Source organism: Kribbella sp. CA-247076, from assembly GCF_050942445.1.
In the GTDB taxonomy this organism is placed as follows: Bacteria; Actinomycetota; Actinomycetes; order Propionibacteriales; family Kribbellaceae; genus Kribbella.
The window spans coordinates 4,160,060-4,385,887 of record NZ_CP192051.1; the positions used below are offsets into that span (position 1 = coordinate 4,160,060).

The window sequence follows — 225,828 nt, forward strand, 5'->3', positions numbered from 1 at the left end:
ACCTGGACGGCCGCGGGTCGGGCATCGTGGAGGCAGTCGCGCGGGCCGCGGACGGGCTCGGCTGGACACCGCTCGAGGTGGCGCTCACCTGGGTGCGGGACCGGCCGGGGGTGTCGGCGGCGATTGTCGGGGCCCGGACGGCGATGCAGCTGAAGTCGGTCCTGGGTGTGGAGGAGCTCACCCTCCCGCCCGCGATCGTGGCAGCGCTGGAGGACGTGTCGTAGAGCAGGACCGGAGGTGCGGATGGCCGAATACGAGCTGCAGCAGTTCGAGGTGTCCAGGACGGAGTCGCGCGGTGCGGTCCGCCGGCTCCTGACCGAGCACGCCGAGTACGGCGGCTGGGAGCTGGCCCGCCTCCGCCGCTACCCCGACGGCACCCGCCGGGTCTGGCTCCGCCGCCGCATCATCCGCGTCATGCGCACCCTGTGACCGACGCGGTCCCGTAGGTCGGCAGCCTGGCGTCGCGACCGGTGCGCATTCATCAAGACTGCTAGGGCGACGGCGGTCGTGAGCAGGCCGGCGCCGACCAAGGTGGTCTCGGCTCCGGCGGTGGCGATGATCGGCCCACCGGCCAGCAGCCCGGCCGAGCTCCCGGCGTTGACGACGACCGTCTGGCCGGAGAGCAACGCTCGCCGTTCCGGGCCGCTCGAGGTCCTGGTGATCAGCACTGAGATGGCCGCGATCCCGAGGACTACGCTGACGCCCGCCAGTGCCCCCATCAGCGCGATGAGCGGCGGATGCGTCCACAGGCCCATCGCCGCCCAGCACAAGCCCATGACCGCCCAGGCCAGCCCGACCAGGAGCACCGGCGGCGACCGGCGTACGACGGCCAGCGAAATGGCCGTGCCGATCACCGAGCCCACGCCGTACCCGGTCATCCCGGCGGCGAGGTAGACGCCAGGCTCGCCGCGCTGCGCGCCGATCACCGACAGGCCGAGCGTGAACGCGAACCAGGTGACACAGCCGGTCCCCCGCATGATCCAGCCGTAGAGCACCTCGGGCCGCTGACGCAGGCTCGCGCGGATCGACGGGGTCGAGATGCGTTCGGGCGGCCGGTCTGCCTTGACGCCGACCGCCAGGAGTCCAGCTGACAGGACGGAGACCGCCTCAACCCACAGCAGGCCGTTGGTGAAACCTGTCGCCACCGCGAACGCCCCGACGACCGGGCCGACCATCATGCCGATCCTGCGCAGGCCGTCCTGCCAGGTGAGCAGTACGACGGCCTTCCCCTCACCCCATCGGTCTCCGGTGTCGGCCAGCAGTGCTGACCGGCCGGGGGTCGCGAGTGCCTCACCACAGCCGAGCAGCAGGCCGCTGACGGCCAGCAACTCGACAGTCAACAGCCCCAGTTCCACCGCCGCCGGCACTAGCGCGAGCGCCAGCGCCTGTACGCCGGCGACCACCGCGAGCCGCGGACCCGAGTCAACCCACTGGCGCGCCTTCCTGGCCCACCATGGCGAGAGCAGTACCGGTATGCCGGACGCACCGCCGACCAGTCCGGTCGCCGCGACCGATCCGGTCTCGTGCAGGATGACGAGCGGCAACGCAACCTGTGCGATCCGGAACGCCAGGTCCGCCGCGCTCCCGCCTGCCAGCAGCGCGAATGCCTCGCGTCGAGCACTCATGCCTTTGATTCTTAGAGATATGAAGTGGGCCAGGTAGGCAGCGAGAGCTCGGCGGCCGTCATAGGCTGCACCTATGGCTTCATTACCCGCGGTCGAGGACCTCCGCCTCGTGCAGGCGATCAGCCGGACGGGTTCGGTCGGCACCGCCGCCCGCGAGCTGCGCATCTCGCAACCGTCGGCGTCCCAACGACTGGCCCGGCTCGAGCGGATGTGCGGGGCCAAGCTGTTCGAGCGCGACACCCGCGGCGCCCGCCCGACACCCGCCGGGGCCGAGCTCAGCCGCCGGGCCGACCAGATCCTCAGCCACCTCGAGGAGGTGTACGACGCCGCCCGCGCGGCCGCCGCCGGCCACCGGCTCGTGATCGGCACGTTCGCCAGCCTGGCGCCGGTCCTCTTTCCCGTCCTCGACGCGGCGCTGCCCGACCTGGACATCCAGCAGCAGGTGGACCACGGCCACTTCCTGGTCGAGCGGATCGCCCAAGGCACCATGGATGCCGCGTTCATCGCCATCGCCGACCAGATGGCGCTTCCCCGCGGCACCATCGCCCGCCGGGTCGGCCGTGATGAGCTCGTGCTGTTCGTCCCAGCGGGCGCCGCGCCGCCCGGCCGCGGCAAGCAGCCGCTGAAGGACCGCCCGATCCCGTTCTCCACCTACGACCGTGGCGCCGAGGAGATCCACGCCCGGCTGGTCGCACTCGGCGCCGTCCCACGCCGGGGCGTGACGCTCGGGACCACGGTCGGCATGGCACGCCGCCGTACTCAGTTGGCCCTGGTGCCGCACAGCGCGCTCGCCACCGAGCTCCGCCCCGGCGAACGCCTGGTCCCGGCCCCCTTCCGCTACCGGCTCACGCTCTCGCTCGTCACCAGCCCGACGCCGCCCAAGCCGCTCGTCCGGCACCTCCCGAACCTCCGAGCCACCCTCAACCTCTTGTGAGCGGGGCCTCCGCGGGACGACGCTGGTCGGGGGTGAGTCCGATGACAGTACGGCACTGGACGGTCGACATCGAGATCGACGAGCAGGAAGGCGAGCGGACCACGCACGCCGAGGCCCGGTTGCGGACCGACGGAGAACAGTTGGCCGGCCGCGGTACGGCGTACCGGCACCCGCACGACGTCGAAGTACCGCAGATCGGCGACGAGCTCGCGGCCGCGCGGGCGCTGTCGGAGCTGTCCCACCGGCTGGTGCTCGCGGCGGCCCAGGACATCGAGGAGATCACCCACCGGCCGCCGCGGCTGAAGCGCTGACCTGTACCTCGGCCGGCTACACCTCGTCGAAGAAGCGGTCGAGGACGCGGGAGCCGAACTCGAGGGACGCGGTCGGCACGCGTTCGTCGATGCCGTGGAACATGCCCATGAAGTCCAGGTCCGGCGGCAGCTGCAACGGGACGAACCCGAAGCAGCGGACGCCGAGGCGGCTCCACGACTTGGCGTCCGTACCGCCCGACATCAGCAGCGGCGCCGTCCGGCTCTGCGGGTCCTCGGCCGCCAGGCACGCCTTCATCGCTTCGACCAGGCCACCGCTGAACTCGGTCTCCAGCGCGATGTCCTCGACCACGGCCTCGCGCTGCACCTTGTCGCCGATCAGCTCGTCGATGGTGGCGAAGAACTCGTCCTCGTACCCGGGCAGGAACCGGCCGTCGACGTGCGCCTCGGCGTCGCCCGGGATCACGTTCACCTTGTAGCCGGCGTTCAGCATCGTCGGGTTCGCCGTGTTCCGGATGGTGGCGCCGAACATCCGGCTGAAGCTGCCCAGCTTGGCCAGCGTCGCGGTCATGTCGTCGGGGTCCAGCTCGACCTCGAGCACGTCCTCCAGCGTCTTCAGGAACTCCCGCACCGTCGGGGTCAGCCGTAGCGGCCACTCGTGCCCGCCGATCCGGGTGACCGCCTCGACCAGGTTCGTGACCGCGTTGTCGTTGTTGATCATCGAACCGTGGCCCGCCGTACCCCGGGCCTTGAGCCGCATCCAGCTCATGCCCTTCTCCGCGGTCTCGATCAGGTACAGCCGCAGGTCGTCCTTCACCGTCACCGAGAACCCGCCGACCTCGCCGATCCCCTCGGTGCAGTCCGCGACCGTGTCCGGGTGGTTGGCGACCAGCCACTGGGCGCCGTACACCCCACCGGCCTCCTCGTCCGCGGTGAACACCAGCCGGACCGGCCGCCGCGGCTTCACCCCGGCCCGCTGCCGCGCCCGGACCACCGACAGCACCATCGCGTCGAAGTCCTTCATGTCGACCGCGCCCCGGCCCCACACGCACCCGTCGAAGATCTCGCCGGCGAACGGGTCCACCTTCCAGTCCTTCGGGTCCGCCGGTACGACGTCGAGGTGCCCGTGGACGAGCAACGGGTCCGCATCCTGGTCCTCGCCGTCCCAGTGGGCGACCAACGTCGCCCGGCCCGGCTCCGACTCGTAGATCGTCGACTCGATCCCGACCTCGTCCAGCTTCGCCGCGACGTACTCCGCCGCGACCCGCTCACCGTTGCTCTTGCCGTTGCCGTAGTTCGTGGTGTCGATCCGGATCAGCTCACTGCAGAGCTCCACCACCTCGGCGTCCGGGGTGTACGACGTACGCTCACTGGAGGTCGGAGTAGTCATGCCGCCATCCTCCCCCACCCCACCGACCAGATCACCCCCAGGCCGCCCACGACCCTCCGAGCCCCGATGTGAATTCCACCCATGGTCTTTGCTACTGTTCTCCGGTCAGCACCGCTCACCGGTGCGGACCACTCGTCCGGGTGGCGGAATAGGCAGACGCGCTAGCTTGAGGTGCTAGTGCCCTTCGCGGGGCGTGGGGGTTCAAGTCCCCCCTCGGACACACACTATCCACACGCGGGCAGGCGTGACTGAGACTTCAGCCACCCGCGCGTTCGATGGTCGTATTTGACTGTCAGACGCAGCGCCTCGTACAACTCAGCCAGGTCGTCGCGGTTCACCCGATCGAGCGCACGAACGACATCGGCCAGGTGGTCCCGACCGCTCGGATCTCCTTCGCGTCAGCCGTTTCGGGCCTCGATGGACGCCACGCCCGCCTCCGCCACACGCTTCTCCGCCGCTGCCGCGTTATACTGACTGGTCAGCTCGGTCGGATCCCACCCCGCGTCCAAAGCGCGGCGAAGCCGCACCATCGCTCCCTCTGCTGCGGCGATCCTCTGCCCGAACTCCGCCTCGGCACGCTTCTCGGGGCTGCTTTCATTGGCCGCGATCGCCAACGCGTCAACGGTGGCATCGACGTGCCCAGGACTGAAGAGCGTCGCGATCCAATCATTGAGCTTGCTGCTGAGTTGATCTTCCCGCAGACACACCGTCGGCGGATGGTTCGTGACGGCGCTCGATCCCGGGCAGGCGTGCGTGCGGCACAGCGACAGAACGCAGTGTTCCAGCGCATCGCGCCCTCCATCTTGCGACCGCAGATAGTGCATCGAACGCGACCTCTGAACAGGTAGATGTGGGGCGTGCGAACCCGCGTCCGCTCGCGCGATGTCTGCTCGCGGCCGTCGCACCACGTCGAGCTCGGATCTCCAACTGGTCTCGGGTGAAGTCGTTCACCGGCACGATTGCCGGATGGGCCGGCTCGCGGGATCGAACGACCTCGATGTCGGTGATTTGCGAAACCGCACTATAGGTCCCGCGGCCACATCGTCAGGGTCGAGCAGCTCCTCGACCTTCTGGCAACGCGGGTAGATCGCGAAGCCCGTGTAGTGAGGATCTTTTTAGGATCGCGCAAACGGTGGATCCCTGCCACCCATGACCGCGGCGATGGGGATCCTGACCTGGCGAATGCCCCGACGGACACAGATCGCGAGGGTCAATGGACTCGATCGGGGTGGGCTGAAGCACCCAGTACCTACGGGTCAGGATCACGCGATCGATTTCCGAGGGGTCCAGGTAGGAGCGCATCACGCGAGCCGAGTTGTCTACGCCGGCTTGGAATGCCGCCTGCGGCCGAGCCGAGTAACGCGGGCCATCGGCGCGATCGACTTGGTGAGTCGTAGGAGAGCGCGGCGCCGCATGGTAATCCAGTGTGGGACGTGGCGAGGCGAGTGCTGAAACGGCGTTCTGGCTCGCAAGCGACTTAGCCTTCGCTCCGCTTCGGGGCCTGCCGCAAGACAATGTCGGGGATGAAACGCTCGCTGAAGCCCGCGGCGTAAGCGATCACTCCTGCGATTGCAACGCTGTTGTCCGTACCGGCCTGCAGTGCGTCCGGTCCCAGGAGTCCAGCCCGCATGAACCAAGCCGCAACGCCGCCGAACAGTGAACCAATGACGACCCGCATCAGCCCGCGCTGCATAGCTGGGTTAGACCAAATTCGCCACCCATGTCGTGTTGATTCGACATCCATGTCGACCTTCGACGACGTGATGCGAAGCAGAACACTGGACACGGCTCCGGCGGCCCCGAGCAGGTGGCCCAGGGTGACGAGGCCCTCCATGTCCGTGGGCAGCTTCACGTTTTGGTTCTCCAGCCCCTTGAAGGCCACCAGGTTGACAGCGATCATGACGGCAAGAGCGCCGACCCCCAGCAGCATGCCGAAGACGTAGTGGGATACGGTTCGTCGCTGGGCGCACCGGTGGTAGACACCTTCGGCATCCTTATGCAGCTGCCGCGTGGCAGCCACCATGTCTGTTGGCTCCGGATCACGTTTGAGCATGCCGCCAACCACCGAAGGCTCGCTGGCTTCATCGTCATAGCTGCGAATACATTGCTGGAGGGCCAACCGAACCAGACGATGACAGAAGGCGCTATCTTCAGGGTCAGTGAAGTGCGACGCGCGCAGGTAGAGTGCCGCCAACGCCGAAAGCTCGGCATTTCGTTGCGCGAACTCTTCGTGGGGCGGCATATTGACCACGACCTCACGCCAAGCGTTCCACTTCTGCTCACTGCTGTGCGGCAGTATCCGCCAGTGCTTTTGTGATGGGTAGTCGTACGGCGGCCGAGCCGGCGTCACTTCCGCAATCGCCGCGGTCGTGCAATCGCTGAAGCAAACGAAATGGATGGCATAAAACTTCTCCCTGAAGGCCGCGAAGCACTCTTCGTATCTTTGCCCAGGACCCGCATCTGCCTCCTTATCATGCCGAGCGATCGCCAGGTCATGCAGGTAGGGCGGCTCTCCCCGATGACGGGCCCGTGCCTCCGTCTTAGCTCGCTGCTGCCGTCGTCTCCTCCCGAACTGCCACCACGCGGGCAGAGAGCCAGTTGTCGATGGCAGATCTCGAAGTTCATCGCTCGCTTGATTGAACATTTCTCCCCCTTGCTTTGCAGCTCTTGTCACCCAATCACAACGTTTTCAGGTCTCGCCGTGCAGATATAATTGAACCGAGCGGCGGACGGTCTCACTTTACCTTGATGCCAAGGACGCCACATTTATTCGCACCGACCCCGGCGACGCCGACATTTTGGCCAGGTTGTAGCGAATGGCTGAGAACTTCCGCTCGATCCCCAGATCCCGCGCGACATCGGAAATGAACCTCCCGACTTCTACCACCACCTGCACAGCCTCAGCCTTGAACTGCGGGCTGAACCGGCGACGCTTCTCAGCCATGAGAGCAAATCCTCTCAAGCAAGAGGACCTGTCCAACAACCTTGGTACACCCCAGCGTTCGGCGGCATCGATCAATGTCGCCCTGAAATCCCGCGCACACACCTTAGCCAACTGTTCACCTAAGCCTGCGACTACCCATTCGCTTCCTTTTACGTCGCGATCGGAAGGGTCGACGGATTCGGTGCGATGGGCTGCCGCGCCAGCAATTCCCTTGCCGAGGGCGGTCTGTGTCGCCAGGACCGCCACATTCAGAGCCGTGCCCCAATAGAATTTCGCCGCATCGAAAACCGCGCCAGCCGCGATCGACGCAGCCAGGGACACCAAGCAGGTCTTCGCAGGCCGGACGACGAGATCGAGCCAGAAGCTAAATCCGTGAGTCTCAGAAGATATTGCAGTGCCGTCAGAACGATGGCTGAGACGGCGCCACTGGCGGCGAGTGTCAAATGCGTAATTCCATGGTAGATCCCCGACTGACGCCGACGCTCCCCCAGCAAGTAGAGTCGCAAAAACAGCTGCCCGGCCGACCAGCCCGTCCGCTCCAGGAAATCGCACAGCACAGCCCGCCATTTCTGCGAGTTCCACTCCATCGTCCGCTCCCCTTCAAGGAGAATCCACGCCTGGACACGGCCCGCCTTTCTGTAATCTACAGACACGCTGTCACCAAGACGTCACCGAAGCGAGGCGCCATTCTTCGCGGTGACCAAGCGCTTATGCGTTGCCCGTTGCCCGATCTGACTCCGTCGCCAAGAAGTTTCACACGACTCGTTCCGAACGAGGACTATTTCCCCGTGTAGAGGCCGATCCGGGTCGCAACTTCTCGGCATGTCCAGGTATCGATCAATGTAAGGAGCAGCCTGGGGCACGGGCTGGGGGTCCTTGGCTCCTGATCGGACACGCCGAGATCATCCGAAAGGCAGAGCCATCATGACGGGCCGATCGATCAACTTATTGGGGAATGCACCGCGTGCTCGACGCCTATCGCTGAAGCATTTGATGCGCAGCCGGGTCATGCATGCTGCCGGTCTTGAAGCTGGCAATGGCGTCTTCCAGGTGACAGCGCGGTGACGCCGAAATTCTAGACTGGTCACACGTAGACAGGGGGTTCCTGTGACTGCTTACGTATCTCCAAGGGGGCTGGTGCCGGTTCGGGAGGGAGCCGGCGCGCTCGGGGCCCTGCTCCACGACTCCAACAGCGGATCACAACTGTGTCTGCTCGGCGGGCCGTTCGTCGTCAGAGGCAATCGGCGTATTGGCGTGCCGGAGGGAAGTAAGCGGTTGCTCGCGTTCATCGCGCTGCACGAAGGCAGAGTCGACCGCCGGCTCGCCGCGGGGACCCTGTGGCCCCTCGGCCACGACGACCGTGCCGCCGGCAACCTGCGCTCGTCGTTGTGGCGCCTCAAGGGCGCCGGGATCGACGTACTGCGCGCCGACAAGTGCGCGCTTTGGCTCGATCCGACGACCTCGGTGGACGTCAGCACCATCGACAACTGGGCGCAGAGGGTGATCGACGGGCACGCTTCGGCCGACGAGCTACGACTCCCGCGCTGGGGGGGAGACGCCCTGGACCTGCTGCCCGGCTGGTACGACGACTGGGTTATCTTCGAGCGGGAACGACTCCGCCAGCGGGTGCTGCACGCGTTCGAGGCGCTGAGTCGCCAACTCGTCCGAACCCGCAGGTACGCGCACGCCATCGAAGTCGCCCTCGAGGCGGTTCGGGTCGAGCCCCTGCGGCAGAGCGCTCATCGAGCGTTGGTCGAGGCACACCTTGCCGAGGGCAACCTTGTCGAGGCACGCCGGATTCACCTCGACTACTGGCGCCTAGTTCGGCGCGAGCTGGGCGTCGACCCCGATCCGAACCTCGCCGTACTGGTCGGATTGCCGAAGGCGCAGATCCCGGCAGCGGATTGATGGGCTGTGTCCTAGGTCAGGCCACGGCCCAACCGGTTAGGGCACGGCGTTGGACGACTGGTCCTCGTGCTGGCCGCAGCCGCAACCAGGCTCGTGAGTACTTGGATCCGACGGCGTGGCCGGCTTGCACTTCTCGTATTCGCACAGGACGTCCTCGACGATGTCCTTGCGCTTGCGTTCGCACTCGGCCTTCCGTGAACGCTCCTGGCAGTCGAGCCGGGCCTTGCGGCCTTCGAGCTCGATAACGGCCAGCCACGCGGCGTTGCTGTATTGCATCGCCTTGCACAGCCGGTTCACATACGCGTTCACCGAGTCGAAGCCACCGAAGAGACTATTGCCGTCCGACCTGAGCCTGAGGACCAGGTATCGCACGTACAGCCGGACCAGCACGTCCTTGTCGACCGCTTCGCCGACCTCGCGGACCAGCTTCGCAACATCGTCCTTGAGCGACTTGATGTCGGTCGGGATGGATTTCAGCAGCTCGGTGAGGCTTGTGAAGCACGCCTGGTTGCTGGCTGCGATCTGCCGATACTTGTCGATCAGGCCAGCCAGGCTGCTCGACGTCTCGTCCGTACTCGGCGCGGGCGGATCCGGGCACTCGCAATCGGCGCAAGGACCGGCCGTCTGGCTGCAATCATCGATCGCCTTCTGCACCTTCTGGTACGACTCGTACAGGCACCTGCGGTCGTCCTTGCTGAGCTTGCACAATGACTGCCGGACCGTTTCGAGGTCCTCCCGCGCCTTCTCCACGTCCACCTTCGCGTCGGCGCGGGCTTTCGGGTACGCGGCGCGGGCGGAGTCGAACGTCTCCTGGTACTTGTCGAGGGCCTTCGCCGACTCCTCCGCGACCTCGGCCTGTCGCTTGTACATCTCGGTGCTGCAAGCCAGCCCACCGGAGTCGCACCCGGCGCAGTTGCCGGTGGTCTGCGGTGTGTCAGTCTCGGTTTCGGTACCCATCGTCTCCTCCTTCGTCGACCTCTCCGGCGAGTCTGACGATGCGTTGTCACGGGGCCGTCGCCCTCGCATAGCAGCGTCCGCGACGCGGTGGTGACGGGCGCCTCCGAGCATGGCTTCCATGGCCGGCTACAAGGCGCTGGCCGCGCTGGGCCTCAGCGTGGTCGAGATTCTCAACTCCGGGTTCCGCAGCGAGCGCCCGGCGCCGCTGCGTTGCCCGACGGCCGTACTTGCCGGCACCACGGATTTCGATCAGGTCAACAGCAGTCCGTCCGCGGTGATCCGGTTCCCCGCGGTCTCCGTGTACTGCTACCGGCTGAGCGTCGACCGTGAGACCAGACCCGGCTGGTCCGCTGTAGCCGCGGGCGACGGGATTCCCCGTGTGCCCCTGCGCATGCACCTGATGGTCTCGGCGTGGGACCAGATCGTCGAGAACGAGCTGGAATGGCTGGGGCTGACCGCTCGGATTCTCGAGGCGAACAGCCTGCTGACCGGCCCACAACTCGATCCCGCCGGTGACTGGGATCCCGGCGACATGGTCCAGATCGTGCCGGACGAACTCGCGCTCGACTCGATGAGCGAGGCGTTCCAGGCGTTGACCACCGACTATCGCCTGTGCCTTCCGTACGTCGCGCGCGTGATCGTCATCGATGCGGACGGAGCCCCGCCGTCCGAGCGGGTCACCACCATCGGCAACCACATCGATGTGACGGGCAGGCGACCGTCGTGACCGAACCGCTGCTCGGCACCATCGACACCCCGCTGGGCCGTACCACCGCCGCGCACCGCCTCGCACTCGCCGTCGTTCCGGTTGACGCGGTGACGCGCCATCCCACGCCACCAGGAGTCCGCGTCGGGCGTGAAACGAAACGATCGTCGTCCCCGTATCGGCCACATCGACCCAGCCTGGAACAGCAGCACGGTGCGATCCCGGTGCCGGGCGCGCCGGCGTACGTCCTGCTGCACGACCGGACGATCCCACCACAGCCACCCCAGTCGCCGACCGATCCGCCTCCGCTACCTCCGCCAACGGTCTCGCTCCGGATCACCGATCAAGCCGGTCGGTTCGTACCGCGACGCTTCTCCGTACCGATCTGGACCCTCGGCGAGGTCCGCGGCGTGGATGCGGACACACCCGTCGGAGCGTTCGTCCCGGCGTTGAGCAGAAGCATTCGCCCGTGGTTGCTCCCCGGGGCGGCGTACGGCGTGCCCGGAGGTGCGACCGGTGCGCGGATGCGCATCGTCCGCGACGGCCAACCGGTCAGGTGGGCGCGGGTCGAACTGTTCGACGGGGCCGGCGGCCGCCTGGGCTGGGGGCACGGCGACGACCGCGGTGAGGTTCTCGTTCTGCTCAACAGGCTGGGCAACGCGATCGCGTCCGGACCGGTCGACGTCGCCATCCGAGTCCACGTTCCACCGCCTGACAAGAAGCCGACCGACGACGAGACGTCCGATCCGCTGTGGGACCTCGAACCGGAACGGCTCCCCCGCGAACCCGTGCCACCCGCGCAGCCTGCCGACCGGAGTCCGCCGCCACCTCCTGTTCCGGCCGACGTCACCATCGGCGTCGCGGTACCAGACGGCTACCTGACATCCGCAGCGGACGAGGTGCGATCCATCAGCCCCGGCCGGATCGCCGCGCTTGCTGACATCACGTACACCCCGAAATGACCCAGGAGGTCGACTATGCCCGAGTATCTGACTCCCGGCGTCTACGTCGAGGAGACCAGCTTCCGATCGCGTTCGATCGAGGGCGTTCCGACAAGTACGTTCGGCATGGTCGGCGTGACCCAGTACGGTCCCGTCCGGCATCTCGCGAACCGCATCCAGATGGCTACGGGCCCGGTGCTCGTGACAAGCCTGACGGAGTACGAGCGTATCTTCGGCGGACTGGGCGTCGGGACTGACCCCTGCCGGCTGGCGCTCGCGGCTCGGGCGTTCTTCGGCAACGGTGGGCGACGCCTCTACGTGCAGCGGGTCTTCGTCCCGACTGCTGACGGCTCCGGTGCGGGTCCAGTGGGAGATCTCGCACGTCTGGGCCTCCCTGTCGGAGCCAACCCACCGGTCCTCGAGTGGTGCGCGCGTTGGCCCGGATTGGTCGGGGGAAACATTAAGGTCGTCGTGAAGTGGAGGCGTTCCAAGAACATCCAGGACGGCGTCCGGCTGCGTGGAGTTCTGCCTGGCGCTGCCGTGGAGACCGCCGCGCTGGAAGGCAACGGGAGCGCGCCCAGCATGCCCGAGGATCAGGTTCCAGCGAGCTTGAAGATCGTCGAGGTGCAGAACGGTGCCCTCGGTTTCAGCGACGGTGACGGTGGTGTCGACGCTCCCACCGCGGGCCAGGCGGCGTTCCACGTAACGGTCGACGTCGAGGTACACCTCGGCGATCGGCTCGACGTGTACGCCGGCCTCGAACTCGGCTCCGAACACCGACGATTCGTCGGCAGCGTGCTCCAGGACATCGATCCGGCCGATGACACCGCACTGATCTGGCTCCGCACACCCGCCGGCCAACCCGAGCCGGACGCTACGGCCATGCTTGCCGCATTGCTGACGACCGAGGCTGAGGGCACCTATCTGACGGGCGGATCAGACGGAGGCCAACCAGGTGCGGCCGAGCTCGCAGGACAGGTGGCCGAGCTGGACGGCCTCGCCCCGGCGACCGGCCTGGCAGCCCTCGCCGAGATCGACGACATCGCCATCGTCGCGATGCCTGATACCACCAACATGACCGACCTGGACAACGCCAAGACGGCAGTTGATGCGCTGATCAGCCACTGTGAGCAGCAGCGCTACCGGATCGCGATCGTCGACCCGCCAATCGAGAGCTCGATCTCGCAGGTCCGCGCGTTCCGCTCGAAGTTCGACAGCAAGTACGCCGCGTTGTACTACCCCTGGTTGCGCATCGTCGACCCGACCGCTCCGCAGGATCCGTCGATGCCGGCGACCACGCTGGACATACCGCCATCGGGTGCGGTGGCCGGGATCTACGCCCGGTCCGACATCGAGCGCGGGGTGCACAAGGCGCCCGCGAACGAGGTCGTACTCGGCATCACCCAGTTCGTCACCAACGTGACCTACGCGCACCAGGGCGTGCTCAACCCCGAGGGCGTCAATGCGCTCAGGTTCTTCGAGGGCCGGGCGAACCGGGTCTGGGGCGCACGCACCATCTCGTCCGATCCGGAGTGGAAGTACGTCAACGTCCGCCGACTCTTCATCTACCTCGAGCACTCGATCGACAAGTCCACGCAGTGGGCCGTGTTCGAGCCCAACAACGAACGACTCTGGGGCTCGATCCGGCAGACGATCGAGGACTTCCTGATCACGGTTTGGCGTACCGGCGCGCTGATGGGCACCCGCCCCGAGGAGGCGTTCTTCGTCCGCTGTGACCGGACGACGATGACGCAGAACGATCTCGACAACGGCCGGATGATCTGCCTCATCGGCGTCGCCCCGACCTATCCCGCGGAGTTCGTCATCTTCCGCATCGGTCAGTGGACCGCCGACTCGCGGCGCGGCTGACCGGACCGGTGAGACGCAGGACTGGAGGATGAGATGGCATTACGAGACAACCCGTACGGCGCCTTCAACTTCATGGTGAAGCTCGGCGACACCGGCGGGGAGGACCAGATCGCCGGCGGCTTCTCCGACTTCACCGGCGCGGCGGTGGAGGTGAAGTTCTCCGAGTACCGCAACGGCAACGACAAGGAGAACCACGTCCGCAAGATTGCCAACACCCACTCGACGAACGACGTCACGCTCAAGCGCGGCATCATCGGTGACCTCCGGCTCTTCGAGTGGATCAAGGCGACCCGGGAGGGCGCCTACGACGCCCGCACCGTCACCGTCACCTTGCTCGACGAGGCTCGTACCCCCGTCTGCCAGTGGGTACTGCGGACAACGCAACCGAAGAAGTGGACCGGCCCGACGCTGGCCGCCAAGGGCGGCGGCGAGGTCGCGATGGAAGAGCTGGTACTCGCGGCCGAGCGAATCGACTTTGCATCGCTATGAGAGTGACCGGCGCCGAGCTCGGTGCACCCGGCGTCTATCTGACCGAGGTGCAGTCGCCGCCCGCGTTCACACCCGTACGGTTGGATGTCGCGGGGTTCGTTGGCGTTGCCGCGCGTGGACCGGTGGACGTGCCGACACCGGTGAACTCGTGGTCGGAGTACCAATGGTTGTTCGGCGATATCGGTCAGTCACCGGGAGGTCTCGGTACGGCGGTCCACGCGTTCTTCGCGCAGGGCGGCGTACGTGCCCTGATTCTGCGAGTCTCACCGTTGCCGCGGGCATCTGGTGTCGCCGTCGCACTGCACCGACTGACGTTTACCCAGAACGGAACGTCGGTCGACCTGACGTTGGCGGCCCGCAATGAAGGGGCCTGGGGCAACGGCTTGACCATCACCTACACCCTCGGCGCCACGACCCGGTTCACGGCGGGAGCGGGGGGCCGGCAGATTGCGGAGCCGGCCGGTCTCGAGCTACCGCCGGGGACCTTGCTGCGGGTCTGGCTCGACGACGGGCGGCTGCCGACCTTCCGTTGGGTCGAGTCGAGCACGTTCCGAGACGACGGCCGCGGCCGTCGTACTGCCGTTGCAGTACTGGACGACGACCTCGACGGCGTGCCCGAACCTGCAGATGGCGAAGCGTGGCGGCAAAGTCTCGACGTCGACGTCATCACCGCCGGCGTGGTGATCGTGGATCGAGCAGACGACGTACGCCGACAGGAGCGCTTCGACGAGCTCGGGATGTGTCGTCTCCATCCCCGCGCCATCGGCGCCGTTCTCAGCAACGAGTCACTGCTCGTACGGCCAGACGGGCAGTGGCCGGACCGCATCGTTCCACCTGACGTGCGGCTGGTTTCGATCGCTTCGACGCTTGTCCGAGAGGCTGTGGATCGCTTCGACCGCATCGAGCCCGGGAGCTTCTTCGGCGACGTCGCCCCGGAGGAGATACCGATCGGCGGTATCGAACCATGCGATCAGGATCTCGTGCTGCACGGCGTCGACCGGATGACCGTGGAGCCCGAGATCGGCTTGCTGAGTGCGCCGGATCTCCTGTGGGATGCGGTTGTCACACCAGTACAGATCGAACCAGTGCGCTTGCCGACGTACCCCATCTCGCGGCCGTGCGAACCTCCAGAGCTTCCGATCGAGTACGAACGCGTTGAGCCGGTCGCCGTACTGCTGGAAGGCGGCGGCGCGAGCCTCGACCAGGCACTCGTCAGACAGCAGCGCGTTGTGGCGCTCGCGGAGCGGCAGCGCCGGTTCGTCGCGCTGCTCGACGTTCCCGATGGACTCGCATACCGGGACATCACGCGTTGGCGCACTGCCATCGACAGCAGCTACGCGGCCGCGTACCACCCATGGCTGGGCACAGTTGCCGAGAACCGAGCCGATCGAAGCAGCAGACACCTACGAAGGCTTGCGCCCTCGGCCGTGGCGGCGGGGATCACTGCCGGGCGGGAACGCCGGCTAGGCATTCCCTGGGGACCGGCCGCCGAGATCGCCGTCGACGCGGTACGGGCTGCGCGTGACATCGGCGACGCGGAACACGACAACCTGCATAGGCTGGGAATCAACGTCTTCCGCGCCGAGCGCGACGGCTTCCGGTTAGCGGCCGCCCATACTCTCACCCGACACCCGGACCTCCGCCAGCTGAGCGTCCGGCGGTTGATGACCATGCTTGCGCTGGTGCTCGAACGGCAAGGACAGTGGCTGGCCTTCGAGCCGAACACGCCAGGCCTGCGCCGCGAACTGAAGCAAGCGGTGACGCGACTGCTGCGAGATCTCTACCGTGACGGAGCTTTCGCGGGCGCCACTGAAGAAGAGGCGTTCTGGGTCCAGTGCGACGACGCGCTCAACCCGCCGTGGCTTCAGCAACAAGGACGTCTGGTTGCCGAGATCGGTGTCTCACCTGCTACACCGCTGGAGTTCATCGTCCTCCGGCTGAGCAGGGACGCCGCGGGCACTGTCGGTGTGGAGGGATGAGCCGTGTCTGTTCAACAGGTCGAGCTTGTCCAGGCTTTCCGCTTCACGATCGAACTGACCCGAAGCCGTCCCGGCCGTACCCTCGCCGCGCCGCCACAGCTCGACGCTAAGGCATCGGCCGGTTCAGCCGCCGCACCACCCGCTCCTGCCGGCGGGGGTTCCCGGACCGGCTCCACAGCGCAGCCCACGGCCGGAAGTACGCCGGCCGGCGATCGGCTCGGTGACGGCGGGTTCCAGGAGTGCACCGGACTCACGCTCGACGCCGACCTGCGCGACGTACTCGAGGGTGGTTCCAACGACGCCACCGTACGGCGGTTGGGCCGGGTCAAGCATGCACCGATCGTGCTCAAGCGCGGGATGTTCGTTCCGGTCAGCGGCGGCTATGCGGATGTCGCGATCTGGAACTGGATCAGGGCAATGGTCTCCGGAGAGGTTCCGCTGCCGCGGTACGACGGAAGCATCCAGGTGTTCAACCCGTCCTTCACCCAGGTCGTCGCCAAGTGGACCTTCGTCCGTGCGCTCCCGGTGAAAGTCGTCGGTCCGAGCCTCCAAGCGCTGACCGGAGCAGTCGCCGTCGAGGAGCTGCACCTTGCTCATGAGGGTCTGCGGCTGGAGGTCGCGCCATGAGCGGAGAGCTGGTTCGGGCCACGTTGCAACGCTTCGCCCGAGTACCGTCCGGGAAGAAGGATGCAGCCCCGGTCGTCCGGTCGGACGGAGACGCGATCTCGGTGCAGCTGAACCCAGCGACGCTCAAGATCACCCGGCGGAACAACGTCGACCGGGGCGGCGTCACTACCGGTACGCAGAAGGCGCAGCATCCGTCGCAAGAACATGCCACGCTCGCGTTCGATCTCGAATTCGATACCAGCGAACAAGAGGCAAACGGCGAACACGTCGACGTCCGGCAGTGGACCGCGCTCGTGCGCCAGTTCGTCGAGGTGCCGAAGAACAGCGCCACGGCGGCGCCGGCCGTTCGCTTCGCCTGGGGGAGGCTGATCTTCGACGGCATCGTCGACCAGGTCACCGAGGACCTGGACTTCTTCGCTCCCGACGGCACCGCACTGCACGCAAAGGTCAGCTTGAGTATCTCGGAGCAGGACATCACGTTCGAGGCCATGGACTCCGGCAACGGCAAGCGGGATCAGAAAGCGGCGACAGACCCGTCGGCGGCCGGTGGAGCGGCACCGGGCAACTCCGGCACGCGCGATCCCCAGAACATCGTCCAGGCGCACGAAGGCGAGAGCGCCCAGCAGGTGCTGGCACGACTCGGGCGCGACCCGTCCACCTGGCGTGCTGCGATGTCCGGCCTCGACAGTCCGCTCGCCCTCGCCGCCGGGTCTCCAGTGACGATTGGTCCGGAGATCACATCCGGTCTGAACGGCGCCGTGGGATCAGCCACCGCGCAGTTCGCGGCGATTCCGACGACTCGTACGCCGGACGCGTTGGCTGCTGCACTCGGCGACCTGCCGTCGAGCGACTCGCGTAGTGCGGGATTCGCTCTCTCTGCTGCGGGTGGCGTTGCTCGAGCGGAGCAGATCGTGCGCACCCAGGACATCACTACCGAGGTACGACGTACTGCTGCCGGATTCGCCGTACCGCCGGAAGCGTTCGCAGCGGGATCCCTCGATACTCCGATCGACCCGCGGAGCCTGACGTACGGCAGATCCATACCGCTGCAACGGCGGGCACACGCGGCGACTGCCACGCAAGCCGTCCTTGGAGGGTCGTCCGCGGTCGGCGCCAGAGCCCGGTCTGGCGAGCAACGCGACGGTGACGCATCCGGGCCGATACTGCGGTGGAGGCCAGGAGGTGGTGCGTGATGGCGCCCGTCTACGTTCATGAACTGCGGACCGAGATCAGCGAGGGTACGCCGGCGCCACGCGTCGAACCGGACCGGCGCGAGCCTGGTGCACAGGCCGAGGAGACCATTCTTCGCTCCGCTCGCGCTGAGTGGCTCGCGGCGCGTGTTGCCGCGGAGGACTTCGATGACTGAGACGCCCGTACGGGTCGAAGCTCCGGTGTTCTCGGTCGACGGCACACTTGTGCGTAAGTTGGGCCGGGACTGTCTGCGACTCGAGATCCGTGAGGGCATCGGCGGGCTGCGCACGCTCGAGGCGCAGTTTCTCGCAGTCGGCGCCGGCGACGACGGTCCGCCGGCACGCCTGCGCCATCTAGACGGATCGACCATCGACTTCGGCCGGAGCATCAAGGTTGCCATCGGCCCCGTCTCTGCCCAGCGATTCGTGTTCGATGGCGCCATCTCCGCGCTGGAGCTCGAGATCGGTGACGGCGAGCCTCAACGGGTCGTGGTACTCGCCGAGGACGCACTGATGCGGCTACGCATGACGCGCCGGCTGCGTTCCTGGACCGAGATCACCGACGCCGAGATCGCTTCGGATATTGCCCGGGAGCACGGGCTCGACGCCGACGTACGAGCAGACGGCCCTCGTTACGACGTCGTACAGCAGTTGAACCAGAGCGACTTGGCATTCCTGCGCGACCGCGCCCGGCTGATCCAGGCCGAGCTGTGGTGCACCGGGTCAACCCTGCACTTCCGCTCCCGCTCAACCCGGCAAGCTACTGCGGTGACCCTCACCAGAGGTGCGCAGTTGCTCAGCGCGCGGTTCACCGCCGACCTCTCCGCGCAGCGCACCGAGGTGGTGGTCGGCGGGTACGACGCCACACAGCGATCGATGATCAGCGAACGCGCGAACAAGGATGTGGTCGAGGCCGAGGCGATCCCCGGCCGATCGGGTGCCGCGATCGTGACGTCGGCTCTGGGCAATTCCGTGACGGCTCGCGTTCGGGAGGTACCACTGACCTCCGAGGAAGCAGCGGCCTGGGCCAGAGCGGAGATGCTCCGGCGCGGACGGGCCTTCGTCACCGCGACCGGGGTCACCAACGGCACGCCTGACCTCGTGGTCGGCTCTCGTCTGGCACTCCGCTTGGTCGGCGAACCGTTCGAAGGCGAGGGGTACTACGTCACCTCGATCTGCCATCGGTTCGATCTCATCAAGGGATTGCGGACCGAGTTCACCGCACAACGAGCCACGCTCAACCAGGTGGCATGATGCTGCCCCAACCGCGTGACGGCTCCGCACCGGCGTACCACGGCGTCTATCCGGCAGTGGTCACGGAACTGGTCGACCCGAACGCTCTCGGTCGGGTTCAAGTTTCGTACCCATGGCTGGGCAGCGACGGCCTGGACGTGCGTGCCTGGGCGACACTCTGCACGCCGTACGCCGACGACGGGCAAGGGCTGCTCGTACTCCCCGAAGTGGGCAGCCAGGTAGTCGTCGCGTTCGAGGCCGGCAATCTCCGCCGGCCCTACATCCTAGGTGCGGCGTGGAATGGGAAGAAGTCGCTGCCATACGATCCCGAGCGTGCGAACAACATCCGGCTACTGCGGTCCCGCGCCGACAGCCGGCTCGAGTTCGACGACACGACCGGTGCGGCGAAGGTCCGCATCACGATGGCCAACGGCCATGCGGTCGTGCTCGACCAGTCGGCCCAAGAGATCAGCATCACCCATGCCACCGGGTGCAAGATCAAGCTGACGGCGACCGACATCGAGGTCGACGCGAACGTGACGGTCAAGCTCAGCGCTCCGATGGTTCAGGTCGACGCCGCAGTGTCCAGCTTCAGCGGGATGGTGAAATGCGGCTCGCTCGTCGCGGAGCAGTTGGTCACCTCACCGTCGTACACGCCGGGCGTCGGGAACCTCCAGTGACGGCGATAGCGATGCCTCAGGCAACGTCCGCCGTACCCAGAGATGGGCAGCATCCGCTCGCGTTGCGGACGCCGTGGTACCAGTGCGAGCGCTTGAACATCGACCGGTTCCACCCAGGTGCCCGCGCGCCGTACATCCAGCAGTACGACACCACCGACGTCGCCGAGCGGGTGGTCGCGGATCCTCGCAACTCGCTCACCATTCCATCGGAACGCAGGCTGTTCCAGCCCAGCCGTTGCCGCTTCCACGCCGTTGTCATCGAGGTGTTCTGCGACCACGAGGGACTCCCCCGGCCGAACCCGGCGGACGAGTTCACGGTGTCGTTCGCCGTACGTCGGCATCGTGAGCTGGGCGAACAGTCGTGGATGGTCGACGGGCTGGGTGGACAGGGATGGGTTGACGTCGACAGCGACGGTCACCCGCTGCCGGACCGGCCGATCACGCCGGAGGAGCAACTTGATCTGAACGACGCGCTGACCGAGGTAACGGTGCTGATGTGGCGCGTTCCGATCAACTCCGCGTTGTGCGACGCGGCGAGGACGAGGTCGCTCTGGTTCGGTCTCGTCCCGACCTGGTCCCGCGACTACGGCACGCCGTTCGACGAGTCGATCCCGGTCAAGGGCTCCGTCGGTCAGCATCAGTACGACGTCGACTCCACCTACGAGATCGTCTGCCGTGCGATGCGTCCAGGACCCGGACGATGCCCGCCGGATATGTACTGGAGTGGGCCGTCCGACCCGTACCTGCTGGCTTCGTTGTGCGACGAAGCCACTGACGCTCCGGCACCGGAAACCAAGCCGCCCGACCCGCTGTGCTCGGAAGGTCAACAGTGACTATCGCACCGCCTGTCCGCGAACAGCGAGCGGCACGACCTTCACCAGTCCCAGCGACCCCGGCACCGAAGACCGAGGCGCCGCCGAGCCCTGGTGCCCTCGCCGCTGCTTCAGCGCTCGCACCGCCCGCAAAACCGCCTCCAGCGCCCGAGCCACTGCCGCTGGGAGCGCCGCCGCACGAGTTGGCGCTGGTCGGCGGGTCTGCTCTCGATGCACCTGCCGAAGTACTCGACTACGTCAAGGCGCGCCGTGGGGCTCCGGTCCGGGTGCGACTCGGCACAATGGCTGCCGGGACGATCACAGCGCACGCGAATTCCAAGGGTCTGCACACGACGACCACGCAGTCGGTACCTCTGCTCCACTCTATGCTGGCACCACTTCGCGGATCCGGCATCGAGCCTGTTCTCGCGATCACCGTTGATGACAAGGGAGTCAGCGGGTATGCCTCAGTGCGCATCGGGGGTGAGCTGCTCGACATCAAGACGATGTCCGATGCCCTCGGCAAACATGCTGCCCTGATCGGCCTGCGCGGACTGGATTCGTTGACCTTACCCATCGCCATCAACAGGTTGGACGGCCCAACGCTGATCCTCGCGATCGAAGGCCTGAGCTTCAACATCGCCGGATTCCTCCAAGGCACCGGGACGATGGGTCTGCAGAACGAGGCGGTCACCTTCGACGCCAGCGCGACCGGCACGGTACCAGGCCTGGCAACGATCACTGTCCCGATCAAACGTGATGCGGATGGATCGCTGTCCGGGAAGGTCAAGGTTTCGTTGTCGATCAAGGGCCTCGGCGGCGAGATCGAGGCGTCGTACGCACATGGTGTCGTGGACGTGATCGGGACAGTCCGCTACGCGAACGAGAAGTTCGACGGGAGTGTGACGATCGCGGCGACCGACATGGAGACCGCCAAGTCACTGGCTACCGCGCGCACACCGGCCGAGGTCAAGACGGTCGCTCCGGCCGCTGAGGGAACCAAGCCACACGACGGCGCCGCTACTCCAGTACCTGCATCCACCGCGCCTCCAGCCGCGACCGGCTCCGGTCCGGCGCCGGGCGGAGCCGTCGCCGCGAAGCCTGGCAAGCGCGTACTCGTCGGCTGGGGCACCGTGAACGTTCGGCTCGCAGATTGGCTCACCGGCGAGGCGAGCGTGCTGGTGGATGCCGATGCCGACGTGACCATCGTCGGCAAGATCACGCCGAGGATGACCGGTCCCCTGTTCCCGCAGCGGGACTACAAGTATCCGCTCGCAAAGATCGAGGTGCGGGCGATTTACGGCTTACCCGTCGTCGGAAACGTCTTCGTGTTCGCGAACGTCGGCCTGGAAGCGCTGGCGAAGTTCGGCCCGGCCACCTTGACCAACCTCGAGATGACCGGCACGTGGTCGACGAAACCGTCCGTACTGCAGAGCTTCGGATTGACCGGCACGCTCAACATCTCTGCGTTCGCCGGCCTGCGACTGATCGCCGAAGGCGGTGCCGGGCTGCAGATGCTCGACCACGACATCAAGATCGGCGTGGCGCTCGGCGCGCTGGCCGGCATCCGCGGGTACGTCGACGCGACCCCGCGAATCGGATACCGCGAGATTGCGGATCCTCAACTTGGCAAGAAGGGTGAGTTCTTCCTGGGTGGCCACCTGGACATCGCGGCGCAACCGTTCCTGCAATTGGGCGGCGACTTGTTCGTCGACCTCGACAGTCCGTGGTGGTCACCTGCGCCGGACAAGCGGTGGACGTGGCCGTTGGGACAGTTGGAGTACCCGTTGCCAGGCGAGTTCGGTATCGGCGCCGACGTGGAGCACGTGCTGGGCTCCGGCAAGATCCCCGAGATCAAGTTCACTCCGGTCGCCTTCGACGCCAGCCGTTTCATGAACGACCTGGTCAACGACCACGTCCCGCCCAAGAAGGCCCCACCCGCTGACAATAAGGGCACCTGGAACGAGACCGGCTCACAGACCACGACCGGCCCAGCCGGCACCCCGCCCCAGATCAACGCAGACGCAGCCAGACCGGTCGCCGCGAATACCGGCGCCGGCGTGAAAACCCCCGCCGACCAGGCCCAAACCCCCAAACCCGAGACAGCCGCCAACGTCAAGAAGGCCATGGCGGTCTACGCGGGACTGATGGAGGATGCCAGAACTCATCCGGCGAGTGATGGCGAGATTGCCCTGCTACTCGGAAAACTCAAGTCCGCCGGATTCGGACTAGTCGACGCAGTGCGCGAGGGCGCCAGGTGGCATGTGCGAACAAGCATCAACCCGAAGGTCGAGACGCAACTGAATGCGGCACCTTCCGGCGACGAAGGCCGTCCGAACCTGAAGACCGGTGCCAGAATCGAGTTCCTCCAGGCAAGCAAGGGGCCCGTAACCGTACAAGGCCTCGAGCTGACGACTTCGAATGGCGTCCGGATGTGGATGATCAAATACACCAGTGCGAAGGAGTCTGGAGCGCGCAACGCCTTTTCGCGCGGCAGCCTCACGTACAAAGTCATCCAGCCGCCACCAGTCAGGGCTGCCGTCATTCACGAGAGATTCGACGACCAGCGCGGCACCCTCATTGACGCCGAAGTCGGCCTCAGCCCACGTCGAGAGGTGGCCCAGCAGCGACCGGGATGGGACGTACTGAACGCAGAGGGCCGGGCCGGTTGGGATCATGCGCATCTCCTCAGCGGAACGCTCGATGGTCCCGGCCTGAGGTGGAATCTCGTCCTCGCGGTCAGACAGGTGAACAGAAGCGAGATGGCGCTCTACGAGAACTATCTTCGCAGGAACGTCTCCGAGGGCCTGCGGTTCAGGTTCGTAGCGAGAGTCGAGTACCACGATGCCGGTGCACCCGGCGAGGCGGAACACCAGCAGATCAATCCTGCGTTCAAGATCACAAACTTTGCCAGGATGATCAGCATCAGATATTGGCAACTGAAGGACGGTGGGCAGACACCGGACAAGTCCACGGAAAAGAGTCACCTCCTCCAAGGCGTTCGACTCCCGCACCTCTCCGAACTGACCGGATATGACTCTCCAGGGGTGAAGGCCGCGCCACCCATTAACCGCGGGCCTGCGAAGAAGCCAGACACGCTTGGGTGACGGTGGGAGCGGACGATGGGGCTATGGGGTTTGGTGAGGTGGTTGTCGGGACTCGGTCGCCGGTGGACGGGTGGCTGGGGACGGGGGTGCGGCTGCCGCTGCGACCGGTGGACGGGCGGCTCGGGTGGGTTGACGGGATGGAGCTTGTGCGGCAGGCGATCGAGACGATCCTCGACACCGAGCCTGGCGAGCGGCTGATGCTTCCGGGCTTCGGATGCGGTCTCCGCCGCTATCTGATGGCGCCGAACACGGTGTCGACACGCGCGGCGATTCAGCACGATGTCGAAGCGGCGCTGACGGCGTGGGAACCACGGATCAGCCTGGTCCAGGTGTCGGTGACTGCGGACAAGAAGCCCGCCCTGGTGTGGATCGACATCTCGTACGTCCGCACCGCGGATCTGCGCGCCGACAACTTCGTCTACCCGTTCTACCTCCAGTAGCCGAGCAACGGTGCAACCATGACCATCACCGGCCCGATCCTCGACGATCGCACGTACGAACAGCTCCGCGAAGAACTGATCCGCCGGATCCCCGTCTACACGCCGGAATGGACCAACTACAACGAGAGCGACCCCGGAATCACGCTGGTCGAACTGTTCGCATCCCTGGGCGAATCGCTGCTCTACCGGTTCAATCAGCTCCCGGACACCACCAAGATCGCCTTCCTGAACCTGCTCGGCGTCCGGCCGCGACCGCCACAGCTGGCTCGTGCACTGCTCACGGCAACAACTGAACGGCCCGCGGGGGTACAAATTCTCCGTAGTACCCGCGCAACAGCTGGACCGGTGGAGTTCGAGACTGTCAACGAGCTCTACGCCTGGCCACTTCGTCTACTTGCTGTGGGCAAGATCGTCGATCCCACCACCGAGACTGCCCTCGACGCACGCGAACTCCGTCGTCGGAACGACGCCGACGCTCGCCAGCGGGTTGCGCTGGGTCTCGATGCCTCGCAGGTGACAGACCAGACTCGGTTCTATCACGTACAGAACCTGCCGGACGACCCAACCGGCCCTGAGCCCGCGCTCAACGTGAGTGAGACCGCCGACCAGTCCTTGTGGCTCGCGCTCGTTGCCGATCGCCCGTTCGAGGCATCGCAGCTAGCCGGCCGGAACCTCTTCGTCGGCGTGGCGTTCGACGAGCAGCTCCCCACACCCTTCAGCCTCGTGCCGGTACCTGCCGGGGAGGGAAAGAAGTGGATCAGTAGTGAGCTCACCCCGAGTCCACCCGAGACTCGCTGGGATCTGTGGAGTCCAGATCAGGCGATGGTCTCCCTGAAGGTGATAAGCGACAGTACTCGCGGCATGACGACCACCGGAGTGGTCGCCATCGAAATGCCGCAGAGCTTTCCGACTCAATCCCAGGGAGCACCAACGTCCGGCGACTTCCATTCCCCGCCGCCGTTGGACGATCCAGAGGTCGCCGGCAACGCCATCGCGTGGTTGCGAGCACGACGTCCGCAGACCGAGAACGACGGTATTCATGACATCCGCTGGGTCGGTCTGAACGCCGTACAGGTCGAGCAGGCAGTCACGGCGCAACCCGAGCTGCTCGGGATCGGCACCTCGGAATCTGGTCAGGTCTTCCAGTTGACCAAAGCTCCGGTGCTCGCCGGAACGGTCGAGCTCGACGTCGAGGAGAACGACGGCTGGACAAAGTGGACAGAGGTGGAAAGTCTCGCGACCAGCCGGGAGAGCGACGCCCACTTCAGTGTGGATGCACAAACGGGACTGGTGCAGTTCGGAACGCGCAGCAAGGTACCCCCGATGGGTCAGCGCGTGCGCGTTGTCACCTATCGGTACGGCGGCGGTGCCGCGGGCAACGTTCCGCGTGGCGCGATCACGGCATTGACCGGCGTGCCCTCGGTCACTGTCACGAACGTGCTGCCGGCGCGCGGTGGCGCGGACTCGGCGACGCTGGCCGAAGCGCTCTCGGAAGTGCCGGCGCGCGTTCACCGGCGCGACCGCGCGGTAGCTGCGGAGGACTTCGCCTCGCTGGCGCGTGAGGTGAGTGGGGTCAGCCGTGCCGACGTGCTCCCGCTGTTCCATCCGGATACGCCAACGATCCGGAGGGCGGGGGCTGTGAGCGTCGTCATCTTTCCCGACGAGGATCTCCGCAACCCGGCGGCGCCCCTTCCCGACACCGATCTCCTCCGGCGAGTGGCGACGTACCTCGACCCGCGGCGCCTCATCACCACGGAGCTGTACGTCGTGCCGCCGACGTACCGCGAGATCGGCGTCGCGGTGGGGATTAGGATCAAGGACGGGTACCAGGTCGATGCGGTACGTCGATGGGTGGAGCTCCTGCTGCAGCAGTACCTCGCTCCGCTGCCGCCGTACGGCCCGTCCGGTCAGGGATGGCCGCTCGGTCGAGCAGTACGCCGGGCTGAGCTGGAAGCCATCGCCGTACAGGTTGACGGCGTCGATTCCGTCGAAGGCGACCTTCAGCTCGCGCGGCGGGTCGGCTCGACGTGGGAAGTACAGCAGACGGTGGAGCTGAGTCCCTGGGAGGTGCCACAACTGTCGGCCATGACAGTGGTCCGTGGTACGCCGCTACCGGCAGGCACCGGCTACACGCCACCGCCCGATCCGACAAAGGATCCGGTTCTGGTCCCGTTGCCGCCGGAGGTATGTCGATGAGCCTCACGACAGTGTCCGCGGTCCTGCCCGGCGGGTTCAGCCGACTCTCGGAAGCGGACCAATGGTTCCGCTGCCATCACGACGGCACCAGCCTGCTCGATGATGCCCGCGGCTTCCAACTCGCCTGGACGGTGCCGACCGATACGCGCGACGACACCACAACCGCGGCAGCCGCGGGACTCGCGCTCGACCATTGGGGACGTGCGTATCGAAGCCAGCCGGCGCAGGGGAAAGTCGTCGTTCTGCCACAGTCCGCCCTCGAGGCTCGTCACGACGATGCTGCTCACACCGGTGCGCTCGACACGCCACTCGGGCTCGCGATTGACAAGGCTCAGCGGCTGTATGTCGCCGAGAACGGCCGGGCGCGTGTCCTGGTGGTCGACTTGTGGTCGCGGCGATTGTTGCGCGCCGTACTAACATCAGGACGACCGCTCGACGTGGCGGCAGCAGGGTACGGCATACTCGCGCTGATCGACGGCCCTCCGTCGCTCGTTGCTGTCCGAGGCCGCCGAGGCCCCATACCTGCAGGCACCGTCACACCTCCGCCCGGCGCCGGCACGATGCGGCCGACGCGCTTGGTGCGCCATCCCACCGCCGGAGTCCTCGTACTCTGGACCTCGTCTTCCGGGCCTCGGTCCATCGTCTGTACGCCGGAAGGTCGTCGCGCACTGTCGGTGCCTGGAGCAACCGATCTCGAGGTGGACGGCAACAATGCGCTTGTGGTCGCATGTGGACCAGGCCAACCATTCCTCGCCTGGCGCGACGACGCCGGCGACTGGACCGGCATCGAGCCCCTGGCGGCGCCGGGGTATGACGGCGCCGCGCTCGGCACCGACAGCGACGGAACCATCGTCTACACCACTGCGCAGGGAATGGCGCGAGTCGCGGGGAGCGCCGCGGTGTATCTGTCCGCCGGCAGGCTGCTGACCTACCGACTGGACTCAGGTACGTACCGAGCCCACTGGGGTCGAGTCTTCATCGATGCCTGCGTACCCGCGGGCACCACGATCCGCCTCGCCGCTCTGACCACCGATGAGGACGAGGTCGTGGATCCGTTGCCGCCGCGTGCGCCGGCTCACGAGTCCAGAGTCGTGCCGTACGCCGACCTTACGCCGCCGCTTCCGCCCGCCGAACTCGTCAGCAATCTCACGGACCAAACAGCTCAGCCGATGTACCGCAGGTTGACAGGCCGCGAAATCCCCTGGGAGCAGATCCCGAGCGACGACCGCCACGAGACGTACGAAGCCGCCGTGAATGCGCCACCGGGTCGGTATCTGTGGCTCGTCGTCGACCTGGACGGAAACACCCGGGCGACCCCGCGGGTGCGGGAGATCCGGGTCGAGAAGTCCGGGCATCAGCTCGGTACTCAACTGCCACGCGGCTGGACCCGCGACGAGTCCGACGCAGACTTTCTGCAGCGGTTCCTCGCACCTGCTGAGGGCCTGCTCCGCGATCTCGACGGTCGAGCGGCGCAGCGGTCGGCTCTGCTCGACCCGTTAACCACACCCGTCGAGGCGCTCGACTGGCTAGCTGGATTCCTCGGCCTGGTGCTCGACCGCCGCTGGCCGTTGGCGTCGCGGCGCGAACTCGTGGGCGAGGCCTACGACCTCTATCGCCTGCGAGGCACGAGAGCCGCGCTCGAACAGCTCCTCACGATCTACCTGCGTCGGCAGGTGACCATCGTGGAGAACTGGCGGCTCCGCGGCCTGGGCGGCTCCGTACTCGGGCTACCGGCCGCGGGGGGACGTGCACCGTTCGTTCCCGGCGCCGGGCGTGCGGTCGAGCCACTCGGATGGTTCAGCGTCGGCGGATCGCTGCCGGGACCTGACGAGGTACTCACCGAGGACGACGAGACAGCTCATCGGTTCACGGTCGTCCTGCCCACACCGGTTGATTGCGACCGACGCGAGGTCCTCGACTCGATCATCGAAGCGCACAAGCCGGCGCATACCCGGGCTGACATCTGCGAGTTCGGCGCGGGAATGCGCATCGGCCGGTTCCGCACCGGCCTGACGTCGTTCGTGGCACCGGAGTCCGGCTGGGTCCCAGAGATCACCGGTCAGGTACTGCTCGGGATCAACGGCATCGTCGGTGTTCCCGACACTGCGGCGCGGATCGACGACAGTGCGATCGGGCGGGTGCGGGTCGGATGAACACTACTGATGCTTCCGTCCTCCAGATCGACGAACTGTCGACCAGGCTCGTCGGTGTTGCGCGGACGGCGGACGCGCAACGGTGGCTCGACACGACTGTGCACGCAGTTGTCGACGATCACCTGCCGCGGGCCCTTGCCGCCTCAACGCTGCCAGCGGGCCTGTGGTTCATCCGCGAACTGGATCTCGCGCTCGTGTGCAGGGGGATCAGTCGCTTCCCGGATCTCGCACCGCAGTACGCACAAGCCGTTCTCGACACGCTGACTCGATCGATCGGTATTGATTCGGAGTGGATCCACTTCGATAACGAGGTACAACTGCTGGCCGCCTTTCTCGTCGATGTGATTGCGACTCGCACTGACAATGCGTGGATCTGGTTGCAGGCCGGCCTGATCAATGGTCTGCCCGACATGGCAGATCCGGCGCGCTGCGTCCCGGTAGCGTTGTCTCGGCTTCCCCATACTGCCCTGCACGGCTTTGCAGAGGCAGTAGCACGACGCGGAGTACCAGCGATCGACCGCGCGTTGGGCGACACCGGCTGGACAGCCGTCGCCACTGTCATTGGTGCGCCTGCGTTCACTCGCACTATCTCGAGCAACACCGCGGCGGTCGCGCGTGTATTCGCGAAGCACATCGCGTCGGATCGCAAGCCGACGTACCACGCGGCCACGACGGCGACGGCCACGGATCGTGCTGCATCCAACCGAACCGTGGCAGATTCAGAACACGTCCTGGAACTGCTCAGAAGGTCGAGTCTTGCCGCATCGTTCCGGGACTCAAGGCTGCGCCCGAGCCACCCAGTCGCGACGGCCTGGGCATGGCTGATTGTCCAGGAGGTAGAGCCCGCCCTCGCGGAGTCACCGGCAGGCCCATCAACAGTCTCCGAGATAGCCGGCCGACTCATTCGGCGACTCCGAGCGGACGAGATCGCGCTGTCTCCTCCACAAGGCGATCTTGTCAACGCGGCCGGTACCTTAGCAGATCCTCGCCCCATCCAGGTCGACCCACCAGACGCCATAGCGGAGCGGCCGCTGGCGTGGAGCCAATGGGCAGGACTGCCGTATCTGCTCGCAACCGCCGCAGATGCGGGGCTTCCGGACTGCATCGACCGCGATCCGGTTCTGTCGCAGCGAGGTCTGCGATGGTCGTTGTGGTACGTCGGGACGCTGCTCACCGGGGCGCCGGCCGACGATCCCGCCGTACTGGCGCTCGCCGGTCTGAACAGCGCCAACGCCGCAGACCTTCTCGCAGAACGCCCAGCGAATCCTGCAGAGCGTCGGTCCGTGGCCAGATTGGCGTCTCGTTGGCGGCGTATCACCGTAAGCCGTCTGCGGGCCGTTGGCACGGAAACTCTTCCGAGCTCCCTTCCGGCACAGCTGCTGGATTGGTTGATCCACCGCGGAGGACACATCGACGCGACGCCCGGCTGGATCGACGTGGTGTTTCCTGTCGCGACCGTCGAGCTGGCGATCCGTAGGGCCGCCCTGGACCTCGACCCGGGGTTCGTTCCTTGGCTCGGAACGGTGGTGACATTCCGCTATGAGTGAGCTCGATTCAGCCACCCACTCAGTCATCAACGCCTTGGCCCAGCATGTCGACGCCATCAAGGACGAACGCTCGTCCCGCTGGCTCCTGCAATGGCTCCAGGACCACCCGCGTGCCTCACCGGAGACGGAGGCCGGCGGCCTCGAGCGCCTGCGTGACCGGCTCGGCCTCGTGACAGTCGAGTTACAACTCATCGCGCTCGCAGGACTGCCGGACGACGACGCCGGCTTCGCCTCGATCTTGAGGCGCCTGCACCCCAGGGCCGAGGGCCGGCCGACCGTCGGGCTGGCGCTCCGATTGCTTGATCCGCCGTACGGTGAACGTGCGGCCCTCGCCGTGGTGCACGGCGGCGCCGCGATCGTCGCGCGGGCCCTCGAGATCACCGGAGACTCTGCCTTCAGCGAGCGATCGCTGACCCTGCCAGAAGGTTTGTGGCCCGCACTGCGCGGACTGGAGACGACCGCAGCAGACCACTGCATAGATGTCGACGGTCTCCTTCCCGGACTCGAAAGATGGCTCGAGGAACCACTCGTCGACGACGCGGTGACGGCATTGCGAGAATCGGCGCGTACGGTGATTCTCGTCCTGGCCAACGACGAAACGGTTGCGCTCGGACGATGTGCGGCCCTCGCTGCTGCAGCCGGCGCTCCGCCGTTGGCGCAGCGCTGCGCACCCGACGATGTGCTCGCACTCGCCCGCCTCTCTGTGGTTGCTGTTGCCCGCGGTTGCCTGCCGATCGCCGTAGCGTTTCAGCCGGACGCGTTGGCCGGACCAACGCGTGGCCTGAACCCGGCACTCGTCACTGGTCCGCTCATCGTCGCCGCGCCTGCCGGATCCGTGTCGCTGGTCGGACCCGATCCGATCATCGGCATCACGGTCGCTCCGATCTCGCTGGCCGAGCAGCGCCGAGCATGGAGTTCGGCGTTGCCCGATCATCCGGAGGCCGCCGCCGAGCTTGCGTCCAGACACTCGCTCGACCCCACCACGACCGCACAGCTCGGGGCCGATCTAGGCCGCCGGCCGGACAGCACGGACCCGGCAAAGCTCCGGACCGCCGTTACCGAGTCCATCCGGGCCCGTGCCAGCGCTGCGTTGCCGGCTGGTGCCCGGCTCACCACGCCCGACGCCGAGTGGGACCGCTTGGTTCTGCCTTACAAACAACCCGACGTCCTGGCCGAGGCGGTGTCGCGGCTCCAGCATCAGCAAACCGTTCTAGAGGATTGGGATCTGGCTCGCATCGCCCGCGCGAATCGCGGCGTACGGATCCTGCTGAGCGGCCCGCCCGGAACCGGCAAGAGTCTGGCCGCAGAGGTGGTGGCGACCGCGATCGGCACCGACCTCTTGGTAGTCGATGTTGCCAACATCGTGTCGAAATGGCTGGGCGAGACCGAGAAGAACCTCGGCGCGGTATTCGATGTCGCCGAGCGTACACAGGCCGTACTCTTGCTCGACGAAGCCGATGCCCTCTTCGGCAGCCGGACCAGGATCGGCGACGCACACGATCGCTACGCCAACCTTGAAACCGCCTATCTCCTCCAACGGGTTGAGCACTTCAACGGGCTGGTCGTCCTCGCGACCAACCTCCGCCAGAACATCGATCCCGCCTTCAGCCGGCGAATGGACTACGTCCTCGAGTTCGAACTGCCCGACACCGACAGCCGACTGCGGCTCTGGGAGATCCATCTACCCGCGGTGATCCGGGGCGCAGACGTCGACCTGGACGAGTTGGCCCGGCGGCATGCCGTACCCGGCGGCTGGATTCGGAACGCCTCGATCGGCGCGGCGTATCTGGCTGCTCGCGAAGGCGCCGCCGTCACCCAGGACCAGCTGCACACCGCGCTACGCCGTGAGTACGCCAAGGACAGCCGCTCGATGCCCGAGGACGCACCCCGGACCCGGCAGGCAGCCGGCTCGCTGCCGCGCCCGGACCGGAGAGCGATCCAGGCCATCACGGCCGCACGGAAGGAGTCGACATGACCACTGATCCGAATGCATCGACACTCGGCCCGGACGATCGCGACGACATCGAGTTGCCGCTGTGGCCGTTCCAGGACCTACGGGTGGCCTCCGGGATGCTGCTCGGCGCCGAGGACTTCCATGTGATGTTGGGCAATCCGCGCGGGAAGATGCGGCTGCACCAGGCCTGGCTGCACGGCTCCGGAGTCGTGTGGGGCCTCCGGGTCACGAAGGACGACACGATCATCAAGGTCAGCGAGGGCCTCGCTATCGACGGCCACGGACGCGAGCTGCGGGTCGAGGCACAACTGTGCCGGGATCTGCAGCCCTGGGCGAAGGACTGGCTGGGCCGGCATCGCGCCGGGTCCGGTCCGGGTGGATGCGGCTGTAGCTCTTCGGAGAGTTCCGGCGACTGCGGATCCCAGACGCATGACGCGTCCGCGTACGTCGTACTTCGCGCTGAGTTCTGCCTTGACCGCATGGTTCCCGCTCTCGCCGATCCCTGCGACACTGCGCGCGAACACAACGAAGCCTCGAGAGTCGTGGAGACTGCCTGCCTGGACTTCGTCGAAGAGATCGGTGAGTGGGAGCCGTACGAGCGCTTGCGGGCACTCTTCGGCCTGAAGCAGGACAGCGAGCACGCCGCACCAGGTGGAGCGGCAACTCGTGCCGCCGAACGGATCGCGGCCGCACGCCCCGACCAACGCGCGAAGGTACTGCTCGACGAGGCACGATGCCTCGCTGCCGCTGATGTCTGCGAGCTCGAGCCGCCGATCGAGACAGGTCGATCGCAGCTGGACCTGTTTCCGGTCGAGCCGTCTGCGGTTCCTGTGGTTCTTGCCCGACTCGAGCTGAAGGTATCGGACGATGGTTGCGCCGATGTCGCCGACAAGATCGACATCTGCGCGCGCCGGGCGATCCTGCCGACCAGGACGATCCAGGACCTGCTCTGCGGCGACGTCTTCGGAGCAGGCTCGGCGGCAGTCGGTCGTGGTCCGCACCTCGACGGCGACCTGCTCTGGGCGCCCGATATGAAGCAGTTCCAGTTCCGGCTGACCAAGCCCGCCGCACCCGGATCGGCCGAGCGTGCGGTCGAAGTGAGCGCGCTGTCCCGCCGTGGTCTGGGCTGGGCTCGTGAGCAGATTCGCCAGATCCGGCTCGCCGACGACGGCCTGACTGTGTACGTCGACCTCGAGCACGCACCGTCGTATGCGATCGTGCGCGTCATCATCCGCGGGACCGGCCGGACTCCGTTGTACGGAAAAGATCCGCAGGTGCCATTCGCCGGCCGCGCCGGCGAGCCGCCGGGCCTACCGGACGATGGACGGGACGCGGTCATCACTCAGGTCTTTGCCCAGCTCGAATCCACCGTCGAGGAGGAGAAGTGACCACGACACCGGAGCTCTCCGCGCCCGGCCTGACCACCAAGCCGGCGGCCGCACCGCCCGGCGCGTTCGACCGCCTGTCCGCCTTCGACGGTCTGTTCCTGCGTGCCGAACACGTCAACCTCATCGGGAACTACGCAACCGACCTTGCCTTCACCGTCGGTGCTTCGAGCGGTCCGGGCATCGTGTACGGATTCGACGTCAGCCTGGACGACTACGACCTCCGAGTTTCCGTCGGTCTCGCGCAGATGACGGATGGGCGTCCGCTTCGAACCACCGCAGTACTGTCGGCACGCATCGACAACCTGGCGCTCACAGCGGGGCGCTACTTCGAAGTCGGATTGAAGTGTGGTTCGTGGCCGCACGGTGACGAGGCCGTCCAGGGTCTGCTGTGCGACGCACCCTGCGCGAGTGACGGAGGGACCAGGCGTACGGCGCGTGCCTACGAGGGGCCGTACCTCGTCATCGAGCCAGTTGACAGCGAGACCGAGCTGGCCCAACAGGTCTCGGCGCATCGTTCCTGGTTGGCGTCACGGCTGTTCCGCCGGGAGGAAGACCAAGCCCGACGGTTCACTTCGTCCTTGCCAGCGCAGTGGACGCCTAACGTTGCTGAGCGAGCAAGAGACGTCGTACCGCTGGCCTTGCTTCTTCCGCCGATGGGTGGATTCGACTGGCAGGTGGACCAATGGAGCGTACGTCGTGACAAGGGCGCCCCGCCGCCCGCGCGGTACTGGGAGTGGCAACTCGGCATGCGCCCGAGAGACGTGTTCATCGCGCAGGTACTGCAATTCCAGGTCCAGCTGAACGACATCCCGCGGGGAACCGATCTGCACCGCGATGTACAGACGCTGACGGCGTCGATGAAGGCGGCCGAGGACTTGCAGCCAGGCGAGCAGCTGGATGAAGCGCTCGGTGAACTGGGACGAAAGCTTACCGATCTCACGGAGCGCCTGTCCGGCCTGGAGCAGGCGCCGCCGCGTGCCGCCGGAGAATCGCCTGGGCCGGAGTTCGTCGAGCTTCCCCCGGCCGGCTTCGTGCCGTGTACCGGCGTACCGCTCGAAGGCATCGGCGCAGCAGTCGAGTATCTTCTCGACTGCCCGGGCTACGTCCGCAAGGTCTGCACCTGTGCGCCCGGTGACATTGGCGCACGCTTCGCTGCCGCGCAGCACCGCGACCGGATCGTCACCCCGCGATCGTCGAACAAGATGGCCGGCGTGATCGACGTCTTCGTACCCGTGCTGAACGGCGAGCCGGCGTACGACTGGGTGCTCTTCACTCGCGCCGAAGAAGTGGAATGCCCGGAGCCTGAGCAGCCGGAACCCGCACTAGACCTGGTGGCTGTCAAGGTGCAACTGGAGAATGAGACCGTCGAGGACCTCGGCAGCCTGACCTATCCGGCGCGTGCTTGGCAGGTACCAGAGGACGGCGCCGAGATCTTCGCGCGGGTCCGGGGCCTCATCGGCGAACAAACGCTGCAGACCGTGCGGGCGGACGTCACGTCGGATGATCGTCGCCCGCTCGGCTATCTGCGGGCCGTCCTGCTCGCAGGCACGTTCCTCGACAACCACCCGGCCGTCCCGCCGCCAGTCGAAACAGCAGTCGCCGCCGACCAGCCAGAGACCATCACCGTCGTCCTGGACGGTCCGATCGACAACATCGCCAAGCAGAGCGCTCGACGCCCGTCCGCCCGGAAGTCCTCATCGGCCCAGCGGTCCGCCTCGGCTACCACTGCAGCGACCTCGAAGGCGTCGACCAGGCCTCTCAAAGCGGCAGCGAGCGAGAAGACCGCGGTCACCAAGCCCGACGGCAAGGTCGCGCGGAAGAGCTCCACCACAAAGAAGTCGCCGAGCCCGAAGAGCGAGCGTCGATGAGCGAAGACCACGATCCGCAGAAGGACAGACGACGCCCATCCGGGATGTGCGTCCTCCGCTCGGAGCCGTTCGACCACGGCAGGCTCTACTCGATGACGACCACCCTCGATATCAACCAACTCTCGGCTAGACGCCAGTACCACTCGACAGACATTGAGGAGGTGATGCGCACAGTGGCCAGATTCTTGAGCGACACCTCGGAGTGACAGATCTGGGCGACACGCACGGCGATCACCGAAGTCGACCTCACGTTGCGTCGGATGCACCAGGCCGTCGGAAGAACACCACAGCACCGCAATCGCAGCCATGGACAGACGACACGAACAAGACCACTTCCGCCAGTCGGGCGATCAATTCAAGCGAAAATGGTAATGAATCGACTGGTGACGGCGAACCGAAACTGGTTTGAACTCGCCCACTACGTGACCAAACTGCCCGCCCATCGAAGAACCGCTTGAAGGCATAGTGCGGCGCCGAAGCCACGCCCAAAGATCGGTGAACGGCGGCGCCCGGTCGACATCAAACCGAGAATATCACTACCTCGATACCACCCTCGGTGTTCCACGGAAACCGTCGATTCGTGCATTGAGTTCGTTGTCAGTGCAAGCGGTGGCGTCCAATTCAATATCGATTTGTTGTGCTGAATATTTTGGCGCGCGTCGCAACTTGCGCGGGAGAAGGGGGAGACACGATGAGGACAACAGGCACCGATCAGGGTCACGCACAGCCAAGGCAAAGCAGCCGTCGGGCACGTACGCCCCATGTGCCGTCGATTGCTCAACGCGCCCACACATACCTGGATCCCCGCGTGGCGGCCGTGATCGTGATCCTGTGCGCGTCACTGGTCACCGCCTGCTCATCCGGTGCGAACCACTCCGCTGTCTCGCCGCACACGGAACTACCATCCTCAGGGGGCCCGACTGAACCAGGCTCTCCGGTCACAAAACGTCCAACCGGAAGCGGGTGGCCATCTACCGCATCCCCGACGCCGTCAAGGAGAACCGGATCGACGGCTCCCTCATCGCGGCCGCCTTCTACGCTTCGGACCTACAAGCCGAACACTGTCTCGCCAACCACCAAACCTACGCGCCCCGCCAAGAAACTTGTATCGCTCGGAAACATCGGCGTTCCTAGTGTCGGCAGTACGCACCCGAATCAGTCCACCGGGCATTTCATCCCCAGCACCACCCCGCACTGCATCCTGATCAGCAACGTGAGCCTGCCCCCGATCCCGGCGATCAAGATCGTGAGCGTCAGTTTCCATGTCGACCAGGCCGGGTCCGGCACTGCAGGCCCGTTGCATTTCGCCGATCACAACACCGACCAGAACTGCGGCTGGCTCGAGGGCTATGCGCCGCAACCTTTGAGTGTCCGCTCCCCCACCTGCGCGGGAGTGACCTTGCCGACCTTGCAGCCAATGACCCAGAGCCAATTCGGGAGTCCAGGATGCGTGCTTCGGCTGGATGTCCCGGAGCCAAGAAGTGACGTTCAGAGGATCGGCCACTTCACCTTCACCCTCCAGACGCAGTGTGTCGACCGCGTCGTCGCACCGTGCGACCTCCTGACTGAGCAACCGACGGCGAATCACCCCGTGACCGTCCGATGGCGCCCCAGCCCCTTCTATGTCGCGGCCTGTGGCCCTGCCTTCGACCACGGTATCGAGCCCATCGCGGCACGAGGGGAATGCCCCAGCAGGTCCCCCTCGGCTTCACCGTCGTCGTGAGCCGATCGCCCCGCCGGCGTCGGCCTCCGACGCCTCGGACGGACCGCTCCGCAGGACAACCAGTGCCCGCGGCCACGACGGCTGCCAATGGCCAGCTAGCGGCGACAGCGGGTCCGCTCAATGGCATCCCGTCTGACCCGGCTGCCGCAGGGTTGAGCCGGCTGCGGCTCGCGGTCACGGTCTTGGGGCCAATCACCATCGTGACGGCGCTTCTGTACTACTACGGCTATGTCACCACGTATGCGGAGTATGCCTACTTCGGCGTGGATGTCGAGCTTCTCGACTACTCGAGCGCTGACTACGTTCTGCGGAGTCCGGCTTCCTTGTTCGTACCGCTGTTAGGGCTCTTAGTCCTCGTCGGGTTGGGTTACTGGATGCATGTGAGCCTCGCTGGCTGGGATCTGCAGGCCACGCATGCGCGCCGTGCCAGGATCGTCTTCTGGGCGGCCATCGTCGGAGCCGCCGCTCTCTTGTTCCGGGCGACCCTAGGCATCGTTGACGGGGATCTCTCCGCCCGCGAGTTGATCGGAACGACCCCCGCAGCACTGGCGCTAGGCACCATCGTTGCCCTGTATAGCTTCCAGTTCCGACCGGCGAGGCGACCCACTTCAAAGCCGGATCAGACTTCGAATGCGACCTCAACGGTGGCCTGGGTCATCGGCTGGTGCATCGTGATCGCCAGCCTGTTCTGGCTCGTCAACAGTTTCGCGAGCGCCTATGGCCGCGGGCTTGGCCAGGACACTCAAAAGGGTCTGACCGACCAGCCTCAGGTCATCCTCCACACCCGCAGTCAACTCGTCGTGGAGGCGCAGGGCCTGCACCCCCCGGACATTCTCTGCGAAAGCAGTATTGACTCCAAGGAGTACCCCTACCGATACATCAACCTCCGTCTCTTAGCCACATCGGGAGACTCATACCTTCTCGTTCCGGTGACCTGGACCAAGGCCAGGGGGATCGTGATCATGGTGAAGAAGAGCGATGCTTCGCTACAACTCATGGACTGGCCAGGCGTGCAGCCATGTGACACATAGCAGCCACAGCTCGGACGCTAGGGCGCAGCGTTGTCCAGCCTCGAGTCATCCGTAGCGCCTCCCAGCCGAGGCGGGCCAGTTGTGTCCAGCAGAAGTGTTGACGGCGTGGTGGTGGCCAGCCCGGGTGTCGACGTGCGTGCGGTCACCGCGTGATTCTTCGAGGAATCTCTCACAACCCACTCGAAGGGAAGAGCACAGCGATGACCGCGAGACCCAGTATCGACGCCTGCTGAGTTCCTGCACGGGCATCTGGAGCAGGCCAATGGGCCGACGGCCGCCGCTACCCCGGCCTCAACGTACTGTTCGCCCTCGCGCCGTTGGTCGACACGACATAACTGAGGGCGAGCACTGGCACCGCAGCTGCGTGGTGATCCATAACGAGTGCAAGATGATTCTCTTGGTGTCCTTGATAGGCTCCATTATCAGCGCCGTCGATTTCATCGGGGCCATCCTGGCAGTCATCTGGCCGCAGGATCCCGGACCGCTGCATTGCCGTCGGCTTTCATCATACTTCCAGGCCCGCCTCCCAGCAGGCCATCTAGAAATCACCCATTTCTGAAGCAGACCCTAGGAGCCGAGCTTGGATGTGACGTTGCGGTGACGGCTGGCTGAGCATCATCAGTTACTAGGGAGTGTTTCACGCAGGGACCTGGCGACCCAGATCTATCCCGCTGTGTACGGGTCAGCATGATTCACGAGGTGTGACTATGGACGAGACGATGAATGTGGTAGACCAATTCCGACGTGTCCCGGAGATACAGGGTGCCCGCCAGGAGACGCTTGAGCGAATGGCCGGACTGGCCGGAGGGCTCCTTGAGCTTCCAGCTGGCGCAGATCTGTACGCAACCGACTCCGCCAGCGACGAAGTCTTTGTATTGCTCGGGGGCTCCATCCGGCTGTGGCGGAGAGACCTCAAAGGCGAGCCGACTGTGCTGGAGACGCGGAAGGCACCGGCCCTCGTCGGCGAGGCAGCCGCGCTGGATGGCGGTCTCCGAACCGTAACTGCAACGGCCGAGGATGCAGTTCGCGTGCTCCCCATCCCGGCAGACCCATGGCGCGCTTGCCTCCGCGAGGACGCGGCACTCGGCCTGGGTCTGGCGAATCGCCTAGCGGCGGTCCTTCGACAAAGGCCGGTAGGTCAGGGCGAGGCTGACACAACGGTCAAGTTCACGGACCGCATTCTTCCGGCCGCGCACGATAATGTGGCCCCCGACCGGTCGCTGGTCCGGATCCTGGCTCAGCTCCCTCACGGTGGGATGGCTCACTTCGAGCTCGGGCCTGAGCAGATATCAACACCCCAACGCCATCGGACGGTTAGCGAAATCTGGTATGTCTTGAGTGGCCTCGGAGTGATGTGGAGACAACAAGACGGGGAGGCCGCGCGCGAAATCGACCTCAGGCCCGGTGTGTCGCTGACAATTCCCGTCGGCACGAGCTTCCAGTTCAAGAACACGGGTCGGGAACCTCTAGCCGCAATCGGCGTGACGATGCCGCCGTGGCCAGGCGACGGCGAAGCCTTCGAAGTCACAGGGCCGTGGACAGGGTGACGGAGCTCGCATTGCCCACACTGCTGGCCGACGCGATGAGAGCCTGCGGCCAGAACGCCCGTCGGCCTTGTCAGGGCTCGTCCGCGTCTTAGGATCGGCTTCAAGGAACTCACGGGACATGTCGGAGACGAGGCGCGTCATGCACCGTTGGCTGCATGCCGGGCTGATGGCTGTGCGTGTTGTGAGACTGCTGCTGACGCTCGGGTAGCTCTCCTAATCGTCCCCTTCGACTCATTCAGCGACAGGTCAGGCAAGACCTAGAACTTCGGCAAGGCCTTCGCTTGGACTCCTCGCAATGCTGGTAGTCGGGTCGTCCTACACACCGCAGTCGTTGGTGGGTCCTCGAGGTAAAGCAGCAGGTGTGCAGCGCCACCGTGATCGCCGCCATTACCGGATCCTCCTAGTTCTTCCCGAGCAGCGACGCTGTCGGCCCGTCCCACGAGTCACGGCTTTCACCGGGCAGCTCACGGCCAGGTGCACGACGACAATGCCATCGTGAGGTCAGACGGGCACGTCAACTGATGGATCAACAGCACACCGGCCGCGACACGCCATGCCGATCATCAGGTCGGATGCGGCAACTGCTTCGCGGCGCGCCATCGTCCATACATGCATGGCTGTCGCCGCCAAAACACCGAACGGGCCTCTGTCCGTCAGTCCGCAGGCGAAGGACCGCTGAGCGAGTCCGCGTCAAGAACAAGGCGGATTGGTTAAGGTCCGTGTCCGGCCTCGGACACACACCGACACACGCGGCGTGGCCTGATGGAACATCAGCCACCCGCTTTTGTTGCAGGAGGCACGGCAGGTTAGGTCGTCGGGTTGCGGACGTCCTTTCCTTGTTCGGCGAAGGATTTGAAGTCTTGTAGGTGTTGTTGGGATTGTTTGCGGAAGGCGCCGGGCATCAGGAGTGCTACGAGTTTCATCAGGATGCCGCTGAAGCGGAATTCGTTCTCGCTTTCCCAGAGGGTCGTTTCCGGGCCGGCTTCGGTGAGGCGTTCGCGGGCGGCACTCCACATGCCCTCGCCGACGATCTCGCGGTCGAAGTGAACGACGCTCGTGGCGGGGAGGTCGCGCAGGTCGGCCGGCTCGCGGCGGGTGATGGTCTCGATGCCCTCGAACTTCCGCTGGTCCATTTCCATCACGACCCGCGACTTGGTGCCGACCTGCCCGTCCTCCCCATTCAGCGGCTCGTGCAGCACGAAGCCCCGTAGCCATTTCGGCCGGTGGGCCGGGTCGGCGAGCAACTGGACCACTTTCTCCCGCGGCAGGACGATTTCGATGGAGACTGTGTATTTCACTCCTGTCCTCCCAGGTGTCGAACAACTGGAACGATGCCGCTCCGCCCCTGCCACGAGCCGTGCTCCGAAAGCGGCCGGAACCGGAGGGTGGCGAACTCGTGATGGAAGTCCCTGCGTCGGCGTTCGGCCATCGCGGCCGCATGACGGTCGGGCTCCGGGCCACTGCTGTGGCCGTGCACCATCTCCTCCATCTGTTGCACGCTCCGCCAGACGGAGAAGGTAGAGATCGTCCGGGGTGGACGCATCGCGGCCAGTGCCAGCGTGGTTCCCGGATGGTCACGCACCAGTCGCTCCACGGGCTTGCCCCACTTGAGAAACCGCGGCACCTCGAGGAGGCGCATTCGGGCCAGCGTGACCGCTACGACAGGCTCGGCAGGGTCCCACTCGCCCGCCCTCGCGGGCAGGTCGGGTAGCGCCGCAAGGCGCGACCAACGGCGGAGGAACTGCATGCGCACGTGCCATCCCGCAGCCAACTCCCTGCCCAACGGATGATCCGCTAGAAACGTCACGACCGCCGCCTCGTCCTCCCACCGCGCGAACATCGCCATCCGACGCAGCTGCATCCGGTCCGGCGAAACAGTCGGGGCACCGAGGCGCATCAGCGCGAGGCACTCGGCGTACCTCAACCCGGGCGCAGTCGGCGCCTTCCACAGGGCTCGCGCCGTCGTCGCCGGACGGAGCTCCGCGAGGTGGAACGTGAAGATCGTCATCGTTCGGCAACTGTCCCACGACCGAGGCCCCTCGGCCCCAAGACAACCCATAGCGCTGACCTGTTGTGACCAATAATGTTAGTGACTAACATTCATGACATGGGAACACGAAGCGAGCGGACGCGGGAGCGGTTGCTGGCGGCGGCGATGGAGTTGTTCGCCGAGCGTGGGTACGACGCGACGAGCGCCGGCCAGATCGCCGCACGGGCCGGGGTCACAGAGATGACGTTTTTCCGGCACTTCCCCAGCAAGGCGAGCCTGTTGATCGAGGATCCGTACGATCCGGTGATCGGCGCCGCGATCCGCCGGCAACCGGCAGGCCTCGACCCGATCACCAGGACCGTTCGAGGAGTCCGCGCGGCCTGGCGGGAGCTTCCACCGCCAGCTGTCGAGGAGGTCCGCGTGCGGCTTCGGATCGTCGCGCAGACGCCGGCGTTGCGGGCGAGCATGGCCGGCGGTACGGCGGCCACCGAAGCGGTGATCGTGGACGCCCTGACGAGTGGCGGCGTCGGCCAGTTCGAGGCGAAGATCGCCGCGGGAGCGGTCATGGGCGCGCTCAACACCGCGTTGCTCGAGTGGAGCCTGACCGCGGACGACGATCTCGGCGGAGCGATCGACACCGCCCTCGATGTCCTGGCGGATCGTCGTGACTGAGTACGTGGTCGAGGCACGTGCATTGTGGCGCACCTTCGACGACGGCACCGGAGCTCGTGGGGTCGACCTCACCGTCGCCCCGGGCGAGATTCACGCACTGGTGGGGCTGAACGGTGCCGGGAAGTCCACGCTGATGCGGCTCCTGCTCGGAATGCTCGCGCCGACCGCCGGCACGGTGACCATCGCGGGCCGCCGAGGCGACCAGATCGACTGGAGCCGGGTCGGCCACCTGGTCGAGTATCCCCTCGCCTACCGCGAGCTGACGTGCCGACAGAACCTGGCCCTCGGTGCGCGGCTGCACGGCGTACCGGCCGGAGAGATCACCCGCATGGTCGACGCCGCGATCGTCGAGCTAGGTCTCAGCCAGTACGCCGACCGACGTACGGGCAAGCTGTCACTCGGAAACCGGCAACGGCTCGGCCTGGCCTCCGCGCTGCAACACAAACCACGACTCATCGTCCTGGACGAACCCACCAACACGCTCGACCCGGCCGGCGTCATCCTCCTGCGCGAGGCGCTCCTGCGCCGTGCGGACGCGGGCGCGGGCGTCCTGGTCAGCAGCCACCACCTGGACGAGGTCGCGCGCATCGCCCAGCGGATCTCGGTGCTGAACGCCGGCCGGATCATCGGCACGCTCGACCCGTACGGCGTGGACCTCGAGCGGGCCTTCTTCGACCTCGTGCACCGAGACGACGTGGCCGCATGATCACCGGCCTCGTCACCGAGTTCACCAAGTTCGTCCGCGCGACCGTGGTACGTGCGACCACGATCGTCATGGTGCTCGGCATCTCGTTGATCTGTTCGTCGATGCTGCTCGCGGTCCACACCGCCGACCCGCAACTCGCCGCCAAACTCGGCCCGCTCATCGAGCCCGGCGGCTGGGCCGGCTACCTCACCACCGCGGCACAGGTCACCGGAGCAGCCGCGCTCCTCGGGTACGGTGTCGTGCTGAGCTGGCTGTTCAGCCGGGAGTTCGCGGACGGAACGATCACCGGACTGTTCGCCGTCCCGGTGCCCAGGGCAACGATCGCCGCGGCGAAGCTCGTGATCTACCTCGCCTGGGCTGTCCCAACCGCCTTCATATTAATGATCGCCCTGGTCGTGTTCGGTCTGGCCGGTGGACTTGGAGCCGTGCCCGCGGACGTCGTACCGGCGATCGGACGGCAGTTCGCGCTGACCGTTCTCACGGCCGTGATCGCGACACCGGCTGCGTGGGCGGCCACCGTCGGCCGGTCAATGCTCGCCGGGATCGGCTGCACGATCGGGATCCTGGTCGTCGCGCAGGTGACCGTGGTCGCTGGGGCCGGCGCCTGGATCCCGTTCGCGGCGCCCGCGCTCTGGGCGATCAGCGGCGGCGCCGACGTCACCGGGGTTCAGCTCGTGCTCGTCGTACCGACACTCCTCATCAGTGCCGGACTGACGCTGCGATCGTGGCAGCGCCTCCAACTTGATCGGTCGTAGGCTGGAAAAGTGCAGTACACCGACTGGGGTGAGCGCGCCGCTCGCTGGTCCGGAATCCGCAGCGAGACAGTCGAGGTGCGCGGCACGAAGGTGCACTACTTGATCACCGATCAGGCTCGTACGGCGAAGCCGGTGCACCTGCTCGTGCCCAACCCGGCCAACAGCGCGTCGAACTGGCTCGACGTGCTCGCGGAACTGCGACCACACGCGCACGCCATCGCAGTAGACCTCCCCGGAACGATCGCCGGCCACACCACGCTGCCGAGCCGGCGCGCGGCAAGGATCGAGACCAACGCGCTGTTTCTCCGCGACTTCGTGGACGCTCTCGGGCTCGAACGGGTCGTGGTCCACGGCTGGTCCGCCGGCGGAGCAACCGTGTTGCTGTTCGCCGACCAGGCACCCGAACGGATCGACAGGCTGGTGTTGGCGACGCCGGCACTTCCTCCCCCACTGAGCGATCGCGAGGCGCGCTGGTGGCGCACAGTCGGCAGGGTGGCGTTGGTCGTCGTCCCACCGATCGCCGTGGCGGTGCTCCGCGTTGCCGGGCGGCGGATCCTCGCCGCGAAGTTGCGCGTCCTGGACGATCCCGCGTCGATCGCGAGCAGCAGATGGAACACCGGTGGCGACTTGACGAAGATGTCGCCGGAGATCGCCGAGCTGATGCGCGACGAGATGTCGGCGGTGGAGCCCAAGCGTTTCGCCCGCGCTATCACGGTGTACGCCTCGCTGATGTCGCTGATGTTCGTCCGGCGGCGACCCGTGCTCGACGCGATGCGCCGGGTCGAGTTGCCGACTCTCCTGGTCTGCGGCGAAGAGGATCGCCTGACGGCCCGCGCGTCGATCGACGACTGGACAGCGCAGCGGCCCGATTGGACAGTGCAGATCCTTCAGGGCGTCGGTCACGCTCCCCCGTTCGAGGCCCCGGCCGACTACGTGAATACGGTCTTGCGCACCGATTGAACAGCGGTTTAGTCTTTGAACGTGTGTTCAATGCGGATCGGTGACTCACCTGCTGCCGGCGGCGGCGCGGCGACGGCCGAGCGCATCCGGGACGCGGCGATCGTGCGGTTCGGGCGGGACGGATTCTCGGCCGGCTTGCGCGCGGTGGCCGCGGACGCGCAGGTGACCGCCGGGCTGGTGGTGCACCACTTCGGGTCGAAGGACGGTCTTCGCCAGGCGTGCGACGCGTACGTGCTGAACGTGATCCGGATCGAGAAGACGAAGGCGGTCACCGGAAGCGCGGCCGGGATGATGGCCCAGCTCGCGGAGATCGACGAGTACGCGCCGCTCGCCCTGTACGCGATGCGCAGTCTGCAGTCCGGCGGCGAGTTGGCGACCGCGTTCGTCGAGCAGATGTGCCGCGACGCCGAGCAGTTCCTGGCGGCCGGTGTCGAGGCCGGGACGATCAAACCGAGCCGCGACCCGGCCGGCCGCGCGCGTTACCTCACCTACCAGGGCATGGGTTCGCTGTTGCTGTGGATGTCCCTGCGGCACGGATCGCTGGAGGTCGAGGACTTCCGGACAGAGCTGCGCCGACTGTCGGACGAGATCACCCTGCCGGCTCTCGAGTTGTTCACCCACGGATTGTTCGCCGACCGCAGCATGCTGGACGACTACCTGATGTACGTCAGCGATCCGCCGGCCGGCTCCGACCAGCCGTAGTACGCCGCGACACGGCGTCGGCACCCGACGCCCCCAGACGACACATCACGCCGGGCTCTGTCCCGGAACACTCTTGAGAGGTTCAGCGATGACCGCTGCCCTGCAAATTTCCCAGCTGCACAAGTCCTTCGGGCAGGTGAAGGCCCTCGACGGGCTCGACCTGTCCGTCCCGGCCGGCCAGGTGGCCGGCTTCCTCGGCCCGAACGGTGCCGGCAAGTCCACCACGATCCGGATCCTCCTCGGCCTGCTTCGCGCCGACGCCGGGGACGTCTCCGTCCTCGGCCGTCACCCGTGGGTCCACGCGGTCGAGCTGCACCGCCGGCTCGCGTACGTCCCCGGCGACGTGAGCCTGTGGCCCAACCTGACCGGTGGCGAGGCGATCGATCTGCTCAGCCGCCTGCGTGGCGGCGCCGACAAGACCCGCAAGGCCGAGCTGCTCGAGCGGTTCGAGCTCGACCCCACCAAGAAGGGCCGCACGTACAGCAAGGGCAACCGCCAGAAGGTCGCGCTGGTCGCGGCCCTGGCCGCCGACGTCGAGCTGCTCGTCCTCGACGAGCCGACCTCCGGCCTCGACCCACTGATGGAGACCGTCTTCCAGGAGTGCATCGCCGAGGTGAAGCGGGCCGGGCGATCGGTCCTGCTGTCCAGCCACATCCTCGCGGAGGTCGAGAAACTCTGCGACACCGTGACCATCATCCGCAACGGCCGTGCCGTCCAGTCCGGCACGCTCGCCGAGCTCCGGCACCTGACCCGGACCACGATCACTGCGACGCTGGACCGCGACCCGGCCGGCCTCGCGAACCTCGTCGGCGTCCACGACCTGCGGTCGACCGACGGCACGGTCACCTTCGACGTCGACGCCGACCAACTGCCGGCCGTCGTACAGTCGCTCGGGCAGCTCGGCGTACGCACCCTGCACAGCGCTCCCCCGTCACTGGAGCAGCTGTTCCTGCGCCAGTACGGCGACGAGCTGGTCGGAGCCGAGTCATGAGCGACCGCGAAAGCCTGACCGCCACCGGCACCCTGGTCCGCTTCGCACTGCGGCGCGACCGGGTGAAGCTGCCGATCTGGATCGTTGCCATCGGCCTCGGCATGCTGTACGCCGTCAGCGCTCTGCCGACCGTCTACGCCACCCCGGCCGAACGCCAGGTCCGCGCCGAGCTGATGGACTCCCCCGCCGCGACGATGATGTCGGGACCCGGCTACGGCCTCGACAACTACACCCTCGGCGCGATGATCACCAACGAGATGGTCCTCTACCTGGCCATCCCCGCGGCGATGATGAGCATCTTCCTGATCACCCGCCACACGCGCGCCGAGGAGGAGACGGGACGCGCCGAGCTGATCCGCTCGACCGTCGTCGGCCGGCACGCCGCCACCACCGCCGCACTGCTGGTCGCAGTGATCGCCAACACCGGCGTCGCGCTGCTGACTGCCCTGGCGATGCTCACCGGCGACCTGTCGGCCGCCGACTCGTTCGCGGTCGGCATCGGCATCGGCCTCACCGGACTCGCGTTCGCCGGTATCGCCACCGTCACCACCCAGCTCACCGAACACTCCCGCGCGGCCTCGAGCCTAGCCATGGCCGTGGTCGGCGCAGCCTTCCTGCTCCGCGCGATCGGCGATGTCTCCCAGCCAGGAGGCAACTTCCTGTCCTGGCTCTCACCATTGGCGTGGGTCCAGCAGGCCCGGCCGTTCGTCGAACTGCGGTGGTGGCCGCTGCTGCTGTCGGTCGCGGTCCTGGCCATCACCGTTGCCCTCGGCTACTTCCTGTCCGTACGACGCGATGTCGGCGCCGGCCTGGTCCCACCGAGACTCGGCCGGGCCGACGCGGCACCGTCACTGTCGACGCCGTTCGGGCTCGCGGTCCGCCAGCAACGCACCGCCCTGATCGGCTGGGCGGCTGGGCTGTTCATCTTCGCCGTACCCAGTGGATCACTCAGTGACTCCGTCACCGAAGCCGTCGCGGACAACCCCCAGATGGGCGAGATCTTCACGGCCAACGGGCAGGACCCGCTCGACGCCTTCTACGCGACCATGGCCTTGTTCTTCGCCCTGCTCGTCGGCGCATTCGCGGTCACCTCCGTACTGCGCCTGCGATCCGAAGAGCGCACAGGTCACACGGAAGCAGCCCTGGCCACGTCCGTCAGCCGAGCCCGCTGGTACTTCTCCTGGCTCGGCTACACCACGCTCGCGTCGGCCGTCCTCCTCGCCATCAGCGGACTAGGTGTCGGCCTCGGCGCTGCGACCGGCGACGCCGGTGCGGGCACGATTGCCGAGGTGACGATCGGCACGCTTGCCTTCCTGCCGGCCGTCCTCGTCGTGGCCGCACTGACCGCGGCGTTGTTCGGCGTACGCCCGGCGCTGTCCACCCTCGCCTGGATCGTCGTCGCCTACGCCGTCTTCTTCGGCATGTTCGGCGCCCTCCTCGAGCTGCCCGGCTGGGTCACCGACCTGTCCCCGTTCGCCCACACCACCGCGATGCCACTCGCAGACCTTCCTGTCACCCCGCTCGTCGTACTCGCCGTCCTGGCAACAGCCCTAGCCCTTGCCGGCAGCACGAGCTTCCGCCACCGAGACCTCGAATCCACCTGACCGAGTCCGCGCCCGCCGATCCGCAGGTTACGCGTCCAGCGTGATTTCGATGGTGTGGTCTCCGTGCAGCGAGGTCGGTACGCCGGTCTCGCTGCACGGGGCGCCGTCGAGGTGGAAGGTGCGGATGACGTTGCCTGTGCCGCGCAGCGTCACCGTGAGGTTGGCGTCGCGGTAGCGCAGGCCGCTCAGGGTGACGTCGCCCCACCCGGGCGGGAGGGTTGGACCGAAGGTCAGGCCTCGGTCGGTGAACGTCATCCCGAACAGCCCGGTGTGCATCATGTCGATGTACGCCGTCGCCGACCAGGTCTGGTCCGGCTCCGAGGCCCAGTGGCGTTTCGGTACGCCGGTCGCGCCCTGGTAGCCGCCCTCGACGGCACCGGTGTTGCCGTCGTAGATTTCCCAGAAGCCGCCGCTGTCCCTGACCAGTGTCGCGAGCAGCCTGGTCTCGGTCGCGAACCCCGCCACCTCGCCGTACTTCGCCAGGCCCTTCGCCCACAGGCCTTGCACGAGCGGCCAGACGATCGCGTTGTGCCGTCCTGGCTCCGCGTCGGAGTACCTCTCCCAGTGCGGATAGGTGTCGGGCATTCCCCAGGGCATCCGCTGCGCGTTCGCGATCAGTGCTTTGGCCTGGGCGTCGTCGGCGAGCCCGAAGAGCAGGGCGAAGGCCAGCCCGGTGCCTTCCTGGTAGACGCCCGGCGTGCCGTCGGCCGTCAGTTCGTAGTTGTAGCTGCCGGTCCGTGGGTTCCAGAAGTGCTGGTTGACGACCTGTTTCATCGCGGCCGCCTTCAAGCGGTGGTCATCGCCCGGCCGGCCGAGCGCGTCCGCCATCTCGGCCGCACGCGAGTACGCGGCGTAGTACAGCACGTTGGTGCTGAGGTACATCGCCGAGACGACATCCGGGTACGACGTACTCTCGCTTCCCCGCGACTCGACACCGTCCGCCGTCGGTGCCGGGAAACCGGATACGCCGTCGTTGAAGAACGACGGACCGGTGAACAGGCCGTAGCGCGGGTCCGGGCCGAAGACCTCGGACTGCTCGCGGAGCGCGAGGGTGTTCGCGACAACGTCGTACGCGCGCCGCAGGAAGTCCCGGTCGCCGGTCACCAGATAGTGGTGCCAGGCGCCGACGGCCCAGACCACCTGATCCCACTGCTGGCTGTCCTGCTGCACCGTGAGCTTGCCGGCGGCATCCTTCTCGACCACCGCCCACAGCGTGTTCGCGGCCAGGGCCGGCGCGAGCAAGCTCGTCGCGTTCCAGCTGTTGATCGTCGCATCCCGGGTCCACGGCTGCTCGTAGCCACCACCGGCCCGGATCATGCCGACCGCCGGATCCATCAGCCCGCTCCGAGCATGGACCTCACCGAACGGAACGGTGTTGGTCTCCAGCAGGTTCGCGAGCGCGGCCTCGTAGACGGCCCCGTACAGCGCCTGGCTCTCCGGATCGGCGAACTCCAACGTCGGACGGGGGTGTGTCATCGTCATCGGGCCGTCAGATCGGCAGGGGGTCGTAGTTGGCGCCGAACGGGGCGTCCGGCCTGGCGAACTCACCCATCAGCGCGCGCCGCAAGGGCGTGGTCCGCTCGAGGAAGTCGGGGTCGTTGCCGAAACGGTCGGCCGCGCGGACCCACGGCGGGCTGTAGACGTAGTGCGTCGTGTAGCGGTCCACGTCGCCGTCGTGGCGGAAGGTGCGATGCCAGACGCCGTTGTGGAACACCAGGGCAGCTCCGGCCTCGGCGCAGATGACATGGCCGATCCCGATGTCGTCGTTGGGCTCACGGATCGTCTCAGGAAGGCCGACCCGCGCGCGGTGACTGCCGGGAATCAGCTCCATGTTGCCCATGCCGGGCACGGTCTGATCGGTGAGCAGGTACGACACGCGGAGCTGGAGCAGCGGTACCGGATAGCCGAGGTCCTTGAAGTCGAAAGCGGACGATCCGTCCTGGTGCCAACGGCCGTTGCCCGCGTGCGCCGGCTGCATGGTGTTCCAGCCCGCCTGCAGGACGAACCTGTCACCGAGCAGACCCTGCACCTTCGGCAGCACGTCCGGGTGATCGATGAGCCGCTCGAGCACCGGCTCGCTCTCGTACGTCCGGCCGATCTGCCCGAACTCGCGGTCGCGACTCTGGTGCAGCCGCTGCGACACGTCGTACGCCTCCGCGGCCTCCTCCTTGGTCAGGATGCCGGGAATCACGAAGTAACCCCACGACTCGAAGATGAAGCGGTCGGTCTCGGTCAACTCACCCTTGCCCACGACGGGATCGAGCATGGTTCGGTCCTCTTCTTCCTGCGGTTGAACTGTCTCCTTGAATCCTTTCAGGACTCAGCGCATCCGGCGCGCCGTGCGGTGTGGCTGACGTGTTGCCGATCTGAAGGCGCCCTTCGGCAGGGTCGGAGGCGGTCGGTCCGAACGGGTCGGCCGACTCTTACTCGGAGGATCGATGAAACTCACTACCCGCATCGTCGCGCTCGGCGCTCTGGTCGCCGGCGCATTCAGCCTCACCACCGTCCCGGCCTCTGCCGAGATCCAGCCTCAGGGCGACTCAGGCGTGACCCACGCCGCCGGCGGCTACGAGCGCTGCCCAGCGGGATATCTCTGCATCTTCGAATGGCGTGACGGCACCGGGCCGATGGCGTACTTCAAGAGCGGTTCGCCCGATCTCCGGCAGCAAGGCATGAACGACAGTGTCAGCTCGATCTGGAATCGCACGGACTGCTTCTGGAGCCTGTACGAGGGACTGAACTACACCGGCTGGCGCATCCACTACCTCCCGAACGACCAGTTCAGCTGGCCGGGCTGGCAGGACGGATACGAGGACAACATGAGCTCGCTGCGGCTGGAACTCTGCTGAACCACCTGGTGGGCAGGCGTGACCGTCCGCCTGCCCACCGGGGTGCTCGGGCGGGGGGTGGATCCGTGGTGGGTCCGTGGTCGGTACGGATGTGGGTTGGTGGCGGGGGCGCGAGATTGGTCGTACCAGAACAACTTCGTGTGGAGGTAGTGATGAGTACGACGATGACGACCGCGCGCAGGATTCGGCCGGGGATCGCGGTGCTGTGGGTGGTGCAGGTGTTGCTGGCCGGATCGTTCCTCATGGCGGCCCTGCCGAAGCTGTCCGGGGATCCGGTGATGGTCGAGATGTTCGGCATGATCGGCGCCGGGCAGTGGCTCCGCTACGTGGTCGGCGGACTCGAGCTTGCCGGGGCGATCGGGTTGCTGGTACCGCGGCTGTGCGGGCCGGCCGCGGTCGGCCTGGGCGGGCTGATGGCCGGAGCGATCGTGACCAACATCGCCGTGCTCGGCGCCTCGCCGGCCGTCCCTGCCGTCTACCTGCTGGCAACCGCGGTGATCGTCTGGTTCCGGCGATCCACGATCCGAGAAGCGATCACCGCCGTACGTCGCTGAACGTACGACGTACCCCCTGGACGGCCTGCACCGGCGGCTACGAGAGCTTGGCGTTGGTGTGGAGGGCGAGGCCGTCGCGCGGGGGTACGTCGGCGCGGAACCAGCCGGAGGGGTCGACGGTGTAGGTCGGGCCGGTGCAGTGGCCGGGTGTGTAGTCGCCGTGGAAGACGTCGCAGTAGACGCCGGGTGGGAGATCGGTGTGGAAGCTGCGTCCGGTGAGCGCCGAGCTCTCGTCGTTCAGGACCAGGTAGCCCTGGTCGCCGCGGCCGAAGGCGATTGCGTCGTTCCCGTTGTCCCACCACCGGGTGACGGCGGTTCCCCGGACGGCGTTGTGGAAGCCGACCATGTTCGCGATCACGCGCCAGGCGTGCTCACACCGCCACCGGTTGCTGAAGCAGGTCGTGTCGACGGTCTGCCCGGAGCTGGTCGACGGCGGACCCTGGTCGTTCGAGCTGTACTCGTAGCTCGACATCACCTTCGGCGTCCCGTACGTCCAGGCGAGCATGAACGCGTTCGCCAGCGCGTACCGGCCGTGGTCGCGGAAGGTCAGTACGCCGCTCCCCCGCTGGGTGTCGTGGTTGTCGGTGAACACCACCGCGCGGTTCGACGGCAACGGCGACGCGAACGTCCGGAGGTAGGCCAGCCGCTCGGTGTTGAAGATCTTGGCCAGGTCCTTCCCGTAGCGGAACTCGAGCACGTCACCGTTGCCGACGTACTCCTCGGGCGTGATCGGCTCGCCCGCGCCGTGGATGACCTCCTGATAGAGGTACGCCGGACGCGACAGCCGGGCCTTGATCGCGGCGATGTCCGCAGCCGGCATGTGCTTGGACGCGTCCAGCCGGAAGCCGTCGACCCCGATCGCCAGCAGGTCGTTCAGGTACGCCGCGATCCGCCCGCGCACGTAGTCGGACTCGGTCGCCAGGTCGGCCAGATCCACCAGTTCGCAGTTCTGCACCTCGTAGCGGTCGCCGTAGTTGACGATGTCGTCGTTCCCGTTGCGCCCGCAGTGGTGGAAGTCCTGATTCTGATACGTCCCGGGGTAGTCGTAGTGGGTGTACGGCGACCCCGCGCTGCCCACTCCGCCCGACGAGCCGCCGGTCATGTGGTTGATCACCGCGTCGACGTACACCTTGACACCGGCGGCGTGGCAACTGTTGACCATGGCAATGAACTCACTGCGCGTACCACGGCGGGTGTTGTCCAGCTTGTAGCTCACCGGCTGGTAGTCCTGCCACCACGGATAGCCCGAGCCCGGCAGCACCACGTGTTCCTGCGGCGGCGAGACCTGGACCGCGCCGTACCCCTTCGGTCCGAGCACCTGCCCGCACTCCTGTCCGACCGATCGCCAGTTCCACTCGAACAGCTGGACGATCACATCGCGCTGCCCGGGCGGTGCCGCCTGCGCGACCGGCGAGCTCAGCGACAGCAACGACAGACCGAGCAGCAGGATCAGCGCTCTACGGATCATCAGGACTCCCTCGGGGCGGCGGGAACCTCATCAAACCATCAAGCCCTGCGCAACGCGATACGCAGGAGCACACTCAGCTCAGAGCCGGTCGTGACCAGACGTCAGTACGCCGTCCGCGCTCGGTGTGGCCCCGGCACGACCCAGATCCAGGGTCCGGTCGGCGAGCGATGCGTCGGCGAGGTCATGGGTGGCGAGGACCACCGCCGCGCCACCCTCGACCCGCTCCGCGAGCAGGTCGTGGACGTGCTGCCGACTGCGCACGTCAAGGGCCACGGACGGCTCGTCCAGGATGTAGACCTCGGCCTCCTGGACAAGCGCCTGGGCGAGCAGGGTGCGTTGGCGCTGGCCACCCGACAGTTCGCGTAGTCGCCGGCGGGCCAGGTGACTGATGCCCAGCCGTTCCATGATCTCGGCCACGGCGACATGGTCATCCCTGCGGAGGCGCCGGCGGGGCGTGAACCGGCCGATCCGGACCGATTCGGCGACGGTCAGCGGCAGCGCGTCGATGTCGTTGGTGCGCTGGGGAAGCAGGGACACGCGCGTTGCGGCGCCGAGACGGATGCGGCCCTCGGTCGGTTTCTCCACCCCGGCCAGCAGGTGCAGCAGGGTGCTCTTGCCGCAGCCGTTCGGCCCGGTCACGGCCAGCATCGAAGCGGCCGTCACGCGCAGGTTCACGTTGTGCAGGACCGGCGTACCGGCATACCGGAAGCCGACGTGTTCTGCGGTCAGGATCTCCGCGGTCACCACATCCCCTAACTGGCAATGATTATCAATTGCACTATAGTCGACCAGGTGACGTCTCCGCTCCTCGAACCGTTCACCGCCTCCTTCGTCCTGCGGGCGCTCGTCGGCGGCGTGCTGCTGGCCGCCGTGTGCGCCCTCGTCGGGGTGTGGGTGATCACCCGCGGGATGACCTTCCTGGGTGAGGCGATGAGCCACGGCATGCTGCCCGGTGTCGCGGTCGCCTCGATCCTGGGCGGCAACCTCGTGATCGGGGCCGCCGCGAGCGCGTTCGCGATGGCGGCCGGTGTGAACGCGCTGCGGCACAGCCGGGAGTTCGGGCGGGACACCACCATCGGGCTGCTGTTCGTCGGGATGCTCTCCGTCGGGGTGATCGTGGTCTCGCACTCGCGATCCTTCGCGACCGACCTGACGGCGTTCCTGTTCGGTGACGTACTGGCGATCCGCGGGCCCGACCTGCTGCTGCTCGCCGGCGCGCTGGCCGTGGTCGGAGTGACCTCGGCGGCGTGCTACCGGCAGTTCCTGGCGCTGACCTTCGACGCCCGCAAGGCGCGGACTCTCGGGCTGCGTCCGGACCTGGCCAACCTGATCATGCTGATCCTGCTCACGATCACGATGGCGGTCGCGTTCAGCGTGGTCGGCACCCTGCTCGCCTTCGGCATGCTGATCGCGCCGTCGGCGGCGGCGATGCTGGTGGCCCGGCGGATGCCCGTGGTGATGCTGACCAGCTTCGGGATCGGCGCCGTCGCCGTACTGATCGGCCTCTGGATCTCGTGGTACGCCGCGACCGCCGCGGGCGCCACCATCGCCGCGGTCACCGTGCTGCTCTTCTTCGCCCTCCTGGGCGGACGGGCCGTCGTCACCGCCTCGCGGCGCGGTTCGGCCGCGACCCTCGGCTCGTAGCCCTCTACAGAGAAGGATGCTCGTGCACCTCAACCGGATCGTCGGCGCCGCCACGCTGAGCGCCGTGCTCGTGCTGGCCGCGTGTGGCTCGCCCGATCAACCACAGGACGCCGAGGCGACTCCGCACGGTTACGTCGCCGGGGCCGAGGAGAAGGAGGAGATGCAGTCGACCGTCGCGTACGCCGCACGCGGCTCGTCGCGCCTCGGACTGCTCGATCTCGCCTCCGCCGACGAGAAGGAACTCGAGCTGTCGATCGCCGTCCAGCGGCTGACCGAGGACGGTCGTTTCGTGTACGCCGACGACGGCCGCCGTCGGCTCGAGATCATCGACGCCGGTGTGTGGACGGTCGACCACACCGATCACGTCCACTACTACCGCAAGCCGGCCCGCTCGGTGGGCACGCTGACCTTCGACGCTGACATCCGGACGATCACCGGGTTCCGTGGCTACACCGCGATCGGTACGGCCGACGGCCGGATCCGGGTGCTCGACCGCGACGAACTCGAGGCCGGGAAGGTCGTCGAGGCCGGCCGGATCGACTCGGGCAGCGCCACCCCGCTGGCCGTTCCGTACGCCGACGAACTGATCGTCGCCGTCGGCAACGGCGACCGCGGGCGGCCGGCGGACCGCCTGGTCTCGATGGCCGCGGACGGCCGCCGGACGGGCATGGAGGTTCCCTGCCGGGCGCCGCGGGGCTGGGCGACGTTGCGCGGCGGCGCGGTCGTCGCCTGCGAGGACCGCCTGGTGCGGGTGCAGCGCGAGTCCGGGAAGCTCGCCGCGAAAGCACTGCCCTCCCCCCATCGGCCGATCCCGACGGGCGCGTTCGGGTACCGGCCCCGCAGCAACGAGGCCGCACTGGGCGGGCCCGGTGGCATCTGGTCGGTCAACGCCGCCAAGGACACCTTGCGACACCTGCCGGCCGCCGGGCGCGACGTGATCGCGGCCGCGTCTCCGGCAGACGGCAGCATGGTGCTCGCTCTCGCCTCCACCGGCGCGCTGCTCAGTCTGGACCTCGCAACCGGGAAGGTGCTCGCGCAGAAATCGGTGCCCGCGACCGGCCTGACTCTCGACATGAACCGCGCCTATCTACCCGATCCGAAGGCCCGGGTGATCCACGAGATCGACTACGGCGACGGATTGCGCACCGCCCGCGCCCTGCCGGTCAGCGAACGCCCGGACCTGATGGTGGAGGTCGGCCGATGAGGACCGGACGACTGATGGCCGCGCTCGCGGCGCTGACCGTGACGCTGATGGGCGGTGCCGCCTGCGGCTCGTCCGACCGCCCGCAGATCGTGGTGACCACGAACATCCTCGGCGACGTCGTCACCCAGCTCGTCGGCGACGAGGCCGAGGTGAGCGTGCTGATGAAGCCGAACGCGGACCCGCACTCGTTCGGCATCTCGGCCCGCGAGGCGCACGCCATGCAATCGGCGGACCTGGTCGTCTACAACGGCTTGGGCCTCGAGGAAGGCGTACTGCAGCACGTCGAGGCGGCGCGGACCGAAGGGGCGCCCGCGATCGAGGTGGGCGCGCGGGTCGAGCCGATGGAGTACCAGGACGGCGACGCGGCCGGGACGCCCGACCCGCACTTCTGGACCGACCCGGCGCGGATGGTCACCGCCGTCCGGCTACTCACCGACGAGATCGTGAAGCAGGTCGACGGGGTGGACGCCGCGGCGGTGCGGAAGCGCGCGGACGCGTACGCGAAGCAGGTGAGCGACCTGGACGCCGACCTGGCCGAGCGCGTGGCCGGCCTCCCGGCTGAGCGCCGGGTCCTGGTCACCAACCACCACGTGTTCGGCTACTTCGCCGAGCGGTACGACTTCCGGGTGATCGGTGCGATCATCCCGGGCGGTACGACGCTCGCCTCGCCGAGCTCGTCCGACCTGGCCTCGCTGACGTCGGCGATCAGGACGCACCAGGTGCCGGCGATCTTCGCGGACACCTCGCAACCGGCCCGGCTGGCCGAGGTCCTGGCTGCCGAGGCCGGCGTCCAGGTGCGGGTGGTCCCGCTCTTCTCCGAGTCACTGAGCGAACCGGACCAGGACGCCGGGACCTACCTGGACATGATGCGGTTCAACGCCGACGCCATCATCGGCGGCCTGTCCGGCAACGGTCGCTGACCCGGCCCCCTGGTGTCGCTCCGAGGACTCTTGCTGTACTTTGTTGAAAACGATTATCAACTTCATGAAGGAGAAGGCAGTGAACCGACGCGTTGTCCATGGGGTGGCCGCGCTGGCGGCTGCCACGCTGGCGCTCGCCGCGTGTGGATCCGCCGCGGGCAGTGACGGCGGGAGCTCATCCCAGTCCTCGTCGCAGTCCTCGGCCGCGCCCGAAGCCGCGGTGAAGGCGCCGGTGGCGATCACCTACGACGGCGGCATCTACGTGCTCGACGGCGAGACGCTGAAGCCGGCGCACAACGTCACGCTGGCGGGCTTCAACCGGGTGAATCCGGCGGGTGACGACAGCAACGTCGTCGTCTCCACCGAGGCCGGCTTCCAGATTCTCGACGCCGTCGACGGGAAGATGACCGACGTCACCTACCCGGGTGCCGAGCCGGGCCACGTCGTACTGCACGGCGAGCGGACGATCCTGTTCACCGACGGTCTCGGCGAGGTGAACAGCTTCGACCCGAAGGAGCTTGCGAACGGCAAGCCGCAGGGGCGCAAGTACAAGACCGCCCAGCCGCACCACGGGGTCGCGGTGGAGCTCAGCGACGGCACGATGGTGGTCACCGTCGGCACCGAGGACGAGCGGACAGGTGCGCTCGCGCTCGACAAGGACGGCAAGGAGATCGCCCGCAGCGACGAGTGTCCCGGCGTGCACGGCGAGGCCGTCGCCCAGGGCGAGGTCGTCGGACTCGGCTGCCAGGACGGCGTGCTGCTGTTCAAGAACGGCGCCTTCGTCAAGGTCAAGAGCGACCGGGCGTACGGCGCCACCGGCACCCAGGCCGGCACCGACAGCTCGCCGATCCTGCTCGGCGACTACAAGATCGAACCCGACGCGGAGCGCGAGTTCCCCGGCCAGTTCGCGCTCGTCGACACCGCCGCCCAGACGCAGCGGATCGTGCCGATGCCGAAGGGCGTCAGCTACAGCTTCCGCTCACTGGGCCGCGGCCCGAAGGGTGAGGGCCTGATCCTGGGCACCGACGGCAGGCTGCACGTGATCGACCCGGTCGCCGGGAGGATCGTGAACTCCTGGCCGGTTGTCGGCACCTGGAAGGAGCCGGTGGACTGGCAGGACCCGCGCCCGGCCCTGTTCGTCCGCGGCGACGACGCCTACGTCACCGAGCCGGCCACCAAGAAGGTCCACCAGCTCGACCTGACCACGGGCAAGGTCACCGGCTCGGCCACCCTCGAGGCGATCCCGAACGAGATCAGCGGGACCGTCGCCGGACACTGACCGGAGGGCGGGTTCCCGGACGGCAGGGAACCCGCCTTCACCGACGGGGTGCGAGGGTCATCGGGCCGCGCCCCGGACTTTGGCCTGTTGTTGGGCGGTGAGGGCGAGGCGCATGGTTTCGACGGTGTGTTGCTGGGGTGCGGCCGTGGTGGTCCGGTTCCGGACGTCGTGGACGAGGTCGGCGTAGTAGGTGGTCTCGACCTTGGAGCAGTCGATGTACTGCGTGCCTTCCTGGTTGACCAGGAACAGATGGTCGCCGCCGTCGCGGCCGGCGATGTCGACGTACTTGCGGAGCTCGATGTAACCGTCGGTGCCGAGGATCATCAGGCGGCCGTCGCCCCAGGTCGGCAGGCCGGCCGGGGTGTACCAGTCGACCCGGATGTAGCCCTGCGCGTTGTCGCTGCGGAGCAGGATCTCACCGAAGTCCTGCAGGCCCGGCTCGTCGGGGTTGCCGAAGTTGCCGACCGTGCTGGCCACGACCTCCGCGGTCCGGGCGCCGGTGAACCAGAGGAACTGGTCGATCTGGTGCGAGGCGATGTCGGTGAGGATGCCGCCGTACCGGCTCTTGTCGTAGAACCAGTCCGGGCGACCGTCGCCGCCGGCGAGGTGGGCGCGGTCGCCGACGCGGTGCGGGCCGATGCCGAGGGTCTGGACGACGGTCCCGATCCTGCCCTCGCGGACCAGCTCACCGGCCTTGATCACGCTGGGCACCTCGAACCGCTCGGAGAACGTCACCGACCAGAACCGCCCGCTCTGGCTGACCGCCTTCTCGATCTCCTCCAGCTGGTCGACGGTCACGCAGCCGGGCTTGTCGGCCACCACGTCCTTGCCGGCCCGCAGCGCCGCGACCGCGATCGGCCCGCGGCGATCGGGAACGGCGGCGGTCACGATCAGGTCGATCCCGTCCCGGCCGATCAGCTCGTCCGGACTCTCGACCACCGGAACGTCCGGGTACCGCTCCCGGACCCGCGTCGCGATCGCGGTCGACGGGTCGTCGGTCGCCATCCCGGCGAACTCCGCGCCGGCCCGGACCAGGCCGGCGATCTGCCCGAATATGTGCGCGTGGTCAAGCCCGACGGCGGCGAACCTGACAGCTTGCGTGGAAGTCACCCGTACTCCTCCGACTCGGCGTCGCTTCGACTGTCCACTCACCCTATGCCAAGTCGGCAAGCGCTTACCACCCCGTCGCGAGTCCCCCGCCGGTCCGCGAGTCCCCGCCGGCCCGCGATCCGGCCGATCAACCCGCCGACAGCCCCTCGAGCTTCCGGGTGATGGCTTCCCGGCTGGTTTCCGGATCGTCGGTGTAGTCGACACCGACTTCGGCCAGGAGGGCGAGCGCGCGCTGCCAGTGCTGCCGGGCCCGCGCCTGATCCCCGAGTACGGCGTACGCCGCGCCGAGCCCGTCCTCCGCCCGCGCGAGGTCGGCGCGCAGGCCCTTCCGCTCGGCCAGGAGACGGGCCTGCCGGTGCTGTTCGAGGGCGGACCCGCCGTCGCCGAGGTCGACGTACGAACGCCCCATTCCCTGGTGCGCCTCGTACTGCCAGTTCCGGCTTCCGATGCGGCGGGCCACCGTCAGCACTTCGCGGTACGACGCGAGCGCCGCGGACGGGTCGCCGCTGCGGCGGACGGCGTTGCCCAGGTTGTTCAGGCCGGCGAGCTCGCCGATCGGCAGGTCCTCCGCGCGCGAGAGCGCCACGGCACGACGGAATCCGTCGATCGCGGCGGCCGTTCGTCCGAGTTCGGCCTCGGCCCGGCCGCGGCCGATGAGCGCGTCCACCTCCCGGGCCAGGTAGCCGATTCGGCGGGCCAGGCTCAGGGCCTGGTCGAAATGGCTGACGGCCGCCTCGTACGCGCCCTCGCCCAACCGGGTGCGGGCGATCGTCGAGTGCGACTCGAGTTGTCCCAGGTCGTCGCCGGCGTTTTCCGCGAGGCGCAGGGCGCGGGTGAGGTGTTCGTCGGGGTCCACCGAGCTGCCGCCGTACTGCACGGTCGCGGCGAGCCCGAAGTGCGCCTCCACCTCCACCAGGGTCAGCCCTTCCTCGACGGCGAGTGTCAGCGCTCGGGTGAAGTGCTCAGCGGCGGCGGGGTACTCGTTCCGGCGGCGCAGTACCCGACCGAGATCCCCGTGTGCTCGGGCCAACGCGGCCTGGTCGCCCAGGTCGGTCGCGGCCTGCAGTGCGAGGCGGTGCAGGGCTTCGCCTCCAGTGAGGCGGTTGCGCATGATCAGCCAGCGGTGCACGACGCCCGACAGGTCGACGACCTGTCGGTGCAACTCATGCTTGGCGGCCGCCTGGGCGGTGGCCAGCAGGTTCGGGAGCTCCGTATCGAGCCATCCGTTGGCGGCGTACGTCGTCCAGTCCGAGGGGTCGACGACGTACGGCGGATCCGGCCGTCGACTGCGGGTGTACGGATGTGCCAGGTCCATGGCGGCGCTCGCCCACGCGCAGTAGTGGTCGAGAAGCCTGATCAGTGCGGCCGATCGGTCCGACGCGGTCTCGGTGGACTGGGCGTGCCAGACCGCGTGGGCGCGGGTGAGGTCGTGCAGGGTGTAGCGGCCGCCAGGCGCTTCGTTGACCAGGTGCAGGTCCTGCAGTGTGTCCAGCGCTGCGCGGGCGGTGTCGCGATCGGAGCCGAACAGCGCCGCGGCCGCACCGAAATCGACATCCGGGCCCGGGATCAGGCCGAGCAGCCGGTAGGCCCGGCGGGTCGGCTCGTCCAGGGCGGCGTACGACAGGTCGAGCGCGGCGGACACTCCGAGCGTTTCGTCGTCGAGGCGATCGAGTACGACGTCGCGCTGTTCACGCAACCGCCGTACGAGATCAGCCACCTGCCAGGAGCGCCGGGAGCGCAGGCGGGCGGCGGCGATCCGGAGCGCGAGCGGAAGGCCGCCACAGAGCTCGACCACGTCGGTCAACTGATCGGGGCTCTGCCCAGTGAACTCCGCGACGCTGGTGAACAGGTCGATGGCCGCCGACGACGGCAGGGTGCCGAGCCGGATGGTCGCGCCGCGGTCGAGGCTCGCGAGGGTGTGGCGGCTGGTGGTGAGTACCTGGCAGGTCGGGGTCGCGGGCAGCAGCGGCGCGACCTGCCCGGCATCGGCGACGTTGTCGTACACGAAGAGCAGCCGCCGGTCGGCGACCAGGCTGCGGAACAGGCCCGCGCACTCCTCGACGTCGACCGGGACCTGATCGCCCGGCACGCCCAGCGCGCGCATCATCCGGGCCAGGGCCTCGGCCGGCTCGAGCGGGCGACTGCGGTCGCTGAATCCGCGCAGGTCGAGGAAGAGCTGGCCGTCGGGGAAGTCCGGGGCGAGCGACCGGGCCGCCTGGACGGTGAAGGCCGTCTTGCCGACCCCTGCCATGCCTTCGACGGCGATCACGGACCGGCCTGCCGCAACGTACGACCCAAGCTCGGCCAGCTCCTCGATCCTGCCGGCGAAGTGCGACGGCGCCGGCGGAAGCTGGTGCGGCCGGCCAGCCCCCGCCACCGCCACCGGGGCGTGCGGGGTGACTGCTTGTGCGGCTGCGGCCAGCTCGGCCGACTCGGAGGTAGTCAGGTCGAGGATCTGCGCGACCAGACGCAGGGAGCTGCGGCGCGGGCGGACCGACTCGCCGGTCTCCCAGCGGCGCAACGTCCGCGGATCGATCCCGGCTCGCTCACCAAGCTCTTCCTGGGTGAGCAACGCACGCTCGCGCCACCCGCGCAGCAGCTCACCGAAGGTCGACGATCCAGGTCCGGTCACTCCTCCTGCCTCCCCGTCGGAGTCTACGGCGCGGCAAGGCCCCGAACGCCCGCGGCGAGTGCACCTACGGCGACCGCGACCGAAGTGTCCGGAAGATGTCCGGTCGACGACCTGGGACCGGCACGTACCTCGGCGAAGAGTTGGGCAGGTAGACCACCAACCCTTGGAGGACAGATGAAGCTCGCCCTCAGCGTCACGACCACCGCACCCGCCAGGGACGACCGCGAGTGGTTCGTCCCGGACGAGACGCAGTCATGGCTTCCGCACGCCTGAGTTCCTCGCCCCACATCCACGACTGGACGACGCGGTCGCGGCACCGGACCAGCCTGGGCGTGGTCGCCTACGCGCACTGTGCCTGCGGCCGATGGCGGGTCCACCGAGAGACCACCGTCCACGCCGGACAAACCCTGTCCGTCATTGCCTCCCCGACCCGGTAACTCGCCGTACGCCTTCCGGACGAATACATGTGAGCTGAGAGGGGTACCTCGGCGGCATGCACCGGGCTACGCCGGTGGGCTCGTAGTGCCGGGAGGGCGGGATGAGCAGAGGGCGTTTCGGCGGCAGTACGCCGTACCTGACCGACGGCGTGCCGGTCCTGTCGGTCGGTAGTCACCGGAATCCGCGTGACGGTGCCTGCTTCATGGAGTACGCCGGGTATCTCGCCGGTGAACCGTGGTCGGACCACCCGCGCTGCACGCACCCGCTCCTGGCTCATCTCGCGCGGGCGGTCAACGACCGGACGTCCGATGCCGGGCGGGGCGCGCTGGCGCCGATGATCCCGTCGGTGATCGGGCTGACGTCGGACGATCCGGCCGTCCATCCACGGCTCGTCGCCCGGGTGGTCCGGACCGCGTTGCCGCTCGTGGCGCGTCAGGACCAAATGGTTCTCGCGGTCGCGCTGATCCGGGCCCAGCAGATGATCGCCGAACTGGAGGACGGCTCGGACGACTCGAGCCGCCGAGTGCTGGACGAGTCGCCGCTCGCCACCGGGTGGGTGGCGAGCTTCCTCCGCCGGCGGGCCCGTCCACGACTCGCGACGTACCTGCGCCGAGCAGCCCCCAACTCCATCTCCGCGGCCACGTACGCCGCATCCGAGACCACCCACGCGGCTCCGGACGACCTCCTCCGCCAAATGCTTGCCAACGGCATCGAAACCCTCACCCAACTGACCCCCGAGAGATCCGCCGCCCCGACCTCGGTCGCGTCAACCCAGTAGGCCCGCCCCGGGGTGGTGTGAAATGGGGGCATGTTCACGCTGGAGGAGATCGACGAGATCCACGAGCGGCTCGGGAATGCGTCGACGCTGGCGGCGTACCTCGAGGCGCTGCGCGGGATCGGGGTGACGAGCAGCGACACGTACCTGACGGACGGGCGTACGACGTACTTCGGCGACGGCGGGCACCAGGTGACGTCGGAGCCGACGCATGACGTGTTCCCGATCGCGGCGGTCGGGGACAAGGTGGCGATGGCCGAGGGACTCCGGCGGCACGAGGAGGAGGGGACCTCGTACGTCGAGGTGTCCCGGGCGCTGGCCGACGCCGGGGTCGAGAAGTGGACCTTCGACACGCGGGCGCTGACGATCACCTACTACGACCGGGCCGGATCCGAATTGCTGTCGGAGAGGCTTGGTTAGTCGGGCTTGACCCTGACGTTGCGTCAACCCTTCACCCTTGGAGCGGGAACTTCCCGCACACAAGGAGGTAGCGGATGATTCGGGTGCAGGGTCTGGAGAAGTCGTACGGCGAGCTCGCCGTACTGCGCGGTGTGGACTTCGAGGTGGAGCGGGGCAGCATCTTCGCGCTGCTCGGGTCGAACGGGTCGGGGAAGACGACGACCGTGCGGATTCTCGCCACGCTGCTGAAGGCCGACGCCGGGACGGCCGTCGTCAACGGGTTCGACGTGGCGACCCAGCCGGCGGGTGTCCGGGAGTCGTTCAGCCTGACCGGGCAGTTCGCCGCCGTCGACGAGATCCTCAGCGGCCGGGAGAACCTCGTACTCGTCGCCAAGTTGCGCCACCTCGACGACCCGGGCGGTGTCGCGGACGAACTGCTGCGGCGCTTCTCGCTCACCGACGCGGGCGCCCGGCGCGTGTCGACGTACTCGGGTGGCATGCGCCGCCGCCTGGACATCGCGATGAGCCTGATCGGCGACCCGCCGGTGATCTTCCTCGACGAGCCGACGAGCGGCCTCGACCCCGAGGCCCGGATCGAGGTGTGGGAGACCGTGAAGGGTCTCGCCGGCCGGGGCACGACGGTCCTGCTCACGACGCAGTACCTGGAAGAGGCCGAGCAGCTCGCCGACCGGATCGCGATCCTCCACCAGGGCCGGATCGTCGTGAACGGCACCCTCGCCGAACTCAAGAAGCTGCTGCCGCCGGCCACGATCGAGTACGTCGAGAAGCAGCCCTCGCTCGAAGAAGTCTTCCTCGCCGTCGTCGGGGACCGGAAGTAGGAGATCGAGACATGACCACGCACTTCCTCGGCGACACCACCGTCCTCACCGGACGGACGATGCGCCACGTCACCCGCAGTCTCGACACGATCATCACGACCGCGATCGTGCCGATCCTGATGATGCTGATGTTCGTGTTCGTCTTCGGCGGCGCGATCGACACCGGTCCGGTCGACTACGTCGACTACATGCTGCCCGGCATCCTGCTGATCACGGTCGCGTCGGGCGTCGCGTACACCGCGTTCCGGCTGTTCTCGGACCTGCGGAGCGGGATCTTCGAGCGGTTCCAGTCCATGCCGATCGCACGGTCGGGCGTCCTGTGGGCCCATGTGCTGACCTCGCTGTTCGCCAACGTCATCTCGCTCGTGGTCGTCGTGGCCGTCGCGCTGCTCATGGGCTTCCGTTCCGCGGCCGGCGTACCGGCGTTGCTCGGGGTCGCCGGCATCCTGGTGCTGTTCACCCTGGCGCTCACCTGGCTGGCCGTCATCCCCGGTCTCACCGCGAAGACCATGGAAGGCGCGAGCGCGTTCTCCTATCCGCTGCTGTTCCTGCCGTTCATCAGCTCGGCCTTCGTGCCCACCGCGACCATGCCCGGCCCGGTGCGCTGGTTCGCGGAGAACCAGCCGGTGACGTCGATCGTCAACACGGTCCGCGACCTGTTCACCCAGCAGCCGGTCGGCGACGATGTCTGGACCGCCCTGGGCTGGTGCGTCGGCATCCTCGTCGTGGCGTACGTCGTTGCCATGGTCACCTATCGCCGGAAGATCGCCTGAGGCAGTCTGGGACCCATGCTCACCATCAGCCAGCTCGCCGCGTACGCCGGCGTGACGGTGCGGGCGGTACGCCACTACCACCAGATCGGACTGCTCCCGGAGCCAGAGCGCAACCGGTCCGGCTACCGGACCTACAACGCCGCGGCGGTCGTGCGGCTGCTCCGGATCCATGCCCTGGCCGAGGCCGGCGTACCGCTGGCCAGGGTGCAGGAACTCCTCGACGCCGGTCCGGAGGAGTTCGCCGCGGCTGTCCAGGACATCGACAAGCAACTGCGAGCGGAGATCCGGCGGCTGCAGGGCAACCGGAAGCGGATCGCCCGGCTGGCCGCCGGCGAGAACCTGGCGCTCCCCCGGAGCGTCGTGGGCTACCTCGACCGGCTGCGCGATCTCGGCGTCGAGGAGTGGTACATCGAGCTGGAGCGGGATGCCTGGATCCTGGTCGCCGCCCAGGTGCCCGACCAGATCGACACCGTGATCGCCCTGAAGCACGAGGCGCTGCACGACCCCGACATGGTGAAGCTCTACAGCCTTCTGCGCGGCGCGCTCGACTGGGCGGACGACGATCCACGAGTCATCGAGATGGCCGACATCCTGGAGCGCCTGATGATCCGCGCGGTGGAGGCGGGTGAGGCGGGCGCCGAAGGCTTCGACGACCAGTTCGTCGCCCTGATGGACTCGGCCATGCTCGAGGCCGCCCCCGGCGCCGAGCGGCTGCTCGCGATCCTGGAGCAGCGCGGCTGGAGAGGCTGGACCCGCGTCGAACGTGTGCCTCCGGCCACACTCCCCCGCCGGCCGGCCGGCACGGAGTCCAGCGACTGACGCCGTACTTGCAGCCAGGGCGGCCGGCGACGTAGGTTTCCGTGCGTTGATGCGATCGGGTCGCATGTGAGGCTGCGGAGGACCTAGTGGTCGGTGGGTTGAGGAAGTCGTGTGCCGTGATCACGGCGGTGGCGCTCGGCGTGGGTACGGCGGCGTGCGCGGCCGGGGTCGACGACGGCGGGCGCGAGGCGAGCGGGGCGACCCCGAAGGAGCTCCGGCTGGCGATCGGCGGTGAGTCCGAGGAGGGGTACGACCCGACGTTGGGGTGGGGTCGTTACGGGTCGCCGCTGTTCCAGTCGACATTGCTGACCAGGGACGCGGACCTGAACGTCGTCAACGACCTCGCGACCAAGCACTCGGTCAGCGCGGACGGGCTGGTGTGGACGGTCGACCTGCGCACCGACGCCAAGTTCAGCGACGGGAAGCCGGTGACGGCCGGCGACGTGGCGTACACGTTCACCACGGCCGCGAAGAGCGGCGGGCTGACCGACGTCACCGCGCTGGCCAAGGCCGTGGCGGTCGACGACGACACCGTCGAGCTGCACCTGAAGCGGCCGCAGAGCACCTTCGTCAACCGGCTGGTGTCGCTCGGGATCGTGCCGAAGCATGCCCACGGCAAGGACTACGCGCGCAAACCGGTCGGGTCCGGTCCGTTCACGTTCGTCCAGTGGGACGAGGGTCAGCAGCTGATCGTGCAGCGCAACGAGAACTACTACGGCACCAAGCCGGCGTTCGAGCGGATCGTGTTCACGTTCACCGGTGAGGACGGTTCGCTCGCGGCCGCGAAGGCGGGTCAGGCGTCGATGGCCGCCGTACCGTCGAGCCTGGCCAAGACCACCGTGCCGGGGATGAAGGTGGTCCCGGTGCGGTCGGTCGACAACCGCGGGGTGATGTTCCCGTACGTCGCCGACACCGGCCGGAAGACCGCGGACGGCCTGCCGATCGGCAACGACGTGACGTCCGACAAGGCGATCCGGCAGGCGGTCAACCGGGCGGTCGACCGGACCGCGCTGGTCGAAGGAGTGCTCGAAGGCTTCGGCTCGCCAGCCACCGGACCGGTCGACGGCCTGCCCTGGTACGAGCCGTCGTCGGCGATCGAGGACAACGACACCACCGGGGCCAAGCAGCTTCTCGACTCGGCCGGATGGACCGACGGCAACGGTGACGGCGTCCGCGAGAAGGCCGGCATCAAGGCGGCGTTCACCCTTCTCTACCCGGCGGACGACACGACCCGCCAGGGGCTCGCACTCAGCGTCGCCGACATGCTGAAGCCGGTCGGTATCCAAGTCACGCCGAAGGGCGTCAGCTGGGACGTGATCGACAAGCGCCTGCACGCCGACGCGGTGCTGTTCGGTTGGGGCAGCCACGACCCGACCGAGATGTACAACCTGTACTCGTCCACCCAAGCCGGCGTCGAGTACTGGAACCCGGGCTACTACGTGAACCCGGCCGTCCAGAAGAACCTCGACACCGCGCTCGGCGCGACCGATCCGGACGTGGCCACGAAGCACTGGAAGGCCGCCCAGCGCGATGCCGACGGCAACGGCTTCGGCCCGTCCGGTGACGCCGCCTGGGCGTGGCTCGTCAACCTCGAGCACACCTACTTCGTCAGCGACTGCCTCGACCTCGGCAAGCCGCAGATCGAGCCGCACGGGCACGGGTGGCCGATCACCGCCGGCATCACCGGATGGCGCTGGACCTGTTGAGCACAGTCACCGACGAGCCCACCAGGACGGCGCCACGCGGTCCACGGTGGGCCGGAGCCGTGGCCGGCAGGCTGGTCCGGCTCGTGATCCTGCTGGCGGCCGTCGCCGCGGCGTCGTTCGCGCTGATGTCCGCGTCGCCGGTCGACCCGGTGGACGCGTACGTCGGCGGCGACATCGCGGCGATCGGCCCCGAACAACGCGCCCAGATCGCCGAGCGCTGGGGCCTGAACGACCCGCCGCTGGAGCGGTTCGGCAACTGGCTGGCGAACCTCGTTCGCGGCGACCTCGGGCAGTCGGCCACCTTCAACCAACCGGTCGCCGACGTCATCGCCGGCAAGTTCCTGACGAGCCTCGCGCTGATGGCCGTCGCCTGGTGCTTCTCCGGCCTGATCGGTTTCACGCTCGGTCTGGTCGCCGGCGTACGGCGTGGCCGCTGGGCCGACCGGGTCATCACCTGGTGGGCCTACACCCTGGCGTCCGCGCCGACGTTCTGGGTCGGCCTGTTGCTGCTGTACGCCTTCTCGGTGTCCTTGCAGTGGACGCCGATCTGCTGCGCCGTACCCGTCGGGACGGTCGCCAGTGAGGTCGGGTTGCTCGACCGGTTGCACCATCTGTTGCTCCCGGCCCTGACCTTGAGCCTGGTCGGCATCGCGCCGATCGCCCTGCACACGCGGCAGGCGGTGGCGGTCGCCATGGCCAGCGACTACGTCGCGTTCGCCCGCGCACAGGGCGAGCGCACGCTGGGCCTCGTCGTTCACCATGTACTGCGCAACGCTGCCGGGCCGGCGTTGTTGCTGCAGTTCAGCTCGCTCGGCGAGCTGTTCGGCGGGTCCGTGCTCGCCGAACAGGTCTTCTCCTACCCCGGCCTCGGTGCAGCGACCACGGCGGCCGCGCTCGGACAGGACGTTCCGCTGCTCCTCGCGATCGCGTTGTTCACCACGGTCTTCGTCTACACAGGCAATCAACTGGGCGATCTCCTCCACACCTGGCTCAATCCGCGCACCCGGCGTCTGGAGGCGGCTCGATGACCGACGTCGTTGCCGACGGCACCCGGTCCGGCCGGCTCATGGGCGACCGCCGGCGCCGTACCCTGGCGTTCCTCGCCGTCTCGGTGACCGTCGTGGCCGGCGTCGTGATCGCGGGCACGATGGCCGTCGACCCCGCCGGTACGACGCACCTCGCGGACCGGAATCTGAGCCCGTCCTGGGAGCACCTGTTCGGGACCGACCGGCTCGGTCGCGACATGCTCGCGCGGGTGCTGTCCGGGCTGCGGCTCAGCCTGGTCGTCGGCGTGAGTGCCGCGCTGATCTCGGGGACGGTCGCCGTACTCATGGCCTGTGCGGCCGCGGTCGGCGGCCGGGTCGTGGATCGGGCGGTCACCTGGCTGGTCGACTTGTTCCTCGCGCTCCCCCACCTCGTCCTGCTGATCCTGCTCGCGTTCGCGCTCGGCGGCGGGACCCGGGCGGTCGTCATCGCGGTCGCGGTCACCCACTGGCCGTCGCTGACCCGTGTCCTGCGCGGCCACGCCCGCCAGGTGGTCTCGTCGGACTACGTCGCGATCGCCCGGCAACTCGGTCGCGGCCGTTGGTGGATCGCCCGCCGGCACGTCGCTCCCCAACTCGTCGGCCACTTCCTGGTCGGCACGGTGCTGTTGTTCCCGCACGCCATCCTGCACGAGGCGGCGTTGTCGTTCCTCGGTCTCGGCGTCGACCCGGCCGAGCCGTCGATCGGCGTACTGCTCGCCGAGTCGATGCGGTTCCTGTCCGCCGGCGCGTGGTGGCTCGCGGTCCTGCCCGGACTGTGCCTGCTCGTCGTCGTCAAACTCGTGGACGCGATCGGCGAGAACACCCGCGCGCTCCTCGACCCGAGGAGCCACCACCTGTGACAGCCCTGCTGACCATCGAGGAGCTGAAGGTCTCGTTCGTCCAGTACGCGCGCGGCCTGCGCCGCCGGGAGATCGTCGCGCTGGCCGGCATGGACCTGGTCGCCGACCGCGGCCAGGTCGTCGCCCTGGTCGGCGCCTCCGGTGCCGGCAAGACGCTGCTCGCGCACGCCGTCCTCGGCATGCTCCCGCCGAACGCGACCGAGGCCGGGACCGTCACGTACGCCGGGACCGTGGTCGATCCGGTCGCACGCCGACGCCTGGCCGGGCGGGAGATCGCGCTCCTCCCCCAGTCGGTCGACTACCTGGATCCGCTCGCCACCGTCGGCCGCCAGGTCCGCCGCTCGGCCCGGCTCGCCGGACACGACGACCCGGACCGTGTGGCCGCCACCGCGCTGGAGGCCCGTGGACTCGGCCGGGAGGTACTACGCCGATACCCGCACGAACTGTCCGGCGGGATGATCCGGCGGGTCCTGGTCACGATGGCGACGATGGGCGATCCACACCTGATCCTGGCCGACGAGCCCACCCCAGGTCTGCCGGCCAGCGACGTCGCCGCCGTACTCGCCGACTTCCGCACGCTGGCCGACGACGGGCGCGCCGTCGTACTCATCACCCATGAGTTGCAGGGCGCGCTCGAGATCGCGGACACCGTGGTGATCTGCCACGACGGCCGGACGGTCGAGTCCGCCGCGCCAACCGCGTTCTCGGCTGACGGCTCGGCGCTGCAGCACGCGTACACCAAGGCGCTCTGGCGTGCGCTGCCCGCCAACGGCTTCACGGTCCCGGAGGCGCAGCCATGCTGACGGCCAAGGACCTCTGGTTCCGGTACGACGACCACGCGCCGTGGATCGTCGAGGGTACGTCGTTGTCGGTCGCGCCCGGTGAAGTCGTCGGCCTGTTCGGGCCGAGCGGGTCCGGCAAGAGCACGATCGGACGGCTGCTCGCCGGGCTGCTGACGCCCCAGCGCGGCGAGATCGACGTCGACGCCCGACCGCGCGGTCCTCATCCGGTGCAGCTCGTCCTGCAGCACCCCGAACGCGCGATGAACCCGCACTGGAAGGTCCGCGACATCCTCGCCGAGAGCGGCGCCTGCCACCACGAGCTCGAGGCGGTCGATCCCGACCTGGTCAGCCCGGCGTGGCTCGACCGCTTCCCGCACGAGATCAGCGGCGGCGAGCTCCAGCGCGTCAACCTCGCCCGGGCCCTGCTCACCAACCCGCGCTACGTCGTCGCGGACGAGATCAGCGCCAGCGTCGACGCCGTCACCCAGGCGCGCATCTGGCACCACCTCCTCGACCGTGCCCGCACCGACGGCATCGGCGTACTCGCCATCTCCCACGACCGCCCCCTCCTCGACAAGGTCAGCACCCGCAGCATCAGCCCTTGACCCTTGTTCCAGCAACAGTGCGGGCGTACCGTCGGCCGCAGGGGATCCATCGGCATCGCGGGGCGACCGCGGCAGCTGGATGGTGGGGGGACACGGGGCTATGTGGCGACGAATCATCTGCATTGGCACGGTCGGATTTGCTGTGTCCGCACTCATCGGGTGCACGAACGGTGAGGACGCCGGATCCACGGAGACGACAACCACCGTGGCTCCGTCGAGCACACCAATCACCACTTCGGCACCAGTACTCGACCCTGCGGTCCAGGCGTTCATCGCCAGACTGACAGCCAGCCCCGATGCGATCGCAGATGAGGTGAACAAGTACGGCGACGCACGGGTTACGCCGGCCGACGTCGATGATCAGGCGAGAGCCTTGTGCGAGGCCGGGTTCTCTCCCTTCGTCACCGAGGCCTGGCTGTCCCTCAGGGTGCCGCACCGAAACCTGTTGCTGCTCGGGCCGGTGCATCGACTGCTCGACCTGGCGAGCACACCGCGGATCTGCAGGCGTGGACCATCACCAGTCGAACAACAACAGTTCCGCAGCGGGATCTACTCCTACCTCAAGGCGACTGATCCGCAGCCACGTGCCGAGATCCCGGACGCCGTACAACGAAACGTATGCGGATTTCTCCAGCACGAGTCTGGCTCGCAGACGGTCGAGGCGCTGCTCGAATCCATCCTGGCCGCAATGTTCCGCAACCGCATCGATCCGGACGATTTCCTGCCGCTGGCTGTGGAGATCACCGCCCAGAGTTGCGAGCAGTGGCTACCCGTACTGCGACAAGCCCTCGACAAGTACTTCAATTCGAACGTGTGAGGCGCCCGAGGACGGTGGTGGTGAAGGCTTCGATGCTGTTGACGACGGATTCGAAGCGGATCGAGTGGAAGAGGTCGAAGGAGTGTTGGGCGCCGGGGAGCTGGGCGTAGGCGACCGGGGTGGTCGAGACGGCGGCCAGGGCGGTGGCGAAGGTTCGGGCCGTGTCGACCGGGACCATCGTGTCCTGCTCGCCGTGGACGATGAAGAACGGCGGTGCGTCCGCGCGCACGTGCCCGACCGGCGACGACGACTCGCCCTGGCCGTAGTAGTTGCCGTGGTAGCCGCCGAGGGAGATCACCGCGGTCACCGTGGTGTCCACGTCCTCGAAGCCGGGCTGGTACGCCGGGTCGTTCGGTGTCAGACCGGCCAGCGCGGCCATGTGACCACCCGCCGAGCTGCCGGTGGCGAACAGGAGCGAGGGATCGGCGCCGTACTCGGCCGCGTGGGCACGCGCCCAGGCGATCACCCGCTTGTAGTCCACCAGATGCGCCGGATGCTCGGCCTCCGGACGCAGGCGGTAGTTCGCGCTGATGCACAACCAGCCCTTGCTCGCCAGGCGGTAGATCATCGGCAGCGCCTGCGAGTTCTTCCGGCCCGCGAAGTACGCGCCGCCGTGGAGATGGATGAGCACCGGTCCGCGCACCGCGCCGGAGCGGGGTAGGTAGACGTCCAGGAGATTCCTCCGGCCGGCGTCGCCGTACCTGAGGTTACCGATCCTCCGCACGTCGAAGCGCCGGGTGAAGAAGGGCCTGAACAGGATCCGTGCCCACGGCAACCGCTGCCGCAGGCAAGCTTTCGACTCCTCGTCCAGCCCATACGACGCGTCCAGCGCGTCAGCCACCACCCGCCTGGCCCGCAGAGCCCGCCGTACGACGACCACCAGGCCGGCCACCGTCAACACGGCGAGACCGACGACGACGGCGTCCCCCACCGTGTCGACATCACCCTGCGCGAACGCCAGGGCCGGCGAGAACACGACGAACAGCAACGCGATGAACGGGAGCTCGCTGACCAGCAGCCCGATCCGGAAGCACAGACCGCGCAGCGGGCCCGGGCGGCGCACGGGCCACAACGCGCACGCCGTGCCGATCGAGACGATTCCCACGCTCCAGAGAAACCCGAGGGACACCGGGCGCGTCTCCCTTCCTTGCCTTGCTTGACGGTCTCGTTCCACGATTGACCACCAATGTTGAGATCGTCCGATCACTTGTTGACGATCCGATGACATGCCGCGGGAGGGGAGCCACGATGGCGGAGAGGCCACGGGACTGGGTGCCGGTCGAGCAGCGATTGCTCGGGCTGGACCGGCGGACGTTTCCGGCCGGGTTGATCGCTCTGGCGGTCGCGCTGGTGCTGATCTACGGCTGGCAGGCGGTGAACGCGGCGATCCCATGGCACAACGAGATCCGCGCCGGACAGGTCCTGGATCTCGGCTCCGGCGCGACCGCGGTGCCGCCGGTGGGCTGGCAGTTGGAGAGCGGCACCCTGGTCGGCGGCGCCGGGGCGAACGCACGGGCGGTGCAGGTATTGCTCGCCTCCGGGGGAGCCACGATCGAGCTCGCGGGGACGGCGTACACCGGCGCCGCGGAGGCGTTCCTCGACCAGGTGGAGCGGGCCGAGGGCGACGACCCTGACGTGACCGGTACGCGCGGCACGGTGACCACCGACGCCGGCCTCGTCGGCGTGGTCGAGAGCCGGACCGGGCCGAGCGGCGACGGGATCGACGTGGCGTTCAAGATGGCTCTCGATCCGGCGGAGGCAGCCGGGTCGCCGGCGCTGCTCGTCCGGGTGCGGACGGCGGGCGGCCAGTTCGAGCGCTACCAGGACGAGGTGTCCGCGCTGCTGCGCAGCATCACGCCGGGGGTGGCGCGATGAGCGTCGTACCCGACGAGAAGGCCGCGCAACTGCGGGCGATCGAGCAGTCCGGCTGGGGACAGCCGTACCGGTTCCTCCAGCCACACAACCTCGCCTTTTGGGTCTACGTGCTCGGCGTCGGCGGCGGCGCCCTGACGATGCTGCGGTACTTCGGCCCCAAGGCAGCGTTCTACTCCCCCGCGCTGGCCGGCGGCGTGGTCCTGTTCGGGCTCTACCTCGTGCCCTGGCTGCTGCTCCTGCGGCACCACAACCGGTTCACCGCCCAGCCCGCCAAGCTGCTCGCGACCGGGTTCGTCTGGGGCGGTGTCGCGGCGACGTTCTGGATCGCCCTTCCGGCGAACACCGCGCTGCTCTCGATCTGGTCGAAGATCGGCGGTACGTCGTTCGCCGCCGACTGGGCCGCCGGGCTGACCGCACCGATCAACGAGGAGTTCGCCAAGGGGATCGGCCTCGTCCTGCTGATCGGACTCGCGCCCCGGCTGGTCCGCAGCGCCTACGACGGCTTCATCATCGGCGCGTTCATCGGCCTCGGCTTCCAGGTGTTCGAGGATCTCCTGTACGTCTACAACGGCGCCACCCAGCTGTACGGCGTCGACCAACTCGGCTCGTCGCTGCAGGTCTTCCTCGCGCGCGGCGCGGCCGGGATCGTCTCGCACGCTCTGTTCAGCGCGATCTTCTGCGCCGGACTGATGTGGGTGCTCGGCCGGACGCCCGGCGAACGGAACGTCGTCCGCGGCGTCCTCACCATGCTGACGGCGATGGTGTTCCACTTCGCCTGGGACGACATGGGCGGGCTCAGTGGCGGCACCGCGATCGCCGCCGTCTTGCCGTTCGCCCTCGCGGTCATCGAGCTCGCCACCCTGTTCTACGTGCTCCGGCACGCAGCACGGCAGGAACGCACCTGGATGCGCGACCTGCTCGGTCCCGAGCTTGCGACCGGCGCGGTCGATCCGGCCCTCGTCGATGCGGTCAGCGGTCTGCGCAAGGACCGCAAGAAGTACCGCAAGCACCTGCACAGCCGCTCCAGAGCCCGCCACTACCTCGAAGCCGCTACCGACCTCGCGCAGGAGATCGCCCGCGCCAACAGCAGCGAGAGCCCCGGTGTCACGCACGCACGCTCCGAGCTCGCACGGCTCCGCAGCAAGGAGCCGGTCAACCGATCCGGACCGTGACCTCGGCCGTCGGCGACTCGTACTTGCTGGTGCGGGCTGCGATCTGGACCGTCCAGTCACCCGCCCGCGGGAGACCGACGCGACCTTCGTACTGCCCGGGTCCGACGCTGGTCAGCGGGACCGCGACCGGGCCAATGCTCTCGCTGGAGAGGCTGAACCGCACCGTCGGTGGAGCGAGTGGCTCGAGTGGTTCTCCTTCCGACGTCCGCAGGTAGAGCTGGATGGAGTTCTGGCCTGTGGTCACCGGGGAGATGCGGAGCCGGGCGAGGTTCTCGCCCAGCTTGGCCTCGACTCCGCGCACGCGTTGTGGCGCGGTCGCGGTCTGCTCCTGCTCGCGAGGTGGCTGGGTCACCAGGATCGAGGTGAGCGCCAGGACACCGGCCACGGCCAGGGCTTCCGCGCTCACCGTCAGCCGCAGCGTCCGGCGGGCCGATGACGTGCGTGGTTCGGCCTTGACCCGAGGCAGCAGGCGGAAGCGGTTCCAGGCGGCGAGCGCGACGATCGCGGCGACCACCGCCAGTTTCGCCAGCAGTGCCAGACCGTACGACGTCTCCCACAGCCCGCGGATCGAGCCCAGCACCCGCCACGCGAGGATCGTGCCGGCCGCGGCCAGCGTCAGCATCGTCCACGCCGCTACGGCTGAGAACCGGGCGGCCGTGACCGCCGCGCGTTCGGGCGAGGCGTCCGAGCCCTTCGACAACGTGATGGCGAGGCCGATGATCCCGCCGGCCCAAACCGCGCCGGCGATCACGTGCAAGACATCCGCGGCGACGACCAGCCAAGCCGGACCGTACGTGCGGGTGTGACCGGTCAACGGGAACGACGCCAGCGCGAGCACGCTGCCGACGCCGACGTACCACCTGGTCAGGTCGCGACGACGCGTGCCCGCGCGCGGTCTGACAAGCGTCAACGCCGAGCCGACACACGCAAACACTGCAGCGAGCGCGTGGTCCGACGTGATGCTGTCCGACCAGACCGTCGAGTCGGTGAGCTTGGCGTCCAACTGCCAGGCCACGGACACCGGGACGGACGCGACGACACCGACCACGCCGGCCACGACGGCGATCCGGGCGGCGGTCCGCAGCCGACGACGCAGTACCGGCATCCCTCCAGGGGTCGCCGCGAGCATCCCCAGCTCGAACACGGCCAGCCCCACCGCCGCGAGGACTCCGAGGTAGCCGAGGCTCGTGGTCACCACGCGGGCAGCGTTGAGCGCCGTACTGGGCTCGTCGCCGACCGGCGCGGCGGTGGCAGCACTTCGCTCCCCGATCGAGAAGACGAACCCGCCGGAGACCGGATGGTCGTCGGCGGACGTGACCCGCCAGGTGATGGTGTAGGTGCCGCGTTCGAGCCCGGACGGCAACTGGGCGACGACCTTCGTGTCGACGCTGCGGACGTCCGTACTCAGCCGCTCGCCGTCGGGGGCGAACACGCTGACCGAGGTCGGCCAGACACCGACCTGCTCGTTGAACGTCAACGTGATCGCCGCCGGTGCGGTCGGCAGCACCGCGTCGTTCTTCGGGTCCGTGCCGAGCAGGATGGCGTGCGCGGCCGCGGGGACCGCGGTCAGCCCCAGCCACGCCACCGCCAGGAGGATTCCGGCGGGCACGGTGACGCGCAGCCACCGTGCCCGCCGGAGCAGGCCGAACATCAGGACCGACGCGTCCTGACCAGCGCAGCGCCACCGACCGCCAGGCCGAGGACACCGACGCCGAGCGCGACCCAGGTCACCGCCGGGGTGCCGTCGTCGACCGACGCGGCCGCGGCGGCGTTCCCGGTCGCGGCCGGCTCCCCGTCGGACTCGCTGTCGGACTCGCTGTCGGCGGCGGTCACCTCGAACCCGGGCGCGGGAGCCTCCAGGTCGTCCTCCGACTGGCCGTCCTTGGCGACCTCGACCCAGGCGGTCTCACCCTTGGCACAGGTCTGGACGGTCGGGAAGACCAGCTTGCCGGGCTTGTCCGGCAGCTTGGCCGACAGCTCGAACTTGTCCCGCAGGTCGTCGGCCAGCGGGGTCTTCGCCGTGTAGACGACCTCCCCGACCCGCTCGGTGATCTCGTTGCCGTGGCTGTCCTTGATCGGGGTCGCCAGCTTCGCCATCACCTTCTGGACGGTCCAGTTCGGGTTGACCGTCGGCGTGACCGAGGTGAACTCCTCGGGGATCTTGATCGAGACCTTCGTGGTCGGCGATCCGTCGCACCCGTGCGGCACGGACACGGTCAGGACGCTGTACTCACCGGCGGTCGTCACGCTCGGCGTCACGCCGACGTGGGCGAAGGCCGGCGTACCGGCCAGCACGAGGCCACCGGCGGTCAGCGCGCCGATGGCAAGGGTACGTCGCAGTGCAGTCTTCATCTCGAAGTCTTTCTGGGCTGGAGCCACCGGACGACGGCTCGCTCGGAACACAGGCGGATGCGTGGGCGCGCACGACAACCACCCGGACCCGGGTCAGCCCCGGTCACCAGGCGGTCGGCGACACCCCGATCACAGCCGGCGGTCCCCGCGGCGACTCGGCACCACGTACGCCGATCCGGCGCGGCCGCGGCCCGGCGTCGACGATCGGCAGCCGTACGTCGGCCGTCGCGATGACGACGCGCTGCGGGAGCGCGAGCAGCGGGCGCAGGAGCTCCCAGACCAACCACAGCAGCGTCTCGCCGTACGCCAGCAGGACTCCGGCCGCGAGCGTGGCCAACGCGTGGCCACCCAGCATCGGCAGTCCACCCGGAGCTGTGGCCGCAGCGCCGTGCATGTGGTGAGCGGCGTCGGTCGGTTCGCTCAGGACCCAGTGGATCAGCAACTGTCCGGTCGCGAGCAGCCCTGCCAGCCGTACGAAGGTCAGGCGCCGCCGACCCAGCAGGTACGCCGGAGCCGAGGCCAGCCCGGCGATGACCAGGACAGCCAGCGGATGCGGCACCGATCCCCCGCCGACCACGTGTCCGGCGACGGACAGCCCGACCGTCAGAGACGACACCGAGACCGCACGCAGCCACCGCAGCGGCCTCGTGCGTGGGTCGATCCCTGACACTGTCACAGCGAGCAAGCTATCCGACGGCTCCGATCTATGGGTCAGCGGACCTCGAACTTGGCGATCAACTTCTTCAGCCGGTGCGACTCCATTTCGTAGGTCCCCGGAGCGCTGAAGCTGAAGGTCTCCTCCACCTGCTCCCCCGGAGCCACCTGGAACGAGTGATCCGGGGTCGAGTGGACATGCACCTCGTCGTCGATGTCGCTGGTGATCTTCACCGTCACCTGCTCGCCGGTCCGCACCTTCACCACGTCACCACTGGGCTCGGTCTTCCCGTCCTGGATCGACACCTCGACCGTCGCCCCCGACCCGTCACTCTCCTGCCCACCCCCAGAGCACCCGGCCAGCACCACCGCCGACACCACGAGGACGGAACGACAGAAGTTCTTCAAGGCAATCAACACATCTGCATCTAACCCGAGGCACCCAAGACCGCTCACGTCAGGTGTCGTCAGCCGACGAACGTGCGCAACTCCTTGACCAGGTCGACGCCGGCCTCGTTCTCCACCCGGCGGGTCGAGACGCTCTCGACGTTGAAGCCGAACGGCAGGTCCCGGTCCCGGCAGAACGCGGACAGGGTCCGGGCGATCGCGACACAGTGCGCGTACGAGTCCGCCACCGGGTCGCTGGCGTGGGTCAACTCGTTGCGCAGCCAGCGCGGAACCTTCACCCCCAGCCAGGCGAGGAACTCCAGCGTCTTCACCGAGCCGCAGATCGACAGCGTGAACACGATCGGCACCGGCTCGACGCCCTCCTCACGGCACAGGTAGAGGTAGTCCGACGCGAGGTCCATCGCCGCGCCCACGTCGTAGATGATCTGCGTGACGAAGAACGAGCAGCCGCTCTGCTGTTTGCGCAGCAGCCGATGATGCTCGTCCTGCCGGGACGAATGGCGCTCCGGGATCGTCACCCCGCCCAGCGGCATTACCGAGCCGCAACCCTGCCACAGGTCGTAAGCCCGGCTCAGACTCGTCTTCACCGACGCAAAGCTCGTGGGTGCACCGACCATGACGGTGCCGAGGCCGTCCGGCGTCCGCCGTACCCAGGAATCCAGCTCCGCTTCGCTGTACTTGCCGACCGAGCGGTACACGATCGCCGGCCGCTCCCACCAGGTCAGGTGCTCGGCCAGGAAGCGCGCGGGGTCCATGGTCGGGCTGAACGGGAACGGCCGTTCGGTGTCCGAGCGCTCGGCCTCGTCGTCGATGTCGTACAGAATCAGCGCATCGACGTCGATCTGCTGCAGTCGCGCCTTGGTCACGTCGAGGAACCGGCGCAGCGCGTCCTCGGCGATCGCCAGGCGTGGTGGCGTCATCCCGTAGAAGAGCAACTCCGTACGGCGTCCGGTCCGCAGAATCGTCGAGAGATCCGGCTGCACAACATCCTCCCCGTGGGTTCTCCGTGTCGTCACGTCCGAGGTGGCCGGGACGAGCGTCCCGGCCACCTTAGTGGTCAGCGCAGCTCGGTGCGGAGCTCTTGGGCGGCGGTGACGACGTTCTGCAGGGAGTCGCGGACCTCGGGCCAGCCGCGGGTCTTCAGGCCGCAGTCCGGGTTCACCCACAGGCGTGCCGCCGGGATCGCGTCCAGACCCTTGCGGAGCAGCGACACGACCTCCGGCGTACCCGGGACGCGCGGTGAGTGGATGTCGTAGACGCCCGGCCCGACTCCGCGCGGGTAGCCGGCCTCGCTGAGCTCGTGCGCGACCTGCATGTGCGAGCGGGCGGCCTCCAGGCTGGCGACGTCCGCGTCCATCTCGTCGAGCGCGTTGAGGATGTCGCCGAACTCCACGTAGCACATGTGCGTGTGGATCTGGGTGTCCGCGCGTACGCCGCTCGTCGTCAGGCGGAACACCTCGGTGCCCCACGCCAGGTACTCGGCGCGCGCCGCCGTACGCAACGGCAGGGTCTCCCGCAGCGCCGGCTCGTCGACCTGGATGACGGCCGCGCCCGCCGTCTCGAGGTCGTTCACCTCGTCGCGCAGGGCGAGCGCGACCTGCCGGGCGGTCTCGCTCCGCGGCTGGTCGTCGCGGACGAACGACCACGCCAGCATCGTGACCGGACCGGTCAGCATGCCCTTCACCGGACGATCAGTTTGCAGTTGCGCGTAGGCCCACCACCGGACCGTCATCGGCTCCGGCCGCGAGATGTCGCCGACCAGCACCGGCGGACGGACGTAGCGCGTCCCGTACGACTGCACCCAGCCGTGCTGCGTGGCGACGTACCCGTCGAGCTGCTCGGCGAAGTACTGGACCATGTCGTTGCGCTCCGGCTCGCCGTGCACCAGCACGTCGAGGCCGGCCTTCTCCTGGAACGCGATCACCTCGCGGATCTCCGCGTCGATCCGCTCGTCGTACTGCGCCTCGTCGATCCGGCCGGCCCGCAGGTCTGCCCGGGCCTTCCGCAGCTCGCCGGTCTGCGGGAACGACCCCACGGTTGTCGTCGGCAACAACGGCAGCCCCAGCCTGGCCTGCTGTGCGGCACTCCGGTCGGGGTACGACGCCCCGCGCCGACCGTCCGCCGCGGTGACCGCCGCGGCCCGTGCCCGGACCGCCGGGTTGTTCGTCAGGGGCGAGGACGCCCGGGACGCCAGCGCCTCGCGGTTCGCGTCGAGGACGGCCGCGATCGCCTCGGTGCCTTCGGTGATACCGGTGGCCAGCGCCGCGATCTCGGCGGTCTTCTGCCGGGCGAAGGCGAGCCACGGCCGCACCTCGGGATCGAGCTCGGTCTCGGCGGATACGTCGATCGGAACGTGCAGCAGCGAGCACGAGGCGGCCACGTCCACGTGGTCGACCAGGCCCATCAGCTGGGCGAGCACCGAGAGCGAGGCGGACAGGTCGTTGATCCAGATGTTGCGGCCGTTGACCACCCCCGCGACCAGGCGCTTGCCGCGAAGGCCGGGGACCGCGGCCAGGTCGTCGAGATTCGCCGCGGCCGGGCCGGTGAAGTCGATCGCCAGACCGTCGACCGGAGCGTCGGCCAGCACCGGCAAGGCGTCACCGAGCCGGTCGAAGTACGAGGCCACGAGCAGCTTCGGGCGGTCGGTGAGACCGCCCAGCGTGCTGTACACCCGGGCCACGGCGTCGAGCTCGTCGGCGGTGCGGTCCTGGACCAGGGCCGGCTCGTCCAGCTGGACCCACTCCGCCCCCGCGGCGCGCAGGTCGGCCAGCACCTCGGCGTACGCCGGGAGGATCCGCTCGAGCAGGGACAGTGGCTGGAAGTCCTCCGCCACGCCGGGCGCCGGCTTGGCCAGCAGGAGATAGGTGATCGGCCCGACCAGGACCGGCCGGGCCTTGAGGCCCAGCGCCACGGCTTCCTGCAGCTCGGAGACCTGCTTGCTGGAGTCGACGGTGAACGTCGTGTCCGGGCCGAGCTCCGGCACCAGGTAGTGGTAGTTGGTGTCGAACCACTTCGTCATCTCCAGCGGCGCGACCTCCTGGGTGCCGCGGGCCATCGCGAAGTACCCGTCCAGCGGGTCCGCGTCCACGGAGGCCCGGTGTCGCTGCGGAATCGCCCCGAGCAGGACGGTCGTGTCCAGCACGTGGTCGTAGTACGAGAAGTCACCGGTCGGCACTTCGCCGATCCCGTCGGCGACCAACTGCTGCCAGTTGGCCTTGCGAAGGTCCGCGGCGGTCTGCCGGAGGGCGTCGGCCGTGACCGTGCCCTTCCAGTAGCCCTCGACGGCCTTCTTCAGTTCACGATGGGAACCCTGCCTGGGGTAGCCGTACACGGTGGCCCGTGCTGCCGACTTGCTGTTCAAGCGTCTCTCCTTAGCGAGCCTGTCTCGAAAGACCCTCGACCCGGTGGGAGAGCACGCCGACGCCGCCGGTCGCACCCGGCCACGCCCGTCGACCTTCCCACGAGGTCACGCGGTCACCGCCGTACGCCGGGCGCACGGTGGGCAGTGGCAGGTCTTCGGACTCGGGGGCACGCCCGGCTGTATCAGTTGCCGGACACCTACTGGCCGTCGCTTCCCAGGTCCGGCTGGACCCAGTGCTTCCTGACGGCGGTCGTTCCCCCTCACCGCTGCGGGGCAGTCCCGGACTCACACCGGGTTCCCTCTTACGACGATCTGACTGGCTGCCAGACCGAACCAGCTGCCCAGCCAGCTTACCCGCGCGACCCGAGGCGAGGTCGAGAGCGCACAGAGTGCGAACAGACACGTTCGTGCGGGTTTCCCGGTGGGCGCGTGGGAAGGTAACCTACTGTCGCTTCCCGGGCTGTGCCCGGAAGTGCGTGACGACCTGACGTGTGGGGGAAGCCGGTCGAAGTCCGGCGCTGACCCGCAACCGTAGGCGGAGGGCGACCTCCGTGAGCCGGAATGCCTGCCGACGGGTCTGCGACTCCACACCCGTCGTGGTCTACGGGCGGAGTCCGGGACGGCGACCGCCGTTCCTGATCGGTCACCGCGACCGATGGGGGCCGGTGACCGTGCTGGGCGACGCATCGCGGACCGCCCAGCCGAAGTCAGGTTCGATGCGCACCTCCGCCCGCCGTTGGACGACCGCGGTTTTCGCCGCGACGCTCACCCTCGCCCCGACGATCGCCGCGCACGCCTCGCCCGTCTCGTCCGCCGACGACGCGCGGACCGAGCGCCGTACGACGGCTGCCGCGTCCCCGGAGGCGGGCGCGGCCGCAGCCTGGATGGCCGGTCAGCTGGTCGACGGCGCGATCCCCGGGTTCGCCAACCCGGACTGGGGTCTGACGATCGACACCCAGTGGGCGCTGATCGCGACCGAGGCCGATCCCGCGGTGATCCGTTCGGTCGTGAAGGCCGTCTCCGAGCACGTGCCGGACTACGCCGGCCCGGGCTGGTACCCGGATCCGGACGCCCGGATCGCCGGCGCGACCGCGAAGATCCTGCTGGCCGCGGTCACCGCCGGCCAGGACTACCGCGACTTCGGCGGCCGGAACATGCGGCAGGAGACCCTCGACCTGCTCGCCGGCCCCGACGCGGGCGTCGAGGAGGGCCGGATCCGCGACTTCGGCACCGGCAACGACGACACCAACATCTTCAGCCAGTCCCTCGCCGTGATGGGCCTGGCCCGGTCCGGCGGCGTACCCGAGGCCGCCGTGAACTTCCTCGTCCGGCAGCAGTGCGCCGACGGCTACTTCCGGATGTTCTACAACGACAAGCTCACCTGCGACGAGGGTCAGGGCGCACCCGACGGCGACGGTACGGCGATGGCCGTGCAGGCGCTGATGACCGCGCAGAACTACGGCATCGGCGGAGTCGACGACGAGATCCTCAAGGGCCTGACCTGGCTGACCTCGGTGCAGAAGCCGGACGGCTCGTTCGGCGGCGGGGTCTCGACCGAGGGCTCGAACACGAACAGCACCGGCCTGGTCGCCCAGGCCCTCGTCGGCGGTGGCCGCACGGCGGCCGCGGACAAGGCGAAGGACTGGGTGGCAAGCCTGCAGCTCACCGCCGAGAACGTCGGTGCCGCCGCCGACCACGTCGGCGCGATCGCGTACAACGGCGAGTCGCTCGCGGATGCGGTTGCCAACGGCATCAACCTCGGCATCGACCAGTGGCGCCGGGCCACCCCGCAGGCGGTGTTCGCGCTCGCCCCGGTGCCGTTCGCCGACCTGGCCTGGACCGACCCGGACCCGCCGACCGACCCGACCCCGTCCCCGACGGTGACCGTCACCGCCACGGCGACGGCCACGGCGACGGTGACGACGACCGCCCGGCCGACGTCGACGCCGACGGTCACGAAGACCCTGCCGGGCAAGCCGCCGACGACGGTCCCGGGCCCGACCGTCGTCCACACGAGCACGCTCCGGCCGCCGCCGCTCCCCCGCGCGACCACGACGAGCACCCGCACGGTCGTGGTGATGCCGACGTTGCCCGCGCTGCCACGACCGACGACCACCGTCACGACGACGATGTCACCGACTCCGCAGCAGACCACTTCGGCGCCCACGACCACCGCCGGACCGAGTGGCCGCGACGCCGACGACACGGCGCAGTACCTGCTCTCCAGGCTCACCGGCGGCAACCACGTCGAGGTGGACAAGGACGGCAAGCGCTACGTCGACTACGACGCGACCGTCGACCTCGGACTCGCACTCCGGCAGGCCGGCAAGCTGCCCGGGTCGGTCGGGGCGATCGCCTCGCTGATGGCGCAACCCGACGCGGTCGCCGCCTACGCCCACGGCGTGCCCTACGACGAACCGAACGCCCGGTACGCCGGTCCGCTCGCGAAGCTCACACTGCTTCTCGCGCTGTCCTCCAAGGATGCCGTCGGCAACGACCTCGCCGGTGAACTGGCCGCCCGGGTCCAGGCCGACGGGCGGATCACCGACCAGAGCAAGTCGGGCGACCAGTCCGACCTCACCAGCCAGGCGTACGGAGTACTCGCGCTCGTCGCCGCGAACCGGGCCGATGACGCGAAGCGTGCCGTCGATGCGCTCTTGCGCCAGCAGTGCGGCGACGGGTCGTTCCCGGCGAAGTTCGGGCCGGCCGAACAGCGGTGCCAGACCGGCGACATCGCCGCCACCGCGATCGCCGTACAGGCGCTGAACGCGGTTCGGCCCGGCGCCGAGCCGGCCGCGCCCACAGCCACCCTGCAGAAGGCGGTCAAGGCGCTGACCGATCGGCAGGACGCCGACGGCGTGTGGAAGGCCGGGTGGCAGCAGGACGGTCAGCCGAGCATCCCGGCGACGTCGGCCGCGATGGTCGCGCTGCGCTCGGTCGGCCTGGAGACCGCGGACGCGGCGACCCGGCTGAAATCAGCGATCGCCGCCGACGGTGGTCTGCCGGTCCGTCCCGGCGGGACCAGCGACCCGGACGCGAGCGCCGCCGCGCTGCCCGCGCTCACGGGCACGTCGCTGCTCACGATCGACACCGACGTACTGACCCGCGGAACGACCGCGCCGTTCGCCGAGGGTGCGACCGAGACGACCACGACGCAGGCCGCGACCACCAGTCAGGACCTCGGGCCGTGGTGGCTCTGGGCCGGTCTGGCCGTGGTGCTCGTGGTCGGCGGAGCTGCCCTCGGTTGGCTGGTCACCACCCGCCGGTCGCCGGCCCGGCGATCCGCCCCGACCCGGACCGGGTCCCGATGAGACGACTCACCGCGGTTCTTGCCGGACTGCTGCTGATCGCGGCACCCCTGCACGCCTCGGCGGTCGACCCCTCGCGCGGCACGCCCGGGTTCTGCCCGACCGACGAGGGTGTGACCGTGGTCATCGACTTCCAGGCCCTCGGCGGTACGACGATCGTCCGATGTGCACCCGGACCGGTCGGCCCGGGGTTCACCGGTCACTCCGCGCTCGTCGACGCAGGCATCCAACTCCAGGGCACCCGACGGTGGGGTGAGGCGTTCATCTGCCGGCTCGAGAACCGCCCGGGCCCGAACGAGGTGGTGCCGATCGCCGGCCGGCCGAAGTACAAGGAACCCTGTATCGACACCCCACCGGCCTCCGGCTACTGGTCGTACTGGCATGCGACCAACGGCGGTCAGTGGCAGTACAGCCAGTGGGGCGTGAAGAACCGTGACGCGATCCGCGGCGGCTTCGAGGGGTGGTCGTTCTCGCTGAACGCGACCGCGCAGACGAATCCCAAGCCGCGGATCACCCCGCGCCGCCCCGGCAGCGCACCGCAACCCACCACCGGTCAGCCGACCCAGCGCCCGACCGGCAACGATCCCGGCGAGAAGCAGCAGCCGAACCAGCCGGGCACGAACACCGGACCGAACGGTACGTCGCTCGATCCGAACGACGGCCCCGGCGGCGACTCGACCACCACGATCGGCGGCCAGCAGACCGGGGACCCGGGCAGCAACACCAATGAGCCCGGCCCGACGCAGTCCGGGCAGGTCGCCCCGTCGCCGGGACAGTCGACCGCTCTCCCGCCGGGGCTGCCGCGGGAGGGCGCGCCGCCAGCCGCCGAACCCCGGCCTAGCGAGTCGACCACCGACGTCGAGTGGACCGGCGGTGAACCAGTTGCTGCAGGCAACCAGACCGGTACGGTGTCCCGCGCGGTGCCGGTGTCGACGGTCCTGACCGGGTTCGCCGCGATCCTCCTGATCGGGGCCGCCGTGCTCACCGCGCAGTACCGGCGCAGCAGACGCTCGTGACGGCGTACTGGCTGCCCCGGAACCTGCACCCGGCGGCGTGGTGGCTGTGGGCGCTCGGCCTGGCGACCGCGGCGAGCCGGACGACGAACCCGATGCTGCTCGGGCTGATTCTCGCCGTCGCGGTCTACGTCGTCGTCAACCGCCGCTCCGACGCACCCTGGGCTCTCGCCTTCCGGCTGTACCTGATGCTCGGCGCCTTCATCGTCGTCATGCGGCTGGTGTACCGGATCATCTTCGGTGGTGGCGAGGGCGACACGATCCTCTTCACGCTGCCCGAGATCCCGCTGCCGGACTGGGCCGCCGGCATCCGTCTGTTCGGTCAGGTCACGGTCGAATCCCTCCTCGGCGGGGTGTACGACGGACTCCGGCTCGCGACCATGCTGATCTGCGTCGGCGCGGCCAACGCCCTCGCCAATCCGAAGCGCCTGCTGAAGTCGGTGCCGGCCGCGCTCTACGAGGCGGGCGCCGCCGTGGTCGTGGCCCTGTCGGTCTTTCCCCAGCTCGCCGAGAGCGTCGTCCGGGTCAGCCGGGCGCGGAAGTTGCGGGGCAGCACCGAGAAGGGCATCCGCGCCTTCCGTGCGGTGGCGATCCCGGTGCTCGAGGACGCGCTGGACCGATCGTTGCGGCTGGCGGCCGCGATGGACAGCCGGGGGTACGGACGCTCGGGTGCCTTGACCGGCGGCGCCAGGGCCGTCACCGGTTCGCTGCTGGTCGCCGGACTGCTCGGGATCTGTGTCGGCGTGTACGGCGTACTCGACGGAACGACCCCGCGCTACCTGGCCGGCCCGATGCTGGCGGCCGGTGTGGCGGTCGCCGCGGCCGGGATGATCTCGGCCGGCCGACGGGTGCAGCGGTCGACGTACCGGCCGGACCGCTGGCGGCTCGCCGAGGTGATCGCCGCCGGCTGCGGGCTCGCCGCCGCGGTCGCGCTGTACCGCAGCAGCTCGGTCGATCCGGCCAACCTCAACCCGTCGCTGCGACCGCTGACCTGGCCCGAGGTCGACCTGATCCCGGCGCTCGGCGTCCTGATCGCCGTACTACCCGCCTGGCTGGTCCCGCCGCCGGCGACGGACCTCGAGGAGACCGACCGATGATCCGCTTCGACCAGGTGAGCATCACCTACCCGGGCGCCGAGGAGCCCGTGCTCGACGACCTCACCTTCACCATCGCCGAGGGTGAGCTCTGCCTGCTCACCGGCCGCACCGGGACCGGCAAGTCCACGCTGCTCGGCGCCGTCAACGGGCTGGTGCCTCACTTCACCGGCGGCCACCTCGACGGTGAGGTCACGGTCGACGGCATCGCGACCAGCAGCCGGCCGCCGCGCGAGTTCGCCCACGTCGTCGGTGTCGTCGGCCAGGATCCGCTGGCCGGTTTCGTCACCGACACCGTCGAGGAAGAGCTTGCCTACGGCATGGAACAGCTCGCGGTCCCGCCGGCCACCATGCGCAAACGCGTCGAGGAGACCCTGGACCTGCTCGGCATCGCCGAGCTCCGCCGCCGGCCGCTGCGCGCACTGTCCGGCGGACAGCAGCAACGGGTCGCGATCGGGTCGGTGCTCACCAGCCACCCGCGCGTCCTCGTCCTCGACGAGCCGACGTCCGCCCTCGACCCCACCGCCGCCGAGGACGTCCTGGCCGCGGTCACCCGGCTCGTGCACGACCTCGGCGTCACCGTGTTGATGGCCGAGCACCGGATGGAGCGCGTCGTCCAGTACGCCGACCGGTTGATCTACCTTCCCGGTGACGGCAGTGCGCTGCTCGGCGACCCGGCGGACATCCTGCGGACGTCGTCGATCGCGCCGCCGATCGTGGAGCTCGGGCGGCTCGCGGGCTGGTCACCGCTGCCGCTGTCGGTCCGCGACGCTCGCCGGGTCGCGGGTCCGTTGCGCGACCGCCTTGGGGGCGACCGGCCGACGTACCGGCGGATCTCCGGTGCGGAGACGCTGGTCGCGCGCAAGCTCGTCGTCCGGTACGGCGACGTCGTGGCCGTCCGCGGCGCCGACCTGGCGTTGCATCGGGGCGAGATCACCGCGCTGATGGGACGCAACGGATCCGGGAAGTCCTCGTTGCTGTGGGCGCTGCACGGTGCCGGACCACGACAGGGCGGGACCGTGGAGGTCGACGGGCAGGACCCGAAGCAGCTACGCCGGCGGGAGTCGCGCAAGCTGGTCGGGCTCGTTCCGCAGACTCCGAGCGATCTGCTGTACCTCGAGTCGGTGGCCGACGAGTGCGCGGTGGCCGACCGCGAATCCGCCGCGGAGCCGGGGACCTGCCGGGACCTGCTGGACCGGATCGTCCCCGGGCTGCCGGACGATCGCCATCCGCGCGACCTCTCCGAGGGACAGCGGTTGTCGCTCGCGCTGGCGATCCAGCTGACGGCGGCTCCGGACGTCGTCCTGCTGGACGAGCCGACGCGCGGGCTCGACTACGCGGCCAAGAGCCGGCTGCGCACGGTGATCCAGGAACTGGCCAACGACGGCCGCACGGTGGTCGTCGCGACGCATGACGTCGAGTTCGTCGCGCAGCTCGCCGACCGCGTGGTGGTGATGGCCGAAGGTGAGATCGTTGCCGACGGCACCACTGCGGAGGTGGTCGCCTCGTCCCCCGCGTTCGCTCCCCAGGTCGCGAAGATCCTCGCCCCGGCCGAGTGGCTGACCGTCGAAGCCGTCCGCGACGCGCTGGGCGCGGACGCGACATCCCGCGATGCGGCCGGCGGGACTGCGGACGGCTCGGGTGTGGTTGGGCCGGGGGTGTCGGCGTGAGTCGGGGTCGGTTTGGCGGGGCTGGGCGTGCGCCGGTTGATCCCGGGGCGATCCGGGTTGGGCCGCGGTCCGCGGTGGTGCTGGTGCTCGCCAGTGTCGCGGGGCTGATGATGTTCATCTGGCCGCTGCTGACCAAGGTCGAGCCGTCCCCGGCGCAGCACGGCGCCGACGCGCCGTTCATCTTCATCGTCCTGCTGCCGGTCCTGGTGATGATCGTGATCGCCGAACTGTCCGAAGGCGGCATGGACTCGAAGGCGCTCGCGATCCTCGGCGTACTCTCCGCGGTGAACGCCGCCCTGCGTCCGACGCTGGGCGCGGGGACGGCCGGGATCGAGGCGGTGTTCTTCCTGCTGATCCTGGCCGGACGGGTGTTCGGCCCGGGCTTCGGCTTCCTGCTCGGCTGTACGTCGTTGTTCGCGTCCGCACTGCTGACCGCCGGCGTCGGACCGTGGCTGCCGTTCCAGATGATCTGCTCGGCGTGGATCGGGCTCGGCGCCGGTCTCCTCCCGCGCCGGGTCCGCGGCGCCGCCGAGATCGGCATGCTGGTGGCGTACGGCGTCTTCGTGTCGTACGTGTTCGGATTCCTGATGAATCTGTGGTTCTGGCCCTTCATCACGCACGCCGAGGTGCCGTACTACAACGGCGGGATCTCGTACGTCCCCGGCGATCCGGTGTCGGAGAACCTGCACCGGTTCACGATCTTCACGCTGCTCACGTCGACCGGCGGCTGGGACACCGGCCGTGCCGTCACCAACACGATCGCGATCCTGCTGCTCGGTCCGGCGGTCCTCGCGACGTTGCGGCGTACGTCGCACCGGGCGTCGTTCGGTGAGAAGGGCACCTTCCGGCGTCGTGCACCGGCCCGGACGACCGAGCCGGTGCACGAACCGGCCCGGCCGGTCGAGCCGGTGCGCGAACCGGGCGGGGTTACGGACGGACCGGCGCGACCCGCGGCGGCGGATTCGTAGTCGGACCCGCGTTCTGCGAGAACGACCAGCCCTCGAAGCTGCCGAGCGGTGGCTTCCGCCCGGTCGCACCGAACTGGCTGTACGTCCAGCTGCCCCCGTTCGGCGCGTGCCAGTAGGACCAGTAGGCACTCGCGGGCGGGGTGTTCACACACGGCTCGGTCGCCGGCGTTGGCTGCCCGTTGATCCGGCAGATGAACGCCTTGCCCCACCGGTCGGTGCCGGTGACAACGAAGCCGGCATTCTCCAGCGCGGCCAGGCCGGTCGGCTGGTCACCCGGCGCGCACCGGATCTCGGTCGCGAACCCGAGACCCTGGTAGTCGACCACCACCGTCACGCCGTTCGCGTCGGGACAGTAGCCGGCGGACCCGAGCCGCTGCACTCCGGCCGGCGCAGCACCAGGCGACGGCGAAGACACCGCAACCGCAGGCGCGGAGACAGCCGTCGCGACCACTGCGAGCACGGTCGCCAGCAGACGCACTCTTCTCATGAAACCCCCTTGTTTTATTGGGCGGAGCCCCAACCTACCCTCCCCCACCGACAACCACTATGAGCCTTCTCATCCACCCCACCCCTTGACCAACCCCACCCACAGCACACGCTTGTTCCAGGGGTTCATCGACACTGTGGGGGCAGACATGAGAACAACCCGCCTGGCAGGACGCCGCCGTCAAGCGGATCCGCAAGAGAACCGGTCAGGGCTGGACCTGGCGCGGTTCGTCGTCGAGATCCTCGGGCTGATCGCACTTGTGCTCGCGCTGATCTACTCGGCGCGCGCGACCTCGGCCGCCCGGGACGCGATCGAGGTCAGCAGCTTGCAGATCGACGAGGCTCGGTACGCGTCCGTGCACGAGCACCAGCTCAACCTCTGGGCCATGATGGTGGACAAGCCCGACCTTGCGCCGTACGTCGTCGGAGACAAAGGCATCACCGATGCCGTCACCGACCAGGACAAGCAGCGAGCCACCCGCACCGCCGGGCTCAACGCTGCGCTCGACTTCTACGCCTACGCCTTCTACCAACTCGTTCCGCGTGATGAGAACGACGATCCGATCCCGTCACCACTCGTGGTCTCGCCGGGCAACCGGCCCGAGGATTTGACTCCACAGGAGTGGAGCGCGTGGACGACCTGGGCTGTGACGATTGTCGACGGGTTTCGGTCGTCGCCGGGCCTTTGCCAGCACCTGCTCAGGCACGACAAGGAGTACGAGGCATCCTTCGTCAACGCCGTGACGGAGGTCGTGGGCACCTGCTGAAACTGCTCGATTCATACGTCCCGTGCAGAGTTCACGTTGCTGACGTGCGCCAGTAGCCGCAGAAGTAGATGTGGTCCTTCGGGACAGCGCGGTCGTTGACGAGGTGGCGGCGTACGCCGGTTGCGAGGGCGGACTCGCCGGCTGCCCAGACGTACGGCGTACCGGGCGGGAACTCGAGGTCGCGCAGGACCGCAAGAGCCGAAGCGTTCCGGGGACCGGACCCGCGGTGCACCCAGCGCAGGGTCGTGGCCGGCGGCATCGTGAGTGGGAGCTCGTCCGCCTCGTCGGCAACCTCCAGCAGGACAACGAACGACTGACCAGCGGGCGCCTGCTCGAGGATCGCCGCGACCGCCGGCAGCGCCGACTCGTCCCCGATCAGCAACTGCCACGCAGTGTCCGCGGGCGGCCGGTACTCGGCACCATCACTGAGGACGCCGATCTTGTCGCCGGGCCGCGCGTGCTCGGCCCAGGACGAACCCGGTCCGGCATGACCGTCATCGGCGCCATGCAGGACGAAGTCGATGTCCAACTCGGCCGCGACCGGATCCAGCCGGCGAACCGTGTAGTTGCGCAGGATCGGACGGATCGCTTCCGGCATCGCGGTCAGCTCGGGCCACCACTCGGTGGTGACCGGCAGGGTGAGCTCACCGGTGGCGTTCGGCAGGAAGGTCCGGACGAGCTGGTCGGGGCCGTCGTACGCGAACGTCCGCAGCTCGTCACCGGCCAGCGTGACGCGGACCATCCGAGGCGTCAGGCTGCGCACGCTCGTCACCGTCACCAGCGTCGGAATCTGTTTCGGCATCACGGCTCCTCGGTCGGCTCCTGACTTAGGTTAGCCTAACCTGCACCGTCCGAAACTCGCGAAACGAGACCTGACATGAGCACAGCGACCCTTCCTCCCCCGGTGCGCCGGCGCAGCGTGCTGGCGGTGTCCGCCGGCATGGCCGCGACCTTCCTGAGCGGCTGCGGCGACGACGCGCCCGCATCACCGGCCGCCCCGACGGAACGCACGGTCGAGACCGACAAGGGCCCGGTCGTCGTCCCCGCGGCCGCACAACGCGTCGCCTGCGCGGACTTCTACGGCGCGTTCGCGGTGGTCGACCTCGGGCTCGTCCCGACCGCCGTCTCGGGGTCGGGGTACGACGGCACCGGCGAACGGTACGCGCCGAAACTCGCGGGCGTGCCGTCGGTCGGCGACTTCACCGAGCCCAACCCGGAGAAGGTTGCCGCCGGCAAACCCGACCTGATCCTGCGGACGATCGACACCGGCGACGCGTTGTACCGGCAGCTCAGCGCGATCGCGCCCACGGTGGTGATCAGCTTCCAGAAGCTCAAGCTGCCCGAGGTCGCCGTCCGGTGCGGTGACGTCCTCGGCCGCAAAGAGCAGGCCGACGCACTGCTCGACGAGTACCGGCGGCGTTGCGACGAACTCAAGTCCCGGCACGCGTCGGTCCTGGCCAAGAACACCTTCACCTTCGTGCAGTCCGCGTCGGACTCGACGTTCTGGACGCTCGGCCCGAAGTGGACCGACACCCAGGTGCTGCTCGACTGCGGCGTCCGGCTCGCGATGCCGTCCGCAGGGCAGACGCAGCCGACTCAGGAGTACTCGAACGAACGGCTCGACGTCCTCTCCCAGAGCTCGGTCCTTCTCATCCCGTCCGGACCCGACGGCGTCACCTCGGCGCCGGAGAACAAGCCCCTCACCGACAGCCCGGTGTGGCGACTGCAGCCCGCCGTACGCGCCCGCAAGGTCTGGCCGGTGATCTCCGGAGCCTCCTCCCTCGGCAACGCCCTGGAACTCGTCACCCGCCTCGACACCGTCCTCACCGAACTCGCCACCCGCTGACCGCGGCCGGGTGGGCTGAGGTCTTGCGGGTGGGGAGGGGTGGGCTTACCTTCGTGCCAATCGATTTGCACCCGCACCTCTTCCGCCGAGGAGAGCCGCATGAGGATTTCCATCAGCCGACGGTCGTTGCTGCTCGGGGCGGCAGGCGCCGCGGTCGGCGTACCAACGGTTTCGACGGTGGCTTCGACCGGGGTTCCGGCTGCGGCCTCGGGACGTGTGCCGCTGTGGCGGGTGGCCGCGCGGAACGGGATCGTCTTCGGGTCCTCGATCGCGACCTGGCAGCTCGACGAGACCTACCCGGCGCTGTTCGCGCGCGAAGCGGGACTGCTGTTCACCGAGGACGATCTGCTCTGGTACCAACTCAAACCCACTCCGGACGCACCGCTGAACTTCGGCCCCGGTGACGAGATCGTGGCGTTCGCCGAGGCGAACCAGCAGCTCACCATCGGCGCGCACCTCGCCTGGGACGAGGGCTTCGGGGACGGCTGGTCGGAGGACGACCTGTGGGGCCTCAGCCGAGCGGAGGCGCGTCGCCTCCTGTACGGCGTGATCCGCGCGGAGGTCGCGCACTACCGGGGCCGGATGAACGGCTGGATCGTGGCTAACGAGGTCACCGATCCGGATGAGGCCGACCGGCACGGCTTCCGCACCAACGTGCCCTGGTACAGCACGATCGGCCCGGCGTACATCGCCGACTCCTTCCACCTGGCGAAGGAAGGTGATCCGAAGGCGCTCCGGATCGTCAACGAGTTCGGCTTCGAGACGGTGAACGAGTGGGGCGATCCTCCTGAGCCGCGACGACGGGCCTTCCTCAAGGCGATCGACCGGCTGCTGGACCAGGGCGCCCCGGTCCAGGCCGCGGGAATCCAGGGCCACCTGCTCGCCGACGGGTTCGCCGCCAAGTTCGACGAACGGGGCTACCGGGCGTTCCTGCGCGAGCTGGCCGACCGCGGCCTGGCGATCCTGATCACCGAGCTCGATGTCCTGGACGACGGGCTACCCGCGGCGATCGGTCCGCGCGACCGCGCCGTGGCCGACGTGTACCGCCGCTACCTCGACGTCACCCTGGACGAGAAGGCGGTCAAGGCGGTCGTCGCGTTCGGGCTCACCGACCGCTACACGTGGCTGGAGGAGGACCAACCGCGGGAGGACGGCGCGCCCCGCCGACCACTCGCGTTCGACAGCGAGCTACGGCCGAAACCGGCGTACGACGCCATCGGCACCGCGCTCCGGAATGCGCCGGAGCGCCGGCAACTCTGGCGGCTGCGGAAGTAGCCCCGCACGCCCCGTCAGCCCTTCACGCCGGTGAGGGCGATGCCTTGGACGAACTGCCGCTGGAAGACGATGAAGACGAGGATCATCGGCAGCGTGGCGATCACCGAGCCCGCGAACAGCAGGGTCCAGGAGGTCCGGTTCTGGACGACGAACAGCGCCAGGCCGACCGGGGCGGTCAGCTTGTCCGGACTCGACATGATGATCAGCGGCCAGAAGAAGTCCTCCCAGGCGCCCTGGAAGGTGAAGATCGCGTTGGCCGCCAGGGCCGGCACGCACAGCGGGAGCACGATCGTCCAGAAGATCCGGAACTCACCGGCACCGTCCACCCGCGCGGCCTCGAGCAACTGGTCGGGGATCGACAGCATGTACTGGCGCAGCAGGAAGATGCCGAACGCGGACACGACGCCCGGCATGATCAGGCCCCAGTACGAGTTCAGCCAGCCGTGTCCGCCCGAGCCCGTCCAGTCGTTGCCGCCGAAGAACGGGATGTGCTGGATGATCAGGTAGTTCGGGATCAGCGTGACCTGGGCCGGCACCATCATCGTGGCCAAGAACAGCACGAAGATCGCGTTCCGGCCGGGGAACCGGCGCTTGGCGAAGCAGTACGCGCACAGGGCGTTGAAGAACGTCTGCAGCACGGTGATCGAGATCGCCACGAACGCGCTGTTGGTGAACCAGCGCCAGTCACCGTGACCCTGGCCCTGCTGGGCGTTGGTCAGCTCGCCGACGTTGAGGAAGCCCTTGTAGCCCTCGAGCGTCGGGGCGTCCGGGATCCAGTGCGGTGTCGAGGCGAAGATCTCCCCCATCGGCTGGAACGACGCGCTGATCAGCCAGGCGAACGGCGCCACGAACAGGACCGCCACCGGCCCGAGCACCAGGTAGGCCAGCAGCTTCTGCCGGACGCCGAACTCCTTGGTGCTCTTCGGCTTCGTCGTGACCGCGGCGCTCACGCGTCGGCTCCCCGGCGCGCCAGCCGCAACTGCAGGCCGGTGAACACCAGCAGCATCGCGAACAGCGCGAACGCCAACGTGCTCGCGTAGCCCATGTCGTAGTACTTGAAGGCCCAGAGGTACATGTAGTAGACCATCGTCGTCGTCTTGTTGACCGGTCCGCCGTTGGTCATCACGAAGATCTGGGTGAAGACCTGCAGGGAGCTGATGATGCCGATCACCAGCAGGAACAGGGTGGTCGGGCGCAGCATCGGAATGGTGATGTGCCGCAGCCGCCGCAGCACCCCGGCACCGTCCATCTTGGCCGACTCGTACAGCTCCTCCGGGATCGACTGCAGTCCGGCAAGGTAGACCACCATCGAGAAGCCCACTCCCGCCCACACGCTCATCAGGACGACGGCCGGCATGGCGAGGTTCTTGTCGGACAGCCACAGCAGCGGCTGGTCGATGATGTGCCCCTGGAGCAGGTAGTAGTTGAACAGCCCGTGGTCACCGTTGTAGAGCCACTTCCAGAGGATCGCCGAGACCACGGACGGCGTCACCACCGGCAGGTAGAACGCCGTCCGGAAGAGGCCGCGGAACCGCAGCGGCAGGTTCAGCAGCAGGGCGAGCAGCAGGCCGATCGCCATCGACAGCGGCACCGACGCCCCAGTGAAGTACGCCGTGTTCAGCACGGACTCGGCGAACCGCTCGTCCTGCACCATGTCCCGGTAGTTGGTCAGCCCGACGAACGGCTTGTCCGGCTCGATGATGCTCCACCGATGGAACGTCAGGTACAGCGCGAAGACCAGCGCCGCGAGCGTGAACACCGAGAAGATCAGCATCCCCGGCAGCAGGAAGACGTACGCCGAGCGCTCCTTCCACACCCGGGCCGGCAGGCTGCGGCGATTGGCCGGTACGCCGTCCGGCCCGGGATCGTGCCCGCCGTTCGTCGCAGCCTTCCCGGTGCCTGTGCGCGCCGCCCGCTGCGCCGTCGCCATCGTCGTCTCCGCCTCTCTGCGCGTCACGGCCGTCCGGTGTCAGCGGGCCAGGATCGGGCGACCTTGCTGCGCCGCGTTGTCCAGCGCCTGCTCGGCGGTCTGTTCGCCGTAGATCGCCTTGCCGAGCTGTTCGTTCAGGATCGTCTCGATCCGCGGGAACTTCGGGTTCGAGACGCTGCCCACCCCGCAGGCCATCAGATCGGCGAACGGCTTGAGCACCGGCTTCTCCTTCGCCAGGTCCGGGCTCTCCAGCATCGACTTGGTCGGCGGCAGCAGCGTGCCCTCGGTCTTGTACGTCCAGTCCGCGAGGTTCTTCGGCTCGGACAGGAACTCCATCCACAGCCACGCCGCGTCGGACACCTTGGTCTGGCTGAACATGACCAGCGAGTCGCCCGCGATCGTGGTCTTGCAGCCGGCCTCACCCTCCGGCAGCGGCGCCGCGGCCCACTTGCCGTTGATCTTCGGGTACTCGTCCGCGAGCGTGCCGGCAAACCAGGCACCGGCGACGTACATCGCGACGTCGCCCTGGGCGAACGCGACCCGGCCGTCGTAGGAGTTGGAGTTCAGGTAGTCCGGCGGTGAGTACTTGGCCAGGTTGACGTAGAACTCGGCCGCCTTCTTGCCCTCGGGGCTGTCGAAGGCGATGTCCTTGCCGTCCTCGCTGAGCGTCGTACCGCCCGCCTGGTAGAGCCACGGGTACCAGTAGAACGCCGACTCGGAGGCGAACATCTCGAAGCCGTACTTCCCCTTGGCCTTGTCGGTCAGCTTCTCGGCGTACTGCTGGAACTCGTCCCAGGTCTTCGGCGGCCCGGACAGCCCCACCTCGGCGAACCGGTCGGTGCGGTAGAACAGGCCGGTGGTCTCGCCGTCGAACGGCAGCCCCCACATCTTGCCGTCCCAGGTGACGAAGGTCTTGAAGCCCTCGACATAGTCGTCCGGCTCGACCACCTCGCTGCGCTCCATGTAGTTGCCGAGGTCAACCAGAGCGCCGCGGGCGGCGTAGTCGGTGGTGTCGATCGCGTTGACGTAGGCGACGTCCGGCGCGTTGTTGCCGGCGATCCGGGTGCTGAGCACCTGGGCCGCCTGCTCGGCCGGCGCGTTCTCGAACTTGATCGTGATGTTCGGGTGCTTCTTCGTGAACTCGGCGGCCATCTTCTTCATCTGCGGCTCGTTGCCGACCCACGAGAAGAACGTCACCGTCTGCGGCGTGGCCGGATCCTTCACCGGACCCTGTCCGGTGCCGACGTCGGATTCGGGCGTCTGCTCGTCACCTCCGCACGACGCCATCACCAGCGCCAGGCCCAGCACCAGGGCAGCGCCCACCGGGGCACGCCAGGACCTGTGGAACCTCATCACACGGCTCCCCTCTACTCGATCGGCGGACGGGCGTCACGCCCATGCAAATCGATTGGCTTATTGGCGGGTAGCCTCTCCGAGCACCCCGTCCTTTGTCAATGGCTGCCGGGCCGCCGGGGCCGAACTCGTCCGTCGCCGGAGGGCTCGCCCGGTCCGGCAGAGGTCAAATCGATTTGGCCTCCATTACACTACGCTCATGTCGAGCGAGACCGCCGAGGAGCGAGCGACCGCGTCCCGGGTCACGATCGCGCAGGTCGCCGACCGTGCCGGGGTCAGCCCCACCACGGTGTCCCACGTGCTGTCGGGCAAGCGCGTCGTCGGTGCGGCCACCCGCGGGATCGTGATGGACGCGATCCGCGAGCTCGGCTACCGGCCGAACGCGGTCGCCCGCCACCTGCGCACCCGGCAGTCGCACATGATCGCCGTGATGGTGCCGGACATCACCAACCCCTTCTACGCCGTGCTCACCCGGGGCCTGGCCGACGCGGTCGACGCGGCCGGGTACGGCACCTACGTCTGCAACACCGACGGGGTGCACGAGCGGGAGGCGAAGTTCTTCCAGGACGTGATGGACCGGGGCGTGGACGGCATCGTGTTCGCCTCCGGCGAGACCGCGTCGCGGGTCACGTTCGGCCCGGCCGACCACCAGACGCCCATCGTCTGCATCGGCGAGCACCTGGACCACCCGCTCTGCGACGCGGTGATCCCGGACGACGGCGCGGGAGCCCGCGCCGTCGGCGAATTCCTGACCGCGCGCGGGTACTCGCGGATCGCGATGGTCCAGGGTCCGCTCAGGTACGGCGGCAACCGGACGACCGGCTTCCGGGCGGCCCTGCAGGCAGCCGGCCAGAAGGTCCCCGCCGAGCGCCTGGTCCGCGGCGACTGGACCCGGCGCAGCGGGTACGACGCGATGGTGACGCTGATGTCCCGCCGCCACCGCCCGGACGCCGTCTTCTGCGCCAACGACCTGATGGCCATCGGCGCGCTCGACCACGCCCACGAGCTCGGCCTCGACGTCCCCGGCGACGTCGCGATCGTCGGCTTCGACGACGTCGACGCGGCCACCATCGTCACGCCCCAGCTGACGACCGTGCACAACCCGTCGTACGAGGCGGGCAGCAGTGCGGGCGACCTGTTGATGAGCCGGATGGCCGGCCGCTACCGAGGCAACGGGCGGACCGTCACCCTCCCCTGCCCACTCGTCCCCCGCGGCTCCGCCTAACCCGGGAAGGTGATGACCGCCTTCGCGAACCCAGGCGGTTTGTCCCGCAGCGTGCCGAAGGCGTCGTCGATCCGCTCGAGCGGGATGCGATGGGTGACCAGACCTTTCGTCGACAGCTGTCCGGACGCGAGCAGGCGTACGCCGACCTCCATCCCGCGCAGGATGATCGCGAGCTCCCGGAAATGGGCGTTCACCACGGTGAAGGCCATCCAGTTCCAATAGGCCAGCGGGATCGTCCGCTCCGCGCCCTGGTGGAACCCGACGATCGCGATCGTGCCACTCATCCGGGTGGTCTCGCCGGTCGCCGTCAGCGCCTGCTGGCTGCCGGTGCACTCGAACGTGACGTCCGCGCCCTTGCCGTCGGTGAGCGAACGCACGACGTCCGGCAAGGACTCCTGCCCGACGTCCACGACCCGGGTCGCGCCGAAGTCGGTGGCCCGGCCGAGCGCGTCCGGCCTGGCGTCGGCCACGATCAGCTGCCGCACGCCGCGCAGCGCCACCAGCTTCTGCACGAGATTCCCCATGAACCCCGCACCGATCACCACGACGTCGTCACCGAGCCGCACGTTCGCCGCCTCGACGGCGTTGACCGCGCACGCGATCGGCTCCGCGAGCACCTCGTCGAGCGGCACCTCACCTGTCCGGAAGCAGTACGCCGCGCGGACGGCGACGTACTCGGCGAAACCTCGCTCGGTCACCCACGTGCCCACCCGGTCGCCGACGTCCAGCCCGTCGACGTCCACACCGGTCTCGACCACGACGCCACTCACTTCGTGGCCGAGATACCGGACCTCTCCGTCGGGCAGGCCTGCGATCCACGGCTCGAGATCGGAGGCGCACACGCCGGAGGCGACGACCTTGACCAGGACCTCGTCCGGTCCGATCACCGGGACGTCGGTCTCCTCGATCACGAACCCTTCGTGGGCTCGCAGCGCGGCGATTCTCACCTGATCAGCCTCTCAGAGGTCGCCGTCGTGGAAGACCACGATCGAGTAGATGCCCAGCTTCTCCAAACCGACGACGTGGAAGGCGCCTTCGCGCCTCAGCTCGAGACGGCTCCGGACGCCGTCGCTCGTCACCAGCGTGGCTCGCTCCTTGTCCTTGGGCAGCCGGACCCGCAGCGGTACGTCGGCGACCGCGCGGACCTGGTCGATGGCCGGGTCGTAGTCGTAGTTGACCAGGTGAACGGCGTACGACCCGTCGTCGAGCTGCTGGATGTTGGCCGCCACCGGCACCGTCGTCTCCAGCTGCCGTCCCTGGGGAAGCAGCTCGTCGAGGACCTGCGGGTCTGCCGTCCGGAGGTTCTCGTGGCGAGGCAGGTTGGCCGCGGTTCGATCGGTGACGACGACCTGACCGCCACCCGCGAGATAGCCCTCGACGGCCGCGGCCTGGGTGTCGGTGAGCGTGTGGACGTCGGGCAGCACCACGGTCGAGTAGCGGGCCAGGGCTTCCGCCGACGCGCGATCCGGCGCGGTCACACCGTCCGCCCAGATCACCACGTCGTACGGCGTGGCGCCGTACGACAGCGTCTTCGTCGCCACGCGGTAGGGGACGACGACCGACTCGTCCCGCGCGTTGGTCGTGTTGTCCGAGGCATCGGCCTGCCGGATCAGCTCGCGGGTGCTTTCGACGCTGAACACGACCGCGACCTCGTTCGCCGTACGCCGGGCGAACAGCTGCTCGTGGTCGGCGAGGAAGTCCTGGATCTCGGTCGCGAGCCGGTGCGGTGCGGAGAACGAGTCCTCGACCACGCTGCCCATCCAGGATCCGTAGGGCACGGACATGTTCGCCCCGAGCGCGGCGGCCTCGAACAGCGAGAGCCGGAACAGGTCGTACCCCTTGCCCTCGGCAAGTAGCCCGGCGAGCTCGGGGACCACGCCACCGTACGGGTTCTCCACCACGACCACGTCCTTGTCGCCGGCGAAGGCGGCCACGTACCGGTACCACTCGGGCTGGCGGTACGTCGTGTTCCGCATCTCGGTGACGACCAGGTCGACGTCGTCGACGAGGTGGAGGTACATCGGCTCCAGGTTGAAGAAGTTGCCGCTGACGATGATCTCGCGACCGACCGAGCGCGCGTACGTCCGGGCGTAGTCGGCGAGCTCACCGAAGTACCGCTTGATCGAGCGGCACTGGAAGGCGTAGTACTCGCCGAACAAGGGCGCCGACTCACGGTCGGTCTTGAAGTCGTGGCCTTGGGCAAGGAGCCAGTCGCCGTAGTGGAACGTCGACAGCTCGACGCCGTCGGGGCCGCCCCCGGTCTCCTGCAGATAGGCGCGGAAGCCCTTCATGCAGTCCTTGCAGAAGCAGGCGCCGTACTGGAAGGCTCCCATCGGCAGCTCGGCCTCGTCGAGCTGTACGCCGTCGACGCCGGCGTCGATCTGGATCCGGATGACCGCCTTCAGGTACTCGCGCCAGACCGGGTTGTTGCGATCCATGTAGTAGCACTGGTGCTCCCGGTCGGGACACTCCACCCAGTGCGCGTGGCACGGCTGCTGGTGGATGTCCCGGGCCACGCACTCCTCGATCAGGTCGGTGACCGGAGCACCGTCGCTGTTGACCAGGCCGTCCGGGAAGTAGTGCTCCACCGGCTTCCACAGCTTCGGGTAGCGGTTGGCGGAGAACTCGCGCAGGCCCATCCACTCCCGCTTGCCGGCGCCGCGGAGCTCGTTGAGCGCGAGGACGGCGTCCTCGTCCTCGGACAGCTCGACCGGGAACTCCCAGCCCTGGGCCTCGAAGACGATTCCGAGCACCTTGATCCCCCGCTCGTGGCAGGCGGCGATGAACTCGCTGTCGTTGACGAACCCGTAGAACCGTGACCGGGCGTCGACCGGCCCGAACGCCTCCTGCTCCAGATAGGGCAACGACAGCGACCCGCCACCCATCGACGCCCAGACCAGGACGGTGGCGCGGTAGTCGACCAGGTCGTCGATCATCCGCAGCCGGCGTGGCGGAAGACTCGGGTGGTAGCAGTGCTGCCGGGGGAACCAGGCATCGAAGTACACGCCGCGGTGCATCGGCAATCCTCTCGGGGTCGGCGGGGTTCAGCGCCCGGCGGCGGTGGTGTTCGCGTACTCGTTGCCGGCCAGGTCGCGCCCGCGGGCCAGCCAGATCTTCCAGCCCTCGTTCTGAGGCACGTCCTGCATCCGCACCGAGGACGGGAAGTAGCGCATCGTGTAGCCGGTCCGCCGGACCGGGCTGGTGTTGGGCTCCGCGCCGTGCACGATCCGTCCGTCGTGCATCGAGAAGTGACCGCGCGGCAGCTCGAAGTACGCCGCCTTCGACTCGTCCACCTCGGCGATCTCGGCGTGAAACGTCTGCGTGGTCTGGTCGGTCGGCACGTAGTTCGACGAGAACCCGCCGTTCAGGTGACTGCCCGGGATGACCCGCATGCAGCCGTTCTCGCGGGTGCTCGGGTTCTCCAGCGCGAGCCAGATCGTGACGATGTGGTCGTAGCTGTCGAACCGGCCCTCCCAGAACGCACTGTCCTCGTGCCACGGCGTCGCCCGGCCGGTGAACGGGTCCTTGGAGATGAAGTGGCTGGACCACAGCGCGATGTCCGGGCCGATCAGCGGCTCGACCCAGTCGAGGACCGTGTCGGAGAGCAGGAAGTCCAGCAGCCGGTCGTCCCGGTAGTGCGGCGTGTCGAGCTCGTCGGAGAGCTTGTCGCCCTTCTGCTCCAGGTGCTCGTTGAAGATCGCCTCGAGCTCGCGCAGCCGCTCCTCGCCGAACATCGGCCGGCCCGGCAGGAGGTAGCCGTTGGCCCGGAAGAACTCGACCTCGTTCTCGGTCAGCACTGGTGTCACCTTTCGTCGGAGGTGCTAGGCGTCCTGCAGCGCGCGAATGATGTCCACGAACAGTTCCAGGTCCTGGACGTAGTCCTCGGGGGTCGTCTTGGGCGCGGCGCCGCTGGTGACGACCTCGTGGAAGTACTCGAGCTCGTGGGTGTACGGGTCCTTGAGGTGCGGCCGGATCACCGAACGCTCGTAGGCGTCCCCCTCGGTCCGCTCCCACTCGAGCACGGTCGGGAAGTGGCGGACGTACGGCGTGTCGTACTGGATCCTCATCGACGCGGAGGCGCCGTACACCTCGATATGCGCGTCGAATCGCAACTGCTCGTCCACACCGGTCTCATAGGTCACTACGAAGTCGCCGTAGTCGAGCAGCGCGACGACGTACCCACCCTTGCGCCACGCACGGGCGGCCGCGACCTTCTGCGGCCGGCCGAGCAGCTCGCGCATCGCCGACAGGTCGTGACTGCCCAGTCCGCAGAGCAGCCCGTAGGTCCACCCGAGCTCCTCCGGCACGTCCCCGAGCGCCTCCCGGACCAGTGCCGCGCGCCGGGCCCACTTCTCGTCGATCGCCTCCTGCGGTACGTCGTCCGGCCGGTCGACGTACGCCGTCTGGTCGACGATCAGCCGGTTCTCGCCGATCACGTCGTGGACCCGGGCGTAGCGGATCGGGCCGAGCTCGGGCAGCCGGCGGACCGCCTCGGTGAACGCCGGGGCGAAGCGGCGCATGTAGGCCACCATCACCGTCTTCCCCGACCGGTCGCGGGCCGCGATGATCCGCTCGGCCTCCCGCGGGCTCAGGCACATCGGCTTCTCCACCAGAACGTCGAGGCCGGCGTCGAGGGCGGCCACCGCGCACTCGGCGTGGTACTCGTCGCTGTTGAGGACGAGCACGCAGTCCAGCCCGCCGGCCGCGATCAGCTCGGCGGCGCTGGTGTAGCGGCGATCCACGCGGTACCGGTCGCCGACACGCTTGAGCAGGCCGGGAGAGATGTCACAGACGGCCGCCAGCTCGTACCGGTCCGGCAGCGACTCGATGACGGGGAGATGGATGACCTGGGCGACCTCGCCCAGTCCGATCACTCCTACGCGCAGCTTGCTCAATGGTCGTGCCTCTCGCTGTGGGCGGCGCTCCGTCGGACAACGGCGCAAATCGTTTTGTGCGAGGCTAAAGCCTGCCCGGAGGCGCGGTCAATGCATGCTGCCGCTAACGACCGGCGTTACGGCAGGGCGGCGAGACGTTGCAGGAACAGTTCTCGGAACGCCGGGGCGTCCACGGCGGTCGCGATCTTGCAGTTCGGGGCGGGCGGGTCCTCCCACATCAGCAGGTCGGCGATCGCGACCCCCCTCGTCACCCGGCCGGCGGTCTCGACGGCGACGTACGCGTCCCGCCACGTCACGAGTTCGGGGTGCGTGACCACCGCGACGGCGAGCGGATCGTGCAGCGCACAGCTTCCGTGCTCCAGCTCCTCGCGCGGCTTGGTGCGCTCCTGGAACGAGATCCACGCCTCGGTGTGCTCGGCGGCGAACATCCCGAACTCACCGCCCTGGGCCAGTTCGCGGGCGTCCGCCCGGCTCAGCCGCACCTTGCGGGTCACGTCGAGACCCACCAGTCGCAGCGGCGCGCCACTATTGAGTACGACGTCCGCCGCGTACGGGTCGCACCAGAAGTTGTACTCCCCCGGCATCCGGCCGACGTTGGTCTGCTCGAGGTACACCCCACCCATGACGACGATCTCCCGGACCGCCGCCGCGAGCCGGGGCTCCAGCAGCAGGGCCATCGCCACGTTGGTCAGCGGGCCGATCGCGACCAGCGTGATCTCACCGGGCGCCGCCATGACGCGGCGGGCGATCTCAACAGCGGCGTACGGCTCGGCCGTGTCCCTGTCCGTGGCTGTGGCCGTGGCGGTGTCCGTGGACGTGTTCACGTCCGTGGCCGACGGCCGGCTCGCGGACCGCAGCGCGGGATCCAGCGGCGCCGCGGCACCCCGGACGACACCGATGTCCGGGCGGCCGAGGACGGCCAGCAGCTCCTTCGTGAGCCGCGTGGACGTCTCGACGTCGCTGTTGCCGCCGACGGTCGTGATCAGCTCGACGTCGATCGCAGGCTCGGCGATCGCCAGCGCGAGCGCGAACCCGTCGTCGACATCCGACCCCGCGGCCCCCATGGCCAGATCGGTGTCGAGCACCACCCGAAAGCTCTCCATGCTCCTCCTCGGCCAACCGCACGCATGCCGGCCAATCGTTTTGCCGCCCCGGCTGTCTAAGAGTGGACCACGGTGGCGGTCAGTTGCCAGGTTTTGGTGGTGTGGGCGGGGAGGGTTTGGTGGACGCCTTCGTTGACTGAGAGGGGGTAGCCGGTGCACGGCTCGAGTACGAGTACGTCGTAGCCGCGCCAGCCGCCGCCGTACGAGGCGAAGAGCCAGCAGGAGGGCAGGTCCGCGCGGTCCCAGGTCAGCTGAAGGCCCGTCCGCGCGGACGGATGCCGTACGCCGCACTGGCCGCGCTCCAGCGTGGTTGCCAACAGGAACTCCGAGACCCCGCGCTCGGTCGTGTCCGGCAACGTCCGCAGGTCATGGCGTACGCCGTCCGCCGACAGCCACGGCCACGTGAAGCGACCGTCGGCCGGACGTGCTCGGGGGTTCCCGAACTCGTGGACCAGCACATCTCCCGCGGCCATGTCGACGACCGTGTCCGGGTGGAGCTCGACGGCGACGTGCGACTTCCAGAGGAACGGCTGATCGATCCGTCCCGGGTTGGTGATCCGGTAGTCGACGACGAGCTCAGGACCTGTGCCGAGACGAAGTCGCTTGGTCACCTCGGTCCCGGTCACCGCGCCACGGACCGTCAGCTCCAACCACACTTCGTCGGCCGCGCTCCCGGTACTCGCGGACCACGGGACCGCCCACAGCTCGCCGTGGTCCGGCACCGCTTCGCCGGCCAACTCTTCCGGCACGTCATTCGGGTACAGCTCGTCCCAGCCGCCGAGGAACTGATCGTCGTAGCTCGACCCGAACGCGGCCGGCCGGACGGGCACCCGGTCGTTGCGCCAGAGCAACTCGCGGTCGACCCGCTTGTCGACGATGCTCATGATCTTGCCGCCGAGCCCGGGCAGGACGACGACACGGATCGCCCGGTTCTCCAGGATCACCGCGGACTGTCCCGCCAGCGACCACTCGGTGGACAACCGCGGCCTAGTCGACACGCAACTTCTCCATCACGTCGACGTCGATCTCGACTCCCAGCCCCGGCTGGTCGAGCGGCACACTGACCGAGCCGTCGGCGAAGGCGATCTCCCGCCGGACCAGGTCGCGGGCGATCGGCGATGTGGACACGGTGTGCTCGATCAGGCCGCCGTTCGGGATCGTCGACGCGAAGTGCGTCGACGCCGCCACGAGTACGCCGCTCTTGAACGCGTGCGGCACCAGCCGGCGATGCCGGGTCTGCGCGAGCCAGGCAAGCCGCCGCCCGGCGGTCAGACCCCCGCACCGAGCCAGGTCGGGCTGGATCAGGTCGAGCTCCCCGTCGTCGATCAGCGTCTCGAACGCGGCGTAGCTGCTCTCCTGCTCTCCCCCGGCAATCGTCAGTGACGTCCGGCGGGACAGCTCCCGATAGCCCGAGATGTTGTCCGGGGCAACAGGTTCCTCGAGCCAGGCGATGCCGTAGTCCTCGTACATCGACGCCATCCTGAGCGCGGTCTTGGTGTCCCAGACCTGCCCGGCGTCGATCATCACGTCGACGTCGTCGCCGACGGCCGCGCGGATCTCCTTGACCAGTTGCTCGTTGAAGCCAAGATCCTGCCCGATCGGCCCCCAGCCGAACTTCATCGCCCGATACCCCTGCTCGGCGTGCTCGGCCGCGGCCCGGGCGGCCAGCGCCGGCGTGTCCGGCATGACCAGACTCGCGTACGCCGTCAACCGGTCGCTCCGCGGTCCACCGAGCAACCGGGCGACCGGCTGCCCCAGCACCTTGCCGGCCAGGTCCCAGAGCGCGATGTCGACCCCGCTGATCGCGTGCATGGTCGCGCCGCCGGAGAAGTAGCGACTGCCCTCGACCATTGCCTGCCAGGCGACCTCGATGTCCAGCGGGTTGCGCCCCAGCAGGATCGAGCGCAGGCCGCGGGCGATCAGATGGGACGGCTCGGCCTCGACCACCGCCTTCGCGACCAACGGCGCCGAGTCGACCTCGCCGACCCCCACGGTCCCGTCGCTGGCCGTGACGAAGATCAGCAGGGTGTCCTGCGTCCCGTCACAGCGGGCGGCGTCCACGCTGGACAACCGCAGGTGGACCGCCTCGACGTCGGTGATCGTCAAGTTCGTGGACATTCAGCCTCCGATGGGTGGCTCGGCCGGCCGCAGCACCGCGCTGCCCAGCTCCTCGGTGACGATCTCGCGGATCCGCGGCAGCCGGCCGACGAGATCCTGCGGCGTCGTCCGGCTCACCACGGCACTGATGCTGATCGCGCCCGTCGGGCGGCTGGGTGAGTCCAGGAACAGGGGCAGGGCGATGCAGACGATGCCGAGGTCGTTCTCCTCCAGGTCGAGCATGTAGCCGTTGCGCCGTCCTTCGGCGAGGGCCTCGTGCAGCGCCTCCGGAGTACGCAACGTGTGCGGCGTCCGGCCCTCGAGCGGTCCGTACTCCGCGACGTACTTGTCCACGTCCGCGCGATCGGCGAGCTCGTGCATCAGCAGCGCCTTGCCGAGGCCGGTGCGGTACGCCGGGTTGGAGCCGCCGATCACCGAACTCATCTGGAACGTCGACCGGCTGGGCGAGACCTTGGCCTGGTAGATGATGTTGCCCTCGACAAGGACTCCGTAGTGGGTGGTCTCCCCGGTCTCGTCGGCGAGGCGCCGCAGGACCGGGCCGACCGTCAGGCTGGGGGCGCGCGCCTCGTGGTAGCCGAACACCAGGCGAAGCAGGTCGAAGCCGAGGTGGTACTCGCCCTCGGCGTCCTGGCGGGCGAAGCCCGACTGCACCAGCGATCCGAGGGCCCGGTGGACGCTCGACTTCGGCGCGTCCAGGGCCGCGGCGACCTCGCCCAGCCGCGAGCCGCCGGGGTGCTCGGCCAGGTGACGCAGCACCGCCAGCACCCGCGCCGACCCGGTGAGCGCACTCGCGCCGTCGGTCCGATCCGCAGTGTCCGCCATCGACCTCCCGCCTTCGTCCGGGGCCGATTCCATCGTTGCACCGGTTTGGTGTCGACGGGTTGACGCGGCCGTGATCTGTCCTAGTATGCCAATAGATCCCGCTGACAGGAACGCCGTTCCGATAATTGGAACAGGGGAATCATGACACAACAACGTGTCGCCGTCCGGCCGGTGGCCGAGCAGCAGACGATCGGCCGGCCGCCGCGCCGGCGGCTCACCATGACCCGGCGCCAGGCGCTGTGGTGCTACGTGTTCATCGCGCCGGCCGTGCTCGGCCTGCTGCTGTTCTCGCTCGGGCCGATGATCGCCTCGCTCGGGCTGAGCTTCACGTCGTACGACATGCTGACGTCGCCGGTCTGGACGGGCACCGAGAACTACAGCGCCCTGTTCGCCGATCCGATCTTCCGCAAGTCCCTCAGCGTGACCCTGATCTACGGTGTGGTGAGCGTCCCGGTGACCCTGGTGCTCGCGCTGATGCTGGCCATCCTGCTGAACGCGAAGCTGCCCGGGCTGAAGTTCTTCCGGTCCGCGTACTACCTGCCGAGCGTGATCAGCGGCGTCGCGGTGGCGATGGTCTGGAAGTGGATGTTCAACGGCGAGTACGGCCTGATCAATGCCGCGCTGGCCAGGATCGGCATCCAGGGTCCGGCCTGGCTGACCGACGAGCGGTGGGCGCTGCGGGCGTTGATCTTCATGAGTCTGTGGAGCTTCGGCGGAGCCATGCTGATCTACCTCGCCGGCCTGCAAGGGGTGCCCAAGGAGCTCTACGAGGCCGCGCGGGTGGACGGCGCGTCGACGTTCCGGCAGCACCTGCACGTGACCGTGCCGATGCTGTCCACGGTCACGCTGTTCAACCTGATCATGGGCATCATCAGCAGCCTGCAGGTGTTCGCCGAGCCGTTCGTGCTCACCCAGGGCGGGCCGAACAACTCCACCCTGCTGCTGTCGGTGTACCTGTACCAGAACGCCTTCGAGTACCTGAAGATGGGCTACGCCTCCGCGATCGCCTGGGTCGCGTTCGCGATCATCATGGTGCTCACCCTGCTGGTGTTCCGGTCCACCCCGATGTGGGTGCACACCGAGGCGGAGGACGACCGATGACCCGCCGGCGGTTGCCCCTGGGGATCTGGATCCGGCTGGCCGTGCTGTCGATCGGCTGCTTCGCCGTGCTGATGCCGGTCGCCTGGATGGTGCTCACGTCGCTCAAGGCGCCGCACCAGGTGTTCGTCACCCCGCCGGTCTGGACCTTCAGTCCGCAGTGGCACAACTACTCCGAGGTGTTCGAGCTGGTGCCGTTCCAGCGCTACATCCTGAACACCGCGACCATCGTCGGGTTCGTGGTCCTGGGCACGCTGCTCAGTTGCTCGTTCACCGCCTACGGGTTCGCGCGGCTGCGGGCGCCCGGCCGGAACGCGATCTTCATGGTGCTGATGGCCACGCTGATGCTGCCGACCACGGTCACCCTGGTGCCGACGTACATCGTGTTCAACCACCTCGGCTGGCTGAACACCTTCAGGCCGCTGATCCTGCCGGCGTTCTTCGGCTCGGCGTTCTTCATCTTCCTGTTCCGGCAGTTCTTCCTCGGCATCCCGCGCGAGCTGGAGGAGGCGGCCCGGATCGACGGGGCCGGCTACCTGCGGATCTGGTGGACCATCTTCCTGCCGCTCAGCTGGCCGGTGATCGCCACCGTCACCGTCTTCACCTTCATTGCCTCCTACAACGACTTCTTCGGCCCGGTGATCTACCTGTCCGACGAGTCGAAGTACACCATCGCGGTCGCGCTGTCGTACTTCAGCGGTTCGCCCCGGATCGGGCCGCAGATGCACCTCACGATGGCCGCGACCACGATCGCCGCGCTCCCGTCGATCCTGGTCTTCCTACTGGCCCAGCGCTACTTCATCCGGGGCATCGCCGTCAGCGGCGTGAACAAGTAGCCAACCGTCACCTCGAAGGAGACGCCATGTCAACCACCAGGTCGAACCACACCGTGAGCCGCCGGACCCTGCTCGGCGGCCTCACCGCCGCCGGCACCGCCGGTCTGTTCGGCTGTTCCGGCAACGGCGCCGGCTCGCAGCCCGCGCCCGCCCCGGCGCCGACCGGCACCGCCGTCGTCGGCAAGACCAACCTGGACATCTACGCCTGGACCAACGGCCCGACCATCGACGCCAACTTCCGCAAGCGGGTGGACCTGTTCAACAAGGAGCACGCGGGCAAGTTCACCGCGAAGATCAACTTCCTGCCGTACGACCAGTACTGGCAGAAGGTCCAGCTGCAGTACGCCGCCCGCAAGCCGTTCGACATCTACTACTGGGACGTGCAGGCCTACGCGCACTACAAGCGGAACCTGGTCTTCAACGAGCAGCCGGTGATCGACACCACGCCGATGATGGACGACTCGGCGTACCCCACCAAGCTGTACGACCCGTGGAAGTTCGACGAGAAGAACCTGTTCTGCGTCCCCGAGAACATCCAGTCGATGGCGCTGTTCTACAACAAGACGCACTTCGACCAGGCCGGCCTCGACTACCCCGACGAGACCTGGACCTGGGACAAGGTGATCGAGACCGCGCCCAAGCTGCAGAAGTCGGCCGGTGGCAAGGTGACCCGCTGGGGGATGGACATCGGTGCCCTCGGCATCTGGTGGGGCATCCAGGCGCTGGCCTGGGCGGCGGGTACGGCGTTCGTCGACAAGCCGCTCGAGCCGACGAAGTTCCAGATGACCGACCCGAAGGTGGTCGAGTCGATGAAGTACGTCCAGGACATGATGTGGGCCAAGCACGTCGCGCCGCGGCCGGACGAGCGGGCCGGGATCGCGGAGAACAACGGCGGCTTCGCCTCCGGCGCGTACTCGATGATCGCCGACGGCACCTGGAACATCGCCTCCTTCCAGCAGATGAAGGAGAAGTGGGCGATGGCGCCGCTGCCGAAGTACCAGGGCAACAGCGTCGCGCCGTACTGGCTGGGCGGGTGGGTGATCCCGCGGCAGTCGGCCGCGCTGACCGCGGCCCAGACGTTCGCGACCTGGAGCGCCACCGACTTCCAGCCGCAGATGGCCAAGGACCACGACTGGATCCCGCTGCAGAACGCGGCCCGGCAGTCCCAGGACATGCTGCGCGGCATGCCCGAGGGCTTCGACGCGGCGATGAAGAACCTGGAGAACGCGCGGATCGGCGACATCTACACCGCGAACATGCAGCAGATCTTCAACGAGGTCTACGGCACCAACTTCGAGCAGCTGCTGAACAACAAGCTCACGCCCCAGGCTGCTGCCCAGAAGATGCAGGACGCCGCGACCAAGCTGCTCGGCTGAGGAGCGTCATGCAGGCGTTGGTACTCGGCGACGTCGGCCGCTTCGACGTCGTCACCCTCGACGACCCGGTACCGGGCCCTGGTGAGGTGCGGATCGCGGTCACCGCGTCGGGGATCTGCGGCTCGGAGCTCGGCGGCTTCCTCGGCACCGACGGCCTGCGCAAGCCCGGGCTGGTGTTCGGCCACGAGTTCGTCGGCGCCGTGGACGCCTACGGTCCGGACGTGCCGCCGGACCGGCAGCTGCCCACGGGCACCCTGGTCACCGCCAACCCGCTGAGATCGTGCGGGACGTGTCCGATCTGCCTCGGCGGTCACGGCAACGTCTGCCCACAGCGGAAGCTCCTCGGCGGTCACGTCCACGGCAGCAACGCCGACCTGGTCGTCGTGCCGGTCGACGCTGTCCACCGGGTCGATCACCTGCCCGACCTCGGCTCCAGCGTCTTCGCCGAGCCGACCGCCTGCGCCCTGCGAGCAGTCGGCCGGACCCGGATCAGAGCCGGCGGATCGGCGCTCGTGCTGGGCGCCGGGCCGATCGGCCTGCTCCTGCTCGAGGTACTGCGGGCCAAAGGCGTCGAGCAACTGTTCTTCACCGAACGAGTTCACGGCCGGGTCGCGGCCGCGGAGGCCGGTGGCGCCAAGCGACTCAGCGACCGACCTGAGGAGCTCGTCCGGCAGATCAAGGACGTCACCGGCGGCCTGGGCGCGGACGCCGTCTTCGACGCGGTCGGCAGCGCCGACACCCGGACGGCGGCGACGCTCGCCGCACGCCCCGGCGGAGACGTGTGCTTCGTCGGCCTGCACTCGGCCGACGGCATGCTGCCGCTGCGCGACCTGATCCGCCGCGAGGTCGCCTGCACCACCAGCTTCGCGTACAGCCCGGCCGAGTTCGGTACGGCGGTCGAGCTGCTCGGCCGCGGCGACCTCGTTTTCCGCGGCGAGATCGTGCATGCCGACCTGACCGCCGGCCAGCGGTGGTACGAGGAGCTGATCAAGGGCCATCCGGCCGGCAAGGTCGTCCTCCAACCCTCAGCCCGAAGGACGTGATCCCGATCGAAACGCCCGTACTGACACCCGCCCTGCCCGGCGCCGAGGTTCAGCTGGTGCGGTCCCGGCCGGACGCCTGGACGTACGCCGCGACCGTGACCGGACCGTCCGGATCCGGCGGCTGGGATCCGCGGATCGGCTCGATCATGGTGCCGGAGGCAACGCAGATCTCCGGGTTCACGAGCAGTTGGGGGCTGGAGTTCCAGCCGGTCACGCTGCCGGTCGGCGAGCCCGCGGAGCTCGAGGTCACCACCGGCCGCTCCACCCAGGGCGCCGTACCGTGGCTCGCCGTCGAGACCGACGCCGGTGTGTACGTCGTGACCCTGCACTGGAGCGGGAACTGGCGGCTCGGGACCACGCCGACCGACGAGGGCCTCCGGATCGATGTCGCCTTGCACCCCGACGGTCAGCGGATAGTGCTGGCCGAGGGCGAGTCGTTCACCCTGCCGCAGGTCAGCGTCGCCTGGGGCGAGACCCGGCGCGAGGCGTCCGCCGCCCTGGCGCGGCAGCTCGCCGAGCAGGTCCCGGCCGGACCACCGCTACTGACTGAGTGGAACCACTGGTGGCCGTACGAGGACGCGGAGATCACCGAGGACGTCTTCCTCGCGAACGCCGCGATCGCGGCCGGCCTCGGACTCGAGGTCGCGGTACTGGACGCCGGCTGGTTCGGCCGGCCGGACGCCGACAGCGACTGGTACGCCGAACGCGGCGACTGGCACCGGGTCAACACCGAGCGCTTCCCGCACGGACTGCGATGGCTCGCCGACCAGACCCGCGCCCGCGGCATCGACTTCGGCATCTGGGTCGAGGCCGAGGCCGTCGGCGCCCGCGCCTCCATTGCCGGCGAGCGTCCCGAACTCCTTGCCAAGGACAACACCGGCGGCAGCCTGGGCTACGTCTGCCTCGGCGCCCCGGCCGGTCGCGAACACCTGTACACGACGGTGTCCGGGCTGATCGAGACCACCACCGCCCGGTGGATCAAGTGGGACTTCAACCTCGACCCCGGCGCGGGCTGCTCACGCGATGACCACGGTCACGGCCCTGATGAAGGGCTGCTCCGGCACTACCTCGGCCTGTACGACGTCTTCGACCGCCTGCGCGCGGCGTACCCCGACACCGTGCTGGAGGCCTGCTCGTCGGGCGGTTTGCGCATCGACGCCGGACTCGCGGCCCACGTGGACGCGTTCTTCCTGTCCGACCCGGACTGGACCGAGCACCACCTCACCTGCCTGTGGGGAGCTGCGCAACTACTGCCACCACGCCAACTGCTGCACTGGCCCCAGAGCGAGTGGCGCGGCGAGCACCGCTTCCAGAAGGCCGACTACTCGGGCACGTTGATGACCCGGGCGCAGTTCGACACCAAGATGCGGGCCGCACTCTTGCACCGCTTCGGGCTGTCGGTCCGGCTGACCGAGATGCGGGCCGACTTCCTCGAGCGCCTCGGACAGCATGTGCACACTTACCAGTCCGTCATCCGGCCGATGGTCGAGTCGGGCGTACTCGTTCCGTTGACCGATCAGCCGTTGCGCGAGGAGAAGGGACGGCGGCAACCGGCGTACCAGCTGACCGCGGGCGATCGTCACCTGCTGGCCGGCTTCCGGCTGCCGCCGACGGGCGGCTGGGAGGCGGTCGTGCCGGCTGGGCTCGACCCGGACGCGACGTACTCGGTCGCCGTGGTCGACGGCGACGAGGACGTCGTACGCCGTACCGGACGCGACCTCGCCAAGGAAGGATTGGTTGCTACGGGCAAGGACGAGACGTCGGTCCTCTGGCTGCTGACCCGGGACGCGTGACGTGCGGTCAGCCCGGATACGGATAGCAGCGGGCGGTCGCGCCGCCGTCCACGGTGATCGACTCGCCGTTGACGAAGCTCGCCTCGTCGGACAGCAGGAACGCGACCACCCGGGCGATCTCGACCGGCTCGATCAGCCGGCGGATCGGGTGCAGGTCGGCGTACTCCGCCAGCAGGGCGGCCGGATCGTCGGCGGCGTCGAGGAACGACTGGGTCAGCGGCGTCATCACCGCTCCGGGCCGGACCGCGTTGCACCGGATCCCGTGGGCGGCCTCCTCGATCGCAAGCTGCCGGGTCATCGCGTCGATGCCGCCCTTCGTCGCGGCGTACACGAACGACTCCGGGAAGCCGACCAGGGAGTGGATGCTCGACATGTTGACGATCGCTCCCCCGGCGCCGCGCAACGCCTCGGTGGCGACTGCGCAGCCGAGCATGGTCCCGACCAGATTGACCTGCACGATCGCCTGCAGATCCGCCTCGTCCAGCGACCGTGCGCTCGTCGGCCGCTCGATCCCCGCGTTGTTCACCCAGCCGGTCAAGCGTCCCGCCTCGCCGGCCGCCCGACCGGCTCGCTCGTGATCCGCGCGCCGGGTGACGTCACCGGTGACGCCCACGAACGCCTCGCCCAACTGGTCGCCGAGGCGTTGCAGCCGTTGTTCGTCCCGGTCCAGTCCGACCACTGTCCACCCGCGTTCCACCAGCAGGCGGGCAATGGCCTCGCCGATCCCGTTGGCCGCTCCGGTCACCACCACTGCGTCGTCCACGGCCCTAACCCTATGCTCACCGAGAGGCGGTCACCATGACCGAATTCCCGTTGCCCTTGGCCATTTCCGCCGCGGTCGTCGACGGCCAGGCCGGGCCGTTCCGGCGCCTGTCCACCACGATCGCCCGAGACGCTGCGCTGGTCGACCTCGAGATCGGTACGGCGGACGCGCGGGTCGAGTGGCTGCACCCGTTCAGCTGGGACGCCGGCCTGCGGGGTGTGGTCGCGCCGACAAGGACGTTGTCCGACGGCGACCGGATCTGCCTGCACGCCGGCCCGTACGGCACGGCCGATGCTGTTGCCCATCGCAACGACGAGCCGATGCGCTTCCCGGATGCCGGTGACGGGCACCGCTACCTGGCCGGCGATGCGCCCGGTCCGGACGAGGTTCATCAGGACGCGGCCGCCTGGACGTTGGTGGAGTCGGGTGGACACTGCGTCGTACTCGCGTGGGAGTACAGCGGCTCGCTGGTCACCGAGGTGACGGTCGGAGGCGGGCGGTTGCGGATCACCAGCAAGTTGCCGGCGGACACCTTTCACCCCAGCGCGGACAGCGAGCTCTGGAACTCGGCCGGTCCGGTCGGCTGGCTCGCGGTGGTGCCTGGTGGCCTGGACGCGGGCGCGTCGGCGCTGCGCACGCTGGTGCTCGACGAGTTCGCGACGCTGCCGGACCTGTCCGGGATGCCCGGCGAGCCCGAGTTTCCGTGTGTGGTGGCGAACTCCTGGGGTGTCCAGGAGAACACTTCGACCGAGCGCATCCTGGCGATGATGGACGCCACCGCCGCGGCCGGCGCCGAGGTCTTCGTGGTCGACAAGGGCTGGGAACGCGCGGTCGGCGACTGGCACGCCAACGACCGGTTCCCGTCCGGACTACGATGGCTGTCGGACCAGGCCCGCGAGCGTGGTTTGGGCTTCGGCGTCTGGTGCGGCTTCGGCAACGCGGACCCCAAGTCCCTGGTCGCCTCCGAACATCCCGACTGGCTGGCCGCGTGGCGCGGGACGACACCGCGGCTCAGCTTCGACAACCACGCGCTCTGCCTCGGCCACGACCCCGCTCGGGACTGGATCCTGGACGAGCTCCGCCGGGTCGTCACCGACTTCCGGCTGACCTGGTTCCTGCACGACTTCGAGTCCATCGCCCGCTGCGACCGCGACGACCACACCCACGACCCGGGCGCCGGTGAACACGCCGCCGAGCTCGCCTGGCACCACATCCTGCGCACGCTGAAGACCGAGTTTCCCCAACTGGTGCTCGAGAATTGCTGGAACGGCGTCCGGCCGCTGGACCTCGCGATGATCCGCAGCCACCACACCACGATCACCGAGGACCACTGCCTCACCCGGTGGAACAGCCTGGCCAAGGTCGGCCTCGGCCGCTACCTCCCGCTCGACTGGCAGAGCGCGTACATGGGCGCCGAGGACCTGCCGCCGCGGGCGCGGATCGCGCCGTACGTCGTCGGCGGTCCGTGGGTGCTGATGGACGACCCGGAGACCTGGTCCGAGGAGACCCGGGAGGCCCTGACCAAGGCGGTGCGACTCTTCAAACACTGGCGAAAGTCTTTGCGTACGGCAACCGTCCGCCGGCCGCAGGTCGACGTTCCCCGGTACGACGCCGTCCAGGCGACCACCGCGGACGGCGTCGTACTGCTGGCGATCGGCGTACCGGGCGGCGGCGACGAGGTGCGGGTGCGGCTGGACGGGGTCGAGGGCGACTTCGTGTTGACCGACGAGTGGTCCGGTGAGACGCGTCCGGTGACCGTCGACGACGGCGGTCTCCGGCTCCCGGTCGAATACAGAGGTGACGGCCTGCTCGTGAGCCTGACCCCGAGGTAGGCGAACTTTCGGCGGAGAGATCGCGTCTGACCTCGCACGGTGACGCTATGGGGGTGTCACCATTCGTCTGGGGGAAGATCATGATTCGACAGCTGGCCGCCGTCGCGGCCGCCGCCACACTTCTCGTCACCACTCTGCCGGCCGCGCAGGCCGCGGTCGCCGGCCCCGCCAGCCCGGCGACCTGCACCAAGAAGGTCCTCGACCTGCCCGCCGACTCGCTGGGGTCAGGCAGCGCGAGGTCCGCGGATCCGTCCGGCCGGTACATCCTCGGCCAGGCGAGCCGGGAGGGACGCATGCACAACCAGGCCGTGCTCTGGGTGGACGGCGTCCCGCGCTGGCTGGCATCCCAGCCCGACGGCGAGACCTTTGCCTACTCGGTCATCAAGGGTGGATTCGTGCTCGGCACGACGTACGGCGACACGACCCAGCACTGGATCTACTCCGCCCGCAGTGACTCGTACCGGATCCTCGACCTGGGCGACGTGCAGTACCCCGAGGTCAGCGCGATGAACGAGAACCGCGACGTTCTCGGCACCGTCCTGGATCCCGCCGGGCAGCGGGCCCCGTTCGTCTGGCCGGCGAGCGGCCAGCCGCGGCAGCTGCCGATGCCGAACGGCCACTCCGTCGAGTCCATGGACGACATCTCCGCCGACGGGCTGGTCGTCGGACGGCTCAACCTCCCCGAGGGTGGCGGGACCAGCTTCCTCTGGCGGCCCGGGCAGGCTCAGCCGACCCGGCTGACCGGCGCGGGTGACGAGCGGGTCTGGGCGCGCGAGATCCAGGGCCGCTGGATTGCCGGCGGGAACACCGACCTCGACAACCCGACCGGCCTGCTCTGGAACACCCGGCACAACCGGACCGTGCGGCTCGAGGCTCCCGTGGCCGACCTCAACAGCTCCCGGGACGCGGTCACCTCCGGTCTGTTCGGCCCGCTGGGCGACCGCGCGTCGACGTTGATCCGGCGCGACGGCACCAAGCTCACCTTCCCCGAGGGCACCATGCTCGAGCACATCTTCGAGCGCGGCACCCAGTGGACCGCGGCCGGGTACGACGTCAGCTCGAGCCCGCACCAGCCGCTCGTCTACGCCTGCGAGTAGTCCGCCGTACCAGCAACCGCCTGCCCACCGGCCGTCCGGTGGGCAGGCGGTTCGGTCGCTTGGATGCACGCGTTTCGTCGGTGGTCGCAGGTAGGGTCCTGCTGTGGACGATGGGGAGCGGATTCAGGAGCTTGCTGATCGGATCGTGGTGCTGCGGGACGCGTACTACCGGGGGTCGCCGGAGGTGGCGGACGCGGAGTACGACGCGATCGAGGACGAGCTGCGGGGGCTGATCGAGGCCAATCCGGAGCTCGCGCCCGACCCGAACCCGTTGGACCAGGTCGGTGGGCCGGCGGTGCTGCACGCGCCGGTCCGGCACTCGCGGCCGATGCTGTCGCTGGAGAAGGCGACCCGCCCCGAGCAGGTCGAGGCGTTCTTCCACCGCTTCCCCGGTCAGCCGGTCGTGGTCATGCCGAAGCTGGACGGCCTGTCCCTGGCCCTCGTGTACGAGCGCGGGAAGCTGGCCCGGGCGGTCACCCGCGGCGACGGGACGACCGGCGACGACGTCACCCCGCTCGTCCGGGCGCTCACCGACGGCGTCCCGGAGCGGCTCGACGTACCGGATCGGGTCGAGGTGCGCGGGGAGGCGGTCATGCTGCGCTCGACGTTCACCGCGTACAACGCCGCCCATCCCGACAAGCCGTTGATCAACCCGAGGAATGCCGCCGCCGGCACCCTCCGCGCCAAGGATCCGGCCACCGTCGCCGAGCGCCGCCTGCAGTTCTTCGCCTTCGACCTGCTCAGCGACCGCGACTCCGCGGACGCCGACCTCGAGCGCGCGTTGCAGACGATGGGCTTCACCGTCGCCGACATGCGGCACTGTGACGACCCGGCGGCGGCGCAGGCGGTGATCACCACGATCGAGCAGCAACGCAACGACCTGGACTACGACCTCGACGGCGCCGTCCTGCGGCTGGCCGACCGGGACGCGTTCGCCGCCGCGGGCACGCGGTCCAGCTCACCCCGCGGTGCCCTGGCCTACAAGTTCGCCGCCGAGGAGAAGACCACCGTGCTGGCCGACGTGGTCTGGGACGTCGGCAAGACCGGCAAGATCGCGCCGGTCGCCTGGCTGGAGCCGGTCTTCGTCGGCGGTACGACGGTCACCCGCGCGACCCTGGCCAACCAGGAGGTGATCCGGGCGCGCGACATCAAGATCGGCGACACGGTCCTGGTCCGCCGCGCCGGTGACGTGATCCCGTTCGTGGCCGGCGTACTGGACGCGTCGAAGCGCACCGGCGCCGAGCGGGACATCGTGCCGCCGAGCGTGTGCCCGTCGTGCGAGCAGCCGTTGACCGAGCAGGGCAACAGCCGCGAGCTGTTCTGCACCAACGTCGCCTGCCCCGCCCAGACCGTGCGCCGGCTGATCCACTGGGCGTCCCGGGCGGCCGCCGACATCGACGCGATCGGCGGCGTCTGGATCGAGCGGCTGGCCGAGGCCGGGATCCTGGAGCACCCGTCGGACTTCTACCAGCTGACGAAGGAGCGGCTGCTGGAGTTCGACCGCATCGGCGAGGTGTCGGCCACCCGGATGATCGAGTCGATCGACGCCAGCCGCCAGGTCGGCCTGCGCCGCGCGTTGATCGGCCTGGCGATCCCGATGGCGTCCGAGGGGACGGCGGCCAGACTCTGCCGCGCCGGGTTCGGCTCCCTGGAAGAGGTCGCCGACGCGGGCGTCGACGGCGTGGTCGCCGTGGACGACATCGGCCCGAAGGTCGCCGCCTCGCTGATCGAGCACCTGACCCGCCTGCGCCCCGAGCTCGAACGGCTCCGCGCGGCCGGGGTCTCGCTCGACGTCCGCGAGGAAGACCTTCCGCCCGTCGTCGCGGCCGGTGCACCGCTGGAGGGCAAGACGGTGGTCGTGACCGGGTCCATCAGCGACCCGCGGTCCGGTGAGAAGGTCACGCGCCCGGCCTTCCAGCGGCTCTGCGAACGGGCCGGCGCGACGATCGCCTCGTCGGTCTCGGCCAGCACCGACCTGCTGATCACCGGCGCAGACGTCGGCGCCGCCAAGCTCACCAAGGCGGAGAAGCTCGGCGTCACCGTCGTCGACCAGTCCGAGATCTGGCAACAACTACAAGCCGCCGACCTACTCCCCCGCTGACGTCTGCTGGACTGGGCGGGGACGGAAGTGGCACTGGTCAGGTGAGTTCGCGGAGGCGGGCCTTGGCGCCGCGTTCGACGAAGAGCGGGACGAAGTCCCGGATCGGGACGTTGTCGAACTCGGGCCGGGACTGGCGCACGACCTGGGCGACTTCGTCGGTGGAAACCCGGGGGAACTGCTTGGCCAACCGGTCGATCACTTCGTTGATCGCGCGATCCTCATCTGACCTGTCCATGCCGTCCACGATGACTCTCGCACCAGGCCCGAACAAGAGTTGTCCAACATTCGACCACTTGCCGCCGATCTCCGGACTCAGCAGTTCCAATGAATGCCGACGCGCACAGTATGTGAGCGTCTGAGCGCGGAGCGTGTCCTACTGTGGCCGGGTGACCAAGGTAGTGACCTTCGTAGGTGAAGGTGGAAAGACGACGTGCGCGGTCGGGTGCGCGGAGGCCTTCCGGCAGGCCGGGCTGCGGGTGCTGCTCGCCGACACGACACCGGACCAGGCCGCGGCGAGTTGGCAACGGCTCGCCGGCTGGCAGGTCCCCGTGCTGGCGCGCGGCGGGGTCCGCGCCGACCGCGACCACTGGGCGGCGATCGCACGCGACGAGTACGACGTGGTCGTCGTGGACACCGCGCCGACGGCCGGCTACGCGGGTCGGCCGGCGCCGATCCTGCGGGCCTCCACCGATCTGGTCGTCGTACTCACGCCGTCGTGGGTCGACCTCGACACGGTCGGCGCACGGCTGGCGACGTACGCGCCCCCGGATCGCCGGTCCGTGGTGCTGCTGAACCAGGTCGTACCCGGTGCGTCGGCGTCGGTGCGGGAGGCCGTCGCGGCGGCCGGTTGGGCGGTGTCGACGACCGAGCTCCCGCTGTCCGAGGTACACGCGAGGGCGTACGGCCGGGACCCGGGGACGCTCGCGGCCGCGTTCACCGGCTTCGCGGCCGCGTTGATCACTACCTGGCGCGAACCGTTCGCCGTTGGTGTTTGGTAACGAAGTACCGCGTTCAACGAGTTGTGCCTTGCCCGGTGCGCGGCTGCTGCGGTAGTCATCGTGCACCAGGAGGGAGCATCCGATGGACGTCGGGAGCAACGAGGTCACCACCGCGCTGCAGGCGGCGTACTCCGGACTGCTGCGCGCCGTCGAGCTGGAGCGGCGACGACCCGAGGACAGTCTCGAGGCCCCGGCGGTGGTCTCCGACATCCACGAGCTCCGGACGATCATGACGGCCGCGTCCCAGCTGATGCTGTCGTTCGGCCTCCCGCGGTACGGCGGCATGGTGAAGTGGGGGCCCGCGGGCGAGCCCGACAATCCCGACAACCTCTCGCCACGCCAGTTCCTCGAGGCGGCCGACGCCGACCTGACGGCGGCGTACCAGCACCTCCAGCGCGCCGCCGAGAGCCTGACCTCGGCCCGCCGCCGCCTCTCCGCCCTGAGCTGACCCCCACGCCCTCGTGTCCCCGGGGCCCTGCTGACCCCTGTGCTGGGCCGACTCCCGTGGTGGGGCCGGGGAGGACTACTGGCGCGACGAGGCACGAGCGAAGCGACGGTTGTCCTACCGGCACATTCAGGAGGTAGCGATGACCGACCAGCTCGGCTACGAGGTGTTCCTCAACCAGGGACCGCTGCAGACCACGGGCTTGCTGCCGAACGGCGAGCTCAGGCGGTTCTCCCCGATCGCCAGCACGTTGATCCGCGGGCGGAAGCAGGCGGTGCTGACCGATCCCGGGTTCACGATCACGCAGGCGGACGCGCTCGCTGAGTGGGTCGCCGGGAAGGACGTCGACGTCACCGACATCGTCATCACGCACGGGCACGGCGACCACTGGTTCGCGGCCGATGTCCTGGCCGACTGGTTCGGCGCCCGGATCGTGGCCTCCCCCGGGACGATCGCGCAGATGCACGCGAACGCCGCCGCCCGGCGGCTCCTGTGGGACACCGTGTACGACGACATCCCACCGTCTCCCGTCACCGCCGTACCCGTCCCGGACAACACCCTGACACTCGAGGGGCACGAGCTCCGGATCGTCGACGTCGGCCAGACCGACATCGACGACAGCACCGTCCTGCACGTGCCCGACCTCGGCCTGGTCGTCGCCGGCGACGTCATCTACAACGGCGCCCACCAGTACGTCGGCTCGGCCCTCGGACCCGACGGCTTCGGTCCCTGGCGGGACGCGATCGCGAAGGTCGAAGCGCTCCGGCCACGGCGGATCGTCGCCGGTCACCAGAACCGTCTCGGCGACGACGCCGTCCGGACCATCGCGGGAACGCGGCGCTACCTCGACGTGGCCGAGGAGTTCCTGCGGACGAAGCCGACCGCCCTCGACTACTTCACCGCGATGATCGAGCGCTACCCCGACTACGCGGGCCGGCTGATTCTGTGGGCGGGTGCCGGGGTCCAGTACGGCGTACGCGAGCCGTCCGGCATCGACCGGCTCAAAGTAGTGGTGTCCGCCTGGCAGTGAGCCGGCCATCTCCCAGGGACAACGCCCGTAAGTCTCCCTGGTGTGACGGCGTGCCGACCGCGGGACGGTGGTGCCAGCACAGAGGACAAGTCTTGGAGGCACCCATGAAACGCCTGCGTGGATCCCACGGAGCACCCCTGCCGGCGGCCGGCCGCCCGGTCACGGCGCCACCAGGTCCCGACACCGGGCCGGTGATCGTGCTGGTCGACCATCGGACGACCGACGCCGGGACGCTGGAATGGGCCGCGGCCGAAGCCGCCGCCCGCGGAAGCACGCTGCGGATCGTGTACGCGTTCCGCTGGCCACGGATCGTCGACCCACTGGGCAACGCGACCGTCGACCTGCGGGCCCAGGAGGCTGCCGAGGCCGTGGTCGAGGCCGCCGTACGGCGAGCGCGCAAGATCGTGCCCGGCCTTCGGATCAGCACCCGGATCTTCCCGGGGCGGCAGGTCACCGCGCTGGTCAGCGAGGCACGCCACAGTCCGCGGTCCCTCGTGGTGCTCAGCCATCACCGGCAGTCCGGCCGGCTCGAGCGGGCGTTGGCCCGGCGGTTGGTCCGCCGTACGTCGACCTCGCTCGCGCTGATCGGATTGTCGGCACCCGGTGATGTCGGACGATCGGCCGGGCGGGTGGTCGTCGGCGTCGACGCTCACGGCGGGCCGCCGACCGCGCTCGGCTTCGCGTTCCGCGCGGCCCGACGGCGGGGCACCGGGCTGACAGTCGTCCACGCGAGCGCGCCGCACCGCGCCGGCGACGCCGAGGACGCCGTACGCGTGTGGCAGATGGCGTATCCGGACGTCGACGTCCAGTGGGACGTCGGTCAGGGGCCGCTCGACAGCGCCGTCCTGGCGGAGTCCGCAGCAGCCGCGCTGACCGTGATCGGCCCCTGGCGCCACCGTCTGGGCGGTGGTTCAGCGTCAGGCACCGTCCTACGCCTCACCCGCGGCCCAGTAGTCCTGGTCGGAGCATCCTCGTCCTGAACCCACCGCCGCGTAACCCCACCCCCGACCCTCGGTCGGGCGCCCGACGGCTGATGATGAGGACATGGCTGATTGGGAGACTCTTCGGGCGTTGGCTGACGAGGGGAACGAGAAGGCGCTGGATCGGCTGGCTGATCTGGCGGACGAAGGCGATGACGCCGAGGCCTTGAACGAGCTGCTCGACGAAGGCTCGGAGCGGGCCGGAGAGCACCTCACTCGTCGCGCCGTCGCCACGAACGACCTGGTGGAGCTGCAGCGCATCCGGGACGCGGGGTACGACGAAGCCGGCGAGGTGCTCGACCGCCTCCTCGACCAGGGTGCGTAACCGCCTTCAGCGGCGGATGTGGCGCGGGGACAGGTAGGCGCGGGCTACCTGGGTGGTGAAGTGGCGGGCAAAGGTGAGGAGGGCTCGGGCGGCGGACGGGACGGACGTGGTGCCGGTGGGGCGGATGCTGGTGAGCAGGCGGGCGGTTTCAGCCGGGGAGATGGTGACGGTTCCGGTCGGGATGGTGCCTTCGAAGCGGTCGTCCGGCTGGGTGACGGCGACGTGCAGGACGGTGGTCGCCCGCCACGGATTGTTGCCTCGGGCCCGTTGTACGTACTTCCGGCCCTGCAGCAGCCACCGGGTGCCCTCGTCGTCGGTGAACGGCACCAGGTAGTCCATGGTGCACGCCGGTCCGCCGTCGACGTTCGCCAGCAGGTGCATGACGCCGTCGACGACCGGCTCGGGATGGCTGGTCATCCCCTCGACGTGGATCGTGCCCGTCAGCCCGACGGTGTGCACCGGGTCGTCGAGGAAGCTCCGCAACTCCGGGATGGACGCGTTCAGCCGCAGGGTGACCCGGCCGGTCTGCTCCTCGCGGTCCGGCAGGGCGACTCCCCCGCGCATCACCTCACGGAACCTGATCCCCGGGGCGGTCGAGGCCCGCGGGCCGCGGCGGACGACCGCATCGACCGCCGCGTCCTCCGGAATCTCCCGCGGTACGACGGCAGCGTGCTCCGGCGCGACCCAGTCGCCGATCCCGGTGATGCTGCGGACCGCGGCCTCGAGGCAGCGTTCGGCGACGGCCGCGATCGTGAGTGACGGATTCCCCCCGGTCGCACCCGGCAGGATGGCGCCGTCCACGACGTACAGGCCCGGGTGCCCGAAGACCTGGCCCTCGGTGTTGACGACCGCGGTCGCGGCGTCCGTGCCCATCGGCGCGCCGCCGAGGTTGTGCACGGTGACCGGCTGACGGAGGAGCCGCCAGGTTGGGGTGACGAACGGCCGGCCGCCGAACCTGCGCACCAGTTCTCCGGAGAACGCCTGCTCCTCGGCGTACAGCGGGTCGCTGCGGGTCACGTCCCAGGTGACCGACAGCCGGTGGTTGCGGCCCCGCAGCGTGATCCGTCCGTCGGCGTGGTCGCGGCCCATCGCCAGCAGCACGGCGGTGTCGGGATGACTGGCGTCGAGCTCACCGGCGAATCCGCGGGTGGACGCGAGGACCCGTTGGGTGCCTTCGCCGATGCTCCGGGCGACGTACGCCGGGAGTTGCGACAGCCGCAGGCCTTGCACGAGAGCGGCGAGGTGCTTGGAGTATCCGCCGTCCTCGAGGACGAACCAGTTCTCCTGGTCGCCCCGCGCCGTCCTGATCAGTGAGGCGGTGGTGATCGTCGGACCGGAGCTCGGCTCGAACGGCTGGTCGAGGCCGGCGCCGAAGCTGAGGAAGTCGCCGTTGCCGGAGTACCCGCTGCCGAGCGCGGCCGGCAGGTCGGGCAGGGTGCCGTACTGGTCGCGGCTGCGCAGCAACAGTTCGGTGCTGCCCAAAGCGCCCGCGCTGAGGAAGACGTACCGGGCGGTGACGTCCCGTTCGACTCCGTCGCGCGCGCCCTCGGGCCGGCCGTGCTCGCGCAGCCGGACGCGGTAGCCGGTGTCCGTGCGGCTGATGTGCACAGCCTCCGTCAGGGTGCCGACGGTCGCTCCGTGCTGCTCGGAGAGGGCGAGGTAGTTCAGGTCGAGGCTGTTCTTGGCGCCGACGTTGCACCCGATGTCGCACTCACCGCAGAACACACAGCCGCGCTGCGGTACGCCGAAGGCGTTGCGCTGGCCTGGTCCGTCGTCGGCGAACGTGACCGCCAGGTTGGGATGGAAGAAGCCGTCGGCGTGCCCGAGCTGCTCGGCCGCCTGCGCCATCAGCCGCGCCTTCGGCGGGAGCCGGCCGCTGGCCGGATCCACGGTGACCGGTCGTACGTCGAGCATGTACGACGCGAGGTCGTAGTACGGATCGAGGGACTCCCGGGTGTACGCCGCGGGCCAGCGCTCGTCGAAGATGTCGGCCGGCATCCGCGCGGCGACGTTCGCGTAGACGAGTGAGCCGCCGCCGTACCCGGCCGCGCGGACGGCGAGGATGTCGTTCAGCGGTGTCGCGTCGTACAGGCCGTAGTTGCACAGCCAGAGCCAGCCGTCGTCGAGCCGGGACAGGTCCCGCGGAAAGCTGCCGGGGCGCCAGCGGCGGCCCCGCTCGACGACGGCGACGTCCACGCCGGCCTGGGCGAGCCGGCACACCGCGACGGCACCGCCGAACCCGCTGCCGATGACCAGCGCCTCGAAGTCACCGCGCTGCAGGTACTCGGACGCGCTCTGCTCGGTCGGGCTCATCTGTCCTCCCTCGTTCAGTCAACTGTCCTGCGGTAGCACTCGCGGCGCCAGATCGCCGGCGCGACGGCACGAGCAACGCCGCGATCAATGCGGCGAGCGACGTACCGGTCAGCAGCAGGAAGCCGCTGGTGTAGCCGCCTTCGGCCGGCAGTCGGCCCGGTTGCACCTGTCCTGCGACGATGCTGCCCATCAGCGCCGCGCCGATCGATCCGCCGATGGTCCGGAAGTTCGCGTTCATCCCGCTGGCGGCACCGGTCTGCTGCGGCGGCACACTGCCGACGATCAGGTTGGTCATCGCCGAGAACGCCAGACCTGCCGCCAGGCCGAAGACCGCTGCCGCGAGGGCGATCTGCCAGCGCTCGTCATGGGCGAAGGCGAGCACGGCCGCAGCCAGCACGCCCGCGGCGGAGCCGAGAACCAACTGACTCTTCGAGCTCACGGATCGTTCGATCCGCCCGCTGAGCACACCGGCCAACGACATCGTGACGACCATCGGCACCATCAGCAGTCCGGCCTCGCTGACACTCGCGCCAAACCCGTACCCCGCGGCCGCCGGCGTCTGCACGAACTGCGGCAGGAACGCGAAGATCGCGAACCAGCCCGCGCCGAACAGCAGTGCGACCAGGTTCGTCGTCCACACCGCGGGCAACCGCATCATCCGGAGGTCGATCAGCGGAGTGGCCGAGCGGACCTCGGCGGTCAGCCACGCGGTCAGCGCGACGACAGCCACGACCGCCACTGCGATCGTCCGCGCCGAGGCCCAGCCCCAGCTCGGGCCCTGGCTGACCGCCAGCAGCAATGCGGCGAGCCAGGTCGCGAGCAGGCCGGCGGCGACCCAGCTGATCCGGCCCGGCTGCCGGACCGGCGACTCGGGAACGAACAGGTACGCCGCGATCGCGGCCACGGTCACCACGATCATCGGGATCAGGAACAGCCAGCCGTAGCCGAGAACCTCGACGATCGGGCCGGCGAGCACGATCCCGAGCCCACCACCGGCCGCGATCACGGCCGACATCGCTCCCACCGCGACCGGGACGCGCTGGGCCGGGAACTCGTCCCGGATGATCCCGAACGCCAGCGGGAACACCGCGCCGGCCGCGCCCTGGACGACCCGGGCCACGATCAGGACCGTGAGGTTCGGCGCGAACGCCGCGAGCAGCGAGCCCGCGGCGAGCGCCGCCAGCACCCCGAGCAGGGCCCGCCGCTTGCCGATCGCGTCGCCGATCCGGCCCACGATCGGGGTGAAGATCGCGGCGGACAGCAGATTCGCGGTCAGCACCCAGGTGACCAGGCGCTGGGAGGTGTGCAGCTCGGCCTGGATGGTCGGGAGGACCGGCGCGATCAGCGACTGCAACATCGCGAAGGACAGCACGCCGGCGGCGAGTACCGCGAAGGTCGCACCGGGCGACGGACGACGGGTGGTGGAGCTCCGGGGTTGTGCGGTCATCACTTGGCGCGGTTCGTGGACTCGTCGGCGGCGCCGCTGCCCTCGTACGACCCGAGGCCGGAGACCAGGTCGACCAGGGCCGCGTCGTTGGCGAAGCGGTCCGCGTGCAGGGCGTCGATCTTGGCGCCGATCTCCGGGTCCTCGTCGTCGGTGAGGTCCTGGGAGATCATGTTGTCGACCAGCGGCAGGCCGACCTCGTCGATCTTCCGGTGCAGCGGCGCGTGCAGGTACGTGTGGTACGCGTCGATGTCCTTCAGCGCGTACATCGCGCCGTACTCGAACTCGCCGCCGAAGTCGCGCCCGACCGCCCAGTGCTCGACCACGTCGAGGTCGCGGCCCAGTTGGCGCAGCAGCTCCAGCGCGTTCTCGACCTCGGCCTTCGGCGCGGTCGGCTTCATCGAGATGCGGATCTGGTGGTAGATCATTCCGGTGTCTCCTTAGAGGTTTTCAGTTCAGTTAGAACTTGTAACTTCAGTTTGAGCATGTAGTGTTGGGGTTGTCAACCCCGGAAGGTGAGGAGTTCTGCAGTGGCCGACAGTGACGAGGCGACCGAGGGCGGGATCCGCCGTCGCTTCCGCAGCCAGATCCGCGGCGAGGTCAAGGAGGCGGCCCTGCGCCAGCTGTCCGAGGGCGGTCCGCAGGCCCTGTCGATCAACGCGATCGCCAAGGAGCTGGGCGTCTCCGGCCCGGCGCTGTACCGGTACTTCGCCAGCCGCGACGACCTGCTGACCGAGCTCGTGACCGACGCGTACCACGATTTCGCCGTGGCCCTCGAGGCCGGCACTCCCCCGGCCGGCGACGTACCGCCGGCCGACCGGTTGCGGGCCTTCGCGGCCGCGTACCGCCGCTGGGCGACCACCGAGCCACACCGTTACCGGCTCCTGTTCGCCGCACCGCTGCCCGGGTACGACGCCCAGTCGGAGCGGCTCGTCAACGCGTCCCGGGAGGGGATGCAGGTCCTTCTCGACGTTCTCGCCCCGCTGACGCCGGCCGGCGACGAGGACGGCGTCCATCCGCTGCGTGGTCAGCTCCAGCAGTGGTCGGACAGCCGCGAGTTGCCCGGGATCACGCCGCGGCTCGCCCTGCGGGCAGTGACGACGTGGTCCCGCCTGCACGGCCTGGCGAGCCTCGAGATCGAGAGCAACTTCGCGTCGATGGGGCTCGACCCTGAGCTGATCTTCGAGGCGGAGGTCGACGCGCTCCTCGACTCGCCCGCGCAACTCGGTCGGGGCGAGCCGCCGCGGTAGCACCGTTGCGTCCGGTCGGTGGTGGGGTGCACGCTGACTTCGTTGCGGCGCGCGGATGGAGCCGGGCGCCATGGTGACGGCGGGGTGGCGGCGGGGTGGGGATGACAGATCGTGAGCTGCGCGGCCGGCGGCAGGAGAACGCCGTACTGGACGGATTGTTCAGCGCCGCGCGGACCGGCCAGAGCGGAGTGCTGGTGCTCTGCGGCGAGGCCGGGGTCGGCAAGTCGGCCCTGCTGGACTCGCTGGCGGCCCGCAGCCAGTCCTACCGGATCGCCCGCGCCACCGGGGTCGAGTCCGAGCTGGACTTCGCGTTCGCCGGACTGCAGCAGTTGTGCCAACCGTTCCTGGACGGGATCGACCGCCTGCCGCGTCCGCAGCACGACGCGCTCCGGACGGCGTTCGGCACAGTGGCAGGCCCGGTTCCGGACCGGTTCCTGGTCGGTCTGGCGGTCCTGAACCTGCTGTCCGACGCCGCCGCACAGGTGCCGGTCGCGTGCCTCGTCGACGACGCGCAGTGGCTCGACCGGGTCTCCGCCCAGGTGCTCGCGTTCGTCGCACGGCGGCTGGCGGCGGAGTCGGTGGTGATGATCTTCGCCGTCCGCCACAGCGAGGCGCACGAGTTCGACGGCCTGCCGGAGCTCGAGGTGCGCGGCCTGGACGACGCCGACGCCCGGGCCTTGCTGGACTCGGTCCTGCCTGGTCCGATCGATCCGCGGGTCCGGGACCGGATCGTCGCCGAGACGCGCGGCAACCCGCTGGCGCTGCTCGAGCTGCCGCGGGCGTGGAGCGTGACCGAGCTCGTGGGCCGCGACGCGACGGAGACCTTGTCGAGCCGGCTGGAAGCAGGGTTCGTCCGGCGTATCGAGGCGTTGCCGGCCGAGACCCGGCTCCTCCTCCTGACGGCCGCGGCCGAACCGCTCGGCGACGCGGCCCTGCTGTGGCAGGCGGCCGAGCGGCTGGGCCTGGGCGCGGATCCGGCGGCGAGTGCGATCGAGTCCGGCCTCATCACGTTCGGCCAGAGCATCCGGTTCCGGCATCCGCTGGTGCGGTCGGCGACGTACCGGCTGGCCACGCCGAAGGATCGCCAGACGGTCCATCGGGCCCTCGCGGAGGTCACCGATCCGGAGGCCGCGCCCGACCGGCGCGCGTGGCACCGCGCGCACGCGACCGCCCTGCCGGACGAGGACGTCGCCGCCGAGCTCGAACGGTCCGCGCGCCGGGCGCAGGGTTGCGGCGGCCTGAGCGCCGGGGCCGGCTTCCTCGAACGCGCCGCCGAGCTGACCCCGGACGCAGGTGCCCGGGCCGAGCGAACCCTGGCCGCGGCAGCCGCGAAGCGCAGCGCCGGTGCGCTCGACACGGCGTTGCGGCTGCTCAACGGCGTGGCCGGCGGACCACCGGACGCGCTGCGAACGGCCGAGGTCGAGCGGCTGCGGGGTGAGATCGCGTTCGACCAGGGCCACGCCCGCAGCGCGGCCCGCCAGTTGCTCAGCGCAGCCCGACAGCTCGACGCACACGATCCCGCCAGGGCTCGGATGACCTACCTGGAGGCCATGGCGGCCGCGATCTGGGCGAGCGGACCCGGCGTTCCCGGCATCCTCGCCTTCGCCGCGGGCGCGGCTCCTCCCCCGCTGGAAGCCGACTCACCGGCCGACCTGCTGCTCCAGGCACTCGCCATCCGCTTTACCCGCGGCTACGCCGCGGCCGCGCCACTGTTGACCACCGCGTTGGCCCGGGTCCGGGAGGAAGCTGTCGGGACCGACGACGTCGGCAGCTGGCTCTGGCTGGCGGGCAACCGCGCGGGCGGCAGCATCGCCATCGAGGTCTGGGACTACGAGACCGCCCTCGAGCTCGCCGTCCGGCAGGACCGGCTGGCCCGTGAGACCGGCGCGCTCAGACAGCTCCAGTACGCGCTCAACTTCCGCGCAAGCATCCAGTCGCTGACCGGTGACCTGACGGCGGTCGCCACGCTCGTCGAGGAAGAACGCCAGATCGCGGCGGCCACCGGCAACCCCCGGCTCCGGCAGGGCGCGCTGCTGCTGGCCTGCCTGCGCGGCGACGAGACCGCCGCGACCGGTTTGATCAACGCGACCGTCGAGGAGGCCACCGAGGCCGAGCAGGGGCGGATGGCCGCGTTCGCGACGTACACGAACGCCTTGCTGCACAACGGACTCGGCCGCTACGAGACCGCCCGGGACGCCGCGCGACAGGTATTCGACCAGGACGTCCTCGGGTACGGCGCCCTGGTGGTCGGCGAACTCGCCGAGGCGGCGTCACGGACTGGGGACGTGAAGCTGGTGGAGAGCACGCTCAGCTGGCTGACCGAGCGCACGACAGCCACCCCGACCGCGTGGGGTCGCGGGCTGTTGACCCGCGTCCAGGCCTTGCTGAACTCCGACGAGGACGCGTACCGCAGATCCGTCGACCACTTCAGCCGCACCGGCCTCCGGGTGCAGCAGGCACGATCCCAGCTCCTGTACGGCGAATGGCTCCGACGAGAGGGTCGTCGCGTCGACGCCCGTGACCAGCTGCGATCCGCCCACGAACAACTGGATGCGATGGGCCTCGAGGCGTTCGCGGAACGCGCCCGCCACGAGCTGCTCGCGACCGGTGAGACGGTCCGCAAACGCCGGCCGGAGACGCTCAACGACCTCACCTCCCAGGAGGCGCAGATCGCCGGACTCGCCCGGGACGGCCTGACCAACCAGGAGATCGCCGCCCAGCTGTACATCAGTCCGCGGACCGTCGAGTGGCACCTGCGAAAGACGTTCTCGAAGCTCGGCATCAGCTCGCGGCGGCAGCTGCGCGGCGCCCTCGCCCGGACCGCCTGAAGAGCACCGGGCCGGGGGTTTCGTCGACACAACGCAGCCGGCCGGAGCGTCAGGCTCCGGCCGGCTCGTTCTGCGGATCGATCAACGGGCGGCCCGCTCGATCACCTGGGTGACCGCCGAGGACTGCGAGACCGCGACCAGGTGGGACGCGCCCTGGACCTCGACCTTCTTCGCGCCCGCCCGGTCGGCCATGAACCGCTCGGCGGCCGGCGCGATCGCCTTGTCACCGGTCGGGATGACGGCGTACTTCGGCAACGCCGCGGGAGCGGCCTGCCCGACCGGCTCGGTGAACGCCGAGGCCACGACCGGCCGCTGCGCCGCCACGAAAACGGCCGCCTGCCGCGCCGGGATGTCCGCCGCGAGAACCGGACCTGCCGTCTGCGGGTTCACCGCGAGGTCGACCCCGCCGGGGTAGCTGATCGGGGTCAGCACCTGGTCGAGCTCGCTGCCGGGGAACTGCGAGTTCAGCGCACCGAGCGTCTCGCCCGCCTCGGGGATGAACGCGGCCACGTAGACCAGCGACTTCACGCCGGCGGTGTCGCCCAGTTGGCTGACCAGCGCGCCGCCGTAGGAGTGACCGACGAGCACCTTCGGACCGGGAATGGTGGCCAGGACGCCGCGCAGGTACGACGTGTCGGCCGCGATCCCGCGCAACGGCACGGCCGGGGCAACGACGTCGTAGCCGTCGCGCTGGAGCCGGCTGGTGACACCGGACCAGCTCGAGCCGTCGGCGAAGGCGCCGTGCAGGAGCACGATCGTCGGCTTCACCTTCGACTGCTGGGTCTCGGCGGAGACCGCGGTGGTCGCGGCGTTCGTGGTGGTCGCGCCGGTCAGCAGGATGCCGGCGCCGAGCACGGCGACCAGCAGGCTCCGTGCCTTGAGGATCAGTTTCGTCATGGTTGTCAGTTCTCCGTTCGTACGGTCGTGGTGGCGTTGCGGGCCTCGATGGCCCTGATGGAGTCGTCGAAGGCCTTGCGCAGCACGCTCTTGCCGCCCACCCGGAACACCGAGGCGAGCAGCCGGCCCTTGAGGTTCTTGCCGTCCCGGACGATCTCGACGTCGATCTCGGTGGCCCCGTCCGCGCGCCGCCGGAGCGTGTAGGTGTGACCCGAGTGGCCGCCCCAGATGTTGGAGTCGGTGGTCGTCAGGACGACGTGGTTCGGGTCGGACCAGTCGTAGTGCAGGCGCTCCCAGACCCCGGGCGAGCCCTCGGTCACGTCGGCGTACCCAGGACCTTGGTCGTGCACGGTGAGGAAGTCGTCGTGGCTGTTGCCGAAGAGCTCCGAGCGGCCGGGACCGAAGTCCGTGAGCCCGGCGATGAACTGCGCGGGTGTCGAGGTGGTGACCTCGGTGAAGTGGATGGTGGTCATTGCCTTTCCGTTCGTCGAAGGGGTGTCGCTGTCGCCACTGTGCGACGGTGATCGACGCATCACCCCAGTACCGGGCACTGGTCCGCCTACCAGCGTGAGACGCGGGACACGGGCGGCGCCGGACAGGCGGCCAGTGACGGTGCACCAGGGACGACTCCAGGGACGACACCGGATTCGACGGCACCGCCGAAGCGGGACGGTCGTGACATGACCATCCAGACCATCGCTCCACGGAGCCTCGCGAACCCTCGCCGCGTACAACTCGTCGCCCCCGGCGACCTGTCCGCCCGGGCCGCCGTCCCGACGACGGACCTCCGCACCCGCCTCGCCACCGTGCCCGGCCTCGTGCGCACCGGTGTGTCCCACTGGGACCTGAAGACCCGGCTGCCGCTGCACCCGCTCTCACTGGAGAACGCGTACGGCGACCCGCGCCTGCTCCACGAGCTCGCCGCGCCCGGGGTGGCGTTCGCCCGCCGGCTCGGCGCCGACGTGATCGTCGGTGCGGAGACCGGCGGCATCCCGCTCGCCGCCGCGGTCGCGCTCGACGGCGACCTGCCGTTCGCCTTCGTCCGCAAGCCCGGGTACGTCGGGCACGAGGACCATGAACCGCGGGTGCGCGGCCCCGCCGTGGCCGGCCGACGGGTCCTGCTCGTGGACGACGCCGTCTCCTCCGGCGGCTCGCTCGAGGCGTTCGCCGACGAGCTCCGGGACGAGGGCGCGATCCTCGTCGGGCTCTTCACCCTGGTCGACATGCGCGACGTCGCCGAATCCGTCACGCCGACCGCGGCGACGCTCCCGATCGAGTCCGTCAGCACCTATCTCGGCGTACTCGCGGCGGCGACCGACCGCGGAGTGCTCGACCCGGCCGTCCACACGCTCGCCGTCGACGCCCTGGTCAACCACTGGCCCGACGACGACCCCCGGTGGTCGCTTCTCGACCGGACCGCGGCCTGACCCGCGCCAAGACCAGTGGCCGGCACTGGTGCGACACGGCTCGCACCGAGCCACAGTGAATTGTGAAACCACCCACCACAGGAGGAAAACAGTGAGCACCGACTACAAGTTCGAAGCGGTCGTCATCCCGGTCACGGACGTCGACAAGGCGAAGGACTTCTACCAGAAGCTGGACTGGCGCCTCGACGCCGACTTCGCCTTCGACAACGGCTTCCGCGTCGTTCAGTTCACCCCGCCGGGCTCGCCGGCGTCCGTGCAGTTCGGCACGAACATCACCACCGCCACCCCGGGCTCGGCCCAGGGGCTGTACCTGGTCGTCTCCGACATCCAGACCGCCCGCGACGAGCTGGCGGCACGCGGAGTCGAGGTCAGCGAGGCGTTCCACCCGACCACCCCGGGCGCGCAGTTCCAGCGCGAGGACGTCAGTGACCGCGCCACCGGGCCGGCCGACGAGCGCGCCAGCTACGGCTCGTTCGCGACGTTCGACGACCCCGACGGCAACACCTGGCTGCTGCAGGAGGTCACCACCCGCCTGCCCGGCCGCGTCGACCCCGCGGAGACGACGTACACCTCGGTCGAGGACCTGCAGCAGGCGTTGCAGCGCGCGGCGACCGCTCACGGCGAGCACGAGAAGCGCAACGGCGGCGAGTACGACGAGCAGTGGCCCGAGTGGTACGCGACGTACATGGTCGCCGAGCGGACCGGCCAGGAGCTCCCGCAATGAGTGACTACGACGTCATCGTGATCGGCGGCGGCTCACCTGGTGAGCACGCCGCCGGGGCGCTCGCCGCCGGCGGCCTCAAGGTCGCGGTGGTCGAGCGTGAGCTCGTCGGCGGTGAGTGCTCGTACTGGGCGTGCATCCCGTCCAAGTCCCTGCTGCGTCCGGGCGAGGCGGCCCAGGCGGCGAACGACGCGGCCGCCCCGGCGACGGTCGACGTCGAGGCAACACTGGCCTGGCGCGACTACATGGTGTCGGACTACTCCGACGCCGGCCAGGAGAAGTGGCTGGCCGACAACAAGATCGACCTGATCCGCGGCACCGGCCGGCTGGCGGGCACGGGCGTCGTCGACGTCGACGGCACCCGGTACACCGCGGACCACGTCGTACTCGCGAACGGGTCCGACGCGGTCGTCCCACCGGTCCCGGGGCTCCGCGAGCTCGACGGCGTGTGGACGAGCCGCGAGGCGACCAGCATGAAGGCGGTCTCGCGACGTCTGGTCGTCCTGGGCGGCGGGCCGGTCGGCCTGGAGCTGGCGCAGGTGGTCCGGCGACTCGGCGGCGAGGTCGTCCTGGTCGAGTCCGCCGAGCAGGTCCTTCCGCGCGAGGCCGCGCCACTCGGCGAGGCTCTCGGCGAGGTGCTGCGTCGCGACGGGATCGAACTGATCCTCGGTGCCCGGGCGACCGCTGCCCGGCGTGACGGCGACGACTACGTCCTCGACCTGGACGACGGTCGCGAGGTTCGCGGCGACCGGCTCCTGGTCGCCACCGGCCGCCGGCCCCGGGTCGAGGGCATCGGCCTGGAGACGATCGGGATCAAGGCGGACGCCCACGGCGTTCCGGTGGACGACCACCTGCGGGTCGCCGAGCGGACCTGGGCGGTCGGCGACGTCACCGGGATCTGGCTGCTCACCCACGTCGGCAAGTACCAGGCCCGGGTCGTGGCCGGCAACATCCTCGGCGGGAACCGGGTGGCGAACTACGACGCCGTACCGCGGGTCGCGTTCACCGACCCGGCCGCCGCCGCGGTCGGCACCACCGCCGCCCGCTACCACGCGACGATCGCGCTCCGGGACGTGGCGAAGACGGCGACGTACACCCATAAGTACGCCGAGAGCAACGGATTCCTGACGCTCCTGAGCGACGGCGAACGCCTCGTCGGTGCCTACGCGCTCGGCCCGGAAGCCGGCGAGTGGCTCCAGCAGGCGACCCTCGCGATCCGCGCCCGCATTCCACTCGACGTCCTCCTCGACACCATCCAGCCCTTCCCCACCTTCTCCGAGATCTACATCGAAGCCCTCAAGGCCCTGACCGCCAAGACCCACCACTGACCCAGCCCCGCCGCCCGGCAACCACGTCCCCCGACACGCCGGCCGGCGGGGCCCATTTAGCTCCAGTCGCCTGGACGCCAGCGCATTGCGACAGGACGTATACGCCCACTACTCCCCGGGCCCCCGCGTGAACCCACCACCAATCAGGCTCAAGAACCCCACACCTCCTGTCGATCTGCACCACCACCCCCATCCACCCGCCCCCGGCCCCGGCGCCGCACCCGTCGCCCGCGCCCGCCACCTGGCGCGGGCGTTTCAGCGGAGAACCCCTGAAATTGCCCCTTCTCCCGCCTGAATAGGGTGGGAGAAGGGGCAATTTGAGGGGATATCCAGTCAAGCGACCGCGGCGTGGGCGGGCGCCGCGAGAGGGTGCCGCGGAGCGAGCAGGGCCGGGTGCCGCGGAGTCGGCGGATCCCGCGGAGTCGGCGGATCCCGCGGAGTGGGTGGATGCCGCGGAGTGGGGTGCCGGGAGTGGGTGGGGCCCCGGAGTGGGTGGCCGGGCCCGGAGGGTGGCGGGGGGCTAGGTTGTTGGGATGGTGATGAGGACTTTGCCGGTGGTGCCGGATTCGACGGCGGCGTGGGCGTCGGCTGTGTCCTCTAGTTGATAGTGGTGGAGGGGGAGGCCGGACTGGTGGCCTACCCGGTAGGCGCCGGCTGCGATGGCGTCGTTGATGTCGGCCGCGGCGGCCGCGATCCGGTCCCAGCCGAGGGTGTAGAGCAGGACGAACTGGTAGCGGGTGTTCAGGCCCATGTTCCGGCGTACGTCGAGCTCGAACGGGGTCCCGCCGTCGTTGGCGTAGATCGCGATCGCCCCGCGCGGACGTAGTACGGCGAGGTCGAGGTCGGCGTTGGCGCCCGCGGCGACCTCGACGACGAGGTCGACACCGTCCGGGGCGACGCGCTTGATCAGCTCGGCGGCGTCCGGCCTGGTGTAGTTGACCACGTGGTGGGCGCCGGCCGCTGTCGCCAGCGTGGCCTTCGCCTCGCGACTGACCGTGGTGATGACGGTCGCGCCGGCCCAGCGCGCGAGCTGGATCGCGGCGTTGCCGACCGCACCGGCACCGCCCGCGACCAGTACGGTCCGGCCGGCGTACGCCCCGGGCTGTAGCCGCGACGGCCCGTCCTCCCCGACCGTCAGCGCACGGTAGGCGGTGACCGCCGGGATGCCGATACTCGCGCCGAGCTCGAAGTCGGCGCCCGCCGGCAACGGGAAGACGCGTTCGGAGGGTACGACGGTGAACTCCTGCGCGGTACCCGAGGACGGGCGGCCGTCGCCGGCGAGCGTGACCCAGACGCGGTCGCCGACGGTGAAGCCGTCCACCCCGGGACCGACCGCGTCGATCATCCCGGCGCCGTCGTGGTTGGGCACCGTCGCCTCGGCCGGCTCAGCACCGAACGCACCACTGCGCGACTTCCAGTCGGTCGGGTTCACGCCGGAGACCATCACCCGGATCCGGACCTCACCGTCACCCGGGTCGGCCATCGGCCGGTCGGTCAGCTCCAGGACCGACGGGTTGCCGGCCTGCGTGTACGTGATCGCCTTCATGGGCCTCCGTCCGGACAGGTGGCCGAGTGTCAGGCCAGGGTGCGATCCACGCCGGCGGCGGCGTACGCGTCGGTCTCGTCGAGGGTCTCGTGGATGAGGAGTTGTTCGGCGATGCCGTCGAGGCGTTCGCGGTTCTCGCGCAGCAGCCTCCGGGCTTCTTGGTAGCACTCGTCGATGAGGCGGCGTACCTCTTCGTCGACGGTGTTCAGGAGCGAGTCCGAGGCCATGCCGCGTGGATCCCCCTCGGCCGGGATGACCGAGACCGGGCCGACCGCGGCCGACATCCCCCACCGGCCGACCATCGAGCGGGCGATCCGGGTCGCGGTCTCCAGGTCGCTCTCGGCGCCGGTGGTGACGACGCCGAGGACCTCCTGCTCGGCCGCCATCCCGCCCAGTGCGCCGATGATCCGGCCGCGCAGGTACTCCGCGTCGTACCCGTAGCGGTCCATCTCCGGGGTGGACAGGGTGACACCGAGGGCGCGGCCACGCGGAATGATCGAGACCTTGCGGACCGGGTCGGCGCCAACCTGGATCATGCCCAGCAGCGCGTGCCCGCCCTCGTGGTAGGCGGTACGGCGGCGCTCCTCGGCCGGCATCACCACGTTCCGCGCGGTGCCGAGCTGGATCTTCTCGAGCGCGTCGGTCAGGTCGTGCTGGCGGATCTCCGACCGCCCGCCGCGGGCCGCGGCCAGCGCGGCCTCGTTCAGCAGGTTCGCGAGGTCGGCGCCGGTCATGCCCGGCGTGGACTTCGCCATCGCGGCGAGGTCGACGTCGGCGGCGAGGGGTTTGCCACGCGCGTGCACGCGCAGGATGGCCAGCCGTCCGGGCTGGTCGGGAGCGTGCACGGTGATCGTCCGGTCGAACCGTCCCGGTCGCAGCAGCGCCGGATCGAGTACGTCGGGCCGGTTGGTCGCCGCCAGCACGACCACGCCCTCGGTGCCGGAGAATCCGTCCATCTCGGTGAGGATCTGGTTCAGCGTCTGCTCGCCCTCGTCATGACCGCCGATCGAACGGCCACCGCCGCGCGCTCGGCCGATGGTGTCGATCTCGTCGATGAACACGATCGCCGGCGCCACCTTCCGCGCCTCCGCGAACAGTTGCCGTACCCGGCTGGCGCCGACGCCGACGATCGCCTCGATGAACTCCGAGGCGCTGGCCGAGAAGAACGGCACGCCGGCCTCGCCGGCGGTGGCACGGGCGAGCAGGGTCTTCCCGGTGCCGGGCGCACCGGCCAGCAGCACCCCCTTCGGCGCGCGAGCACCCAGCCGCCGGTACTTGTCCGGGTCCTTGAGGTAGTCGACGATCTCGGTGATCTCCGCCTCCACCTCGTCGATCCCGGCGACGTCGGCGAACGTGGTGCGCACGCTCTCGGGGTCGACCGGCTTCTTCTGCCCGCTCCCGAGCAGGCCGCCCAGCCCGCCGGCGGCGGAGCGCTGCTGGCGGCGGAACAGCCACAGGTAGAACCCGACCAGCAACAGGATCGGCGCGAACGCGATCAGCAGGTTCCAGAAGGCGCCCCGCTGCTGGACCACCGGCGTCGCCCGGACGGTGGTGCCGCTCTTCTCCAGCGCGGCGTACAGATTGTCGTTTGCGAACGTCGGCCGCTCGGTGGTGAACTTCGTGTACGACGTGTCGGTGTTGCCGGGCACGGACGCGGCGTCCTTCAACTGGCCCTCGATCGTGTCGCCGCGCGCGAAGACCTCGGCGACGTTGCCCTTCTCCACCTGCGTGGTGAACTCGGTGTAGGCGATCGTCTCCGCCCGGCCCGACATCTCGTCCTGCACGGACGTCAGCAGGAACAGGAGCAGGTAGCCGCCGACGATCCAGCCGACCACCTTGAGCCACCGCGGCCGCGCCGGGCCGCCGCCCTTGCCGGCGGGCAGGCCCTCCGTCCGCCACGGCGGCTCGTCACGCCGCCGCGAACCGCCCATGCGTTCGTCACGATCCGGCGCCGGCTGCTCACCCTGCCGCTGATCCTGGCCACCCATCTCGTCCTCCGTTGTGTTCGGGATGCTCTCCATCGTCGGTCGAGCGCGCCCCCGTCGAACCCGTGAGACTCCCTGGTCCCGGCGCTCCACGCCGGACCTGAGGTCAAGGGGCGTTCCCTGGTGCGACCGGCCCGTCGATGAGCGACCGTTGATGGCAGCATCCACCCGGGACGCGGGCCGGGCAATGACTTCCACTCATTCCGAGGAGACCCCATGAGCGGAGACCTGAAGGGACAGACGGTCGTGGTCGTCGGCGGCAGCGCCGGCATCGGCCTGGAGACCGCCAGGCAGGCGCGCGCCGCCGGCGCCGACGTCGTCCTCACCGGACGCGATCGGCAGCGGCTCGAGCGCGCGGCGGCCGAGGTCGGGGCGATCGCCCGAGCGACTTTCGACGCCAACGAAACAGATGACCTGAAGAGCTTCTTCGCCGGACTGGACGGGCCGCTCGACCACGTGCTGGTCACGGCTGGCGGTCCGTACTACGCGTCCCTGGCCGACATGGATTTCGCCGAGGTACGACGTGCGCTGCAGGAGCACCCGATGCTCATGCTCGGCGTCGCCCGCTACGCGTCCGGCAAGGTCCGTCCCGGCGGGAGCCTGCTCTTCATGGGCGGTACGGGCGCCCGCCGGCCGTCGATCGGGATCGGCATCACGTCCGCGATGACCGCGGCGCTACCGGCGCTGACCGCGAGTCTGGCCCTCGAGGTCGCGCCGGTCCGCGTGAACCTGATCGCCGCAGGGTTCGTGGACACGCCGCTGTCCGCGTCGTTGCTCGGTGACCGGCTGGACGCCCGCCGTACGGAGCTTCGGGAGACGCTGCCGATCGGCCGGGTCGTCCAGCCGTCCGACGTCGCCGCGCTGGCGGTCCACCTGATGACGAACACCGCGCTGACCGGCGCGACGTACGACATCGACGGCGGTCAGCAACTCCTCTGACCGCGCGGCGACGTCTGCACGGCTAGCTGACGTCTGGATGCTAGGCGACGCCTGGACGCTGGGCGACGTCGCCGACGGCACGGCCCAGGTCCTGCTCGACCCCGGCCGGCGTCTGCAGGCCGTTCTCGAACAGGTGCCTGACCCGGGCCGCGTTCTCGGGCCGGCCCGCGGTCCGGAAGAACGCGGCCAGGCCCGGTCCGAACTCCTCGTCCGGCGGCAGCGAGGCGACGTCCAGCAACGCCTTCGTGCTGACGATCGCCTCCTTGTCGAAGCCCGCGATCCGGCGCGCGAACGCGTCCACGAATCCGGCCAGCCCGGCGTCCGGAAGCACGCGGTTCACGTACCCGTACCGCTCGGCCAGGTCGGCCGGGATGTCGTCGCCGCCGAGCAGGATCTCGGCCGCCCGGCCGCGCCCGACCAGGCGGGCGAGCCGGGCCATCGGGCCGCCACCCGGAACCGCGCCGACCCCGACCTCGAACTGCCCGAGCGTCGCCCGGTCACCGGCGAACCGGATGTCGGTCGCCAGCACGAACTCGCTGCCCCCGCCGCGGGCCCGTCCGCGGATGGACGAGATCGTCACCGCCGGCACCTTGCTCAGCCGGATCAGGTTGTCGACGTACGGGTGCAGCCCGGTCGGGCCGGGCGGCATCGCGGCGACCCGGGCCTGGTCGGCCTGGAAGTCCCAGTGCGCCATGAAGAACTCCGGGTTCGCGCTGTCGAACACGACCACGGTCAGCGTCGGCGACTCCTCGATCCGGGTGATCAGCTCCGCGAGCTGCTCGACCGAGTCGGGGTCGAGCAGGTTCACCGGGCCGTTCGAGAACGTCACCCGCCAGTACGACGGGGACACCTCGTCGACCACGAACTGCCGCGCGACCGTCTCACTCTCGGTGGACATCTTGCCTCCTTCGTCCCGCCCTGTGCCTGTCACTGTCCTTGTCACTTCGCTTGTCACTGGGCCTGTCCTCCGGGCTCCCGCCCCGGCCGCCGCGTGGTGACCTCCTGCAGCGTCCAGCCGTTGCCGTCCGGGTCCGCGAACGAGGCGTACGACGCGTAGCTCGTGCGCTCGGGGTCCGGGCCGGGGATCCGCGCCTCGGGGAAGAACGGGCTGCCGGCGCCGTGGTAGATCTCGCTCACGTCGATCCCGCGCTCGACCAGTTCCTTGTGGGTGGCAACGATGTCCGCGGTCACCAGCTCCAGGTGCCGGATCGACCCCGGCTCGCCCTGCGGTACGCCGCTGCCGAACGCGATCGACACGTGGCCCGCGCCGGTCGGGGTGATCTGCACGAGGCGGACGGCGCCGATGCTGACGTCGGTGTCGAGTCGCCAGCCGAGGCGTTCGTGGTAGAACTCCAGCGCCTTGTCGACGTCGGAGACCGGGATGCTCACGATCTCGAGGTTCACGTCCATGGTTCTCATTCCTTCTGCTCGGTGGAGTGCCTTGAGCGGCTCATCCACCCTCGCTCCGCGCGCCGGCCGTCGTACCAGGCAGAGTCCCTGGTTCTGCGCGGCCAGGGCGCGTCAGGCCGGGGCGACGCCGACGCCGGGGACGGCCGACCGCAGCTCCCGGCGGGAGGTGACGCCGAGCTTGTCGAAGACCTTCCGCAGGTGCCACTCGACGGTGCGACGGCTGAGGAACAGCTGGGCTCCGATCTCCGGGTTGGTCTGCCCGTCGGCCGCCATCCGGGCGATCTGCAACTCCTGCGGGGTCAGGTCCCCGAGGGTCTCGGGCGTGCGTTTGCGGACCGTCTCACCGGTGGCCAGCAGCTCGCGCCGGGCACGCTGCGCGAATCCCTCCATGCCCATGGTGGCGAGCAGGTCGTGCGCGATCCGGAGTTGCTCGCGGGCGTCGACGCGGCGCCGCTCCCGTCGCAGCCATTCGCCGTACACGAGGTGGACGCGCGCCAGCTTGCTGGTCCCCCGCGGATGCAGGCGCGACAGGCGGTCGATCGCCTCTCGGTACAGCGCCTCGGCCGCGGGTCCGTCCGTGCACAGTGCGGCCGACTCCGCATGTGTCCCGAGCGCCCAGTCCGTCCCGCACGACTCCGCGATCTCCCCCACGCGCTCGAGCGCGGCGACCGCGCGCTGCGGGCGGCCGCTGCGCACCGCGGCCTCGATGAGCTCGGCCAGCAGGAGCAGCGGGAGCCCTAGTGCGTTGGGTACCTCGACGGCTCGCTCGGCCGCGGCCAGCGCTTCGTCGTACTGACCGAGCCCGTTGCATCGCAGCGCGTTTCCCCAGTCGTTGGCGACGATCCACAGTCCCTCCCCTCGGCGTACGGCGTCCTCGCGGCGTTGCTTGGTGAGTGCCGCGGACTCGGCTTCGCGCCCACGCCAGTTGGCGATCGCGATCGGCCCGCGCAGCATCAGCCGGCTGTTCGTCAGCTCGACGACCGCGTCCGCCTCGGCGGCCAGCGACGTCGCGATCGCCAGCCGTCCGGAGAACAGCTCGACCGTGAGGCGGTCGCTGAGCGCGACGGGGAGAACGGCCAGCGCGCCAGTGCCGCGGGCGAGCGCGACCTGGCGTGCGGTGAGCTCGTCCCAGGCGGCGTCGTCGCCCAGCGTCCGGGCGGTATGACAGGCCAGCCACAGCCAGCGCAGTTCCTCGTCCTCCGAGACCGGCTGCTCACGGAAGGCACGCAGCGCTACCTTCAAGGGCTCCGCGCCCACGCGATAGCCCCGCGCTGTGAGCAGGGCGAGCCCCTCGAGCAGCAGGTCGCACGGACGCCGCGCGGGTCCCCAGTCGGCGGCCAGGACCGCAGCAGCGACCTCTGCCGCATCGCCACGTTCGACCAGTTGTCCGGCGGAGAAGGCGGCGGCGAACGCGTCGAGGTATGTCTCGCGCGCCAGGGTCTCGTCGACCTTCTCCAACCGCCGGGCCGCGTCGAGCAGCAGCGGCGGTGCGTCCCGGCCCCGCGTTCGCGAGAAGGCGATCTGCGCCTGCAGCAACTGGGCCCGGGCGCGGTCGCGGTCCTCGAGCGGTCCTGCCTCGGCGGTGGCCAGGAGCCGAACGGCCGACTCGTGGGCGCCGGCCTGGTGCTTGCTCTGGGCCGCGGCCAGGACCCGTTGGGCACGACGTACCGGGTCGGCGGTCAGCTCAGCCGCGCGCTCACGGAACGCGGCGTCCGCCGCGAGGCCGCCCCGGGCGCGGGCCCGTGCCGCCGAGCGCTCCAGCTCGGCGGCCACGTCGTCGTCGAGGCCGGACGTCGCGTGCGCGAGATGCCACGCGCGGCGGTCCGCGTCGGTCTCGGCATCGGTCACCTCCGCGAGCGCGCGATGTACCTGCCGACGCCGGGCGGGATCGGCGCCGCCGTACACAGCTGAGCGTACGAGCGGATGCCGGAAGCGCACCTGCGTGCCGAACTCGATCAGCCCCGCATGCGTCGCCGCCCCGGCCGCGTCGGCGTCGACACCCAGCGCGGCAGCCGCCCGCCAGACCAGCAACGGATCGCCGGCCGGCTCGGCCGCGGCGACGAGCAGTAGCAGACACGTTGCCGGCGGCAACTGCGCCAGCCGCTCCCGGAACGCCTGCTCGATCCGGCCGGCCAGCGCCGGACCGTCGCCGTCCGGGCTGAGGTTGTCCGACCTGAGGTCCGGTGTGAGGTTGTCCGCCAGCCCGAACCCGCCCGCAAGCTCGGCCGGCGAGCGGCCGCGCGGCAGTTCCAGCAGGGCCAACGGGTTCCCCCGGGTCTCCGCGACGATGCGGTCCAGCACCCGTTCGTCCAACGGACCGGGCACCACCGCGTGCAGCAGCGCCCGCGCGTCGGCATCGTCCAGGCCCGGAACGAGCAGCTCGGGAAGCCCCTCCAACTGCCGCTCGGTGGTGGCTCCACGGGTCGCGAAGACGAGCCCGACCGACTCCGCGCCGAGCCGACGGGCGACGAAGGCCATCGCCTGCGCGGACGCCGCGTCGAGCCACTGCGCGTCGTCCACCACGCAGATCAGTGGGCGCTGCTCCGCGACGTCCGTCAGCAGGCTCAGCACCGCCAGGCCGACCAGGTACCGGTCCGGAGCGTCGCCCTCTCGAACACCAAGGGCGGTCAGGAGCGCGTCGCGCTGCGGACCGGGAAGCGCTTCCTGGTGGTCCGCGAACGGTGCGCACAACTGATGCAAGGCCGCGAACACGAGCTCCATCTCGGACTCGATGCCCGACGTACGGACGACGCGCAGCCGCGAGCTGTGGTCCACCAGGTAGTCGAGCAACGCGCTCTTGCCGACGCCGGCGTCACCGCGAAGCACCAGCGCCCGGCTCTGGCCGGCGCGGACGGCCGCGATCAGCTCATCCAGCGCGGCGCACTCGCTGCGCCGGCCGAGCAGACGCGACCCAACCGCCGACTCCGACACGCGCGAGGCTATGCGCTCGCCCGGCCGCAGGGCAACCCCTGGTCCCGCCGGCCAGTCAGCGCAGCCCAGTCACCCTGCCGGGCGCGACCAGGCAGCCGCGCGCGGAATCTGGTCAGCATGACACCGCACACATCCCTGGGAGGGAAGTAATGCACACCACCACGAAAACCAGCCTGCTCCGCTCGGAGGAGGCCTCGAAGCAGGTGGGCGGATCCGGGCGCTGGGCCGCCATCAGCGGCATCGGGTTCGTCGTCCTGATGCTGGTCGGCAGCATGCTCGTCGGCGACGTGCCACTGCCGGACGCGCCCGTACAGGAGATCACCGACTACCTCGCCGACACCGACCGGCAGATGGGCAACCTGATCGGTGCCTACAGCTGGGTGGTCGGCTCCTTGCTGTTCCTGCTGTTCGCCGGGCGGCTGCGCTCCGAGCTGCGCAGCGCCGAAGGTGGCGCCGGCACCCTGTCGAACGTGAACTTCGCGGCCGGCGCGGCGTTCAGCGCCGTCTGGGCGGCCGCCGCCGGGATCTCCGGCGCGATCCCCTTCGCCATCGCGGTCCGCGGCGCGCCGGCGATCGACCCCGACCTCGTCCGGGTGCTGCCCGCCGCGGGCCGGTTCCTGCTCCTGCTCGGGGGCGGCTTCACCGGTGCGCTCTTCCTGGTCACCGCCGCCGTCGTGATCTTCCGGACCGGCGTGTTCCAGCGCTGGCTCGGCGGACTCGGCATCGTCGCCGCCGTCGCCCTGCTCTTCGACATCGTCTACCTCAACATCACCCCGTTCTGGGCCTGGGTCCTCGTCACCGCCGTCGTGATGCTGACCCGCCGCCCGAAGCCCACCACCCCGACCCCGGACGCCGCCTAGACGCCCACCACCACATCCCGCTGGTCGGGCCGGAGATCCCAACACCTCAAGGGGTCTCCGGCCCGTTGCGGGTGCGGGGGCGGCGGGCGTACGTTGGTTGATTGGGCGGTGGGCTGTGGCTGACAGGGGTTCGGGTCCTCGGCTGGAGGGTCGGCAGCGGGAGTGTGCGACTCTGGATCGGCTGGTGGCCGATCTGAGAGCCGGGCACAGCGCTGCGCTGGTGCTCCGCGGGGAGGCCGGGATCGGGAAGACCGCCCTGCTCGACTACCTGCAGAGTCATGCGCCGTCGTGCCGGATCGCGCGGGCGACCGGGGTCGAGTCCGAGATGGAGTTGGCGTTCGGCGGTCTTCACCAGCTGTGTGCCCAGCTGCGGGACCGGCTGTCGTCACCCCGGCACGATGCGTTGAGTACGGCGTTCGGTCTCACCACGGGAACGCCTCCGGACCGGTTCCAGGTCGGGCTCGCGATGCTGGACCTGCTGGCCGAGGCGGCCGAGGACCGGCCGTTGATCTGCCTGCTCGACGACGTCCAGTGGCTCGACCGGGTCTCGGCGCAAACTCTCGCGTTCGTCGCGCGCCGGCTGCTGGCGGAGCGGGTCGCGCTCGTGTTCGCGATCCGCGACTCCGGCGACGCGGACCAGCTCGCCGGTCTGCCCGAGCTCGTGGTGAGCGGACTCAGGTACGGCGACGCCCGCGCCCTGCTCGACACCGCGATCACGGGTGTGGTCGACGAGCGGGTTCGCGACCGGTTCGTCGCCGAGACGGGCGGGAACCCGCTCGCTCTGCTCGAGCTGCCCCGTGGCCTGTCGGCCGGACAGCTGGCCTCGGGCTTCGGACTGCCGGACACGCGCCGGCTCGCGATCACGATCGAAGGAGGCTTCCTGCGCCGTCTCCAGCCGCTGCCACCCGAGACTCGTCTCCTGTTGCTGGCCGCCGCGGCCGAGCCGATCGGGGACGCCGCCCTGCTGTGGCGCGCGGCCGAGCAGCTCGGGATCAGCCGGGACGCGGCGGCGCCGGCGGAGTCGGCCGGATTGCTCGACCTCGGTGCCCGGGTGCGGTTCCGGCATCCGCTGCTGCGCTCGGCGGTCTACCGGACAGCCTCGCCGCAGGACCAGCGCCGCGTGCACCAGGCGCTGGCGGAGGCGACCGACGCGGCCCTGGACCCCGATCGCCGGGCGTGGCACCGGGCGTACGCGACCGTCGGACTGGACGAGCTCGCGGCCGCCGACCTGGTCAGCGCGGCCGACCGGGCCCGCGCCCGCGGTGGTCTCGCGGCTGCCGCGGCCTGTCTCGAGCGGGCCGTTCAGCTCACACCGGATCCGGCGCGGCGCGCCGAGCGAGCACTCGCCGCGGCCGGCGCCAAGTTCAGGGCCGGCGAACCGGACGTCGCCGGCGAGCTGGTCGCCGCCGCGCAGCTCGGGCCGGCGGACGACCTCCGGGAGGCGCGTCTCGCGCGGCTGCGGGCTCAGCTCGCGTTCGCCCGCCGGCGCGGTGGCGACGCCGGCGAGATGCTCCTCGAGGCGGCCAACCAACTCGAATCTCTCCACGACGAGTCCGCGCGGGAGACGTACCTCGAGGCGCTCGGGGCCGCTGTCTTCGCCGGGCGCCTCGGCCCGGACCACGGGGTCGAGAAGGTCGCGGAGGCGGCCCGTGCGGCCGGGCCGGCGACAAGACTGTCCGCGCCGATGGATCTGCTGCTGGACGGCGTGGCGATCAGGTTCACCGACGGGTACGTCGCCGCCGTACCCCCGCTGAAGACGGCGTTGCACGCGTTTCGCGAGGCCGCCGGCCGCGGTGAGGACCAGGTCGTGCAGTGGCTCTGGCGGGGTTGTCCGGTCGCGACCGAGTTGTGGGACGACGAGGCCTGGCACGAGCTGGCCGGTCGTGGGCTCGCGCTCGCCCGGCGGTACGGCGCTCTCGGCGTACTGCCCGGCGCGCTCTCCTACCGGTCCGGCGTTCACCTGCAGGCCGGCGAGTTCACCGCGGCCGCCGTACTGGTCGCTGAGTCCGAGGCGATGGCGACCGCGACCGGCAACGCGCCGCTGCGTGATGCCCGGCTGATGCTCGCGGCCTGGCGCGGCGACGAGGCCGCGGCCGTAAGGTCGATCGACGCCGTCGTCGAGGACGCGACCGCGCGCGGCGAGGGCCGGGCGCTGGGGCTGGCGAGTCATGCGGCCGCGGTGCTGTACAACGGCCTGTGCCAGTACCACAAGGCGCTGCGAGCGGCCCAAAAGGCTTGTGAACAAGACGATCTGGGCTTCTTCGGCTGGTCGCTGGCCGAGTACGTCGAAGCCGCGGTCCGCAGCGACTCCCCCGGCCTGGCCGCCGACGCCGTACGAGAGCTCGAGGAACGCACGCGCGCCGCCGGGAGCGACTGGGCACTGGGCATCCTGGCGCGATCGTGCGCGCTGCTCACCCACGGCCCGGCCGCCGAACCCTTGTACCGCGAGGCGATCGAGCGACTCGGGCGCACCCGGATCGCCGTACACCTGGCCCGCGCACACCTCCTGTACGGCGAATGGTTGCGCCGGGAGAACCGGCGTCACGATGCACGGCTGCACCTGCGCATCGCGCACGACAGTCTGACCGACATCGGTGCCGCCGCGTTCGCCGAACGGGCCCGGCACGAGCTCGCCGCCACCGGCCAGAACCCGCACAGCCGGCAGGCCGCTCGACGCGAGACGCTGACCGCACAGGAGGCGCAGATCGCGCACCTGGCCGCCGCCGGGCTGACCAATCCCGAGATCGGCACCCAGCTGTTCCTCAGCCCGCACACCGTGGACTGGCACCTGCGCAAGGTGTTCACGAAGCTGGCGGTCAGCTCCCGCAAGCAGCTCGACCCGGCCCTGATCGACGCCGCCGGCCCGGTCTCGGCCGTGTGACGCGCGCCGGCTCGTCACACTTCGGCGCGCCCGCCGGTCTTCCATGCCGTACCGCCGATCGCCGCCACCAGGGCGATCGCATCATCACTCACGGCCGGACCTCTGCACGGCAGCCGTGCTCAGCAGTTCGATCGGGAATCGCAAAGGATGTCACCGCATGAGCAAGCACTTCCTCGAACCAGCCGCCCAGGACTTCGCCGACGCGACCGCGAAGCCGCCGTTCCTCTACGAACTCGGCCCCGACGGCGCCCGTAAGGTCCTCGACGACGTCCAGGCCGCGCCGATCGACAAGCTCGACGTGACCGAGAAGTGGATCACCGTGCCGGCCGAGGTCGGCGACGTCCAGGTCCGGATCGTCAAGCCGGCCGGCGCGACCGGCACGCTGCCGACGATCCTGTACATGCACGGCGGCGGCTGGGTCCTCGGCAACGCCGGGACGCACGACCGGCTCGTCCGCGAGCTCGCGGTCGGCGCCGACGCCGCGGTCGTGTTCGTGGAGTACGACCGGTCGCCCGAGGCGCGGTACCCGGTCGCCATCGAGCAGGGGTACGCCACGGCGCAGTGGATCACCAAGGAGGGCTCGTCCGAGGGCCTGGACGCGTCCCGGCTGGCTGTGGCCGGTGACTCCGTCGGCGGCAACATGACCGCCGCCCTGGCCCTGATGGCCAAGCACCGCGGCGACGTGAACTTCGTCCACCAGTCGATGTACTACCCGGTGACCGACGCCGGGCAGGACACCGACAGCTACCGCGAGTTCGCCGACGGCCCGTTCCTGACCGCCAAGGGCATGGCCTGGTTCTGGGACTGCTACCTGCCCGAGCAGGACAAGCGCTCCGAGATCACGGCGTCCCCGCTGCGGGCGACCATCGAGCAGCTCACCGGGCTGCCGGAGGCGTTCCTGCTCGTCGACGAGAACGACGTACTCCGGGACGAGGGCGAGGCGTACGCGCGCCGGCTGACCGAGGCCGGCGTACCCACCACCTCCGTCCGTTACAACGGCATCATCCACGACTTCATGATGCTCAACCCCCTCCGCGAGACCGCCGCCACCACCGGCGCGGTCGAGCAGGCCATCCACATCCTCCGCAAGGCCCTGGGCACGGCCTGACCCACAGGCCCTGAGGGCGGCTGCCGAGCTCGTTGAGCACGGCAGCCGCTCGCGAGTGCCACGGGGTTTCCACGGGTGCGACCGGTCCGGCGAGGCGACAGTCTGCTGTCACCACTTCCCAGCAGGACTGGAGCCTCGTCATGCACGCTCGACCGTTCGGACGCAAGGCCGGCCGGGCTGCCCTGGCCGCGTTCGTCGCCCTCGGGGTGATCTGGGGCAGCAACTTCGTCTTCATGAAGTGGGCCGCCGCAACGATCTCGCCGCAGCAGTTCACCGTGCTGCGGGTGCTGTTCGGACTGCTGCCGATCCTTGCCTTCGGCGCGATCCGGAACGTCTTCCGCCGTGAGCACCTGCGGCACACGCACCACTTCCTGGTGATGTCGGTGCTGGCGACCAGCCTGTACTACTTCGCCTTCGCGGCCGGCATCGCCCGGCTGCCGTCCGGTATCGCGGGGGCGCTGAGCGGCGCGATCCCGCTGTTCGCCTTCGTTGCCGCCGCGCTGTTCCTGCGGACGGACCGGATCACGGTACGTCGCCTGCTCGGCGTTCTCGTCGGCTTCTCGGGAGTCGTGGTCATCGCGCGCCCGTGGGAAGCCGTCGACGCCGTGGACCTCACCGGTGTCGGGTTCATGCTGCTCGGCTCCGCGAGCGTCGGTCTGTCGTTCGTCTACGCCAAACGCTTCCTCAGCGGGTTGTCCATTCCCGCGGCCGCGTTGACGACCTACCAGATGGGACTGGCTCTCCTCGTCCTGCTCGCGGTGACCAGTTTCGACGGAATCACCGCGGTGGCGGGCGACGTCCGGGCTCTGGTCGGACTGGTGATCGGGCTCGGGCTGCTCGGCACCGGCGTCGCCTACCTGCTCTACTACTTTCTCGTCGAGGAGCTCGGCGCGGTCACGGCCTCGGGGGCCACCTACATCCCGCCCGTTGTGGCGCTGGCCATCGGGTGGCTCGCTGTCGGCGAACCGCTGGCGTGGTGGGACGGGCTGGCCGTGGTGCTCATCCTCGCCGGCGTCGTCAGCCTCCGGCTCGGTTCCGCCCAGCGGTCGTGACCACGGGGTCCGCTCGGGGCGGATCGAGGCCGTGGGTGCTCACGGGTACGACGTACGGACGGTCGCGACACGCTCGATCCCAGGACCCACGGAGGGTCCGGGAGGAGATCTCGTCATGAACTCGAAGTCGTCAGGTGCGTCGGCTGAAACCGGTCCGGGTGTTTACAGTCGGCGGAGGTTCGTCGGTGGAGCCGCGGCCGCCGGGGCCATTCTGAGCGTCGGTGGCTGGGCGTCCCCGGCCGCGGCGGCCGCCGGCTCCACCCCGCGAAGCCTCGGATCGGTCCCGGGGGCGCCAGGACTCCCGCGAGGGTTCGAGCGCGTGTTCAGGAGCCGGTACGTCGACGTCGGCGACGTACGCCTGCACGCCGTGACCGGAGGCGAAGGACCGCCGCTGCTGCTCGTGCACGGCTGGCCGCAGACCTGGTACGCGTGGCGACTGGTGATGCCGGCGCTCGCTCGTCACTACCACGTTGTCGCCGTGGACCAGCGCGGCATCGGGCTCTCCGACAAACCCGAGGGCGGCTACGACTCCGCCGGCCTCGCCCGGGACATGGTGACGTTGATGCAGGCGCTGGGTCACCAACGGTTCTCGGTCTTCGGCACCGACGTCGGCATGCCGATCGCGTACGCCGTTGCCGCCGACCACCCCGATCGCGTCGACCGCCTGGCGGTCGCCGAGGCCTTCCTGCCGGGGATCGACGGCGGGGCGACCCTGATCCGCCTGCTGCAGCCGAACCAGCTTCTCAACGCCAGGCTCTGGCACCTGATCTTCAACCAACTGCCGCCGGACGTGAACGAGGCACTCGTCCGGGATCGTGAGGACGTCTTCTTCGGCGCCGAGTTCGACTACTCGGCCGGAACCAGCAAGCTGCCCGACGAGACCGTCCGGTACTACGTTCGCATGCTGCGCTCCGATCGGCACGCGCTCCGCGGCAGCTTCGGGTTCTACCGCGCGCTGTGGACCACGGCCGAGCAGAACGTCGCACGCAGGGCACACAAGCTCAGCATGCCCGTCCTCGCCATGGGCGGTGAACAGAGCGCCGGACTCTCGATCGGTCCGTTGATGACGAGCGTCGCGGCGAACGTCCAGTCGGTGTCCATTCCCGGTGCCGGCCACTGGATCGCCGAGCAGTCTCCCGACGCGGTTCTCGCCGCCCTGACCACGTTCCTGGCCGGCTGACGGTGTGCGCATCGCCGGCGCCCGGGCATCGGGCGCCGGCCCGGCTACGAGCTCCGGGTCCGCACGGTGTCTCTGAGGTCCCGGCGCGACTTGATGCCGAGCTTGATGAACACGTTGGTCAGGTGCCACTCCACGGTCCGGGTGCTGATGAAGAGCTCCGCGCCAATCTCGGTGTTCGTGCGCCCGTCGCGCGCCAGACGGGCGATGTGCTCCTCCTGTGGGGTCAAGTCGTGACGCGTCTCGACCGTGCGCTTGCGCACCGTCTCGCCGGTGGCCAGCAACTCGCGACGCGCGCGTTCGGCGAACGCCTCGGCGCCCATCGTCGAGAACAGCTCGTACGACCGGCGGAGTTGCTCGCGCGCCTCGGCACGCCGACGCTCCCGGCGGAGCCACTCGCCGTACACCAGGTGTGCACGCGCCGCCTCGGTCTGGAGCCGGGTCCTGCTCAGGCGGTCGACCGCCTCACGGTAGAGACTCTCGGCCGGCCGTCCCTCGCTGAGCATCGCGCGTGCGCGCGCCCCGAGTCCGAGTCCCCAATCGCTGTCCGCGGGCAGGGCGCTGTCGAGCAGCTCCTCCAAGGCGCCGGCGGCAACCTCTCGCTGTCCACACCGAACGGCCGCTTCGATGCGCTCCGGGAGCATCCAGGTCGAGATGTAGAGACCGGGCGTCTCGGTGCTCGCTGGGGAGGCCATCGCCATCGCTTCCTCGTACCGGCCGAGACTGTTGTTCAGGATCGCCGCCGTCCAGTGCGCGAGGTCGACCCCAAGCCCCTCGCCGCGGGCGACCGAGTCCTCGATGGTTGCCGCGATCAGCGCGGTCGCCGGAGCGACCTTGCCCTGGTAGGCGTTCAGCAGCAGGGCGCCGTACGGCGCGATCTGGGTGCCGGTGACCTGCTTGACCGCGGCGTCCTCCGCCACCAGCGCCTCCGCGCCGGCCAGGTCGCCGGTCCAGGTGGTGATCATCGCCTGGCCGTTGAGAGTGATCGACAGCATCGCGAACGCGCCGGCGTCCCGGGCGAAGGCGACCTGCCGCGTCGTCTCCAGCCAGCTGTCGAAGTCCCAGATCGTGACCGCTGCCGACGACGCCAGTACACCCCATTGCAGCCAGCTCTCCGGCGGGAGCGGGCGTGCGAGCAGGGCGTTGACGGCGCCGCGGAGGATCGGCGTCGCCTCGGCGCGGCTGTCGGTGACGAGGGTGGCCAGGCCGTCGAGCAGGTCGTCGAAAGGATCCGCCGAATCCGGGACCCGGAGCGCGGCCTTCGCGGCCCGAGACACCTCGCGCAGACCGCCGCCGGGGTTGGCCAGATGCCCGGCGAACAGCGCGGCGCCCCAGGCGTCGAGGTAGGTCTGGCGTGCGAGGACCACATCGAGCCGTTCGAGCCGCCGCGCGGCCTCGAGGAGCTGGACCGGGGCCTGGTTGCCGGCCCGCGACGCTGAGGCGAGCCGCCCCAGCATCAGCTGGACCCGGGCCTGGTGGAACTCGTCCGTCGCCTCGAACTCCGCTCTCGACAGCAACGCCGTCGCCGACTCGAACGCACCCGCCTGAAGGTTCGCCTGGGCGGCCGCGAGCCTCCGCTCGACGCGCAGTGAGGTGTCCGGAGTCAGCAGCGCCGAGTGCTCCAGGAACGCCGCGGCGGCTGCCAGACCACCGCGCGCCTGCGCCCGGCTCGCACAGCGCTCGAGCTCGGCGGCGACATCACTGTTGGGGCCTGGAGCCGCATGCGCCTGGTGCCAGGCGCGGTGGTCCGGGTCGATCGCGGGATCGGTGGCCGCGGCGAGTGCGCCGTGGGCGGCTCGTCGTTCCGAAGCCAGGGCCGAGCGGTAGACGGCCGATCGGACCAGCGGATGACGGAACCGCACGCGTGGCCCGAGGTCGATCAGCTCTTCCACCTCGGGCACGGCAGCGGCGTCCGGCCCGACGCCGAGGGTCCGGGCGGCCCGCCGGAGCAACGCTCCGTCCCCGGTGGGATCGGCGGCCGCCACCAGCATCAGCAGCCGGGACGCGTCGGACAGCGCCTTCACCCGGCGCACGTACTGGTCCTCGATCCGGCCGGGCACCGTGACCGTGGACGGGATCGCGAAGCCGCCGGCCAGGTCGACCCGGCTCATCGCCCGGGGCAACTCGATCAGTGCCAACGGATTGCCTCGCGTCTCGGCCACGATCCGATCGCGCACCTGATCGTCGAGCTGCCCGGGAATCGAGGCCGCGAGCAGCCTCTGCGAGGCCTCCACACCGAGTCCTTCGAGCGTCAACGTGGGCAGCGTCGGGAACAGCCGGTCGTCCACGGTCTCGCGGACCCCGAGCAGGAGCAGAACCGACTCCGCCCGCAGCCGCCGGCCGACGAACCCGACGACCTGGGACGACGCGTCGTCGAGCCACTGCGCATCGTCGACCAGGCAGACCAGCGGTTGCTGCGCGGCAGCCTCGGCGAGCAGGCCCAGCACGGCGAGCCCGAGGACGAAGGGATCCGGAGCAGTGCCGGACGTCAGCCCGAAGGCGACCCCGAGAACCGCTCTCTGGGGCTCAGGCAACTCACCGACGTTCTCCAGCAGCGGCTCGCACAGTTGGTGCAGCCCGGCGAACGGGAGCTCCGACTCGGACTCGACCCCGGCGATCTGGACCAGCCGGCAGTCCCCCGCCTGACGCGCGCAGTACTGCAGCAGTGCGGTCTTGCCGATCCCGGCCTCACCGCGGATGACCATGACCTCGCTCTCCCCACCGCGCACGGTTTGGAGTAACTCGTCTAGGCGCGCACACTCGCTCTCGCGCCCGAAGAAGGCCAGCGGCCCGGTGACGGCCACCCCGTGATGTTAACACGGTCACATTGCGGTCCTGATGCTGCCTGAAAGGCCTTCTGTACAAGGCTTTCGCCGGTCGTTCGGGCAGATGGACCATGAGTCACCGGGTGGGTTCGCCGGCAGCTCCCCCGGGTCCCGGCCCGGGGACAACCACGGGTCCGAACGGGCGCACGCGGCGGCCATGCTGAGGTCTCACCCACCGAAGGAGGCGTCGACCGATGTCTGTCCCCCGTGAGCCGTCGACCACCAAGCTCTGGCTCCTGAAGGAGCTCGAGGACGACAGTAGGGCAACGGATCTCGCACCTGGCGAGCTCGCTGGGCTCCGTGCCGTTGCCCACTGGATCAAAACGTTCATCGTCAACCCGCACGACGACCTGGGTCGGTCCGGACCCGTCTGCCCGTTCGTGCCCAGATCCCTGGATCGCGACCTTCTGTCACTCGCCCCGGAGCAGGTCGGCGAGCGCAACCTGGCCGAGGTCGTCGAGGTCCTGCAGGGCTATCAGCGACTGTTCACGAGCGCACAGCCCACGGACGGTGACGATGCGACCTACAAGTCCATCGTCGTGGTGTTCACCGACCTGGCCGAAGAACGCGCCGCCGGCTTCTTCGGCGACGTCCTCGAGCAGCTGGCGATGCCGTCGTACGCGGCGGACGGGTTCGTGATGGGCGGTTTCCACGAGAGCAGTCCGGGAACCGCGATCTACAACCCGGGCTTCCGGCCGTTCACCTCGCCGGTGCCCTTCCTGCTGATGAGGCACGCGGTCGTGGACGACTGGAAGTTCTTCCTGGACGACGAGGAGTGGCTCGCCCAGTGGGCGCGTCGCCATCAGGACTCCGGCGCCCACGCGCTGGCGGAGGAGCTCCGCCGCCTGCCGTGGCGGACGCGGCCGGACCGGGCCACGCCCCCTGAGGAGGTCTGAGATGCTCAGCGAGGACGAGCGGCGGAAGCTCGACGGGATCCAGCATCAGTTCGCCGACGAGGATCCGGCGTTCGTGGCGGACTTCCAGGCGCGGGTACGGCGTCTCCCGCGCGGCGACCCCGGTGTCACGGCGCGGTCGCGGGTGTACGCCGTGATGATCGGGGTCGCCGTACTGCTGGGACTCCTGCAGCTGGTCGACGGGGTGGTGGGCGGCGCTCTGTTCATGGCCACGATCGCCGGCGGTGCCTACTTCGCCCGCCACCGCGACCTCCGCCGCGCTCCGCCAGGCTGAGCCGGGCCGGCTCAGCAGCTGCCGATGTCGTGGGTGTGCAGGGCGACGAGGTGTCCCTCGCCGTCGAAGTCGGCGTAGATCTCGGTGAGGACGTGGTTGTGGCAGACGTCGCCGAGATGCACGCCGCCGATCCCGCCCTGATCGTTCGCCATCATCGGGAACCGCAACTTCGGTCGTTCCTGCTCGGTCGTCTGCTCGGCGTACGCGCTGTCCATGGTTTCCCCTCCTGTAGTACCGGACATCACCAGCGTGCGCGCGGGTCTTCAGACAGCCTTAAGGTTTGAGGAGGACCTTCAGGGCGGTGCGCTCGTCCATGGCCCGGTAGCCGGCGGCCGCCTCGGCCAGGGGCAGTTCCGCGTCGAAGACCTTGCCCGGATCGACCGTGCCGGCGAGGACGTCGGGGAGCAGCGTCTCGATGTACGCGCGCGCCGGCGCCGGTCCGCCGGTCAGCGTGATGTTGCCGCCGAACAGGCTCGGGAAGCCGACAGGAGCGTCGTTGTACTGCGGGACGCCGACCCGGCTGATGACTCCTCCCGCCCGGACGACACCGACAGCCTGGTCGTAGGCGGGCCGGTGTCCGACCGCCTCGAGGACGACATGCGTGCCGTCGCCGCCGGTCAGGTCCCGGACCTGCGCGATGCCCTCGTCACCGCGGGCGGCGACGACGTCGGTAGCGCCGTACTCGCGGCCGAGGTCGGTGCGCGAAGTGTGCCGGCCCATCAGGATGATCTGCTCGGCGCCGAGCCGTTTGGCGGACAGTACGGCGAGCAGCCCGACGGCTCCGTCGCCGATGACGGTGACGGCGGTGCGCGGGTTCACGCCGGCCTTCACGGCGGCGTGGTACCCGGTCCCGTACACGTCCGACAGCGTCAGCAGGGACGGGATCAACGGCGAGTCCTCCTCGACCGGTACGGCGACCAGCGTGCCGTCGGCCAGTGGGACGCGGACCGCCTCGGCCTGTCCGCCGTACACGTCGCCGGAGTTCCAGAACCCGCCGTGGCGGCAGGACGTCTGCAGCCCCTCGCGGCAGAACTCGCACGTCCCGTCGGACCACGCGAACGGCGCGATCACGACGTCGCCCGCCTTGACGGTCGTCACCTCGCGCCCGGTGTCCTCGACCACGCCGACGAACTCGTGCCCCATCGACTTGCCGTCCGGAGTCACCGGCATCGAGTGGTACGGGTGGAGGTCGGAGCCGCAGACGCAGGACCGGACGACCCGGACCACGGCGTCGGTCGGTTCCTTGACGATCGGGTCCGGTACGTCGACGACGCGCACGTCGCCCGCGGCGTACATGTAGGTGGCTTTCATGGGTTTCCTTCGGTCAGTAGCCAGTGGGTTCGCGTGGGGTGTAGGCGGCTTCGAGCGCGCGGAGCTCGTCGTCGGTGAGAGTAAGGTCCAACGCCGCGGCCGCGTCGGCCAGGTGGTGCTCCTTGGTGGCTCCGACGATGGGCGCGTCGACGCAGGGATTCTTCAGTACCCACGCCAGCGCGACCTGAGCCATCGGGACGCCCCTGGCTTCGGCGACCTGTTGTACGGCGTCCGCGATCGGCTTGTCGTCGTCGCTGAAGAACCGGTCGGCGACCGGGTCGTTGCCGGCCCGCGTCGTCCGCGTTCCCCACGGACGGGCCAGCCGGCCCTTGGCGAGCGGGCTCCAGGGGATCGAGCCGACGCCCTGGTCCGCGAGCAGGCCGAACATCTCGCGCTCCTCCTCACGCTGCATCAGGCTGTACTGGTTCTGCATGGACACGAACGGCGTCCAGCCGTGTAGCCGCGCGGTGTACTGCAGCTTGGAGAACTGCCAGGCCCACATCGACGACGCGCCGAGATACCGGACCTTGCCGGCCTTGACCACGTCGTGCAGTGCCTCCATCGTCTCCTCGGCCGGCGTCTCCGGGTCGAAGCGGTGGATCTGGTAGAGGTCGACGTACTCCGTGCCGAGGCGGGCCAGCGATGCGTCGATCTGCTCCATGATCGCCTTGCGGGACAGGCCGGAACCGCCCGGCCCGTCGTGCATGCGGAAGTGGACCTTGGTCGCGAGTACGACGTCCTCGCGGCGGGTGTACTCGCGGATCGCCCGCCCGACGATCTCCTCGGACGTGCCGAACCCGTACACGTTCGCGGTGTCCCAGAACGTGATGCCGAGCTCCAGCGCCTGCCGGAAGATCGGCTCCGCCCCCGCGTCGTCGAGCGCCCACTCGTTGAACCCCCGCGACGTATCCCCGAAACTCATACACCCCAGCGCGATCCGGCTGACCCTCAACCCGGAACCACCAAGTCTGGTGTACTCCATCAGCCCTCCTCCTTGCCCTCCGCCTGGCCGAACACCTTCTTGGCGACGGTGATCGCGGACATCGCCCGCGGCCAGCCCGCGTAGAAGGCGAGGTGGATGATGACCTCCTTGAGCTCGGCCTCGGTCAGACCGTTCGCCTTCGCCCGCGCGAGGTGATTGGTGAGCTGTTCCGTGCTGCCGTTGGTGATGAGGGCGGCACACGTGATCAGGCTGCGATCGCGCGGGCTCAGCTCGGCTCTGGTCCAGATGTCACCGAACAGCACATCGTCGGTGAGCTCGACCAGCTTGGGCGCGAAGTCTCCGATGGCTTGCTGGGCTGGGGTGAGACTCATGGAACCGTGTCCTCGGGTTGGGGTTGGGCTTGGTGGTAGGTGGTGTCGGGGAGGTGTTCGCCCCAGGTGGTTTCCGGTACGTCGGGGTCGCCGGTGCCGTCCCAGATCGCCAGGTGGGTCATGAAGCAGTCCGCGGTCGCACCGTGCCAGTGCCACTCCCCCGGCGGCGTACGCACGGTGTCGCCCGGGCGCATCACGATCACCTGGCCGTCCCGGGTGCCGACCAGGCCCACGCCCTCCGTGACGTGCAGCGTCTGCCCGGTCGCGTGCACGTGCCACGCCGTACGGGCGCCGGGCGCGAAGTGCACCGCGTTGACCCGGGCTCGTGACGGCTCCTCCCCGCGGTAGAGCTGGTCGAACCAGACGTCGCCCGTGAAGCTCTCTGCCGGCCCCTTGCCGGTGGCCGGTCGTGTCAGTCTCTCCATGCGTTCGCTTTCTGGAAGGTGCGGATGTCCATCCAGTGAACGGCGTTCGGCCTGGCTACGGGAGTCCCTGCCGTTCCGGGTAATGGGAGTACCTCCCTCGGGCTCGTGGCGGCGTCTACGGTGGGGGGATGGACAACCGGGCGGAGGTGCGTGAGTTCCTCGCCTCGCGGCGGGCACGGATCACGCCCGAGCAGGCAGGCCTGCCGTCGTACGGCGGAAACCGGCGGGTCAAGGGGCTCCGCCGCGAAGAGGTGGCGCTGCTGGCCGGGATGAGCATCGACTACTACGTCCGGCTCGAGCGCGGGAACCTGTCCGGCGCCTCGGACGCCGTCCTCGAAGGCCTGGCCCGCGCCTTGCAACTCGACGACGCCGAGCGCTCGCACCTGTTCGACCTGGCTCGCGCCTGCGAGTCGGTCCCGGCCCGCAAGCGCAAGCTCGCGCCGGCCACCGTGCCGGCCAGTGTGCAGCTCGTCCTGGACTCGGTCACCGACGCGCCCGCCTGGGTCCGCAACGCCCGCCACGACGTCCTCGCCGCCAACCGGATGGCCCGCGCGCTCTACGCCCCACTGCTCGCCGACCCACGCCGGCCGGCCAACACCGCCCGGTTCATCTACCTGGACCCGGCGTCCCAGGACTTCTTCCAGGACTGGGAGCGCGCCGCCGACGACATCGCCGCCATGCTCCGCTCCGAGGCCGGCCGGAACCCGCACGACAAGAAGCTGATCGAGCTCATCGGCGAGCTCTCCACCCGCAGCGAGGACTTCCGGACCCGCTGGGCGGCCCACAACGTGCGCTTCCACCGCACCGGCGTCAAGAAGCTCCACCACCCGGCCGTCGGCGACCTCGACCTGACCTTCGAGGCGATGGAGTTCCCCGCCCACCCCGGCCTCACCCTCCTCGTGTACGCCGCCCCCGCCGGCACCCCCACCGCCGACAGCCTCAAACTCCTCGCCAGCTGGGCAGCCACCGCCGAACAAACCGGCGACCTCCCCACCCACACCCCACCAGCCTGACCGCTCACCGGCCGGGAGCGTGGAGCGTGCCTCCGGTTCGTCGGCGCTCCGGAGTCTCGCTCTTCGCCGACGTGGCCACCCAGCTCCGGAGCAGGTCGAGCCCGTCTGCCGACGGGCTACCGGGGTCGGCGAGGTAGGCGACGATCCTGATGTCGGGATTCGAGCCCAGCGTCAGGGTCTCGTAGTCGAGCACGATGTCACCGACGACAGGGTGCCGGATCGCCTTCGTCCCGGTCGTGTGGACCTTCACGGTGTGTCCGGCCCACCAGGTGCGGAACTCGGGACTGTGAGTGGCCAGCTCACCGACCAGGGCCATCAGGGCACGGTCGGAGGGGTCGTGGCCGGCGAGGAGTCGCAGGACCGAGACGGAGTGCCGGGCGCCGCCTTCCCAGTCGACGTAGAAGTCGCGTGAGCGGTTGTCGAGGAACAGGTAGCGGGTGTGATTGACCGGCTCGCCGCTGTCCGGGAACAGATGGGGAAACAGTGCGCGCCCGAGCGCGTTGGACCCGACGACGTCCCCGAGACGTCCGAGGGCGACCGTGGGCACGTCCGGCATGGCGTCGATCAGCTGCGCCGCCCGCCGCGGCAGCCGCGGCCGTGCCTTGCCGCGGGCCGTGCCCGTGCCCCCGGACGCCCGGGCCAAGTCGAAGAGGTGCTGGGTCTCGGCATCGTCCAGGCGGAGCGCACGGGCGAGCGACCGCAGCACGCTCTCGGAGACTCCGCGGAGGTTTCCCCGTTCCATCCGGGTGTAGTACGCCGTACTCACGCCCGCCAACTGGGCGACCTCCTCGCGGCGTAGCCCCGGGACCCGGCGTTCGTCACCGACGATAGGGATGCCGGCGTCGTCGGGGGTGAGCCGTGCCCGCAGTCCGGTGAGGAACTGCCGCACCTCCGCTCGGATGTCCATGGTGGTGACCGTACCGCGCGGCGTCGGCGGCGTGGGAGTGACTGTGAGTGCCCCCCAGGGCTGGGCGGCGACCGCCGCCGAGGGATAACAGCAGTAACTCCCGGCCGCGCGTCCACCCCGCCTACGGTCGAGCTATGCACCAGCACACTGTCACGCTGAACAACGGTGTGGATCTGCCGGCCATCGGGCTCGGCGTGTTCCAGACCCCGCCCGAGGCCACGACGGCCGCTGTCGAGGAAGCGTTGCGCGTGGGCTACCGGCACATCGACACAGCGGCCGCGTACCTCAACGAGCGCGAGGTCGGCGAAGGCATCCGCCGGTCGGGTCTCGGCCGCGACGAGGTGTTCGTGGAGACGAAGATCTGGATCAACGACTACGGGCGCGACGCCACACTGCACGCGTTCGACAAGAGTGCCGGCAAGCTGGACGTCGAGTGGCTGGACCTGCTGATCCTGCATCAGCCACTCCCCTCGGCCTTCGACCGCACGCTCGACGCCTACCGGGCGCTCGAGAAACTGCTTGCCGATGGCAAGGTCCGCGCCATCGGCGTGAGCAACTTCCTGCCGGCACACCTCGACCGTCTGCTCGCCGGGACGTCCGTCGTTCCGGCCGTGAACCAGATCGAGCTGCACCCGTACTTCCAGCAGCCCGCCCTGCGGCGTGTGCACGCCGAGCACGGCATCCACACGCAGGCCTGGTCACCGATCGGCGGCATCACGTCGTACCGCGCCGCCGGGCGAACCACCTTCGACGACCCCGCGCTGCTCGAGATCGCCCGTGCGCACGGCAGGTCCACCGCCCAGGTGATGCTCCGCTGGCACCTGCAGCAGGGGCGTTCGGCGATCCCGAACTCGACCCGGCCGGACCGGATCGCCGAGAATTTCGCCGTGTTCGACTTCGAGCTCACCACCGGAGAACTCGCGGCGATCGATGCCCTCGACACCGGAGTACGCGGCGGTCCCGAGCCCGACAGCATCACCCTCGATGCGTTCGGCCGGGAGATCCCGGAGGCGTGAGACCGATGCGCCGCCGTACTCTTCTCACGAGTTCCCTTGCCGTGGTCGCCGGCGCGGCGTCCGGCACCAGCCTCACGGGCTGCAGCGAGCGCCCTTCGACGTCCGCCACCCCGACGCCACGACCGTCCGGTACGCCGGGCGCACGCGTCCTGGTCGCCTACTTCTCCAGGGCCGGCGAGAACTACTACTACGGCGACACGACGATCCTCGAGGTCGGCAACACCCAGGTCGTAGCGGAGATGATCACCGCCGCCGTCGAGGCCGATGGCTACCGGATCGAAGCCGCGGACCCCTATCCGGACGGCTACCGGGCAACCGTGGAGCGCAACGTACGGGAACAGAACGAGGACGCTCGTCCTGCGATCGCCGGCGCGCTGCCCGACGTCGACGACTACGACACCGTCCTGCTCGGCAGCGGGATCTGGAACGTCCAGCCCCCCATGATCATGCGCACCTTCGTCGAGGGCGTCGACCTCAGCGGCAAGCGGATCTTCCCGTTCGTGACTTACGCGGTCAGCGGACTGGGCCGAACAGTGGACGATTACACCCGCCACTGTCCTCGGTCGACGATTGGCGACGCCCTCGCCGTCCGTGGCGAACAGGTCCGGGACGCACGGCCTGAGGTCGAAGCCTGGCTTCGCCGGATCGGACTGCTTCCCCGCTGACCGCCGCGCGACCTCTCGAGAACTGTCCGTGGGGGCGTTTACGCTGCGGGCATGAATCGGATCGAGCGGCTGTACGCGCTCGTGGAGGAGTTGCGGGCGGCGGGGCGGCGGGGGCGGACGGCCCGGCAGTTGGCCGCGCACTTCGAGGTGAGTGTGCGGACGATCGAGCGCGACCTGAGCGCGCTCGGGCAGGCGGGGGTGCCGCTGGCAACGAAGCAGGGGCGGGGCGGCGGCTTCACGCTGGACCGTTCGATGAGCCTGCCGCCGCTCAACTTCACGCCACGGGAGGCGGCGGCCGTCGCGGTCGCGCTGAGCCGGAGTGAACACGTGCTGTTCCGGAAGGACGCCCGCAGCGCGCTGCAGAAGATCATGGCCGCGATGCCGGAGCGGGAGCTGGCCGAGGCGCGGACGACGGCCGACAAGGTCCGGCTGCTCGTGCAGCCGGTCCCCGACCCGGACGCCGGCGTGGCCGAGACCATCTGGCGGGCCGCCCGCGACAACCACGTCCTCCGGATCCGCTACGTCGACGTCGGCGGCGTCGAGACGGTCCGCGAGGTCGAGCCGCAGTACGTCGTCGTCGGCCCGAACGGCTCGTACCTGACGGCCTGGTGTCACCTGCGCGCGGACGACCGGGTGTTCCGGATGGACCGGATCACCGCGGCCGAGCGGTCGCCTCGCCTGCCGCGCCCGCGCGCCGTCCCGGAGCCGGTCGTCGACGGCCATGAGCTGAGGCTGCCGGCCTCCGCGCTGCGACCGGACGCCACCGCCGCAGCATCGACCGCCGGCCCGGAAATTCCGTCGGCGAACTCCGACATAGGGCTGTCGCGGACGACCGGGACGCTGGATGCGACCCGCCGCTCCGGTGGGTGATCCGAGCAGAGGAGATGGACCCATGACCAACCCGGCTCCCGGCACGCTGGCCTGGTTCGAGGTCGCGACCAGCGATCCCGACGGCGCGCAGAAGTTCTACGGCAGCCTCTTCGACTGGACCTTTGAGCCCGACGGGCCCGCGGCGTCCGGCGGGATGGACTACCGCAACATCACCGCCTCCGGCGCGGGCGCGCCGATGGGCGGCCTCGCCGGCACCGGCGGCCAGTCGCCGGACCACTCGATCTTTTACATCCTGGTCGCCGACGTGGAGGCCACGTGCGCCGACGCCACCCAGTTGGGTGGCTCGGTCGTCAGCAAGCACCTGGACCCCGGCCCCGGCGCGCCGACGTTCGCCTACCTGCGCGACCCGGGCGGGAACCTGTTCGGCGTCTTCACCCCACCGGCGGCCTGATGCCCGCCGACGACCTGACGACGTCCCCGCCGGAACCCTCCGGCGGGGACGCCCGCGAGCCGAACGACGGCGACGCCCGCGAGCTGTACGACGAGCTCACCGACGACCTGCTGTACGACCCGGCGATCGGCCGGGCCACGATGATGGGCTACCCCTGTGTCCGGCTGGCCGGACGGTTCCTCGCCAGCTACGACGACAAGGCCGGCTGTCTGGTCGTGAAGCTCCCGCGCGAGCGCGTCACCGCCCTAGTGGAGGCCGGCACCGGCGAGCCGTTCGCGCCCGCCGGCAAGGTGTTCCGCGAATGGGTCGCGATCACCACGGTCGATCGTGAGCTCTGGACCGCCGTACTCGCCGAGTCCGTGGACTTCGCGCGGAAGTCGCTGCTGGCCGACGGCTGACCTCGTGTGGTCTGATCAGGACCAGCTGTCCATCTGACACCGGCGGCGTTCGTTGTGAGGGTGAGAGCGGGAGCTGTTGCCCGCGGCACGGAGGGATCACCACGATGACGTACTACCTGCTACGCCCCGGCCGAGCCGTCCAAGGGCCGCCGAGGTCGGACGAGGAGCTGCGACAGCACATGGAGGCGATCCGGGAGTTGGAGGCGGAGCTGAAGTCCGCCGGTGCCTGGGTCTTCGGTGGACGGTTGCACGACCCCTCGACCGCCACGGTCGTCCGGGCGGACGACCACGACGTACTGACCACTGACGGGCCGTTCGCCGAGACCAAGGACCACCTCGGCGGGTTCTACCTGATCCGCACCGGCGACCTGGACGACGCGCTGGCGTGGGCCGGCAAGGTCAGCGCGCTGATCGGTGCCTCGATCGAGGTCCGGCCGTTCGTGGACGAGCTGACCTCGTAGCCGCCGATGGCCGCCGACCGGGACACGATCGGCCGGATCTTCCGCGCGGAGGCCGGCCGATCCGTCGCGGCCCTGATGACGATGTTCGGCGACCTCGACCTGGCCGAGGACGCGGTCCAGGACGCCTTCGCGATCGCCGTACGGCGCTGGCCGGACGACGGACTGCCGCCGAACCCCGGCGCCTGGATCACTACGACCGCCCGCCACCGGGCGATCGACAAGGTACGCCGTGATGCCCGAGGCAACGAACTCCTCCGGAGGGCGGCCGTGGAAACCAGCGAGACCGTCCCCGACGACCGGCTGCGGCTCCTCTTCACCTGTTGCCATCCGTCGCTCGCCCCGCAGAGCCAGGTCGAGCTCACCCTGCGGCTGTTGTGCGGACTGTCGACCGCCGAGGTCGCCCGGGCGTTCCTCACCACCGAAGCGACGATGGCGAAGCGGCTGGTCCGCACCAAGCACAAGATCAAGGCTGCGAACATCCCGTACCGCACCCCCGGCGACACCGAACTTCCCGGCCGGCTGCACGCCGTGCTGACCGCGGTCTACCTGACCTACACCACCGGCTACGGGCAGCCCGGCTCCTCCCCCGACCTCACCGAGGAAGCGATCCGGCTCGGCCGGACACTCCGGCTGCTCATGCCCGACGAGGCCGAGGTCGCCGGGCTGCTCGCGCTGATGCTGCTCACCCAGGCGCGACGCCGCAGTCGCACCGACCCGGCCGGCGAGCTCGTCCTGCTGCGCGACCAGGACCGCCGGCTGTGGGACCGCGAGCTGATCCAGGAAGGGCACCGCCTCGTCCTCTGGTGCCTCCGGCGCGACCAGCCCGGCCGGTTCCAGGTGGAGGCCGCGATCGCCGCCGTTCATGCGGACGCCGCGGTCTTCGACGACACCGACTGGACCCAGATCCTTGCCCTGTACAACCAACTGATCGCGGTCGCGCCCACCCCCGTCGTCGCCCTGAACCGGGCGGTCGCCGTCGGCGAGGTCCACGGCGCCGCCCGCGGTCTGCACGAGCTCGACCAGCTCAACCTCGCCGGCTACTACCCGTTCCACGCGGCCCGCGCCGAGTTCCTCGCCCGCCAGGGCCGCACCGACGACGCCGCCGAAGCCTTCCGGACCGCTGCGTCCCTGGCGCCGGACAGCCCGGAGCGCGACTACCTCACCAGACGCGGCGCGCAGATAACCGAGGTTCGCTAGGCCAGGTCGGACCAGCCGTGGTGCTCGGTCAACCGCGCCTCCACCCGGGCGATGTCCTCCGGGCTCGGCAGCGCATCGGTGATCTTCGTGATGTGTACGCCGATCTCGTGGCCCGCCTGCTCCGGGGTCGTCCCACCACCCAGGTCGTCGATCTGGAGTGCGATCTCGCGCACCTCGTCCTCGGTCAACCGGCGTCGCAGCAACGCCAGCAGCGGGATGTAGTCCCTCGGCGGGACGCCTTCGGGGTAGCCCTCGCGCAACCACGCGAGCACGCGACCGACGCGCGCGGCCATCTCAGCCCTCCTTGGTGACGAACGTCGGATACCCGTGCTCGAAGGAGACCTCCTTGCCGAACCCGCTCGCCGCGACGATCGTGATGCCGAGCACGACGCCGGCGAGTACGACGAGGAAGCACACGCCGGCCAGCAGCCTGCCGAGTGGGTGCGGGCGCTCGTGGCTCACCTCGGCGTCACCTCCGTGCGCCCAGGCGAGCGACCGGATGCCGATCGCGAACACGACCGGGAACGCCGCGCCGAACAGCAGACTGGCGATCAGGACCCGCCACGCGCCGTCGAGGGCGTACTGCAGGTTGTCGATCATTTGGCCACCTCCGGTTGGGGCCGGCTGAGGGACGGCGTACCCGTCCACTCGTGGTTGACGTTGCCGGCCGAGACCGGCTGCAGACGGGACCGGGCGTACAGGAAACCGGAGACCGCGAGCAGCACCGCGAACACGACGACCGGTCCGGCGTACCCGCCGAGGGCGTCGCCGATCCACCACATCGCCGCGCCGATCACCCCCGCCGCGGGCAGAGTGGTGAGCCAGGCCACCAGCATCCGGCCGGCGATCCCCCACCGGACCTCGGCGCCCGGCTTACCGATGCCGGTGCCGACGATCGACCCGGTGGCGACCTGGGTGGTCGACAGCGCGAAGCCCAGATGGCTCGAGGTCAGAATGACCGCGGCCGACGCGCTCTCGGCGGCCATCCCCTGCGGCGAACGGATCTCGACCAGGCCCTTCCCCAGGGTGCGGATGATCCGCCAGCCGCCGGCGTACGTCCCGATCGCGATCGCCAGGGCGCAGGTCAGCTTGACCCAGAACGGGATGGCCCCGGTGTCGTCCCAATGACCGCTGGCGATCAGCGCGAGCGTGATCACGCCCATCGTCTTCTGCGCGTCGTTGGTGCCGTGCGCCAGCGAGACCAGCGACGCGCTGCCGATCTGCCCCCACCGGAACCCGGTCTCGGTGAAGCGCTGGGCGACCCCGGCGGTGATCCGGAAGATCAGCCAGGTGCCGACCGCGGCGACCGCGGCGGCGATCACCGGGGACGCCACCGCCGGCAGCACCACCTTGCCCAGGACGCCGTCGAGTTCGCTGCCGTCGCCGTTCCAGTTCACCCCGCCGAGGCCGAGCCCGGCGATCGTCGAGCCGATCAGGCCGCCGAACAGCGCGTGCGAGGACGACGACGGCAGACCCAGCAGCCAGGTGGTGAGGTTCCAGACGATGCCGCCGACCAGCCCGGCCAGGACGATCAGCAACAGCGCGTACCCCTGATCCGCGACCAGGTCGGCGCGTGGACCGCCGTCCTTGTCCTGGACCTTGACGACGGCGTTCGTGACGGTCAGGGCGACCTCGACGGACAGGAACGCGCCGAGGAGGTTGAGGACCGCCGAGAGTGCGACGGCGATCTTGGGTCGCAGGGCACCGGTCGCGATCGACGTCGCCATCGCGTTCGCGGTGTCGTGAAATCCGTTGGTGAAGTCGAACGCCAAGGCGGTGACGACCACCAGCGCCAGCATCAGGGTCGCGGCATCCATGCTCCTCCCGTGGACAACCCGCCTTGACCTCACACCCCCGCCGCCGGCCATTTCACCTGACGTTCACGTGCGAGTCACCAATCGGTCGGGGCGACCGGAGCGACCGTGCTACGTTGCGGTCCCTGACCAGGTGGGCCGGGGAGGCAGGCGTGCAGGCAGTCGTCTACGACCGGTACGGCGCGCCCGACGTACTGCGGCTGGAGGAAGTCCCCACGCCGTCACCGGCCGCCGGCCAGGTACGGATCCGGGTCGTGGCGACCTCGATCAATCTGAGCGATTGGGAGTGCCTGCGCGGAACGCCGGCGTACGCGCGGATCGGCGGGCTGCGGGCACCGGCGCGCCATACGCTCGGGTCGGACATCGCCGGGGTGGTGGACGCGGTCGGTGAGGGCGTGACCCGGTTCCGGCCGGGCGACGAGGTGTACGGCGACAATCTCGGGCTGAAAGGTGGATTCGCGGAGTACGCGATCGCGCCGGAATCGGTGCTGGCGCACAAGCCCACGCAGCTCACCTTCGCGCAGGCGTCGACGATCCCCCAGTCGGGGGCGATCGCGCTGCAGGGCACGCAGGGGGCCGCGGCGGATCGGCGGGCGCTGATCAACGGCGCCGGTGGTGGGACCGGGCCGTTCGCGATCCAGCTCGCCAAGCGGCTCGGTGCGCACGTCACCGGGGTCGACAACGCCGGCAAGCTCGACTTCATGCGGTCGGTCGGCGCGGACGAGGTGATCGACTACCGCCGCGACGACTTCACCAGGACCGCTCCGTACGACCTGATCCTGGATCTGGTCGCGCATCGCTCGGTGTTCGCCTACCGGCGTGCGCTGGTGCGTGGCGGCCGCTACCGGTGTGTGGGCGGGTCGGTGCCGACGTTGCTGCGGGTGCTCACCGCGGGCTGGGTGGTCGGTCGCTCCAGCGGCCGCGCTATCGACGTCCTCCCGGTCAAGGAGGGACCGGCCTACTTCGAGGCCTGACCGCTCTCTGCACCACCGGCGAGCTCGCCATCCACATCGACCGGACGTTCGCGCTCGACGAGGTCTCCGCGGCCCTCACCCACGTAGGCGAGGGCCGCGCGCTCGGCAAGGTGGTCGTGAGCGTCTCCTGACCTCGGGACAAACTTGCTGCCGAAGCTCCAGGAAGGTCAGTGGGTCTTCGTCTGGAGCCAGGCGGGGATGTACTGCGGTTCGCGGGGGAACTCGGTGAGGTCGGTGGTGTAGATGGTGTCGTCGACGGGGATCGACCAGGCGGGTTCGGATTCGTAGTCGAAGTCGGTGGTGAAATGGCCGTCGGGGGTGATCGCCACCCGGGCGGTGAGCCACGCACCCTTGCCTGGTTGGTACATCTGCAGGCGCAGCGTCTCGAATCGGTCCTCGAGACCGTCCGGGATCGGGTCGAGCTGCGCCTGTCGGCCGTCCGGGTGGGTGACGGTGGCGTCCAGTTCGGCGTACGCCGCCGTCGCGAGATAGGTCGCGCTCACCTCGCGCCACCCCTGCGGCAGTCCGGCCGTCAGCGCGCGGGCGATCTGGTCGATGGTGTCCATCTCGTTCGACATCCGGCTCACTCACGGTCCTTGGTCGGCTGCGGGGTGGTCTCCTTGAAGATACGCCGTGGCGACCGCCGGCCCTCGTGGCGGTCGACGACGGCGCGGGCGGACGGCCGGCGTGACGTACCGTCGGCGTACCGGACGTCGATGCTGGCATGCACCTGGATGCCGGCGGCGCGCAACGCCTGCCAGCTCTCCTCCATCCGGCGCCAGTTGTCGCTGCCCTTCACCGCCTGGTTCTGCGTGCGCGACTGCGCGGTCAGGTTGATCGCCTCCCCCGGGCCGTCGAACTTCGTCGCGAACAGGTGCCCACCGTCGTCGTTCCACTGCCGGTCGGGTTCACCTGCCGCCCGCTGCGCGTCCAGGTTGCGGCGCTCGTCGTTCTCCTTCGACGGCAGCCAGCCGAGCCATCCCTCGGCATGCGTCACCCGTCCGGCCCGGTCGGTCGCGTACAAGTACCGGTCGTCGACGACGTACACCGAGGACGGGTCCGGTCCGGACAGGTTGTCGTTCCACCGGCCGGCGCGGCCCGATTTCTCCTTGTACACCGGCAACTCGGCGTACCGGTCCGGCACCTGCACCACGTCACCCGGGCCGTACCCGACGGCCTCGACATCGGCCGGATCCGCAGCCTGCTCGGCCCGTTCTGAACCGTGGGGCGGTCGTTCAGACATGCCAGCACCGTACCGCCTCCCCAGTCCGCCGCCACCCGATCTGGTAAGACTCGAGCATGGACGAACCATCGACCTGCGGTGAGGGCCTCGCCAGCCGGTCCACTGTGCCCCGCAAGCTCGGCGAGTTGCTCGCCGCAACAGCCTCGCTGCTCGAGTCCCACATGACCGCGCTGGACCCGGCGGATCCCGAGGCCAAGGCGGAGCTCGACGCGTACGTCGCCTTGGTGGCGAGCCACCGTGAGATCGCTGAGCGGCTGGCAGGGCTGGCCGATCAGATGGCCGGCTACCGAGGGCTCCCGATGCCGGCCCACGACGAGGCCGCGCTCTCAACTCCGGCCGCGCTCACCGTCTTCGAGGACTTCATCCGGTCCGAGCAAGAAGTCGCCGCCTTGCTGCTGCGGCACTCGCAGGAGGACCGGGAACTGCTGGGCTGACGGCCGGCTTCCCTCGCGAGGGGGAGGTGGTTCCCACCCGTGGGTGAGGACGCCGGGGCTGAGGCGGTGCCATCGTCAGGGATCGACGAAGTCATCCTGACCGACGAGGTTTCCCCATGTCTGCGAGTGCCGGGCTGCGAGCGGCCTGGAAGAACGCCCACGCCCCCGTTGCCGGAGTACCTGCCGCGGCACGCATCGCGGCGTACACGATCCCGCTTCTGGTGCTGCCGTCGAGCATCTGGCGGATCACGACGGTCACCGTGTTCCACATCGGTGCCGACGCCGAGTCGGCTGGGGACGTGCCGTCCTGGCTGCCGATGGAGGTGTACGTCGTCCTGCTGTCGATCCTGTCGGAGTTGCTCGCGTTCACCGCGATCGGCCTGATCGCCCGGTGGGGCGAGGTCGTCCCCCGCTGGATCCCGGGGCTCGCCGGCCGGCGCATCCCCGTGCCTGCGGTCGTCGTTCCAGGGTTCCTCGGCGCCGCCGCGCTCACCTTCCTGTGCGCGCTGGTCACCGTGACCTCCGCGGTCGGCGTCGACGTCCGCGGCCGCCCGCTGAGCAGCGACGCGCCGCTGCACACCGACAGCGTGCACGGCGTGCTCACGCTGGTTTCCTATCTCCCGCTGCTGTTCTGGGGACCGTTGCTCGGCTTCGTCACCGTCGCCTACTGGCGCCGCCGCACGCAGGTCTTGTCGGACGCGTCCTAGAGGCGGCGGGTGTTTCTAAGGGTGACGACGGCTGCTTCGGTGCGGCGTTCGACGGCGAGCTTGCGGAGGAGGGACGCGACGTAGTGCTTGACGGTCTTCTCGGCGAGGTAGAGGGTGCGGGCGATCTGGCGGTTGGTGCGACCGTCGGCGATCTCGGCGAGGACGCGGCGTTCCGGCGTACTGAGGTCGGCGTACCGCGGGTCCTCCTCCTGGCGGAAGCCTGCCAGCACGCGGGTCGTCATCACCGGGTCGAGTAGTGACTCGCCGGCCGCGAGGCGTCGGATGGCGCCGACGAGGTCACCGGTGTTCAGTTGCTTCAGTTGGTACCCGGCGGCGCCGGCCATGATCGAGGTGAACAGGGCGTCGTCGGCGGAGTACGACGTCAGCATCAAGCAGGCCGGTGGATCGTCCATCGAGGACCGGATCTCCCGGCAGACGGAGATGCCGTCGCCGTCGGGCAGCCTCACGTCGAGCAGGGCGACGTCCGGTCGGACGGCGGGGATCCGCGCGATCGCCTCGGCCGCGGTGGACGCGTCCCCCACGACCTCGAGGTCGGGCTCGTCCTCCAGCAGCAGGCGCAGGCCCAGCCGGACCACCTCGTGGTCGTCCAGCACAAAGACCCTGATCGCCATCGCCGTCTCCTTCACTCCCGCCGCCGCGCTCTGCCCCTCAGCCTGAGCGCATCGCCTGCGAACCGGCAGGGCCGTCGGTCCCGACCACTCAGGACCTTCGGCGCCACACCCGGCCGGTACCCGCCGTCTAGGACCACAATCGGCCTCGCTGTGACTCGCTCGAGAGCTTCAGCCGCACGCGGCGGATCACACTCCAGAGCCGGCTGCACGAGACACTGCTCGGCCGCGCGGTCACCCGGGTCGGCGGTCGCGGGCTTCGGTGAGTGGCGGAGGGGCCTCGCGGCCTTGGCGGCTGCTCGAGTAGGCGCGTTCGCGGAGGTCGCGGAGCCAGCGCGGGGCCGGCTGGGCAGTCGGTGGATGGTTCAGAATCGGGTCGAAGACGATCCCGCTGCCGTCGATCACCTCATCGATGGTGAGCCGACCGACCGGACGCCACTCGGCGGTCTCATCCCCCAGGTACAAGGTGAAGTCCGGCGGCTCCTTCAACTCCCGGACCGACGCGTGACCGACAGGCGGGCCTGACGGCGTCAGCATCAGCCACCACCACCGGCCGGCGGATTCGTACGGCGCCAGCGTTCCGTAGCGCGGGGTCGCCCAGTCCCCCGCGGGCGTCGGCAGCCACCGGGTCCAGACCCCTTCACCCGAGCTGGAGAACAGGAAGTCGCCCACGTCGATCCGGAGAGCCAGTCCGAGTACGTCGGGCCACCCGCCAGGTGTCCCGGCGCCCTTCGACAGCCGGACCGTCGCGACGTGGTCACCGTCGGGGATCACCGGCGTGGGCTGGTCGACCACGAGCCGGGCGGCGAACGTGACGCCGCGCGGATGCACCGCGGGCGAACCCCGCAGCCGCGCCAGCGACCGGAAGAACGCCGAGAACCCGTTCGTCGGCACATCCTTCAGCAGTCGGACCAGCCGGTTCACGATCGACGCCGGTGACTGATCGGACCCTGGCTGAGCAGATCGGCCAGTTCACCGGCCACCGTACGACGTCGCAGTACGGCCGTCGATCCGGCCGACGCATAGCTCATGCCCTCGATGGTTTCCCGCAGTACGCCCATCGCGTCGACCGTCGGTGACCAGCCGAGCTCGCGCTTGGCGCGCGAGCTGTCCAGGGCCGGTGCGACGCAGCCCATGTCCAGCCACCCGGGTCCGACCGGCTGCAGCCGCGCTTGCCAGCTCGCCAACATCAGCGCGCGAAGCACTGGTGCAGGCGTCTTGACCCAGCGCGCGCCGAGAGCCTCCGCGATCATCGGCGCGGTGGCCGGTTCATCCGCGGCCAGGTTGAACGCTCCGGTCGCGCGCTGCCGCAGAACCCGCGCGATCGCGTCCGCGACGTCGTCCGCATGCACCATCGCGACCGTCAGCCCGTCCGGCATCGGGAGCACAGGCACCGCGCTCATGGTCCTGGACGGGATCAGCACCGGCAACGCGTACCGCAGCAACGCGCTACCGGCCGCGCGCTGCCCGATGATCCCGGGCCGCAACCGGGCCACCGCCGTACCTTCGGCGGACCGTTCGAACGCATCCAGCAGCTTCTCCGCCGCGGCCTTGTGATTGCTGTACGACGAGCTCGGCACGCCGTCGACCGGCCAGTCCTCGCCGACCGGATCGGTGTCCTGCTTCGGCGAGTACGCGCCGACCGACGACATGTGCACGACGTGTCCGACCCCGGCCGAGGCGCACGCATCAAGGACCCGCTGCGTGCCGCCGACACCGACAGACTCGAGATAGCGGATGTCGTGCGACGGCTGGAACGCCCACGCGAGGTGCACCACCGCATCCGCGCCCCGCACCGCCTCCTCCAGCTCACGTGCGCAGTCCGGGCTGGACAGGTCGACCGACACCCACTGACCCGACGCGGCCCGCTCAGGCACCCGCCGTACGACGCCGACCACGTCATACTCCCCCGCCGCCGCCGCCAACCGGCGCCGCAGAGCACTACCCACATTGCCACTGGCCCCGGTAATCACAACTCGCACACCGCCAGCGGTACCCCGCGCACCAGGCTCTATTCCCGATCAGCGCGAGTGTTGAGGTTGTGTTGCAGTGGGGTTGCGTCGTCGAACTGCTGATGTCGGTTGGTCGTCTCAGTGTGCATTGCCGGGTCGATCGGGGCTCGGGGCGTGCGTGGTCGTCGGGTGGGGATTCGGTGGGCCGCGGGCGGAATTCGGGGTGTGCGGAAATTCTGGGGGATTTTCATGGGTACGGCGGTAGCGGTGCCGGACGTCGTGTTGCCGGCGGAACTGCCTGTGGGCAGACGGGTTCTGAAGCATCCGCGGTTGATGCAAAGCCATCGGTTGATGTTTCTCGTCCTGGTCGGCAATCTCGCGGTCTTCGCGTTCGGAATTGACTGGTGGGACGACGTCGTGAAGGTCGCACTGGCGGCGCAGGTGAATTTCGCGGTGGGCATTCTGGTGCGGCAGCAATTCTTCGTGAACGCCCTTTCCCACTTGGTGATGAAGGTGCCGAGGTCGTGGCCGCTACGACTGCGGTGGGCGCTGGCGAAGGGCTACCACCTCGGTGGCCTGCACGTCGGGGGCGCCGCGTGTGGGACCTTGTGGTTCCTGGCGCTGGCCGTGCTTGCGACCGGGCAGGTGCGCTCAGGCTTACTGTTCGTGTACTACGTGCAGGCGCTCCTGCTGCTCGGGATCGTGATGACGTCGCGCCCGGGTTTCCGGGCCAGGCGACATGACCTGTTCGAGCGGGTCCACCGGTTCGGCGGCTGGGGGCTGTCGGCGTTGTTCTGGATCGGGGCGGTGCTGCTCGTCGACGAGCGGCGTACCGAGCCCTTGGCCGCGGCGCTCGCGAGTACGCCGACGATCTGGGTGCTCGCGGTCACCACACTCAGCTCGATGGCGCCGTGGATGTTGCTGCGCCGGATCCCGATCGAGGTCGTCAGGCCGTCATCGCATGTCGCGTTGGTGCGCGCCGGTCGCCGTACGCCGATGGCCGGGTCGACGCGGTCGATCTCGCGGCACCCGCTGCGGCAGTGGCACAGCTTCGCGGTGATCCCGACGCCCGGCGCGCCCGGGTTCCGGATGGCGGTGTCCCGGGCGGGCGACTGGACCGGGGAGTTCATCGACGACCCGCCCGCGCACGTCTGGGTACGCGGTGTCGCGACCGCCGGCATGGCCAACTACGGCACTGTCTTCCGCCGGGTCGTGTACGTCGTGACCGGGAGCGGGATCGGGCCCGCGCTCGCCCATGTCCTGGCCGACCGGGTGCCGCACCAGCTGGTGTGGGTGACGCGCGACCCGGTGAAGACCTACGGCCAAGAGCTGGTCGACGAGATCCTGGCCGCGCAGCCCGACACGCTGATCTGGGACACCGACGCGTGCGGCAAACCCGACATGGTGAAGCTTGCGTACTCGGCGTACGCATCCTTCGGCGCGGAGGCCGTGATCTGCGTGTCGAACAGGAGAGTGACCTGGTCGGTGGTGCACGGGTTGGAGCGACTCGGCATCCCGGCGCTCGGGCCGATCTGGGATTCCTGAGTCCGGTTCCTGGCCGCCACGGGGGTGGTGCGGTTTACGCTGGGGCAGGTCGGTGGCTGGGGGCGGGGCCGGGCGGGGAATGGTTCGGGTCAGCGCTTGGGGAGGCGGCGAAGGGTGGAGCCTGAAAACGACGGCCGCCCGGACGCGGCACGGCAGGAGCCGGCACGGCAGGAGGCGGCACGGCCGGACGCGGCCGCGGGACGGGGGCCAGGGGCACGGTTGCTCGGGCGCCGGGCTGAGCGTGCTGTGCTCGACCGGTTGCTGACCGACGTCCGCCGGGGCGAGAGCCGTACGCTCGTCCTCCGCGGCGGGGCCGGCGTCGGCAAGACCGCACTGCTGGAGCACGCCGTCGCTGCCGCACCCGAGCTGCACGTCCTGCGCGCCGTCGGCGTCCAGTCCGAGATGGAGCTGGCCTTCGCCGCCCTCCACCAGCTGTGCCTGCCGATCCTCGATCGCGTGGACCGGATCCCGGAGCCGCAGGGCCGGGCGCTCGCGACCGTGTTCGGGATGGCGACGGGCCCTGCCCCGGACCGGTTCATGGTCGGGCTCGCAGTACTCAGCCTGATCTCCGACCTGGCCGAGGAACAACCCGTGCTGGCCGTCGTCGACGACGCCCAATGGCTGGACGCCGCGACCGCGCAGTCCCTGGGTTTCGTGGCCCGCCGGACCGGCGCCGAGGCGGTCGGCCTGCTGTTCGGCGCCCGGGAGGTCGGGGTCGAGCTGGAGGGTCTCCCCGAGCTCGCCGTCGACGGATTACCGGACGAGGACGCCCGGGCCCTGCTGGGTTCGGCGGTCGAGTTCGTGCTCGACCGGCCGGTCCGGGACCGGATCGTCGCCGAGACCGGTGGCAACCCGCTCGCGCTGCTCGAGCTGCCCCGCGGCCTGACCGCGACCGAGCTCGCCGCCGGGCTCGGCCTGCCCGGCGGGCAAGGCATCCCGGGACGCATCGAGCAGAGCTTCCTCCGGCAGGCCGACACCTTGCCCGAGCCGACGCGGCAGCTCCTCCTGGTGGCCGCGGCCGAGCCGGTGGGCGATCCCGTGGTCGTCCGCCGGGCAGCCGACCAGCTCGGGATCGGCGCGGCCTTCGAGGAGGTCGACGGTCTGCTCCGCCTGGGCGAGCGCGTGACCTTCCGGCATCCGCTGGTCCGGTCCGCCGTGTACGGGGCAGCGCCGGCCGAGGATCGTCGCGCGGTGCACCTGGCGCTGGCGCTCGCGACCGACACGGCGGCCGATCCCGATCGCCGTGCCTGGCACCTCGCGGCCGCGGCGACCGGCCCGAACGAGGAGGTCGCGGTCGAGCTGGAGCGGTGCGCCGACCGCGCCCAGGCGCGCGGCGGTTTCGCCGCGGCCGCCGCATTCCTGCAGCGAGCGGTCGCGCTGACCCGTGACCCGGTACGCCGGACCGATCGAGCGCTGACCGGTGCACACGCGTGCCTCCAGGCGGGCGCGTTCAGCACCGCCCTGGGCCTGCTGGCGACGGCCGAGGCGGGTCACCTGGACGAGCTCGGACGTGCCCGGGTCGACCTGCTACGCGCAGAGGCTGCCTTCGCCCAGCGCCGTGGTCGCGACGCACCGGGCCTCCTGCTCCGCGCCGCCCAGACCCTCGAGCCGCTCGACACCCGGCTGGCGAGGGACACCTACCTCGACGCCTGGAGCGCCGCACTCTTCGCGGGCCGGCTCGCGGGGCCGGTCGGGCTGCACGAGGTCTCGCGCGCGGCCACCACGGTCCGGCCGACCGAGGAGACCCGGAGTTCCGACGTACTCCTCGATGGGCTTGCGCTGTTGTTCACCGAGGGACGCGAGCGGGCGGTGCCGATGCTCAAGCGCGCGGCCGGCGAGTTCGGTGGTGCGGAGATCTCCGCCGAGGAGGTGCTCCGCTGGGGCTGGCTCGCCACTGCCGCGGCGGCCGCGGCGTGGGACTTCGAGGCGTGTCTGGCGACCGCCACCCGGCAGGTCGAGGTCGCCCGGAGTGCCGGTGCGCTGGCCGTGCTCGCGGTCGGCGTCAACGTTCTGGGCCAGGTCGTCGCCCTCACCGGCGACTTCGCCGAGGCGACCTCGTTGAGAGCCGAGGCTGATGCGGTGCGGGAGGCGACCGGCACCCACGTCGCGCCGTACGGCGCCCTGGTGCTGGCGGCGTACCGGGGACGGCCGGACGAGGCGTTCCCGCTGATCGACGACACGATCGCGCGGGCGACCGTCGAGGGCCAGGGTACGGCGGTGCAGTACGCCCGCTGGACCAAGGCCGTCGTACTGAACGCCCTCGGCCGGCACGACGACGCGTTGCTGTGGGCAACGACCGCCGCCGAGGACACGCCGGAGCTCTTCGTCTCCTCCTGGGCGCTCGGCGAGCTCGTCGAGGCGGCCGTCCGATGCCGTCGCCCGCGCGAGGCCGCCGACGCACTGACCGCTCTCCAGCGCAAGACTCGGGACAGCGACGAGCGCTGGGGTCTGGGCCTCGAGGCCCGCGCCCGGGCCCTGGTGCAGAACGACGACGCCGGCGCGGAGACGGCGTACGTCGAGGCGATCGAGGTGCTCGGTCAGACCCGGCTGCGCCCCGAGCTGGCCCGCGCCCACCTGGTGTACGGCGAATGGCTGCGCCGGCAGGGTCGTCGCGCCGACGCGCGGGCCGAACTGCGGGCCGCCCACGACCTGTTCGCGGCCATCGGCATGGAGGCGTTCGTCGAGCGGACCCGCCGGGAGCTGCAGGTGGCCGGTGAGACGGTCCGCCGGCGCGCGGTCACCGAGTCCGCCGGTGGACTGCTGACCCCGCAGGAGCGGCAGATCGCCTTCCTGGTCCGCGACGGCCTGTCCAACCCCGAGGTCGGCACCCGGCTGTTCCTCAGCCCGCGGACGGTCGAGTGGCATCTCCGCAAGATCTTCGACAAGCTCTCGATCAGCTCCCGCCGCCAACTCCGCGACGCGCTCCCCCACACGGAGTACGAAGCCGCCACCGGCTGATGCCTCAGGCAACTACCAATGTCAGGCGCGGTCGGCGGCCAGTTCGTGGGCGATGTGGTCGCCGATCAGGAGGCAGGCGGTGGCTGCCGGGGACGGGGCGTTCAGGACGTGCAGCGTGCGGCCGTCGCGCAGGAACAGGAAGTCGTCGACCAGCTTGCCTTCCCGGGTGACGGCCTGGGCGCGCACGCCCGCGCCGGAACGCCGTACGTCCGCGACCCTCAACTCGGGCAGCATCCGCTGAGCCTCACGGACCAGCGCCCGCCCGGTCAGCGACCGCCAGACCTCCTTGGCGCCGGTGCGGCCGTAGCGCCGGGCGAGACGCCACGAGCCCCGGTAGGCCAGGGATTCCCACAGGTCCCGCGCGACGACCTTCCGCCACGAGTATCCCTCCCGAGCCAGCGCGGGTACGGCGTTCGGCCCGACGTGGACCGTGTCGTCGATGCCACGGGTGAGGTGGACGCCGAGGAACGGCAGGTCGGGGTCGGGCACCGGGTAGACCAGGCCTTTCACCAGGAAGTCCCGCTCCGGCACGATCTCGCTGAACTCGCCGCGGAACGGCAGGATCCGGACTCCCGGCTCGAGCCCGGAGGCGCGTGCGAGCCGGTCGCTGTGCAGGCCGGCGCAGGCGGCGACGCGGTCGGCCTCGATCACCTCGTCCGTGGTCCGCACCCGGACGACCGAGCCGGCGTTCTCGATGGACGTGACCGTCACCCCGGTGCGGATCTCGCCCCCGGCTGCCCGGACGTCGTCGGCCAGCGCGGCCGCGACGAGTTTGAAGTCGACCCGCCCGGTCGAGTCCACCGCCAGGGCTCCCTTCACCCGCAGGTGCGGCTCGCGGTCCGCGACCTCGCCGAGGTTCAGCCGGCGGACCGGTACTCCGTTCTCCCGGCCGATGCCGAACAGGCGGTCGAGCTGCGGTAGCTCGGCCTCGGTCGTCGCGACGACCAGCTTGCCCGGTACGTCGACCGGGATGCCCTTCTCCTCGCAGTACTCCCTCAGCGCCGCTCCCCCGGCGACGGCCAGGCGCGCCTTCAGGGATCCGGGCTTGTAGTACAGGCCTGAGTGGATCACGCCGGAGTTGTGTCCGGTCTGGTGGGCCGCGACCGACGATTCCTTGTCCAGGACGACCACCGGCGTCGCAGGATCGAGGCGCTGCAGTGCTCTCGCCACCGCCAGACCGACGATGCCGCCGCCCACCACCACCGCTGATCCCATCAGCCTCTCCCTGTACCCGACGACTTCGTCCAAGAGAGCCCGGAGAGGTGACCAGAAATACAGTTACTGTCTGGGCATGACCGAACTCGTGGTGGATGCTCCGATCGCCGCCGTCACCGTCTACCCGGACCGCGCGCGGGTCACCCGGCGCGGCACGATCACCGTACCGGCCGGGGATCAGACGGTGTACGTCGAGCCGCTGCCGATCGAGCTGCAGGACGACTCGGTCCGGGTCGCCGGCCGTGGACCGGCCACCGTGCTGGGCGTCGACCTGGCGATGCGGCACCACCCGCAGGCACCCGACGAGACGGTCGCCGAGCTGGAGCGGCGCCGGCGCGAGGCCCAGGACGAGGTCGCGGAGCTGACCGATGCCGACGACGTCCAGGAGCAGCTGGACTCGTTCCTCTCGCAGCTGGCCCGGCGAGCGGGCGGCACGTTCGCCCGCACACTCGCCTCGGGCGACTCCGGTGCCGAGCTCGGCGGCTTCACCGAATCGCTGGCCGCTCGGCTGACCGCCGTACGGGCGAAGCGGCGCGAGCTGGCCACTCAGCGCCGGGAGGCCGAGGACCGCCTGGCTGCCATCGACCGCCGGCTGGCCGCGGTCTCGGAACGGCGCAAGCCGGACCGCCAGTCAGCGGCCGTCGCGTTGGCGCTGGAGTCCGAGGCCGAGGTGGAGATCGAGCTCTCGTACGTCGTGCCGGGCGCCGGCTGGACCAGCTCGTACGACGTCCGCCTCACCGGCGAGCAGCTCACGCTGAGCTGGTACGGCCTGGTCACCCAGCAGACCGGCGAGGACTGGCCGGAGTGCGACCTCACGCTGTCGACGGCCCGGCCCACGGTGACCGCCGAGGTCCCCGAGCTCGACCCTTGGTACCTCGACCGCTTCCGCCCGCCGGTGCCGATGCCCGCCGCCGCACCGGGCGGCGCCATGCGCGGTCTCCAATCCGCCACGGAGGGCGTCGTCACGGAGCAATCGGCGCTGGCCAAGTTCGCCGGCCTCGAGGCGACGGTCGAGCAGGGCATCACGGCCGCGACCTACACGCCGCCGCGGCCGGTCGCCGTCCCCGCGGACGGTGCCTCGCACCGGGCGACGATCGCCGCGATCGACCTCGACGCCGAGCTGGACTACGTCACCGCGCCGGTGCGGTCGACCGACGTCCACCTCCGGGCCACGGTGGTGAACTCCTCGACCCACACCCTGCCGGCCGGGAGGGCCGCGGTCTTCCACGAGGCGGACTTCGTCGGCTCGGCCGCGCTGCCGCTGTGGGCACCGGGCGAGGACGTCGAGCTCGCCCTCGGGCTGGACGACCGGATCCGGGTCGAGCGGAAGCTGGTCCGCCGGACGGCGACCAAGGCGACGCTCGGGTCGACGCGGCGGCGCGAGGTCGAGTACGAGACCACCGTCGAGAACCACACCCACCGCACGGCCCGGATCACGGTCCTCGATCAGTTGCCGGTGGCCCGCGACCACGAGATCACCGTCAAGCCGATCACCGCCGGCCCGGAGCCGGCCGAGACCACCGACCTCGGCGTCGTCACCTGGAAGCTCGACCTGGCCGCCGGCGAGGAGACCGTGATCAGGCTCGCCTTCCGGGTCGACACGGCCAAGAACCTGGAACTCACCGGCTGGCGGGAGTAGCGCGGTCCGCCATCGCTTCGAGCCTGGGGTTGAGCTCGGCGAGCTCGGCGGCGTACGGCGCAACGGTTTCTCGCTGGAGTGACGCCAGCCGCACGTCCAGGCGATCGAAGAGGCCGCTGCTCGTGCCGCACTCGGCAAAGGCGACCGCGAACGCGGACTCCTGCGCCGTCGGACGGTACGGGCGCGCCGGGACCGCCGGCCGTAGTTGGGCGCCGCCGGTCAGAGCGCGGACCGGCTTCGTCACAGGTGCGGTGTTCGCGCCGAGGCGGATGCCGAACTGCGTGACGTTCTTGCCGGCGTCGTACCGGACGCCCTTCGGCAACGGGTAGCCCTTCGTGCCGAGGCATGCGACCAGACCGTCGCTCTCCTGCTGCAGGACGGCCTTGACCCGCAGGCCGAGCTCGTGGCCGAGGCGGTTGCCGATCTCGGCGTACCGGTCCCGTACCTGGGCGACCTCGGCCGGATCACCGAGCTTCGCACGGGCGGCGTTGTCGCAGCGCTCGACGGCCGCGTAGTACTCCTGGCCGGTCCGCCGGATCTGCGCCGGCTGGGCCGGGATCGCCGTACCGAAGCCGTTCGTGCGGGCCTCGTCGACCGTCCGGGGTTTGACGGGCTTGTCGGCCAGCCAGCCGAACAGGTCGCGCGGGGCCGGTGGAGCTCCCGGTGGGTAGCCCGCCTGGGTGATGCACCGGTGGAACAGCGTCTGGCCGGCCTGTTCGACGCGCGTCAGCTTGTCCCGCAGGAACAGCTCGAACCCGGCCTCCGGCTGCTGCCGCGCGTCCGCCTGGGCCGTGCAGGCCGCGGCACCCAACAATCCGGCCACCGCCACACCGGCGGCGAGAATCCTGCTGAGCATGGGGTTTCTCCTTCGAGCGGGGGCGGGACGACCGCACGGGGTGGCCGTCCCGCCCTGGAGCCGTGGACGTCAGCAGCGCCAGTGCCGCGCGTTCTCGTCGTTCAGGTCGTAGGCGAAGTTCACCCAGCCGCTCGACCGGAGGAACAGCCACTTGTCGTTCACGACGTCACCCGACTCCTCGACCCAGACGCCGCACTCGGTGTCGCGGTTGTTCATCGAGCTGGCGTTGTGGAAGAACCGCACGCCGTTGTGGAAGTTGCCCGCCGACGAGTGCTCGGCGTTGTAGAAGAAGTGCCGCTGGCCGCCGACACCGTTGGCGTGCTCGGCGAAGCAGATCTCCCCGGAGTTGCAGGCCAGCTGGCCGTCGCCGCGGTCGGCGTTGGCAACTCCCGCGAGGCCGACGGTCAGTACGGCGGTCGCCCCCAGCATCCCGGCGATCCTGGTCGTCATGCGCATTCGTGTCTCCCCACTCTGTCCGGGACTCGGCCCGGGCCCGGCGCCTCCGCCGGAGCACCTCCAGTGCACCGAACGGGACTTACAGAGCGATTAAAGGCCGCTGTCCGTCGCCTTCCCGCGCGAGCGAGTCGGCGTTCTCGGCCGCGGTCCGCGCGCCGGTCGTGTCGCCGGTGGCAAGCAGGCTCACTCGCAGACTGCGCAAACTGCGCTCGTGCCACAGCCGGACGCCAAGCTCGCGCCAGATCCGGACCGCGTCCCTCAGGTAGCGCGCGGCCAGGTGGTGCCGGGCCCGGCGTTGCTGCACGATGCCGATGTCGTGCAGCGCCCTCGCCTCGCCGTGGCGGTCCCGGTAGGTCCGGAATCCGGCGAGGCTGTCCTCGAACAGCTTCCGCGCGTCCACACACCGGCCCAGGGCGAGGCAGAGCCGGCCGAGATCACCGAGCACGAAGGCCGCGTTGTGCGTGTCTCCCAGAGCTTCGAACGTCGTCCGCGACTCGATCAGCCGGGTCTCCGCGTCCAGGTAGCGCCCGTCGTACCGGTCGCAGACCCCGATCCAGCGCAGCGCCAGCGCGAGGTTGCGCCGGTCGGCGTGCGCACGGAATGCGGTCAGCGCCGGCGCGAGGTGCTCGCGGGCGTCCTCCTGCCGGCGCAGATCGAGGTACGCCGCCCCGATGGTCAACCGCGCCAGCGCCACCCCGTGGTCGTCCCCCAGTCGCTCGAACCGGGTCCGCGCATCGCCGAGCGCGGACAGCGCACAGTGCGGCCGGCCGAGCGCGCGGTACGTCATCCCGGTCTGCAGCCGGACCTCCGCCGCACCGGCCTCGTCGCACGTGGCCCGGAACGCCTTGCCTGCTTGCTCGAGCAGCTCGAGCGAACCACCGAAGTCGTCGTGGATCCGGGCCAGCTCGGCCAACTGGAGCGACATCCAGCCGATCGCGCGGTTGTTCCCGAGCCGGTGCGCGGCTCCGAGCGCCGCTTCGTGGGTACGCCGCCAGTCGTCGTACTGCGCGCGGGTGTCGAGGAATGGGGTCAGCGTCGACGCGAGCTCGCAGGCCGCGTCCGCGAGACCGGCCGCGGCGGCCTGGTCGACGATCGAGACCAGCACGGTCCGTTCGGACTCCAGCCAGGCCAGGGGATCCGGCGGCGCGACGCCGTGCGTTCGCGTCGGGGCCGGCCTGATCGGACCGAACTCCAGGCTGCGCAGCGCCGCGGTCGCACGGGACAGCGCGGAGTTGCTCGCGCGCTCGAGCACGCCGGCCCGGGACGTGTCCGACTCCTCGGTGAGGGCACGTTCCCTGGCATACAGGCGGACGAGGTCGTGCAGCCGGTACCTCGGTGGCCCGTCCGCGTGGACCTGTTCGAGCAACTGCGCATCGACGAGCTGGTCGAGGATGTGCTCGCTGTCGCGGGTCTCCTCGTCCAGGACGGAGGCAGCGAGCCAGGACGGAAACTGCGGCGCGTCGAGCAGGCCGAGGCGGCGGAACGCCTTGCGGGCCGCGGGTCTCAGGTCCTGGACGCTCGACGCGAGACTGGCCCGGACGGCGAGGTCGCCGAGCCGGAGCTCGTCCAGCCGGCGCCGCTCGTCGGCCAGCCGGGCTTCCAGTTGACGGAGCGCCCAGTCGGGCCGGATGGCGAGGCGGGCGGCCGCGATCCGGACCGCGAGCGGGAGCAGCCCACACAGCTCGACGATCCGCGCGGCCGTCCGCGGCTCGGCGGCGACCCGATCCCGGCCGGCGACCCGGGCCAGCAGCTCGAGCGCCTGCTCGTGGTCGAACCGCTCGAGGTCGATCAGCCGCGAACCCTCCAGACCGCCGAGCGGGGTGCGGCCGGTGATCAGGACCAGGCAGCCGCGAGCGGCAGGGATGAGCAGACGCACCTGCTCCGCGCTGCTCGCGTTGTCCAGCAGGACGAGCAGCCGCGAGTCCGCGACCAGACTCCGGAACAGCGTGGCCCGCTCCTCCGGCCGGTCCGGGATCGCTTCCGCGGCCGTGCCGAGCGCCCGGAGGAATCCGGCGAGTACGTCGCCCGCGTCGAGCGACACCGCTTCGGCACCGCGCAGATCGACGTACAACTGGCCGTCCGGATAGGCACCGCGGAGGCGATGCGCGGCGCAGATGGCGAGCGCGGTCTTGCCGATGCCGGCCGGTCCGGAGATCGCGAGCACCGGCGTGACGCCCGCGTCGGTGCCGGCCGACTCCTCGTCGGCCAGGTCCTGGATCCACGCCAGTTGCTTGTCGCGACCGGTGAAGTCGGCGATCGCGGCGGGCAGCTGGGCGGGGGCGGTCGTCCTGTTTGCGGGCTCGGGATCGGTGCGTTCCGGGGTCCGCTCGAGCGACGGATCCGCGGCCAGCACGGCCGCGTGCAGTTCGGCGAGCCGTGGACTCGGCTCGACCCCGAGCTCGTCGACCAGGGCGGCGCGGGTCCGGCGGTACACCTCCAGCGCCGACGACTGCTGCCCCGCCCGGTACAACGCGATCATCACCAGCTCCTGCAGCCGTTCCCGGAGCGGGTACTGCGCCGCGAGGTCGCGCAACTCCGCGATCATCGCGCTGCCCCGGCCGGCCGCCAGCTCGGCCGTCCCCAGATCCTCGAACGCGACCAGGCGCCGCTCGGTCAGCCGGTCCGCCTCGGCCCGCAGTACGGCGACGTCGTCGAGCCCCGCGTACGCCGGGCCGTCCCACAACGCCAGCGCCTCCCGGATCGTCGCGGCCGCCCGCTCGTCCTCCCCGGCCCGTGCCGAGGCGCCGGCCTCGTCGAGCATCGACTCGAAGGTCTCCGCGTCGAGCTCTCCCCGCTGGAGCCGGAGCCGGTACGTCGCCTGCTCACAGGCGATCCTGGTCGGATCGCCGAGCAACCGGCGCAGCCGGTGCACGTGGACATGCAACCGCTGGCGCGCGTTCGGCACCGGCTTGTCGCCCCAGAGCGCGTCGATCAACTCGTCGAACGGCACCGGCGCGTTCGGCCGAGCCAGCAGGCACCCCAGCAACACCCGCAACGTTGGAGCCGCCAACGACGGCCTCGTCCCGTCCACCTCTACGTGAATCGGCCCCAGCACAAAGAACCGCACAGGTTCTCCCCCCGACTCCCCCGACCACTCCCGGCATCGACGCGTCCTTGACCAGGATGTTAACCACTCAGGGGTTCACTGCGTATCGGCCAGCTCACACTCAGCAACCGGACATGTCCGGTTAGATCCTTCAAATGGCCGGCGGGAGTGGGGTTGTCAGTTGGCCGGGCGGTAGTAGAGGGCGACTGCGCCGTCGTCGAAGGGGGTGGCGCTGATCAGTTCCAGGGGCGTGTTCGTGTCGAGTTCGTCGTACCAGGCGGCGCCGGGTGAGTACGACGGGTAGACGAAGAAGCGGTACTCATCGACGAGCCCAAGTCGGACCAGCGTCCGGGCCAGGCGGGCACCACCGGACAAGTGGATGTCCTTGCCGGGCTGCGACTTGAGGTCCTCGACGAACGCCCGGAGGTCCTCGTCCTTCGACACCACCACGGGCTCGGCGTTGTGCCACTCCAGCGTCAGCCCCGGATCACCGGTGAACACGAACTTCTGGTAGGAATGCATCCTCTCGGCCATGCTCCGCTGCGACTCGCCGGCACCCTCCTCGTCACCGGCGGTCGGCCAGTACTCGAACATCTCCGCGGCCGTCACCCGCCCGACCAGGATGGTGTCGAAGGTGGCGTAGCCACGGTCGATCTCCTGGTAGTGGTCCTCGCTCAGGCCGGTGACGAACTGGTCCGGATCGTCCAGCCGTCCGTTGAGCGTGGTCATCATCGCCAGCACCACTTTGCGCACCTGGGCCTCCCGATCTCGTCCGGTGTCGGTCGGACGGTACGCCGGCCCGCGGCCTCAGGTCTTGTACAGAAGGGACAACTGCCCGGCCGTCCCGGTCCGCAGCGCGGTGGCGGTGTGTCCGATGAACCGCTCCAGCGAGCGCGCCAGATGCGGCTGGTCGTAGTACCCGAGATCGTGGCCGACGTCCGCGATCGGCGACCCGGCCCGGATCAGCGCCGCGGCGGCCCGGGCCCGCTCGATCTGCCGGACCGTGCCCGGCGTCATCCCGATCACCTGCGCGAAGTGGCGGCGTACGGTCCGCGCGGTCACGTCGGGCTGCCATCCCCGCAGTACGTCGGCCACCAGCGGATCGCGGACGACGACTCCGGCCCGCACCAGGCGTCGCACCAGGTCCTCGGCGTCGTCGTACTCCGGTAGCGGCAGGGTGTGCCCGAGGATCCGCACCGACCGCCGGGACACGTCCGCGAACTCGGCGCCGTCGTCCACGAGCCGCCCGATCGGCAGCGCCGCCAAGGTCGTCCCGAGCGTCAACCGGATCCCGACGAACTCCGTCTCCGTCGGCACCGGTGCGGTCGTCGCCGCGGTCTCCGGCCCCTGCACCGCGACCCGCCAGGCCCGTCCCTCCCGCCAGGCGACCAGCGTCCAGTGCGCGGTCGCGATCGACGTCATCCGGTCGACCCCGTCACTCCGTCCCCGCCACACCCGCTCGACGTACGCCGACCCCGAATCCCGCTCGTCGAATTCGATACCCACAGTCCAGACCCTCGCACACGCCGGGTCCGGCAGCGATCCGTCACGCCTCACCCGCGGTGGGTGAACCGCGCGCGGGACGACGGATCTAGCGTCGGACGGGCTGGATCGATCCCGACGACAGGAGGAGCGATGGTCCAGGAACCGGGAAGGACCCAGCAGGTCTCCGGCTGGGCGATCGGCGGGCTGACCTTCGCGGCGACCATGATGATCATGATCGGCCTGTTCCAGGTGATCACCGGCCTGGTGGCGATCATCGACGACCAGTTCTTCGTGGTTGCCCGGGGCTACACCTTCGACCTCGACACCACCGTCTGGGGCTGGATCCACCTCGTCCTCGGCGTGCTGCTGATCGTGGTCGGGTCCGGCCTGCTGCGGCGGACCACCTGGGCCGGTGTCACCGCGCTGTTCCTGACGGTGCTGAGCGCCGTGGACAACTTCTTCTTCATCCCGTACTACCCGTTCTGGTCGTTGCTCGTGATCGCGCTCGACGTCTGGGTGATCTGGGCGCTGACCCGGCCGGGTGCCATCCGGACCTGAGATGCCGGGCGCCCATGGTCCGCCTCGGTGACCTCGGCCGGATCGCAGCGGCCTGGGCCGGCGCGGTCCCGGCGCTCGCCCTCGCGGACGCGATCCTGCCCGGGCTGCGGTTCGGTTCGTTCGGTCAGCTGCTGGTGGCGGCCGCCGCCACACTGGTGGTCGGTGCGCTCGTTCGTCCGGTGCTCGTCGTCGCGAGTGCGGCGATCGGCTGGCCGGCGGTCCTGGTGCTCGCGGTCGCCGGGCAGGCCGTCGTACTGGCGCTGGCCCTGCTCGTCCTACCGGGCGTGGAGACCACCTCGTTCACCGCCGTACTCGCCGCCTCGTGGATCGCCGCCGCGGGCGGGACGATCCTCGCCTGGCTGGTCACCTCGGGGACGTCGGAGGCGTTCACGGCCGCGCTCGTCCGCCGGGCCCGGCGGCAGCGGACCAGGGTCGACGACCCGGACGTGCCCGGGGTGATCTTCGTCCAGCTGGACGGCGTGCCCTACCCGGTGATGCGGTGGGCGGTGATGGCGTCCACCCTGCCGACGCTGAGCCGGTGGGTACGGCGGGATGCTCACCGGCTGGTGGAGTGGACGCCCCGGCTCCCGGCGACCACCCCGGCGAGCCAGCTCGGCATCCTGCACGGCCGGATCGACGTCGTCCCGGCGTTCCGCTGGTACGACCGTGAGCTCGGCCGGGTGCTGGTGGCCAACCGGCGTCCCGACGCGGTGGTCATCGAGAAGCGTGCCTCGGACGGACGCGGACTGCTGGCCGGCGGCGGGGTGAGCGTGTCCAACCTCTTCAGCGGCGACGCGGCCCGCTCCCTGCTCACGATGAGCCGGTTCGAGTTGCGTCGCGGTTCGGCCGACACCCGGCGCCGGGTCGCGTGGTACCTGGTGCGTCCCGACGGGTTCGCGGCCAGCCTGTACGGCGCGACCGCCGAGATCGTCCGGGAGCGGTTCCAGGCGCGGCGCCAGCATCGCCTCGACATCCAGCCGCGCGTCCACCGCGGCTGGGTCTTCGCGGTGCTCCGGGCCGTCACGAACGTCGTACTGCGCGATCTCAACACCGCGCTGGTGGCGGAGGAGATTACCCGGGGCACCCATGTCGTGTACGTCGACTACGTGGACTACGACGAGGTGGCTCACCACGCGGGGGTGCTGCGGCCGGAGTCGGTCGCCACGCTCGGTCGGCTCGACCGCGCGCTCGCCTGCCTGGAGTCGGTCGCGGCGCACTCAGTCCGGCAATACCGGTTCGTCGTGCTGTCGGACCACGGTCAGTCGCAGGGAACGACGTTCGCGGACCGGTACGGCGTCGATCTGTCCGGCCTCTGTGCACAGCTGACCTCCGCCGACGTGGCCGCGGTCGAGGAGCCGGTCGAGAGCTGGGGCCGGCTGCAAGGCCTGCTGGACGACCTCGCCGAGGGTGACGGTGCCGGGGCGCGGGTCGCCCACGGTGCCGCCTCCCGCGTGCGCAAGCGGACGGACACCGCTGCGGAGACGGTGTCCGAGTTGGTCGTCCTCGGCTCGGGCAACCTCGGGCTGATCTGTGTCCCCGGTCCCCGGCGGCTGACCCTCGAGGAGATCGACGACCGCTGGCCGGCCCTGGTCCCGGGACTCGTGGACCACGACGGCATCGGGTTCGTGGGCGTCCTGAGTGCGGAACACGGTCCGCTGGCCGTCGGGGCGGCCGGCGTCCACCGGCTCACCGACGGCACGGTGACCGGCGACGATCCGCTCGCGCCGTACGGGACGCAGGCTCCGGCCGACGTACTGCGTGCCGTTTCGATGCGCGAGGCACCGGATCTCTATGTGAACAGCACGGTCGATCCGGACACCGGCGAGGTCGCCGCATTCGAAGGCCTGGTCGGATGCCATGGCGGACTGGGCGGCTGGCAGGACCGGGCGTTGCTGTTGGCACCGTCGGACCTTCCGTTGCCGGACGCACCGATCCGGGGTGCCGACCAACTGCATCGCGTGCTCGCCGGCTATCTCGAGCAGCTGGGGCTGCGCGCACCGACTACAACACCCGATTCAAGCGTGCGCACCGTGACGGATCGCACCGAGACCACCTAGTCTCGAATGGAGGACAGGCAGGCCGGGAGGGTTCTACAGGGCGCGCGCCGGGCGGGAGGGCCGACACGTGACGATCCCGCGGCCACAGCAGTCGCGCGGGAGAACTGGGCAGCGCCGGGTCACCAGTCAGGCCCCGCAGCCGCCCCAGTCCCTCGTGCCCCGAGACCGGCTGCGGACGGCGCTGGACCGCGGCGCCCGCAGTCCGCTGACCCTGCTGATCGCCCCCGCGGGAACGGGGAAGACGGTGCTGCTCTCGGACTGGGTGGCGCGTCGCGCGGCCGCGGGCGAGCCGACGGTGTGGGTGACCGGACAGGAACCCGAGGCGCTGGAAGAGCTGCTCCACCAGGTGGTTGCCGCGGCGAACGGACCCGACACCGAGGTAGTGCCGGCCGCGGCGCCGTCCGCACCTGAGGAGCCGGCCGGTCCGCCGGTGCCAGTCGTGATCGACGACGCTCACCTGCTGCCCGCGAGGGTGCTGGCGACGCTGACCGAGATTCTGCACACCGCGCCGGAGGCGGTGCGGTTGCTGGTGGCGAGCAGATTCGACCTGCCGCTGCCGGCCGCGGAGCTCGAGTTGCGCGGTCTGGCGTCCACGTTGCGAGCCCGGGACCTGCGGTTCAAGGACGCCGAGGTGGCCGCACTCGTGCACGCCCATGCCGGGTCGGCGACCGACCGCGACGTCCAGTTGCTGCAGCAGCGAACGGCGGGCTGGGCCGCGGCCCTCGTCCTGGCGGCCAGGACTCTGGCCACGTCGGCCGGCTCGGGACTGACCGGGGCGCCGGTCCTCACCGAACAACCCGTGCTCGACCTCCTGCTCGGCGAGACCTTCCGGACGCTCGACCGGCGAGTGCAGGACGTTCTGCTGAGCACGTTCCGGTCCACTCCGTTGACCGGGCAACGCGCCCGGGTGCTGAGCGGCGATGCCGACGCCGGCACTCTGCTCGCCGACCTGGCCAGCAGCGGCCTGCTCGTGACCGCGTACGCCGGAGAGCCCGGTGGCGAGCCCGTGTACCGCTACCACCCGTTGCTGATCGAGCTGCTCAGACGGCGCGTCATGTCCGACAGCGAGGGCGGCCACCTGGTCACCGCGGCACACCACCGCGCGGCGACGTACCACGAGAACCGGGGCCAGGGCGGCGCCGCCCTCCGCGACGCGCTCGGCGCGGACGACCCGGCGCTGGTGGCGAGGGTGCTGCTCAGCTACGGCCCCGGTGTGCTGTGCAGCGGTGACCTGAGTCTGGTCGTGGATGCGTTCGAGGTGCTGCCCGACGGCTACCTCGACGACCATCCGTACCTGCTCGGCGTGCGCGGCCTGCTGCGACGGCTGACCGGTGACCTGACGGGCGCGGTCATGGATGCCGCCTCCGCCGAGGCAACCCACCTGGCCGCCCCGGCAAGCCGGGACACCGGCAACACCTCGCCGCACGACGCGCTGCAGGTCGACCTGCTGATCCTGAGACTGTGGCAGTCCCGCTTCGGCTGGTACGACGTCCACGAGGCGATCGACCGGTCGAGGTCGGTCGTCCTGAACACCCTGGCGACCGACGGCCGGCGGCAGGTCGTCGTCAGTCCGGACCGGTTGTCGTGGCTGCTGATCGAGCTCGCCGCCGCCGAAACCTGGGCCGGCGAACTCGACGACGCCCTCGGCCACCTCGACGAGGCACTCGTCACGGCCCGGATGTCCGGGCACGCACACCTCCTCGCCGGTGGACTGGCACACCGGGCCGTCCTGCACTATCTCCGCGGTGCGACCCGGACCGCCGCGAAGGCGGCCCAAGCCGCGCTCGAGTCGGCAGGCGCGGACAGCCTGGCCGAGGAGTACGCCGTACGGGCGCATGCCATCCTGGGCCTCGCCGCCTGGTGTCGGCTCGATCTCCCGGCGGCCGAGCGCTGGCAGCGGCTGGTTGAGGCGGCCGGCGCCGCGGGCTCCGACTCGGTCGTCGCCGCCCTGCGGCTCATCCTGCGCGTCCTCGTCCTGACCGAGAACGGCCAGTTGGACGAAGCCCGGAGCGAACTGACCACCGACCCCGCGACGATTGGTCCGCTCCCGCAGTTCCTGATCCGCGACCTGACGCTGCTGCGGCTGTGGGTCGCGATCCTCGTCGGTGACCGCAGTACCGTCGACAGTGAACTGCTCAAGCTCGACGACACCGGCTCCGGCCCGGACGCCGAGGTGGTCCGCGCGCTCAGCTCGGTGGTTCTCGGCGACGACAAGGCGACCCTCCACGCCGTGGACGCCGCGCTCGCCAAGCCGGGCATCCACCCGATCCTGGTCGCCTCCGCGACCGCCTTCGAGGCAGTCCTGTACCTGCGCCTCGGGGACGAGTTCGCTGCCGACCAAGCCTTGGTCGACGGGCTGAACCTGGTGGCGCCGCAGCGATCGCTGCAGGCGCTCACGGCCGCCGGCCGGGAGCCCGAGTTCGTGGACCTGCTCCGACGGCACACCCGGGCACCGGGCGCACATCCGTTCGCGGCGGCCGCACTCGACAGCATCACCGGCTACCACCCCGGCTGGGGCGACGCGGGCGGCCGGACGCTGCTCGAGCGGACCCGGCGGTCCGATCCGGTGCCGTCTCCACGGCAACTGGACGCGGTGATCAACGGCGCCAGGATCCGGCTCACCGCACGCGAGGCCGATGTGCTCGACCAACTCGCCCTGGGCAGCTCCTACACCGAGATCGCCCAGGCACTCTTCATCACCGAGAACACCGTCAAGACCCACCTGATGTCGCTGTACCGCAAGCTCGGCGTCGACAAGCGCTCGGCCGCGCTGCGGGTGGCCCGCGGCGTCGACCTCCTGTAGTCGCGCCCAGACGCTGGGTACGGCAGGACGGCGGTACGGCGGGACGGCTCACCTGCGGCGGGTGATCCAGACGCGGGACGTCGGGCGAACACTGAACTGCAGTGAGCCGGGCGGCCCAGCCCGGCCGCCGCGCGACGGAGGCCGACCGGATGGCGAACCTGCTGAACGGGCGACCTGTCGTGCCGCGCGGCCTGGTGGTGCTGGTCGGCCTCGCCGCCACGGTGATCGTGCTCGCCGGCCTGCGGGCGGCGGCGGGCCTGGTCGGGCCGATCTTCCTCGCGCTCGTGCTGACGATCGTCGTCCACCCCGTCCGTGGCCGGATGACGCGGATGGGACTGCCCGGGTGGGCCGCGACCCTGATCTGTCTGGTCGTGGTCTACGCGCTCGTTCTGGGCCTGACCCTCGCCCTCGTGATCGCGACCGCCCGGTTCGCCACGCTGATCCCGCAGTACGAGGAGAAGTTCGACGACCTGGTCGGCGACGTCGTCGCCCGGCTCGCGTCGGCCGGGGTGGGCGACGGCGAGATCCGGTCGCTGGTGGACGCGATCGACTTCGGCCGGCTGGCCGGCTTCTTCGCCTCGCTGCTCGGCGGCGTGGTCGAGATCCTGTCCAGCCTGGTGTTCGTGCTGACGCTGCTGCTGTTCCTGACGGTGGACGCCGGGACGTTTCCGAAGCTGCTGGCGAGTGCCGACCCGTCGCGCGCCCCCCTCGTCTCCGGGCTCCGGTCGTTCGCGATCGGCACTCGCACCTACCTGGTCGTCTCGACCGTGTTCGGCCTGATCGTCGCGGTCATCGACACCGTCGTCCTGGCGCTGCTCGACATCCCGGTGCCGTTGCTGTGGGGGCTGCTGGCCTTCATCACCAACTACATCCCGAACGTCGGGTTCGTGATCGGGCTCGTTCCGCCCGCGGTCCTGGGCCTCCTCGAAGGCGGCTGGACGACGGGCCTGGCGGTGATCGTGCTGTACAGCCTGATCAACGTGGTGATCCAGAGCATCATCCAGCCGAAGTTCGTCGGCGACGCGGTCGGGCTGTCGACCACGCTGACATTCCTCTCGCTGGTGGTCTGGTCCTGGGTGCTCGGACCGGTCGGCGCGCTGCTCGCCATCCCGTTCAGCCTGTTGGTGCGGTCGCTGCTGGTGGACGTCGATCCGCGGTCGCAATGGCTCACTCCCCTGCTGTCCAACCGGCCGCAGCCCGTCGAGCCCACCGCCGTACCGGCCGGGACGCAGGAGAACTGACGGCACACGGGTGCGCCGCACCCGATCGGGCGAGTACGGCGCACGTCTCCGGAAATCCGGGGTCAGGCAAGGTCCAGCGTGGTCACTCCGCGAAGACCTCGCGCAGCTTGGCCTCCTGGTCGGCCGAGAGGTTCGTGTGGATCAGTTCGGCCTGCTGACCCGCGAACGCCTCGTGGACCTTGTCCAGTACGGCGTCGCTCGTCATCGCGAACAGCGCCGACGTCCCGGGGGTGACCTGCGAGCGGACCGACTTGATGAAGTCGTCGTCGATCCCGACGTCACCGAGCGACCCGGACAGCGCGCCGGCCGCCGCACCGATCGCTGCCCCCAGCAACGGGATGAAGAAGATCAGGCCGAACAGCATCCCCCAGAACGCCCCGCCGAGCGCGCCGGCGCCGATCAGGTTGTTCAGCTGCCGGGTCTTCGGCTTCTTCGCCCCCTCGGGCCAGGTCACGACCGCGGCGTCGTGGACCTTGATCAGCTCCTCCTTCTGCAGCATCACCATCGTCTGCTCGGCTTGCTCCGCTCCTTGCGCGGTCGGGAACTTCCACACCGTCAACGTGGCCACGAAACGCTCCTTCCAGTCCGGTCGAGGGGCTCGGTCGCAGTCAACGCGGGACGGGTCGGACCGGCATCCCCCGGAGCAGGTGAAGGCGGCCGTCCCCGGGCTGCCGATACTGGCGGCACGTCCCGGCGCCGGCGGTCCAAGGAGGAAGGCGTGAGCGGTCCTCGTTCCGGCGCACGATCCGCGGTCCGCTGGCTGAGGTCCGTACGGCCGCGGCGCCGGCACCTGCGCGCGGACGCCGTCGCCGGACTGCCCGGTGCGATCAGCAGCGTGCCGGACGGGATGGCGTCCGCCGTTCTGGTCGGCGTCAGCCCGATCCACGGTCTGTACGCGAGTTTCGCCGGCCCGCTGGCCGGCGGGCTGACCGCGAGCACCCGGCTGATGGTGATCACCACCACGACGGCCGCGGCCCTCGCCGCGGGCTCCGCGTTGGAAGGGGTCGACCCGGCTGACCGGGAACAGGCCTTGTTCCTACTGACGGCCATCGCGGGGGTCGCGATGATCCTGGCCGGAATGGCGCGGCTCGGCCGCTACACCCGGTTCGTCTCGCACTCGGTCATGATCGGCTTCCTCACCGGCATCGCGGTGAACATCCTGTTCGGCCAGCTCACCGACCTGACCGGCGCCGAGGCCAGTGGCCCGTTCGCGCTCGCCAAGGCGGCGGACGTCGTCCTGAACCCGTCCCGGATCGACGTCGCCTCGCTGCTGGCAGGGCTGGCCGCGCTCGGCATCCTGGTCGCACTGTCGCGCACCAGGCTCGCCGCGGTGAGCTCGCTGGTCGCGCTGGTCGTGCCGACCGTCGGTCTGCTGATCGCCGGTGTCGACACGGTCGCCCTCGTCCGCGACGCGGGCGACATTCCGCGCGGCGTCCCGGTGCCCCAGATCCCGGATCTCGACCAGCTGTCGCTGAACCTGATCACCGGTGCGCTCGCGGTCGCGGCCATCGTGCTCGTGCAGGGCAGTGGCGTCGCCGAGGCCGCGCCGAACCGCGACGGAACCCCGTCGAACCCGAACCAGGACTTCGTCGCCCAGGGCATCGGCAACGTGGCCGCCGGGTTCTTCCGCGGCCAGCCGGTCGGCGGATCGGTCGGCCAGACCGCGCTCAACGTCGCGGCCGGAGGCCGGACCCGGTGGGCGGCGATCTGGTCGGGTGTCTGGATGCTCGTCATCCTGGTCGCCTTCTCCGGCGTGGTCGGTCTGGTCGCCATGCCGACCCTGGCCGCGATCCTGATGTTCGCAGCCGCCGGGTCACTGCGGTTCGGTCAGCTGGCGACGATCTGGCGGACCGGTCCGACCTCGCGGATCGCGGTCGTCACGACCTTCCTCGCGACCCTCTTCCTGCCGGTCCAGGCCGCCGTCGGCATCGGGGTCGCGCTGTCGCTGCTGCTGCAGCTCAACCAGGAGGCGATGGACCTCAAGGTCGTCCGGCTCACGCCGGCCGGCGACGGGCGGTGGGTCGAAGAGTCGCCGCCGAAGACCCTGCCCAGCGGCCGTGCGATCGTCCTCGACGTGTACGGGAGCCTGCTGTACGCCGGCTCCCGGACACTACGGGTCCGCCTCCCCGAGCCGACGGGCTCACGGTCGCCCGCCGTCGTACTGCGGCTGCGCGGCCGGACCTCGCTCGGCGCGACGTTCGTCAAGGTCGTGGCCGACTACGCCGCGGCCCTGGACGCGGTCGGCGGTCGCCTCTACCTCAGTGGCGTCGATCATGAGGTCGCCGAGCTGCTCCGGCGTACCGGTCTGCTCGAGCTCTCCGCGCCGGTCGGGATCGTGGAGGCCACCGAACTCGTCGGCGAGTCGACCGAGCACGCACTCCGCGAGGCCGACACCTGGGCGATCAGGCGTCGACCGGAGGCCACGGAGGCAGACAGCTGAGCGTCAGCTGATCCGGTGCTCGCGGGCGGCGTCGACCGCGTCGCCGACCGTGCGGAAGACCTGGGTGGTCCCGCTGCCGGGATCAGCCTGGTGCAGCAGGTCGCGGACCTGGCCGACATCGCGGGCGATCACCAGCGTCACGCCGTCGCGAGAGAGGTCCCGGGACAGGTCGGCGAGCATCCGGGCGGCCGTCACGTCGACGAAGGGCACGGTCTCCGCGTCCAGCACCACGACCCGGACAGGATGCCGCGCGACGAGCGCCCGTACTTGTTCGCGGACCCGGTCGGCGTTCGCGAAGAACAGCCCGCTCTCCACCCGGACCACCACGATCCCCGGCTCGGTGGACGCATCCGGGTGCCGGGCCCGGTCGGCCCAGACACCGCCGGACCGGCCGAGCACCGCCAGGTTGGGCCGGGACGTCCGGTAGAGCAGAAGCAGCATCGACACCGCGATGCCGATGAAGAGCCCGGGCAACGTGTCGAACAGCAGTACGCCGACGAGCGCGGCGATCGCGGCGGTGAAGTCGGCCCGCGCGGCGATCCCGTAGATCGACCCGAGCCGGCGCGTCCATACGCGGTACAGGCCGGTCAGCGACCGGACGTCGACCAGCTCGATGACCGCGGCGATCACGACCGCACCGAGGGTCGCCTCGGGAAGCTGCTCGAACAGGCCGGTGAGGAAGAGCAGCGTGACCACCGTGAGCCCGGCGACGACGAGACCCGAGACCTGCGTACGCGCTCCGGCGCCGCCGTTGACGGCGGTCTTGGACAGGCTGCCGTTCACGACCATCCCCGAGGACAGGCCGGCGCCGAGGTTGGCCGCGCCCAGCCCGATCAGCTCCCGGTCCGGCGTGATGTCGTACCCCGCCCTGGACGCGTAGGTCTTGGCCGCACCGAGCCCCTCGGCGAACCCGACCAACGTGATCCCGACCGCCCCGGCGACCAGCGCGAGGTAGTCACTCGCACCGACGTCCGGCAGACCGAACGCCGGCAGGCCGCCGTCGATGTTCCCGACCACCTCGACGCCCTTGTCCTCCAGGCCGAGTACGACGACGGCGACGACGCCCGCGGCGACGGCGACCAGCGAGGCCGGTAGCAGGGGAACGTACCGCTGCATCGCCAGCACGACGGCCAGCGACGCCAGGCCGACGCCGAGGGTCCAGCCGTTCGTCTCGCCCAGCTCGGTGACCAGGTGCCAGAGCTTCTCGAAGAAGTTCCCCTCGCCACCCTCGACCCCGAACAGCTTCGGCAACTGGCCGGCGATGATGGTCAAGGCCAGCCCGACGATGAACCCCTTGAGCACCGGCTCGGAGATGAACCCGGCCAGGAAGCCCAGCCGCAGCAGCCCGGCGAGTACGGCGACCACACCGGTCACCAGGGCGAGCGCGACCGTCAGCTGAGCAGGATCGGCGTCCCGCTGTCCGAGGCCGGCGACGGTGGCCGCCGACAGGGCCGCGGTGGCCGACATCGGCCCGACCACCAGGTGACGCGAGCTACCGAACGCCGCGTACAGGATCAGCGCGGCCGGCGCGGCGTACAGGCCGACCACCGGCGAGACGCCCGCGATGGACGCATAGGCGAGGCTCTCCGGCACGAGGACCGCCCAGACGGTCAGGCCGGCGACGACGTCCGCCCGGATCCACCGGGGGCGGTAGCCGCGCAGAGACCGGAACACGATCGAGGTCAGCACGCGTCTCCTCCGGTCCACCGTCGGCTGTTCCGAGAGTCGCGGAACCCGGTGGCCCCGAACTCACCCAGGCCGGGTGACGTTCTCGCGGAGCGTTGCCATGGGCCGTGCCGAGGTGGCTTCATCCACGGTGGATGACGCGCCGTACGAACGGTCCGCCGAGGCTTCTCGGTATGGCCGCCGACGATTTCCCGATCCACCTCGACCGCTACCACCTGCCCGAGCCGGAGTGGACGTACCCGAACGCCCGGATCAGCACGTACGCCGTCGACTCCGAGCCCGACTTCCCGCCGCCGCGCGAGGCTCCCGAGCACGCGCCCAACATCCTCCTGGTGCTCCTCGACGACGTCGGGTTCGGCTGGCCGAGTGTGAACGGCGGCCTGGTCCGGATGCCGACCGCCGAGCGGCTCCGGGACCGCGGGCTGTTCTACAACCAATTCCACACCACCGCGCTGTGCTCGCCGACCCGCGCGGCACTGCTGACCGGCCGCAACCACCACACGGTCGCCACCGGTGTCATCCAGGAGATGGCCACCGGCTACCCCGGCTACAGCGGCATCATCCCGAAGAGCTGCGCCACGATGGGCGAGTTGCTGAAGCAGGCCGGCTACACGTGCGGCTGGTGGGGCAAGAACCACAACGTGCCCGACAACCAGACGAGCTCGGCGGGACCGTTCGACAACTGGCCGACGAGCCAGGGCTTCGACTACTTCTACGGTTTCATCTCCGGGGAGACCGACCAGTTCTTCCCGTCGCTGATCCGCGGCACCACGCCGGTCGAGGCACCGGCCCGGCCGGAGGACGGCTATCAGCTGACCCGGGACCTCGCCGACGACTGCATCTCCTGGGTCCGCGAACAGAAGGCGATCGCGGAGCACCGCCCGGTCTTCGCCTACTTCTCGACCGGCGCCGCGCACGCACCGCACCAGCCACCGCTCGACTGGCGCGGCCGCAACGCCGGCCGGTTCGACCTCGGGTGGGACGAGTACCGCCGGACCGTGCACGAGAACCAGCTCCGCCTGGGCGTCGTACCCCCCGGGACCCGGCTGACCGAGCGGCCGGAGCAGATCCCGTCCTGGGACAGCCAGCCCGAGGACCACCGCAGGCTTTTCACCCGGCAGGCGGAGAACTTCGCCGACTTCCTGGAGCACACCGACTACGAGGTCGGACGCGTCGTGGACGCGTTCGACGAGCTCGGTGAGCTGGACAACACGATCGTCGTCTACATCCTCGGCGACAACGGCTCCTCCGGCGAGGGATCCCTGGTCGGCACCCCCAACGAGATCATGAGTCTCAACGGTCAGCAGCCGACGATGGCCGAAGCGATCGGCTTCCTCGATCGGTGGGGCCTGCCGGGGACGTCGCCGCACTACGCCGTCGGCTGGGCGCACGCCGGCGACACCCCGTTCCAGTGGACCAAGCAGGTGGCGTCCCACTTCGGCGGCACCCGGAACAGCATGATCGTGTCCTGGCCCGAGCGGATCACCGACCACGGCGCCGTCCGGTCGCAGTTCCACCACGTCATCGACGTCCTGCCGACCCTGCTCGAGATCGTCGGCATCCGCGAACCGGTCTCGGTGAACGGCTCCATCCAGCGCCCGATCGAGGGCACCAGCCTGGCCTACACGTTCGCCACCGAGAACGCGGACGCGCCGAGCCGGCACACCACGCAGTACTTCGAGATGCTGGGCAACCGGGCGATGTACCACGACGGCTGGATCGCGAGCTGCCGGCACGGACGGCTGCCGTGGGAGACCTCCGGCAGTTGGTCGTTCGACGACGACCAGTGGGAGCTCTACCATCTCGTCGACGACTTCAGCCAGGCGGTCGACCTGGCCGCGCAGGAGCCGAAGAAGCTGCGGGAACTGCAGGACATGTTCCTTGCCGAGGCCGCGAAGTACGACGTCCTCCCGCTCGACGACCGCTTCGCCGAGCGCCTCGACGTCACCTTGCGCCCGAGCTTCTTCTTCGGCCGCAAGGACGTCACCCTGTACCCGGGCATGGTGCGTCAGCCCGAGGGATCGGGTCCGAAGCTCATCGGGGTCCCGTTCCGGATGACCGTGCCGGTCGAGGTCCCGGACGGCGGGGCCGAGGGTGTGCTGTTCGCGGTCGGCGGCGACGCGGCCGGGTTCGCGGTGTTCGTCCAGGACGGCCGGGTCCGCTACCACTACAACTACTTCGGCCTGGAACGCTACGACGCCGCGGCCGGTTCACCGCTGACCGCCGGCAAACACACCGTCGTGCTCGACTTCCGGCCGGACGAACCGGTACCGGGCTGCCCGGCGACCGCGCAACTGTTCGTCGACGACGAGCAGGTCGCCGAGACCCGCGTCACCCGCCAGATCCCGATGCGCTGCGGGACCGAGTGCTTCGACGTCGGCCAGGACAGCCGGTCCCCGGTCTGTGACGCGTACGCCGACCGCGGCCTGTTCCCGTTCACCGGCACGATCGCATCGGTGCGCTTCGAGTTCGGCGACTTCACCGAGCCGTCGGGGATGGACCGGCTCGAGCTCGCCACCCGGATGGACTGACCGGAACGCCCGGTCCGCTGGCTAGAAACGCCCGGTCCGCTGACTAGAGCAGCCGCGGGAACGAGAGGAGCACCCCGCCGAGAACCAGCAGCCCCGCGCCGGCCAGGGTCAGCAGGAGCCAGGACACCCGGTTGCTGCGCACGCGTCCGGAGAGCGCGGCGAAGAACAGCACCGTCGCGAAGCCGACCGTGAGGATGGTGTAGTCGTCACTCTGCTGGTTGTTGCGCAGCGCGTCGGAGAACTTCTGGTCGGCCCGTGCGTCCGCCTGCTGGGCCTGCTGCTGCTCGGGGATCACGTACCCCGGCAGGTCGAACGGCGTCTCGGCAGCGTCCGCGTTCTGCAGCGGCCGGGACGCGAGCCACTCGCGGAAGGCTGTCGCCAACGGTTCGGGGAACCGGGCGGCGAGGAAGGCGGACAGCTCCTGGTCGCCGTCCTGATAGGCCTGCAGCCACTGGGTGAACAGCGAGACCTGGACGGACAGCTTCCGGTCGGCCGTGCCCTCCAGCTTGACGGCCTCGATCCGGGCGGACGACGCCTCCGAGAACGCGATCGACATCGCGCCACCCCACTTCGCGCTCTCGAAACCCGTCCAGGCGGTCAGGATCGCGGTCACCGACAGGACGACGATCGCCAGCAGGTCCCGCCACTCGGTGCGCGACTCGCTGTCAGGCAGCGGGTCTCGGTCCTCCGACGGTTCGGGCGGCATGGTCAGGCCGCCGTCACACGCCGGGTCGCCGCCCGCGCGTGGCTGCGCGGGCGGCACCGGTCAGCAGCATCCAGATCGCGAGTCCCAGGGCCACGTTGATCAACGCGGTCGCGACCTTCGAGGAGGTCGAGCCGGCGGCCGCGAACGGCGCGACGGCAGCGGCGACCGTGGCCAGCGCAAGGATCCAGCCGAAGAAGCGGAGTGGCCCCGGAGCGGTCACCAGCAGCAGGTGCAGAAGCCCGGTGGCCACCACGGCCGCGAAGGCCGAGCAGACGGTGTACGTCGCCGTATCCGCATCTCCCCAGACCCCTTCGCCCTCGGGAGCCAGCACGGGAACGTCGAAGACACCACGCGCGAGCAGGATCCCGACGATGGCGATCAGTGCGGCGACGACGGCCGTCGCCAGCCCACCCGCCCACAGCCGGCCGCTGTCGAGCATGGCACCCGTGTTCGGACCACCTTGCGGGGGCGGCATCGTCATCAGCAAAGCTCCCTCCGTCGGCGCATCGTCCCTCCGAGCCTGGTCGGCACCGGCCGGACGGTCATCACCCTCTGTGGAGGAAGTCGGCCGGGCCGAATCGCCCGACGCTGGAGGCCGGTACCTCACCTTTGTCCACAGGGAGCCAGAGATGACCGAGATGCGGCACGGCAGCGACGCGGTCGACACCTCCGGGTTCGAGTCGCCCGAGGTGACCGGCTGGATCGGCTGGATCATCTTCGCCGGGACCCTGATGCTCATCGACGGGTTCTTCAGCATCATCGCCGGCCTGGTGGCGCTGTTCCGGGACGACTACTACCTGGTCGGGCCCGAGGGGCTGGTGGTCGACATCGACTACACCGCCTGGGGCTGGATCCACCTCGCCATCGGGCTGGTCGTGGTCGCCACCGGGGCCGGGGCGATCGCCGGTCAGACCTGGGCCCGGGTCGTCGGCGTCGTGGTGGTGACGATCAGCGCGGTGGTGAACTTCGCCTTCCTGACAGCTCATCCGTTCTGGACCACGATCGTGATCGCGCTCGACATCTTCGTGATCTACGCACTCGTCGTCCACGGCCGCGAGATCCGAGAGTTTTGACGCGCCGCAGCAGGACCGCGGTGGCAGCGGCGGTGGCGCTGGGCGTGCTGCTCGGGTGCGACGCGTCGCCGCCGGCGGTACCCGACACGGTCACCGGCCGGGTGGACGCCGTACCCGCCGAGACGTTGCAGCAGGACGAGTCGACCGCCGTGTCGGCCGTGGACACGTTCTGGCGTACGCACTTCACCGAATTGACCGGGCGGCCCTACCAGAGTCCGCGGGTGGCCGGCGGTTACACCGGCAACAACGGGCCGAGCTGTGCCGGTCAGCCCTCGGTGCCGTACAACGCGTTCTACTGCCTGCCGGGCGACTTCCTCGCCTGGGACGACAACCTGATGGCGTCCGGGTACAGCCAGATCGGGGACTCGTGGATCTACCTGATCATCGCGCACGAGTGGGGCCATGCGATCCAGGCCCGCCTGTCCGCGGACCGGGTCTCGGTCGCGGCCGAGTTGCAGGCGGACTGCCTGGCCGGCGCCGCGCTGCAGGGCGCGGCCGACGACGGGCTGATCGTGTTCGAGCCCGGTGACAGCGAGGAGATCGGGCAGACGCTGGCGGCGGTCGCCGACGACTACCCGTGGACCGACGAGAGCGACCACGGCAACGCCCGCGAACGGACCGCCGCCTTCAACGCCGGCACCGCCGGTGGTGTCCGCGCCTGCACGTCCTGAGCCTGCGCGCCGACGCTGAACACTGCGGCAGGTCAAGGGGTTCGAGCCTCGTCGCGCCGGGCCTCGCGCGCGGCGAGCGCGGCACCGAGCTGGGCCCCGACGACGGCCGAGGCGACGATGACGAGGGCCAGGATGACCAGCCAGGAGATCAGGGCGATCGCGACCCCGATCACGCCGTACCTGTCGGTGTTGCGCTCGATCAGGTACGGCACGTACGTCGAGCCGACCGCGCTCACGGCCACCTGGGCGACCGCGCTGATCGTGGCCCCGGGCAACAGCAGGTGCCAGGCGACCCGGCGGCTCAGCAACAGCCGGCTCGCCAGCCACCACGCGGGGACGGCCGCGACCAGCTGGCCGGTCAACGTCACCAGCCGGCCGCCTGGCAGGTTGTCGGCGAGGCTGGCGACGTACGCCAGCGCGGCCAGGATGACGAGCAGGACGACAGCGCCCTGGATGCCCGCGATCGTCCGCCGCCGCCCCGTGGCCGGCAGCTTCCACGCCATCTCGTAGGTCCGCTGGATCGACCGCGCGAAACTGCTCGCCGACACCAGCACGGTGAGCACGCTGAGCACGGTCAGGCCACCGGTCGCCGACGGCGGCCGGCCGAAGAGCTGCCGGACGGCGTCCGCGGACGCACCGCTGAGCTCGAACTTGCCGATCAGCCAGTTGCCGATCGCCTGCGAGTCGGAGGTGCTGAGCAAGGTCGCCAGCACGATCAGCAGCGGCACCAGGGCGATGAACGCCTTGCCCGCGATCGTCAACGCGCGGTCGTAGAGCCTGATCTCGAGGGCAGCGACGACGATCCGCCAGAGGATGCTGTTCTCCACCAGCCCACGGGCGCGCCGGACCAGTGGGCGGTCCGCCCAGCTGCCGCTCATGACGTCCGACCCTAGGGCGCTGCGCACACCGCCGTACTCATCCACCGCGGGTGAGGGGCGCCGGAGTCCGGCCGCCGATGCTGGACAGCCTCCGGGTGGAGGCATGCCGTGCACGAGACGACGTCGAGGTGGCGACGCCCGATCATCAGCTTCGCCGGTCTGGTCGTGGCGTACTACGCGGTGCCGAGCGGCATCGCGTCCGACGCGGGCTTCGTCCTCGGCATGCTGTCGACGACGGCCGCGGTCGCGGTCCTCGGCTGGGCCATCGCGGGCCAGGTCCGGCGGCAGCTGCGCGGCGACGAGGACGTCGCACTGCCGAGTCTGGTGATCCTGCTCGAGCTCGTCGTCGTGGTCTTCGCCTACGGCTTCTACGCCCTCGAGCAGTCCCGTCCCGGGCAGGTCGTCGGCCTGGAGACCCGGACGGACGCGCTGTACTTCACCGTCACGACGATGACGACCGTCGGGTACGGCGATGTGCACGCCGACGGCCAGGTCGCGCGGGTGATGGTCCTGGTCCAGATGGCGTTCAACCTCGTGTTCGTCGGCGCGCTCGTGTCGGTGGTGTCCGGCCAGGTCCGGCGCCGCGCGACCCGGCGGGGCTCACCCGGACCGGATGACGACGGCCCGCCGCGGCGGACGCACGGTGATCGCTGAGGCTCGGAGCGGAGGCGGCGATGGGTGAGGCGATCGGTCAGATCCTGCCGCTGGCCGTGGGCGTGGCGCTCAGTCCGGTGCCGATCATCGCGGTCGTACTGATGCTGACCACCCCGAGAGCCGGGTCCAACGGCCTCGCCTTCGTCGTCGGCTGGCTGCTCGGGCTGGCGGTGATCGGCGCGATCGTGCTGGCCGTCGCCGACCCGGCCGGCGCGAGTGAGAACGGCGAGCCGGCGGCCTGGGCGAGCTGGCTCAAGCTGGTGCTCGGCCTGCTGTTGCTGCTGGTGGCGGTCCGGCAGTTCCGCGGCCGGCCGCAGGCCGGCGAGCAGGCGTCGCTGCCGAAGTGGATGTCGGCGATCGACCGCTTCGGTCCGGGGAAGGCTTTCGGCGGCGGCGCTGTCCTGGCCGGGCTCAACCCGAAGAATCTGCTGCTCGCGATCAGCGCCGGCGTGACGGTCGCCCAGACCGGGATCTCCACCGGTCAGCAAGCCGTTGCCTACGGCGTCTTCGCGGTCCTCGGCACGATCGGTGTCGGCGCGCCGGTCGGACTGTACGTCGCGATGGGCCGACGGTCCGCGGAGCTGCTCGGCCGCCTGAAGGACTGGATGGCCGCCCACAACGCCGTCATCATGGCCGTCCTCTGCCTGGTGATCGGGACGAAGCTGATCGGTGACGCGATCACCGGACTGACATGACCACCCGCCGGACGGCGTGACATGGCCGCCGCCTTCCTCTGGGGAGCGCTCGGCGCGTCCGCCCTGCTCGTCGGGGCGCTGATCGCCTATCAACTGGCGCCGTCCCGGCGAGCGATCGCGATCGTGATGGCCGTGGGCACCGGACTGCTGATCGGCTCGGTCTCGTTCGAGCTGATCGACGAAGCCCTCGAGACGCGGACGGTCGCGCCGGTCGCGCTGTTCCTGCTCGTCGGCGCGGGTGCCTTCGCCCTCGGGGACTGGTTGCTGACCCGGCGCGGTGGAGGCGAGCGGAAGGACGCCGGCGGCGCGCAGGCTGCCGGATCTCCGCTGGCGATCGTGCTGGGCTCGGTGCTCGACGGCATCCCGGAGTCGTTCGTGCTCGGGTTGACGGTGCTCCAGGGCGGGGTGAGCGTGTCGCTGCTCGCCGGTGTCCTGCTGTCCAACCTCCCGGAAGGCATGTCGTCGTCGAGCGGTCTCAGGTCGGCCGGCTGGACCGAGCGGAACGTGCTGCTGATGTGGTCGGCGGTGATCGTGGTGGCCGCGCTCTCCGCCGCGGCCGGCTACGTGTTGCTGGATCCGGCGGGCGGGCGCACCGGCGCGCTGGTCCAGGCGTTCGCCGCCGGAGCCCTGCTCGCGATGCTGGCCGACACGCTGCTGCCCGAGGCCTACAAGGTCGAAGGCGTCCTGACCGGTCCGCTCGTCGTGACCGGCTTCGCCGTCTCCATCGCCCTGTCGGCGCTCTGACCGCTGCCACCCAGGACGGGTGATGCCTCTCCCCCACGACCGGGTGAGCATCGGCCCATGGCCAAAGAATTCGAAGGTGTCATCCAGCTCGACGTCCGGGACTCGATCCAGGACTGGTCGCCGTACGAGCTCAAGCGCGCGCCCGAGGGGGCACCGAACGTGCTGATCGTGCTGTACGACGACACCGGCCAGGCGGCCTGGTCGACGTACGGCGGGCGGATCAACATGCCCACACTCGACCGGCTGGCCGCGAACGGGTTGACGTACACCCAGTGGCACACGACCGCGTTGTGCTCGCCGACCAGATCGGTGTTCCTGACCGGCCGCAACCACCACGTCAACCGGTGCGCCTGCATCATGGAGGGCACCACCGGGTTCCCGGGCGCGGCCGGCCGGCTGCCGGCGGAGTGCGCCACGATCGGCCAGGTGCTCCAGGAGAACGGCTACAGCACGTACTTCCTCGGCAAGAACCACAACGTGCCCGAGGAGGACATCGCCAGCGGCGCCAGCCGGTCGGAGTGGCCGCTGCAGAAGGGGTTCGACCGGTTCTACGGCTTCATCGGCGGGGAGACGAACAACTGGTTCCCCGACCTGATCGAGGACCACCGGTTCGTCGAGCAGCCGTACCGGCCCGAGGACGGCTACCACCTCTCGAAGGACCTGGCGGACCGCGCGATCGGCATGCTCCGCGACCAGCAGGCCGCGAACCCGTCCAAGCCGTGGTTCCTGTGGTTCTGCCCGGGCGCGAACCACGCCCCGCACCACAGCCCGCAGGAGTACGCCGACAAGTACAAGGGCGCCTTCGACGACGGCTACGAGGCGTACCGGCAGTGGGTCCTGGACCGGATGATCGCCAAGGGCGTCCTTCCGGAGGGAACCCGCTTGACGGAGCTCAACCCGCTGCCCGAGGACGACGCCAACCCCGCGGACGCCGTCCGGCCGTGGGACTCGCTGAACGACGACGAGAAACGGCTCTTCGCCCGGATGGCCGAGGTGTACGCGGGCTTCTCCGAGTACACCGACGTCCAGGTCGGACGGATCGTCGACTATCTCGAGCAGACCGGCCAACTGGACAACACGTTGGTCATGTACTGCGCGGACAACGGTGCGTCCGGTGAAGGCAGTCCGAACGGCTCGGTGAACGAGAACAAGTTCTTCAACGGCTTCCCCGACGACCTCGCCGAGAATCTCAGGTACCTGGACGTCCTCGGCGGCCCGGACACCTACAACCACTATCCGACCGGGTGGGCGGCCGCCTTCAGTACGCCGTACCAGATGTTCAAGCGCTACGCGCAGTTCGCCGGCGGCACCTGCGACCCGCTGGTGATCCACTGGCCGGCCGGCTTCAGCGCCCGCGGTGAGCTGCGGCACCAGTACCACCACGTCACCGACATCGTGCCCACGATCCTGGACGCGGTCGGACTGGAGATGCCGGCCGAGTACCGCGGGGTGCGGCAACGTCCACTCGACGGCGTCTCGATGCGGTACAGCTTCGACGCGGCGGACGCGCCGACCACCAAGCAGCGCCAGTACTACGCCATGCTCGGCACCCGCGGGATCTGGCAGGACGGCTGGAAGGCGTCGGCCGTGCACGCTCCGCTCACCGGCAAGGGGCACTTCGACCAGGACCGCTGGGAGCTCTACCACGTCGACGAGGATCGGTCGGAGTCCACGGACCTCGCCGCGCAGCACCCGGAGAAGCTGCGGGAGCTGATCGACGTCTGGTTCGCCGAGGCCGACAAGAACCTCGTGCTCCCGCTCGACGACCGCACCGCGCGGGAACTGCTCACGGTCGAACGGCCCACCTCTGAGCCGCCGCGCACCCGCTACGTCTACTACCCGGGAACCGCGGCGGTCCCCGAAGGCGCCGCGGTCAACGTCCGAGGACGCTCGTACAAGATCATCGCCGACGTCGAGGTCGGCGCCGACGCGGCCGGTGTCATCTTCGCCCACGGTTCCCGGTTCGGCGGGCACACCCTGTTCGTCAAGGACAACCGGCTGCACTACGTCTACAACTTCCTCGGCATCAAGCCGGAGCAGTCGCTGGTGTCCGGTGAGCTGGCGCCGGGCAGCTACGCGCTCGGTGTCGAGTTCGTCCGCGAGCGGGCCGGCGAGCACGGTGAGTCCCTCGGTACAGCGAGGCTGTACGTCGACGACCAGGTGGCGGCCGAGGGCCCGATGCGCGCCCAGGTCGGCAAGTTCACGCTGTGCGGTGACGGCCTCTGCGTCGGCTACGACAGTGCGGACAACGTCAGCCAGGAGTACGAGAGCCCGTTCCGCTTCACCGGCGGCACCATCCTCGGCGTCGGCATCGACGTCAGCGAGGAGACGTACGTCGACCTGGAGCGCGAGGCGATCGCGATCCTCGCCCGCGAGTGAGCTACCACCGGGCCTGGCTGCGCGCGGATCTGCTCGCGGGACTGACCACCGCGGCGGTGGTCGTCCCGCAGGCGGTCGCCTACGCGTCGCTGGCCGGGCTGCCGGTGCAGGTCGGGCTGTACGTCGCGATCGTGCCGATGCTCGTCTACGCGCTGCTCGGCACGTCGCGGCCGCTCAGCGTCAGCTCGACGTCGACGCTCTCGATCCTCACCGCGACCGCACTGCTCGAGGCCGGAGCCGCGGACGACCCGGCGCGGGCGGCCGCGACCGCCGCGCTACTGGCGCTGCTGGCCGGGGTGATCCTGCTCGGCGCCGGCCTGCTGAAGCTGGGGTTCCTGGCCGACTTCATCTCCGCGCCCGTCCTGGCCGGGTTCAAGGCCGGCATGGGACTGGTGATCGCGGCCAGCCAACTCGGCAAGGTCCTCGCGGTTCCGGTCGAGGGCGACAACTTCCTCGCCCAGGTCTGGTCGGCGCTGCGCCAACTCGGTGACGCGAACCTGGCCACCGTCGTGCTTGCGGGCGGTGCACTCGCCGTCCTGCTCGCGCTGCGCCGCTGGACGCCGCGACTGCCCGGTCCGCTCGTCGTCGTGGTCCTCGGGATCGCCCTCGTGCCGCTCGCCGACCTCGAGCAGTACGGCGTCGCCGTCGTCGGACCGGTGAGCGGAGGGTTGCCCAGGCCCGAGGTGCCGGACGCCGGCGCCGTCGCGGCGCTGCTGCCGGCCGCGTGCGGGATCGCGCTGATGTCGTTCATCGAGTCCATCTCGGCCGCCCGGGCGTTCGCGGCGAAGGCCGATCCACCGGTCGACGCCGACCGGGAGTTGATCGCCCTCGGCGCCGCCAACCTGGGCGCCGGCCTCTTCCAGGCCTACCCGGCCGGTGGCGGTACGTCGCAGACCGCGGTGAACGACGCTGCCGGCGCGAGGACGCGGATCGCCGGTGCGGTGACCGCGGCAGTCACGATCCTCGCGCTGACGCTGCTCGCACCGCTGCTGGCGAACCTTCCGCTGGCCGTACTCGGCGCGATCGTCCTGGTCGCCGCGCTCGGCCTGGTCGACCTCGCGCCGCTGCGACGGATCCGCACCATCCGGCACCGTGACTTCTGGCTCGGGCTGGTCGCGCTCGTCGGCGTCGTACTCCTCGGCGTTCTGCGCGGGGTGCTGGAGGCCGTCATCATCTCGTTGCTGGTCCTACTGTACGAGCTCGACCACCCGCACCTCGTGGTGGCCGAGCGGTCGCCCGGCCTGCTCGTCGTCCGGCCGGAAGGACGGCTCTTCTTCGCCAACGCCCGCCGGGTCTGCCAGCGGATCGCGGCCGCGGCCGCCGCGCAGACCTCGCCGCCGGACGTCGTCCTGCTCGATCTCGGTGCCGTCAACGAGCTCGAAGTGACCGCTCTCGACCGGCTCGGTGAACTCGCGGAAGACCTTCACCACCAGGGGATCGCGCTGTGGGTGGCCGCCGCGGCAGAGCGCCCGCAGGCGATGATCGGCCGGGCGGCGGAGCTCCTCGGGCGCACCGACCTGTGGACCGGTTCCGGTCCGCTCGGCGTCCGGATCTTCCGGACCGTCGGCGACGCGGTGGCGGCGCACGAGGAGGAGACACGATGACCGCGCCCCGGGGAGCGGTCCGGGAACCGTCGGTGAGTCGCCCGCGAAGGGTGATGCAGGTCGTCTCCCCTGCCCTCAGAGTCGGCCGGGACGATGTGGTGAAAGGGGCGGATCGATGGGCCACTACGTCATCCGGGTGAAGGGCGTCCTGTCCCGCGAGCTGACCGACGCCTACCCGAACCTGAAGGCCGAGCAGGAGCCCGCGCAGACGGTGCTGCACGGCCATCTCGCCGCCCAGGGCGATCTCACCGGCGTCCTCGACCACCTCGACCTGCTCGGCGTGGACATCCTCGAGATCATCCGGCTGCCGGTCAGTCGTCGGCCGGCCGATGGTCGTCCTGAGGCACCTGCAGGACCTCGATGATGTCCACCCCGAGCATGTCCAGATGGTTCAGCAGCCCGGCCAGGGCCGCCTGGTCGTCGAGATGGCCGTGCAGCACCGTCTGCGCGGACTCCCGGTCCGCGGTCAGCGATGGGAAGTTGGCGGTCAGCTCGCGGGACAAGGTGCCCTTCACCCGGATGACGTAGTGCCCCATCGGACGGCCCCTTTCTCGACACGACGACTCTGCTGCGTGGGCAGGGGCCCGGCATCACCCTTCCTGGGGGACCAGTCCGCGCCGGGACCGGCCGAGAATACCTACGCGGGAAGACGATGCGCGCCGGCGTACGTCCTCGGAGGGAGAGCGACGATGTCCGAGACGACGGCCGGGACACACCGGTCCTCGGACTCCGCGGGCGCCATCTACGGCACCATCGTGGCGATGGCGATGATCGCCGCCGGTGCCCACGGGACCGGGCTCGGGCGGCTGCTGCTCGTCACCCTCGCCACGTTGTGCGTGTTCTGGATCGCCCACGTGTACGCCGCCGCGCTCGAGCATCACCTCCGCGCGGCCCAGCGCCTCGACTGGGCGGCGATCAGGCGCGCGATGGCCGAGGAGTGGCCGCTGGTGACCGGTCCGCTGCCGTGCCTGGCCGTGCTGGCGCTCGGTGCCCTCGGCCTCCTCGGTGAGACCGTCACCATCAGGCTCGCGTTGTGGATCGGCATCCTGCAGCTGCTCGGCTGGGGAATCACGTTCGCGCGCCGCCAGCGGTGGAGCTGGCCGACCGCGCTGACCGCGGGCCTGGTCAACACGGCCTGCGGCATCGCCATCGTCGTCCTCGAGGTCCTCATCCACTGACAGCTCACCCACACCGGGGGATCCTGCGGTCCACCTGCGGATCGAGGGTGGGACGGTGGACCGCGACGAGCTGATGAACCTGCTCGATCAGCTGACCGGCGTACCGAGCGTCGAGCTCAAGCTGAACGTGCCCGCCGACCGGCGGATGGCGCTCGCCGGTCTCCATCTGGACGTGATGGACGCCGTGCTTCGCGAGGTGTACTTCTTCGACACCGCGGACCTGTCCCTGTTCCACCACGGACTCGTCGTGCGGGCACGGCGTACGCAGGGCAAGGACGACGACACAGTCGTCAAGGCGCGACCCGCCGTACCGGCCGAACTGCCGCCGGCGGTCCGCGACTCGCGGAACCTGAAGCTCGAGATGGACCTCACCCGCGGCGGGTACGTCGTCTCGGCCTCGCTGAAGGGCCGGCGCAAGGCCGGCGCGGTCCGTGCGGCCGTCGGCGACAACGGAGGGCTGGAACCTCTGTTCAGCAAGGAGCAGCGGGCGTTCTTCGCCGGCCGCAAGCCGCCCGGGGTGGACTGGCTGGACCTGCACCCGCTGGGCCCGATCGTCGTCGTCCTGCTGAGGTTCGTGCCGGGCGGCTTCCCGCAGCGCTCGACGATCGAGCAGTGGCACTATCCCGGTGAGATCCCCTTGGTCGAGCTGTCCACCAAGGCGACCCCCCGCACGCTGCTCGAGGCGGTCGTCGCCTGGGAGAAGTTCGTTCGCGCCCACGGCCTGACCGCCACCGGCCCCCAGGAACCGAAGACCCGGCGCGCCCTGGAGTTCTACGTCAAGCACCTCGGCCCCCAGCCGGTCGCCTGAGAGCACGCGCTCACCGCACGCAGCGAAGCCGGGATGGCTGCGTGGGGCGGGCGGGATCACCCTGGGCGGGTGATCCGGGACGAATCACCCGGGGTGGGGGATGAACGTGGCGGCCGGGCTGGGGAGGCTCGGCAGATGACTGACTCGGTCGAGAACCAGACCGGCCTCGCGCCGCCGGACCGCGGCCTGGCCGAGGACGAACGGGCCGAACTGCAACGGCTCCGTGCCGAGCTGGCGACGTACCGCCAACGCGACAGCTCCGCCAAGCCCGGCCGGGCACGCGCAGGCTGGCGATCGGTCGTTGCCTTCCTGCTCATCCTCCTGGGCTGTCTCCTGGTGCCGCTGTCGGTCGTCGGCGTCTGGGCCCGCAACCAGGTGACGGACACCGACCGGTACGTCGCCACGGTCACACCGCTCGCCTCGGACCCGGGCGTGCAGACCGCACTGGCCGACCGCATCACCGCCGAGATCTTCACGTACGTCGACGTCGCCGGACTGACGAACCAGGCCGTCGACGTCCTCGCCCGCCAAGGCCTGCCACCGCTGGTGTCGACCCAGTTGCGCGGCCTGTCGGGCCCACTGGCGACCGCGGTCCGCAACTTCGTCCGCGGCAAGGTCGGCGAGGTGGTCGCGAGCGACACCTTCAAGGACACCTGGGTGAGCGCCAACCGGATCGCGCACCAGGAGATGGTGCGGGCGCTGAGCGGCGAGGGCGGCGGGTCGGTGCAGGTCAGCGAAGGAACCGTCAGCGTCGACCTCGGCGCGTTCGTGGCGGCCGCCAAGCAGCGGCTGATCGACTCCGGGTTCACCGCCGCCCAACGGATCCCGAACGTCAGCCCGGAGTTCGCGGTGTTCTCCTCGCGCGACCTGGCCACGGCCCAGACGGCGTACCGGTACCTGGAGAGCAGTGCGACCTGGCTGCCGGTGATCGCCGTGGTCCTGATCGGGCTCGGCGTCTACGTCGCCCGTCGGCACCGCCGGGCGCTCGTCGGCGCGGGGCTCGGTATCGCCGGGTCGATGCTGCTGCTCGCCGTCCTGCTCGCGATCGGCCGCAACCTCTACCTCGCCCGGATCCCGGAGGACGTGCTGTCGACCACGACGGCGGCCTCGGTCTTCGACACGCTGATCCGGTACCTGCGGACCGGCCTGCGGATGGTGCTGGTGCTCGGCCTGGTCGTGGCGGTGGCCGCGTTCTTCTCCGGTCCGTCGGTGACCGCGGTCCGGACCCGCCACGGCGTCGCGGCCGGCATCCGTCGACTCCGCGAAGGCGGGGAGAAGGCGGGTCTGCGCACCGGGCCGGTCGGCACCTGGGTGCACGACTACCTCAAGGTGCTCAGGTTCGGGGTGATCGCGCTGGCGTCGCTGGTGTTCATCTTCCTGGACCGTCCGACCGGCCGGGACGTGGTCGTGATCGCCGTACTGGCCGTCGTCGTGCTCGCGATCCTCGAGTTCCTCGCCCGGCCACCGCAGCCCGCCGCGCACGCGCCGGGCTGACGCCCACCCGGGGACCGTCAGCCGAACACCGTGTCCCAGTCGTCCTTCATGCTGACCACGGTCCATCCCTGGTCCCTGGCCCGGTCCAGGGCCTGCTCGGCGCCGGCGACGTACGCGAACTCGCGGTCGGCGTCGTCGTGCAGCACGAGCAGCCGCAGCGCCGGCCGGGCCGGGCCGCCGGCGAAGTGCAGCATCGGTACGTCGCCGTTCGCGTTGCCACCGGCGAGCACCGGCCGGCGTCCGATCCGGCTCCAGATCCGCACCGGCTTCTCCGGCCCGTCGTCGAAGAAGTCCACACTGGCCTTGTACATCACCGCGCCGCCGCGCGCGTCCTCGACGTACCGCAGCCCGAAGCTGCTGCCGATCACCCGGTCCGGCGGGATGCCGTACAGCGGGCCGGCCGCCGGGCGCATGAAGTCGCGGTCACCGCCGCTCGCGATGTACGTCGCGAAGCCGTGCGACTCCAGGAACCGCAGCAGCTCGACCATCGGCAGGAACACACAGTCCCGGTAGGACCGTTTCATCGTCGGGTGCGCGGCCGTGTCGAGGAACTCGTGCACCTGGCGCGCGTACTCGTCGACGCTCATCCCGCCGAAGGCCTGCTGGTGGGCGTCGAGCAGCAGCTTCAGGTCACTGTCGTCGCCGGTGTAGTGCTTGGTCATCGCGTCCCCGAGCCAGCCGTAGTCGTGCGTGTACGCCGCCTTCCACGGCTGCCGGTCCCGCAGCTCCGGATCCTCCTCGGCCTGGACGAGGAAACGGCGCAGGATGAAGTCGAGCTGGATCGGCATCGGCTTCTCACACCACAGCGTGCCGTCGTTGTCGAACACCGCCACCCGGTCCTCGGCCGGGAGGAAGTCGCTCGTGGCCGGGTCCGTGACGCGGGCGACGAACCCGTGCACGGCCTCTTTCGCAACGCCGTCACGCCATGACGTCAGGTAGTCGCCGGTCATGGCCACAGTGTCCGGGGCGCCGGGCGCGGTGCGGTTCACCCGGAGCAGATGAGGCGGATCCCGGCCGTGCCGGCGGACACTCCGCACAAGGGGCGTGTCAGGCCTGCCCCGAGACCATGTCCGCAGAAGGGACCGACCATGTCGTTCTGGGATGTCATCTGGTTCATCGTCGTCAGTTTCGCGTTCGTCGCGTACCTGATGATGCTCTTCTGGATCTTCGCCGACCTGTTCCGCGACAAAGCCATGTCCGGGTGGGTCAAGGCGGTCTGGGTGGTCGCGCTGTTCGTCGCGCCCCTGCTGACCGCGCTCGTCTACCTGATCGCCCGCGGCCGCGGGATGGCCGACCGTACGGCGCGCGACGCCGAGGAGACCCGGCAGCGGCAGGAGGACTACATCCGCCAGGTCGCCGGCCAGAGCACCCCGTCCCCGGCCGACCAGATCAGCCAGGCCCGGTCGCTGCTCGACTCCGGTGCGATCACGCAGGCCGAGTACGACACGCTGAAGGGGCAGATCCTCGGCTCCACCACGACGGTCGGCAACGGCCACGCAGCCGAGCCGCGCGAGTCGCGCGGTGAGACCCGGGCTTCCGGAGCGGTGTAGGGCGGATCAGCCGCCGAGGATGCGCGCCTTCTGCAAGGCGAACTCCTCGTCGGTGAGGATCCCCTGGGCCTTCAGCTCGGCCAGGTCCTTGAGTTGCTGGATCGGATCCGCGGCCGGTGCCGTCGGTTGTTGCGCGACGGGCGGCGCCGGTTGTGGCGCGACGGACTGCTGGGCCGCGAACTGCTGCCCGTAGGCCTGCTCGCGCTCGGCCGCGATCGCCGCGTCCCGTTCGGCGTAGCGTTCGGCCTGGCGGCGCTGGACGCGGCCCGAGACCGCCGTCGCCGTACCCGCCACGACCGCGGTCCTGGCGATTCCCCGCAAGAGTCCGGGCATCGTGGTTCTCTCCTCACCCGGCCGGCTCGAGCGTGTCGAGCAGGGCCGTCACATCGGCTGCCGGGATCCGCGCACTGGCGATCAGCTCGCCACCGCTGCCACGGACGGCCGCGACGAACGGCACGGCCCAGCTGTTCTCGTAGACGATCACCGCCGCCACCGTCCCCGGTTCCATCGCGGCCGCCGCCTCCCGGACGTCGTCCTCACCGAGCAGTCCCGAGCGGGCGCCGGCGAACATCGTGAACGCACCCGACCGCGACTCGGTCAGCTCCAGCTCCCGGATCGATCCGTCGGACTCCTTGCTGATCACCAGCAGGTCGTACAACCGGACCACACCGCGCTCGACCAGGTCCGCGACCGCCTCGGCCGGTTCGCTGGTCAGCTTGTCCCCGGGGAACTCCACGAGCACGAAGTCGATGGGTCCGTGCACGTTCGCAGCCGTCATGGTCACTCACCCCTGGCAGATCGGTGGACTCCCCCAACCTTCCAGCGGCGTCCTGGCCGCAGCATCACCCGCGCTGGATGAGTGCTACCTCTGCCGGCCCGCCGTCGTGTCGACGAACTCCTTGATGCGGGGTAGCTGGCGAGGGTCGATGGTGTGGCCGCCGGGGAAGGACAGGACGTCGACGTCGGCCGCGTGGCGGCGGAGCTGGGCGGTGAGTCTGGTGGTCTGGTCGGCCGTGGCCATCGGGTCGGTGGTGCCGTTGACGATCAGGACCCGCTTGCCGGCCAGGGCCTGGTCCTCGGGCTCGTCGGCGGCGAACGGGACCATGGCGGCCAGGAGTACGGCGCCGGCCAGGGACTCGGGGTGGCGGAGAAGAAGCGCGGACGCCATGTTCGCGCCGTTGGAGAAACCGACCGCCAACCAGGAGCCCGCGGGGACGTCGTACTTCTGCTCGGCCGCCGTCAGGAACGTCGCCAGCTCGTCGGCGCGCAGCCGGAGGTCGTCCTCGTCGAACACGCCCTCCTCATGCCTGCGGAAGAACCGGGCCATCCCGTGCTCCGACACGGTTCCCCGCGGCGACAGCACCGGCGCGTCCGGCGCCAGGTGCTGTCGGAGGACGAGCAGATCGTGCTCGTCGCCGCCGGTGCCGTGCAGCAGCAGGAGCGGCGGCGAGGACGTGCCGGGCTGCCAGACGTGCGGCCGCTGGAGCGGGTCGTCGCTCATCGGTCGATCTCGTCCGGTGGCGGAGGCACCCGCAGGGACGGTAGCGAGGCCTGGATCTGGTCGCGGTTCGGCTCGAGCCAGGGCGGGAGCTTCAGGTGCTGGCCGAGCTCCAGCAGCGGTTCGTCGACGGTGAAGCCCGGCTGGTCGGTCGCGATCTCGAGCAGGACGCCACCCGGTTCGCGGAAGTAGATCGAGGTGAAGTACTGCCGGTCGAGGATCTCGGTGACCTGGACTCCGGCCTCGAGCAGCTGCTCGCGCCACTTGGCCTGGGTCTCGCCGTCAGGGGCCCGGAAGGCGATGTGGTGTACGGTTCCGGCCGCTTGGAGTCCGCGCGACTTCCGGCTGGCCTGGACGTCGACCGCCGTACCCTCGGCTCCCCCGGACATCACGAACCGGGATCCGTCGGTCATGTCCTGGCCGTGCTTCATGCCGAGCATGCCGGCCAGCATCTCGGCGGTCGGGCCGAGCACCTGCTCGGTCATGGTGACCGAGAACAGGCCGCGGATCGCGCTGTCGAACGGGATCGCGGCGACCCCGTCCCACCCGGACCGGGTGTCGCCGTCGGAGGCGACCAGCTCGATCACCAGGCCGTCGGGATCGCGGAGCCGCAGGACCTCCTCCTCGGAACGGGCCTCCGGATCGTCGGCGTCGACGCCGAGTTTCTGCAGCCGCTTCTGCCACCACCCAAGGGATTCGGGCGGGATGCTGAACGCGGTGGCGGTCGTCAGGCCGGTGCCCTGCCGGCCGTACGGCGCCCCCGGCCACGGGAAGAACGTGAGCAGGGTCGACGGCCGGCCCGAGGAATCGCCGTAGTACAGGTGGTAGGTGTCGGGTGCGTCGAAGTTGACGGTTCGTTTCACCAGGCGGAGCCCCAGCACCGTGGTGTAGAAGTCGACGTTGCGCTGCGGATCTTCCGCAATCGCGGTGACGTGATGCAGTCCGTGCGGTGCGACCGAGGTGTCCATCGCTCATTTCCCTCCCAGTCCGCAGACCTGGTACGACGAGAGCCGCCGCTCTTCGACGGTACGACCGGATGTGGCCGGCGACGACAGCGGGGTCCCTTCCGGGCCCGGACGGCAGGGGTCAGAGAACGTAGAAACCGGTGACGGCCGTCGGCAGGATGCCGGTGACCATCCACCACGACAGCAGCGAACGCCGGAAGATGAGCAGGATGCCGGCCACCGTCAGCAGACCGATGACGCCGGACATCAGCCACAGGCCGACGCCCTTGCCGTAGTCGGTGGCCGCGACGCCGATGGCGTAGACGGCGAGGGTGACGGCGGGGACGCTGCCGACGTGGAAGAGGATCGCCGAGGCGACCCAGCGCTGCACGGTCTCGATGTGCATCGGAGCTCTGCGACGGCTCCTGACGGGCCTGGTGGACATGCTCCCAGTGTACGCGAATGATTAGGGTACTAATCGTCCTGGAGCCGTGACATCGGCCACCCCTGGATCAGCCGGTGGCCGACAGGTCCCCCGGCGTCGGGCGGCGGACGCCGTTCGCCTCGTTGGCCGCGCCGATCACCCGGGTCAGGACCTGGTGCAGGTGCTGGAGTTCGGAGACCTCCATGCCCAGCCGGTCGACGATCGTGCCGGGGATCTTCTCGGCCTGACGGCGCAGCCGCCAGCCCGCCGGGGTCAGCGTGACCGCCAGTGAGCGTTCGTCACCACTCGCGCGCGGACGCTCGACGTACCCGGTCGCTTCGAGGCGTTTCAGCAGCGGCGACAGCGTGGCCGGCTCGAGTTGCAGCAGCCGGCCCAGCTCCTTGACCGACAGTGGCGCGTGCTGCCACAGCGACAGCATCACCAGGTACTGCGGGTGGGTGAGACCGAGCGGCTCGAGCAAGGGCCGGTAGACCGCGATCACACTGCGCGAGGCCACCGCCAGCGCGAAGCACACCTGGTTCTCCAGGTCCAGCGGGTCGATGTCGTTCACCGGCTCCTCCACGGGGATTCCTCCTAATTGTTAGTACACTAATCTAGCAGGTTCGGCCCTTCCTCAGCGGCACGCGTTGTGCGCACGCGAAGGGGTACAGAGATGGAATGGACGACCAGCGACTTCTCGAACTCATGCAGGGGATGTCCAGGTCTCTGACACCTGGGGACCTCGACCACACCTTGAGCCGCATCACGCAGGCGGCGGTCGAAGTGCTGCCGGACGTCGACTACGCGAGCATCACCATCCTGCACGCGGACGGCAAACTCGAGACCGTCGCGCCGACCGACGACCTGCTCTGGGGTGTCGACGCCGCACAGTACGAGTTGCAGGAAGGACCGTGCTACGAAGCGGCCGCGGACACCGTGCATGTCGTCTCTCCCGACCTCGCCAACGACCAGCGCTTTCCGCGGTACGCGGCGACCGCAGTGTCGGCCGGCATCAACGCCCAGGCGGGCCTCCGGCTCTTCGACGCCCCGAAGTCCCGCGGCGCGCTCAATCTCTACGCCCACGAGACCGGCGCCTTCGGCGACCTCGGCGTCCTGGCGACGCTGTTCCGGCACCAGTCCGCGATCGCGATCGACTACGCGCGCGAGATCGAGAACCTGCAGGAGGCCGTTCGCACCCGCGGGCTGATCGGCCAGGCCGTGGGCATCGTGATGGAGCGCTACAAACTCAGCGACGACCGCGCGTTCGCCTTCCTCACCCGGCTCTCCCAGCACGGCAACCAGAAACTCCGCGCGATCGCCGAGCAGATAGTTGCCAACAGCAAGCAGATGACGAAGTGAGCCGGCCCCGATCCTCGTAGCTCGTGATGCCGGCCGGGGGCGGCGTACAGTGCAAGGCGGGGAGGTGAGGAGATGGACCCCGCACCGTCGGGTGACCGTGAGCGCGAGCCGGATCCGCAGGCGCGGAAGCTCGGACCGGGCGAGCTGGCCGACGAGCTCAGCGACCTGGCCCGGCAGCTGCAGCGGCTGAGCGACCCGAGTGAGGTCCTGGCCGAGATGGTGACGGCCGCGATCGCGCTGATTCCCGGCGTCGAGGAGGGCTCGATCACCGACGTGATCGCCCGCCACCGGATCGAGCACAAAGCCGCGTCGAGCGACCTGCCGAAACGTGTCGACAAGCTGATGACCGCGGTCGGCGAAGGACCTTGTCTGGACGCGATCTGGGACCAGAAGATGGTCCGGGTCGACGACCTCGCGAGTGAGCAGCGCTGGCCGGCGTTCTCGGCCCGCGCCGCCGAGTTGGGCGCCCGGAGCATGCTGTCGTTCCAGCTGTACGTCGAGGGCGACAACCTGGGTGCGCTCAACCTCTACAGCAGCCGTCCGCGGGCCTTCGGGGAAGACTCCGAACATGTCGGCAAGTTGTTCGCCGCGCACGCCGCCGTCGCCTACGCCGGAGCGCAGCACGCCGAACAGTTGGAGTCGGCGCTCGAGACGCGGGGAGCCATCGGTGAGGCCGTCGGGATCCTGATGGAGCGCTACCAGCTCGGCGCCGACCGGGCGTTCGCGGTCCTGGTCCGCTTCAGTCAGCAGTCGAATCGCAAACTCCGCGACATCGCCGACGAGATCGTCCGCGACGCCGAATCCGGCCGGCTCCACTAGGTCACCGCCCGCGACGAATGCGCCTCGGGCGTCCGGGGTACCGGATGATCCGTTGGTCCACCGGTTACACAGCAGCCGGACGCGGACCGGCTTTCGAGGAACAGGCCACCGCCATGATCCCGTCCGATGCGGTCCGACCGTGCTCGGAGCAGGCACAGCATCTCCTGCAGGAGTGGTACGGCGTCACCGCCGCACAGGCAGACGCTTTGATCGCCACCTGGGCCCGCAGCTGCCGTCGGTCACCGGAAGTGGTCGCTGAGGTGCTCGTGCGCCAAGTCTGGCAAGGTGCTGACACCTTCGTCGACGCTGCCGTGGCCCGGACCCTCGAAGAAGCCTTGCGTACCCTTCCCGCCGTCGTTGCCGCCGGCCCGGACATCGGCCCGGACATCGGCCCAGACATCGGCGCGGACATCGAGGAGCCGGCCCCGACGCCCTAGTGCGGGAGCTTCCGGGTCTCGATCAGCTGCTGCGCGACGTCGCGGAGCTTCGTGTTGGTGTGCTGGGAGTAGCGCCGCAGTACGCCGAACGCCTGGTCGCTGTCCAGGTCGAACCGCTCCATCAGGATGCCCATCGCCTGGCCGACCAGCTTGCGCGCGTCCACCGCCCGCGCCCAGGTCTCCTCGTGGCGTGCTGTGGCCACCGCGACCGAGGCGTGCCGCGCCAGGATCTGCGCGATGGCCTCGTCGTCAGCGTCGAAACACTCCGTACGGCGTTTGTACAGCGACAGCACGCCGATCACCCGCTGGCCCGCCCGCATCGGGACGTGCATCAGGCCCCCGATGCCGAGCGCACCGACCACCGACCGCCACCGCGGCCAGCGGTCGTCCACGGACGCGTCCTGGATGACCAAGATGGCCCGTTCCTCCAGGGCTGCCAGCGCCGGGCCCTCCCCCGCGTCGAGCTGGCTGCGGTAGATCGTCTCAACCATCGGATCGGTGACCGCGCCGATCTCGACGACGCCGGTCGTTGCCACCAGCAAGATCCCCGCGTAGTCGCAGCCCACGGCGTGCAGGGCGAACTCGACCACCGCTTCGACGGTCGATTCGACTCCCCCGGCAGCGTGCAACTCGACCGCCAGCCGCGCGAATTCATCCGCGGTGGACCGGGAGCGGGCAGTATCGACCCGGCGTTCGACTGGGCGTCCGCCCGTCCCGAGCCCGACCGTGTCCATACCGCCATGATGCCTCGCCGGACGCCGTTCGCACCCCGTTCGACGCTTCCGGTTTCGACTCGATCCCCGCGCCCGCGGCTCACGGCAGGGCGCCCCGGCTCAGGGCAGCGTGCCGCGGCTCACGGCAGCGTGCCGGCGGTGAGCAGCCACCGCGCTGCCTCCACGGTCGGGATACCGGCGTCGCGCGCCCGGCCGGCCAGCACGGTCATCGCGCCGTCCGCGCTCAGGTCGTACCGCTCGATCAGCACGCCCTGAGCCTGGGCGATCGACCGCGTCGCCGCCTCGTCGATCCGAGCGGGGTCGAAAACGTTGACATCGTCGTCGGCTGTGCCCATGGGGCACGACCTTCCACGACCAGAACCGCTGATCCTGGCCTGTTCGGTCGAGAACCGCCGACGAACCGTCCTGAGCGACGGATGCGAGGTGCCGACGACACGTCCACCCTACGCTCGGCCGGGCATGCCGTCGCGGTGCCGGCCGCCTCGGGTGGGTCGGAAGGCGGGTAGCCCGGGACGTGAGTAGGCTCAGGTGGGTACGACGTACGGCCGGAAGATCGCCGGTGGAGGTGTGTTCCGGATGACGGATCGGACAGAGATCCTGGCGCAGCTGGCCCGGCTGGCCGCGGCCAACGCCCACCGGCACCTGGCCGACCGTCTGTGCGACGCGGCCCGGTTGATCCTCAACGCGGCCGGCGCCTGGATCGCCGTCGAGGAGGGAACCTCTCGCTTGACCCTGAGCGCCACCGACGACCGGGCGGGTGAGCTCGAGGATCTCCAGGACGTACTCGGCCAGGGTCCGTGCCTCACCGCCTCCCGTGACCTGGCTCCGGTGACGACGATCGTGCGCGAGCAGCCCGACCCGCGCTGGCCGGAGTTCAGCCGTGCTGCCTGGCAGCGGGTCGGCCCGACGACGATCCAGGCCGTTCCGATGCGGCCGGGCGGCCAGCAGTTCGGCGTACTGGCCGCGTACTTTACCGACGACGGGCCGACCGAGTCCGACGATGCCGCACTGTTCCTGGCCGCCGCGATCGGCGCGGCGTTGCTGCGCGATCCGGAACTGACCGACGACCCCGAGTCCGACGGCCGCTGGTCGGCCAGGGCCGAGGTCCACCAGGCGACCGGGATGGTGGTCGTCCAGTTGCGCATCCAGCCGGAGGACGCGCTGGCCATCCTGCGCGCCCACGCGTACGCCCACGACACCAGCCTGGCCGAGGTCGCCCACCTGGTCGTCACCCGGCAACTCGACTTCCGAGGAGAAGCATGACCAGCCACGGCCCCACCCAGGCACCACTGCCAGAGCGGGCGGTGCGCGGTCTGGCGGCCGCCACGGCCGCGCTGGTCACGGATCACGACGTCATCGGCTCGATCACCAATCTGCTGCACAACTGCGCGGACAGCGTCGACGCGACGGCGGCAGGCATCCTGCTGACGGAGCCCGACACCGGCCGGCTGGAGTTCCTCAGCGCCACCAACCACCGGGCGGAGCATCTCGAGCTCTACCAGTTGCAGGTCGACGAGGGCCCGGGACCGGACTGCATCAGGTCCGGCCGGTCCGTCACGGTCACCGGCCTGGACGGCATCGCCGCGCGCTGGCCGACCCTCCGGGACGCCTTCGCGGCGGCCGGCTTCGACGGCGTGCACGCGGCGCCGATGACCTGGCACGGCCGCACGCTCGGCGCCGTCAACCTGTTCCTGGCCGGGCGCCCGCTGACTGACGAGCAGGAGCTGGTCTCCCAGGCGTTCGCGGACGTCGCCTGCCTTATCGTCATCCACACGCGTCCGACCACACCCGCCGCGATCGCCGCCCAGACCCGGGCCGCGCTCGCCGACCGCGCGACCATCGAGCGGGCCAAGGGCGTGGTCGCGTACACCGAGAACGTGACGATGGACGCGGCCTTCGACCGCCTCGTCGACCTCGCCAGGGACCGCGGCGAACCACTCACCACCACCGCGGCCGACGTGGTCGCCCGGGCCGCCGGATCCTGAGCGGTCCTCCGTGCCTCCGGGCCGGGCAGTGACGGCTGAGGCATGATGGGGCGCATGGATCAGGCCAGTTTCCAGAGGCCTGCGGGGCGTGACGTGCCCGCGGAGCCCGAGAAAACCACGCTCGACGCCATCAGTGCGACCGCCGACCAGTTCGCCCGGCTGGCAGTCGAGTTGCACGACACCAGCGGTGTCCAGGAGACCGTGGACACGGTGGTCGAGTTCGCGCTCCAGGCGCTCAACTGCTCGCACGCCGGCGTCGCGCTCTCCGTCCGCGGTGGTCCGGAGATCCCCGCGGTGACCGACCCGGTCGTCGCCGAGATCTACAAGCTCCAGCTGAGCACCCGGCGCGGACCGCTGGTCGAGGCGATGCGCGGACAAGCCTCCATCCTGATCGCGGACACCGCCACCGACGAGCGCTGGCCGGAGTGGACCGCGAAGGTCCGCGAGCTGGGCGTCCGCACGGTGCTGGACGTCCCGCTGACCACGGCGACGGGCACGATCGGCGTACTCGGTCTCTACAGCATCGAGCCGGACGCGTTCGACGCCGACGACGAGGCCGTCGCGCGCATCCTCGCACGGCACGCCTCGGTCGCGGTCGCGAACGCCCGGCACGACGAGTCGATGGCCCAGGCCGTCGACGCCCGCAAGCTCGTCGGCCAGGCGATGGGCATCCTGATGGAGCGCTACGGGATCGACGGCGACCGCGCCTTCGAGGTCCTCAAGCGCTACTCACAGGACACCAACACGAAGCTTCGCGACGTCGCCCAGCAGCTCATCGAGACGCGAAAACTGCCGCGCTGACGCGTCAGGACTGATTGTCGTCCCACCGCAGCAACGCCGCGACCGGTGCGCCGCCGAGCGCGGCCCGCGGGAGCACGGTCACGCCCGCGCCGGTCCGGACCGCCGCCGCCAGCATCGCCTGATCGGCCCTGACCGATTCGTCGTCGGGTACGGCGCCGAGGTCGAGGCCCGGGTGGTCCCGCGTCACCAGCTCGAACCCGGCCGCCGCGCCGGGATCGAGGAGCAGCGTCTCCACCTGGCCGCGGACGAACGCTTCCGCGACGTCCTTCACCCCGGTGGCCACCGCGAAGTCCTGCCCCAGCCGGTCCTTCAACCGATGGACGAGCTCCAGCCGCCGCGCCACGGAGTACTCCATCAGAGCCTCACGGATCGCCTGCTGCTGTGCCTCGTCGCCGCCGTCCTGGGACCGGCCACCGGACGCCAACTGGATCACGGTCGCCTTCGACTTCTCCAGCCCTTCCAGCACCTGTCCCGTGGACCGCGGGTCGCCGGCGACCAGGACCAGCCGCATCCCCTCGCCGATCAGGGACTCGAGCTTCTCCACCACGGCGTCGGCGTTGCGCTGCCAGACGTTCTCTGTCTCGTGCTGGTACCGCAGCGCGGACCACCCGCCGACGGGCACCTTGTGCACGTGATGGGTCTCGCCGCCCGCGGACACCTCGGACTCCGGCTCGGGGACGTCGGAGTTGTAGACCGCGAGGTCACCGCCTTCGTGGTCCACCAGCGCCAGCACGAACCGGATGTTCCGCTCCGCCAGCCCTGCCCAGGTGGCCAGATCGGGCAGCGGGGTCCAGCTGATCACCGGCTGGTCGACGCGTTGATGCGTCACCTCGTCGAACACCACGCCTCCGTCGTGAGCGACGACCATCCGGGCCACCGGAGCCGGAGTCTCGACCCTCTCGGCCAGCCGCTCGGTGACCAGGTCGACCACACTCTCCGGCGCACCCGCCTGGGCCAGTTCCTCACCGGCCGCCCGCACCCTCAGCTCGTGCTCCTGCTCGCCGGACTCCGAGTCACGGCTCACGTCGAGGAGCACACTCGCGAACGGTCCTTCACCCTGGTAGACCGGGCTGAGTCGAGTCATGTCCATGCCGCCCGGGTACCCACCGGCCGGACGGGTAACCCGGGGAGGAGATCATGCGGCGAAGGCGTCGCGCATCGAGACCAGCCGGATGCCGCGCTCCTCGATCGCCTTGCGAATCGCGGGATCGGTGACGACGGCCTGGTCCGACAGCCGGTACTCCTCGGCCCAGCGGTAGGTCTCCGTGCCGGGAGCATGCATCGCGGCGAGCTCGGGCTCGGCGGCGGCGCAGTGCGTCACCAGCAGGTGCACGCCCGGCGTCAGCCCGGCGAGGTGATCAAGCACCCACGGCTTCTTGGTGTCCGCGTCCCGGTCACTGAGGATCGCGATCGATGCGAACCGCTGCGACTCCTCGGGCCCGTAGATGTACGGCTTCCCCGCGGCGCTCGAGATCTCGGCGTACGCCGACGGCGCGCTCTCGCCCATGTGGACGTCGAGGTAGTCGACCGTCAGCCCCTCGGCCGCGAACTTCGCCACCTGGGCGGAGAGTTCGCGGACGGCGTCGTCGTGCGTCACCACCGCGCGGGCGTCGGCGACCGTCCGGCGGAACGTGCCGTCGTCGCCGACCAGCGACGAACCATCGGTCAGCGGCCGCCAGCGCAGGTGGTCCCACTCGCAGGTCAACGTCTGATGGACCCCGAGCGGAATGTCGAACCGACGCGCCAGCGCCGCGGCCTCGGTGAACCACGGGCACGCGGCCATCGTGGAGGCCTGCGTCAGAATCCCCTCCCGGAACGCCTGCACCGTGCCGGCGTTGACGGCGTGACACATCCCGAAGTCGTCACCCTGAACGATCAGCCTGATGTCGTCAGCCACGGGAGCTCCTCTGGTCGGCGGACGTCGACCGTACCTCGTCCGACGCCAGCCGGAGGGTCCGCTCGGTCAACTCGTCGATGGTGATCCGGTCGAAGTCACGGACCGCGCTGCGCACCCGGACGTGCGTCGTCCCGACGAGTTCCTCCGGTACGCCGCCCGCACCGTGGGCGGCGCCGTACACACTGCCGACCGTGGCCGCGTTCGAGTCGGTGTCCCGGCCTCCCGAGATCGTGATGCCGACCGCGTCCATGAAGCTGTCGCCCCACAGCAACCCGGCCGCGATCAGGGCGGCGTTGTTGACCGTGTGGACCCACGACAGGTGGCCGAGCTCGTGGTCGACCCAGTCGAGCGCGGCGGTGTGGCCGGCGCCGGCGTCGTACAACCTCTCGACCGCGTCCAGCGCCACGACGAGGCGCGACCCGGCCGGGATCAGGGACTTCGCCGCCCGCATCGCCTCGTGGACCGAGCCGGTCGCCAGCGCTGCCGACACCAGGCCGGCGGCCCACAGCTCGCCGTACACGCCGTTGGCGACGTGGGTCAGCCGGGCGTCCACCAGCGCCAGGCGGGCGGCCTCACCGAGCCGTCCCGGGCTGACCAGGCCGAAGGCGTCGCCTCTGATCAGTGCGCCGATCCATTCGCGATACGGGTTGCGGTGCACGGCGGTGGCCGGTGGTCGCAGGCCGTGGACGAGGTTCCGGTACGCCGCCCGCTCGGCCGTGTACGTCTGCGTGAACGGCATGCGGTCCAGCCATTCCCTGGCGATCTGGTCCGTCGTCAGCTCACGCCCGTACGTCTCCAGCAGGTGGAGCCCCATGATCGTCCAGTCGATGTCGTCGTCACGCGGAACGTCGACGAAGCGGCCGGCCGTCGCGGTGAGGGCCGACGGGTGCAGGGTCGGCACGCCATCGGGCAGCGGGTCGAGCAGCGGCAGATAGCCGGTCTGCGGCCAGTGGCCGGCCGCCTTCAGGTAGATCTCGATCTCGCCGCGGCTCAGGCCCTCGACCGGTTTGCCCAGGGTGTTGCCCACGGTCCGGCCGAGCCAGCAGCCCCGGATCCGGTCGGCCAACGCGTCGCGTGGCACTTCCAGTTCGGGCGCGGCGTCGGCCAGTCCGTGCAAGGTCGAGTCGTCGTCGGGCTCGTCGTACGGCCAGTCGCGATTGCGTTCCAGCCGACCGAGCCGTCGTTCGATGTCCTCGAGCTCGGCCAGGTCGTTCCGGGACGCGGCGTCGCGCGCCTCCGCCTGCAACTGCTCGGCCGGATAGCCGCTGTGGATCAAGTGCTCCGCTTCGTCGAGAACGACATCCCGCGGATCGAGTACGTCGTGCACGCTG

At 69.8% G+C, this 225,828-nt stretch carries 211 protein-coding genes, 1 tRNA gene and 1 riboswitch (1 of these 213 running past the window's edge); of the genes, 127 read left to right on the forward strand and 85 right to left on the reverse strand.

The window, feature by feature from the left end:
• Both ACQPYZ_RS19700 and ACQPYZ_RS19705 read left to right on the forward strand, forming a co-directional pair.
• On the forward strand, positions 1-224 hold the 3' portion of the coding sequence (locus ACQPYZ_RS19700) for an aldo/keto reductase (protein ID WP_433157840.1). Its footprint begins 718 nt before the window's first position; the window shows 224 of its 942 coding nt (coding positions 719-942); the start codon falls outside the window, past its left edge; it ends in the stop codon at positions 222-224.
• Positions 225-243: 19 nt separating this feature from the next.
• Entirely contained in the window at positions 244-429 is a 186-nt protein-coding gene (locus ACQPYZ_RS19705) for a DUF5703 family protein (RefSeq protein WP_130448421.1), read from the forward strand.
• On the opposite strand, the gene ACQPYZ_RS19710 is transcribed toward ACQPYZ_RS19705, so the two are convergent.
• Positions 363-1,625: an MFS transporter gene (locus ACQPYZ_RS19710; RefSeq protein WP_433157842.1), complete on the reverse strand. Its 1,263-nt coding sequence runs from the start codon at positions 1,623-1,625 to the stop codon at positions 363-365. The genes ACQPYZ_RS19705 and ACQPYZ_RS19710 overlap by 67 nt on opposite strands.
• Before the next feature lie 73 nt (positions 1,626-1,698).
• On the opposite strand from ACQPYZ_RS19710, the gene ACQPYZ_RS19715 reads away from it, so the two are divergent.
• Both ACQPYZ_RS19715 and ACQPYZ_RS19720 read left to right on the forward strand, forming a co-directional pair.
• Entirely contained in the window at positions 1,699-2,559 is an 861-nt protein-coding gene (locus ACQPYZ_RS19715; protein ID WP_433157844.1) for a LysR family transcriptional regulator, read from the forward strand.
• Between the two features lie 41 nt (positions 2,560-2,600).
• Positions 2,601-2,870, forward strand: a complete 270-nt coding sequence (locus ACQPYZ_RS19720; protein ID WP_433157846.1) for a DUF1876 domain-containing protein — start codon at positions 2,601-2,603, stop codon at positions 2,868-2,870.
• Between the two features lie 16 nt (positions 2,871-2,886).
• Here ACQPYZ_RS19720 and ACQPYZ_RS19725 read toward each other — a convergent pair whose 3' ends face one another.
• Positions 2,887-4,218: a M20/M25/M40 family metallo-hydrolase gene (locus tag ACQPYZ_RS19725; protein ID WP_433157849.1), complete on the reverse strand. Its 1,332-nt coding sequence runs from the start codon at positions 4,216-4,218 to the stop codon at positions 2,887-2,889.
• A 134-nt stretch (positions 4,219-4,352) separates the two neighbouring features.
• Here ACQPYZ_RS19725 and ACQPYZ_RS19730 point away from each other — a divergent pair.
• A tRNA-Leu gene (locus ACQPYZ_RS19730) sits at positions 4,353-4,438 on the forward strand.
• Between the two features lie 178 nt (positions 4,439-4,616).
• On the opposite strand, the gene ACQPYZ_RS19735 is transcribed toward ACQPYZ_RS19730, so the two are convergent.
• The 3 genes from ACQPYZ_RS19735 to ACQPYZ_RS19745 form a co-directional block, all read right to left on the reverse strand.
• Entirely contained in the window at positions 4,617-5,042 is a 426-nt protein-coding gene (locus ACQPYZ_RS19735) for a hypothetical protein (RefSeq protein WP_433157852.1), read from the reverse strand.
• A gap of 653 nt (positions 5,043-5,695) precedes the next feature.
• Complete coding sequence (locus ACQPYZ_RS19740; RefSeq protein ID WP_433157855.1) at positions 5,696-6,862, reverse strand: hypothetical protein; 1,167 nt, start codon at positions 6,860-6,862, stop codon at positions 5,696-5,698.
• Positions 6,863-6,958: 96 nt separating this feature from the next.
• Positions 6,959-7,483: a transposase gene (locus tag ACQPYZ_RS19745; RefSeq protein WP_433157858.1), complete on the reverse strand. Its 525-nt coding sequence runs from the start codon at positions 7,481-7,483 to the stop codon at positions 6,959-6,961.
• 933 nt (positions 7,484-8,416) lie between these two features.
• Between ACQPYZ_RS19745 and ACQPYZ_RS19750 the strand changes: the two genes are divergently transcribed.
• On the forward strand, positions 8,417-9,070 hold the full coding sequence (locus ACQPYZ_RS19750) for an AfsR/SARP family transcriptional regulator (protein WP_433157861.1): 654 nt from the start codon (positions 8,417-8,419) through the stop codon (positions 9,068-9,070).
• Between the two features lie 36 nt (positions 9,071-9,106).
• On the opposite strand, the gene ACQPYZ_RS19755 is transcribed toward ACQPYZ_RS19750, so the two are convergent.
• Positions 9,107-10,027, reverse strand: coding sequence for a hypothetical protein (locus ACQPYZ_RS19755; RefSeq protein ID WP_433157863.1), 921 nt, complete (start codon positions 10,025-10,027; stop codon positions 9,107-9,109).
• A gap of 118 nt (positions 10,028-10,145) precedes the next feature.
• Between ACQPYZ_RS19755 and ACQPYZ_RS19760 the strand changes: the two genes are divergently transcribed.
• From ACQPYZ_RS19760 to ACQPYZ_RS19860, 21 genes are all read left to right on the forward strand, one after another.
• Positions 10,146-10,754: a DUF4255 domain-containing protein gene (locus tag ACQPYZ_RS19760; RefSeq protein ID WP_433157865.1), complete on the forward strand. Its 609-nt coding sequence runs from the start codon at positions 10,146-10,148 to the stop codon at positions 10,752-10,754.
• Positions 10,751-11,695, forward strand: a complete 945-nt coding sequence (locus tag ACQPYZ_RS19765) for a hypothetical protein (protein ID WP_433157867.1) — start codon at positions 10,751-10,753, stop codon at positions 11,693-11,695. The genes ACQPYZ_RS19760 and ACQPYZ_RS19765 overlap by 4 nt, the downstream gene beginning before the upstream one ends.
• 450 nt (positions 11,696-12,145) lie before the next feature.
• Positions 12,146-13,543: a phage tail sheath family protein gene (locus tag ACQPYZ_RS19770; protein WP_433157870.1), complete on the forward strand. Its 1,398-nt coding sequence runs from the start codon at positions 12,146-12,148 to the stop codon at positions 13,541-13,543.
• A 33-nt stretch (positions 13,544-13,576) separates the two neighbouring features.
• Positions 13,577-14,032 (forward strand): phage tail protein, encoded by a 456-nt coding sequence (locus ACQPYZ_RS19775; protein WP_433157872.1) that lies wholly within the window; start codon positions 13,577-13,579, stop codon positions 14,030-14,032.
• A 2-nt stretch (positions 14,033-14,034) separates the two neighbouring features.
• On the forward strand, positions 14,035-16,011 hold the full coding sequence (locus ACQPYZ_RS19780) for a phage tail sheath C-terminal domain-containing protein (protein WP_433157874.1): 1,977 nt from the start codon (positions 14,035-14,037) through the stop codon (positions 16,009-16,011).
• A 3-nt stretch (positions 16,012-16,014) separates the two neighbouring features.
• Positions 16,015-16,638, forward strand: a complete 624-nt coding sequence (locus tag ACQPYZ_RS19785; RefSeq protein WP_433157877.1) for a phage tail protein — start codon at positions 16,015-16,017, stop codon at positions 16,636-16,638.
• Positions 16,635-17,831, forward strand: coding sequence for a hypothetical protein (locus ACQPYZ_RS19790; RefSeq protein ID WP_433157880.1), 1,197 nt, complete (start codon positions 16,635-16,637; stop codon positions 17,829-17,831). Before ACQPYZ_RS19785 ends, ACQPYZ_RS19790 begins: the two co-directional genes overlap by 4 nt.
• Positions 17,831-18,004, forward strand: a complete 174-nt coding sequence (locus tag ACQPYZ_RS19795) for a hypothetical protein (RefSeq protein WP_433157883.1) — start codon at positions 17,831-17,833, stop codon at positions 18,002-18,004. The genes ACQPYZ_RS19790 and ACQPYZ_RS19795 overlap by 1 nt, the downstream gene beginning before the upstream one ends.
• A 25-nt stretch (positions 18,005-18,029) precedes the next feature.
• Complete coding sequence (locus ACQPYZ_RS19800; protein ID WP_433157885.1) at positions 18,030-19,082, forward strand: phage late control D family protein; 1,053 nt, start codon at positions 18,030-18,032, stop codon at positions 19,080-19,082.
• Positions 19,082-19,741: a phage baseplate assembly protein V gene (locus ACQPYZ_RS19805; RefSeq protein ID WP_433157888.1), complete on the forward strand. Its 660-nt coding sequence runs from the start codon at positions 19,082-19,084 to the stop codon at positions 19,739-19,741. Before ACQPYZ_RS19800 ends, ACQPYZ_RS19805 begins: the two co-directional genes overlap by 1 nt.
• An 11-nt stretch (positions 19,742-19,752) precedes the next feature.
• Positions 19,753-20,574: a hypothetical protein gene (locus ACQPYZ_RS19810; RefSeq protein WP_433157891.1), complete on the forward strand. Its 822-nt coding sequence runs from the start codon at positions 19,753-19,755 to the stop codon at positions 20,572-20,574.
• A gap of 365 nt (positions 20,575-20,939) precedes the next feature.
• Positions 20,940-23,660, forward strand: a complete 2,721-nt coding sequence (locus ACQPYZ_RS19815; RefSeq protein ID WP_433157893.1) for a DNA/RNA non-specific endonuclease — start codon at positions 20,940-20,942, stop codon at positions 23,658-23,660.
• A 137-nt stretch (positions 23,661-23,797) separates the two neighbouring features.
• Positions 23,798-24,100: a GPW/gp25 family protein gene (locus ACQPYZ_RS19820; protein ID WP_433157896.1), complete on the forward strand. Its 303-nt coding sequence runs from the start codon at positions 23,798-23,800 to the stop codon at positions 24,098-24,100.
• An 18-nt stretch (positions 24,101-24,118) separates the two neighbouring features.
• Entirely contained in the window at positions 24,119-26,296 is a 2,178-nt protein-coding gene (locus tag ACQPYZ_RS19825; protein ID WP_433157899.1) for a putative baseplate assembly protein, read from the forward strand.
• Between the two features lie 11 nt (positions 26,297-26,307).
• Positions 26,308-28,449: a phage tail protein gene (locus tag ACQPYZ_RS19830; protein ID WP_433157902.1), complete on the forward strand. Its 2,142-nt coding sequence runs from the start codon at positions 26,308-26,310 to the stop codon at positions 28,447-28,449.
• Positions 28,446-29,996 carry a hypothetical protein gene (locus tag ACQPYZ_RS19835; protein ID WP_433157904.1) on the forward strand — a complete coding sequence of 517 codons (1,551 nt, stop codon included), beginning with the start codon at positions 28,446-28,448 and terminating at the stop codon, positions 29,994-29,996. Before ACQPYZ_RS19830 ends, ACQPYZ_RS19835 begins: the two co-directional genes overlap by 4 nt.
• Entirely contained in the window at positions 29,989-31,971 is a 1,983-nt protein-coding gene (locus ACQPYZ_RS19840) for an ATP-binding protein (RefSeq protein ID WP_433157906.1), read from the forward strand. Before ACQPYZ_RS19835 ends, ACQPYZ_RS19840 begins: the two co-directional genes overlap by 8 nt.
• A gap of 95 nt (positions 31,972-32,066) precedes the next feature.
• A complete protein-coding gene (locus tag ACQPYZ_RS19845; RefSeq protein WP_433157909.1) occupies positions 32,067-33,338 on the forward strand; it encodes a hypothetical protein in 1,272 nt (423 codons plus the stop codon).
• Between the two features lie 182 nt (positions 33,339-33,520).
• Entirely contained in the window at positions 33,521-35,206 is a 1,686-nt protein-coding gene (locus tag ACQPYZ_RS19850; protein WP_433157912.1) for a hypothetical protein, read from the forward strand.
• Positions 35,207-36,991: 1,785 nt separating this feature from the next.
• The gene (locus tag ACQPYZ_RS19855) at positions 36,992-37,960 is read left to right on the forward strand and encodes a hypothetical protein (RefSeq protein ID WP_433157914.1); all 969 of its coding nucleotides are present in this window, start codon (positions 36,992-36,994) and stop codon (positions 37,958-37,960) included.
• Between the two features lie 707 nt (positions 37,961-38,667).
• Complete coding sequence (locus ACQPYZ_RS19860) at positions 38,668-39,507, forward strand: cyclic nucleotide-binding domain-containing protein (RefSeq protein WP_433157916.1); 840 nt, start codon at positions 38,668-38,670, stop codon at positions 39,505-39,507.
• 806 nt (positions 39,508-40,313) lie between these two features.
• On the opposite strand, the gene ACQPYZ_RS19865 is transcribed toward ACQPYZ_RS19860, so the two are convergent.
• Positions 40,314-40,805 carry an SRPBCC family protein gene (locus tag ACQPYZ_RS19865; RefSeq protein WP_433157919.1) on the reverse strand — a complete coding sequence of 164 codons (492 nt, stop codon included), beginning with the start codon at positions 40,803-40,805 and terminating at the stop codon, positions 40,314-40,316.
• Complete coding sequence (locus tag ACQPYZ_RS19870; protein WP_433157921.1) at positions 40,802-41,515, reverse strand: hypothetical protein; 714 nt, start codon at positions 41,513-41,515, stop codon at positions 40,802-40,804. The genes ACQPYZ_RS19865 and ACQPYZ_RS19870 overlap by 4 nt, the downstream gene beginning before the upstream one ends.
• Before the next feature lie 99 nt (positions 41,516-41,614).
• Between ACQPYZ_RS19870 and ACQPYZ_RS19875 the strand changes: the two genes are divergently transcribed.
• The 7 genes from ACQPYZ_RS19875 to ACQPYZ_RS19905 all read left to right on the forward strand — a co-directional run bounded on the left by ACQPYZ_RS19875 (position 41,615) and on the right by ACQPYZ_RS19905 (position 47,887).
• Positions 41,615-42,169 (forward strand): TetR/AcrR family transcriptional regulator, encoded by a 555-nt coding sequence (locus ACQPYZ_RS19875; RefSeq protein ID WP_433157924.1) that lies wholly within the window; start codon positions 41,615-41,617, stop codon positions 42,167-42,169.
• Positions 42,162-42,875, forward strand: a complete 714-nt coding sequence (locus ACQPYZ_RS19880) for an ABC transporter ATP-binding protein (protein ID WP_433157927.1) — start codon at positions 42,162-42,164, stop codon at positions 42,873-42,875. The genes ACQPYZ_RS19875 and ACQPYZ_RS19880 overlap by 8 nt, the downstream gene beginning before the upstream one ends.
• A complete protein-coding gene (locus ACQPYZ_RS19885; protein ID WP_433157930.1) occupies positions 42,872-43,630 on the forward strand; it encodes an ABC transporter permease in 759 nt (252 codons plus the stop codon). Before ACQPYZ_RS19880 ends, ACQPYZ_RS19885 begins: the two co-directional genes overlap by 4 nt.
• Before the next feature lie 9 nt (positions 43,631-43,639).
• Positions 43,640-44,590: an alpha/beta fold hydrolase gene (locus ACQPYZ_RS19890; RefSeq protein ID WP_433157933.1), complete on the forward strand. Its 951-nt coding sequence runs from the start codon at positions 43,640-43,642 to the stop codon at positions 44,588-44,590.
• 30 nt (positions 44,591-44,620) lie between these two features.
• On the forward strand, positions 44,621-45,292 hold the full coding sequence (locus tag ACQPYZ_RS19895; protein ID WP_433157936.1) for a TetR family transcriptional regulator: 672 nt from the start codon (positions 44,621-44,623) through the stop codon (positions 45,290-45,292).
• An 88-nt stretch (positions 45,293-45,380) separates the two neighbouring features.
• Positions 45,381-46,283 (forward strand): ATP-binding cassette domain-containing protein, encoded by a 903-nt coding sequence (locus ACQPYZ_RS19900; RefSeq protein ID WP_433157939.1) that lies wholly within the window; start codon positions 45,381-45,383, stop codon positions 46,281-46,283.
• Entirely contained in the window at positions 46,280-47,887 is a 1,608-nt protein-coding gene (locus ACQPYZ_RS19905; protein WP_433157942.1) for an ABC transporter permease, read from the forward strand. Before ACQPYZ_RS19900 ends, ACQPYZ_RS19905 begins: the two co-directional genes overlap by 4 nt.
• A 27-nt stretch (positions 47,888-47,914) precedes the next feature.
• On the opposite strand, the gene ACQPYZ_RS19910 is transcribed toward ACQPYZ_RS19905, so the two are convergent.
• Together ACQPYZ_RS19910 and ACQPYZ_RS19915 are read right to left on the reverse strand one after the other, a co-directional pair.
• The gene (locus ACQPYZ_RS19910; protein ID WP_433157945.1) at positions 47,915-49,369 is read right to left on the reverse strand and encodes an MGH1-like glycoside hydrolase domain-containing protein; all 1,455 of its coding nucleotides are present in this window, start codon (positions 49,367-49,369) and stop codon (positions 47,915-47,917) included.
• Between the two features lie 7 nt (positions 49,370-49,376).
• A complete protein-coding gene (locus ACQPYZ_RS19915; protein ID WP_433157948.1) occupies positions 49,377-50,153 on the reverse strand; it encodes a phytanoyl-CoA dioxygenase family protein in 777 nt (258 codons plus the stop codon).
• A 172-nt stretch (positions 50,154-50,325) separates the two neighbouring features.
• On the opposite strand from ACQPYZ_RS19915, the gene ACQPYZ_RS19920 reads away from it, so the two are divergent.
• Together ACQPYZ_RS19920 and ACQPYZ_RS19925 are read left to right on the forward strand one after the other, a co-directional pair.
• Positions 50,326-50,736: a peptidase inhibitor family I36 protein gene (locus ACQPYZ_RS19920; protein ID WP_433157950.1), complete on the forward strand. Its 411-nt coding sequence runs from the start codon at positions 50,326-50,328 to the stop codon at positions 50,734-50,736.
• 152 nt (positions 50,737-50,888) lie between these two features.
• Positions 50,889-51,290 carry a DoxX family protein gene (locus tag ACQPYZ_RS19925; protein WP_433157953.1) on the forward strand — a complete coding sequence of 134 codons (402 nt, stop codon included), beginning with the start codon at positions 50,889-50,891 and terminating at the stop codon, positions 51,288-51,290.
• A 37-nt stretch (positions 51,291-51,327) separates the two neighbouring features.
• Here ACQPYZ_RS19925 and ACQPYZ_RS19930 read toward each other — a convergent pair whose 3' ends face one another.
• Both ACQPYZ_RS19930 and aztA read right to left on the reverse strand, forming a co-directional pair.
• Positions 51,328-52,758 carry an alpha-amylase gene (locus ACQPYZ_RS19930; protein WP_433157955.1) on the reverse strand — a complete coding sequence of 477 codons (1,431 nt, stop codon included), beginning with the start codon at positions 52,756-52,758 and terminating at the stop codon, positions 51,328-51,330.
• A gap of 78 nt (positions 52,759-52,836) precedes the next feature.
• Positions 52,837-53,502 carry a zinc ABC transporter ATP-binding protein AztA gene (gene aztA, locus ACQPYZ_RS19935; protein ID WP_433157958.1) on the reverse strand — a complete coding sequence of 222 codons (666 nt, stop codon included), beginning with the start codon at positions 53,500-53,502 and terminating at the stop codon, positions 52,837-52,839.
• Positions 53,503-53,550: 48 nt separating this feature from the next.
• Here aztA and aztB point away from each other — a divergent pair, with 48 nt between their 5' ends.
• From aztB to aztD, 4 genes are all read left to right on the forward strand, one after another.
• On the forward strand, positions 53,551-54,402 hold the full coding sequence (aztB, locus tag ACQPYZ_RS19940) for a zinc ABC transporter permease AztB (RefSeq protein WP_433157961.1): 852 nt from the start codon (positions 53,551-53,553) through the stop codon (positions 54,400-54,402).
• 22 nt (positions 54,403-54,424) lie between these two features.
• On the forward strand, positions 54,425-55,606 hold the full coding sequence (locus ACQPYZ_RS19945) for a hypothetical protein (RefSeq protein ID WP_433157964.1): 1,182 nt from the start codon (positions 54,425-54,427) through the stop codon (positions 55,604-55,606).
• On the forward strand, positions 55,603-56,526 hold the full coding sequence (aztC, locus tag ACQPYZ_RS19950; protein WP_433157967.1) for a zinc ABC transporter substrate-binding protein AztC: 924 nt from the start codon (positions 55,603-55,605) through the stop codon (positions 56,524-56,526). Before ACQPYZ_RS19945 ends, aztC begins: the two co-directional genes overlap by 4 nt.
• A 79-nt stretch (positions 56,527-56,605) precedes the next feature.
• Complete coding sequence (gene aztD / locus ACQPYZ_RS19955) at positions 56,606-57,805, forward strand: zinc metallochaperone AztD (RefSeq protein ID WP_433157970.1); 1,200 nt, start codon at positions 56,606-56,608, stop codon at positions 57,803-57,805.
• A 57-nt stretch (positions 57,806-57,862) separates the two neighbouring features.
• Here aztD and ACQPYZ_RS19960 read toward each other — a convergent pair whose 3' ends face one another.
• Positions 57,863-58,915 (reverse strand): Gfo/Idh/MocA family protein, encoded by a 1,053-nt coding sequence (locus ACQPYZ_RS19960; RefSeq protein WP_433157972.1) that lies wholly within the window; start codon positions 58,913-58,915, stop codon positions 57,863-57,865.
• Between the two features lie 127 nt (positions 58,916-59,042).
• Entirely contained in the window at positions 59,043-61,547 is a 2,505-nt protein-coding gene (locus ACQPYZ_RS19965; RefSeq protein WP_433157975.1) for an ATP-binding protein, read from the reverse strand.
• Between the two features lie 538 nt (positions 61,548-62,085).
• Here ACQPYZ_RS19965 and ACQPYZ_RS19970 point away from each other — a divergent pair.
• The 11 genes from ACQPYZ_RS19970 (at position 62,086) to ACQPYZ_RS20020 (ending at position 71,385) form a co-directional block, all read left to right on the forward strand.
• Positions 62,086-62,763: a hypothetical protein gene (locus ACQPYZ_RS19970; RefSeq protein ID WP_433157978.1), complete on the forward strand. Its 678-nt coding sequence runs from the start codon at positions 62,086-62,088 to the stop codon at positions 62,761-62,763.
• A 30-nt stretch (positions 62,764-62,793) separates the two neighbouring features.
• On the forward strand, positions 62,794-63,180 hold the full coding sequence (locus ACQPYZ_RS19975; protein WP_433157981.1) for a DUF1398 domain-containing protein: 387 nt from the start codon (positions 62,794-62,796) through the stop codon (positions 63,178-63,180).
• Between the two features lie 74 nt (positions 63,181-63,254).
• On the forward strand, positions 63,255-63,998 hold the full coding sequence (locus tag ACQPYZ_RS19980) for an ABC transporter ATP-binding protein (protein ID WP_433157983.1): 744 nt from the start codon (positions 63,255-63,257) through the stop codon (positions 63,996-63,998).
• A gap of 11 nt (positions 63,999-64,009) precedes the next feature.
• A complete protein-coding gene (locus ACQPYZ_RS19985; protein WP_433157986.1) occupies positions 64,010-64,771 on the forward strand; it encodes an ABC transporter permease in 762 nt (253 codons plus the stop codon).
• Between the two features lie 15 nt (positions 64,772-64,786).
• Positions 64,787-65,590: a MerR family transcriptional regulator gene (locus tag ACQPYZ_RS19990; protein ID WP_433157989.1), complete on the forward strand. Its 804-nt coding sequence runs from the start codon at positions 64,787-64,789 to the stop codon at positions 65,588-65,590.
• 116 nt (positions 65,591-65,706) lie between these two features.
• Positions 65,707-67,296, forward strand: a complete 1,590-nt coding sequence (locus ACQPYZ_RS19995) for an ABC transporter substrate-binding protein (protein ID WP_433157991.1) — start codon at positions 65,707-65,709, stop codon at positions 67,294-67,296.
• The gene (locus ACQPYZ_RS20000) at positions 67,278-68,324 is read left to right on the forward strand and encodes an ABC transporter permease (protein WP_433157994.1); all 1,047 of its coding nucleotides are present in this window, start codon (positions 67,278-67,280) and stop codon (positions 68,322-68,324) included. Before ACQPYZ_RS19995 ends, ACQPYZ_RS20000 begins: the two co-directional genes overlap by 19 nt.
• On the forward strand, positions 68,321-69,181 hold the full coding sequence (locus tag ACQPYZ_RS20005; RefSeq protein ID WP_433157997.1) for an ABC transporter permease: 861 nt from the start codon (positions 68,321-68,323) through the stop codon (positions 69,179-69,181). Before ACQPYZ_RS20000 ends, ACQPYZ_RS20005 begins: the two co-directional genes overlap by 4 nt.
• Entirely contained in the window at positions 69,178-69,984 is an 807-nt protein-coding gene (locus ACQPYZ_RS20010) for an ATP-binding cassette domain-containing protein (RefSeq protein WP_433158000.1), read from the forward strand. Before ACQPYZ_RS20005 ends, ACQPYZ_RS20010 begins: the two co-directional genes overlap by 4 nt.
• Positions 69,978-70,568, forward strand: a complete 591-nt coding sequence (locus ACQPYZ_RS20015; protein ID WP_433158003.1) for an ABC transporter ATP-binding protein — start codon at positions 69,978-69,980, stop codon at positions 70,566-70,568. Before ACQPYZ_RS20010 ends, ACQPYZ_RS20015 begins: the two co-directional genes overlap by 7 nt.
• A 142-nt stretch (positions 70,569-70,710) precedes the next feature.
• The gene (locus tag ACQPYZ_RS20020) at positions 70,711-71,385 is read left to right on the forward strand and encodes a hypothetical protein (protein WP_433158006.1); all 675 of its coding nucleotides are present in this window, start codon (positions 70,711-70,713) and stop codon (positions 71,383-71,385) included.
• Here ACQPYZ_RS20020 and ACQPYZ_RS20025 read toward each other — a convergent pair.
• Positions 71,369-72,514: an alpha/beta hydrolase fold domain-containing protein gene (locus tag ACQPYZ_RS20025; protein WP_433158009.1), complete on the reverse strand. Its 1,146-nt coding sequence runs from the start codon at positions 72,512-72,514 to the stop codon at positions 71,369-71,371. The genes ACQPYZ_RS20020 and ACQPYZ_RS20025 overlap by 17 nt on opposite strands.
• 119 nt (positions 72,515-72,633) lie before the next feature.
• On the opposite strand from ACQPYZ_RS20025, the gene ACQPYZ_RS20030 reads away from it, so the two are divergent.
• A complete protein-coding gene (locus ACQPYZ_RS20030; protein ID WP_433158012.1) occupies positions 72,634-73,260 on the forward strand; it encodes a hypothetical protein in 627 nt (208 codons plus the stop codon).
• A complete protein-coding gene (locus tag ACQPYZ_RS20035; RefSeq protein WP_433158015.1) occupies positions 73,257-74,432 on the forward strand; it encodes a PrsW family intramembrane metalloprotease in 1,176 nt (391 codons plus the stop codon). The genes ACQPYZ_RS20030 and ACQPYZ_RS20035 overlap by 4 nt, the downstream gene beginning before the upstream one ends.
• Here ACQPYZ_RS20035 and ACQPYZ_RS20040 read toward each other — a convergent pair.
• From ACQPYZ_RS20040 to metE, 6 genes are all read right to left on the reverse strand, one after another.
• Positions 74,413-76,083, reverse strand: coding sequence for a copper resistance protein CopC (locus ACQPYZ_RS20040; RefSeq protein ID WP_433158018.1), 1,671 nt, complete (start codon positions 76,081-76,083; stop codon positions 74,413-74,415). The two genes, ACQPYZ_RS20035 and ACQPYZ_RS20040, sit on opposite strands and share 20 nt — an antisense overlap.
• Positions 76,083-76,784 carry a YcnI family copper-binding membrane protein gene (locus ACQPYZ_RS20045; RefSeq protein WP_433158021.1) on the reverse strand — a complete coding sequence of 234 codons (702 nt, stop codon included), beginning with the start codon at positions 76,782-76,784 and terminating at the stop codon, positions 76,083-76,085. Before ACQPYZ_RS20045 ends, ACQPYZ_RS20040 begins: the two co-directional genes overlap by 1 nt.
• Positions 76,785-76,887: 103 nt before the next feature.
• Positions 76,888-77,460 (reverse strand): hypothetical protein, encoded by a 573-nt coding sequence (locus ACQPYZ_RS20050; RefSeq protein WP_433158024.1) that lies wholly within the window; start codon positions 77,458-77,460, stop codon positions 76,888-76,890.
• A 35-nt stretch (positions 77,461-77,495) separates the two neighbouring features.
• Complete coding sequence (locus tag ACQPYZ_RS20055) at positions 77,496-77,858, reverse strand: hypothetical protein (RefSeq protein WP_433158026.1); 363 nt, start codon at positions 77,856-77,858, stop codon at positions 77,496-77,498.
• Positions 77,859-77,905: 47 nt separating this feature from the next.
• Positions 77,906-78,829 carry a methylenetetrahydrofolate reductase gene (locus ACQPYZ_RS20060; RefSeq protein WP_433158029.1) on the reverse strand — a complete coding sequence of 308 codons (924 nt, stop codon included), beginning with the start codon at positions 78,827-78,829 and terminating at the stop codon, positions 77,906-77,908.
• A gap of 74 nt (positions 78,830-78,903) precedes the next feature.
• The gene (metE, locus tag ACQPYZ_RS20065) at positions 78,904-81,207 is read right to left on the reverse strand and encodes a 5-methyltetrahydropteroyltriglutamate--homocysteine S-methyltransferase (RefSeq protein WP_433158031.1); all 2,304 of its coding nucleotides are present in this window, start codon (positions 81,205-81,207) and stop codon (positions 78,904-78,906) included.
• 129 nt (positions 81,208-81,336) lie between these two features.
• Positions 81,337-81,561, reverse strand: a riboswitch (cobalamin riboswitch).
• A 197-nt stretch (positions 81,562-81,758) separates the two neighbouring features.
• Between metE and ACQPYZ_RS20070 the strand changes: the two genes are divergently transcribed.
• From ACQPYZ_RS20070 to ACQPYZ_RS20090, 5 genes are all read left to right on the forward strand, one after another.
• Positions 81,759-84,518: a prenyltransferase/squalene oxidase repeat-containing protein gene (locus ACQPYZ_RS20070; protein ID WP_433158034.1), complete on the forward strand. Its 2,760-nt coding sequence runs from the start codon at positions 81,759-81,761 to the stop codon at positions 84,516-84,518.
• Positions 84,515-85,531 (forward strand): hypothetical protein, encoded by a 1,017-nt coding sequence (locus ACQPYZ_RS20075; RefSeq protein WP_433158037.1) that lies wholly within the window; start codon positions 84,515-84,517, stop codon positions 85,529-85,531. The genes ACQPYZ_RS20070 and ACQPYZ_RS20075 overlap by 4 nt, the downstream gene beginning before the upstream one ends.
• Entirely contained in the window at positions 85,528-86,625 is a 1,098-nt protein-coding gene (locus ACQPYZ_RS20080) for an energy-coupling factor transporter transmembrane component T (protein WP_433158039.1), read from the forward strand. The genes ACQPYZ_RS20075 and ACQPYZ_RS20080 overlap by 4 nt, the downstream gene beginning before the upstream one ends.
• Entirely contained in the window at positions 86,622-88,292 is a 1,671-nt protein-coding gene (locus ACQPYZ_RS20085; protein ID WP_433158042.1) for an ABC transporter ATP-binding protein, read from the forward strand. Before ACQPYZ_RS20080 ends, ACQPYZ_RS20085 begins: the two co-directional genes overlap by 4 nt.
• An 83-nt stretch (positions 88,293-88,375) precedes the next feature.
• Positions 88,376-89,260 (forward strand): ECF transporter S component, encoded by an 885-nt coding sequence (locus ACQPYZ_RS20090; protein ID WP_433158045.1) that lies wholly within the window; start codon positions 88,376-88,378, stop codon positions 89,258-89,260.
• Here the strand turns inward: ACQPYZ_RS20090 and ACQPYZ_RS20095 are convergent.
• A complete protein-coding gene (locus ACQPYZ_RS20095; protein WP_433158048.1) occupies positions 89,220-89,747 on the reverse strand; it encodes a hypothetical protein in 528 nt (175 codons plus the stop codon). The genes ACQPYZ_RS20090 and ACQPYZ_RS20095 overlap by 41 nt on opposite strands.
• Before the next feature lie 148 nt (positions 89,748-89,895).
• On the opposite strand from ACQPYZ_RS20095, the gene ACQPYZ_RS20100 reads away from it, so the two are divergent.
• Positions 89,896-90,513, forward strand: coding sequence for a hypothetical protein (locus tag ACQPYZ_RS20100; protein WP_433158051.1), 618 nt, complete (start codon positions 89,896-89,898; stop codon positions 90,511-90,513).
• A gap of 31 nt (positions 90,514-90,544) precedes the next feature.
• Here the strand turns inward: ACQPYZ_RS20100 and ACQPYZ_RS20105 are convergent, their stop codons facing one another.
• Positions 90,545-91,315: a siderophore-interacting protein gene (locus tag ACQPYZ_RS20105; RefSeq protein WP_433158054.1), complete on the reverse strand. Its 771-nt coding sequence runs from the start codon at positions 91,313-91,315 to the stop codon at positions 90,545-90,547.
• A 75-nt stretch (positions 91,316-91,390) separates the two neighbouring features.
• On the opposite strand from ACQPYZ_RS20105, the gene ACQPYZ_RS20110 reads away from it, so the two are divergent.
• Positions 91,391-92,359, forward strand: coding sequence for an ABC transporter substrate-binding protein (locus ACQPYZ_RS20110; RefSeq protein ID WP_433158056.1), 969 nt, complete (start codon positions 91,391-91,393; stop codon positions 92,357-92,359).
• Between the two features lie 99 nt (positions 92,360-92,458).
• A complete protein-coding gene (locus tag ACQPYZ_RS20115) occupies positions 92,459-93,634 on the forward strand; it encodes an endo-1,4-beta-xylanase (protein ID WP_433158059.1) in 1,176 nt (391 codons plus the stop codon).
• Between the two features lie 14 nt (positions 93,635-93,648).
• On the opposite strand, the gene ACQPYZ_RS20120 is transcribed toward ACQPYZ_RS20115, so the two are convergent.
• Genes ACQPYZ_RS20120 through ACQPYZ_RS20130 form a run of 3 tightly spaced genes read right to left on the reverse strand, consistent with a single transcriptional unit; the run spans position 93,649 to position 96,917 of the window.
• Positions 93,649-94,584: a carbohydrate ABC transporter permease gene (locus ACQPYZ_RS20120; protein ID WP_433158062.1), complete on the reverse strand. Its 936-nt coding sequence runs from the start codon at positions 94,582-94,584 to the stop codon at positions 93,649-93,651.
• Positions 94,581-95,591 carry a carbohydrate ABC transporter permease gene (locus ACQPYZ_RS20125; protein ID WP_433158065.1) on the reverse strand — a complete coding sequence of 337 codons (1,011 nt, stop codon included), beginning with the start codon at positions 95,589-95,591 and terminating at the stop codon, positions 94,581-94,583. Before ACQPYZ_RS20125 ends, ACQPYZ_RS20120 begins: the two co-directional genes overlap by 4 nt.
• Before the next feature lie 12 nt (positions 95,592-95,603).
• Complete coding sequence (locus tag ACQPYZ_RS20130; RefSeq protein ID WP_433158068.1) at positions 95,604-96,917, reverse strand: ABC transporter substrate-binding protein; 1,314 nt, start codon at positions 96,915-96,917, stop codon at positions 95,604-95,606.
• Between the two features lie 199 nt (positions 96,918-97,116).
• Here ACQPYZ_RS20130 and ACQPYZ_RS20135 point away from each other — a divergent pair, with 199 nt between their 5' ends.
• A complete protein-coding gene (locus tag ACQPYZ_RS20135; protein ID WP_433158071.1) occupies positions 97,117-98,142 on the forward strand; it encodes a LacI family DNA-binding transcriptional regulator in 1,026 nt (341 codons plus the stop codon).
• On the opposite strand, the gene ACQPYZ_RS20140 is transcribed toward ACQPYZ_RS20135, so the two are convergent.
• From ACQPYZ_RS20140 to ACQPYZ_RS20175, 8 genes are all read right to left on the reverse strand, one after another.
• The gene (locus tag ACQPYZ_RS20140; protein WP_433158074.1) at positions 98,139-99,089 is read right to left on the reverse strand and encodes a zinc-binding dehydrogenase; all 951 of its coding nucleotides are present in this window, start codon (positions 99,087-99,089) and stop codon (positions 98,139-98,141) included. The genes ACQPYZ_RS20135 and ACQPYZ_RS20140 overlap by 4 nt on opposite strands.
• Before the next feature lie 12 nt (positions 99,090-99,101).
• Positions 99,102-101,159, reverse strand: coding sequence for a hypothetical protein (locus ACQPYZ_RS20145; protein WP_433158077.1), 2,058 nt, complete (start codon positions 101,157-101,159; stop codon positions 99,102-99,104).
• A gap of 27 nt (positions 101,160-101,186) precedes the next feature.
• A complete protein-coding gene (locus ACQPYZ_RS20150; RefSeq protein ID WP_433158080.1) occupies positions 101,187-101,939 on the reverse strand; it encodes a phytanoyl-CoA dioxygenase family protein in 753 nt (250 codons plus the stop codon).
• Positions 101,940-101,963: 24 nt separating this feature from the next.
• Positions 101,964-103,037 (reverse strand): Gfo/Idh/MocA family oxidoreductase, encoded by a 1,074-nt coding sequence (locus ACQPYZ_RS20155; RefSeq protein ID WP_433158083.1) that lies wholly within the window; start codon positions 103,035-103,037, stop codon positions 101,964-101,966.
• 116 nt (positions 103,038-103,153) lie between these two features.
• Positions 103,154-104,140, reverse strand: coding sequence for a nucleoside hydrolase (locus ACQPYZ_RS20160; protein ID WP_433158086.1), 987 nt, complete (start codon positions 104,138-104,140; stop codon positions 103,154-103,156).
• A gap of 56 nt (positions 104,141-104,196) precedes the next feature.
• On the reverse strand, positions 104,197-105,138 hold the full coding sequence (locus ACQPYZ_RS20165) for a DUF5107 domain-containing protein (protein ID WP_433158089.1): 942 nt from the start codon (positions 105,136-105,138) through the stop codon (positions 104,197-104,199).
• On the reverse strand, positions 105,128-106,258 hold the full coding sequence (locus ACQPYZ_RS20170; RefSeq protein WP_433158091.1) for a mandelate racemase/muconate lactonizing enzyme family protein: 1,131 nt from the start codon (positions 106,256-106,258) through the stop codon (positions 105,128-105,130). The genes ACQPYZ_RS20165 and ACQPYZ_RS20170 overlap by 11 nt, the downstream gene beginning before the upstream one ends.
• Complete coding sequence (locus ACQPYZ_RS20175; protein WP_433158094.1) at positions 106,259-107,080, reverse strand: IclR family transcriptional regulator; 822 nt, start codon at positions 107,078-107,080, stop codon at positions 106,259-106,261.
• A gap of 141 nt (positions 107,081-107,221) precedes the next feature.
• Between ACQPYZ_RS20175 and ACQPYZ_RS20180 the strand changes: the two genes are divergently transcribed.
• From ACQPYZ_RS20180 to ACQPYZ_RS20200, 5 genes are read left to right on the forward strand one after another with little or no spacing between them, the layout of a single operon-like run.
• On the forward strand, positions 107,222-108,181 hold the full coding sequence (locus ACQPYZ_RS20180; RefSeq protein ID WP_433158097.1) for a carbohydrate ABC transporter permease: 960 nt from the start codon (positions 107,222-107,224) through the stop codon (positions 108,179-108,181).
• The gene (locus ACQPYZ_RS20185) at positions 108,178-109,014 is read left to right on the forward strand and encodes a carbohydrate ABC transporter permease (protein WP_433158099.1); all 837 of its coding nucleotides are present in this window, start codon (positions 108,178-108,180) and stop codon (positions 109,012-109,014) included. Before ACQPYZ_RS20180 ends, ACQPYZ_RS20185 begins: the two co-directional genes overlap by 4 nt.
• A gap of 26 nt (positions 109,015-109,040) precedes the next feature.
• Positions 109,041-110,390, forward strand: a complete 1,350-nt coding sequence (locus ACQPYZ_RS20190) for an ABC transporter substrate-binding protein (RefSeq protein WP_433158102.1) — start codon at positions 109,041-109,043, stop codon at positions 110,388-110,390.
• 8 nt (positions 110,391-110,398) lie between these two features.
• On the forward strand, positions 110,399-111,433 hold the full coding sequence (locus ACQPYZ_RS20195; RefSeq protein ID WP_433158105.1) for a zinc-dependent alcohol dehydrogenase: 1,035 nt from the start codon (positions 110,399-110,401) through the stop codon (positions 111,431-111,433).
• Positions 111,430-113,226: a glycoside hydrolase family 36 protein gene (locus ACQPYZ_RS20200; RefSeq protein WP_433158108.1), complete on the forward strand. Its 1,797-nt coding sequence runs from the start codon at positions 111,430-111,432 to the stop codon at positions 113,224-113,226. The genes ACQPYZ_RS20195 and ACQPYZ_RS20200 overlap by 4 nt, the downstream gene beginning before the upstream one ends.
• A 7-nt stretch (positions 113,227-113,233) precedes the next feature.
• Here ACQPYZ_RS20200 and ACQPYZ_RS20205 read toward each other — a convergent pair whose 3' ends face one another.
• Positions 113,234-113,989: an SDR family NAD(P)-dependent oxidoreductase gene (locus ACQPYZ_RS20205; protein ID WP_433158111.1), complete on the reverse strand. Its 756-nt coding sequence runs from the start codon at positions 113,987-113,989 to the stop codon at positions 113,234-113,236.
• Between the two features lie 35 nt (positions 113,990-114,024).
• Between ACQPYZ_RS20205 and ACQPYZ_RS20210 the strand changes: the two genes are divergently transcribed.
• The 3 genes from ACQPYZ_RS20210 to ligA all read left to right on the forward strand — a co-directional run bounded on the left by ACQPYZ_RS20210 (position 114,025) and on the right by ligA (position 119,019).
• A complete protein-coding gene (locus ACQPYZ_RS20210) occupies positions 114,025-115,821 on the forward strand; it encodes a glycoside hydrolase family 36 protein (protein ID WP_433158113.1) in 1,797 nt (598 codons plus the stop codon).
• 80 nt (positions 115,822-115,901) lie between these two features.
• Positions 115,902-116,918 (forward strand): hypothetical protein, encoded by a 1,017-nt coding sequence (locus ACQPYZ_RS20215; protein ID WP_433158116.1) that lies wholly within the window; start codon positions 115,902-115,904, stop codon positions 116,916-116,918.
• 103 nt (positions 116,919-117,021) lie between these two features.
• Complete coding sequence (gene ligA, locus ACQPYZ_RS20220; protein ID WP_433158118.1) at positions 117,022-119,019, forward strand: NAD-dependent DNA ligase LigA; 1,998 nt, start codon at positions 117,022-117,024, stop codon at positions 119,017-119,019.
• Between the two features lie 37 nt (positions 119,020-119,056).
• Here ligA and ACQPYZ_RS20225 read toward each other — a convergent pair whose 3' ends face one another.
• Positions 119,057-119,254, reverse strand: coding sequence for a three-helix bundle dimerization domain-containing protein (locus ACQPYZ_RS20225; RefSeq protein WP_433158120.1), 198 nt, complete (start codon positions 119,252-119,254; stop codon positions 119,057-119,059).
• A 151-nt stretch (positions 119,255-119,405) separates the two neighbouring features.
• On the opposite strand from ACQPYZ_RS20225, the gene ACQPYZ_RS20230 reads away from it, so the two are divergent.
• From ACQPYZ_RS20230 to ACQPYZ_RS20250, 5 genes are all read left to right on the forward strand, one after another.
• On the forward strand, positions 119,406-120,017 hold the full coding sequence (locus ACQPYZ_RS20230; protein WP_433158124.1) for a ParA family protein: 612 nt from the start codon (positions 119,406-119,408) through the stop codon (positions 120,015-120,017).
• A gap of 82 nt (positions 120,018-120,099) precedes the next feature.
• Positions 120,100-120,465 (forward strand): hypothetical protein, encoded by a 366-nt coding sequence (locus ACQPYZ_RS20235; protein WP_433158126.1) that lies wholly within the window; start codon positions 120,100-120,102, stop codon positions 120,463-120,465.
• A gap of 139 nt (positions 120,466-120,604) precedes the next feature.
• Entirely contained in the window at positions 120,605-121,492 is an 888-nt protein-coding gene (locus ACQPYZ_RS20240) for an MBL fold metallo-hydrolase (RefSeq protein ID WP_433158128.1), read from the forward strand.
• Positions 121,493-121,596: 104 nt separating this feature from the next.
• The gene (locus ACQPYZ_RS20245; RefSeq protein WP_433158131.1) at positions 121,597-122,472 is read left to right on the forward strand and encodes a universal stress protein; all 876 of its coding nucleotides are present in this window, start codon (positions 121,597-121,599) and stop codon (positions 122,470-122,472) included.
• Positions 122,473-122,536: 64 nt separating this feature from the next.
• Positions 122,537-122,797, forward strand: coding sequence for a hypothetical protein (locus ACQPYZ_RS20250; protein WP_433158133.1), 261 nt, complete (start codon positions 122,537-122,539; stop codon positions 122,795-122,797).
• Between the two features lie 6 nt (positions 122,798-122,803).
• On the opposite strand, the gene ACQPYZ_RS20255 is transcribed toward ACQPYZ_RS20250, so the two are convergent.
• The 3 genes from ACQPYZ_RS20255 to ACQPYZ_RS20265 are packed head-to-tail and all read right to left on the reverse strand — an operon-like array spanning position 122,804 to position 126,982.
• Positions 122,804-125,110, reverse strand: a complete 2,307-nt coding sequence (locus ACQPYZ_RS20255) for a GMC oxidoreductase (RefSeq protein WP_433158135.1) — start codon at positions 125,108-125,110, stop codon at positions 122,804-122,806.
• On the reverse strand, positions 125,064-126,557 hold the full coding sequence (locus tag ACQPYZ_RS20260; RefSeq protein ID WP_433158138.1) for an MFS transporter: 1,494 nt from the start codon (positions 126,555-126,557) through the stop codon (positions 125,064-125,066). The genes ACQPYZ_RS20255 and ACQPYZ_RS20260 overlap by 47 nt, the downstream gene beginning before the upstream one ends.
• On the reverse strand, positions 126,557-126,982 hold the full coding sequence (locus ACQPYZ_RS20265; protein WP_433158141.1) for a Dabb family protein: 426 nt from the start codon (positions 126,980-126,982) through the stop codon (positions 126,557-126,559). Before ACQPYZ_RS20265 ends, ACQPYZ_RS20260 begins: the two co-directional genes overlap by 1 nt.
• 102 nt (positions 126,983-127,084) lie before the next feature.
• On the opposite strand from ACQPYZ_RS20265, the gene ACQPYZ_RS20270 reads away from it, so the two are divergent.
• Positions 127,085-127,804 carry a TetR/AcrR family transcriptional regulator gene (locus ACQPYZ_RS20270; RefSeq protein WP_433158144.1) on the forward strand — a complete coding sequence of 240 codons (720 nt, stop codon included), beginning with the start codon at positions 127,085-127,087 and terminating at the stop codon, positions 127,802-127,804.
• Between the two features lie 101 nt (positions 127,805-127,905).
• On the forward strand, positions 127,906-130,632 hold the full coding sequence (locus ACQPYZ_RS20275) for a helix-turn-helix transcriptional regulator (RefSeq protein WP_433158146.1): 2,727 nt from the start codon (positions 127,906-127,908) through the stop codon (positions 130,630-130,632).
• Between the two features lie 81 nt (positions 130,633-130,713).
• On the opposite strand, the gene ACQPYZ_RS20280 is transcribed toward ACQPYZ_RS20275, so the two are convergent.
• Positions 130,714-131,529, reverse strand: a complete 816-nt coding sequence (locus tag ACQPYZ_RS20280; RefSeq protein ID WP_433158149.1) for an alpha/beta hydrolase — start codon at positions 131,527-131,529, stop codon at positions 130,714-130,716.
• A gap of 5 nt (positions 131,530-131,534) precedes the next feature.
• Positions 131,535-132,002, reverse strand: a complete 468-nt coding sequence (locus tag ACQPYZ_RS20285) for a hypothetical protein (protein ID WP_433158151.1) — start codon at positions 132,000-132,002, stop codon at positions 131,535-131,537.
• A 207-nt stretch (positions 132,003-132,209) separates the two neighbouring features.
• On the opposite strand from ACQPYZ_RS20285, the gene ACQPYZ_RS20290 reads away from it, so the two are divergent.
• From ACQPYZ_RS20290 to ACQPYZ_RS20300, 3 genes are all read left to right on the forward strand, one after another.
• Positions 132,210-132,956, forward strand: a complete 747-nt coding sequence (locus ACQPYZ_RS20290; protein WP_433158154.1) for an orotate phosphoribosyltransferase — start codon at positions 132,210-132,212, stop codon at positions 132,954-132,956.
• 91 nt (positions 132,957-133,047) lie between these two features.
• Complete coding sequence (locus tag ACQPYZ_RS20295; protein ID WP_433158157.1) at positions 133,048-133,680, forward strand: VOC family protein; 633 nt, start codon at positions 133,048-133,050, stop codon at positions 133,678-133,680.
• A complete protein-coding gene (locus ACQPYZ_RS20300) occupies positions 133,677-135,005 on the forward strand; it encodes a dihydrolipoyl dehydrogenase family protein (RefSeq protein ID WP_433158160.1) in 1,329 nt (442 codons plus the stop codon). Before ACQPYZ_RS20295 ends, ACQPYZ_RS20300 begins: the two co-directional genes overlap by 4 nt.
• A 520-nt stretch (positions 135,006-135,525) precedes the next feature.
• Here ACQPYZ_RS20300 and ACQPYZ_RS20305 read toward each other — a convergent pair.
• Together ACQPYZ_RS20305 and ftsH are read right to left on the reverse strand one after the other, a co-directional pair.
• A complete protein-coding gene (locus ACQPYZ_RS20305) occupies positions 135,526-136,551 on the reverse strand; it encodes an NADPH:quinone reductase (protein ID WP_433158163.1) in 1,026 nt (341 codons plus the stop codon).
• A gap of 29 nt (positions 136,552-136,580) precedes the next feature.
• Positions 136,581-138,539 (reverse strand): ATP-dependent zinc metalloprotease FtsH, encoded by a 1,959-nt coding sequence (gene ftsH / locus ACQPYZ_RS20310; RefSeq protein WP_433158165.1) that lies wholly within the window; start codon positions 138,537-138,539, stop codon positions 136,581-136,583.
• Positions 138,540-138,752: 213 nt separating this feature from the next.
• On the opposite strand from ftsH, the gene ACQPYZ_RS20315 reads away from it, so the two are divergent.
• Positions 138,753-139,475, forward strand: coding sequence for an SDR family oxidoreductase (locus ACQPYZ_RS20315; RefSeq protein WP_433158168.1), 723 nt, complete (start codon positions 138,753-138,755; stop codon positions 139,473-139,475).
• Positions 139,476-139,515: 40 nt separating this feature from the next.
• Here ACQPYZ_RS20315 and ACQPYZ_RS20320 read toward each other — a convergent pair whose 3' ends face one another.
• The 3 genes from ACQPYZ_RS20320 to ACQPYZ_RS20330 all read right to left on the reverse strand — a co-directional run bounded on the left by ACQPYZ_RS20320 (position 139,516) and on the right by ACQPYZ_RS20330 (position 143,816).
• A complete protein-coding gene (locus tag ACQPYZ_RS20320; protein WP_433158171.1) occupies positions 139,516-140,373 on the reverse strand; it encodes an enoyl-CoA hydratase/isomerase family protein in 858 nt (285 codons plus the stop codon).
• A 53-nt stretch (positions 140,374-140,426) separates the two neighbouring features.
• Positions 140,427-140,885 (reverse strand): VOC family protein, encoded by a 459-nt coding sequence (locus ACQPYZ_RS20325; protein ID WP_433158174.1) that lies wholly within the window; start codon positions 140,883-140,885, stop codon positions 140,427-140,429.
• 111 nt (positions 140,886-140,996) lie between these two features.
• Positions 140,997-143,816 (reverse strand): helix-turn-helix transcriptional regulator, encoded by a 2,820-nt coding sequence (locus ACQPYZ_RS20330; protein WP_433158177.1) that lies wholly within the window; start codon positions 143,814-143,816, stop codon positions 140,997-140,999.
• A gap of 149 nt (positions 143,817-143,965) precedes the next feature.
• Here ACQPYZ_RS20330 and ACQPYZ_RS20335 point away from each other — a divergent pair, with 149 nt between their 5' ends.
• The 5 genes from ACQPYZ_RS20335 (at position 143,966) to ACQPYZ_RS20355 (ending at position 150,897) form a co-directional block, all read left to right on the forward strand.
• Entirely contained in the window at positions 143,966-144,676 is a 711-nt protein-coding gene (locus ACQPYZ_RS20335) for a hypothetical protein (RefSeq protein ID WP_433158179.1), read from the forward strand.
• A gap of 184 nt (positions 144,677-144,860) precedes the next feature.
• On the forward strand, positions 144,861-147,557 hold the full coding sequence (locus tag ACQPYZ_RS20340; RefSeq protein ID WP_433158182.1) for an AAA family ATPase: 2,697 nt from the start codon (positions 144,861-144,863) through the stop codon (positions 147,555-147,557).
• A gap of 157 nt (positions 147,558-147,714) precedes the next feature.
• On the forward strand, positions 147,715-148,665 hold the full coding sequence (locus tag ACQPYZ_RS20345; RefSeq protein ID WP_433158184.1) for an alpha/beta hydrolase: 951 nt from the start codon (positions 147,715-147,717) through the stop codon (positions 148,663-148,665).
• Positions 148,666-148,805: 140 nt separating this feature from the next.
• The gene (locus ACQPYZ_RS20350; RefSeq protein ID WP_433158187.1) at positions 148,806-149,717 is read left to right on the forward strand and encodes a DMT family transporter; all 912 of its coding nucleotides are present in this window, start codon (positions 148,806-148,808) and stop codon (positions 149,715-149,717) included.
• 319 nt (positions 149,718-150,036) lie between these two features.
• On the forward strand, positions 150,037-150,897 hold the full coding sequence (locus tag ACQPYZ_RS20355) for an alpha/beta fold hydrolase (protein WP_433158190.1): 861 nt from the start codon (positions 150,037-150,039) through the stop codon (positions 150,895-150,897).
• 44 nt (positions 150,898-150,941) lie between these two features.
• On the opposite strand, the gene ACQPYZ_RS20360 is transcribed toward ACQPYZ_RS20355, so the two are convergent.
• A complete protein-coding gene (locus ACQPYZ_RS20360) occupies positions 150,942-153,698 on the reverse strand; it encodes a helix-turn-helix transcriptional regulator (protein WP_433158192.1) in 2,757 nt (918 codons plus the stop codon).
• A gap of 215 nt (positions 153,699-153,913) precedes the next feature.
• On the opposite strand from ACQPYZ_RS20360, the gene ACQPYZ_RS20365 reads away from it, so the two are divergent.
• Together ACQPYZ_RS20365 and ACQPYZ_RS20370 are read left to right on the forward strand one after the other, a co-directional pair.
• On the forward strand, positions 153,914-154,615 hold the full coding sequence (locus ACQPYZ_RS20365) for a DUF6875 domain-containing protein (RefSeq protein WP_433158195.1): 702 nt from the start codon (positions 153,914-153,916) through the stop codon (positions 154,613-154,615).
• Between the two features lies 1 nt (position 154,616).
• Positions 154,617-154,907, forward strand: a complete 291-nt coding sequence (locus tag ACQPYZ_RS20370) for a DUF3040 domain-containing protein (RefSeq protein ID WP_433158198.1) — start codon at positions 154,617-154,619, stop codon at positions 154,905-154,907.
• Between the two features lie 11 nt (positions 154,908-154,918).
• Here ACQPYZ_RS20370 and ACQPYZ_RS20375 read toward each other — a convergent pair whose 3' ends face one another.
• The 5 genes from ACQPYZ_RS20375 to ACQPYZ_RS20395 are packed head-to-tail and all read right to left on the reverse strand — an operon-like array spanning position 154,919 to position 157,957.
• Positions 154,919-155,122: a hypothetical protein gene (locus tag ACQPYZ_RS20375; RefSeq protein WP_433158201.1), complete on the reverse strand. Its 204-nt coding sequence runs from the start codon at positions 155,120-155,122 to the stop codon at positions 154,919-154,921.
• A gap of 58 nt (positions 155,123-155,180) precedes the next feature.
• Positions 155,181-156,218 (reverse strand): zinc-binding dehydrogenase, encoded by a 1,038-nt coding sequence (locus ACQPYZ_RS20380; protein ID WP_433158204.1) that lies wholly within the window; start codon positions 156,216-156,218, stop codon positions 155,181-155,183.
• 13 nt (positions 156,219-156,231) lie between these two features.
• On the reverse strand, positions 156,232-157,200 hold the full coding sequence (locus ACQPYZ_RS20385; RefSeq protein ID WP_433158206.1) for an aldo/keto reductase: 969 nt from the start codon (positions 157,198-157,200) through the stop codon (positions 156,232-156,234).
• Positions 157,200-157,532, reverse strand: a complete 333-nt coding sequence (locus ACQPYZ_RS20390) for a carboxymuconolactone decarboxylase family protein (protein ID WP_433158209.1) — start codon at positions 157,530-157,532, stop codon at positions 157,200-157,202. The genes ACQPYZ_RS20385 and ACQPYZ_RS20390 overlap by 1 nt, the downstream gene beginning before the upstream one ends.
• Positions 157,529-157,957: a (R)-mandelonitrile lyase gene (locus ACQPYZ_RS20395; RefSeq protein WP_433158212.1), complete on the reverse strand. Its 429-nt coding sequence runs from the start codon at positions 157,955-157,957 to the stop codon at positions 157,529-157,531. Before ACQPYZ_RS20395 ends, ACQPYZ_RS20390 begins: the two co-directional genes overlap by 4 nt.
• Before the next feature lie 128 nt (positions 157,958-158,085).
• Here ACQPYZ_RS20395 and ACQPYZ_RS20400 point away from each other — a divergent pair, with 128 nt between their 5' ends.
• A complete protein-coding gene (locus ACQPYZ_RS20400) occupies positions 158,086-158,970 on the forward strand; it encodes a helix-turn-helix transcriptional regulator (RefSeq protein ID WP_433158215.1) in 885 nt (294 codons plus the stop codon).
• A 4-nt stretch (positions 158,971-158,974) separates the two neighbouring features.
• Here ACQPYZ_RS20400 and ACQPYZ_RS20405 read toward each other — a convergent pair whose 3' ends face one another.
• Positions 158,975-159,877: a helix-turn-helix transcriptional regulator gene (locus ACQPYZ_RS20405; RefSeq protein WP_433158218.1), complete on the reverse strand. Its 903-nt coding sequence runs from the start codon at positions 159,875-159,877 to the stop codon at positions 158,975-158,977.
• Between the two features lie 134 nt (positions 159,878-160,011).
• On the opposite strand from ACQPYZ_RS20405, the gene ACQPYZ_RS20410 reads away from it, so the two are divergent.
• The 7 genes from ACQPYZ_RS20410 to ACQPYZ_RS20440 all read left to right on the forward strand — a co-directional run bounded on the left by ACQPYZ_RS20410 (position 160,012) and on the right by ACQPYZ_RS20440 (position 164,896).
• Complete coding sequence (locus ACQPYZ_RS20410; RefSeq protein ID WP_433158220.1) at positions 160,012-160,893, forward strand: aldo/keto reductase; 882 nt, start codon at positions 160,012-160,014, stop codon at positions 160,891-160,893.
• Positions 160,894-160,898: 5 nt separating this feature from the next.
• Entirely contained in the window at positions 160,899-161,558 is a 660-nt protein-coding gene (locus ACQPYZ_RS20415; protein ID WP_433158222.1) for a flavodoxin, read from the forward strand.
• A 51-nt stretch (positions 161,559-161,609) separates the two neighbouring features.
• Positions 161,610-162,428 (forward strand): helix-turn-helix transcriptional regulator, encoded by an 819-nt coding sequence (locus ACQPYZ_RS20420; RefSeq protein WP_433158225.1) that lies wholly within the window; start codon positions 161,610-161,612, stop codon positions 162,426-162,428.
• 22 nt (positions 162,429-162,450) lie between these two features.
• On the forward strand, positions 162,451-162,840 hold the full coding sequence (locus ACQPYZ_RS20425; RefSeq protein ID WP_433158228.1) for a VOC family protein: 390 nt from the start codon (positions 162,451-162,453) through the stop codon (positions 162,838-162,840).
• Positions 162,840-163,238: a hypothetical protein gene (locus tag ACQPYZ_RS20430; RefSeq protein WP_433158231.1), complete on the forward strand. Its 399-nt coding sequence runs from the start codon at positions 162,840-162,842 to the stop codon at positions 163,236-163,238. Before ACQPYZ_RS20425 ends, ACQPYZ_RS20430 begins: the two co-directional genes overlap by 1 nt.
• Before the next feature lie 104 nt (positions 163,239-163,342).
• A complete protein-coding gene (locus tag ACQPYZ_RS20435) occupies positions 163,343-163,699 on the forward strand; it encodes a YciI family protein (protein ID WP_433158234.1) in 357 nt (118 codons plus the stop codon).
• Positions 163,700-163,705: 6 nt separating this feature from the next.
• A complete protein-coding gene (locus ACQPYZ_RS20440; RefSeq protein ID WP_433158237.1) occupies positions 163,706-164,896 on the forward strand; it encodes an RNA polymerase sigma factor in 1,191 nt (396 codons plus the stop codon).
• On the opposite strand, the gene ACQPYZ_RS20445 is transcribed toward ACQPYZ_RS20440, so the two are convergent.
• From ACQPYZ_RS20445 to ACQPYZ_RS20455, 3 genes are read right to left on the reverse strand one after another with little or no spacing between them, the layout of a single operon-like run.
• Positions 164,893-165,189, reverse strand: a complete 297-nt coding sequence (locus tag ACQPYZ_RS20445; protein WP_433158240.1) for a DUF3349 domain-containing protein — start codon at positions 165,187-165,189, stop codon at positions 164,893-164,895. The genes ACQPYZ_RS20440 and ACQPYZ_RS20445 overlap by 4 nt on opposite strands.
• A gap of 1 nt (position 165,190) precedes the next feature.
• Positions 165,191-165,496: a hypothetical protein gene (locus ACQPYZ_RS20450; protein ID WP_433158243.1), complete on the reverse strand. Its 306-nt coding sequence runs from the start codon at positions 165,494-165,496 to the stop codon at positions 165,191-165,193.
• Positions 165,493-166,713, reverse strand: a complete 1,221-nt coding sequence (locus ACQPYZ_RS20455; protein WP_433158245.1) for an anion permease — start codon at positions 166,711-166,713, stop codon at positions 165,493-165,495. Before ACQPYZ_RS20455 ends, ACQPYZ_RS20450 begins: the two co-directional genes overlap by 4 nt.
• A gap of 149 nt (positions 166,714-166,862) precedes the next feature.
• Between ACQPYZ_RS20455 and ACQPYZ_RS20460 the strand changes: the two genes are divergently transcribed.
• Together ACQPYZ_RS20460 and ACQPYZ_RS20465 are read left to right on the forward strand one after the other, a co-directional pair.
• A complete protein-coding gene (locus tag ACQPYZ_RS20460) occupies positions 166,863-167,684 on the forward strand; it encodes an NAD(P)-dependent alcohol dehydrogenase (protein WP_433158248.1) in 822 nt (273 codons plus the stop codon).
• Entirely contained in the window at positions 167,681-167,815 is a 135-nt protein-coding gene (locus ACQPYZ_RS20465; RefSeq protein WP_433169725.1) for a zinc-binding dehydrogenase, read from the forward strand. The genes ACQPYZ_RS20460 and ACQPYZ_RS20465 overlap by 4 nt, the downstream gene beginning before the upstream one ends.
• Before the next feature lie 36 nt (positions 167,816-167,851).
• Here the strand turns inward: ACQPYZ_RS20465 and ACQPYZ_RS20470 are convergent, their stop codons facing one another.
• Positions 167,852-168,271 carry a hypothetical protein gene (locus ACQPYZ_RS20470; RefSeq protein ID WP_433158251.1) on the reverse strand — a complete coding sequence of 140 codons (420 nt, stop codon included), beginning with the start codon at positions 168,269-168,271 and terminating at the stop codon, positions 167,852-167,854.
• Entirely contained in the window at positions 168,268-168,927 is a 660-nt protein-coding gene (locus ACQPYZ_RS20475) for a DNA/RNA non-specific endonuclease (protein WP_433158254.1), read from the reverse strand. Before ACQPYZ_RS20475 ends, ACQPYZ_RS20470 begins: the two co-directional genes overlap by 4 nt.
• A 56-nt stretch (positions 168,928-168,983) precedes the next feature.
• On the opposite strand from ACQPYZ_RS20475, the gene ACQPYZ_RS20480 reads away from it, so the two are divergent.
• Both ACQPYZ_RS20480 and ACQPYZ_RS20485 read left to right on the forward strand, forming a co-directional pair.
• Positions 168,984-169,361, forward strand: a complete 378-nt coding sequence (locus ACQPYZ_RS20480) for a hypothetical protein (protein WP_433158257.1) — start codon at positions 168,984-168,986, stop codon at positions 169,359-169,361.
• 116 nt (positions 169,362-169,477) lie between these two features.
• Positions 169,478-170,068, forward strand: coding sequence for a hypothetical protein (locus ACQPYZ_RS20485; RefSeq protein ID WP_433158259.1), 591 nt, complete (start codon positions 169,478-169,480; stop codon positions 170,066-170,068).
• Here the strand turns inward: ACQPYZ_RS20485 and ACQPYZ_RS20490 are convergent.
• The 3 genes from ACQPYZ_RS20490 to ACQPYZ_RS20500 all read right to left on the reverse strand — a co-directional run bounded on the left by ACQPYZ_RS20490 (position 170,065) and on the right by ACQPYZ_RS20500 (position 172,646).
• The gene (locus ACQPYZ_RS20490) at positions 170,065-170,700 is read right to left on the reverse strand and encodes a response regulator (protein ID WP_433158262.1); all 636 of its coding nucleotides are present in this window, start codon (positions 170,698-170,700) and stop codon (positions 170,065-170,067) included. The two genes, ACQPYZ_RS20485 and ACQPYZ_RS20490, sit on opposite strands and share 4 nt — an antisense overlap.
• Positions 170,701-170,931: 231 nt before the next feature.
• Positions 170,932-171,621 (reverse strand): hypothetical protein, encoded by a 690-nt coding sequence (locus ACQPYZ_RS20495; RefSeq protein ID WP_433158264.1) that lies wholly within the window; start codon positions 171,619-171,621, stop codon positions 170,932-170,934.
• A complete protein-coding gene (locus ACQPYZ_RS20500) occupies positions 171,618-172,646 on the reverse strand; it encodes an NAD-dependent epimerase/dehydratase family protein (protein ID WP_433158267.1) in 1,029 nt (342 codons plus the stop codon). The genes ACQPYZ_RS20495 and ACQPYZ_RS20500 overlap by 4 nt, the downstream gene beginning before the upstream one ends.
• Before the next feature lie 354 nt (positions 172,647-173,000).
• Here ACQPYZ_RS20500 and ACQPYZ_RS20505 point away from each other — a divergent pair, with 354 nt between their 5' ends.
• Together ACQPYZ_RS20505 and ACQPYZ_RS20510 are read left to right on the forward strand one after the other, a co-directional pair.
• Positions 173,001-174,194 (forward strand): hypothetical protein, encoded by a 1,194-nt coding sequence (locus ACQPYZ_RS20505; RefSeq protein WP_433158270.1) that lies wholly within the window; start codon positions 173,001-173,003, stop codon positions 174,192-174,194.
• Positions 174,195-174,308: 114 nt separating this feature from the next.
• On the forward strand, positions 174,309-177,152 hold the full coding sequence (locus ACQPYZ_RS20510; protein WP_433158273.1) for a helix-turn-helix transcriptional regulator: 2,844 nt from the start codon (positions 174,309-174,311) through the stop codon (positions 177,150-177,152).
• Positions 177,153-177,173: 21 nt separating this feature from the next.
• Here ACQPYZ_RS20510 and lhgO read toward each other — a convergent pair whose 3' ends face one another.
• A complete protein-coding gene (gene lhgO / locus ACQPYZ_RS20515) occupies positions 177,174-178,367 on the reverse strand; it encodes an L-2-hydroxyglutarate oxidase (protein WP_433158276.1) in 1,194 nt (397 codons plus the stop codon).
• 76 nt (positions 178,368-178,443) lie between these two features.
• Between lhgO and ACQPYZ_RS20520 the strand changes: the two genes are divergently transcribed.
• Complete coding sequence (locus tag ACQPYZ_RS20520) at positions 178,444-180,006, forward strand: mucoidy inhibitor MuiA family protein (protein ID WP_433158278.1); 1,563 nt, start codon at positions 178,444-178,446, stop codon at positions 180,004-180,006.
• Here the strand turns inward: ACQPYZ_RS20520 and ACQPYZ_RS20525 are convergent.
• From ACQPYZ_RS20525 to ACQPYZ_RS20545, 5 genes are all read right to left on the reverse strand, one after another.
• Positions 179,987-180,862: a hypothetical protein gene (locus ACQPYZ_RS20525; protein WP_433158281.1), complete on the reverse strand. Its 876-nt coding sequence runs from the start codon at positions 180,860-180,862 to the stop codon at positions 179,987-179,989. The two genes, ACQPYZ_RS20520 and ACQPYZ_RS20525, sit on opposite strands and share 20 nt — an antisense overlap.
• A 69-nt stretch (positions 180,863-180,931) precedes the next feature.
• Positions 180,932-181,312 carry a hypothetical protein gene (locus ACQPYZ_RS20530; protein ID WP_433158283.1) on the reverse strand — a complete coding sequence of 127 codons (381 nt, stop codon included), beginning with the start codon at positions 181,310-181,312 and terminating at the stop codon, positions 180,932-180,934.
• An 85-nt stretch (positions 181,313-181,397) separates the two neighbouring features.
• On the reverse strand, positions 181,398-184,328 hold the full coding sequence (locus tag ACQPYZ_RS20535; RefSeq protein WP_433158285.1) for a BTAD domain-containing putative transcriptional regulator: 2,931 nt from the start codon (positions 184,326-184,328) through the stop codon (positions 181,398-181,400).
• A 213-nt stretch (positions 184,329-184,541) separates the two neighbouring features.
• Positions 184,542-185,117 carry a dihydrofolate reductase family protein gene (locus ACQPYZ_RS20540; protein ID WP_433158287.1) on the reverse strand — a complete coding sequence of 192 codons (576 nt, stop codon included), beginning with the start codon at positions 185,115-185,117 and terminating at the stop codon, positions 184,542-184,544.
• A gap of 54 nt (positions 185,118-185,171) precedes the next feature.
• Positions 185,172-185,870 (reverse strand): helix-turn-helix domain-containing protein, encoded by a 699-nt coding sequence (locus ACQPYZ_RS20545; RefSeq protein WP_433158289.1) that lies wholly within the window; start codon positions 185,868-185,870, stop codon positions 185,172-185,174.
• A 129-nt stretch (positions 185,871-185,999) separates the two neighbouring features.
• On the opposite strand from ACQPYZ_RS20545, the gene ACQPYZ_RS20550 reads away from it, so the two are divergent.
• The 4 genes from ACQPYZ_RS20550 (at position 186,000) to ACQPYZ_RS20565 (ending at position 192,508) form a co-directional block, all read left to right on the forward strand.
• The gene (locus tag ACQPYZ_RS20550; RefSeq protein ID WP_433158292.1) at positions 186,000-186,407 is read left to right on the forward strand and encodes a DUF7144 family membrane protein; all 408 of its coding nucleotides are present in this window, start codon (positions 186,000-186,002) and stop codon (positions 186,405-186,407) included.
• Positions 186,408-186,421: 14 nt separating this feature from the next.
• The gene (locus ACQPYZ_RS20555; protein ID WP_433158295.1) at positions 186,422-188,464 is read left to right on the forward strand and encodes an alkaline phosphatase family protein; all 2,043 of its coding nucleotides are present in this window, start codon (positions 186,422-186,424) and stop codon (positions 188,462-188,464) included.
• A gap of 154 nt (positions 188,465-188,618) precedes the next feature.
• The gene (locus tag ACQPYZ_RS20560; RefSeq protein WP_433158298.1) at positions 188,619-191,267 is read left to right on the forward strand and encodes a LuxR C-terminal-related transcriptional regulator; all 2,649 of its coding nucleotides are present in this window, start codon (positions 188,619-188,621) and stop codon (positions 191,265-191,267) included.
• Positions 191,268-191,368: 101 nt separating this feature from the next.
• Complete coding sequence (locus ACQPYZ_RS20565) at positions 191,369-192,508, forward strand: AI-2E family transporter (protein WP_433158301.1); 1,140 nt, start codon at positions 191,369-191,371, stop codon at positions 192,506-192,508.
• A gap of 82 nt (positions 192,509-192,590) precedes the next feature.
• Here ACQPYZ_RS20565 and ACQPYZ_RS20570 read toward each other — a convergent pair whose 3' ends face one another.
• Positions 192,591-193,076 (reverse strand): DUF1269 domain-containing protein, encoded by a 486-nt coding sequence (locus ACQPYZ_RS20570; protein ID WP_433158303.1) that lies wholly within the window; start codon positions 193,074-193,076, stop codon positions 192,591-192,593.
• A gap of 150 nt (positions 193,077-193,226) precedes the next feature.
• Between ACQPYZ_RS20570 and ACQPYZ_RS20575 the strand changes: the two genes are divergently transcribed.
• Positions 193,227-194,948 (forward strand): SulP family inorganic anion transporter, encoded by a 1,722-nt coding sequence (locus ACQPYZ_RS20575; RefSeq protein ID WP_433158306.1) that lies wholly within the window; start codon positions 193,227-193,229, stop codon positions 194,946-194,948.
• A 3-nt stretch (positions 194,949-194,951) separates the two neighbouring features.
• On the opposite strand, the gene ACQPYZ_RS20580 is transcribed toward ACQPYZ_RS20575, so the two are convergent.
• A complete protein-coding gene (locus tag ACQPYZ_RS20580) occupies positions 194,952-196,637 on the reverse strand; it encodes a SulP family inorganic anion transporter (protein ID WP_433158309.1) in 1,686 nt (561 codons plus the stop codon).
• Between the two features lie 170 nt (positions 196,638-196,807).
• Between ACQPYZ_RS20580 and ACQPYZ_RS20585 the strand changes: the two genes are divergently transcribed.
• Positions 196,808-199,165, forward strand: a complete 2,358-nt coding sequence (locus ACQPYZ_RS20585) for an arylsulfatase (RefSeq protein ID WP_433158312.1) — start codon at positions 196,808-196,810, stop codon at positions 199,163-199,165.
• Positions 199,166-199,208: 43 nt separating this feature from the next.
• Here ACQPYZ_RS20585 and ACQPYZ_RS20590 read toward each other — a convergent pair whose 3' ends face one another.
• Both ACQPYZ_RS20590 and ACQPYZ_RS20595 read right to left on the reverse strand, forming a co-directional pair.
• Entirely contained in the window at positions 199,209-199,928 is a 720-nt protein-coding gene (locus ACQPYZ_RS20590) for a hypothetical protein (RefSeq protein ID WP_433158314.1), read from the reverse strand.
• Entirely contained in the window at positions 199,885-200,352 is a 468-nt protein-coding gene (locus tag ACQPYZ_RS20595; RefSeq protein ID WP_433158317.1) for a DUF6069 family protein, read from the reverse strand. The genes ACQPYZ_RS20590 and ACQPYZ_RS20595 overlap by 44 nt, the downstream gene beginning before the upstream one ends.
• A 148-nt stretch (positions 200,353-200,500) precedes the next feature.
• On the opposite strand from ACQPYZ_RS20595, the gene ACQPYZ_RS20600 reads away from it, so the two are divergent.
• A complete protein-coding gene (locus ACQPYZ_RS20600) occupies positions 200,501-200,944 on the forward strand; it encodes a DUF7144 family membrane protein (protein ID WP_433158320.1) in 444 nt (147 codons plus the stop codon).
• A gap of 20 nt (positions 200,945-200,964) precedes the next feature.
• A complete protein-coding gene (locus tag ACQPYZ_RS20605) occupies positions 200,965-201,615 on the forward strand; it encodes a neutral zinc metallopeptidase (RefSeq protein WP_433158322.1) in 651 nt (216 codons plus the stop codon).
• A 32-nt stretch (positions 201,616-201,647) separates the two neighbouring features.
• On the opposite strand, the gene ACQPYZ_RS20610 is transcribed toward ACQPYZ_RS20605, so the two are convergent.
• Positions 201,648-202,493 (reverse strand): YhjD/YihY/BrkB family envelope integrity protein, encoded by an 846-nt coding sequence (locus tag ACQPYZ_RS20610; protein ID WP_433158324.1) that lies wholly within the window; start codon positions 202,491-202,493, stop codon positions 201,648-201,650.
• 108 nt (positions 202,494-202,601) lie between these two features.
• Here ACQPYZ_RS20610 and ACQPYZ_RS20615 point away from each other — a divergent pair, with 108 nt between their 5' ends.
• The 6 genes from ACQPYZ_RS20615 (at position 202,602) to ACQPYZ_RS20640 (ending at position 208,933) form a co-directional block, all read left to right on the forward strand.
• Positions 202,602-203,147: a potassium channel family protein gene (locus ACQPYZ_RS20615; protein ID WP_433158327.1), complete on the forward strand. Its 546-nt coding sequence runs from the start codon at positions 202,602-202,604 to the stop codon at positions 203,145-203,147.
• A gap of 20 nt (positions 203,148-203,167) precedes the next feature.
• Entirely contained in the window at positions 203,168-203,842 is a 675-nt protein-coding gene (locus ACQPYZ_RS20620) for a GAP family protein (protein WP_433158330.1), read from the forward strand.
• A 21-nt stretch (positions 203,843-203,863) separates the two neighbouring features.
• Positions 203,864-204,586 carry a ZIP family metal transporter gene (locus ACQPYZ_RS20625; protein WP_433158332.1) on the forward strand — a complete coding sequence of 241 codons (723 nt, stop codon included), beginning with the start codon at positions 203,864-203,866 and terminating at the stop codon, positions 204,584-204,586.
• Positions 204,587-204,643: 57 nt separating this feature from the next.
• Positions 204,644-206,965 (forward strand): arylsulfatase, encoded by a 2,322-nt coding sequence (locus ACQPYZ_RS20630; RefSeq protein ID WP_433158335.1) that lies wholly within the window; start codon positions 204,644-204,646, stop codon positions 206,963-206,965.
• On the forward strand, positions 206,962-208,569 hold the full coding sequence (locus ACQPYZ_RS20635; protein ID WP_433158337.1) for a SulP family inorganic anion transporter: 1,608 nt from the start codon (positions 206,962-206,964) through the stop codon (positions 208,567-208,569). Before ACQPYZ_RS20630 ends, ACQPYZ_RS20635 begins: the two co-directional genes overlap by 4 nt.
• Positions 208,570-208,684: 115 nt before the next feature.
• Positions 208,685-208,933: a hypothetical protein gene (locus ACQPYZ_RS20640; protein WP_433158340.1), complete on the forward strand. Its 249-nt coding sequence runs from the start codon at positions 208,685-208,687 to the stop codon at positions 208,931-208,933.
• Here ACQPYZ_RS20640 and ACQPYZ_RS20645 read toward each other — a convergent pair.
• The gene (locus ACQPYZ_RS20645) at positions 208,881-209,105 is read right to left on the reverse strand and encodes a hypothetical protein (RefSeq protein ID WP_433158343.1); all 225 of its coding nucleotides are present in this window, start codon (positions 209,103-209,105) and stop codon (positions 208,881-208,883) included. The two genes, ACQPYZ_RS20640 and ACQPYZ_RS20645, sit on opposite strands and share 53 nt — an antisense overlap.
• Positions 209,106-209,258: 153 nt before the next feature.
• On the opposite strand from ACQPYZ_RS20645, the gene ACQPYZ_RS20650 reads away from it, so the two are divergent.
• From ACQPYZ_RS20650 to ACQPYZ_RS20660, 3 genes are all read left to right on the forward strand, one after another.
• Positions 209,259-209,747 carry a hypothetical protein gene (locus tag ACQPYZ_RS20650; RefSeq protein WP_433158346.1) on the forward strand — a complete coding sequence of 163 codons (489 nt, stop codon included), beginning with the start codon at positions 209,259-209,261 and terminating at the stop codon, positions 209,745-209,747.
• Between the two features lie 55 nt (positions 209,748-209,802).
• Entirely contained in the window at positions 209,803-210,555 is a 753-nt protein-coding gene (locus tag ACQPYZ_RS20655) for a hypothetical protein (RefSeq protein WP_433158349.1), read from the forward strand.
• Positions 210,556-210,690: 135 nt separating this feature from the next.
• A complete protein-coding gene (locus ACQPYZ_RS20660; protein WP_433158352.1) occupies positions 210,691-212,049 on the forward strand; it encodes a hypothetical protein in 1,359 nt (452 codons plus the stop codon).
• A 17-nt stretch (positions 212,050-212,066) separates the two neighbouring features.
• Here ACQPYZ_RS20660 and ACQPYZ_RS20665 read toward each other — a convergent pair whose 3' ends face one another.
• Positions 212,067-212,999, reverse strand: a complete 933-nt coding sequence (locus ACQPYZ_RS20665; protein WP_433158355.1) for an HAD family hydrolase — start codon at positions 212,997-212,999, stop codon at positions 212,067-212,069.
• Between the two features lie 138 nt (positions 213,000-213,137).
• On the opposite strand from ACQPYZ_RS20665, the gene ACQPYZ_RS20670 reads away from it, so the two are divergent.
• The gene (locus tag ACQPYZ_RS20670; RefSeq protein ID WP_433158357.1) at positions 213,138-213,599 is read left to right on the forward strand and encodes an SHOCT domain-containing protein; all 462 of its coding nucleotides are present in this window, start codon (positions 213,138-213,140) and stop codon (positions 213,597-213,599) included.
• 6 nt (positions 213,600-213,605) lie between these two features.
• Here ACQPYZ_RS20670 and ACQPYZ_RS20675 read toward each other — a convergent pair whose 3' ends face one another.
• The 6 genes from ACQPYZ_RS20675 to ACQPYZ_RS20700 all read right to left on the reverse strand — a co-directional run bounded on the left by ACQPYZ_RS20675 (position 213,606) and on the right by ACQPYZ_RS20700 (position 217,048).
• Positions 213,606-213,932 carry an SHOCT domain-containing protein gene (locus tag ACQPYZ_RS20675; protein WP_433158359.1) on the reverse strand — a complete coding sequence of 109 codons (327 nt, stop codon included), beginning with the start codon at positions 213,930-213,932 and terminating at the stop codon, positions 213,606-213,608.
• 13 nt (positions 213,933-213,945) lie between these two features.
• Positions 213,946-214,377: a DUF6325 family protein gene (locus tag ACQPYZ_RS20680; protein ID WP_433158361.1), complete on the reverse strand. Its 432-nt coding sequence runs from the start codon at positions 214,375-214,377 to the stop codon at positions 213,946-213,948.
• A gap of 84 nt (positions 214,378-214,461) precedes the next feature.
• Positions 214,462-215,100: an alpha/beta hydrolase gene (locus ACQPYZ_RS20685; protein ID WP_433158364.1), complete on the reverse strand. Its 639-nt coding sequence runs from the start codon at positions 215,098-215,100 to the stop codon at positions 214,462-214,464.
• The gene (locus tag ACQPYZ_RS20690; RefSeq protein WP_433158366.1) at positions 215,097-216,065 is read right to left on the reverse strand and encodes a ring-cleaving dioxygenase; all 969 of its coding nucleotides are present in this window, start codon (positions 216,063-216,065) and stop codon (positions 215,097-215,099) included. The genes ACQPYZ_RS20685 and ACQPYZ_RS20690 overlap by 4 nt, the downstream gene beginning before the upstream one ends.
• A 118-nt stretch (positions 216,066-216,183) precedes the next feature.
• Positions 216,184-216,486, reverse strand: a complete 303-nt coding sequence (locus ACQPYZ_RS20695; RefSeq protein ID WP_433158368.1) for a hypothetical protein — start codon at positions 216,484-216,486, stop codon at positions 216,184-216,186.
• 67 nt (positions 216,487-216,553) lie between these two features.
• Entirely contained in the window at positions 216,554-217,048 is a 495-nt protein-coding gene (locus ACQPYZ_RS20700; RefSeq protein ID WP_433158371.1) for a MarR family winged helix-turn-helix transcriptional regulator, read from the reverse strand.
• 95 nt (positions 217,049-217,143) lie between these two features.
• Between ACQPYZ_RS20700 and ACQPYZ_RS20705 the strand changes: the two genes are divergently transcribed.
• From ACQPYZ_RS20705 to ACQPYZ_RS20715, 3 genes are all read left to right on the forward strand, one after another.
• Positions 217,144-217,824 (forward strand): GAF and ANTAR domain-containing protein, encoded by a 681-nt coding sequence (locus tag ACQPYZ_RS20705; protein ID WP_433158373.1) that lies wholly within the window; start codon positions 217,144-217,146, stop codon positions 217,822-217,824.
• Between the two features lie 72 nt (positions 217,825-217,896).
• Positions 217,897-218,643 carry a GAF and ANTAR domain-containing protein gene (locus ACQPYZ_RS20710; RefSeq protein ID WP_433158376.1) on the forward strand — a complete coding sequence of 249 codons (747 nt, stop codon included), beginning with the start codon at positions 217,897-217,899 and terminating at the stop codon, positions 218,641-218,643.
• Positions 218,644-218,756: 113 nt separating this feature from the next.
• Positions 218,757-219,080 (forward strand): ANTAR domain-containing protein, encoded by a 324-nt coding sequence (locus tag ACQPYZ_RS20715; RefSeq protein ID WP_433158379.1) that lies wholly within the window; start codon positions 218,757-218,759, stop codon positions 219,078-219,080.
• Here ACQPYZ_RS20715 and ACQPYZ_RS20720 read toward each other — a convergent pair.
• Together ACQPYZ_RS20720 and ACQPYZ_RS20725 are read right to left on the reverse strand one after the other, a co-directional pair.
• Entirely contained in the window at positions 219,077-219,814 is a 738-nt protein-coding gene (locus ACQPYZ_RS20720) for a GAF and ANTAR domain-containing protein (protein ID WP_433158382.1), read from the reverse strand. The genes ACQPYZ_RS20715 and ACQPYZ_RS20720 overlap by 4 nt on opposite strands.
• A 119-nt stretch (positions 219,815-219,933) precedes the next feature.
• Positions 219,934-220,149, reverse strand: a complete 216-nt coding sequence (locus tag ACQPYZ_RS20725) for an ANTAR domain-containing protein (RefSeq protein ID WP_433158385.1) — start codon at positions 220,147-220,149, stop codon at positions 219,934-219,936.
• Between the two features lie 241 nt (positions 220,150-220,390).
• Here ACQPYZ_RS20725 and ACQPYZ_RS20730 point away from each other — a divergent pair, with 241 nt between their 5' ends.
• Genes ACQPYZ_RS20730 through ACQPYZ_RS20740 form a run of 3 tightly spaced genes read left to right on the forward strand, consistent with a single transcriptional unit; the run spans position 220,391 to position 222,600 of the window.
• Complete coding sequence (locus ACQPYZ_RS20730; protein ID WP_433158387.1) at positions 220,391-221,077, forward strand: GAF and ANTAR domain-containing protein; 687 nt, start codon at positions 220,391-220,393, stop codon at positions 221,075-221,077.
• Positions 221,074-221,799 carry a GAF and ANTAR domain-containing protein gene (locus ACQPYZ_RS20735; RefSeq protein WP_433158390.1) on the forward strand — a complete coding sequence of 242 codons (726 nt, stop codon included), beginning with the start codon at positions 221,074-221,076 and terminating at the stop codon, positions 221,797-221,799. Before ACQPYZ_RS20730 ends, ACQPYZ_RS20735 begins: the two co-directional genes overlap by 4 nt.
• 54 nt (positions 221,800-221,853) lie before the next feature.
• Positions 221,854-222,600, forward strand: coding sequence for a GAF and ANTAR domain-containing protein (locus ACQPYZ_RS20740; protein WP_433158392.1), 747 nt, complete (start codon positions 221,854-221,856; stop codon positions 222,598-222,600).
• Positions 222,601-222,604: 4 nt separating this feature from the next.
• Here the strand turns inward: ACQPYZ_RS20740 and ACQPYZ_RS20745 are convergent, their stop codons facing one another.
• Genes ACQPYZ_RS20745 through ACQPYZ_RS20755 form a run of 3 tightly spaced genes read right to left on the reverse strand, consistent with a single transcriptional unit; the run spans position 222,605 to position 225,824 of the window.
• The gene (locus ACQPYZ_RS20745; protein WP_433158395.1) at positions 222,605-223,690 is read right to left on the reverse strand and encodes a Vms1/Ankzf1 family peptidyl-tRNA hydrolase; all 1,086 of its coding nucleotides are present in this window, start codon (positions 223,688-223,690) and stop codon (positions 222,605-222,607) included.
• Positions 223,691-223,735: 45 nt separating this feature from the next.
• Complete coding sequence (locus ACQPYZ_RS20750; protein WP_433158398.1) at positions 223,736-224,497, reverse strand: carbohydrate deacetylase; 762 nt, start codon at positions 224,495-224,497, stop codon at positions 223,736-223,738.
• Complete coding sequence (locus ACQPYZ_RS20755; RefSeq protein ID WP_433158400.1) at positions 224,490-225,824, reverse strand: ADP-ribosylglycohydrolase family protein; 1,335 nt, start codon at positions 225,822-225,824, stop codon at positions 224,490-224,492. Before ACQPYZ_RS20755 ends, ACQPYZ_RS20750 begins: the two co-directional genes overlap by 8 nt.
• Positions 225,825-225,828: the final 4 nt, after the last annotated feature.

Excerpts from the sequence above, each read along its gene's own strand:
- ACQPYZ_RS20710 (WP_433158376.1), top strand. The coding sequence starts at position 217,897 with ATGGACCCCGCACCGTCGGGTGACCGTGAGCGCGAGCCGGATCCGCAG.
- ACQPYZ_RS20610 (WP_433158324.1), bottom strand. The coding sequence starts at position 202,493 with ATGAGCGGCAGCTGGGCGGACCGCCCACTGGTCCGGCGCGCCCGTGGG.
- ACQPYZ_RS20420 (WP_433158225.1), top strand. The coding sequence starts at position 161,610 with ATGAATCGGATCGAGCGGCTGTACGCGCTCGTGGAGGAGTTGCGGGCG.
- ACQPYZ_RS20480 (WP_433158257.1), top strand. The coding sequence starts at position 168,984 with ATGGACGAACCATCGACCTGCGGTGAGGGCCTCGCCAGCCGGTCCACT.
- ACQPYZ_RS20175 (WP_433158094.1), bottom strand. The coding sequence starts at position 107,080 with ATGGCGGACACTGCGGATCGGACCGACGGCGCGAGTGCGCTCACCGGG.
- ACQPYZ_RS19975 (WP_433157981.1), top strand. The coding sequence starts at position 62,794 with ATGTTCACGCTGGAGGAGATCGACGAGATCCACGAGCGGCTCGGGAAT.
- ACQPYZ_RS20625 (WP_433158332.1), top strand. The coding sequence starts at position 203,864 with ATGGCCGCCGCCTTCCTCTGGGGAGCGCTCGGCGCGTCCGCCCTGCTC.
- ftsH (WP_433158165.1), bottom strand. The coding sequence starts at position 138,539 with ATGGGTGGCCAGGATCAGCGGCAGGGTGAGCAGCCGGCGCCGGATCGT.
- ACQPYZ_RS20045 (WP_433158021.1), bottom strand. The coding sequence starts at position 76,784 with ATGAAGACTGCACTGCGACGTACCCTTGCCATCGGCGCGCTGACCGCC.
- ACQPYZ_RS20685 (WP_433158364.1), bottom strand. The coding sequence starts at position 215,100 with ATGAGCGACGACCCGCTCCAGCGGCCGCACGTCTGGCAGCCCGGCACG.
- ACQPYZ_RS19835 (WP_433157904.1), top strand. The coding sequence starts at position 28,446 with ATGAACACTACTGATGCTTCCGTCCTCCAGATCGACGAACTGTCGACC.
- ACQPYZ_RS19860 (WP_433157916.1), top strand. The coding sequence starts at position 38,668 with ATGGACGAGACGATGAATGTGGTAGACCAATTCCGACGTGTCCCGGAG.
- ACQPYZ_RS20265 (WP_433158141.1), bottom strand. The coding sequence starts at position 126,982 with ATGATCTACCACCAGATCCGCATCTCGATGAAGCCGACCGCGCCGAAG.
- ACQPYZ_RS20015 (WP_433158003.1), top strand. The coding sequence starts at position 69,978 with ATGCTGACGGCCAAGGACCTCTGGTTCCGGTACGACGACCACGCGCCG.
- ACQPYZ_RS20585 (WP_433158312.1), top strand. The coding sequence starts at position 196,808 with ATGGCCGCCGACGATTTCCCGATCCACCTCGACCGCTACCACCTGCCC.
- ACQPYZ_RS20520 (WP_433158278.1), top strand. The coding sequence starts at position 178,444 with ATGACCGAACTCGTGGTGGATGCTCCGATCGCCGCCGTCACCGTCTAC.
- ACQPYZ_RS19910 (WP_433157945.1), bottom strand. The coding sequence starts at position 49,369 with ATGACGATGACACACCCCCGTCCGACGTTGGAGTTCGCCGATCCGGAG.
- ACQPYZ_RS19905 (WP_433157942.1), top strand. The coding sequence starts at position 46,280 with ATGAGCGACCGCGAAAGCCTGACCGCCACCGGCACCCTGGTCCGCTTC.
- ACQPYZ_RS19825 (WP_433157899.1), top strand. The coding sequence starts at position 24,119 with ATGACCATCACCGGCCCGATCCTCGACGATCGCACGTACGAACAGCTC.
- ACQPYZ_RS19980 (WP_433157983.1), top strand. The coding sequence starts at position 63,255 with ATGATTCGGGTGCAGGGTCTGGAGAAGTCGTACGGCGAGCTCGCCGTA.
- ACQPYZ_RS20170 (WP_433158091.1), bottom strand. The coding sequence starts at position 106,258 with ATGTCCACGAACTTGACGATCACCGACGTCGAGGCGGTCCACCTGCGG.
- lhgO (WP_433158276.1), bottom strand. The coding sequence starts at position 178,367 with ATGGGATCAGCGGTGGTGGTGGGCGGCGGCATCGTCGGTCTGGCGGTG.
- ACQPYZ_RS20225 (WP_433158120.1), bottom strand. The coding sequence starts at position 119,254 with ATGGACAGGTCAGATGAGGATCGCGCGATCAACGAAGTGATCGACCGG.
- ACQPYZ_RS20000 (WP_433157994.1), top strand. The coding sequence starts at position 67,278 with ATGGCGCTGGACCTGTTGAGCACAGTCACCGACGAGCCCACCAGGACG.
- ACQPYZ_RS20375 (WP_433158201.1), bottom strand. The coding sequence starts at position 155,122 with ATGGACAGCGCGTACGCCGAGCAGACGACCGAGCAGGAACGACCGAAG.
- ACQPYZ_RS20650 (WP_433158346.1), top strand. The coding sequence starts at position 209,259 with ATGTCCGAGACGACGGCCGGGACACACCGGTCCTCGGACTCCGCGGGC.
- ACQPYZ_RS19920 (WP_433157950.1), top strand. The coding sequence starts at position 50,326 with ATGAAACTCACTACCCGCATCGTCGCGCTCGGCGCTCTGGTCGCCGGC.
- ACQPYZ_RS20145 (WP_433158077.1), bottom strand. The coding sequence starts at position 101,159 with ATGCACCGCGGCGTGTACTTCGATGCCTGGTTCCCCCGGCAGCACTGC.
- ACQPYZ_RS20095 (WP_433158048.1), bottom strand. The coding sequence starts at position 89,747 with ATGAGAAGAGTGCGTCTGCTGGCGACCGTGCTCGCAGTGGTCGCGACG.
- ACQPYZ_RS20195 (WP_433158105.1), top strand. The coding sequence starts at position 110,399 with ATGCAGGCGTTGGTACTCGGCGACGTCGGCCGCTTCGACGTCGTCACC.
- ACQPYZ_RS20445 (WP_433158240.1), bottom strand. The coding sequence starts at position 165,189 with ATGGCCGCGCGCGTCGGTCGCGTGCTCGCGTGGTTGCGCGAGGGCTAC.
- ACQPYZ_RS19790 (WP_433157880.1), top strand. The coding sequence starts at position 16,635 with ATGAGCGGAGAGCTGGTTCGGGCCACGTTGCAACGCTTCGCCCGAGTA.
- ACQPYZ_RS19805 (WP_433157888.1), top strand. The coding sequence starts at position 19,082 with ATGCTGCCCCAACCGCGTGACGGCTCCGCACCGGCGTACCACGGCGTC.
- ACQPYZ_RS20325 (WP_433158174.1), bottom strand. The coding sequence starts at position 140,885 with ATGGACGTGAACCTCGAGATCGTGAGCATCCCGGTCTCCGACGTCGAC.
- ACQPYZ_RS20255 (WP_433158135.1), bottom strand. The coding sequence starts at position 125,110 with ATGAGCCCGACCGAGCAGAGCGCGTCCGAGTACCTGCAGCGCGGTGAC.
- ACQPYZ_RS20680 (WP_433158361.1), bottom strand. The coding sequence starts at position 214,377 with ATGACGGCTGCGAACGTGCACGGACCCATCGACTTCGTGCTCGTGGAG.
- ACQPYZ_RS20335 (WP_433158179.1), top strand. The coding sequence starts at position 143,966 with ATGCACACCACCACGAAAACCAGCCTGCTCCGCTCGGAGGAGGCCTCG.
- ACQPYZ_RS20440 (WP_433158237.1), top strand. The coding sequence starts at position 163,706 with ATGGCCGCCGACCGGGACACGATCGGCCGGATCTTCCGCGCGGAGGCC.
- ACQPYZ_RS20365 (WP_433158195.1), top strand. The coding sequence starts at position 153,914 with ATGTCTGTCCCCCGTGAGCCGTCGACCACCAAGCTCTGGCTCCTGAAG.
- ACQPYZ_RS20115 (WP_433158059.1), top strand. The coding sequence starts at position 92,459 with ATGAGGATTTCCATCAGCCGACGGTCGTTGCTGCTCGGGGCGGCAGGC.
- ACQPYZ_RS20350 (WP_433158187.1), top strand. The coding sequence starts at position 148,806 with ATGCACGCTCGACCGTTCGGACGCAAGGCCGGCCGGGCTGCCCTGGCC.
- ACQPYZ_RS20410 (WP_433158220.1), top strand. The coding sequence starts at position 160,012 with ATGCACCAGCACACTGTCACGCTGAACAACGGTGTGGATCTGCCGGCC.
- ACQPYZ_RS20405 (WP_433158218.1), bottom strand. The coding sequence starts at position 159,877 with ATGGACATCCGAGCGGAGGTGCGGCAGTTCCTCACCGGACTGCGGGCA.
- ACQPYZ_RS20300 (WP_433158160.1), top strand. The coding sequence starts at position 133,677 with ATGAGTGACTACGACGTCATCGTGATCGGCGGCGGCTCACCTGGTGAG.
- ACQPYZ_RS20110 (WP_433158056.1), top strand. The coding sequence starts at position 91,391 with ATGAGCACAGCGACCCTTCCTCCCCCGGTGCGCCGGCGCAGCGTGCTG.
- ACQPYZ_RS20320 (WP_433158171.1), bottom strand. The coding sequence starts at position 140,373 with ATGTCCACCGAGAGTGAGACGGTCGCGCGGCAGTTCGTGGTCGACGAG.
- ACQPYZ_RS20530 (WP_433158283.1), bottom strand. The coding sequence starts at position 181,312 with ATGACGACCAGGATCGCCGGGATGCTGGGGGCGACCGCCGTACTGACC.
- ACQPYZ_RS20435 (WP_433158234.1), top strand. The coding sequence starts at position 163,343 with ATGACGTACTACCTGCTACGCCCCGGCCGAGCCGTCCAAGGGCCGCCG.
- ACQPYZ_RS20085 (WP_433158042.1), top strand. The coding sequence starts at position 86,622 with ATGATCCGCTTCGACCAGGTGAGCATCACCTACCCGGGCGCCGAGGAG.
- ACQPYZ_RS19895 (WP_433157936.1), top strand. The coding sequence starts at position 44,621 with ATGCGGATCGGTGACTCACCTGCTGCCGGCGGCGGCGCGGCGACGGCC.
- ACQPYZ_RS20345 (WP_433158184.1), top strand. The coding sequence starts at position 147,715 with ATGAGCAAGCACTTCCTCGAACCAGCCGCCCAGGACTTCGCCGACGCG.
- ACQPYZ_RS19735 (WP_433157852.1), bottom strand. The coding sequence starts at position 5,042 with ATGCACTATCTGCGGTCGCAAGATGGAGGGCGCGATGCGCTGGAACAC.
- ACQPYZ_RS20490 (WP_433158262.1), bottom strand. The coding sequence starts at position 170,700 with ATGGCGATCAGGGTCTTTGTGCTGGACGACCACGAGGTGGTCCGGCTG.
- ACQPYZ_RS20210 (WP_433158113.1), top strand. The coding sequence starts at position 114,025 with ATGACCGAATTCCCGTTGCCCTTGGCCATTTCCGCCGCGGTCGTCGAC.
- ACQPYZ_RS20100 (WP_433158051.1), top strand. The coding sequence starts at position 89,896 with ATGAGAACAACCCGCCTGGCAGGACGCCGCCGTCAAGCGGATCCGCAA.
- ACQPYZ_RS19970 (WP_433157978.1), top strand. The coding sequence starts at position 62,086 with ATGAGCAGAGGGCGTTTCGGCGGCAGTACGCCGTACCTGACCGACGGC.
- ACQPYZ_RS20180 (WP_433158097.1), top strand. The coding sequence starts at position 107,222 with ATGACACAACAACGTGTCGCCGTCCGGCCGGTGGCCGAGCAGCAGACG.
- ACQPYZ_RS19725 (WP_433157849.1), bottom strand. The coding sequence starts at position 4,218 with ATGACTACTCCGACCTCCAGTGAGCGTACGTCGTACACCCCGGACGCC.
- ACQPYZ_RS20160 (WP_433158086.1), bottom strand. The coding sequence starts at position 104,140 with ATGGAGAGCTTTCGGGTGGTGCTCGACACCGATCTGGCCATGGGGGCC.
- ACQPYZ_RS20235 (WP_433158126.1), top strand. The coding sequence starts at position 120,100 with ATGGACGTCGGGAGCAACGAGGTCACCACCGCGCTGCAGGCGGCGTAC.
- ACQPYZ_RS20620 (WP_433158330.1), top strand. The coding sequence starts at position 203,168 with ATGGGTGAGGCGATCGGTCAGATCCTGCCGCTGGCCGTGGGCGTGGCG.
- ACQPYZ_RS20250 (WP_433158133.1), top strand. The coding sequence starts at position 122,537 with ATGGCTGATTGGGAGACTCTTCGGGCGTTGGCTGACGAGGGGAACGAG.
- ACQPYZ_RS20715 (WP_433158379.1), top strand. The coding sequence starts at position 218,757 with ATGATCCCGTCCGATGCGGTCCGACCGTGCTCGGAGCAGGCACAGCAT.
- ACQPYZ_RS20185 (WP_433158099.1), top strand. The coding sequence starts at position 108,178 with ATGACCCGCCGGCGGTTGCCCCTGGGGATCTGGATCCGGCTGGCCGTG.
- ACQPYZ_RS19795 (WP_433157883.1), top strand. The coding sequence starts at position 17,831 with ATGGCGCCCGTCTACGTTCATGAACTGCGGACCGAGATCAGCGAGGGT.
- ACQPYZ_RS20670 (WP_433158357.1), top strand. The coding sequence starts at position 213,138 with ATGTCGTTCTGGGATGTCATCTGGTTCATCGTCGTCAGTTTCGCGTTC.
- ACQPYZ_RS20595 (WP_433158317.1), bottom strand. The coding sequence starts at position 200,352 with ATGACGATGCCGCCCCCGCAAGGTGGTCCGAACACGGGTGCCATGCTC.
- ACQPYZ_RS20665 (WP_433158355.1), bottom strand. The coding sequence starts at position 212,999 with ATGACCGGCGACTACCTGACGTCATGGCGTGACGGCGTTGCGAAAGAG.
- ACQPYZ_RS19755 (WP_433157863.1), bottom strand. The coding sequence starts at position 10,027 with ATGGGTACCGAAACCGAGACTGACACACCGCAGACCACCGGCAACTGC.
- ACQPYZ_RS19915 (WP_433157948.1), bottom strand. The coding sequence starts at position 50,153 with ATGCTCGATCCCGTCGTGGGCAAGGGTGAGTTGACCGAGACCGACCGC.
- ACQPYZ_RS20505 (WP_433158270.1), top strand. The coding sequence starts at position 173,001 with ATGTTTCTCGTCCTGGTCGGCAATCTCGCGGTCTTCGCGTTCGGAATT.
- ACQPYZ_RS20600 (WP_433158320.1), top strand. The coding sequence starts at position 200,501 with ATGACCGAGATGCGGCACGGCAGCGACGCGGTCGACACCTCCGGGTTC.
- ACQPYZ_RS20425 (WP_433158228.1), top strand. The coding sequence starts at position 162,451 with ATGACCAACCCGGCTCCCGGCACGCTGGCCTGGTTCGAGGTCGCGACC.
- ACQPYZ_RS19925 (WP_433157953.1), top strand. The coding sequence starts at position 50,889 with ATGAGTACGACGATGACGACCGCGCGCAGGATTCGGCCGGGGATCGCG.
- ACQPYZ_RS19760 (WP_433157865.1), top strand. The coding sequence starts at position 10,146 with ATGGCCGGCTACAAGGCGCTGGCCGCGCTGGGCCTCAGCGTGGTCGAG.
- ACQPYZ_RS20705 (WP_433158373.1), top strand. The coding sequence starts at position 217,144 with ATGGACGACCAGCGACTTCTCGAACTCATGCAGGGGATGTCCAGGTCT.
- ACQPYZ_RS20735 (WP_433158390.1), top strand. The coding sequence starts at position 221,074 with ATGACCAGCCACGGCCCCACCCAGGCACCACTGCCAGAGCGGGCGGTG.
- ACQPYZ_RS19990 (WP_433157989.1), top strand. The coding sequence starts at position 64,787 with ATGCTCACCATCAGCCAGCTCGCCGCGTACGCCGGCGTGACGGTGCGG.
- ACQPYZ_RS20525 (WP_433158281.1), bottom strand. The coding sequence starts at position 180,862 with ATGCTCAGCAGGATTCTCGCCGCCGGTGTGGCGGTGGCCGGATTGTTG.
- ACQPYZ_RS20720 (WP_433158382.1), bottom strand. The coding sequence starts at position 219,814 with ATGGACACGGTCGGGCTCGGGACGGGCGGACGCCCAGTCGAACGCCGG.
- ACQPYZ_RS20245 (WP_433158131.1), top strand. The coding sequence starts at position 121,597 with ATGAAACGCCTGCGTGGATCCCACGGAGCACCCCTGCCGGCGGCCGGC.
- ACQPYZ_RS19820 (WP_433157896.1), top strand. The coding sequence starts at position 23,798 with ATGGAGCTTGTGCGGCAGGCGATCGAGACGATCCTCGACACCGAGCCT.
- ACQPYZ_RS19715 (WP_433157844.1), top strand. The coding sequence starts at position 1,699 with ATGGCTTCATTACCCGCGGTCGAGGACCTCCGCCTCGTGCAGGCGATC.
- ACQPYZ_RS20030 (WP_433158012.1), top strand. The coding sequence starts at position 72,634 with ATGGCGGAGAGGCCACGGGACTGGGTGCCGGTCGAGCAGCGATTGCTC.
- ACQPYZ_RS20315 (WP_433158168.1), top strand. The coding sequence starts at position 138,753 with ATGAGCGGAGACCTGAAGGGACAGACGGTCGTGGTCGTCGGCGGCAGC.
- ACQPYZ_RS20215 (WP_433158116.1), top strand. The coding sequence starts at position 115,902 with ATGATTCGACAGCTGGCCGCCGTCGCGGCCGCCGCCACACTTCTCGTC.
- ACQPYZ_RS20630 (WP_433158335.1), top strand. The coding sequence starts at position 204,644 with ATGGCCAAAGAATTCGAAGGTGTCATCCAGCTCGACGTCCGGGACTCG.
- ACQPYZ_RS19720 (WP_433157846.1), top strand. The coding sequence starts at position 2,601 with ATGACAGTACGGCACTGGACGGTCGACATCGAGATCGACGAGCAGGAA.
- ACQPYZ_RS20475 (WP_433158254.1), bottom strand. The coding sequence starts at position 168,927 with ATGTCTGAACGACCGCCCCACGGTTCAGAACGGGCCGAGCAGGCTGCG.
- ACQPYZ_RS20555 (WP_433158295.1), top strand. The coding sequence starts at position 186,422 with ATGGTCCGCCTCGGTGACCTCGGCCGGATCGCAGCGGCCTGGGCCGGC.
- ACQPYZ_RS20130 (WP_433158068.1), bottom strand. The coding sequence starts at position 96,917 with ATGAGGTTCCACAGGTCCTGGCGTGCCCCGGTGGGCGCTGCCCTGGTG.
- ACQPYZ_RS20385 (WP_433158206.1), bottom strand. The coding sequence starts at position 157,200 with ATGGAGTACACCAGACTTGGTGGTTCCGGGTTGAGGGTCAGCCGGATC.
- ACQPYZ_RS20370 (WP_433158198.1), top strand. The coding sequence starts at position 154,617 with ATGCTCAGCGAGGACGAGCGGCGGAAGCTCGACGGGATCCAGCATCAG.
- ACQPYZ_RS20190 (WP_433158102.1), top strand. The coding sequence starts at position 109,041 with ATGTCAACCACCAGGTCGAACCACACCGTGAGCCGCCGGACCCTGCTC.
- ACQPYZ_RS19710 (WP_433157842.1), bottom strand. The coding sequence starts at position 1,625 with ATGAGTGCTCGACGCGAGGCATTCGCGCTGCTGGCAGGCGGGAGCGCG.
- ACQPYZ_RS19775 (WP_433157872.1), top strand. The coding sequence starts at position 13,577 with ATGGCATTACGAGACAACCCGTACGGCGCCTTCAACTTCATGGTGAAG.
- ACQPYZ_RS20285 (WP_433158151.1), bottom strand. The coding sequence starts at position 132,002 with ATGACCACCATCCACTTCACCGAGGTCACCACCTCGACACCCGCGCAG.
- ACQPYZ_RS19740 (WP_433157855.1), bottom strand. The coding sequence starts at position 6,862 with ATGTTCAATCAAGCGAGCGATGAACTTCGAGATCTGCCATCGACAACT.
- ACQPYZ_RS20105 (WP_433158054.1), bottom strand. The coding sequence starts at position 91,315 with ATGCCGAAACAGATTCCGACGCTGGTGACGGTGACGAGCGTGCGCAGC.
- ACQPYZ_RS20290 (WP_433158154.1), top strand. The coding sequence starts at position 132,210 with ATGACCATCCAGACCATCGCTCCACGGAGCCTCGCGAACCCTCGCCGC.
- ACQPYZ_RS20390 (WP_433158209.1), bottom strand. The coding sequence starts at position 157,532 with ATGAGTCTCACCCCAGCCCAGCAAGCCATCGGAGACTTCGCGCCCAAG.
- ACQPYZ_RS19885 (WP_433157930.1), top strand. The coding sequence starts at position 42,872 with ATGATCACCGGCCTCGTCACCGAGTTCACCAAGTTCGTCCGCGCGACC.
- ACQPYZ_RS20380 (WP_433158204.1), bottom strand. The coding sequence starts at position 156,218 with ATGAAAGCCACCTACATGTACGCCGCGGGCGACGTGCGCGTCGTCGAC.
- ACQPYZ_RS19985 (WP_433157986.1), top strand. The coding sequence starts at position 64,010 with ATGACCACGCACTTCCTCGGCGACACCACCGTCCTCACCGGACGGACG.
- ACQPYZ_RS20305 (WP_433158163.1), bottom strand. The coding sequence starts at position 136,551 with ATGAAGGCGATCACGTACACGCAGGCCGGCAACCCGTCGGTCCTGGAG.
- ACQPYZ_RS20690 (WP_433158366.1), bottom strand. The coding sequence starts at position 216,065 with ATGGACACCTCGGTCGCACCGCACGGACTGCATCACGTCACCGCGATT.
- ACQPYZ_RS20695 (WP_433158368.1), bottom strand. The coding sequence starts at position 216,486 with ATGTCCACCAGGCCCGTCAGGAGCCGTCGCAGAGCTCCGATGCACATC.
- ACQPYZ_RS20005 (WP_433157997.1), top strand. The coding sequence starts at position 68,321 with ATGACCGACGTCGTTGCCGACGGCACCCGGTCCGGCCGGCTCATGGGC.
- ACQPYZ_RS20725 (WP_433158385.1), bottom strand. The coding sequence starts at position 220,149 with ATGGGCACAGCCGACGACGATGTCAACGTTTTCGACCCCGCTCGGATC.
- ACQPYZ_RS19845 (WP_433157909.1), top strand. The coding sequence starts at position 32,067 with ATGCTGCTCGGCGCCGAGGACTTCCATGTGATGTTGGGCAATCCGCGC.
- ACQPYZ_RS19875 (WP_433157924.1), top strand. The coding sequence starts at position 41,615 with ATGGGAACACGAAGCGAGCGGACGCGGGAGCGGTTGCTGGCGGCGGCG.
- ACQPYZ_RS20395 (WP_433158212.1), bottom strand. The coding sequence starts at position 157,957 with ATGGAGAGACTGACACGACCGGCCACCGGCAAGGGGCCGGCAGAGAGC.
- ACQPYZ_RS19900 (WP_433157939.1), top strand. The coding sequence starts at position 45,381 with ATGACCGCTGCCCTGCAAATTTCCCAGCTGCACAAGTCCTTCGGGCAG.
- ACQPYZ_RS20075 (WP_433158037.1), top strand. The coding sequence starts at position 84,515 with ATGAGACGACTCACCGCGGTTCTTGCCGGACTGCTGCTGATCGCGGCA.
- ACQPYZ_RS20740 (WP_433158392.1), top strand. The coding sequence starts at position 221,854 with ATGGATCAGGCCAGTTTCCAGAGGCCTGCGGGGCGTGACGTGCCCGCG.
- ACQPYZ_RS20240 (WP_433158128.1), top strand. The coding sequence starts at position 120,605 with ATGACCGACCAGCTCGGCTACGAGGTGTTCCTCAACCAGGGACCGCTG.
- aztC (WP_433157967.1), top strand. The coding sequence starts at position 55,603 with ATGAGGACCGGACGACTGATGGCCGCGCTCGCGGCGCTGACCGTGACG.
- ACQPYZ_RS20260 (WP_433158138.1), bottom strand. The coding sequence starts at position 126,557 with ATGACCGCACAACCCCGGAGCTCCACCACCCGTCGTCCGTCGCCCGGT.
- ACQPYZ_RS20455 (WP_433158245.1), bottom strand. The coding sequence starts at position 166,713 with ATGGATGCCGCGACCCTGATGCTGGCGCTGGTGGTCGTCACCGCCTTG.
- ACQPYZ_RS20675 (WP_433158359.1), bottom strand. The coding sequence starts at position 213,932 with ATGCCCGGACTCTTGCGGGGAATCGCCAGGACCGCGGTCGTGGCGGGT.
- ACQPYZ_RS20040 (WP_433158018.1), bottom strand. The coding sequence starts at position 76,083 with ATGTTCGGCCTGCTCCGGCGGGCACGGTGGCTGCGCGTCACCGTGCCC.
- ACQPYZ_RS20415 (WP_433158222.1), top strand. The coding sequence starts at position 160,899 with ATGCGCCGCCGTACTCTTCTCACGAGTTCCCTTGCCGTGGTCGCCGGC.
- ACQPYZ_RS19930 (WP_433157955.1), bottom strand. The coding sequence starts at position 52,758 with ATGATCCGTAGAGCGCTGATCCTGCTGCTCGGTCTGTCGTTGCTGTCG.
- ACQPYZ_RS20450 (WP_433158243.1), bottom strand. The coding sequence starts at position 165,496 with ATGATCGACAACCTGCAGTACGCCCTCGACGGCGCGTGGCGGGTCCTG.
- ACQPYZ_RS20660 (WP_433158352.1), top strand. The coding sequence starts at position 210,691 with ATGACTGACTCGGTCGAGAACCAGACCGGCCTCGCGCCGCCGGACCGC.
- ACQPYZ_RS20485 (WP_433158259.1), top strand. The coding sequence starts at position 169,478 with ATGTCTGCGAGTGCCGGGCTGCGAGCGGCCTGGAAGAACGCCCACGCC.
- ACQPYZ_RS20550 (WP_433158292.1), top strand. The coding sequence starts at position 186,000 with ATGGTCCAGGAACCGGGAAGGACCCAGCAGGTCTCCGGCTGGGCGATC.
- ACQPYZ_RS19840 (WP_433157906.1), top strand. The coding sequence starts at position 29,989 with ATGAGTGAGCTCGATTCAGCCACCCACTCAGTCATCAACGCCTTGGCC.
- ACQPYZ_RS20035 (WP_433158015.1), top strand. The coding sequence starts at position 73,257 with ATGAGCGTCGTACCCGACGAGAAGGCCGCGCAACTGCGGGCGATCGAG.
- ACQPYZ_RS20135 (WP_433158071.1), top strand. The coding sequence starts at position 97,117 with ATGTCGAGCGAGACCGCCGAGGAGCGAGCGACCGCGTCCCGGGTCACG.
- ACQPYZ_RS20430 (WP_433158231.1), top strand. The coding sequence starts at position 162,840 with ATGCCCGCCGACGACCTGACGACGTCCCCGCCGGAACCCTCCGGCGGG.
- ACQPYZ_RS19810 (WP_433157891.1), top strand. The coding sequence starts at position 19,753 with ATGCCTCAGGCAACGTCCGCCGTACCCAGAGATGGGCAGCATCCGCTC.
- ACQPYZ_RS20400 (WP_433158215.1), top strand. The coding sequence starts at position 158,086 with ATGGACAACCGGGCGGAGGTGCGTGAGTTCCTCGCCTCGCGGCGGGCA.
- ACQPYZ_RS20745 (WP_433158395.1), bottom strand. The coding sequence starts at position 223,690 with ATGGACATGACTCGACTCAGCCCGGTCTACCAGGGTGAAGGACCGTTC.
- ACQPYZ_RS20280 (WP_433158149.1), bottom strand. The coding sequence starts at position 131,529 with ATGACGAAACTGATCCTCAAGGCACGGAGCCTGCTGGTCGCCGTGCTC.
- ACQPYZ_RS20730 (WP_433158387.1), top strand. The coding sequence starts at position 220,391 with ATGACGGATCGGACAGAGATCCTGGCGCAGCTGGCCCGGCTGGCCGCG.
- ACQPYZ_RS20275 (WP_433158146.1), top strand. The coding sequence starts at position 127,906 with ATGACAGATCGTGAGCTGCGCGGCCGGCGGCAGGAGAACGCCGTACTG.
- ACQPYZ_RS20645 (WP_433158343.1), bottom strand. The coding sequence starts at position 209,105 with ATGGGGCACTACGTCATCCGGGTGAAGGGCACCTTGTCCCGCGAGCTG.
- ACQPYZ_RS19870 (WP_433157921.1), bottom strand. The coding sequence starts at position 41,515 with ATGACGATCTTCACGTTCCACCTCGCGGAGCTCCGTCCGGCGACGACG.
- ACQPYZ_RS19815 (WP_433157893.1), top strand. The coding sequence starts at position 20,940 with ATGCTGGCACCACTTCGCGGATCCGGCATCGAGCCTGTTCTCGCGATC.
- ACQPYZ_RS20640 (WP_433158340.1), top strand. The coding sequence starts at position 208,685 with ATGGGCCACTACGTCATCCGGGTGAAGGGCGTCCTGTCCCGCGAGCTG.
- ACQPYZ_RS19705 (WP_130448421.1), top strand. The coding sequence starts at position 244 with ATGGCCGAATACGAGCTGCAGCAGTTCGAGGTGTCCAGGACGGAGTCG.